Annotated in this window: 208 protein-coding genes and 2 tRNA genes (2 of these 210 only partly in view); 105 read left to right on the forward strand and 105 right to left on the reverse strand. The window is 61.1% G+C overall.

Annotation, left to right across the window (positions count from 1 at the left end; translation table 11 throughout):
* From chrA to G6K99_RS03240, 3 genes are all read left to right on the forward strand, one after another.
* On the forward strand, positions 1-88 hold the 3' portion of the coding sequence (gene chrA / locus G6K99_RS03230) for a chromate efflux transporter (RefSeq protein ID WP_174195695.1). It extends 1,262 nt beyond the left edge of the window; only the last 88 of its 1,350 coding nucleotides appear in the window; its start codon lies beyond the left edge, outside the window; it ends in the stop codon at positions 86-88.
* A 145-nt stretch (positions 89-233) separates the two neighbouring features.
* The gene (locus G6K99_RS03235) at positions 234-1,082 is read left to right on the forward strand and encodes a TIGR01459 family HAD-type hydrolase (protein ID WP_174195696.1); all 849 of its coding nucleotides are present in this window, start codon (positions 234-236) and stop codon (positions 1,080-1,082) included.
* A gap of 13 nt (positions 1,083-1,095) precedes the next feature.
* On the forward strand, positions 1,096-2,076 hold the full coding sequence (locus G6K99_RS03240) for a bifunctional riboflavin kinase/FAD synthetase (RefSeq protein WP_174195697.1): 981 nt from the start codon (positions 1,096-1,098) through the stop codon (positions 2,074-2,076).
* A 200-nt stretch (positions 2,077-2,276) separates the two neighbouring features.
* Here the strand turns inward: G6K99_RS03240 and G6K99_RS03245 are convergent, their stop codons facing one another.
* Positions 2,277-2,567 carry a DUF1902 domain-containing protein gene (locus tag G6K99_RS03245; protein WP_113109551.1) on the reverse strand — a complete coding sequence of 97 codons (291 nt, stop codon included), beginning with the start codon at positions 2,565-2,567 and terminating at the stop codon, positions 2,277-2,279.
* Positions 2,568-2,608: 41 nt separating this feature from the next.
* Between G6K99_RS03245 and G6K99_RS03250 the strand changes: the two genes are divergently transcribed.
* Positions 2,609-2,848: a BrnA antitoxin family protein gene (locus tag G6K99_RS03250; RefSeq protein ID WP_174195698.1), complete on the forward strand. Its 240-nt coding sequence runs from the start codon at positions 2,609-2,611 to the stop codon at positions 2,846-2,848.
* Here G6K99_RS03250 and G6K99_RS03255 read toward each other — a convergent pair.
* Both G6K99_RS03255 and G6K99_RS03260 read right to left on the reverse strand, forming a co-directional pair.
* Positions 2,845-3,303 (reverse strand): PIN domain-containing protein, encoded by a 459-nt coding sequence (locus G6K99_RS03255; protein WP_174195699.1) that lies wholly within the window; start codon positions 3,301-3,303, stop codon positions 2,845-2,847. The two genes, G6K99_RS03250 and G6K99_RS03255, sit on opposite strands and share 4 nt — an antisense overlap.
* Positions 3,300-3,566 (reverse strand): type II toxin-antitoxin system Phd/YefM family antitoxin, encoded by a 267-nt coding sequence (locus G6K99_RS03260; protein WP_174195700.1) that lies wholly within the window; start codon positions 3,564-3,566, stop codon positions 3,300-3,302. The genes G6K99_RS03255 and G6K99_RS03260 overlap by 4 nt, the downstream gene beginning before the upstream one ends.
* Before the next feature lie 296 nt (positions 3,567-3,862).
* Between G6K99_RS03260 and ileS the strand changes: the two genes are divergently transcribed.
* Together ileS and G6K99_RS03270 are read left to right on the forward strand one after the other, a co-directional pair.
* Complete coding sequence (gene ileS / locus G6K99_RS03265) at positions 3,863-6,772, forward strand: isoleucine--tRNA ligase (RefSeq protein WP_174195701.1); 2,910 nt, start codon at positions 3,863-3,865, stop codon at positions 6,770-6,772.
* A gap of 135 nt (positions 6,773-6,907) precedes the next feature.
* On the forward strand, positions 6,908-7,546 hold the full coding sequence (locus G6K99_RS03270; protein WP_092662408.1) for a hypothetical protein: 639 nt from the start codon (positions 6,908-6,910) through the stop codon (positions 7,544-7,546).
* A gap of 15 nt (positions 7,547-7,561) precedes the next feature.
* Here G6K99_RS03270 and G6K99_RS03275 read toward each other — a convergent pair whose 3' ends face one another.
* Positions 7,562-8,014 carry a nucleoside deaminase gene (locus tag G6K99_RS03275; protein WP_174195702.1) on the reverse strand — a complete coding sequence of 151 codons (453 nt, stop codon included), beginning with the start codon at positions 8,012-8,014 and terminating at the stop codon, positions 7,562-7,564.
* Between the two features lie 144 nt (positions 8,015-8,158).
* Here G6K99_RS03275 and G6K99_RS03280 point away from each other — a divergent pair, with 144 nt between their 5' ends.
* From G6K99_RS03280 to G6K99_RS03290, 3 genes are read left to right on the forward strand one after another with little or no spacing between them, the layout of a single operon-like run.
* The gene (locus G6K99_RS03280; protein WP_174195703.1) at positions 8,159-10,390 is read left to right on the forward strand and encodes a pseudouridine synthase; all 2,232 of its coding nucleotides are present in this window, start codon (positions 8,159-8,161) and stop codon (positions 10,388-10,390) included.
* Between the two features lie 3 nt (positions 10,391-10,393).
* Positions 10,394-10,954: a 16S rRNA (guanine(966)-N(2))-methyltransferase RsmD gene (rsmD, locus tag G6K99_RS03285; RefSeq protein WP_113109555.1), complete on the forward strand. Its 561-nt coding sequence runs from the start codon at positions 10,394-10,396 to the stop codon at positions 10,952-10,954.
* 20 nt (positions 10,955-10,974) lie between these two features.
* Entirely contained in the window at positions 10,975-11,859 is an 885-nt protein-coding gene (locus tag G6K99_RS03290) for a patatin-like phospholipase family protein (RefSeq protein ID WP_174195704.1), read from the forward strand.
* On the opposite strand, the gene G6K99_RS03295 is transcribed toward G6K99_RS03290, so the two are convergent.
* Positions 11,860-13,668 (reverse strand): monovalent cation:proton antiporter-2 (CPA2) family protein, encoded by a 1,809-nt coding sequence (locus G6K99_RS03295; protein WP_174195705.1) that lies wholly within the window; start codon positions 13,666-13,668, stop codon positions 11,860-11,862.
* 110 nt (positions 13,669-13,778) lie between these two features.
* Between G6K99_RS03295 and G6K99_RS03300 the strand changes: the two genes are divergently transcribed.
* The 6 genes from G6K99_RS03300 to lpxK all read left to right on the forward strand — a co-directional run bounded on the left by G6K99_RS03300 (position 13,779) and on the right by lpxK (position 19,529).
* Positions 13,779-15,125 (forward strand): TldD/PmbA family protein, encoded by a 1,347-nt coding sequence (locus G6K99_RS03300; RefSeq protein ID WP_174195706.1) that lies wholly within the window; start codon positions 13,779-13,781, stop codon positions 15,123-15,125.
* A gap of 3 nt (positions 15,126-15,128) precedes the next feature.
* Positions 15,129-15,932, forward strand: a complete 804-nt coding sequence (locus G6K99_RS03305; protein WP_174195707.1) for a 3'(2'),5'-bisphosphate nucleotidase CysQ — start codon at positions 15,129-15,131, stop codon at positions 15,930-15,932.
* Positions 15,933-15,994: 62 nt separating this feature from the next.
* Positions 15,995-16,231 (forward strand): DUF4170 domain-containing protein, encoded by a 237-nt coding sequence (locus G6K99_RS03310; protein WP_062454846.1) that lies wholly within the window; start codon positions 15,995-15,997, stop codon positions 16,229-16,231.
* Between the two features lie 167 nt (positions 16,232-16,398).
* Positions 16,399-17,727, forward strand: a complete 1,329-nt coding sequence (gene waaA / locus G6K99_RS03315; RefSeq protein WP_174195708.1) for a lipid IV(A) 3-deoxy-D-manno-octulosonic acid transferase — start codon at positions 16,399-16,401, stop codon at positions 17,725-17,727.
* On the forward strand, positions 17,727-18,485 hold the full coding sequence (locus G6K99_RS03320) for an HAD family hydrolase (RefSeq protein ID WP_244631348.1): 759 nt from the start codon (positions 17,727-17,729) through the stop codon (positions 18,483-18,485). The genes waaA and G6K99_RS03320 overlap by 1 nt, the downstream gene beginning before the upstream one ends.
* A 3-nt stretch (positions 18,486-18,488) precedes the next feature.
* A complete protein-coding gene (lpxK, locus tag G6K99_RS03325) occupies positions 18,489-19,529 on the forward strand; it encodes a tetraacyldisaccharide 4'-kinase (protein WP_174195709.1) in 1,041 nt (346 codons plus the stop codon).
* Between the two features lie 32 nt (positions 19,530-19,561).
* Here the strand turns inward: lpxK and G6K99_RS03330 are convergent, their stop codons facing one another.
* Both G6K99_RS03330 and mutL read right to left on the reverse strand, forming a co-directional pair.
* Positions 19,562-19,795 (reverse strand): DUF2093 domain-containing protein, encoded by a 234-nt coding sequence (locus G6K99_RS03330; protein WP_062579337.1) that lies wholly within the window; start codon positions 19,793-19,795, stop codon positions 19,562-19,564.
* Between the two features lie 79 nt (positions 19,796-19,874).
* Positions 19,875-21,686 carry a DNA mismatch repair endonuclease MutL gene (gene mutL / locus G6K99_RS03335; protein ID WP_174195710.1) on the reverse strand — a complete coding sequence of 604 codons (1,812 nt, stop codon included), beginning with the start codon at positions 21,684-21,686 and terminating at the stop codon, positions 19,875-19,877.
* Positions 21,687-22,012: 326 nt separating this feature from the next.
* On the opposite strand from mutL, the gene G6K99_RS03340 reads away from it, so the two are divergent.
* The 3 genes from G6K99_RS03340 to G6K99_RS03350 all read left to right on the forward strand — a co-directional run bounded on the left by G6K99_RS03340 (position 22,013) and on the right by G6K99_RS03350 (position 27,332).
* Positions 22,013-23,695 (forward strand): response regulator, encoded by a 1,683-nt coding sequence (locus G6K99_RS03340; RefSeq protein ID WP_174195711.1) that lies wholly within the window; start codon positions 22,013-22,015, stop codon positions 23,693-23,695.
* A gap of 111 nt (positions 23,696-23,806) precedes the next feature.
* Positions 23,807-25,162 carry a bifunctional diguanylate cyclase/phosphodiesterase gene (locus tag G6K99_RS03345; RefSeq protein ID WP_174195712.1) on the forward strand — a complete coding sequence of 452 codons (1,356 nt, stop codon included), beginning with the start codon at positions 23,807-23,809 and terminating at the stop codon, positions 25,160-25,162.
* Positions 25,163-25,286: 124 nt separating this feature from the next.
* Positions 25,287-27,332: an NADH:flavin oxidoreductase gene (locus G6K99_RS03350; RefSeq protein WP_174195713.1), complete on the forward strand. Its 2,046-nt coding sequence runs from the start codon at positions 25,287-25,289 to the stop codon at positions 27,330-27,332.
* A gap of 91 nt (positions 27,333-27,423) precedes the next feature.
* Here the strand turns inward: G6K99_RS03350 and G6K99_RS03355 are convergent, their stop codons facing one another.
* Entirely contained in the window at positions 27,424-28,032 is a 609-nt protein-coding gene (locus G6K99_RS03355; RefSeq protein WP_062453695.1) for a PRC-barrel domain-containing protein, read from the reverse strand.
* Between the two features lie 227 nt (positions 28,033-28,259).
* Complete coding sequence (locus G6K99_RS03360) at positions 28,260-29,153, reverse strand: SMP-30/gluconolactonase/LRE family protein (RefSeq protein WP_371816116.1); 894 nt, start codon at positions 29,151-29,153, stop codon at positions 28,260-28,262.
* Positions 29,154-29,342: 189 nt separating this feature from the next.
* Between G6K99_RS03360 and G6K99_RS03365 the strand changes: the two genes are divergently transcribed.
* The 9 genes from G6K99_RS03365 to G6K99_RS03405 all read left to right on the forward strand — a co-directional run bounded on the left by G6K99_RS03365 (position 29,343) and on the right by G6K99_RS03405 (position 38,147).
* Positions 29,343-30,077 (forward strand): LuxR family transcriptional regulator, encoded by a 735-nt coding sequence (locus tag G6K99_RS03365; protein WP_062453693.1) that lies wholly within the window; start codon positions 29,343-29,345, stop codon positions 30,075-30,077.
* 379 nt (positions 30,078-30,456) lie between these two features.
* Positions 30,457-31,623, forward strand: coding sequence for an Mrp/NBP35 family ATP-binding protein (locus G6K99_RS03370; protein WP_174195715.1), 1,167 nt, complete (start codon positions 30,457-30,459; stop codon positions 31,621-31,623).
* 272 nt (positions 31,624-31,895) lie between these two features.
* Complete coding sequence (locus G6K99_RS03375) at positions 31,896-33,797, forward strand: potassium transporter Kup (RefSeq protein ID WP_174195716.1); 1,902 nt, start codon at positions 31,896-31,898, stop codon at positions 33,795-33,797.
* Between the two features lie 251 nt (positions 33,798-34,048).
* Positions 34,049-35,224 carry a cell wall hydrolase gene (locus G6K99_RS03380; protein WP_062453690.1) on the forward strand — a complete coding sequence of 392 codons (1,176 nt, stop codon included), beginning with the start codon at positions 34,049-34,051 and terminating at the stop codon, positions 35,222-35,224.
* 243 nt (positions 35,225-35,467) lie between these two features.
* A complete protein-coding gene (locus G6K99_RS03385) occupies positions 35,468-35,821 on the forward strand; it encodes an AtpZ/AtpI family protein (RefSeq protein WP_062579350.1) in 354 nt (117 codons plus the stop codon).
* Between the two features lie 63 nt (positions 35,822-35,884).
* Positions 35,885-36,637: a F0F1 ATP synthase subunit A gene (locus G6K99_RS03390; RefSeq protein WP_062453688.1), complete on the forward strand. Its 753-nt coding sequence runs from the start codon at positions 35,885-35,887 to the stop codon at positions 36,635-36,637.
* 67 nt (positions 36,638-36,704) lie between these two features.
* Entirely contained in the window at positions 36,705-36,932 is a 228-nt protein-coding gene (locus tag G6K99_RS03395) for a F0F1 ATP synthase subunit C (protein WP_037087706.1), read from the forward strand.
* A gap of 80 nt (positions 36,933-37,012) precedes the next feature.
* On the forward strand, positions 37,013-37,657 hold the full coding sequence (locus G6K99_RS03400) for a F0F1 ATP synthase subunit B (RefSeq protein WP_371816117.1): 645 nt from the start codon (positions 37,013-37,015) through the stop codon (positions 37,655-37,657).
* A 4-nt stretch (positions 37,658-37,661) separates the two neighbouring features.
* A complete protein-coding gene (locus G6K99_RS03405; RefSeq protein ID WP_062453686.1) occupies positions 37,662-38,147 on the forward strand; it encodes a F0F1 ATP synthase subunit B in 486 nt (161 codons plus the stop codon).
* A gap of 52 nt (positions 38,148-38,199) precedes the next feature.
* On the opposite strand, the gene G6K99_RS03410 is transcribed toward G6K99_RS03405, so the two are convergent.
* Positions 38,200-38,901, reverse strand: a complete 702-nt coding sequence (locus tag G6K99_RS03410) for a ribonuclease HII (RefSeq protein ID WP_174195718.1) — start codon at positions 38,899-38,901, stop codon at positions 38,200-38,202.
* Between the two features lie 237 nt (positions 38,902-39,138).
* The gene (locus tag G6K99_RS03415) at positions 39,139-40,296 is read right to left on the reverse strand and encodes a PA0069 family radical SAM protein (RefSeq protein WP_174195719.1); all 1,158 of its coding nucleotides are present in this window, start codon (positions 40,294-40,296) and stop codon (positions 39,139-39,141) included.
* A 130-nt stretch (positions 40,297-40,426) separates the two neighbouring features.
* Between G6K99_RS03415 and G6K99_RS03420 the strand changes: the two genes are divergently transcribed.
* Positions 40,427-40,957 carry a hypothetical protein gene (locus tag G6K99_RS03420; protein ID WP_062579357.1) on the forward strand — a complete coding sequence of 177 codons (531 nt, stop codon included), beginning with the start codon at positions 40,427-40,429 and terminating at the stop codon, positions 40,955-40,957.
* A 9-nt stretch (positions 40,958-40,966) separates the two neighbouring features.
* Here the strand turns inward: G6K99_RS03420 and moaB are convergent, their stop codons facing one another.
* The 4 genes from moaB to G6K99_RS03440 all read right to left on the reverse strand — a co-directional run bounded on the left by moaB (position 40,967) and on the right by G6K99_RS03440 (position 45,495).
* Positions 40,967-41,518: a molybdenum cofactor biosynthesis protein B gene (gene moaB, locus G6K99_RS03425; RefSeq protein ID WP_174195720.1), complete on the reverse strand. Its 552-nt coding sequence runs from the start codon at positions 41,516-41,518 to the stop codon at positions 40,967-40,969.
* The gene (locus G6K99_RS03430) at positions 41,515-42,432 is read right to left on the reverse strand and encodes a 4-(cytidine 5'-diphospho)-2-C-methyl-D-erythritol kinase (protein ID WP_174195721.1); all 918 of its coding nucleotides are present in this window, start codon (positions 42,430-42,432) and stop codon (positions 41,515-41,517) included. The genes moaB and G6K99_RS03430 overlap by 4 nt, the downstream gene beginning before the upstream one ends.
* 18 nt (positions 42,433-42,450) lie before the next feature.
* Positions 42,451-44,286, reverse strand: a complete 1,836-nt coding sequence (locus G6K99_RS03435) for a tetratricopeptide repeat protein (protein WP_062453681.1) — start codon at positions 44,284-44,286, stop codon at positions 42,451-42,453.
* A 192-nt stretch (positions 44,287-44,478) separates the two neighbouring features.
* The gene (locus G6K99_RS03440; RefSeq protein ID WP_062453680.1) at positions 44,479-45,495 is read right to left on the reverse strand and encodes a polyprenyl synthetase family protein; all 1,017 of its coding nucleotides are present in this window, start codon (positions 45,493-45,495) and stop codon (positions 44,479-44,481) included.
* 106 nt (positions 45,496-45,601) lie between these two features.
* Here G6K99_RS03440 and G6K99_RS03445 point away from each other — a divergent pair, with 106 nt between their 5' ends.
* From G6K99_RS03445 to G6K99_RS03460, 4 genes are all read left to right on the forward strand, one after another.
* Positions 45,602-45,823, forward strand: a complete 222-nt coding sequence (locus G6K99_RS03445) for a DUF2007 domain-containing protein (protein ID WP_062453679.1) — start codon at positions 45,602-45,604, stop codon at positions 45,821-45,823.
* The gene (locus G6K99_RS03450) at positions 45,820-46,626 is read left to right on the forward strand and encodes a tRNA1(Val) (adenine(37)-N6)-methyltransferase (RefSeq protein WP_371816118.1); all 807 of its coding nucleotides are present in this window, start codon (positions 45,820-45,822) and stop codon (positions 46,624-46,626) included. Before G6K99_RS03445 ends, G6K99_RS03450 begins: the two co-directional genes overlap by 4 nt.
* Positions 46,627-46,709: 83 nt before the next feature.
* Positions 46,710-47,576, forward strand: a complete 867-nt coding sequence (locus G6K99_RS03455) for a S49 family peptidase (protein WP_348635206.1) — start codon at positions 46,710-46,712, stop codon at positions 47,574-47,576.
* 30 nt (positions 47,577-47,606) lie between these two features.
* Positions 47,607-47,801, forward strand: a complete 195-nt coding sequence (locus tag G6K99_RS03460; protein WP_062453677.1) for a hypothetical protein — start codon at positions 47,607-47,609, stop codon at positions 47,799-47,801.
* A 253-nt stretch (positions 47,802-48,054) separates the two neighbouring features.
* On the opposite strand, the gene G6K99_RS03465 is transcribed toward G6K99_RS03460, so the two are convergent.
* The gene (locus G6K99_RS03465; RefSeq protein ID WP_174195723.1) at positions 48,055-49,875 is read right to left on the reverse strand and encodes a methyl-accepting chemotaxis protein; all 1,821 of its coding nucleotides are present in this window, start codon (positions 49,873-49,875) and stop codon (positions 48,055-48,057) included.
* Between the two features lie 339 nt (positions 49,876-50,214).
* Between G6K99_RS03465 and G6K99_RS03470 the strand changes: the two genes are divergently transcribed.
* The 8 genes from G6K99_RS03470 (at position 50,215) to G6K99_RS03505 (ending at position 58,197) form a co-directional block, all read left to right on the forward strand.
* Entirely contained in the window at positions 50,215-51,150 is a 936-nt protein-coding gene (locus G6K99_RS03470; RefSeq protein ID WP_174196035.1) for a glycine--tRNA ligase subunit alpha, read from the forward strand.
* A 94-nt stretch (positions 51,151-51,244) separates the two neighbouring features.
* Positions 51,245-51,796 carry a LemA family protein gene (locus G6K99_RS03475; RefSeq protein WP_174195724.1) on the forward strand — a complete coding sequence of 184 codons (552 nt, stop codon included), beginning with the start codon at positions 51,245-51,247 and terminating at the stop codon, positions 51,794-51,796.
* 13 nt (positions 51,797-51,809) lie between these two features.
* The gene (locus G6K99_RS03480; RefSeq protein WP_174195725.1) at positions 51,810-53,723 is read left to right on the forward strand and encodes a DUF2207 domain-containing protein; all 1,914 of its coding nucleotides are present in this window, start codon (positions 51,810-51,812) and stop codon (positions 53,721-53,723) included.
* A gap of 239 nt (positions 53,724-53,962) precedes the next feature.
* Positions 53,963-54,421, forward strand: a complete 459-nt coding sequence (locus G6K99_RS03485; protein WP_174195726.1) for an endonuclease domain-containing protein — start codon at positions 53,963-53,965, stop codon at positions 54,419-54,421.
* A gap of 1 nt (position 54,422) precedes the next feature.
* On the forward strand, positions 54,423-56,579 hold the full coding sequence (gene glyS / locus G6K99_RS03490; RefSeq protein ID WP_174195727.1) for a glycine--tRNA ligase subunit beta: 2,157 nt from the start codon (positions 54,423-54,425) through the stop codon (positions 56,577-56,579).
* 60 nt (positions 56,580-56,639) lie between these two features.
* Positions 56,640-56,885 carry a type II toxin-antitoxin system ParD family antitoxin gene (locus G6K99_RS03495; protein ID WP_174195728.1) on the forward strand — a complete coding sequence of 82 codons (246 nt, stop codon included), beginning with the start codon at positions 56,640-56,642 and terminating at the stop codon, positions 56,883-56,885.
* 31 nt (positions 56,886-56,916) lie between these two features.
* The gene (locus G6K99_RS03500) at positions 56,917-57,402 is read left to right on the forward strand and encodes a DUF523 domain-containing protein (RefSeq protein WP_174195729.1); all 486 of its coding nucleotides are present in this window, start codon (positions 56,917-56,919) and stop codon (positions 57,400-57,402) included.
* A gap of 228 nt (positions 57,403-57,630) precedes the next feature.
* Positions 57,631-58,197, forward strand: coding sequence for a DUF6101 family protein (locus tag G6K99_RS03505; protein ID WP_174195730.1), 567 nt, complete (start codon positions 57,631-57,633; stop codon positions 58,195-58,197).
* 70 nt (positions 58,198-58,267) lie between these two features.
* Here G6K99_RS03505 and ubiA read toward each other — a convergent pair whose 3' ends face one another.
* The 3 genes from ubiA to G6K99_RS03520 all read right to left on the reverse strand — a co-directional run bounded on the left by ubiA (position 58,268) and on the right by G6K99_RS03520 (position 63,068).
* Positions 58,268-59,227, reverse strand: coding sequence for a 4-hydroxybenzoate octaprenyltransferase (gene ubiA / locus G6K99_RS03510; protein ID WP_174196036.1), 960 nt, complete (start codon positions 59,225-59,227; stop codon positions 58,268-58,270).
* Between the two features lie 129 nt (positions 59,228-59,356).
* Entirely contained in the window at positions 59,357-60,613 is a 1,257-nt protein-coding gene (locus G6K99_RS03515; protein WP_174195731.1) for a cyclopropane-fatty-acyl-phospholipid synthase family protein, read from the reverse strand.
* A 154-nt stretch (positions 60,614-60,767) separates the two neighbouring features.
* Entirely contained in the window at positions 60,768-63,068 is a 2,301-nt protein-coding gene (locus tag G6K99_RS03520; protein WP_174195732.1) for a Tex family protein, read from the reverse strand.
* Positions 63,069-63,291: 223 nt separating this feature from the next.
* Between G6K99_RS03520 and G6K99_RS03525 the strand changes: the two genes are divergently transcribed.
* The 4 genes from G6K99_RS03525 (at position 63,292) to G6K99_RS03540 (ending at position 67,540) form a co-directional block, all read left to right on the forward strand.
* Positions 63,292-63,507, forward strand: a complete 216-nt coding sequence (locus G6K99_RS03525; RefSeq protein ID WP_062453668.1) for a hypothetical protein — start codon at positions 63,292-63,294, stop codon at positions 63,505-63,507.
* Between the two features lie 81 nt (positions 63,508-63,588).
* A complete protein-coding gene (gene purD / locus G6K99_RS03530) occupies positions 63,589-64,860 on the forward strand; it encodes a phosphoribosylamine--glycine ligase (protein ID WP_174195733.1) in 1,272 nt (423 codons plus the stop codon).
* 105 nt (positions 64,861-64,965) lie between these two features.
* Positions 64,966-65,475, forward strand: a complete 510-nt coding sequence (locus G6K99_RS03535; protein WP_062579388.1) for a plant virulence effector HPE1-like domain-containing protein — start codon at positions 64,966-64,968, stop codon at positions 65,473-65,475.
* Positions 65,476-65,704: 229 nt separating this feature from the next.
* Entirely contained in the window at positions 65,705-67,540 is a 1,836-nt protein-coding gene (locus tag G6K99_RS03540) for a methyl-accepting chemotaxis protein (RefSeq protein ID WP_174195734.1), read from the forward strand.
* A gap of 4 nt (positions 67,541-67,544) precedes the next feature.
* Here G6K99_RS03540 and G6K99_RS03545 read toward each other — a convergent pair whose 3' ends face one another.
* The 4 genes from G6K99_RS03545 to G6K99_RS03560 are packed head-to-tail and all read right to left on the reverse strand — an operon-like array spanning position 67,545 to position 71,033.
* Positions 67,545-67,907 (reverse strand): winged helix-turn-helix domain-containing protein, encoded by a 363-nt coding sequence (locus G6K99_RS03545; RefSeq protein WP_174195735.1) that lies wholly within the window; start codon positions 67,905-67,907, stop codon positions 67,545-67,547.
* 26 nt (positions 67,908-67,933) lie between these two features.
* Entirely contained in the window at positions 67,934-69,379 is a 1,446-nt protein-coding gene (locus G6K99_RS03550) for an FAD-binding oxidoreductase (RefSeq protein WP_174195736.1), read from the reverse strand.
* 22 nt (positions 69,380-69,401) lie between these two features.
* On the reverse strand, positions 69,402-70,379 hold the full coding sequence (locus G6K99_RS03555) for an L-threonylcarbamoyladenylate synthase (RefSeq protein ID WP_062453663.1): 978 nt from the start codon (positions 70,377-70,379) through the stop codon (positions 69,402-69,404).
* 33 nt (positions 70,380-70,412) lie between these two features.
* Positions 70,413-71,033: a DUF6656 family protein gene (locus G6K99_RS03560; RefSeq protein ID WP_174195737.1), complete on the reverse strand. Its 621-nt coding sequence runs from the start codon at positions 71,031-71,033 to the stop codon at positions 70,413-70,415.
* A 405-nt stretch (positions 71,034-71,438) separates the two neighbouring features.
* Here G6K99_RS03560 and G6K99_RS03565 point away from each other — a divergent pair, with 405 nt between their 5' ends.
* Positions 71,439-72,683 carry an SRPBCC family protein gene (locus tag G6K99_RS03565; RefSeq protein WP_174195738.1) on the forward strand — a complete coding sequence of 415 codons (1,245 nt, stop codon included), beginning with the start codon at positions 71,439-71,441 and terminating at the stop codon, positions 72,681-72,683.
* A gap of 73 nt (positions 72,684-72,756) precedes the next feature.
* On the opposite strand, the gene G6K99_RS03570 is transcribed toward G6K99_RS03565, so the two are convergent.
* Positions 72,757-73,788 (reverse strand): transporter, encoded by a 1,032-nt coding sequence (locus tag G6K99_RS03570; RefSeq protein ID WP_244631349.1) that lies wholly within the window; start codon positions 73,786-73,788, stop codon positions 72,757-72,759.
* Between the two features lie 181 nt (positions 73,789-73,969).
* On the opposite strand from G6K99_RS03570, the gene G6K99_RS03575 reads away from it, so the two are divergent.
* The 3 genes from G6K99_RS03575 (at position 73,970) to G6K99_RS03585 (ending at position 76,948) form a co-directional block, all read left to right on the forward strand.
* Positions 73,970-75,751, forward strand: a complete 1,782-nt coding sequence (locus G6K99_RS03575) for an acyl-CoA dehydrogenase (protein WP_174195739.1) — start codon at positions 73,970-73,972, stop codon at positions 75,749-75,751.
* A 10-nt stretch (positions 75,752-75,761) separates the two neighbouring features.
* Entirely contained in the window at positions 75,762-76,538 is a 777-nt protein-coding gene (locus G6K99_RS03580) for a crotonase/enoyl-CoA hydratase family protein (protein WP_174195740.1), read from the forward strand.
* 92 nt (positions 76,539-76,630) lie between these two features.
* Positions 76,631-76,948 carry a hypothetical protein gene (locus G6K99_RS03585; protein WP_062453659.1) on the forward strand — a complete coding sequence of 106 codons (318 nt, stop codon included), beginning with the start codon at positions 76,631-76,633 and terminating at the stop codon, positions 76,946-76,948.
* A gap of 17 nt (positions 76,949-76,965) precedes the next feature.
* Here the strand turns inward: G6K99_RS03585 and G6K99_RS03590 are convergent, their stop codons facing one another.
* The 3 genes from G6K99_RS03590 to G6K99_RS03600 all read right to left on the reverse strand — a co-directional run bounded on the left by G6K99_RS03590 (position 76,966) and on the right by G6K99_RS03600 (position 80,697).
* Entirely contained in the window at positions 76,966-78,570 is a 1,605-nt protein-coding gene (locus tag G6K99_RS03590; RefSeq protein WP_174195741.1) for a heme peroxidase family protein, read from the reverse strand.
* 133 nt (positions 78,571-78,703) lie between these two features.
* A complete protein-coding gene (locus G6K99_RS03595; protein WP_092661441.1) occupies positions 78,704-79,951 on the reverse strand; it encodes a class I SAM-dependent RNA methyltransferase in 1,248 nt (415 codons plus the stop codon).
* Entirely contained in the window at positions 79,948-80,697 is a 750-nt protein-coding gene (locus G6K99_RS03600; RefSeq protein WP_174195742.1) for a TlyA family RNA methyltransferase, read from the reverse strand. The genes G6K99_RS03595 and G6K99_RS03600 overlap by 4 nt, the downstream gene beginning before the upstream one ends.
* 132 nt (positions 80,698-80,829) lie before the next feature.
* On the opposite strand from G6K99_RS03600, the gene G6K99_RS03605 reads away from it, so the two are divergent.
* Positions 80,830-81,840, forward strand: coding sequence for a DUF4424 domain-containing protein (locus tag G6K99_RS03605; protein ID WP_174195743.1), 1,011 nt, complete (start codon positions 80,830-80,832; stop codon positions 81,838-81,840).
* A gap of 103 nt (positions 81,841-81,943) precedes the next feature.
* Here the strand turns inward: G6K99_RS03605 and dxs are convergent, their stop codons facing one another.
* The 5 genes from dxs to G6K99_RS03630 form a co-directional block, all read right to left on the reverse strand.
* A complete protein-coding gene (gene dxs, locus G6K99_RS03610; RefSeq protein WP_174195744.1) occupies positions 81,944-83,863 on the reverse strand; it encodes a 1-deoxy-D-xylulose-5-phosphate synthase in 1,920 nt (639 codons plus the stop codon).
* Positions 83,864-84,157: 294 nt separating this feature from the next.
* A complete protein-coding gene (locus tag G6K99_RS03615) occupies positions 84,158-84,442 on the reverse strand; it encodes a DUF86 domain-containing protein (RefSeq protein WP_062453653.1) in 285 nt (94 codons plus the stop codon).
* Between the two features lie 67 nt (positions 84,443-84,509).
* Entirely contained in the window at positions 84,510-84,821 is a 312-nt protein-coding gene (locus tag G6K99_RS03620; RefSeq protein ID WP_062453652.1) for a nucleotidyltransferase family protein, read from the reverse strand.
* Between the two features lie 68 nt (positions 84,822-84,889).
* Positions 84,890-85,156 carry an exodeoxyribonuclease VII small subunit gene (locus tag G6K99_RS03625; RefSeq protein WP_062454826.1) on the reverse strand — a complete coding sequence of 89 codons (267 nt, stop codon included), beginning with the start codon at positions 85,154-85,156 and terminating at the stop codon, positions 84,890-84,892.
* Positions 85,157-85,161: 5 nt separating this feature from the next.
* Positions 85,162-86,094, reverse strand: a complete 933-nt coding sequence (locus tag G6K99_RS03630; RefSeq protein ID WP_062579411.1) for a histone deacetylase family protein — start codon at positions 86,092-86,094, stop codon at positions 85,162-85,164.
* A 133-nt stretch (positions 86,095-86,227) separates the two neighbouring features.
* Between G6K99_RS03630 and G6K99_RS03635 the strand changes: the two genes are divergently transcribed.
* A complete protein-coding gene (locus G6K99_RS03635) occupies positions 86,228-86,626 on the forward strand; it encodes a thioesterase family protein (protein WP_062453650.1) in 399 nt (132 codons plus the stop codon).
* Positions 86,627-86,630: 4 nt separating this feature from the next.
* Here G6K99_RS03635 and G6K99_RS03640 read toward each other — a convergent pair whose 3' ends face one another.
* The 3 genes from G6K99_RS03640 to G6K99_RS03650 are packed head-to-tail and all read right to left on the reverse strand — an operon-like array spanning position 86,631 to position 88,503.
* Positions 86,631-87,194 carry a biotin transporter BioY gene (locus G6K99_RS03640; protein WP_062453649.1) on the reverse strand — a complete coding sequence of 188 codons (564 nt, stop codon included), beginning with the start codon at positions 87,192-87,194 and terminating at the stop codon, positions 86,631-86,633.
* A 29-nt stretch (positions 87,195-87,223) separates the two neighbouring features.
* Positions 87,224-87,829, reverse strand: coding sequence for a CbiQ family ECF transporter T component (locus G6K99_RS03645; protein ID WP_174195745.1), 606 nt, complete (start codon positions 87,827-87,829; stop codon positions 87,224-87,226).
* Positions 87,826-88,503, reverse strand: coding sequence for an energy-coupling factor ABC transporter ATP-binding protein (locus G6K99_RS03650; protein WP_244631350.1), 678 nt, complete (start codon positions 88,501-88,503; stop codon positions 87,826-87,828). The genes G6K99_RS03645 and G6K99_RS03650 overlap by 4 nt, the downstream gene beginning before the upstream one ends.
* Before the next feature lie 109 nt (positions 88,504-88,612).
* Between G6K99_RS03650 and G6K99_RS03655 the strand changes: the two genes are divergently transcribed.
* Complete coding sequence (locus G6K99_RS03655; RefSeq protein ID WP_174195747.1) at positions 88,613-89,803, forward strand: winged helix-turn-helix domain-containing protein; 1,191 nt, start codon at positions 88,613-88,615, stop codon at positions 89,801-89,803.
* 55 nt (positions 89,804-89,858) lie between these two features.
* Here the strand turns inward: G6K99_RS03655 and glgB are convergent, their stop codons facing one another.
* The 7 genes from glgB to G6K99_RS03690 all read right to left on the reverse strand — a co-directional run bounded on the left by glgB (position 89,859) and on the right by G6K99_RS03690 (position 105,050).
* Positions 89,859-92,066, reverse strand: coding sequence for a 1,4-alpha-glucan branching protein GlgB (glgB, locus tag G6K99_RS03660; RefSeq protein ID WP_113109597.1), 2,208 nt, complete (start codon positions 92,064-92,066; stop codon positions 89,859-89,861).
* Positions 92,066-95,410, reverse strand: a complete 3,345-nt coding sequence (treS, locus tag G6K99_RS03665) for a maltose alpha-D-glucosyltransferase (protein ID WP_174195748.1) — start codon at positions 95,408-95,410, stop codon at positions 92,066-92,068. Before treS ends, glgB begins: the two co-directional genes overlap by 1 nt.
* A 23-nt stretch (positions 95,411-95,433) precedes the next feature.
* Complete coding sequence (locus tag G6K99_RS03670) at positions 95,434-98,688, reverse strand: maltotransferase domain-containing protein (protein ID WP_174195749.1); 3,255 nt, start codon at positions 98,686-98,688, stop codon at positions 95,434-95,436.
* 133 nt (positions 98,689-98,821) lie between these two features.
* Complete coding sequence (locus G6K99_RS03675) at positions 98,822-99,313, reverse strand: cupin (protein WP_174196038.1); 492 nt, start codon at positions 99,311-99,313, stop codon at positions 98,822-98,824.
* A 225-nt stretch (positions 99,314-99,538) separates the two neighbouring features.
* Positions 99,539-100,639, reverse strand: coding sequence for a 3,4-dihydroxy-2-butanone-4-phosphate synthase (gene ribB / locus G6K99_RS03680; RefSeq protein WP_062453643.1), 1,101 nt, complete (start codon positions 100,637-100,639; stop codon positions 99,539-99,541).
* A gap of 10 nt (positions 100,640-100,649) precedes the next feature.
* Positions 100,650-101,747, reverse strand: a complete 1,098-nt coding sequence (gene aroC, locus G6K99_RS03685; protein ID WP_062453642.1) for a chorismate synthase — start codon at positions 101,745-101,747, stop codon at positions 100,650-100,652.
* A gap of 159 nt (positions 101,748-101,906) precedes the next feature.
* Complete coding sequence (locus G6K99_RS03690) at positions 101,907-105,050, reverse strand: bifunctional diguanylate cyclase/phosphodiesterase (RefSeq protein ID WP_174195750.1); 3,144 nt, start codon at positions 105,048-105,050, stop codon at positions 101,907-101,909.
* 297 nt (positions 105,051-105,347) lie between these two features.
* Between G6K99_RS03690 and G6K99_RS03695 the strand changes: the two genes are divergently transcribed.
* The gene (locus G6K99_RS03695) at positions 105,348-105,608 is read left to right on the forward strand and encodes a DUF1344 domain-containing protein (protein WP_062453640.1); all 261 of its coding nucleotides are present in this window, start codon (positions 105,348-105,350) and stop codon (positions 105,606-105,608) included.
* Positions 105,609-105,631: 23 nt separating this feature from the next.
* On the opposite strand, the gene G6K99_RS03700 is transcribed toward G6K99_RS03695, so the two are convergent.
* The 4 genes from G6K99_RS03700 to G6K99_RS03715 all read right to left on the reverse strand — a co-directional run bounded on the left by G6K99_RS03700 (position 105,632) and on the right by G6K99_RS03715 (position 109,023).
* Positions 105,632-106,222, reverse strand: a complete 591-nt coding sequence (locus tag G6K99_RS03700; RefSeq protein ID WP_174195751.1) for a histidine phosphatase family protein — start codon at positions 106,220-106,222, stop codon at positions 105,632-105,634.
* A 7-nt stretch (positions 106,223-106,229) separates the two neighbouring features.
* On the reverse strand, positions 106,230-107,048 hold the full coding sequence (gene fabI, locus G6K99_RS03705) for an enoyl-ACP reductase FabI (RefSeq protein ID WP_062453638.1): 819 nt from the start codon (positions 107,046-107,048) through the stop codon (positions 106,230-106,232).
* Between the two features lie 150 nt (positions 107,049-107,198).
* A complete protein-coding gene (locus G6K99_RS03710; RefSeq protein WP_174195752.1) occupies positions 107,199-108,368 on the reverse strand; it encodes a DnaJ C-terminal domain-containing protein in 1,170 nt (389 codons plus the stop codon).
* A gap of 223 nt (positions 108,369-108,591) precedes the next feature.
* Positions 108,592-109,023: an RT0821/Lpp0805 family surface protein gene (locus tag G6K99_RS03715; RefSeq protein ID WP_174195753.1), complete on the reverse strand. Its 432-nt coding sequence runs from the start codon at positions 109,021-109,023 to the stop codon at positions 108,592-108,594.
* A gap of 84 nt (positions 109,024-109,107) precedes the next feature.
* Between G6K99_RS03715 and pdxH the strand changes: the two genes are divergently transcribed.
* Positions 109,108-109,728, forward strand: coding sequence for a pyridoxamine 5'-phosphate oxidase (gene pdxH, locus G6K99_RS03720; RefSeq protein ID WP_062579430.1), 621 nt, complete (start codon positions 109,108-109,110; stop codon positions 109,726-109,728).
* 21 nt (positions 109,729-109,749) lie between these two features.
* Here the strand turns inward: pdxH and G6K99_RS03725 are convergent, their stop codons facing one another.
* From G6K99_RS03725 to G6K99_RS23205, 5 genes are all read right to left on the reverse strand, one after another.
* Positions 109,750-110,790, reverse strand: a complete 1,041-nt coding sequence (locus tag G6K99_RS03725) for a polysaccharide deacetylase family protein (protein ID WP_371816135.1) — start codon at positions 110,788-110,790, stop codon at positions 109,750-109,752.
* Between the two features lie 92 nt (positions 110,791-110,882).
* Positions 110,883-111,674: a sulfite exporter TauE/SafE family protein gene (locus tag G6K99_RS03730; RefSeq protein WP_174195755.1), complete on the reverse strand. Its 792-nt coding sequence runs from the start codon at positions 111,672-111,674 to the stop codon at positions 110,883-110,885.
* A gap of 76 nt (positions 111,675-111,750) precedes the next feature.
* Positions 111,751-112,191 carry a VOC family protein gene (locus tag G6K99_RS03735; RefSeq protein WP_062453634.1) on the reverse strand — a complete coding sequence of 147 codons (441 nt, stop codon included), beginning with the start codon at positions 112,189-112,191 and terminating at the stop codon, positions 111,751-111,753.
* On the reverse strand, positions 112,188-113,603 hold the full coding sequence (tldD, locus tag G6K99_RS03740) for a metalloprotease TldD (RefSeq protein ID WP_062453633.1): 1,416 nt from the start codon (positions 113,601-113,603) through the stop codon (positions 112,188-112,190). The genes G6K99_RS03735 and tldD overlap by 4 nt, the downstream gene beginning before the upstream one ends.
* A 122-nt stretch (positions 113,604-113,725) precedes the next feature.
* Positions 113,726-114,397, reverse strand: coding sequence for an invasion associated locus B family protein (locus G6K99_RS23205; protein ID WP_180215419.1), 672 nt, complete (start codon positions 114,395-114,397; stop codon positions 113,726-113,728).
* A gap of 326 nt (positions 114,398-114,723) precedes the next feature.
* Here G6K99_RS23205 and coxB point away from each other — a divergent pair, with 326 nt between their 5' ends.
* From coxB to ispH, 10 genes are all read left to right on the forward strand, one after another.
* A complete protein-coding gene (coxB, locus tag G6K99_RS03750) occupies positions 114,724-115,608 on the forward strand; it encodes a cytochrome c oxidase subunit II (protein WP_062453631.1) in 885 nt (294 codons plus the stop codon).
* Positions 115,609-115,625: 17 nt separating this feature from the next.
* A complete protein-coding gene (ctaD, locus tag G6K99_RS03755) occupies positions 115,626-117,362 on the forward strand; it encodes a cytochrome c oxidase subunit I (protein WP_062579435.1) in 1,737 nt (578 codons plus the stop codon).
* A gap of 73 nt (positions 117,363-117,435) precedes the next feature.
* Complete coding sequence (cyoE, locus tag G6K99_RS03760; protein WP_174195756.1) at positions 117,436-118,392, forward strand: heme o synthase; 957 nt, start codon at positions 117,436-117,438, stop codon at positions 118,390-118,392.
* Positions 118,389-118,529 carry a hypothetical protein gene (locus tag G6K99_RS03765; protein WP_162734883.1) on the forward strand — a complete coding sequence of 47 codons (141 nt, stop codon included), beginning with the start codon at positions 118,389-118,391 and terminating at the stop codon, positions 118,527-118,529. Before cyoE ends, G6K99_RS03765 begins: the two co-directional genes overlap by 4 nt.
* A 25-nt stretch (positions 118,530-118,554) precedes the next feature.
* Entirely contained in the window at positions 118,555-119,199 is a 645-nt protein-coding gene (locus G6K99_RS03770; protein WP_174195757.1) for a cytochrome c oxidase assembly protein, read from the forward strand.
* 61 nt (positions 119,200-119,260) lie between these two features.
* Positions 119,261-120,136 carry a cytochrome c oxidase subunit 3 gene (locus G6K99_RS03775; RefSeq protein WP_092661475.1) on the forward strand — a complete coding sequence of 292 codons (876 nt, stop codon included), beginning with the start codon at positions 119,261-119,263 and terminating at the stop codon, positions 120,134-120,136.
* 81 nt (positions 120,137-120,217) lie between these two features.
* A complete protein-coding gene (locus G6K99_RS03780; protein ID WP_062453625.1) occupies positions 120,218-120,568 on the forward strand; it encodes a type II toxin-antitoxin system RelE/ParE family toxin in 351 nt (116 codons plus the stop codon).
* Positions 120,565-120,858: a helix-turn-helix domain-containing protein gene (locus tag G6K99_RS03785; protein ID WP_062453624.1), complete on the forward strand. Its 294-nt coding sequence runs from the start codon at positions 120,565-120,567 to the stop codon at positions 120,856-120,858. Before G6K99_RS03780 ends, G6K99_RS03785 begins: the two co-directional genes overlap by 4 nt.
* 1 nt (position 120,859) lies before the next feature.
* Positions 120,860-121,636, forward strand: coding sequence for an SURF1 family protein (locus G6K99_RS03790; RefSeq protein ID WP_174195758.1), 777 nt, complete (start codon positions 120,860-120,862; stop codon positions 121,634-121,636).
* Between the two features lie 71 nt (positions 121,637-121,707).
* Positions 121,708-122,733: a 4-hydroxy-3-methylbut-2-enyl diphosphate reductase gene (gene ispH, locus G6K99_RS03795; protein WP_062453623.1), complete on the forward strand. Its 1,026-nt coding sequence runs from the start codon at positions 121,708-121,710 to the stop codon at positions 122,731-122,733.
* A 45-nt stretch (positions 122,734-122,778) separates the two neighbouring features.
* Here ispH and G6K99_RS03800 read toward each other — a convergent pair whose 3' ends face one another.
* On the reverse strand, positions 122,779-123,159 hold the full coding sequence (locus G6K99_RS03800) for a hypothetical protein (protein WP_092661479.1): 381 nt from the start codon (positions 123,157-123,159) through the stop codon (positions 122,779-122,781).
* A gap of 332 nt (positions 123,160-123,491) precedes the next feature.
* Here G6K99_RS03800 and G6K99_RS03805 point away from each other — a divergent pair, with 332 nt between their 5' ends.
* The 3 genes from G6K99_RS03805 (at position 123,492) to G6K99_RS03815 (ending at position 125,324) form a co-directional block, all read left to right on the forward strand.
* Positions 123,492-124,457, forward strand: a complete 966-nt coding sequence (locus tag G6K99_RS03805; RefSeq protein ID WP_174195759.1) for a homoserine kinase — start codon at positions 123,492-123,494, stop codon at positions 124,455-124,457.
* Positions 124,451-124,894: a ribonuclease HI gene (rnhA, locus tag G6K99_RS03810; RefSeq protein ID WP_244474026.1), complete on the forward strand. Its 444-nt coding sequence runs from the start codon at positions 124,451-124,453 to the stop codon at positions 124,892-124,894. The genes G6K99_RS03805 and rnhA overlap by 7 nt, the downstream gene beginning before the upstream one ends.
* A gap of 121 nt (positions 124,895-125,015) precedes the next feature.
* Positions 125,016-125,324 (forward strand): Dabb family protein, encoded by a 309-nt coding sequence (locus G6K99_RS03815; RefSeq protein ID WP_062453619.1) that lies wholly within the window; start codon positions 125,016-125,018, stop codon positions 125,322-125,324.
* An 86-nt stretch (positions 125,325-125,410) separates the two neighbouring features.
* On the opposite strand, the gene G6K99_RS03820 is transcribed toward G6K99_RS03815, so the two are convergent.
* Positions 125,411-125,896, reverse strand: a complete 486-nt coding sequence (locus G6K99_RS03820) for a peroxiredoxin (protein ID WP_062453618.1) — start codon at positions 125,894-125,896, stop codon at positions 125,411-125,413.
* A gap of 84 nt (positions 125,897-125,980) precedes the next feature.
* Entirely contained in the window at positions 125,981-126,823 is an 843-nt protein-coding gene (locus tag G6K99_RS03825) for a protein-disulfide reductase DsbD domain-containing protein (RefSeq protein ID WP_244631351.1), read from the reverse strand.
* 280 nt (positions 126,824-127,103) lie between these two features.
* Here G6K99_RS03825 and G6K99_RS03830 point away from each other — a divergent pair, with 280 nt between their 5' ends.
* The 3 genes from G6K99_RS03830 (at position 127,104) to G6K99_RS03840 (ending at position 129,291) form a co-directional block, all read left to right on the forward strand.
* Positions 127,104-127,733 carry a YqgE/AlgH family protein gene (locus G6K99_RS03830; protein WP_062453616.1) on the forward strand — a complete coding sequence of 210 codons (630 nt, stop codon included), beginning with the start codon at positions 127,104-127,106 and terminating at the stop codon, positions 127,731-127,733.
* A 103-nt stretch (positions 127,734-127,836) separates the two neighbouring features.
* Positions 127,837-128,028 carry a CsbD family protein gene (locus tag G6K99_RS03835; RefSeq protein WP_062453615.1) on the forward strand — a complete coding sequence of 64 codons (192 nt, stop codon included), beginning with the start codon at positions 127,837-127,839 and terminating at the stop codon, positions 128,026-128,028.
* A gap of 111 nt (positions 128,029-128,139) precedes the next feature.
* Positions 128,140-129,291 (forward strand): putative zinc-binding metallopeptidase, encoded by a 1,152-nt coding sequence (locus G6K99_RS03840; protein WP_174195761.1) that lies wholly within the window; start codon positions 128,140-128,142, stop codon positions 129,289-129,291.
* A gap of 135 nt (positions 129,292-129,426) precedes the next feature.
* Here the strand turns inward: G6K99_RS03840 and G6K99_RS03845 are convergent, their stop codons facing one another.
* From G6K99_RS03845 to thrC, 4 genes are all read right to left on the reverse strand, one after another.
* On the reverse strand, positions 129,427-132,264 hold the full coding sequence (locus tag G6K99_RS03845) for an EAL domain-containing protein (RefSeq protein WP_371816136.1): 2,838 nt from the start codon (positions 132,262-132,264) through the stop codon (positions 129,427-129,429).
* Positions 132,265-132,335: 71 nt separating this feature from the next.
* Entirely contained in the window at positions 132,336-132,947 is a 612-nt protein-coding gene (locus G6K99_RS03850; protein WP_092661488.1) for a GNAT family N-acetyltransferase, read from the reverse strand.
* Between the two features lie 36 nt (positions 132,948-132,983).
* The gene (locus tag G6K99_RS03855; protein ID WP_062453613.1) at positions 132,984-134,282 is read right to left on the reverse strand and encodes a pitrilysin family protein; all 1,299 of its coding nucleotides are present in this window, start codon (positions 134,280-134,282) and stop codon (positions 132,984-132,986) included.
* A gap of 41 nt (positions 134,283-134,323) precedes the next feature.
* Positions 134,324-135,718, reverse strand: a complete 1,395-nt coding sequence (gene thrC, locus G6K99_RS03860; RefSeq protein ID WP_062453612.1) for a threonine synthase — start codon at positions 135,716-135,718, stop codon at positions 134,324-134,326.
* 149 nt (positions 135,719-135,867) lie between these two features.
* On the opposite strand from thrC, the gene G6K99_RS03865 reads away from it, so the two are divergent.
* Positions 135,868-136,425: a PilZ domain-containing protein gene (locus tag G6K99_RS03865; RefSeq protein WP_174196039.1), complete on the forward strand. Its 558-nt coding sequence runs from the start codon at positions 135,868-135,870 to the stop codon at positions 136,423-136,425.
* A gap of 126 nt (positions 136,426-136,551) precedes the next feature.
* Positions 136,552-139,344, forward strand: a complete 2,793-nt coding sequence (locus G6K99_RS03870) for an autotransporter domain-containing protein (RefSeq protein WP_174195762.1) — start codon at positions 136,552-136,554, stop codon at positions 139,342-139,344.
* 1 nt (position 139,345) lies between these two features.
* Here the strand turns inward: G6K99_RS03870 and G6K99_RS03875 are convergent, their stop codons facing one another.
* The 3 genes from G6K99_RS03875 to G6K99_RS03885 all read right to left on the reverse strand — a co-directional run bounded on the left by G6K99_RS03875 (position 139,346) and on the right by G6K99_RS03885 (position 142,255).
* Positions 139,346-140,032, reverse strand: a complete 687-nt coding sequence (locus G6K99_RS03875; RefSeq protein WP_113109610.1) for an HAD family hydrolase — start codon at positions 140,030-140,032, stop codon at positions 139,346-139,348.
* A gap of 112 nt (positions 140,033-140,144) precedes the next feature.
* Positions 140,145-141,782: a Na+/H+ antiporter gene (locus G6K99_RS03880; protein ID WP_174195763.1), complete on the reverse strand. Its 1,638-nt coding sequence runs from the start codon at positions 141,780-141,782 to the stop codon at positions 140,145-140,147.
* Positions 141,783-141,958: 176 nt separating this feature from the next.
* Positions 141,959-142,255: a nucleotidyltransferase family protein gene (locus G6K99_RS03885; protein WP_174195764.1), complete on the reverse strand. Its 297-nt coding sequence runs from the start codon at positions 142,253-142,255 to the stop codon at positions 141,959-141,961.
* A 165-nt stretch (positions 142,256-142,420) separates the two neighbouring features.
* Here G6K99_RS03885 and G6K99_RS03890 point away from each other — a divergent pair, with 165 nt between their 5' ends.
* Entirely contained in the window at positions 142,421-143,551 is a 1,131-nt protein-coding gene (locus G6K99_RS03890) for a site-specific DNA-methyltransferase (protein WP_113166743.1), read from the forward strand.
* A gap of 232 nt (positions 143,552-143,783) precedes the next feature.
* On the opposite strand, the gene G6K99_RS03895 is transcribed toward G6K99_RS03890, so the two are convergent.
* The 3 genes from G6K99_RS03895 to mutY all read right to left on the reverse strand — a co-directional run bounded on the left by G6K99_RS03895 (position 143,784) and on the right by mutY (position 146,057).
* A complete protein-coding gene (locus G6K99_RS03895; RefSeq protein ID WP_174195765.1) occupies positions 143,784-144,218 on the reverse strand; it encodes a VOC family protein in 435 nt (144 codons plus the stop codon).
* A gap of 93 nt (positions 144,219-144,311) precedes the next feature.
* A complete protein-coding gene (locus G6K99_RS03900) occupies positions 144,312-144,926 on the reverse strand; it encodes an HAD family phosphatase (RefSeq protein WP_062453604.1) in 615 nt (204 codons plus the stop codon).
* A gap of 18 nt (positions 144,927-144,944) precedes the next feature.
* Entirely contained in the window at positions 144,945-146,057 is a 1,113-nt protein-coding gene (mutY, locus tag G6K99_RS03905) for an A/G-specific adenine glycosylase (RefSeq protein WP_174195766.1), read from the reverse strand.
* A gap of 92 nt (positions 146,058-146,149) precedes the next feature.
* Here mutY and G6K99_RS03910 point away from each other — a divergent pair, with 92 nt between their 5' ends.
* From G6K99_RS03910 to G6K99_RS03920, 3 genes are all read left to right on the forward strand, one after another.
* Entirely contained in the window at positions 146,150-146,662 is a 513-nt protein-coding gene (locus G6K99_RS03910) for a DUF721 domain-containing protein (protein ID WP_174195767.1), read from the forward strand.
* A gap of 289 nt (positions 146,663-146,951) precedes the next feature.
* The gene (locus tag G6K99_RS03915; protein WP_062453601.1) at positions 146,952-147,656 is read left to right on the forward strand and encodes a DsbA family protein; all 705 of its coding nucleotides are present in this window, start codon (positions 146,952-146,954) and stop codon (positions 147,654-147,656) included.
* Between the two features lie 51 nt (positions 147,657-147,707).
* Entirely contained in the window at positions 147,708-151,169 is a 3,462-nt protein-coding gene (locus G6K99_RS03920; protein ID WP_174195768.1) for a chromosome segregation SMC family protein, read from the forward strand.
* Between the two features lie 274 nt (positions 151,170-151,443).
* Here G6K99_RS03920 and G6K99_RS03925 read toward each other — a convergent pair whose 3' ends face one another.
* On the reverse strand, positions 151,444-152,424 hold the full coding sequence (locus G6K99_RS03925) for a VOC family protein (protein WP_174195769.1): 981 nt from the start codon (positions 152,422-152,424) through the stop codon (positions 151,444-151,446).
* A 177-nt stretch (positions 152,425-152,601) separates the two neighbouring features.
* On the opposite strand from G6K99_RS03925, the gene ppdK reads away from it, so the two are divergent.
* On the forward strand, positions 152,602-155,274 hold the full coding sequence (gene ppdK, locus G6K99_RS03930; RefSeq protein ID WP_174195770.1) for a pyruvate, phosphate dikinase: 2,673 nt from the start codon (positions 152,602-152,604) through the stop codon (positions 155,272-155,274).
* A gap of 4 nt (positions 155,275-155,278) precedes the next feature.
* Here the strand turns inward: ppdK and G6K99_RS03935 are convergent, their stop codons facing one another.
* Positions 155,279-155,548 carry a hypothetical protein gene (locus tag G6K99_RS03935; RefSeq protein ID WP_113166749.1) on the reverse strand — a complete coding sequence of 90 codons (270 nt, stop codon included), beginning with the start codon at positions 155,546-155,548 and terminating at the stop codon, positions 155,279-155,281.
* Positions 155,549-155,694: 146 nt separating this feature from the next.
* Here G6K99_RS03935 and G6K99_RS03940 point away from each other — a divergent pair, with 146 nt between their 5' ends.
* Positions 155,695-156,063 (forward strand): hypothetical protein, encoded by a 369-nt coding sequence (locus G6K99_RS03940; RefSeq protein ID WP_174195771.1) that lies wholly within the window; start codon positions 155,695-155,697, stop codon positions 156,061-156,063.
* 77 nt (positions 156,064-156,140) lie between these two features.
* Positions 156,141-157,037 carry a DUF1499 domain-containing protein gene (locus G6K99_RS03945; RefSeq protein ID WP_174195772.1) on the forward strand — a complete coding sequence of 299 codons (897 nt, stop codon included), beginning with the start codon at positions 156,141-156,143 and terminating at the stop codon, positions 157,035-157,037.
* A 7-nt stretch (positions 157,038-157,044) separates the two neighbouring features.
* On the opposite strand, the gene G6K99_RS03950 is transcribed toward G6K99_RS03945, so the two are convergent.
* Positions 157,045-157,962 (reverse strand): MBL fold metallo-hydrolase, encoded by a 918-nt coding sequence (locus G6K99_RS03950; RefSeq protein ID WP_174195773.1) that lies wholly within the window; start codon positions 157,960-157,962, stop codon positions 157,045-157,047.
* Between the two features lie 194 nt (positions 157,963-158,156).
* On the opposite strand from G6K99_RS03950, the gene G6K99_RS03955 reads away from it, so the two are divergent.
* Positions 158,157-158,230, forward strand: a tRNA-Gln gene (locus G6K99_RS03955).
* 472 nt (positions 158,231-158,702) lie between these two features.
* Here G6K99_RS03955 and G6K99_RS03960 read toward each other — a convergent pair.
* From G6K99_RS03960 to G6K99_RS04015, 12 genes are all read right to left on the reverse strand, one after another.
* Positions 158,703-159,071 (reverse strand): DUF2293 domain-containing protein, encoded by a 369-nt coding sequence (locus tag G6K99_RS03960; RefSeq protein ID WP_174195774.1) that lies wholly within the window; start codon positions 159,069-159,071, stop codon positions 158,703-158,705.
* A 142-nt stretch (positions 159,072-159,213) separates the two neighbouring features.
* Complete coding sequence (gene virB11, locus G6K99_RS03965) at positions 159,214-160,251, reverse strand: P-type DNA transfer ATPase VirB11 (RefSeq protein WP_174195775.1); 1,038 nt, start codon at positions 160,249-160,251, stop codon at positions 159,214-159,216.
* Complete coding sequence (gene virB10 / locus G6K99_RS03970; RefSeq protein WP_174195776.1) at positions 160,248-161,645, reverse strand: type IV secretion system protein VirB10; 1,398 nt, start codon at positions 161,643-161,645, stop codon at positions 160,248-160,250. Before virB10 ends, virB11 begins: the two co-directional genes overlap by 4 nt.
* Entirely contained in the window at positions 161,645-162,421 is a 777-nt protein-coding gene (locus G6K99_RS03975; protein WP_174195777.1) for a TrbG/VirB9 family P-type conjugative transfer protein, read from the reverse strand. The genes virB10 and G6K99_RS03975 overlap by 1 nt, the downstream gene beginning before the upstream one ends.
* Positions 162,418-163,125, reverse strand: a complete 708-nt coding sequence (locus G6K99_RS03980) for a virB8 family protein (protein ID WP_174195778.1) — start codon at positions 163,123-163,125, stop codon at positions 162,418-162,420. The genes G6K99_RS03975 and G6K99_RS03980 overlap by 4 nt, the downstream gene beginning before the upstream one ends.
* Positions 163,125-164,120, reverse strand: a complete 996-nt coding sequence (locus tag G6K99_RS03985; protein WP_174195779.1) for a type IV secretion system protein — start codon at positions 164,118-164,120, stop codon at positions 163,125-163,127. Before G6K99_RS03985 ends, G6K99_RS03980 begins: the two co-directional genes overlap by 1 nt.
* Before the next feature lie 4 nt (positions 164,121-164,124).
* Positions 164,125-164,295, reverse strand: a complete 171-nt coding sequence (locus G6K99_RS03990; protein ID WP_156466393.1) for a hypothetical protein — start codon at positions 164,293-164,295, stop codon at positions 164,125-164,127.
* Positions 164,285-165,019 carry a hypothetical protein gene (locus G6K99_RS03995; protein WP_174195780.1) on the reverse strand — a complete coding sequence of 245 codons (735 nt, stop codon included), beginning with the start codon at positions 165,017-165,019 and terminating at the stop codon, positions 164,285-164,287. The genes G6K99_RS03990 and G6K99_RS03995 overlap by 11 nt, the downstream gene beginning before the upstream one ends.
* A gap of 127 nt (positions 165,020-165,146) precedes the next feature.
* Positions 165,147-167,537 carry a VirB4 family type IV secretion/conjugal transfer ATPase gene (locus G6K99_RS04000; RefSeq protein WP_174195781.1) on the reverse strand — a complete coding sequence of 797 codons (2,391 nt, stop codon included), beginning with the start codon at positions 167,535-167,537 and terminating at the stop codon, positions 165,147-165,149.
* Entirely contained in the window at positions 167,534-167,827 is a 294-nt protein-coding gene (locus G6K99_RS04005; RefSeq protein WP_062453585.1) for a type IV secretion system protein VirB3, read from the reverse strand. The genes G6K99_RS04000 and G6K99_RS04005 overlap by 4 nt, the downstream gene beginning before the upstream one ends.
* A 3-nt stretch (positions 167,828-167,830) precedes the next feature.
* Positions 167,831-168,073 carry a TrbC/VirB2 family protein gene (locus tag G6K99_RS04010; RefSeq protein ID WP_062453584.1) on the reverse strand — a complete coding sequence of 81 codons (243 nt, stop codon included), beginning with the start codon at positions 168,071-168,073 and terminating at the stop codon, positions 167,831-167,833.
* 40 nt (positions 168,074-168,113) lie between these two features.
* A complete protein-coding gene (locus G6K99_RS04015) occupies positions 168,114-168,836 on the reverse strand; it encodes a lytic transglycosylase domain-containing protein (protein ID WP_174195782.1) in 723 nt (240 codons plus the stop codon).
* A 179-nt stretch (positions 168,837-169,015) separates the two neighbouring features.
* On the opposite strand from G6K99_RS04015, the gene G6K99_RS04020 reads away from it, so the two are divergent.
* From G6K99_RS04020 to G6K99_RS23475, 3 genes are all read left to right on the forward strand, one after another.
* On the forward strand, positions 169,016-169,570 hold the full coding sequence (locus G6K99_RS04020; protein ID WP_174195783.1) for a hypothetical protein: 555 nt from the start codon (positions 169,016-169,018) through the stop codon (positions 169,568-169,570).
* Positions 169,554-171,149 (forward strand): FAD-dependent oxidoreductase, encoded by a 1,596-nt coding sequence (locus G6K99_RS04025; protein WP_174195784.1) that lies wholly within the window; start codon positions 169,554-169,556, stop codon positions 171,147-171,149. Before G6K99_RS04020 ends, G6K99_RS04025 begins: the two co-directional genes overlap by 17 nt.
* A gap of 482 nt (positions 171,150-171,631) precedes the next feature.
* Complete coding sequence (locus tag G6K99_RS23475; RefSeq protein WP_174195785.1) at positions 171,632-172,225, forward strand: helix-turn-helix transcriptional regulator; 594 nt, start codon at positions 171,632-171,634, stop codon at positions 172,223-172,225.
* Positions 172,226-172,489: 264 nt separating this feature from the next.
* On the opposite strand, the gene G6K99_RS04035 is transcribed toward G6K99_RS23475, so the two are convergent.
* The 3 genes from G6K99_RS04035 to G6K99_RS04045 all read right to left on the reverse strand — a co-directional run bounded on the left by G6K99_RS04035 (position 172,490) and on the right by G6K99_RS04045 (position 176,689).
* Positions 172,490-173,029, reverse strand: a complete 540-nt coding sequence (locus G6K99_RS04035; protein WP_062453579.1) for a DUF6656 family protein — start codon at positions 173,027-173,029, stop codon at positions 172,490-172,492.
* A gap of 481 nt (positions 173,030-173,510) precedes the next feature.
* Positions 173,511-176,246 (reverse strand): glycosyltransferase family 2 protein, encoded by a 2,736-nt coding sequence (locus G6K99_RS04040; protein WP_174195786.1) that lies wholly within the window; start codon positions 176,244-176,246, stop codon positions 173,511-173,513.
* Positions 176,247-176,392: 146 nt separating this feature from the next.
* Entirely contained in the window at positions 176,393-176,689 is a 297-nt protein-coding gene (locus G6K99_RS04045; protein ID WP_113109633.1) for a hypothetical protein, read from the reverse strand.
* A gap of 122 nt (positions 176,690-176,811) precedes the next feature.
* On the opposite strand from G6K99_RS04045, the gene G6K99_RS04050 reads away from it, so the two are divergent.
* Both G6K99_RS04050 and G6K99_RS04055 read left to right on the forward strand, forming a co-directional pair.
* Entirely contained in the window at positions 176,812-177,978 is a 1,167-nt protein-coding gene (locus tag G6K99_RS04050) for a hypothetical protein (protein ID WP_174195787.1), read from the forward strand.
* A 439-nt stretch (positions 177,979-178,417) separates the two neighbouring features.
* Positions 178,418-179,473, forward strand: coding sequence for a polysaccharide pyruvyl transferase family protein (locus G6K99_RS04055; RefSeq protein WP_244631352.1), 1,056 nt, complete (start codon positions 178,418-178,420; stop codon positions 179,471-179,473).
* Between the two features lie 49 nt (positions 179,474-179,522).
* On the opposite strand, the gene G6K99_RS04060 is transcribed toward G6K99_RS04055, so the two are convergent.
* From G6K99_RS04060 to G6K99_RS04075, 4 genes are all read right to left on the reverse strand, one after another.
* Positions 179,523-180,221: a hypothetical protein gene (locus tag G6K99_RS04060; RefSeq protein WP_156466389.1), complete on the reverse strand. Its 699-nt coding sequence runs from the start codon at positions 180,219-180,221 to the stop codon at positions 179,523-179,525.
* A 47-nt stretch (positions 180,222-180,268) separates the two neighbouring features.
* Positions 180,269-181,588 (reverse strand): glycosyltransferase family 1 protein, encoded by a 1,320-nt coding sequence (locus tag G6K99_RS04065; protein WP_244476065.1) that lies wholly within the window; start codon positions 181,586-181,588, stop codon positions 180,269-180,271.
* A gap of 138 nt (positions 181,589-181,726) precedes the next feature.
* The gene (locus G6K99_RS04070) at positions 181,727-182,446 is read right to left on the reverse strand and encodes a hypothetical protein (RefSeq protein ID WP_062453573.1); all 720 of its coding nucleotides are present in this window, start codon (positions 182,444-182,446) and stop codon (positions 181,727-181,729) included.
* On the reverse strand, positions 182,447-183,631 hold the full coding sequence (locus G6K99_RS04075) for a glycosyltransferase family 1 protein (RefSeq protein ID WP_062453572.1): 1,185 nt from the start codon (positions 183,629-183,631) through the stop codon (positions 182,447-182,449).
* A gap of 170 nt (positions 183,632-183,801) precedes the next feature.
* Here G6K99_RS04075 and G6K99_RS04080 point away from each other — a divergent pair, with 170 nt between their 5' ends.
* The 7 genes from G6K99_RS04080 (at position 183,802) to G6K99_RS04110 (ending at position 192,960) form a co-directional block, all read left to right on the forward strand.
* Complete coding sequence (locus tag G6K99_RS04080; protein ID WP_062453571.1) at positions 183,802-184,872, forward strand: polysaccharide pyruvyl transferase family protein; 1,071 nt, start codon at positions 183,802-183,804, stop codon at positions 184,870-184,872.
* Between the two features lie 11 nt (positions 184,873-184,883).
* Complete coding sequence (locus G6K99_RS04085) at positions 184,884-185,924, forward strand: polysaccharide pyruvyl transferase family protein (protein ID WP_062453570.1); 1,041 nt, start codon at positions 184,884-184,886, stop codon at positions 185,922-185,924.
* A gap of 171 nt (positions 185,925-186,095) precedes the next feature.
* Positions 186,096-187,232: a polysaccharide biosynthesis/export family protein gene (locus tag G6K99_RS04090; RefSeq protein ID WP_062453569.1), complete on the forward strand. Its 1,137-nt coding sequence runs from the start codon at positions 186,096-186,098 to the stop codon at positions 187,230-187,232.
* A gap of 156 nt (positions 187,233-187,388) precedes the next feature.
* Positions 187,389-188,669: a hypothetical protein gene (locus G6K99_RS04095; RefSeq protein ID WP_174195788.1), complete on the forward strand. Its 1,281-nt coding sequence runs from the start codon at positions 187,389-187,391 to the stop codon at positions 188,667-188,669.
* Between the two features lies 1 nt (position 188,670).
* Entirely contained in the window at positions 188,671-189,465 is a 795-nt protein-coding gene (locus G6K99_RS04100; RefSeq protein ID WP_180215421.1) for an ABC transporter permease, read from the forward strand.
* A gap of 145 nt (positions 189,466-189,610) precedes the next feature.
* Positions 189,611-191,344 (forward strand): tetratricopeptide repeat protein, encoded by a 1,734-nt coding sequence (locus G6K99_RS04105; protein ID WP_174195789.1) that lies wholly within the window; start codon positions 189,611-189,613, stop codon positions 191,342-191,344.
* Between the two features lie 287 nt (positions 191,345-191,631).
* Positions 191,632-192,960: a capsular polysaccharide biosynthesis protein gene (locus G6K99_RS04110; protein WP_174195790.1), complete on the forward strand. Its 1,329-nt coding sequence runs from the start codon at positions 191,632-191,634 to the stop codon at positions 192,958-192,960.
* Between the two features lie 36 nt (positions 192,961-192,996).
* Here the strand turns inward: G6K99_RS04110 and G6K99_RS04115 are convergent, their stop codons facing one another.
* Complete coding sequence (locus G6K99_RS04115; protein WP_174196041.1) at positions 192,997-193,356, reverse strand: hypothetical protein; 360 nt, start codon at positions 193,354-193,356, stop codon at positions 192,997-192,999.
* Between the two features lie 284 nt (positions 193,357-193,640).
* Between G6K99_RS04115 and G6K99_RS04120 the strand changes: the two genes are divergently transcribed.
* A tRNA-Pro gene (locus tag G6K99_RS04120) sits at positions 193,641-193,717 on the forward strand.
* Between the two features lie 59 nt (positions 193,718-193,776).
* Here the strand turns inward: G6K99_RS04120 and G6K99_RS04125 are convergent.
* The 7 genes from G6K99_RS04125 to G6K99_RS04155 all read right to left on the reverse strand — a co-directional run bounded on the left by G6K99_RS04125 (position 193,777) and on the right by G6K99_RS04155 (position 203,521).
* Positions 193,777-194,943, reverse strand: coding sequence for a glycosyltransferase family protein (locus G6K99_RS04125; RefSeq protein WP_174195791.1), 1,167 nt, complete (start codon positions 194,941-194,943; stop codon positions 193,777-193,779).
* Positions 194,940-196,190, reverse strand: coding sequence for a glycosyltransferase (locus G6K99_RS04130; protein WP_174195792.1), 1,251 nt, complete (start codon positions 196,188-196,190; stop codon positions 194,940-194,942). The genes G6K99_RS04125 and G6K99_RS04130 overlap by 4 nt, the downstream gene beginning before the upstream one ends.
* Before the next feature lie 86 nt (positions 196,191-196,276).
* Entirely contained in the window at positions 196,277-197,482 is a 1,206-nt protein-coding gene (locus G6K99_RS04135) for a glycosyltransferase family protein (RefSeq protein ID WP_174195793.1), read from the reverse strand.
* 57 nt (positions 197,483-197,539) lie between these two features.
* Entirely contained in the window at positions 197,540-198,718 is a 1,179-nt protein-coding gene (locus tag G6K99_RS04140; RefSeq protein ID WP_113109646.1) for an ABC transporter permease, read from the reverse strand.
* Positions 198,715-199,713 (reverse strand): ABC transporter permease, encoded by a 999-nt coding sequence (locus G6K99_RS04145; RefSeq protein ID WP_174195794.1) that lies wholly within the window; start codon positions 199,711-199,713, stop codon positions 198,715-198,717. The genes G6K99_RS04140 and G6K99_RS04145 overlap by 4 nt, the downstream gene beginning before the upstream one ends.
* Entirely contained in the window at positions 199,713-201,632 is a 1,920-nt protein-coding gene (locus G6K99_RS04150; protein ID WP_244631353.1) for an ABC transporter substrate-binding protein, read from the reverse strand. Before G6K99_RS04150 ends, G6K99_RS04145 begins: the two co-directional genes overlap by 1 nt.
* Entirely contained in the window at positions 201,629-203,521 is a 1,893-nt protein-coding gene (locus G6K99_RS04155; RefSeq protein ID WP_092661536.1) for an ABC transporter ATP-binding protein, read from the reverse strand. Before G6K99_RS04155 ends, G6K99_RS04150 begins: the two co-directional genes overlap by 4 nt.
* 247 nt (positions 203,522-203,768) lie before the next feature.
* On the opposite strand from G6K99_RS04155, the gene G6K99_RS04160 reads away from it, so the two are divergent.
* Positions 203,769-204,752: a glycosyltransferase gene (locus tag G6K99_RS04160; RefSeq protein ID WP_174195795.1), complete on the forward strand. Its 984-nt coding sequence runs from the start codon at positions 203,769-203,771 to the stop codon at positions 204,750-204,752.
* Between the two features lie 27 nt (positions 204,753-204,779).
* Here G6K99_RS04160 and G6K99_RS04165 read toward each other — a convergent pair whose 3' ends face one another.
* Positions 204,780-205,511 (reverse strand): polysaccharide deacetylase family protein, encoded by a 732-nt coding sequence (locus tag G6K99_RS04165; RefSeq protein WP_174195796.1) that lies wholly within the window; start codon positions 205,509-205,511, stop codon positions 204,780-204,782.
* Positions 205,508-206,620 carry a glycosyltransferase family 4 protein gene (locus G6K99_RS04170; RefSeq protein ID WP_174196043.1) on the reverse strand — a complete coding sequence of 371 codons (1,113 nt, stop codon included), beginning with the start codon at positions 206,618-206,620 and terminating at the stop codon, positions 205,508-205,510. Before G6K99_RS04170 ends, G6K99_RS04165 begins: the two co-directional genes overlap by 4 nt.
* 171 nt (positions 206,621-206,791) lie before the next feature.
* Between G6K99_RS04170 and G6K99_RS04175 the strand changes: the two genes are divergently transcribed.
* The gene (locus G6K99_RS04175) at positions 206,792-208,069 is read left to right on the forward strand and encodes a nucleotide sugar dehydrogenase (RefSeq protein ID WP_174196044.1); all 1,278 of its coding nucleotides are present in this window, start codon (positions 206,792-206,794) and stop codon (positions 208,067-208,069) included.
* A 43-nt stretch (positions 208,070-208,112) separates the two neighbouring features.
* A complete protein-coding gene (locus G6K99_RS04180) occupies positions 208,113-208,595 on the forward strand; it encodes a class I SAM-dependent methyltransferase (protein ID WP_174195797.1) in 483 nt (160 codons plus the stop codon).
* A 198-nt stretch (positions 208,596-208,793) separates the two neighbouring features.
* On the opposite strand, the gene G6K99_RS04185 is transcribed toward G6K99_RS04180, so the two are convergent.
* The 5 genes from G6K99_RS04185 to G6K99_RS04205 all read right to left on the reverse strand — a co-directional run bounded on the left by G6K99_RS04185 (position 208,794) and on the right by G6K99_RS04205 (position 215,578).
* Complete coding sequence (locus G6K99_RS04185; RefSeq protein ID WP_062454806.1) at positions 208,794-209,246, reverse strand: cyclic nucleotide-binding domain-containing protein; 453 nt, start codon at positions 209,244-209,246, stop codon at positions 208,794-208,796.
* Between the two features lie 39 nt (positions 209,247-209,285).
* Positions 209,286-212,015 carry an ABC transporter transmembrane domain-containing protein gene (locus G6K99_RS04190; protein ID WP_062453552.1) on the reverse strand — a complete coding sequence of 910 codons (2,730 nt, stop codon included), beginning with the start codon at positions 212,013-212,015 and terminating at the stop codon, positions 209,286-209,288.
* A 223-nt stretch (positions 212,016-212,238) separates the two neighbouring features.
* Positions 212,239-213,747 (reverse strand): sulfate adenylyltransferase subunit CysN, encoded by a 1,509-nt coding sequence (gene cysN, locus G6K99_RS04195; protein WP_174195798.1) that lies wholly within the window; start codon positions 213,745-213,747, stop codon positions 212,239-212,241.
* Position 213,748: 1 nt separating this feature from the next.
* Entirely contained in the window at positions 213,749-214,702 is a 954-nt protein-coding gene (gene cysD / locus G6K99_RS04200) for a sulfate adenylyltransferase subunit CysD (protein ID WP_174195799.1), read from the reverse strand.
* A gap of 69 nt (positions 214,703-214,771) precedes the next feature.
* The gene (locus G6K99_RS04205; protein WP_174195800.1) at positions 214,772-215,578 is read right to left on the reverse strand and encodes a phosphoadenylyl-sulfate reductase; all 807 of its coding nucleotides are present in this window, start codon (positions 215,576-215,578) and stop codon (positions 214,772-214,774) included.
* 359 nt (positions 215,579-215,937) lie between these two features.
* On the opposite strand from G6K99_RS04205, the gene G6K99_RS04210 reads away from it, so the two are divergent.
* Positions 215,938-216,423, forward strand: a complete 486-nt coding sequence (locus G6K99_RS04210) for an Rrf2 family transcriptional regulator (RefSeq protein WP_062579533.1) — start codon at positions 215,938-215,940, stop codon at positions 216,421-216,423.
* 17 nt (positions 216,424-216,440) lie between these two features.
* Here the strand turns inward: G6K99_RS04210 and G6K99_RS04215 are convergent, their stop codons facing one another.
* The gene (locus G6K99_RS04215) at positions 216,441-216,635 is read right to left on the reverse strand and encodes a hypothetical protein (protein WP_174195801.1); all 195 of its coding nucleotides are present in this window, start codon (positions 216,633-216,635) and stop codon (positions 216,441-216,443) included.
* 316 nt (positions 216,636-216,951) lie between these two features.
* Here G6K99_RS04215 and G6K99_RS04220 point away from each other — a divergent pair, with 316 nt between their 5' ends.
* The 8 genes from G6K99_RS04220 to G6K99_RS04255 all read left to right on the forward strand — a co-directional run bounded on the left by G6K99_RS04220 (position 216,952) and on the right by G6K99_RS04255 (position 224,477).
* On the forward strand, positions 216,952-217,986 hold the full coding sequence (locus G6K99_RS04220; protein WP_092661552.1) for a sulfate ABC transporter substrate-binding protein: 1,035 nt from the start codon (positions 216,952-216,954) through the stop codon (positions 217,984-217,986).
* A 12-nt stretch (positions 217,987-217,998) separates the two neighbouring features.
* Positions 217,999-218,856, forward strand: coding sequence for a sulfate ABC transporter permease subunit CysT (gene cysT / locus G6K99_RS04225; protein WP_062453545.1), 858 nt, complete (start codon positions 217,999-218,001; stop codon positions 218,854-218,856).
* A gap of 197 nt (positions 218,857-219,053) precedes the next feature.
* Entirely contained in the window at positions 219,054-219,917 is an 864-nt protein-coding gene (gene cysW / locus G6K99_RS04230; RefSeq protein WP_174195802.1) for a sulfate ABC transporter permease subunit CysW, read from the forward strand.
* Between the two features lie 13 nt (positions 219,918-219,930).
* A complete protein-coding gene (locus tag G6K99_RS04235) occupies positions 219,931-220,980 on the forward strand; it encodes a sulfate/molybdate ABC transporter ATP-binding protein (protein WP_174195803.1) in 1,050 nt (349 codons plus the stop codon).
* Between the two features lie 160 nt (positions 220,981-221,140).
* A complete protein-coding gene (locus G6K99_RS04240) occupies positions 221,141-222,460 on the forward strand; it encodes a phosphatidylglycerol lysyltransferase domain-containing protein (RefSeq protein ID WP_174195804.1) in 1,320 nt (439 codons plus the stop codon).
* A complete protein-coding gene (locus G6K99_RS04245; protein ID WP_174195805.1) occupies positions 222,457-223,827 on the forward strand; it encodes a virulence factor family protein in 1,371 nt (456 codons plus the stop codon). The genes G6K99_RS04240 and G6K99_RS04245 overlap by 4 nt, the downstream gene beginning before the upstream one ends.
* A 72-nt stretch (positions 223,828-223,899) precedes the next feature.
* Entirely contained in the window at positions 223,900-224,181 is a 282-nt protein-coding gene (locus G6K99_RS04250) for a YlcI/YnfO family protein (RefSeq protein WP_062453540.1), read from the forward strand.
* On the forward strand, positions 224,178-224,477 hold the full coding sequence (locus G6K99_RS04255) for a type II toxin-antitoxin system RelE/ParE family toxin (RefSeq protein ID WP_062453539.1): 300 nt from the start codon (positions 224,178-224,180) through the stop codon (positions 224,475-224,477). Before G6K99_RS04250 ends, G6K99_RS04255 begins: the two co-directional genes overlap by 4 nt.
* 12 nt (positions 224,478-224,489) lie before the next feature.
* Here the strand turns inward: G6K99_RS04255 and betA are convergent, their stop codons facing one another.
* From betA to betC, 3 genes are all read right to left on the reverse strand, one after another.
* The gene (gene betA / locus G6K99_RS04260) at positions 224,490-226,142 is read right to left on the reverse strand and encodes a choline dehydrogenase (RefSeq protein ID WP_174195806.1); all 1,653 of its coding nucleotides are present in this window, start codon (positions 226,140-226,142) and stop codon (positions 224,490-224,492) included.
* 145 nt (positions 226,143-226,287) lie between these two features.
* A complete protein-coding gene (gene betB / locus G6K99_RS04265; protein WP_062453537.1) occupies positions 226,288-227,751 on the reverse strand; it encodes a betaine-aldehyde dehydrogenase in 1,464 nt (487 codons plus the stop codon).
* 23 nt (positions 227,752-227,774) lie between these two features.
* Positions 227,775-229,292 carry a choline-sulfatase gene (betC, locus tag G6K99_RS04270; protein WP_174195807.1) on the reverse strand — a complete coding sequence of 506 codons (1,518 nt, stop codon included), beginning with the start codon at positions 229,290-229,292 and terminating at the stop codon, positions 227,775-227,777.
* A 359-nt stretch (positions 229,293-229,651) separates the two neighbouring features.
* On the opposite strand from betC, the gene G6K99_RS04275 reads away from it, so the two are divergent.
* Positions 229,652-230,686: the 5' portion of a GGDEF domain-containing protein gene (locus G6K99_RS04275; RefSeq protein WP_174195808.1), read on the forward strand. The gene runs 774 nt beyond the window's last position; only the first 1,035 of its 1,809 coding nucleotides appear in the window; its start codon is at positions 229,652-229,654; its stop codon lies beyond the right edge, outside the window.

Genomic DNA, 230,686 nt, shown 5'->3' on the forward strand with positions numbered 1-230,686 from the left:
GCTGTTCGTCCTGAAGCTCGGCATGGTGCCGGTGCTCGCCATCAGCGCGGCGGCCGGTTTTCTCGCCCAGATCGTTCTGATCCAGTGAGGATCGGACCATTGCAAAAATATGAAGTTTTGCCGGGTTCTGCCTCGCAGCGGCGCCTTTCACCGCCTTGTCCCTTGTAATCTCGCCGACGGTTTGCGATGTCAGCCTCCTAATCGAGCAGGCAAAACCGGCAGGAACTTTTGACATGGCAAAGCGCATCCAGAATTTGAACGACGTGATCGAGGGCTACGATGTCGTGCTTTCGGATGTCTGGGGCGTGGTCCATAACGGTGTCGAAGCCTTCCAGCATTCCTGCACGGCGCTCGCCGCCGCCAGAGAAGCCGGCGCCACTGTCGTGCTGATCACTAACTCGCCGCGCCCCGCACCTGGCGTTATCGAGCAGATGAAGCATCTCGGCGTGCCGGACGACAGCTACGACCGGATCGTCACCTCAGGCGATGTAACCCGCCATCTGGTCGCCGAAGGCCCGAAGAAGGTGTTTCTGCTGGGGCCTGAACGCGACCTCAACTTCTTCGATGGACTGGGTATCGAGATCGTTTCTGAAGCCGACGCCGATTGCGTCGTCTGCACCGGCTTCTTCGACGACGAGAAGGAAGTGCCCGAAGACTATACCCAGATGCTGACCACCTTCATCAACCGCGACGTGCCGATGATCTGCGCGAACCCGGATCTGGTGGTCGAACGCGGTCACCGGATCATTCCGTGCGCCGGTGCGGTCGCCGCCTATTACGAGCAGCTCGGTGGCCAGGTCCGCGTCGCCGGCAAGCCGCACAAGCCGATCTACGACGAGGCGCTCTCGATTGCCCGCCAGGAGCGCGGCGATGTCGACAAGGCGAGGGTTCTCGCGATCGGCGACGGCATGCCGACCGATGTTCGTGGCGCGCTTTCGCAAGGCCTCGACCTGCTTTATATCAGTGCCGGCATTCACATCGCGGAATATGCTGTCGATGGTGAAACCGACGAGGCAATCATGCAGGAATGGCTGAAAAGCGAGAACGCGGCGCCGAAATTCTGGATGCCGCGTCTCGCCTGATCCGGAACCTGACATGACCGTATTTCACCGCAACGAAATGAAGGAGCCGCTGCCCGAAAGCCTCAAGGGCGGCGTCGTCGCGATCGGCAATTTCGATGGCGTCCACCGAGGCCATCGCAGCGTGCTCGATCGGGCGCTGGAGCTTGCCGCCAGCCGCGGCGTGCCCGCGCTCGTGCTGACGTTCGAGCCGCATCCGCGCACCGTCTTCAAGCCCGACCAGCCCGTCTTCCGGCTGACGCCGGCGCCTCTCAAGGCACGGCTGCTGGAAGCGATGGGTTTTCGCTCGGTGATCGAATATCCGTTCGACCGCGACTTCGCGACCCGTTCGGCCGAAGATTTCGTGAAGACAATCCTGATCGACTGGCTGGGCGCAAGCGCCGTCGTTACCGGTTTCGACTTCCATTTCGGCAAGGGCCGTGAGGGCGGACCGGCTTTCCTGATGGGCTCCGGTGATCGTTACGGCTTTACGGTGTCGCTGGTGGATGCCTTTCGCGACGAAAACGCAGAGGTTGTCTCGTCGAGCCGCATCCGCGATCTGATCGCCGAAGGAGACGTTGTGGCTGCCGCAGGCCTGCTCGGCTATCGCTACACGGTCGAGGCGGAAGTGATCGGCGGCGAACAGCTTGGCCGACAGCTCGGCTATCCCACCGCGAACATGAAGCTTGCCCCTGAAACGGAACTCAAGCCCGGCATCTACGCCGTGCGCTTCAGACGAGCCGACGGCACGCTGAATGACGGCGTCGCAAGCTACGGCCGCCGCCCGACGGTGACGGACGACGGCGCACCGCTTCTCGAAACCTATCTGTTCGATTTCTCCGGAAACCTCTACGGCGAGATCAGCTCGGTCTCCTTCTTCGGCTACCTGCGCCCCGAACTCAAATTCGACGGCCTCGACCCCTTGGTCGCGCAGATGAAAAACGACGAGGAAGAGGCGAGGGCACTGCTTTCAGGCGTAAAGCCGCTCGGCGAACTGGACATGAAGATCGCGTTTTAGGCTTTAGAGGCGCCTGTCCGACCCGGCGTCTTTCAGAATGGCATTCGCTGTGTGGCGGCTGAGAAGAGTGCGGGGTACGAGAATTATCTTCCCCGTCGCCTTCGATTGCCACTTTTCGTGAGAGCCCTTGGCATTCGTCAGGTAAACATAGCCGAGTTCTGAAATGATCGAGCGGACGGTCTTGTAAAAACCGTCCACCATCAGGCGGCCGCCGTCATCTCGGCGGGCCGTTGCCAGAGAATTGCCGGGATGAGGTCCTTCACCGGCGTCTGTGCCAGATCCTCTGCGGATATATGATTGGCAACGATGAGATCGATGGCTGCATCGAAGATGACGTCTTCAAAAGAATCCACGTCGGGCGCCTCGATATGAAGGCCCTCGATGTCGCTCTCCGAATAGAAGACCCTGGCTTCTTCATCCCAGACAGCTTTGATAAAGAATGTTCTCTTCACGGTGTCTACTCTGAAGGTCTGCGGTTTCCCGAAAACCATATATCTGTCATCAGTAGTCCGCAACGCAGGAATGATATCCCATGGCAACCCCACCCCGCAGGCCCGTAAACCCGATGGAAGCGGCCGAAGCGCTGTTTAAGCAGGTCAAGAAACCCGCTGCTCCAGCAGTGGAACGACGCGCCGCTCCGCAGGCAAAGGAACTCGTGTCCCTGAAGCTCGACAGCGCCGTGATCGAATATTTCCAGGACGACGGCCCCGGCTGGCAGGACCGCATCAACGATGCGTTGGTGGCGGTGATGAAGGCGAACCCGAAGGATTAACGGTCGCTCAACGGAAACAGCGCGACATCGTCCTGCCAGGGATCGAAGATCGCTGCGCCCGACATGCGGAAGTCCTTCACGTTGCGGGTGACGAGATAGAGATCGTGCTCGATCGCGGTCGCCGCAAACAGCGTGTCGATGACAGGCGGCGCGTGACCGGTGGCTCGCTTCACGCGTCCCGAAATCTCGCCCCACCGGCGTACGATAGCATCGGTCACTGACAGGATACGGCCACTGAACCGCGCTTCCAGTGCGTCGGTGGCGGCTTTATAGCGGTAGCGATTGGCGTCGTCTTCGGGCAGGTTCGCAATTCCCTTGTCGTATTCGGCGAGCGTCAGAACGCTGATAAACAGCCGATCTTCATCCTGGTCTGCCGCCCAGCGTTTGACGGAAGGCGCACCGTTCTGGTTGATCAGGGCGGAAATGACGTTGGTGTCGAGAAGCCAGCCTATCACAGCTCCACGTCCCGTCCGCGGTCTGCATCCCGGTCGAGATTGAGATCCTCCAGCCCCAGCCCTTCCAAGAAATCGATCAGCGATGTCTTGGGCGCCGGCCTGCTCAACCGTTCCAGCTCTTCGCTGCTGATCACGACGACGCTGTCCTTGCCGCGCACCGTCACATGCTGCGGGCCTTCATTGCGGGCGCGCCGCACCACCTCGGAAAACCGTGCCTTGGCATCTTCGAGCTTCCAGATGTTTTCCTGACGTCTTTCCGGCATATCATCCTCCAACTGGTCAGATAGTCAGTTGTAATCCAAGGGCGGGCAGGGGTCCATCAACCATCTCGGTTTTGCCCCTTCCTTTCACCCGAAAAACACCGTAATAACCGCCCCCATGACAGATTTCCGGCGGGCCAGGATCATGGCCGCGATGTTCATACGAATTATCGGCCCGGCCTTCCGCGCGGCTTGAACAGTCGGCCGGAGGGTCCGGGTTTTCGGCGCTTACAAGGGCGCTTCTGCCACCGAATTCATCCGCATGCGCCCGTGTCCCGGCGCCAGAGACGATAGCCAATATGACCGATACAGTGACTGAAAAGCTCGATTACTCGAAGACCCTCTATCTGCCCGAGACCGAGTTTCCGATGCGCGCGGGCCTGCCGCAGAAAGAGCCGGAAACCGTTGCGCGCTGGCGCGAGATGGATCTCTACAAGAAGCTGCGCGCCTCTGCCGCCGGCCGCGAAAAGTTCGTGCTGCACGATGGCCCTCCCTATGCCAACGGCAACATCCATATCGGCCATGCGCTCAACAAGATCCTCAAGGACGTCATCACCCGCTCGTTCCAGATGCGCGGCTATGATGCGAACTACGTTCCCGGCTGGGATTGCCACGGTCTGCCGATCGAGTGGAAGATCGAGGAAGAGAATTACCGCGCCAAGGGCAAGGCCAAGCCCGACCTGAAACAGCCGGACGCGATGATCGAATTCCGCAAGGAATGCCGCGCCTATGCGCAGAAGTGGATCGCGATCCAGGCCGAAGAATTCAAGCGCCTCGGCATCGTCGGCGATTTCGACAAACCCTACCTGACCATGGATTTCCACTCGGAAAGCCGCATCGCCGGCGAGCTCCTGAAGATCGCCATGAGCGGCCAGCTCTATCGCGGCTCGAAGCCCATCATGTGGTCGGTTGTCGAGCGCACGGCGCTGGCGGAAGCCGAGGTCGAATACCACGACTACGAGAGCGACACGATCTGGGTGAAGTTCCCGGTGAACAGTGGCTCGGCAGAACTGGCTGACGCCCATGTGGTCATCTGGACGACGACGCCGTGGACCATCCCGGGCAACCGCGCCATCGCCTATTCGCCGAAGGTCTCCTATGGCCTCTACGAAGTCACCGAAGCTGCCAATGATTTTGGCCCGCAGCCGGGCGAGAAACTGATCTTTGCAGACAGCCTGGCGGACGAATCCGCAGCTAAGGCAAAGCTCGCCTTCAACCGTCTGCGGGGCGTCTCCGCCGACGAATTGGCTGGCATCACCTGCGCGCATCCCCTCAAGGATCTCGGCTACGACTTCACCGTCCCACTCCTCGCCGGCGACCATGTCACCGATGACGCCGGTACCGGTTTCGTCCACACCGCGCCGTCCCACGGCCGCGAGGATTTCGAGGCCTGGATGTCCAGCGTCAAGGAACTCGAAGCCCGCGGCATCGATCCGCGCATCCCGTTCCCGGTCGATGATAGCGGCACCTACACGACCGACGCCCCCGGTTTCGAGGGTGCTCGCGTCATGGATGACAACGGCAAGAAGGGCGATGCCAACGATCGCGTCATCAAGGCGCTGATCGAACGCAACGCGCTGTTTGCCCGTGGCCGCCTGAAGCACTCCTATCCGCATTCGTGGCGCTCCAAGAAGCCGATCATCTTCCGCAATACGCCGCAGTGGTTCGTCTATATGGACAAGGACCTCGCGGACGGAACGACGCTTCGCACCCGTGCGCTGACCGCCATCGACGATACCCGCTTCGTGCCCGCCGCCGGCCAGAACCGCCTGCGCGCCATGATCGAGCAGCGCCCGGATTGGGTCCTGTCGCGCCAGCGCGCCTGGGGCGTCCCGATCTGCGTGTTTGCCGATGAGGAAGGCAATGTCCTGCAGGATGAAGAGGTCAATGCCCGCATCCTGGAAGCCTTCGACGCCGAAGGGGCCGATGCCTGGTTTGCCGAAGGCGCCAAGGAACGCTTCCTCGGCAATGCCCATGACGGCGCCAAGTGGACGCAGGTCATGGATATCCTCGACGTCTGGTTCGATTCAGGCTCGACGCACACGTTTACCCTCGAAGACCGTCCGGACCTGAAATGGCCGGCCGACGTCTATCTCGAAGGCTCCGACCAGCATCGCGGCTGGTTCCATTCGTCGCTTCTGGAATCGGCCGCCACCCGCGGCCGCGCGCCCTATGACACGGTCGTCACCCATGGTTTCACCATGGATGAGAAGGGCCAGAAAATGTCGAAGTCGCTCGGCAATGTCGTGGCACCGCAGGATGTCATGAAGGATGCCGGCGCCGATATCCTGCGCCTGTGGGTCATGACCACCGACTACTGGGAAGACCAGCGCCTCGGCAAGACGATCATCCAGACCAATGTCGATGCCTATCGCAAGCTGCGCAACACCATCCGCTGGATGCTCGGCACGCTGGCCCACGACGATGGCGAAGAGATCGCTTATGCCGAGCTGCCGGAGCTCGAAAAGCTGATGCTGCACCGCCTGTCCGAGCTCGATGAAGTCGTGCGCACCGGTTACGATGCGTTCGAATTCAAGAAGATCGCCCGCGCACTGATCGATTTTAGCAATATCGAACTGTCGGCCTTCTACTTCGACATCCGCAAGGATGCGCTCTATTGCGACGCCCCGTCGGCGTTGCGCCGTCGCGCCTCGCTTGCGGTCATCCGCAAGATCTTCGAATGCACAGTCACATGGCTCGCACCCATGCTGCCTTTCACCACGGAAGAGGCATGGCTGTCCCTGAAGCCCGATGCCGTCTCCGTGCATCTGGAACAGTTCCCGGATGTGCCGGCCGAGTGGAAGAACGATGCGGTTGCCGAGAAATGGGCAAAGATCCGCAAGGTTCGCTCGGTCGTCACAGGCGCGCTCGAAATCGAGCGCAAGGACAAGCGCATCGGTTCGTCGCTTGAAGCCGCACCCGTCGTCCATGTCGCCGATGCCGAGCTTCTGAAGGCGCTGGACGGGCTGGATTTCGAAGAAACCTGCATCACATCCGCCATCACGATCGTGGCAGACGAAGGCCCGCAGACGGCGTTCCGTCTTGCGGAAGTCTCGGGCGTGTCGGTTGAGCCGAAGCCTGCTGACGGCGTCAAATGCGCCCGCTCGTGGCGGGTGACGACGGATGTCGGGTCCGATCCCGCCTGGCCGGATGTTTCGGCCCGCGATGCGGCTGCATTGACAGAACTGGCCAAGCTTGGCCGGCTCTGATGGCTTGCAGATTACCGGATGATTGCGCTTGGCCGCGTCATCCGGTATTCCTGCCTGAAATTGGCCGGAATGTTCCGGCACGAGATGACTTCCGGTTTTGAAGGCGTCAGGACGGGCGCCGATGGTAGGGGTTTGATGAAAACGACTTATGCGTTTCGTGCCGCGATCGGTGCGGTTGGCATGCTGGCTGCAACCGTGTCTCTTTCCGGCTGCATGGGCGGCCCGACCTATGGCACCGACAAGACGGCAATGGCCCAGCTCGGCGACGATCTTGGAGCAGCTGTCGCTCTCGGCAGCGCCCGCGATGAAGAAAAAGAAAAGCTGCGCTACAATCCCCGCCCGACGCTGGTCGTTGCCGGCAAGGGTCAGAGCAGTCTTCCTGCACCCCAGCAGTCGCTCGCCAACCGCGAAAGCAACCCGAACTGGGTTGAATCTCCGGAAGAGACCCGTGCGCGCCTGCGTCTGGAAGCCAAGGAAAACGAAGGCAACAACAATTACCGTTCGCCGCTGATGGCCGGTCGTGGCCAGGGTGGTCAGATGACCGAAACGGAAAAATGGGAAGCCTTCCGCAAGGCCAAGCAGGATGTCGAAACGGTCAACATGGGCTCGCGCCGCCGTTCGCTGTCCGAGCCGCCGGCTGAATTCCGTGCCGCCGATGCCGCAACGCTTCAGGATCTCGGAGAACCCGAGAACGAGAAGGAGCGCCGTCGCAAGAAGGAAGCGCAGAGCGCAACCCAGGCGTCGAACAGCAGCTGGTGGAAGCCCTTCCAGTAAGACCTTTTGTCTTGCTTAATCCCGGCGTGAGCGAAAGAAGCCTGTCAGAATGTCGGCGGCTTCCCGCTCTCCGAGCCCGGAATAGACATCCGGCGCATGATGGCAGCTCGGCTGCGAAAAGAAGCGCACGCCATTTTCGACAGCGCCACCCTTCGGATCTCCCGCGCCGTAATACAGCCGGCGAATTCGCGCGAACGAAATCGCCGCCGCACACATGGTGCATGGTTCCAGCGTCACGTAAAGATCGGCACCACTAAGCCGTTCCTGGCCGAGAACCCCGGCCGCAGCCCGCATAACCGCAATCTCGGCATGCGCCGTCACGTCGTTCTTGGTGCGGGTCAGGTTGCCGGATCTGGCGATAATCTCGCCGTCCATGACCAGCACGGCACCCACGGGAACTTCGCCCTGTGCCGCTGCAAGCCTGGCTTCTGTGAGTGCGGCATCCATGAAACCGTCGCTCTTGGGCATTTCCGCGATTTCCTCTTAACCCGGCTCGCATGAACTGGTAGGAAGCATTCAACACGAAGCGCGCTGTGCGCGTGTTTCATCACCATCCACGAACACGAATGTCCGGTTCGTTTCCGTAGACATCATGCTTCAGGCAAACAACAAATGACTTCAAAAGACAAGCCGAAGCGCGGCGAAGCCAAAACCTTCATCCGCGAGATCAAGCCGAAATCTGCAGATGCTGCAGCCGGCAAGACAAAGACGGGGACGGGCTTCAAGAAACGGGCGCCCGCAAAGCCCGGTTCCGACGCGCCCCGCTCAGAACGTCCGCGCTCCGTTGCGCCGCGCGCTGAAAAGCCCCGTGGCGAAAACGCTGCCGCCGACAAGCCGGCAAAGCCGATGCGCCGTCAGGCAGCCTCTGCCGAAACGGCAGCGTCGGATGGCAAGCCCGAGCGCATTTCCAAGATCCTTGCCCGCGTCGGCGTGGCGTCCCGCCGCGATATCGAGCGGATGATCATGGATGGCCGTGTGTCGCTCAACGGCAAGGTTCTCGATACGCCTGTCGTCAACGTCACCTTCGACGATGCGATCGAGGTGGATGGCGTGCCGATCCGCGGTGTCGAGCGCACGCGCCTGTGGCTCTACCACAAGCCCGGCGGCCTGGTGACGACGAATTCCGATCCGGAAGGACGTCCGACCGTGTTTGAAAACCTGCCCGGCGAACTGCCGCGGGTTCTCTCCATCGGCCGTCTCGACATCAATACCGAAGGCCTGCTGCTTCTGACCAACGACGGCGGTCTGTCGCGCGTGCTGGAACTTCCGACCACCGGCTGGCTGCGTCGCTACCGCGTCCGCGCCCATGGCGAGGTGGATCAGGAAGCGCTCGACAAGCTGAAGGACGGCATTGCCGTCGATGGCGTTCTCTACGGCTCGATCGAAGCCACGCTCGACCGTTCGCAGGGCCGCAACGTCTGGATCACCATGGGTCTTCGCGAAGGCAAGAACCGCGAGATCAAGAACGTCCTCGGCGCGCTCGGCCTTGAAGTTAACCGCCTGATCCGTATCTCCTACGGCCCGTTCCAGCTCGGTGACCTGCCGGAAGGCGAGGTCATGGAAGTGCGCGGCCGCACGCTGCGCGACCAGCTCGGTCCGCGCCTGATCGAAGAAGCGAAGGCGAATTTCGACGCGCCGATCTACAACGAAACGCCTGCTGCCTCTGAAGACGAGAAGCCGGCGCGCTCCTCCCGCTCCGAATGGTCGAGCCCGGCGGACCGCCCGGCACGTCCTCGCGACGAGGACAGACGCGAACGCTCGCTCGGCCGTCTCGATACCAAGGCGACCGAACGCAAATTCTCCGACAAGCCGGCCGGCAAATTCGGCGGCAAGCCCGAGGGCAAGTTCGGCGCAAAGCCGGGCTTCAAGTCCAACGACCGTGATCTCGGCGACGAAAAGCCGAAGAAGCGTCCGCCGATGGGCACCAGCCGCACCGCCAATGTCTGGATGGCGCCGGGTGCGCGTCCAAACGCCGACGGCAGCGTCCGGGCGGTTTCCGCTCGTGCCCAGGCAGAGCAGCTGTTCAGGAAACAGGTGCCGGAAAATGACCGCCGCGTGATCGTGAAGCGCGCCGATGACGACGCCGACTGGATCCGTGCGGATTCTCCGCCGGAGCCGGAAAAGGGCGAATTCGGCGCCAAGCGTTCCTTCGGTGACAAACCCCGCGGTGACAAACCCCGTGGCGACAAGCCGAGAAGCGACAGACCCCGCAGCGATAGCCCCCGCGGTGACAGCCCGAGAGGCGAGCGCTCCTTCGGCGACCGCAAGCCACGCGAAAGCGGCGATCGTCCCTATGGCGACAAGCCCCGTGGCGAGCGTTCGTTCGGTGATCGTCCCTCCCGTGGAGATCGTCCGACAGGTGACCGCCCAAGCGGCGACCGTCGCCCGCGTCAGGATGGTGACCGTCCCGCCCGTGCGTTCAACGCCGGAGAAGGCCGCTCCGATCGTCCGCGCTCGGATCGCCCTTATGGTGACAGGCCTGCGCGTGGTGACCGCCCGACGGGTGACCGCCCAACACGTGACCGGCCAACGGGCGACAGTCGCCCGCGCGAGGATGGTGATCGTCCCGCACGCTCGTTCAGTGCTGGAGAAGGTCGTCCCGATCGTCCGCGCTCGGATCGTCCGTTCGGTGACAAGCCCGCGTTCGGCGATAAGCCCAGAGGTGCACGGCCTGCCGGCAAATCCTTCGGTGGCAAGCCGAGCGGTGGTAAGCCAAGCTTTGGCGGTAAGCCGTCCGGTGGCAAGCCTTCGGGTGGCCGCCCCTCGGGTGGCAAGCCCGGCGGACGTCCGGCTGGCGCTCGATCAGGCGGCCCAGGTGGAAAACCGCGGACCCCGAGAGGCTGATCCGTGCGCATCGTAGGGGGTGAATTCCGCGGCCGCACGCTCGCCACGCCGAAAACCAGCGCGATCCGGCCGACCATCGACCGGACGCGCGAAAGCCTGTTCAACATCATCGGCCATGTCTATCCGCAGGCGCTGGATGGCACGCGGGTGATCGATCTTTTCGCCGGCACCGGTGCCGTCGGACTGGAAGCCGTCTCGCGCGGCTGTCGTCATGCGCTGTTCGTCGAAAACGGTGTCGAAGGTCGCGGTCTCCTGTGGGAGAACATCGACGCTTTCGGCCTGCATGGCCGCGCCCGCATCCTGCGCCGCGATGCCACCAAGCTCGGCCCGGTCGGTACGCTGGAACCCTACAACTTCCTCTTCGCCGATCCGCCTTATGGTCAGAAGCTGGGTGAGGGGGCTCTGTTTGCCGCCCATGTCGGCGGCTGGCTGGTGCCCGGCGCACTCGCGATTCTCGAAGAACGCGCCGATGTGACGGTTGAAGTCGATCCGGCCTACAAGCTGCTCGAAAGCCGAACATTCGGCGATACGCGGATGGATTTCTTCCGCTACGAGCCGGCCTGAGCAAAGGCGGGAGGCGATCCATGAACACGAGGCTGACCCTTGCTGATCATGAGACTGCGGATCGCCCTGGCGGCAAGAAGGGCGATCTGCGCTATGCGGTCGCCTTCGGCGGCGGCGGCGCCCGCGGCATTTCCCATATCCATGTCATTGAAGCGCTGGACGAACTCGGCATCCGGCCGGTAGCAATTTCCGGCTCTTCGATCGGCGCGATCATGGGTGCCGCCATGGCATCGGGCATGTCGGGCCGCGAGATCCGCGACTATACCGTCGAGACCGTCGGCAACCGCGGCTCGCTGGTGAACCGGCTCTGGGGTCTCGGCCCGTCGACGATGCGGGATGCACTCGGCGGATTTCGCTTCGGTCACTTCAATCTGGAGCCGATCCTCGAGGCCTTCCTGCCGAGCCAGATCCCCCAGGATTTCGCCGATCTCGTCATACCCTTGAAGATCTCCGCCACCGATTATTATGGCCAGGCGGAGGTGATCCTCGAGACGGGCAATCTGCGCAAGGCGATTGCCGCCTCTGCCGCCATTCCCGGCCTGTTCATGCCGGTCAGGGTCAACAACCGCATCATGATCGATGGCGGCGTCTTCAATCCCGTCCCTTACGAGCAGTTGATGGATCTCGCCGACGTTGTGATCGGCATCGACGTGGTCGGCGCGCCGGAAGGCGATGGCCTGCATCCACCCAACCGCTTCGACAGCCTGTTCGGGGCAAGCCAGCTCACCATGCAGGCCAGCATTGCCCTCAAGCTGAAACTCAATCCGCCGCACATCTTCCTGCGTCCCAGCGTCAATCGCTTCGGCGTGATGGATTTCTACAAGGCGCGCGACATCCTCGAAGCCTCAGAAGGCACAAGAGACGAGTTGAAGCGGGCGATCGAGGCTCTTGAAAGGCCTGCCTGATCACCACTTGCCGATCGAAACACCGGAAGCCTTTTCCTCCGGGCCTTTGCCGGTGCGTTTCGGCTTGATCAGCGGCTCGGGGCGAACGGGACTGTTGAACAGCATCTCGCGGCCGGCGCCCAAACCCTGCACGGCCTGAACCTGCAGCCGTTCCTCGTCGCGACGGCGGATGTCGTCGCCGATCTCGGAGGCGGCAGCCTCGCTCATGCCGAGCGCTTCCAGCGTCCGTCGCCCGAACAGCAGCCCGGACTCCAGCGTTTCGCGCAACTCGTATTCGACGTTCTTTTCGCGTAGCGCCAGCGAATGAACCCGGTCGTAGGACCGAACGAACAGGCGCACATCGGGAAATTCCGACGCAATCAGGTCGACGATCCGGTCCGTCGTTTCCCGTTTCTGCGTCGCGACCACAACGATCTTCGTCTTCTCGATACCGGACGCGATCAGAACGTCCTTGCGCGCACCATCGCCGAAATAGATCCGGAAGCCGAAATTCGCCGCCTGCCGGATACGCTCGGGACTGTCGTCAATGACAGTCACGGAACTGCCGCCGGCAAGCAGGATCTGCGCCGCGATCTGGCCGAAACGGGAAAAGCCGATCATCAGCACATCGGCTCCGGCGCCTTCGAAATCCTCCTCCAGATGTTCGCGCGTCTCGCTCTTCTGCAGGCGCCTAGCAAGCGCCGAGCCAAGCGGCGTCAGCGCCATCGACAGCGTCACGCCGGCAATCAGAAGCGAAGCGGTGGCGGAAGAGAGGAGGCCCGCCGCGGTCGCGGTGGTAAACAGCACGAAGCCGAATTCGCCACCCTGCGGCAACAGGAACGCGATCTTCAGGGCGTCATTGGGCGGCGAACCCCACAGGCGCGAGAGAGCGTAGACCACGGCCGCCTTCACACCCATGAACACGGCAACGGCCGGGATCAGGAAGGCAAGGTTTTCGAAGATCACCTGGACTTCGAGCGAAAGCCCGACAGCGACGAAGAACAGCGCCAGAAGCAGGCCGCGGAAGGGCTCGATATCCGCTTCCAGCTCGTGCCGATAGGAGGATTCCGCCAGCATGACGCCGGAGAGGAAAGCACCCATCGCCATCGACAGACCGACGGCCTGCATCGCAGCCGCCGAACCGAGCACGACGAGAAGGGCGGCGGCAATCATCACCTCGCGGGCACCGCTGCTGGCAATGATCTGGAACATCGGTGTCAGCAGGTACTTGCCGGCAATCACCATGGCGCCCACGGCAGCGACAGCGATTGCAAAGTCCAGCATCGGGGTGGCGGCAGCCTCGCTCGTGCCGGGTGCCAGGATTGTGATCAACGCCAGAAGCGGCACGATCGCGAGATCCTGGAACAAGAGAACGGAGAAGGAGCGCTGGCCGTAGCGGCTGTTCATCTCACCTGTGTCATTGAGGATCTGCAGCGCAAAGGCGGTGGACGACAGGGCAAGCCCGAAGCCGATCATCAGGCTGCCGCGCCAGTCCGCCATTTCCGACAGGTAGGCGAACCCGCTCAGGATGCCACCCGATATCACCACCTGCGCCGGCCCAAGCCCGAACACATCGGCCCGCATCTGCCACAGGCGCGAGGGTTTCAGCTCCAGCCCGATGACGAAGAGCAGGAACACGACGCCGAATTCGGCGACATGCAGCACTTCCTGCGTATCGGTCACCTGTTGCAGCACCGGACCGATCAGGATGCCGGCCGCGAGATATCCAAGCACGGTGCCAAGACCGAGCCTGCGAAACAGCGGGGCGGCGATCACCGCACCGGCAAGCAGCATCAACATTTCGGTAAAGTGGGAGCCGTTTGCAGTCATGGGGCACTTTCGGGTCGGGAATGCGGAAGGTCAACCGGGGAATCGGAGCGCTGCCCTTGATGCTTTGGTCGGTGCACAATAAATGGGGTGCAAACGAAAGGCTTGCAAACATGACCTCGCAAATCGATTCCGCCTCCCTTCTGGCGCGTGCCGGCGAACTGATCGATCTGGCCAAGGCGGCGGGCGCCGACAAGGCGGATGCGGTGGTCGTCCGCTCCCGCTCCAGTTCGGTCAGCGTCCGGCTCGGAAAGGTGGAAGGAACCGAATCCTCGGAAAGCGACGATTTCTCGCTGCGTGTCTTCGTCGGCAACAAGGTTGCAAGCGTTTCCGCCAATCCGGGTTTCGATCTGAAAGTGCTGGCCGAACGCGCAGTCGCCATGGCAAAGGTCTCGCCCGAGGATCCCTTCGCCTGCCTCGCGGATGAAAAGGACCTTGCGAGAGATTACCCCGATCTCGACCTGTTCGATCCGACCGAAGTCTCCGCCGATACGATGCGCGACGTGGCGCTCGAGATGGAACAGGCGGCCCTCGATGTCGCAGGCGTCACCAATTCGTCGGGATCCGGCGCCTCTGCCGGCATGGGCGGAATGGTTCTCGTTACTTCGCACGGATTTTCCGGCGCCTATATGGCCAGCCGCTTCGGCCGCTCCGTCAGCGTCATCGCCGGCGAGGGCACGAAGATGGAGCGCGACTACGATTTCGACAGCCGTCTGTTTGCAGCCGATCTCGACGATCCGAAGCTGATCGGCCGGCGTGCCGGCGAGCGGGTGGTCAAGCGCATCAATCCGCGCCAGGTCGATACCGGCAGCAATGTCACCGTCGTCTTCGATCCGCGCATCGCGCGCGGCTTTGTCAGCCATATCGCCGGCGCCATCAACGGCGGATCTGTTGCCCGCAAGACATCGTTCCTGCGCGACAAGATGGGCCAGCAGGTTCTGAAATCAGGCCTCAACATCACCGATGATCCGCTGATCGTGCGCGGGTCTTCCTCGCGCCCCTTCGATGGCGAGGGTGTGAAGGGCGAGCGTCTCGTGATGATCGAGGACGGCGTGCTGAACCATTGGTTCCTCTCTACCTCGACCGGCCGCGAGATCGGGTTCCCGACCAATGGCCGCGGCGTGCGCGGCGGCACGTCCGTCACCCCGGCCTCCACGAACCTTGCGCTGGAACCGGGCGATATTTCGCCCGAAGACCTGATCCGCCAGATCGGCACCGGTTTCTACATCACCGAACTGATCGGCCAGGGCGTCAACATGATCACCGGCGAGTATTCGCGCGGCGCGACCGGCTTCTGGATCGAGAATGGCGAGCTTGCCTATCCGGTCTCCGAAGTCACGATCGCCTCCAATCTGAAGGACATGTTCATGCGGATGACGCCGGCCAACGACATCGACCGCAAGTTCGGCACTGCCTCTCCGACGATCGCCATCGAAGGCATGACGCTGGCGGGACGCTGACCGATGGCTGGCGCGGAAGGGCAATGGCTTGAAGATCTGGACCTGATCCGCGATGCCGCCCGTCAGGCCGGCGAGATCGCGCATGGCTATTTCGGCCAGTCGCCGGAAGTCTGGTGGAAAAACGAGGGCTCGTCGCCCGTCAGTGCCGCAGACTTTGCGGCAAACGACATTCTCCAGAGCCTGCTTCTGACCGCCCGTTCCAATTACGGCTGGCTGTCCGAAGAAACGGATGACGACGACGCCAGGCTTTCACTCGACACGCTGTTCGTGGTGGATCCGATCGACGGCACCCGCGCCTTCATCAATGGCGAAAAGACCTGGTGCGTCTCGGTCGCCGTCGTCCATCACGGCCGACCCGTGGCGGGCGTTCTGGTAGCGCCGGCGCTCGGCGAGGAGTTCTTTGCCGTCAAGGGCGGTCAGGCGATCCGCAACGGTGCGCCGATCTCTGTTACCAAGGATGATCATGATAAGCTTGTGATCGCTGCCGATGAAAACCTTGTGAAGAAATTTGATCTGCCGTTCCGCAGCCATGTCGAACGCCATCGGCATATCCCGTCGCTCGCCTACCGGCTGGCGATGGTCGCGGACGGACGCCTCGATGGCACCGTCGTCAAGCGCAACTCGCATGACTGGGATCTCGCCGCCGCCGACCTTATCCTGGAATGCGCAGGCGGCCGGTTGACCGACCTTGCGGGAAGCCCGCTCACCTACAACCGGCGGCAGGTCCGCCACGAGATGCTGGTGGCTGGCGCAGAGCATGCACTGGAACGGCTATTGCCGCAGATCCAGCGATTTCCGGCCGCTTGACCTTTGTGGCGTAATGCCGCAGATGAGGATCGGGCGGAGAGGATAAACGGGACAGGATGGACATGACCGCGACGACTGACAAGAAACAGCTTCTGCATCTGGTTTTCGGTGGCGAACTTTCGAGCCTCGAAGAGGTTCAGTTCAAGGATCTTGCGGCGCTGGATATCGTCGGCATCTATCCCGATTATGCAACGGCCCTGACGGCCTGGCGCAGCAAGGCACAGCAGACGGTCGACAACGCCCAGATGCGCTATTTCATCGTTCACATGCATCGCCTGCTCGAGCCAGGCCCCAAGTAACGCTGAAGCAAGCCTGATCTGCCAGGTTTCGAAATGCCAAGGTCTGGAACATAGGGTCCGGGACCCCTTTTTGACGCATTTGTGCATGACAGAAATTCGGCGACTGATACGATATCAGAAGGACGACCGGGATTGATGACGGCCATCATGCAGTGGGGGCAAAAGCGATGAGCGGCAGTATGGCTCGCATGGCCCTGGCGGGATACCGTCTGGCCGGCATCGCGCTTTATCCCTTTGCCGGGCCGTACCTCACGTACAGGTCGATGAAGGGCAAGGAAGATTCCTCGCGCCGTCTCGAAAGGCTCGGCTATGCCAGCCTGCCGCGCCCGCGCGGACCGCTGGTCTGGGTTCATGCCGCAAGCGTCGGCGAAACCATGTCGATCATGCCGCTGATCCGCGAACTTCGCCGTCGCGAGATCCATGTCCTGCTGACGACAGGGACCGTTACATCCGCAGCACTGGTCGATGCCAGGCTCGGCGATGAAGTCATTCATCAATATGTGCCGTTCGATCTGAAATTCTCCATCAAGCGCTTTGTCTCCTACTGGAAGCCGGATGCGTGCATTACGGCCGAGTCCGAAATCTGGCCGACGACGGTGGCCGAGCTGGCGCGGCGTCGCATCCCGCAGATCCGCGTCAATGCACGCCTCTCCGATCGCTCGTTCACGCGCTGGCACAATCATAATACCATCGCCGAAGCGCTGTTCGAAAAGCTGGCGCTCGTGGTGGCCCAGTCCGATCTTGATGCCGAGCGTTTCCGTGATCTCGGCGCCTGGCCGGTCATCGTGTCGGGCAACCTCAAGACCGACACCGACCCGCCGCCATGCGACGAGGAGCTTCTGGCCCGCTACAAGGCCGAAATCGGCGAGCGCAAGACCTGGGCTGCGATCTCCACCTTCGATGGTGAGGAAAAGGCCGCTGCCACCGTGCATCGGGCGCTGAAGCCGAAAAGCAACCTGTTGACCATCCTCGTGCCCCGTCATCCGGATCGCGCAGATGCGATCGAGGACATGCTGAAGGCGGAAGGTCTCACCGTCGCGCGCCGCTCGCGCAACGACACGATCACGCCGGAAACCGATATCTTCCTCGGCGACTCCATCGGTGAAATGGGTCTTTATCTGCGGCTGACCGAAATCTCCTTCGTCGGCAAGTCGTTGACCAACGAGGGCGGCCAGAACCCGCTGGAGCCGGCCATGCTCGGATCTGCCGTTCTGTCCGGCCCGAACATCGACAATTTCCGCGATGCCTACCAGCATCTCGTCAAGAAGGGCGGTGCCCGGATGGTCCGCGATGTCGAAATGCTAGCAAAGGCCGTGCATTACCTGATGATCAACGACCTTGCCCGCCGCAAGATGGTCGAAGCCGGCCATGACGCGATGGACGAAATGCGCGGCGCGTTGGCCAAGACCGTCAAGGCGCTCGAACCTTACGTCAATCCGCTGACCGTCAGCGCCAGACTTCAGCCGAAGACAGCCGCCGCCGGTGCTGCACGCTGATGGCCGGGGCGACAAGCGACGTCGTGGATATGGACTTCTCGCATATCGCCGGCATCCTGTTCGACAAGGACGGCACGCTGTTGCACTATGATGCGAGCTGGGGCCCGGTGAACCGGGAAGCGGCGCGCATCGCGTCGGGCGGCGACGCCGATCTCGAAACGCGCCTCCTGCAAGCCGGCGGCATGGATCCCGTCTCCGGCCACACCCGTGCCGATAGCCTGCTTGCGGCCGGCAATGCCGCCGAGATCGCCGCAGGTTTCGTGTCCGCAGGCGCCCCCATGGATGTGGCAGATCTCACCCGTCAGCTCGATGCACTCTTTGTTCGCTCTGCCGAATATTCCGTTCCGGTCACCGATCTCGCCGCCTTCTTCGGCGCGCTGAAGGCACGCGGCCTGAAGCTCGGCATCGCCTCCAGCGACAATGAGGAAGCCATCCGCCAGACGGCGATCCGTTTCGGCTTTATCGATCATGTCGATTTCATCTGCGGCTATGACAGCGGTTTTGGTGTGAAGCCCAAACCCGGCATGTTCCTGAAATTCTGCGAGGTCGTCGGTCTCGAACCGGAACAGGTGGCGATGGTCGGCGACAACAATCACGACATGCATATGGGCGAGGCGGCCGGCGCCGGCATCAAGGTCGCGGTTTTGACCGGGACCGGTTCGCGCCAGACGCTGTCGACTGCCGCCGATCTCTGCCTCGACGATATCTCCGCCTTTGCCGCCCTCCTGCCGGTCTCGGCACCGGCTGCGGCGGGCTGAGCGGTGGTTTCCGAAGCGCCGCCCTTCTGGTGGACGAAGGCCGACTGGCGCGTCTGGGCGCTGTCGCCGGTTTCGTTCGTCTATGGTGCCGTCTCCGGCCGCCGCATGGCGAAGTCGAAGCGGGCGCACGCGCCGCTGCCGGTCATCTGCGTCGGAAACTTCACCGTCGGCGGCGCCGGCAAGACACCGACGGCGATCACGCTTGCCCGCGCCGCTAAGGCGAAGGGCCTCACGCCTGGTTTCCTCACCCGCGGCTATGGCGGATCGCTCGACGTCACGACAATGGTCGATCGTTCCAAGCACAAGGCCGAGGCCGTCGGCGACGAAGCGTTGCTTCTCGAGCGCGAAGCGATGACCGTCATTTCCCGCCGCCGCGTGGACGGTGCGAGAATGCTGGCGCAAAACGGCGCCGATCTCATCATCATGGATGACGGGTTCCAGAGCGCCCGTCTCTCGATCGATTTCGCGCTGGTTGTGATCGATTCCGTCCGCGGCATCGGCAACGGCCATCTCGTGCCGGGCGGTCCCGTGCGGGCACCGCTGGCCGAGCAGATGCGCCAGGCCTCCGCCATCCTCAAGGTCGGCACCGGCGACGCGGCCGACAGGATCGTGCGCCAGGCATCGCGCGCCGGCAAGCAGGTCCACGTCGCGACACTCGATCCAAGCCCCGGCCAGTCGCTGGCGGGCACAAATCTTCTCGCCTTTACCGGGATTGCCGATCCGGAAAAATTTTACCGCACGGTCAACAGCGTCGGCGGGTTGATTTCAGAGCGCCGGTCGTTCCCGGACCATCATTTCTTCACGGCGGATGAAATCGAAAGCCTGCTGGAGGATGCCGACAGGAACGGTCTCCATCTCGTGACGACGGCCAAGGACGCGGTGCGTCTCGTCGGTCATCACGGTCCGGCCGAAAAACTGCTCAACCGGGTACAGGTGGTGGACGTGGAGATGATCTTCGACAATCCGAAGGCGCCCGGCCAGATCATCGACGCAGCACTCGCCCGTTTTCGCGAACGTCGATTGAAGAACGGCGTTAAACCCTGATCAGGGCGCAAGCGCGCGTCGGTTGATTGTGCTTAAGCCCGGCTCTGGTTCGGCAGCAGGCCGGCACGCTTGTCGGCTTCCAGCGAGGACGCGCAATCGGCATAGGCTTCCTGCCGCGCTACGCTCCAGTATTTCAGCTCGTCGACGGGGATTTGAGCACCCGTCATCGCGCAGATCACGTATGAACCGCTGCTGACGATCTGGTAGTCGCCATCCAGGTACCGGATTTTCGCCTCGCGGAAGCTGCCGCCTTCGAACCGGTTCATCTGTCTGCGTCTCCTGCGAAAAAACATCGGATTGCTCGCGCGTTATGCCGTCATTCCCTACACCGCGTCTGGCGCGCCTTCAAGTCCGCCCGAACAGGCGTTCGATGTCGGAGAGCTTAAGTTCGATATAGGTCGGGCGGCCATGGTTGCAGGTGCCGGAACCGGGCGTCGCCTCCATCTGGCGCAAAAGCGCATTCATCTCGTCGGGCCGAAGCCGGCGCCCTGAGCGCACCGAGCCGTGGCAGGCCATGGTGGCCGCGACATATTCCAGCTTGCCGCGCAGGGCCCCAGCGGTTCCCCATTCAGCCACTTCGTCGGCGAGATCGCGGATCAGCGAGGATGCATCCACTTCGCCCAGCATGGCGGGCGTCTCGCGCACGGCAACCGCGCCGGGACCGAACCGCTCGACCGCCAGCCCCAGCCGGTCGAGTTCTTGCGCATGCGTCATCAGCCGGTCGCAATCTTCTTCCGGCAGATCGACGATCTCCGGAATGAGCAGAACCTGGGACGCCAGCCGCTTGTCGTTCAAAGCCTGGCGCAGTGCCTCGTAGACCAGCCTTTCATGGGCCGCATGCTGGTCGACGATGACAAGGCCGTTTTCCGTCTGGGCGACGATATAGTTCTCGTGCACCTGCGCGCGGGCCGCACCCAGCCGGTGGCGCTGCCTGTCTTCCGAGACGTGCACCGTTTCCGATATGGAATCGTCCGTGCGGGCCGCCGGCATGGTTAGACCGTCGAAATCCTGCTGCGCCCGTTCCCCGAACCCGAACGGTGCCTGCAGCGGCCGCGACGGCGATGCCGCAGGGCTCCAGGGCGCTGGCGTCGGGGGTCGATAGGCGTGGCCGGATGAAAACCCCGGCCTGAACGCCTGCATCATGCCGGATGCGCCGGTCGTGTTCGCCCGGTCGCCCTCGCGGTGCAACGCCTCGCGGATGGCGCCGACGATCAGCCCGCGTACCAGCCCCGGATCGCGAAACCGGACGTCTGCCTTGGCCGGGTGCACGTTGACATCCACCAGCGCCGGATCGAGCGTGATCGACAGCACCGCCACCGGATAGCGACCGGACGGCATCCGCTCCGCATAGGCGCCGCGGATGGCCGACAGGATGAGCTTGTCCTGCACCGGCCGTCCGTTGACGAAAGCGTATTGATGTCCGGAATTGCCCCGGTGGAATGTCGGCAGCCCGACAAAGCCTGTGAGGCCCACATCCTCGCGCATCGCGTCGATCTCGATCGCATTGTCGCGAAACTCGGCCCCGAGAACCTGCGCCATGCGCGCCAGATGGTCCTCGCCGGTCGCCGGCAGGTCCAGCGTCGTGCGGTCGGAGCCCGACAGCACGAAACGCACATGCGGAAAAGCGATCGCCATGCGCTTGACGATCTCGGTGATCGCGCCGGCTTCCGCCCGTTCGGTCTTGAGGAATTTCAGGCGTGCCGGCGTTGCAAAGAAGATGTCGCGAACTTCCACCACCGTGCCGGGATTGGCCGGTGCCGGCCGCGCCGCGGTCGTCTTGCCGCCGGTGACCGACACCTGCGAGCCGCTGTCGCTACCTTGGCGCCGGCTGGTGATCGTGAGTTTCGCGACCGACCCGATCGACGGCAATGCCTCGCCGCGAAAGCCGAGCGTTCTGATATCGTCGAGCGTCGTCGCGATCTTCGAGGTGCAGTGGCGGCGGATCGCGAGGTCGAGATCGGCGGGCTCCATGCCCGATCCATTGTCCGTGACGCGCAGAAGAGACTTGCCACCGCCCGCCGTGGCGATCTCGATGCGCGTCGCACCCGCATCGATGGCGTTTTCGACCAGTTCTTTGACAGCGCTTGCGGGTCGCTCGATGACCTCGCCGGCAGCGATCTGGTTGATGAGCGTTTCGGAAAGCTGCTTGATGAACATGGCGCTATTTTCAAGGATTTCCGGCGGGAAGGAAAGGCTGCCGGATGGTTTGTCCCCTGCAAGCCCTGCAGCAAGCCTATCTTAATTCGGCCTTAACCGAAAACCGATATTCAATCTGAGTTGAACAGGATGAACCCGGGAGAGCGCCAGCTCTCCGCAGAGGAACCGATGTATGGGCCGGCTGGGCACCCGTACACGAGGATCGGCCCTTTGTTCGAGGACTTGAAGCCAGCATGTGTCTTACCCGACTTGATTAATTGAGACGGATTGCACCGCATGGTGCCGGCGATTGGCCGAGTCTGTGAACACACAGGGGGTTTTGTCACATGAATGATTTGGCGTCGGCGGACGCGGACATTCAGACTGCGATGATGGAAGTGATTTCCGAGGCGATCTCGGGTGGGCACTCAGGCGGCCTTGTCGTCTACGACAAGAACGACCTGTTGATCTTTGCCGGTCAACAACTGACCATCCTTCTCGGCATTCCTGACAGCGTCCTTGCACCCGGTACACGGCTGCGCGATCTCCTTGGTGCCATCTATGACGGCGGCGGACGGTTCATGTCCGAGACCGGCGGCACAAAACGATTGCTCAGCCGCGACGACTGGATTTCCGACAATATTGCCACGCTCTGGAAGGAGCGGCACGAGGCGCTGATGCGCCGTGGTGCCGATCGCTGGATCAGTCTTGCCAAACGGCGCCTGCCGTCGGGCTACGGCGTCTGCATCCTCCGGGACGTGTCCGAACAGCGCAAGCGCGAAGAGCAGTGGCGCGCCGACATGGAGCGCGTGCAGTTGACCGAGGATATCCTCGACAACCTGCCGTTCCCGGTCATGGTCAAGGACACCAATCTCGCCTTCGTCGCCGTCAACAAGGCCGCCTGCCGCTTTCACGATCTCCCCGCCGAAGCGCTGCTCGGCTGCACGGGGACCGACATCCATGCTCCGGCCTTGGCCCAGCGGCTCGACGGTATCAATCGCCGGGTGGTGGAAGACGGCGAGGAGATCCAGCTGCCGGAGCGTCTGACGCGTCCGGATGGCTCGCAGATGGTGATCGTCGCCAACAAGTACCGGATCGGCAAACCAGGCCGGTACTATCTCGTCACCGCCATGCAGGACATTTCCCGAATGGTAGAAGTGGAAGAGGACGGGCGTGGCTTTATCCGCCTGTTCGACGACCCCAATCTGTTTTCCGCCAAGCTGCATCGCAAGAGCAAGATGCGGGACGCTTTGCAGGGCGCGGATCCCGATATCGCCGGCAGCCAGATCCTGATCGTCTCGAGCGACCCGCTTTTCACTGGAACCGCGAAGGCGATCCTTGCGGATTTTCAGGTCGAGGCATCCTCGGTCGTTGATGAACACGAACTGGCGCTTTGCCTCGAACTCGTGTCCAACGCCGCGGTCAGGGTCGATCTCATCGTCGCGGATCGCGATCTGGCGTCCGCCTGCCGCGCCATCGGCTCAAATTACGACAAACAGGTCGTGGCCTTCGATGCTGCGGCTCTCGAAGAGCATCTCGTTCCGACCCTCAGCCGCGAACTGACCAAGTTGCGTGGACCTGTCGAACAGGACGAAGAAGACAACTGGCAGATCCTGCCCGATGACCCTCAGCCCTGCGTCGATATCCTTGTTGCTGAAGATAACGAGGTGAACCAGATCGTGTTCTCGCAGATCCTCGAAAGCCTCGGGTACCGCTATGCGATTGCGGTCGATGGAGAAGAGGTGGTCAGGATGTGGCACGAGCTTCGTCCTTCGCTGGTGCTGATGGATGTCACTCTGCCGACCCTGAACGGCTTCGAGGCAGCGCGGGCGATCCGCACGCTCGAGGAAGAAGGGCAAGCGTCGACACCGATCGTGGGCGTCCTCGCCCAGGCATTCGACCGCGACCGCGAGGAATGCTTTGCATCGGGAATGGACGACGTGATCCTGAAGCCGATCAGTCCCGATGTGCTGGAAACCCTGTTCGCGAAGTTTCTCGTCGTTGCCGGTTCGCAGCAGATGCGGTCTTGAGCATGGATCGGAAGCGCGGGCGGCTTTCCCGAAACGCTACGGTTCCGCTATGAAATGTTAAGCTTTGTCCCGCATCGTCGCCTATCAAATGTGGTGCAAGCGGATAAACTTATGACGTTGGCGGAAAACCCGTTGCCGCAGCTCCGTCAGCATGAGCTGCAGGCCAAGGCTTATAGCGACCCGCTTACGGGTCTTGGAAACCGGTACCGTATGCGCGACAAGGTTCACCTTCTCGCCGCAGAGCGTGCAGCCGATCCCGCCCCGTTTACTGTTTGCATTGCCAATCTCGATGGTTTCAAGCCGATCAACGACCTGTTCGGCATGGAAGCAGGCGACGAGATCCTCTGCCAGGTCGCGCATCGCCTCAAGGCCTGCATTCCGGATGGCGCAACGGTCACCCGTCACGACGGCGACGAGTTTGCCTTCGTGCTGCCGCTCGTCTTCGAGCGCACCGGCGCCGAACGGATCGGCCAGATGATCCGGGATGTTCTTTCCGCACCCTATGATCTGGGGGATCGCAATGTGCGTCTCTCGGCGTCCTTCGGCTTTGCCATCTACCCCTTCGCCGGCGAGCATTTCGAGGAACTGCTGAAGAGCGCTGAAACCGCGCTTTACCGGTCCAAACGCCGCGGTCGCGGCCAGATCACGGTCTATTCCCAGGAAATCGCGCAGGAGATGATGCGCGCGACGCAGCTTGAACAGGCGCTGCGCCATGCGATCATCAGCGATGCCGTGGATGTCCATTTCCAGCCTATCGTGCGCCTGGACGATGGATCGGTCGTCGGGTTCGAGGCACTCGCGAGATGGAACGACAAGGATCTCGGTTTCGTATCGCCCGCCGTCTTCGTGCCGCTTGCCGAAGAGCGCGGTTTCATCGATGCGCTGTCGGAAACCCTGCTGCGCAAGGCGGCCGAGGCAGCACTGTCCTGGCCGCGGGATCTGTTCCTGTCCTTCAATCTCTCCTCCGCTCAGCTGATGGATCCGACCACCACGGAAAGCATCCTTTCGACGCTCGCCCGCGTCGGGCTCGATCCGCATCGGCTGGAATTCGAGATCACCGAGACTGCTGTGATGACCTCGGCCGATACGGCAGAGCGCATCATCACGGATCTTCGCAAGGCAGGCGCGCGCATCTCGCTCGATGATTTCGGCACCGGTCAGTCCAGTCTCGGACGTCTGCGCGACTTCACCTTCGACAAGGTCAAGATCGATCGCGCCTTCGTCTCCCGCATCACCTCGGACCGTGCCTCTGGACACATCGTCAGGGCGATCATCGCCATGTGCGACGGTCTGGAACTGGAAGTGGTCGCCGAGGGCATCGAGCAGCCGGAAGAAGCGGAAATGCTGCGATCGCTGGGCTGTGCCATGGGGCAGGGCTATTACCACGGCAGACCCGCCGATACGGCCTCGACGCTGCGCTATCTGAGCACCCATCACCGCGACTTCATGACCCCCGAACGGGACTGATCTTCCGCCTCCACCAACGTTGAGGAGAGGGCGCGGAGTGGACAGTCCGCGCCGCGTCTGATGCTCGCACGGGGCTGTCCGCTGCGCGATGATGTGGTTTTGCAAGCCGCATTGCGAGATCACCATGTCCGTTTCGAACGATCCCCTTCTGCAGCCGTTTCAGCTGAAGCATCTCACCCTCAAGAACCGCTTCATGTCGACGGCGCACGAACCGGCCTATTCCGAAGACGGCATGCCGAAGGATCGTTACAGGCTCTACCATCTCGAAAAGGCAAAGGGCGGCATCGCGCTCACCATGACCGCAGGTTCCGCGATCGTCTCGCAGGACAGTCCACCCGCATTCGGCAACCTGCACGCCTATCGCGACGACATCGTGCCGTGGCTGAAGAAGCTCACCGATGACTGTCATGAATACGGCACGGCGGTGATGATCCAGCTCACCCATCTCGGGCGCCGGACCGGATGGAACAAAGGCGCCTGGCTTCCTGTGCTGGCGCCATCTCCCATTCGCGAACCCGCCCACCGCGCCTTCCCGAAGGAGATCGAGGACTGGGATATCGAGCGCATCGTTGCAGACTATGCCGATGCCGCCAGCCGCATGCAGGCGGCGGGTCTCGATGGCATCGAGATCGAAGCCTACGGCCACCTGATCGACCAGTTCTGGTCGCCCGCCACCAACCACCGCGACGATGCGTTCGGCGGATCGCTCGAAAACCGCATGCGGTTTTCGACCATGGTGATCGATGCGGTGCGCAAATCCGTCGGTCCGGATTTCATCGTCGGCATCCGCCTGGTTGCCGACGAGAACTGGGACAAGGGCTTTTCCCGCGAAGAGGGGATCGAGATCTCCCGCCGGCTGGTGGCGTCGGGCAGCATCGACTTCCTGAACGTCATCCGCGGCCATATCGATCACGATGCGGATCTGAACGAGGTTATCCCGATCCAGGGCATGCGATCCTCGCCGCATCTCGACTTTGTCGGCGATGTCAGGAAGGCGATGAAATTCCCGGTCTTTCATGCGGCTCGGATCGCCGATGTTGCAACGGCCCGGCATGCGGTCGCCGAAGGTAAGCTCGACATGGTCGGCATGACCCGTGCCCACATTGCCGATCCGCATATCGCGAACAAGGTAGCAAGTGGCAAGGAGGCGACCATTCGCCCCTGCGTCGGTGCGACCTACTGTCTGGATCGCATCTACGAGGGAGGAGAGGCTCTCTGTATCCACAATGCGGCGACGGGGCGCGAAGCCTTGCTGCCGCATGTGGTCGAAAAGGCGGCAGCTGTCCGAAGGGCCGTCGTGATCGGTGCCGGTCCTGCCGGGCTCGAGGCGGCCCGCGTGCTGGCAGAGCGCGGCCATTCCGTCACCGTGCTTGAGGCAACGGGGGAGGCGGGTGGCCAGATCAATCTTCTGGTTCGCAATCCGCGCCGCCGCGAGATGATCGGCATCATCGACTGGCGGCTGGCGGAGCTTGAGCGGTTGGGTGTCGAGATTTGCTACGACGTGTTTGCCGGCGCCGACGATGTCCTCGAACTCGAGCCAGATCTCGTCGTCGTCGCGACCGGCGGCATACCGCAATCGCCGCAACTTGAGGCGGGCGAAGAGCTTCTGACCTCCAGCTGGGATATTCTCGCCGGATCTGCCAAACCCGCAGGCCCGGTTCTGCTGTTCGATGACAATGGCGGCCATCCGGGTATGAGTGCCGCCGAAGTCATCGCCACATCAGGCGCGGATTTCGAGCTTGTCTCCCCCGAACGCTTCTTCGCACCTGAGATGGGGGGCATGAACCATGTCCCCTACGCACGGATTTTTGCCGAGAAGGGTGTCCGCGTGACGATCAATACGCGGTTGAAGTCGGTGCGGCGTGACGGCAATGCATTGGTGGCAAGCCTCGGATCCGATTACGCAAAGGATGTGGTCGAGGAAAGGCGTGTCGCACAGGTCGTGGTCGAGCACGGCACGGCCGCGAACGCGGAGCTCTATTACGAGTTGAAGCCGCTCTCGCGCAATCTTGGCGCCGTGGACTACGCGATGCTGATTAACAGAAAAGCGCCGCTGCTGCCGAAGAACCCCGGCGCGGCTTTCGATCTCGTGAGGATCGGTGACGCTGTGGCAAGCCGCAATGTCCATGCAGCAATCTACGATGCGCTGCGATACTGCTCGCTTCTGTAAACCGCGCACGAAAAAGGCGGCATTATCAATGCCGCCTCTTCCATTCAATCGTCTGTCACGCGGCGTGTAGCCCGTTCCAGGTCCCTAAAAATTAGTTCTTAGGAGCCGTCGACGGCGTTGTGGCGCCATTTTCAGCCGGTGCTGCCGGGGTGCCCGGAGCCGGGTTCATCGTGGACGACGTGGTCGATGTGTCGGATGCTGCCTGCTTGTCGTCCAGTGTCTTGAACTCTGGAGCAGACTTCAGTGCTTCCGCCGTTTCAGTGGTCGACAGACGCACTTCGTTGTTGTTCTGTGCGTCGCGGGTGAGCGTCAGCTTGCTGATCGGAAGGGCTACATCCTTTTCGCCGATGCCGAGGAAGCCGCCGACGCCGACAACTGCTGCAACGAGTCCGCCGTTTTCTTCAAACAGGAGGTCGTTGACGTCACCAATGCTTTCGTTAGCCGAATTGTAGATCGACTTGCCGATATAATCGTTGGCGCTGACCTGGGTGGTCGCCTGTTCGGTCAGGTAATTGCCGTCTGCAGTGGTAGCCATGCCACCTGCTGGGGCAGCCGGGGTCGTTGTCGTGGTATCGGCCGGTGCCGAAGGTGCTGCCGGTGTCGCCGGAGCAGGCTGTGCCGTCTGGGCAAAAGCCGGTGCAAGTGTGGTGGACGCCATGAGAACGGCTGCTGCGGCGATCGTGCTGAGAGTCTTTTTCATCGTGTTCCTACCTTTTCCATCTAATTCGTCGTGAAGGACGGCTTCTCGGATTGAAGGGCCGTCTCGACCAAGAAGGACGCGTTCGTTCTGCTTGGCTTCGGTAGGGAAATGGCCGAAACGCCGGTTTGGTTCCGCATTTCCATGCCGTTTTATTAGGCAGAGACTGCGGAACGTTTCAGCACTTGGCGGGTTTGGGGCTTTATCAGCGAGAATATAGATCCTTAAAGTCAGGCCGAGTATCGGGGTTCCTGACCAAGCGTGACTGGAACGGCGAGTTCGAACAATGCTCCCGCCAGCGGATCGGAGGTTCGGGCGTCCTGGTCCATTCCCTCCCAGGCTGATGTGACAGCCAAGCGCCCATTTCCGATCACGACAGGGCAGGTCGTTCTCTTGGCGGGCACTTCGAAACGCGCGAGAAGGACGCCGTCCAGACCATAATGGTCGACCGCACCTTCACCCCAGCGGGCGTTCCAGATCGTGCCGTCCTGATCGCAGATCGCTCCATCCATTCCGCCGGGGCTGCCGCTGCCATCGATGAAGAGGGTGGGTTTTGACGTCGGGAGTCCGGTCAATGGATCAAGGTCGACACGCATGAGGTGGTTGATGCGCGTGTCGACATAATAGCCGATGCTTCCGTCCGGCGAAAAGCAGATCGCATTCGGAATGCTCATCTTGTCAAACAGCGTCGTGACCTTGCCGCCCACGACATGATAGATCGCACCCGCGCCTTCCGCAGCGGTGCGCCCCATCGTGCCGATCCACAGCGCACCGGAAGGGTGCAGCCGGCCGTCGTTGGAGCGGTTGTCCGGCTTGTCCTTCTCGAGGTCGCAGTGCAGGGTCAGTTCGCCGGTGGCGCGATCCCGTATGAAGAGCCCTTGATCGGAGGCGATCAGCTGCCGCTCGGCGTCGACCGGGACGAGAACGCTTCCCATTATGGGGAGGATCTGCACAGATTCTTTGCCGGTGTTGATGTCGAGCGAGCGAAGCTGCTTTTCGAGAATGCTGAACCACCAGATCGTCCCGGTATCCGCATCGAAGCTGGCTCCTTCGCCAAGTTCACAAGGCGTCGAGGACAATACGCTACCCTCGAACGGGTGAGAGACAAAATCGGCTGTGGTCACGGGCATCCTCCGCATAAGCTTCTGTTCGTTGCAGAATTAACGCGAACCGCCGCGATGGCTAGCCGCGTCATCAGATTTTCCCTGACAAATTCCTGAAACCATGCGACAAGATTCGCAAATGCGAGAACCTATCACCATCACGTGGTGACGTTTGCGTGCGTAAGGTCTGGTCGGAGCAAGAAGCAGTATATGTCTAAGACCGAAAAAGCCGAAGAGATGTCCTTTCTCGACGGCAGTGTCGCCGAAATCGCCACCCTGCAGACCCAGTTCGATGTCATCCGGTTCCTGAAGCGAGTGACGCAGTATTATAACTGTCGCACCTTCATGGTTCTCAACCTTCCGTCGATCACGTCTCGCGAACTGTCCGAAAATACCGTCGTTACCAATTGGCCGGCGGAGCTGATGTCGCAGTTCGACAAAAGCGGTCTGATGCAGACCAGCTCCGGCCTTGCACATCTGCGCAAGTTCACGACGCCCTTCGTCTTCGATCTCTCGAGCGATCGCGGCGTGATCAATTCGAGCGACGAGGTCACGCAGATCTTTTCCGGGTTCGGCATCCAGCGCGGCGCCTGTTTCCCCGTCCATGACCGGCTCGGCAATCGCGGCGCCGTTTGCTTCGGCGGTACGGGCAAGACATTTGACCAGCAGCAGATGATGGAACTGCATTATCTCTCGGTTCACGTCTATGAACAGCTGGCGCAGATCCGCAGCCTCGACGTCAAGACCAACGATGTCCTGACCGAACGCGAAGTCGATTGCCTGAACTGGACGGCTGCGGGTAAGACCAGCGCGGAAATTGCCGAAATCCTTGGACTCTCCGAGCACACCGTAAACCATTATCTCAACCGCACGGCCCGCAAGCTCGATACCGTCAACCGCACCCAGGCGGTTGCCAAGGCGTTGCGATCCGGCATCATCAAGTAACGATGCGGGCGATCATTATTTGATCAACGCCTCTGTTTTCTACGCGGTCAATTGATCGTTCACTGGGCAAATTCCCAACGCTCTCGAGTTGCCTGTCCCTAACACCCTGTTTCGACTACGTAAACATCCGCATTACGGTCTGGCATGGTTCGTGCTTGTTTACGGGCAGGTCCAGAGGGGGCTGAAAGCGTCCCAAGAGGCGCGATAAAAACAAGCCGCTATCCGGGGCGCCGTCTGGCTGCCATCCGGGTAGCGGCTTTCTTTTTTCTGACGTGGGGCGTTTCAACGAAGCGTCTTGCTCGAGACCGGTGACACTTCCTATATAAGCCTTGGATCCGGCGCGGGCAGTTTGTGTCGAGATCGCTATCAGGAGCAGGCAATGTCCGACGTCACCAAGGAACAGATTCTGGCGGTTCTCGCGAAGGTTCGCGGACCCGACCTCGAGGGTGATATCGTCTCTCGCGGAATGGTCTCCGACGTCTTTATCTCCGACAAGAAGGTCTATTTCTCGATTACGGTGCCAGCCGATCGCGCAACCGAACTCGAGCCGCTGCGCATGGCCGCCGAACGGACGGTCGCCGCGATGCAGGGCGTCAACGGCGCGCTGGTTACGCTGACGGCCGATCGCAGAGCTGGAACGGCACCTGCCAAGACGGCACCTCCGCCAAAGCCGCAAGCGCCTGCCGCCGGTCACGCGCATCCGCACCCCCCCGCCACACCCGGGCCGAGACAGCCCGCACCGAAAGCCGGCGTTCCGGGCGTGGGTGCCATTATCGCGGTGGCGTCCGGCAAGGGTGGCGTTGGCAAATCGACGACAGCAGTCAATCTGGCGCTGGGTTTCCAGGCCAACGGTCTCAAGGTCGGCATTCTCGATGCGGATATCTACGGCCCGTCCATCCCGCGTCTCCTCAACATCTCCGGCAAGCCGCAGCAGCTTGAAGACCGGAAGATCGCCCCGATGCAGAACTATGGTCTGAAGGCGATGTCGATCGGCTTCTTGGTCGAGGAGGGCACCGCGATGATCTGGCGCGGCCCGATGATCCAGTCGGCACTGCTGCAGATGCTGCGCGAAGTCGGCTGGGGCGAGCTCGATATTCTCGTGATCGACATGCCGCCTGGAACCGGCGACGTGCAACTCACGCTCGCCCAGCAGGTGCCGCTCGCCGGTGCCGTGATCGTCTCGACCCCGCAGGATCTCGCCCTGATCGACGCCCGCAAGGCCATCGCCATGTTCGGCAAGGTCGAGATACCCATCCTCGGCATCATCGAGAACATGAGCTACTTCCTCGCTCCCGATACGGGCACCCGCTACGACATCTTCGGCCATGGTGGCGCAAAGTCGGAAGCCGAGCGCATCGGCGTTCCCTTCCTCGGCGAAATCCCTTTGACGATGGACATCCGCGAACGCTCCGACGCGGGCACGCCGGTCGTCGTTTCCGACCCGGACAGTGCATCCGCCGCCGTTTATCGGGAGATTGCATCCAAGGCCTGGGCAGAGATTAAGGGCAAGCCGCTGCGCAAGGCGCCTGCCATCGTTTTCGAATAGAACCTATTCGAGTTTGGACGGTCTCCCGGGCAGGAATACACGGTCAGTGGCGGTCAATACTCTGAAATCGCCTCTCTTTTCGTTTCGAAATTGTTAAACATCGCCGCTAGACGTCTGCGGCGAGAGTGAAAGCATGCAGTTGCAGCCCTTGCCTTGTGCAATTGCTGTCTTTATAGGCGCCTCCCGCCGGAGGGCGCTTCCTTGCTCTTCGCGGGCGGAGCGAAGTATCCGCATTTTTCCGTTGAAAGGCTGGCTCGAACGCCAGATGCCGAATGGGCCACCCAGCAGAACATAGTGCCGCCGAGAAAACCAAAGGACATGGGCTGTTCGCGCTTGCGCTCGGCTCTGTCGGTGTCGTCTATGGCGATATCGGCACGAGCCCGCTCTATGCCTTTCGCGAGGCGTTGAAGCCCGTCGCCCATGACGGCGTCACGCAGATGGAGATCATCAGCCTCATCTCGCTGATGATCTGGACGCTGACCATCATCGTCACCTTCAAATACGTTCTGTTTCTGCTGCGTGCCGATAACGATGGCGAGGGTGGCACGCTGTCGCTTCTGGCGCTCATGACCAAAGGAGCGTGCGGCCATCGGGCTGTCCTGATGCTGCTCGGTCTGATCGGCGCCGCGCTGTTTCTGGGCGATGCGATGATCACGCCGGCGCTGTCGGTCCTGTCGGCGGTGGAAGGCCTGAAATACGTATCACCGCATTTCGAAAGCGCCGTTCTGCCGATTTCGATTGCCATCCTGGTTGCGCTGTTTGCCATCCAGTCGAAGGGCACCGGCATGGTGGCGAAGTTCTTCGGACCGATCACCGCCGTCTGGTTTCTCGTGATGGGCGGCATCGGCCTGGTGCATATTTTCGACGACCTCAGCATTCTGGCCGCTTTCAATCCATTGCATGCGTTCCAGTTCATGAGCGAAGAAGGCTTTGCCGGCGTCGTCGTTCTCGGCGCCGTCTTTCTGACGGTGACCGGCGCGGAAGCACTTTATGCTGATCTCGGCCATTTCGGTCGCCGTCCCATCCAGTGGGCTTGGTTCGTTTTGGTCTTTCCGGCACTGACGCTGAATTATCTCGGTCAGGGCGCCATGGTGCTGAGCCACCCCGAAGCGATGAGCGATCCGTTCTATCTGATGTTCCCGCAATGGGCGCTCGTTCCCGTGATCATTCTCGCCACCTGCGCCACGATCATCGCAAGCCAGGCCGTCATTACCGGCGCCTTCTCGCTGGTGCGCCAGGCGATCCATCTCGGATATCTGCCACGCATGCAGATCCTGTTCACCTCGGAAACCAACACCGGCCAGATCTTCCTGCCGGGCGTCAACACGCTGCTTCTGGTCGGCGTCATCGCGCTAGTTCTTGGTTTCGAGAGCTCCGATGCTCTGGCCACCGCCTACGGCATCTCGGTGACCGGCGCCATGGTGGTGACGACGCTGATGGCGTTCGAGTTCGTTCGGCTGAGATGGCGCTGGCCGCGTGTGCTGGCAACCCTTGTGCTCGCGCCGCTTCTGCTGCTCGAATTCGTTTTCCTGGGCGCCAATCTCTTGAAGATTCATGATGGCGGCTGGGTGCCGGTCATGATGGCGATCGGCTTTACCGTCGTCATGTGGACCTGGAAGCGGGGTGCTGCGATCCTGTTTGAAAAGACCCGCCGCATCGATGTGCCGCTGCAGACCTTTATTCCCATGGTGGAAAAGAAAAGCGATCATGCTCCGGTGTCCGTGCCAGGCGTCGCCATCTTCCTGACCGGCGATCCGCAGACGGCACCCGCGGCCTTGCTGCACAACATCAAGCACAATCACGTCCTGCATGCGAAGAACGTCATCCTGACCATCATCACGGTCAACAAGCCGCGCGTCTCGATCGAGGACCGCTACCGGGTCGAGAAGCTGTCGGATCGTTTTACGGTGATCGAGCTGCGATTCGGCTTCATGCAATCCCACAATGTCTCGCAGTCGCTTGCCTATTTGAGAAAGACCGGCTTCAAGTTCGATATCATGTCGACGTCGTTCTATCTCGGCCGACGCAAGCTGGTACCGGACGCAGCCTCCGGCATGCCCATGTGGCAGGACCGGCTGTTTATCGCGCTCGCCAATGCCGCAACCGATCCGTCCGACTATTTCCACCTGCCGGCCAACCGCGTCGTCGAACTGGGTTCGCACGTCATCATCTGACGGGAAGGGTGACGGAGAGGTCGCCCAAAACCCGCGTGGCATTTCGGACACGAGCCTCTGACGTTTAAGTGAAAATGCCCAAATCCCAGCGTTACAAGGGATTCTGTCTATAAGCGTTAACTGCTCATCAAGGTTAATGATTGATGTTTGACCCATCGATCAGTCATTGAGGTCCCTGGTTGACCTGCCTTGTGGAGTAGCCGGTTTTGCGTTCGAAGACCGTACAGCGTCGAAAGTCCTCTAAAGTGGCCATGCCGGCGGCTCGGACGAAGTCTCTTTTGCACCGCGCCCTGTCGCGCCGCGATATCTGGCTGGCGCCTGGCGTCCTTGGACTTGCTGCCTGGCTGGTGTTTCCAGCCGTTCCCGCACAAGGCGATCTCACCGATCTCCTCTCCGGCATCGATCGCGGCCGCGACCAGTGGCGCATGGTCATGACCAACTCGCCGGCCGGTTCTATTCATAACGCATCGCTTGCCTTTCCGGGTGGCGGTTCCGTGCTCGGCGGCGATGCCGGCATGACGCTGCCCGACGGTCGCCGCGTTGCATTCACCGGCAACGAGAAGTCAGGTGAGGACACGCCGGACGAAGACCGCGTCAACCGCGCGGAAAAGAAGAGCCGGATCGTAGCCGTCGAACAGATGCAGCCGCCGAAGGCCTTTTCGGCCGGGTCGATCCTCGAGCGTTCCAGCTCGCTGACCACGCCTGTGGATGCCAGCGATGAAATGACCGCCTTCGTCAAAGCCGAAGCCGACGACCAGCCGGTCGAGCTCGCCGAGTTCTATTTCCGCAAGGACGAGGTCAAGGAGCCCGGTCTTCCTTCGATGCTCGCCGACCTCATCACCAACGAAAAGGCCGATGTGCTGGCAACCGCCTATGCACCGGCCAAGCCCGACTTCTCGCGCAAGTCGCCCTTCGATGCGATCCTGGGCGCAAAGCCAGAAACCGGCCGCTTCATTCCGCCGATCGGCCCGGAAGACCACGCCTGGGCAGCAACAGCGCTGCCGGAAGAATCGTTTTCGCCCAAGCAGCAGCAATGCCTGGCCGCCGGCATCTATTTTGAAGCGCGCGGAGAAGAAGTGCGTGGCCAGGCAGCGGTCGCACAGGTTATTCTCAACCGCGTTCGCAATCCGCACTATCCGAAAAGCATCTGCGACGTCGTCTATCAGAACGAAGACTGGCGCAACCGCTGCCAGTTCTCCTTCGCCTGCGACAACATTCCAGACCGAATCCGCGCGCCGGATCATTTCGAAACAGCCCAGGAAGTTGCGATGGCGGTGACCGCCGGCAAGATCTGGCTGCCGGAAGTCGGCTCAGCCACTCACTACCACGCGGTCTATGTGCGTCCGAACTGGGCAAAGACCATGAAAAAGGTCGGACGCATCGGTCTGCACGTGTTTTACCGTACCTATGGTGGTGGTTGGAGCTGATAAACCCGGCCGATCTGTGAATATTCCCGCGAAGGTTTTGCCATGTTGCCGGGAATTCAGCGATAACCGATTGAAATCGAAGCGTTAATTTCCCCTGAATCAAGGCCCGGCACCGCCTTGACTATAAGTCCTCTCAAAACTATGTTGCGCGCGACTTAGAAGCGGGCCGGAAGGCGCGAAACCCCGCTGGCTGCTGTTGCGGTTGGTCCGCTCCGAACAAGGGCGGATGGGAGGACGTGAGGGATGGACAACCGCGAGGATGGTCTGGAAGAACGCCGAAAGCGTCTGTCCGCACAATTGGCGGATCGGAAGGCTGGTGACGCGGTAGAGGCGAAGCGGGAAGCGCAATCTGAAGAAAGTCGAAAGGGCATGGCCCTCGGCTTCAAGATTTCCTCCGAATTCATCTCGGCTGTCGCAGTTGGCGCCATTCTGGGCTATGGACTGGATTACTATGCCGGCACGTCGCCGTGGGGGATGATCATTCTTCTCCTTCTTGGTTTCTGCGCCGGTGTTCTGAACGTGCTTCGATCCGTGGGCAAGGTGGCCGAGCCGCCGCCCTTGCGGAAAAAAGGCAGCGGGGACGGGGCAGGGCACTAACAGGCTCGGTTTCGCAACACGAATTGAGCCGCCGGCATGGCGGCATATGAAAGAGGGTAAGCGGTGGCAAACGATCCGATCCATCAGTTCCAGATCAGCAAGATCGTCCCGATCGAGATCGGCGGTATCGACCTATCCTTTACCAATGCATCGCTGTTCATGACTGCTACGGTCGCCTGCGCAGCCGGCTTCCTGTATTTCGCATCGTCCGCCCGCAGCCTGATCCCGGGCCGCGCACAGTCGGTTGCGGAAATGTCCTACCAGTTCATTGCCAACATGCTGCGCGAAGGCGCCGGCAGCCATGGCATGAAGTTCTTCCCGCTGGTCTTCTCGCTGTTCATGTTCGTCTTGACCGCGAACCTGCTCGGGATGTTCCCGTACTTCTTTACCGTCACCAGCCAGATCATCGTCACTTTTGCGCTTGCGCTTCTGGTGGTTGGCACGGTCATCGTCTACGGCTTCTACAAGCACGGCCTCGGCTTCCTTCAGCTGTTCGTGCCAAGCGGCGTTCCCGGCGCGCTTCTGCCGCTGGTCGTTGTCATCGAAGTCATCTCCTTCCTGTCCCGGCCGATCTCGCTCTCCGTTCGTCTTTTCGCGAACATGCTGGCCGGCCACATCACGCTGAAAGTGTTCGCGGGCTTTGTCAGCTCGCTTGGAGCACTCGGCGCACTCGGCATCGGCGGCGCCATCCTGCCGCTCGCCATGACGGTCGCCCTGACCGGTCTCGAATTCCTCGTTGCCTTCCTCCAGGCCTATGTCTTCGCGGTACTCACATGCATGTACCTGAACGACGCGGTCCATCCCGGCGGGCACTAAGAATAACTACCAAATTGGCGTCCTGAGGCGTCAGTCATCAGCCGCAAACCCATTCAAGGAGTTCATCATGGAAGCGGAAGCAGCAAAGTTCATCGGCGCAGGTCTGGCTTGCTTTGGCATGGCCGGCACGGCCCTCGGCCTCGGCAACATCTTCGGCAGCTACCTGTCGGGCGCCCTGCGCAACCCGTCTGCCGCTGACAGCCAGTTCGGCCGTCTGGTATTCGGTTTCGCCGTTACGGAAGCTCTGGGCATCTTTTCGCTGCTCGTAGCTCTCCTTCTCTTGTTCGTGGTCTAATACCAGACCTGGACTTCGGATCACGGTCGTTTCAAAGCGCACCGTGATCCTTCGCATTTGGAATTCACCCGGAGGTGATGATGTTCGTGACTTCGGCATATGCGCAGACCGCGCCGGCCGCTCCTGAAACGCCTGCAGCACCGGGCGCCGCACCGGCGGCCGAACCGCATGCTGCTCCGGCTGGCGAAGTGCATACCGAAACCGGTGTCGCCCACGACACTGAGCACAGTGGCGCGTTTCCGCCGCTCGACTCATCCCATTTCGCGTCGCAGCTTCTCTGGCTCGTCATCACGTTCGGTCTCTTCTACCTTCTCATGAAGAAGGTGATCGTTCCGCGCGTTGGCGGAATCATCGAGGATCGTCACGATCGTATCGCCAAGGATCTCGAGGAAGCCGGCCGCGCCAAGGCGGAAGCCGATGCTGCCGTCGAAACCTATGAAAAGGAACTGGCCGCCGCCCGCGCCAAGTCGCACGGCATTGCCGAAGCGGCCCGCGAAGCCGCCAAGACCAAGGCCGCTGCCGACCGTAGCGCCATCGAAGCCGAACTGGCCGCAAAGCTCAGTGCAGCAGAAACCCGCATCGGCGAGATCAAGGACAAGGCTTTTGCTGAAGTCGGCCAGATCGCCGAAGAGACCGCATCCGCCATCGTCGATCTCATGATCGGCGGCAAGGCAAGCGGCGATGACATCAAGGCTGCCGTCGCGGCCGCCAAGACGGGGGCCTGATCGCATGGCATTCGACGCAACATTTTTCGCACTCGTTGGTCTCGTCATTTTCCTCGGCATCCTGATCTACATCAAGGTGCCGGGCATGATGGCAAAGTCGCTCGACGAACGCGCCGCCAACATCCGCAGCGAACTCGACGAAGCCAAGAAGCTTCGCGAAGAAGCCCAGGCGCTGCTGGCTGAATACCAGAAGAAGCGCAAGCAGGCCGAAGCCGACGCTGCCAGCATCGTGGCTTCCGCCGAACGCGAAGCCGCTGCCCTGACGGAAGAAGCCCGCCAGAAGACGGAAGAATTCGTCGCCCGCCGCAACGCGGTCTCCGAGCAGAAGATCAAGCAGGCGGAAGCAGATGCCGTGAGCGCCGTTCGCGCTGCCGCCGTCGACCTCGCCATCGCCGCCGCCGAAAGCGTCATCGCCCGCAAGGCCGATGCAGCAACGCAGGAAGCCCTGTTCAGGGACGCCGTCGGTACGGTTCAAACGCGCCTGAACTAAGCTTCAGATACATGAATTAAGAAAAGGCCGGGCGAAAGCTCGGCCTTTTGCGTTATGGGGTGAGGGTAATGTCCGAGGCCTGGAGATCGTCTTCCGGCAGCGGATCTTTCCGCATCGGACGAAAGCTCATCCGGTGGAGCGGGCAGGGGCCGTGGCTCGTAATGCCGTCGCGGTGCTGCTTGGTGGCGTATCCGACATGCTTGGCAAAGCCATAGGCCGGAAAAACGGTGCAGGCGCGACCCATCATCCGGTCGCGGGTGACTTTCGCCACGATCGAGGCCGCGGCGATGGAGACAGAGCGGCTATCGCCCTTGATCACGGCCTTGCCGGGGCAGGCGAGCCCAGGCGGCATGTCGCGGCCATCGGTGAGGAGATAGGCCGGCTTGATATTCAGTCCGATCACCGCACGCCGCATGGCGTCGAGACTGGCGCGCAGGATGTTGCGCTCGTCGATGAGGCGCGGACCAGACGATGCAATCGACACATGCGCCGTCGCCATGATCATCGCAAACAGCGCTTCCCGCTGCTTCAGGCTGAGCTTTTTGGAATCGTCGAGACCGGGTGGAATGTTGTCGGGATCGAGAATCACGGCGGCTGCCACAACCGGACCCGCCAAGGGACCGCGGCCTGCTTCGTCGGTGCCAGCCACCGGCCAATGTCCGGCATCCCGCGCCATCAGCTCCAGGCTGAAATCTGGAACAAATGGCGTCTCTTCAAACAATGTCGGAGAATCGGGCGGCGTGCGAAGCAACATGGCGGCAGTTTCGCACGCCCGCCCGACCTCCGGCAACCCCCGGACAACGAGTGCGGCGTCGTTGCCCACCATCGGGGGCGCCCTTTCGGGATGATGGTGGGAACCGGGGGTCTTTCGGCAGGTGATATGCGGGAACCGTGCCGAAATTCAAAATTAATCGACCTGAATGAAAGTCGCTGTAACTCTCGCGACGTCATCAGGCCGTTTCGCAGGGACGGGTGCCCCTGGAGGCCAAATTCAAAGCAGCGAAAGCTGAATGCCCGCGCCATTCGGACGAACAAACAGATCGTCCCTGAGCGGCATGCCCCGACGCGTCATGCCGAGCCGCTTCGTTGCCATCTCGAAGCGTCGCCCGATCTGCCAGGCGTAAGGACCGGTGCCCTTCATCCGCTTGCCGAACTCCGCGTCATAATCCTTTCCGTCCCGCATCGAGCGAACGAGCGACATCACATGCCGGTAGCGGTTCGGGTAATGCTGCAGCAGCCAGTCGCGGAACAGCGGCGCCACTTCCAGCGGCAGACGTAAGAGCACGTAACTCGCCTCCGTTGCGCCGGCAGCGTGCCCCGCTTCCAGGAGCCGCTCGATCTCGTGGTCGTTCAGCGCCGGAATGATCGGCGAGGTGAACACAGCTGTCGGTATGCCAGCGTCCGAGAGCGCTTTGATCGCCTCGAGCCGTTTGGCGGGCGTCGACGCGCGCGGCTCCATGCTGCGAGCAAGCTTGCGGTCGAGGGTGGTTAGCGATATCGCGACCTTGGCGAGGCCCTTCGACGCCATGTCGGAAAGAATGTCGATGTCGCGGGTGACCAGCGACGATTTTGTGACGATTGTTACGGGATGGTTGGCCTTCTGCAGTACCTCCAGGATCTGGCGCATGACGCGCCATTCCCGTTCGATCGGCTGGTAGGGATCGGTATTGGTGCCGATCGCAATCGCCCGGACCTTGTAATCGGCCCTGCTCAGTTCGCGCTCCAGAAGCTTCGGTACGTCAGGCTTGGCAAACAGTTTCGATTCGAAATCCAGCCCCGGCGAAAGCCCCATGAAACTGTGGCTCGGCCGCGCGAAGCAGTAGATGCAGCCATGCTCGCAGCCGCGGTACGGGTTGATTGAGCGGTCGAAGGGAATGTCGGGAGAATCGTTTCGGGTAATCGCGGTACGTGGCTTTTCCACCTGCACCTCGGTCCTGAACGGTTCCAGTTCCTCGATCGTCTGCCAGCCGTCGTCGAAAGCCTCGCGACGCTCCGTCTCGAAACGTCCTGAAGGGTTCAGTCCGGCGCCACGACCGCGCCGGCGATCCCCCTCGATCCGGAGGCCGGAGGTCTTCACCAATGCATCGGCAATATCAGCCGTATGAGCAGGCGCGAATGCGTCCTGCCGCAAATGGGACAGCTCGTTCATGGGGCACTCCTGACGGGAAAAATTCCCGTTCTCGAATGAACAGATTCCTATCGCGACATTGAGAACAATGCAAGAACAAACTCGCAAAGCATATGTGGTAATCCCTTGCGCAATGCGCTAGACGTTGAAAATGCTGACTGTTTTAATGGAATGCCGGGATCAGGAAGCCGAGCTCGCGCAGACGTTGTCCGTCCTTGTTTCCGCCGCGGTGGAGGGGTTGGTCAGCGATGTCGTGGTGCTCGATCACAACTCGCGCGACGGGTCCTCCCGTGTCGCGGATGCCGCCGGCTGCCGTTTCCACAGCGCTTGGGACATCGTCGATATCCTGCACAAGGCGCGCGCCGAATGGCTGCTTCTGCTGGAGCCCGGAGCGCGTCTCCAGGCCGGCTGGATCGACGAGGTGATGGAATATCTGGCGCTCAACCGTCAGCCCGTGCGGTTCTCGCCTTCGCGAACCTACCGCAAGCCGTTCCTTACAAGGATCGTCCGTTCAGTCCCGCCGCTCGAGCAGGGGCTGATCCTGCCGAAGCGCGAAGCCGTCGCGCTCGCAAAGTCCGGCATGGGTCTCGTGGATGTCGCCAAGGCCGTGACGTCAGCCGCAAAGCCGTCGAGACTAGTGAGCGAGATGATCCCAGCGTGGGTTGCCGCGTCCGCGCGATAAATCAGACCGTTACTTGCCCGATCCGCGCCGCAGATGCTCGTCCAGCCGCGGCATGATCTCGATGAAGTTGCAGGGCATGTGGCGGTAGTCCAGCTGCGCTTTCAGGATGCCGTCCCAGGCATCCTTGCAGGCACCGGGAGAGCCCGGCAGCACGAAGATGAAGGTTGCATTGGCAACGCCGCCGGTTGCCCGCGACTGGATCGTCGAGGTGCCGATCTTGTCGTAGGAAATCCGGTGAAACACCTCGGAAAACCCGTCCATCTTCTTGTCGAACAGCGGCTCCAGCGCTTCCGGCGTCACGTCGCGGCCGGTAAAGCCGGTTCCTCCGGTGGTGATGACCACGTCGATCTCAGGGTCGAGGGTCCATTCGCGCACCTGGCCGGCGATCCGCTCCTTGTCGTCGGGCACGATGGCGCGTGCCCCAAGCCTGTGACCGGCCTCCGCGATACGGGCAACCAGCGTATCGCCGGATTTGTCGTCCACCATAGTCCGGGTATCCGACACGGTCAGTACCGCGATCGAAATAGGAATGAACTGGCGCGTTTCGGCGATCTTGCTCATGGCTTTGCTCCGACGGTTTCGACCGCTTCGACATACCAGTCCGGCTTCAGGGCGGTAAGCGCCTGCGCGGCGGCTTCCGCGTCTGTCTTCGAAGGGAACACACCGAAACAGGTCGCTCCGGATCCGGACATGCGCACCAACTCGGCACCTTGCGCTGCGATCATCGCGGAGAGTTCCTCGATCTCGGGGATGAGCGCGCGAGCCGGCGGCTCCAGGTCGTTGCGAAGCGTTTTCAGGTAAGGCAGCCAGCCGCCTGCATCGGTCGGCGTCGGCGGCAAGGCCTCGTTTTCCTTGTCCACCAGTAGCTTGAAAATCTCAGGCGTCGAGACGCTGATCAGCGGGTTGGCGAGCACGAGGGAAAGGGACGGCATGGTCGGCAGCGGTTCAAGCCTTTCGCCGATCCCCTCGGCCAGAACGGCAGCCCCCGTCAGGCACATGGGCACGTCGGCACCCAGCGAAAGGCCAAGCGCCAGAAGGGCTGCTTCCGGTATTTCCGCATTCCACAGCCGGAACAGGCCACGAAGCGTGGCCGCCGCATCGGCCGACCCGCCTCCGATCCCGGCCGCGATCGGTAGTTTCTTCTCGAGGTGGATCGAAACGGGAGGCGCCGGAAAGCCGTTGGAAACCAGCTGCTGGCGAAAGAGATCGCGCGCCTTGATCACGAGATTGCCAGCCTGGCCCGCCTCGTCATTTGAAAGCTCGGACGCAAAGCGGCCGGAAACGGAAAACTCATCCGCTTCCGAGAGCGTGAAGGTCAGCTCGTCACCGAGATCGGCGAAGGTGACGACGCTTTCCAGCAGGTGGAACCCGTCATAGCGAAGCCCCACGACATGCAGGCCAAGATTGATCTTCGCAGGCGCAAGTTCCGTCAGGGCCACCTCTGTGGCGGCGTCTTGCGTATCGGATATGGTCATGCTGGAAAGCCCGCTTTATCAGGATTTCTTGTCGGGAGTGGCAGGTGCCGGCGGGGCAGGCGGCACTGGTGCTGCCTGGCCGCGATCGGCCGTCGTCGCGTTCGGATCGAGCGGCGGCAGGCCGTTGGCGATCTTTTCCTTGACCATTTCCTTGTTGACGTCCTCGCCTTCGGAGATCAGCGTCCGGTTCCACTGGTAGACCGCTTCCAGCTTGCGGCCGACACGCCAGTAGGCATCGCCCAGATGGTCGTTGATCGTCGCATCGCCGGCCCGCAATTGTACCGCGCGTTCCAGTTCGGTCACGGCTTCATCGAACTTGCCGAGGCGGAAATAGGCCCATCCCAGCGAATCGACGATATAGCCATCGTCCGGCCGCGCATCGACTGCCTTGCGGATCATGTCGAGGCCTTCGGCAAGGTTGAGGTTGAGGTCGACAAGCGAATAGCCGAGATAATTCAGAACCTGCGGCTGCTCGGGGTTGAGCTCCAGGGCCCGACGGAAATTCGGCTCGGCCTTGTCGAACTGCTTCAGGCGTTCATAGGAAATGCCGCGCTGGAAGAACACGGTCCAGTCGCCCGGCTTCGGCACGGAGCCGATCATTTCGACAGCCTTGTCGTAATTGGCGGCCATCGCCTTGTAGTCCTTGGCTTCGGAAAGTACGCTGCCATAGGCGATATAGCTGCGGATGTCGGCCGGATCCGAATCGATCAGCGCCTTCAGATGGCTCTTTGCCTCGTCGACCTTGCCGGTATCGGACAGGGTGATGCCCAGCTGCAGTTCGGAAATCCGGCGCATCGGGCTGTCGGCCGGCACCTTTGCATAAAGCTCGATGGCGCGTTGCGGCTGTTCCATCTTCTCGGCAATGCCGCCGAGCAGGATCAGCGTGTCGGCGCTCTTCGGGTCCATCGCATGGGAGATCTGCAGGTAGAGACCGACCATATCCTCGGCGCCCTGGCGGTTCAGCGCGCCGCCGATCGAAAACAGCACGCCGGCCGCGCCTTCGGCAGCGTTGGTGATCTGCTGCTCGGGCTTCTCGCCCTTTTCAATGCTCTGGCGAAGCGCCTTCAGTGGCGCATAGTTGCTGATCATCTGGTCGCCGACCGAAATCGCGTCGAGCGCCTTCTGCTTGTTGCCGGCAGCGGCTTCAAGACGGGCAAGCGCCATGATGGCGCGCATGAACGTATCGGGCGCTGTCGCAACCGCTTCCTGGTTGGTAATGGCGGTGGTCAGATATTTGCGTGCACTGGCCGTGTCGCCGGAAACCAGCGCCATGGCGCCAAGATGATAGTCCGTAAACACCTTGAACCAGTCAGGCCCCTTGAGGCCGGCAATAGTCGAGATCGCCTGACGGCCGCGGCCTGCGCCGACATCCGCCCACGCCATCATCATCTGGTGGGTCAGCCGGTCAAGATCGTTCGGGCCGGTATAGGCAAGCGTCTTCTTGGCGGCATCGAAGCGCTTGTCGCGGATCGCGTCCAGCCCCCGCACGATGCGGGTGATGCGCTCGACCCCGGCATCGTCCTTCAGCCTCTCCGCTTCGCTCAAGCCGCCTTCGAAATCGCCGCTCAGAAACAGCGAAATCATCAGCCGTTCGCGGATTTCAAGGTTGGCCGCATCAAAGGACAGCGCCTTGCGATAGAGCGCAATCGCGTTCGCGTAATCATGGTCGACATCGGCGGTGCGGGCAGCGAGGAACGCGCCCGAAAACGACTGCGCGTCGCTGGCATCAAATTTCACGCTCTCCGCGGCGGCCGGCTTCGCCTCTGGCGTCGCCGCTTGCGCTGCACCGGCGAGCATGAGAACGGCTGCGAGCGCTGCGCTGGAAAGCAGACGGAGGCTGTATTTCTGCCGCATAAAAAGAATGCCTTTCGTGGTGGGCCTTGAGCAGGCGACGCTTTGACGGTGGCAAATCGCCACCATCCCGCGCCAATTGAGTCATGACAGAATGGCTTTTTTGAAGCATGTCCGCAAGGAATTCTCCGGCATCGCAAAGAGCGGATGCCGGGCAGGAACGGTCACACCTTCGTCAACGCGACGGAGGGAGCGTCAGTTCACGCGCTGGATGGAGAAGTCGATCACCTCGAGCATCGCGGATTTGAGCGGCGATGCCGGCAGCGGCGCCAGCGCATCGCGGGCAATCGTGCCGTAATGCAGGGCCCGACCGATCGTGTCGTTCAGCGCGTCGTATTTCTTGATCAGGCCCAGCGCCTTTTCAAGATTTTCCTCGCTGCTTTCGCCCTGTTCGATCGCCGTCTTCCAGAATGCCCGCTCCGTTTCGGTGCCACGCCGGTAGGCAAGGATGACTGGAAGCGTGATCTTTCCCTCGCGGAAATCGTCGCCGACATTCTTGCCGAGATCGGCAGCGGTGCCGCCGTAATCGAGCGCGTCGTCGACCAGCTGGAAAGCGTAGCCGAGGTTCATACCGTAGGAGCGCATTGCGGAACGCCCGGCCTTGTCGGCATTGGCGATGATCGGCCCGACTTCCGCCGCCGCCGCAAACAACGCCGCCGTCTTGGCGCGAATGACGGAGAGATAGTCGTCCTCGGTGGTTTCCATGTTCTTGGCGACGGAAAGCTGAAGCACTTCGCCTTCCGCAATCACGGAAGCCGCGGTTGCCAGAACGTCCAGCGCTTCAAGCGAACCAACTTCGACCATCATCTTGAAGGACTGGCCGAGCAGAAAGTCGCCGACGAGAACACTGGCCTGGTTGCCCCAGATCATCCGTGCGGTGGATTTGCCGCGGCGCAGATCGCTTTCGTCCACCACATCGTCATGCAGCAGCGTTGCCGTGTGCATGAATTCGACGCTGGTCGCGAGCTTCACATGGCCTTCGCCCTTGTAGCCGAACAGCACCGCAGACGCGAGCGTCAGCATCGGCCGAAGCCGCTTGCCGCCCGACGAGATCAGGTGGTTGGCAACTTCCGGGATCATTTGCACGTCGGAGCCTGCCTTCGACAGGATCAGCTGGTTGACCCGCTCCATGTCTCCTCTCGTGAGGTCCACCAGGGGCTTCACGGAAGCAGATTTGTTTTTGCCTTCTTCAAGCGGTATTACGACGCCCAACGACCGGACTCCTAAATTAAGTTCCGGCTTGGACAATAGAAAGCGTGGCAGGATGCGGCAAGTGACAATTCGCTGACCTGCCGTTTTTGAGGGGGATTTTTGCCGCATGCGGGAACTCATTCGCGCCAACGACCCGGTGCTTCTCTCGGTTGCGAGCAGCCTGATGAAGGATGCCGGCATTCATTTTATGGTTGCGGACCAGTCCATGAGCGTGCTCGAAGGCTCGCTCGGCATGCTGTCGAAGCGCTTCCTTGTCGAGGAGGAGAGGGGAGATGAAGCCCGCCGCATCCTGATCGATGCCGGCCTGGAGGCGGAGCTTCGCCCGTGACCACGTCCGCCGGCATCCCGCAGGATCTTTCGTCGGACTTCACCATCGATGCGTTTCACCGCGGCCGCTTCCATCTGGTGCAGCCGAAGGGCGGCGGCCACCGGTCCGGCGTGGATGCGATGCTGCTCGCCTCGCTTGTGGCGGACGAACGGTCCGTTTCGGTTGCCGATCTCGGATCCGGCGCCGGTGCCGCAGGACTAGCGGTCGCGAGCCGGCTCGAAAACGCCCGCATCGTTCTGGTCGAGAAATTGCCGTTGATGGCGGAGTATGCGCGGCGAACGCTGGCTTTGCCGGAAAATGCTTTCCTGTCTGACCGTATCACGGTTCTCGGCGCCGATGTGACGCTCACGGGCAAGGCCCGGGTCGACGCGGGATTGCACGACGGCGTGCACGACCATGTGATCATGAACCCGCCCTTCAACCACGCCGACGACCGCATAACGCCGGATGCCTTGAAAGCCGAAGCGCATGCGATGACCGCTGGCCTGTTCGAAAACTGGCTGCGCACGGCCGCCGCCATCATGAAACCCGGCGGGCAATTGTCGCTGATCGCCCGTCCGGATTCCATCGTCGATATCATCGAGGCCTGCGGCAAGCGCTTCGGCGGGCTTGAAATAACCCCGGTCCACCCCCGCCCGGGCGAGGATGCGACCCGCATCCTGGTAACCGGCGTCAAGGGATCGAGAGCGCGGCTGGTGTTCCGCGCGCCGCTGATCGTGCATGGAGCGGATGGCAATTCCTTCATGTCGCAGGCGGATGATTTGAACAACGGTCGCACCGCCTATCACCGAAGACGGCGATAAACCCCGTTTTTAGAGGCTCAGCCATTGTGTTCGCCCTTCGAGAACATACATCCAGGCTTCCGATATATGCTTGAACAGGATGGATGATGAGCTTCTTGAATCGCCTGCTGCCAAAACGTTTCCGCAAGACCGGTTTGTCGATCCCGGTGGTCCGACTGCATGGCACGATCATGGCGGGCGGCAGCCAGTTCAAGCAGACGCTCAACATCGCAACCGTGGCGCCGATGCTGGAAAAGGCCTTCGCAAAGAAGGATGCGCCGGTCGTTGCCATCTCCATCAATTCGCCGGGCGGCTCGCCTGTCCAGTCGCGGTTGATCTACCAGCGCATCCGGGCTCTCGCCGAGGAAAAGGACAAGAAGGTTCTGATCTTCGTGGAAGATGTAGCAGCGTCCGGCGGCTACATGATTGCCCTTGCCGGCGACGAAATCTTTGCCGATCCGACATCGATCGTAGGCTCGATCGGCGTCGTGTCTGGTGGTTTCGGCTTCCCGGAAATGCTGAAGAAGATCGGCGTCGAACGCCGCGTCTATACGGCCGGCGAGAACAAGGTGATTCTCGATCCTTTCCAGCCGGAAAAGGAAGGCGACATCGAGTACCTGAAGACGCTGCAGCTCGAGATCCACCGGGTCTTCATCGACATGGTGAAATCGCGCCGCGGGTCACGGCTTGGCGAAGATAGCACGATTTTCTCCGGGCTCTTCTGGACTGGTACCCGTGGCCTCGAACTCGGCCTCATCGATGGGCTGGGCGAGATGCGCGATGTGATCAAGCGCCGTTTCGGCAAGGATGCCAAGCTGGAGCTGATCGGCGGCACGCGGACCCTGTTCGGTCGCCGGGTGCCGGGCGTTGCGCTAGGATCCGCCAATCTGGGGGAAATTGCCTCAGGCGCCACGGCAGGTCTTGCCGAAGGCCTGGAAGAACGGGCAATGTGGAGCCGCTTCGGGCTCTGATATGCCCGCCTTATAAGGTTTCGACGGGAAATGGCTCAGCTCATACTTCTGGCCCTGCTGATCGGCGGCGGATGGATGCTCTACAAGCGCTTCATCAAGGACGCGGAACGGCTCACGGCGCGCACGCGCCGCGAGGAAGAGCAGCAACGCACCGGTGCCATGGGAACGCTGGAAAAGGATCCGGTGACGGGCGAATACCGGGTCAAGCGCGACGACGACGTCTGATCAGGCTGTCGCCGGCGAGTAGTCGCCGTCGATACGGTTTAAAGACATACACTTTGATATTGCCCTCATGGCCGCGTCACCCGCTTGCCACGTTGCTCCATCCTCTACTCGCGCTCTCGTTCCTTCCTCCGCCCACCTCTCCGTCTCTTCCCTGACAAGCACAGGAATGAGGGAGGTTGGCGCTCCACATAGAAAAAAAGCAGCGTCCGTTCCCGGGCGCTGCTTTTGCGTTGGTAGTTCCTGGCTCCGATGATCAGGCAGCCCGGCGTGTCTTGTCATGCTTTGTGGCAGAGGGCCGGCCGAGTGTGAACTGTGAGATCAGCTCGTGCAGACGGTGGCTTTCGGTGGCCAATGAGGCGCTGGCGGCGCTGGTTTCCTCCACCATCGCTGCATTGCGCTGCGTCACCTGGTCCATCTGGTTGACGGCTGTATTGACCTCGGCAAGACCGACCGACTGCTCGCGCGACGACGTTGCGATCGCGTCCATATGCTGGTTTATGGTAATAATGTAGTCGCCGATCACCTTCAGGGAGCCGCCGGTTTCCCGCACCAGTTTCACACCGCTCTCGACCTCTGTCGTCGAATTCCGGATCAGTTCCTTGATCTCCTTGGCGGCCCGAGCAGAGCGCTGCGCCAGCTCACGGACTTCCTGTGCGACCACCGCAAAGCCCTTGCCGGCCTCACCGGCGCGTGCGGCCTCGACGCCCGCATTGAGCGCCAAAAGGTTGGTCTGAAAGGCGATCTCGTCGATGACGCCGATGATGCTGGAGATCTGTCCCGAGGACTCCTCAATCCGCTGCATCGCATCGACCGCACTGGCAACGACGATGCCGGACTGGGTGGCGCTGGCATTGGCCTGGATCGCGATCGCGCGGGCTTCGTCGGCGCGCTTGGAGGCGTTGGCGACATTGATGGTGATCTGGTCGAGCGCCGCAGCAGTTTCTTCCAGCGAGGCGGCCTGCTGTTCCGTGCGTTTCGACAGGTCGTCTGAACTGATGCTGATTTCGCGGGTGCCGGTGTCGATCGAGCCTGCCGCCTGTGCGACGGTGGTCAGCGTCTGGTCAAGTTGGTGTACGGCTGTGTTCAGGTCGTGCCGCAGCGCTTCAAAATCAGGTGCGAAAGCGTCCGAGAGATGAAAGCTGAGATCGCCTGCCGCGAGCTTTCGCAGCCCGCCCGCCAGGCTGGAGGTTGCCTCGTGCAGCATCACGCGGGCTGCCGCTTCTGCTTCCCTGGTCACCCGGATGCGATCGGCTTCGTTGCGCTCCCGCGCGGCAATCGCCTCCGCTTCCAGTCGCTTGTTGGTAATCGCTGCCTGCCGGAACACCTCGACAGCCGTCGCCATCTCGCCGATTTCGTCGGTGCGATTGATCCCCGTGATGGACAGCGCCGTGTTGCCTCCGACCAGCTTCTGCATGTCGCCTGCAAGAAAGCGGATCGGCTGAATGATGGTCTTTCGCGATACGAACAGCAGGACAAGCGCAGATACGGCCGTTGCGGCCAGCACAGTCTTGAGGATCGTGTCGATCAGAACCGCCAGCCGGTCGCTGTTGAGCTTGACGCCGTCGGACAGCGACGAGATGCTATCGCCTGCTTTTTCCATGGCGGTTTCGAGGATCGAGAATTGCTGCTGGAATGCAGGCAGCGACAACAGTGCTTGATCCGGGTGGCTCGCTGCCTGCGCGACAATGGCGCTGGCATTGTCGATGTAACCGCGCAGAGGCGTATCCAGGTTTTTAAGAACAGCCTGTATCTCGGGATCGGTCACCAGAGCCTTGTTGTCGTCGATTGCCTTGCGGAACGACTCGACATGCTCTTTCAGATCCGAGGTGACGTCAGCGGTGGAGATCTCGCCTTGTGCATTGCGCGCCATCAGTGCCGAAAGAACATCGGCGCGCAGGGCGTCGTGCATCATGTCGGCCTGCATGTGATTGCGCAAAATCTCGGCGGTGCGCGCGACGGTATCGACATTGTTCGTCAGCGTCGTCGAACCCCAAATCCCGGCTCCGGCAGCACCGCCCGCAAGCACGAACATCGCAAGGCTCGTAAAGATCATCTTGGTACGAATTGTTACCATTTCAATCGTCCTATTGTGCGGATTTGTTGAAATTTAGCATAGTTTACTTAAGAAAAATGAAACGTTCCGACGCCCGGTCCGGTCTGGCGGGTTCTATACTTGGCAACGAAATCAGAGATTTATCCGAACGGTGCTTTGAACCATAGGTGACCTGCCCCTGCGTGAATTGCGATTGATCAAGTGACGTTTGGCCCGGCGATGTCGCGGTTCGCAACTGCGGCCGCAGCCGGTCGAATGCCGCAAAACTCTTGACCCCCAGTCCCGCCCGTGGCACCTGACGCCACCGGAAATAAGCAAATAGCGACCAGTCCCATGACCGCCACGACCCTGCCAGATCACATGAACCCGAAGCGCTCGTTCCAGGCGCTGATCCTGACCTTGCATGCCTATTGGGCCGACAAGGGATGTGCGGTCCTGCAGCCCTACGACATGGAAGTCGGTGCCGGCACGTTCCATCCGGCCACCACGTTGCGCGCGCTCGGCCCGAAGCCGTGGAAGGCCGCCTATGTGCAGCCGTCGCGCCGCCCGTCCGATGGTCGCTACGGCGAAAATCCCAACCGGTTGCAGCACTATTACCAGTATCAGGTCATCCTGAAGCCGAACCCTTCCAACCTGCAGGAACTCTATCTGGGGTCGCTTGCCGCGATCGGTCTTGATCCGCTTCTGCACGATGTGCGCTTTGTCGAGGACGACTGGGAAAGCCCGACGCTCGGCGCCTGGGGTCTCGGCTGGGAATGCTGGTGCGACGGCATGGAAGTGTCGCAGTTCACATACTTCCAGCAGGTCTGCGGCATCGAATGCTCGCCGGTCGCCGGCGAACTGACCTATGGTCTCGAACGACTGGCCATGTATGTCCAGGGCGTCGACAACGTCTATGATCTGAACTTCAACGGCCGCGAAGGCGAAGAGAAGATCTCCTATGGGGATGTCTTCCTGCAGGCCGAGCAGGAATATTCCCGCCACAACTTCGAATTCGCCAACACCGAAATGCTGCACCGGCACTTCATCGATGCCGAAAAGGAATGCCAGGCGCTGCTCGCCTTCGGCGCGCCGGGCGATCAGTCCAACCAGATGCTGCACAAATGCGTTTTCCCGGCCTATGACCAGTGCATCAAGGCATCGCACGTGTTCAACCTGCTGGATGCCCGCGGCGTGATTTCGGTGACTGAGCGCCAGAGCTATATCCTGCGGGTGCGCACGCTGGCCAAGGCCTGCGGCGAAGCCTTCCTGCTGACGGATGCCGGTGGTGCCAAACTCGGCCGGGAAGCTGCCTAGAGCGTTTCCGGGCTAACCCACCGATTTCCAGTGACAATTCATTGAACCCGACTTAGTCTCCGCCCGGCTATTATTATCCGGGGGAGTTCTCGTCATGTATATCGCGCTCGGCATTCTTGCCCTCGTGGCTGTCTATCTCGTCATAATCTATAACGGCCTCGTCAAGGCGCGACAGATGGCGGAGGAAGCCTGGTCCGGCATCGACGTGCAGCTGAAGCGCCGCGCCGACCTGATCCCCAACCTGATCGAGACCGTCAAGGGCTACGCCGCCCATGAAAAGGGCACGTTCGAAGAGGTCGTGCGGCTGCGCAACCAGGCACAGGCGGTGCCGGCCGGCGACGTCGCGGGCCGTGCCCAGGCCGAAGGCATGCTTTCCCAGGCGCTCGGAAAACTGTTTGCGCTGGCCGAAGCCTATCCGGATCTCAAGGCCAACCAGAATTTCTCCGAACTGCAGGCATCGCTCGAAACCATCGAAAGCGAGATCCAGATGTCGCGCCGCTATTACAACGGTGCTGCGCGCGAACTGAACGTCAAGGTGGAAACCTTTCCTAACAACCTTGTTGCCGGCCAGTTCGGCTTCTCCAAACGCGAATACTTCGAGATCACCAACGAAGCCGATCGCGCCGTTCCCACCGTGAAATTCTGATCGGAGCCGGCTGATGGTTCGGCGCCTTGTTCTCGCTGTTGTGCTTTTCTGCGCGGCATGGCTTCCGGCCGCTGCCGAAGAGTATATCCGCAGCTACCATTCCGAAATCGCAGTCGCGCCGGATGGCGAGCTCACGGTGACCGAGACGATCGTCGCCAGGTCGGAAGGCAACCGCATCCGCCGCGGCATCTTCCGCGACTTTCCGCTGACCATGATCGATGCCGAGGGCCGCACGGTTCGGGTCGGCTTCGATATCGTCTCCGTCACCCGCGATGGCCGCGATGAGCCCTACCGGACCGAGACGATCGCCGGCGGCATCCGCATCTATTCCGGAGACCAGAACGTTTTCCTGCGTGATGGCGAGCATACATTCGTGCTCACCTACAGGACCGACCGGCAGATCCGCTACTTTGCCGATCACGACGAACTGTACTGGAACGTCACCGGCAACGGCTGGGATTTCCGCATCACCCAGGCCTCGGCGCGGGTGACGCTGCCGGATGGCGGGCAGGTGCAGCAGACGGCTGCCTTTACCGGCCCGCTCGGCTCGACCGCCCGCAATGCCCGCATGCAGGCAAACGGTGACTATGCTGTCTTTGCAACAACCCGACCGCTCGGCCCCCAGGAAGGGCTGACGATTGTTGCCGGTTTTCCGAAAGGCGTCGTCGCCGTACCCTCCAAGGATCAGGAACGCAGCTGGTGGCTGCGCGATCATATGGGCACGCTGATTGCCGGCGCCGGTCTCGTCATCGTGCTGGCCTATTACTTTGCCGTCTGGAAACGCGTCGGCCGCGATCCGGCCCGCGGCATCGTCGTTCCGCGCTGGGATGCGCCCGATGGCCTGTCTCCGGCGCTGGTCAACTATATCGACAACAAGGGCTTTTCCGGTGGCGGCTGGACCGCCTTTGCGGCGAGCGCCATCGATCTTGCCGTCAAGGGCTATGTCGTGCTCGATGATCTCTCAAAGCAGATCGTCATCAGGCGCACCGACAAGGGGAGCGGTCGCGATCTGCCCGCCGGTCAGTCCGTCATTCTCGCAGCCGTCGGCGGCAAGGGTGAAAGCTTCGTCATCGACAAGGACAACGGCACCACCGTCCAGACCGTCGGCAAGAATTTCCGGCAGGCGATCGAACGCGAGCATCGCGGCAAATATTACAACGCCAACTGGGGCTATGTTCTCGGTGGCATCGGCCTCAGCGTCATCTTTCTCATAGCCTTGCTCGTGTTCGGCAATCTGGAACCGGATATGGTCGCCGTGCTGATTGTGCCGGTCTTCGTCGCTGTCTTCTTCGGCTTCATCGCGGTCGGCTTCGGCAAGAAGCTGCGGCGCGGCTCGTCGCTGTTTGGCCGCATCATGACCGTAGTCGTGCTCGGCTTTATCGGCCTCGTCGCGCTCTCCATCGTCTCCTCGGTTCTGGTGGCGCTCGTCTCCGAACTCACCGGCACCGATCACTGGCCGCTGCTCGTATCGGTCGGCGGCATCGTGCTCGCCAACGTCATGTTCTTCTTCCTGATGGGCGCGCCGACACCGATCGGCGCCAAGCTGATGGACGGGATCGAAGGCCTGCGCCTCTATCTGACCGTCGCCGAGAAGGACCGCATGAACATGGCCGGCGCACCGGAAATGTCGCCGCAGCATTTCGAAAAGCTTCTGCCCTATGCGGTAGCGCTCGGCGTCGAAAAGCCGTGGAGCCAGGCATTCGACACTTGGCTTGCGGCAGCCGGTCTCGGCGCCGCCTACACCGCCGCCTGGTATCACGGCGGCGGCTTCAACAGTTTCGGAGACCGCATCGGCGGCTTCTCCTCCTCCATGGCCTCGACCATATCCTCGACCCTGCCACAACCCACATCCTCCTCATCATCAGGCTTCTCCGGCGGCGGCTTCTCGGGTGGTGGCGGCGGTGGAGGCGGTGGAGGCGGCTGGTAGTGTCCTTCACCTCCCCCTTGAGGGGGGAGGTCGCCGCAAAGCGGCGGGTGGGGGTGACGCCTGCCTCGAGCACTCTCGTGGGGTGACGCATGGCAGAAACCTCGACCCTGCCACAACCACATCCCCCTCAAGGGGGACGCGGCTCATGACTTTCTTCACCTCCCCCTTGAGGGGGAAGGTCGCCGCGAAGCGGCGGGTGGGGGTAATTGCATGCTTCGAACACTCTCGTGAGGTGGCGCATGGCAGAGGAAAAACCGGCAAAACTTCAACGCTTCAAAGTCGCCAACGCGCGTCGTTTGCGAAACAACGCGACGGATGCCGAAGCCAGGCTTTGGCGCCATCTCTGGAAGATCCCGATTGAAGGCACGCATTTTCGCAGGCAAGTCCCGATCGGCCGGTACTTCGCCGATTTCGCCTGCCACCAGATCGGCCTGATCATCGAACTGGATGGTAGCCAGCATGCGCAGGAGACTGCGCGCCGATATGACGCCGAACGGACCGCTTACCTTAAGGCGTCGGGTTACCACGTCGTCCGATTCTGGAATGCAGAAGTCCTTGACGAACTCGAAGCCGTTCTCGACACAATATTTGCCATTGTGCAGCAGCGCTTAACTTTGCTAGCAGAAGCACACGATTGTCACCCCACCCCGGACCTGCGGTCCGACCCTCCTCCTCAAGGGGAGGGTGAGGAAGAATGATATGCCCGATCTGCTCCTAGAACTCCGCTCCGAGGAAATTCCGGCCCGCATGCAGCGCAAGGCTGCCGGCGATCTGAGGAAACTCGTTACCGATGCGCTGGTGGATGCGGGCTTGACCTATGAGGGCGTTCGCGAATACTGGACGCCGCGGCGCCTCACCCTGGATATCCGCGGTCTCAACGCGCGCTCGGCCGATCAGCGCGAGGAGATCAAGGGCCCATCCACCAAGGCGCCGGAACAGGCGATCGCCGGCTTCCTGCGCAAGGCAGGCCTTGCCGATATCTCGCAAGCCCAGGTCGCCAGCGACCCGAAAAAGGGCGATTTCTACGTGGCCGTCGTCTCCAAGCCCGGCCGTGCGGCGGAAGAGATCATCGAAGCTGTTATGCCCGGCATCATCCGCTCCTTCCCCTGGCCGAAATCCATGCGCTGGGGTGCCGCCTCCATGCCGAAGGGCGTGAGCTTTGACGGCATCGAGGGCAAGGGGTCTGAAAGCCTGCGCTGGGTTCGCCCGCTGCAGTCGATCGTCTGCATGTTCGGCACCGAGCATGAAGAAACCAAGGTCATCCCGTTCCAGATCGACGGCATCACCGCCGGCAACGTCACCTATGGCCACCGCTTCCATGCGCCTGATGCCATCACCGTGCGCCGCTTCGACGATTATGTGTCGAACCTCGAAAAGGCGAAGGTCATGCTCGATGCGGACCGCCGCAAGGACATGATCCTGCACGATGCGCGTGACATCGCGTTTGCCAACGGTCTCGACCTGGTCGAGGACGAAGGCTTGCTGGAGGAAGTCTCCGGCCTCGTCGAATGGCCGCATGTGCTGCTCGGCACGTTCGAGGAGGACTATCTGGAAATCCCGGCCGAGATCATCCGTCTCACCATCAAGACCAACCAGAAATGCTTCGTCACCCGTCGTCAGGGTGTGGATGATGGCAGCCTTTCCAACCATTTCGTCCTGATCTCGAATATCGAGGCGAAGGATGGCGGCAAGGAAATCGTCCACGGCAACGGCAAGGTCGTGCGCGCGCGCCTTTCCGACGCTCGCCATTTCTGGACCCGCGACCAGGGCGACCTGCCTGATCTCGCGACGCTCGAAGCCTCGGCTGAGAAATTCGGCCTCGATCTCAAGAAGCCGCTCGACCAGCGCATGGCCAAGCTCGATGCGCTTAACGTTACCTTCCACGCCAAGCTCGGCAGCCAGGGCGAACGCGTCACCCGCATCCGCGCACTGGCAAAGGAACTGGCGCCGATCACCGGTGCCGATCCGGTTCTGGTCGATCGTGCCGCCGTGCTCGCCAAGGCGGACCTGCGCACCGAAGCCGTCGGCGAGTTCCCGGAATTGCAGGGCCTGATGGGCCGCCGCTACGCCGTGCTGCAGGGCGAGGATGCATCGGTTGCCGCCGCCATCGAGGACCACTGGAAGCCGAACGGCCCCTCCGACCGCCTGCCGGAAGACAAGGTCGGCCTGACGCTGGCGCTCGCCGACAAGCTGGACACACTCGTCGGCTTCTGGGCCATCGACGAAAAGCCGACCGGCTCCAAGGACCCCTATGCGCTGCGCCGTGCAGCGCTGGGTGTCGTGCGGATTTTGCTGGAGCGGAAGGTGCGGTTGGGGCTTCTTGCGGTCACCAAGGATTCAGATCTCCTCTCCTTCTTCCACGACCGCCTCAAAGTCTATCTGCGCGACCTCGGCGCCCGTCATGACATCATCGATGCGGTACTGACGCCGGATGCTGACGATCTGCTGCTGGTCGCCCGTCGTGCCGAAGCGCTGACGGCCTTCATCACCTCCGAGGACGGAAAGAACCTGCTCGCCGGCACCAAGCGCGCCACCCAGCTGTTGGCCGCCGAGGAGAAGAAGGGCACCGTCGTTGCCGATGGCGTTTCGGAAGCTCTCCTGACGCTCGATGCCGAAAAGGCGCTCTGGGCGGCGATTTCGCAAGCCTCGAAGGAAGCCTCCGACGCGGTTGCCAAGGAAGATTTCCGCTCGGCCATGGAAGCCCTGTCGAAGCTCCGCGCTCCGGTCGATACGTTCTTCGGGGACGTGCTCGTCAATGACGAGGATGCCGCAATCCGCGCCAACCGCCTCGCTCTCCTGAAGGCAATCCGGGAGGCGACAGCCACCGTGGCGGACTTCTCCCGCATCGTGTCCTAACCTTTGTTCTCCATCGGCTCCGTGCTATCTTCATAGCGTGGAGCCGATAGGACAACGCCCATGAATAAGCCCGTGCAGATCACCCTCGGCGAACCCTTCGCAGACTTCGTCGAAAGCGAAGTGGAAAGCGGCCGTTTCGCCTCAGCCCAGGCCGTCATCGAAGCCGGCTTGCGCCTTCTCGAGGAAGACCACGCCAAGTATGGAAAGCTGCGCGCGCTTCTGATCGAGGGCGAAAACAGCGGTCCGGCTGAGGTTTTCGATCGCGACGAATTCGTGGCACGCATGCGCGAAAACCACGGTCAATGACCGACGCCCTCCGGCATCTCGATCCATCCGCATGACACGACAAAAGATCCTCATCAGCGCCTGCCTTCTCGGCCATGCCGTGCGTTACGATGGCACGGGCAAGCCGCTCGTCCATCCCGCGATCGAGCGGTGGCGGGAGGAGGGGCGTCTGGTGACGATTTGTCCCGAGCTTGCCGGCGGCATGAGCGTGCCGCGTCCGCCAGCGGAAATCGAGAATGGAATGACGGGCGAGGACGTGCTTGCCGGCCGTGCCCGCGTGCTGGAAATCACCGGCGGCGACGTGACGGCGGAGTTTGTGGCCGGTGCCCGCCGGGCGCTGGATTTTGCCAGGCAAAACGGTTGCACCCATGCGCTGCTGATCGACGGCAGCCCGTCCTGCGGCTCGGGCTTAATCTATGACGGGTCGTTTTCCGGGAGAAAGCACGCCGGCAGCGGCGTCACCGCGGCGCTGCTTATCTCCGCGGGGATCGGGGTGTTTTCCCATATCGAGATCGACCGTCTCGCGGCACGGGTCTGATCCGTCCCGATCGGGGATCGCAACGGATCCCGTTCATCCTTCGGAAACTTAAAGCATATGCGGTTTCGCTAACCATTCAAAACGGCAGGTTTTCCTTAACCGCGATTTTTAAGCAGTCTCGAACAGCGCCCGCTTATTGTGAGCCTATCAGAGGACATAAGTCCCGCAGAGAAACGCAGCCGGAAACACCGGAAACGGCTCTCAGGTAAAACAAGGGTAGCAAAACCGATGACGAATACCGTTCTGAAGCCCGTCTGGGCAGGGTCGACATTGAGGATCGATCCGTCACGTTTTCCGCAGCAGGTCACCTATGCGATGAACGAGACGTCAGGAGATGTAACAATCACCATCGACGAGCGCGGAGCTGTTCTGCGCAAGATCCTGCCGGAAAGCGGTCTGCCGCTTTCCTTCGCTCTTCCGGCCCGCGCCTTCAAGGGTGTGGCCGCCCGCGCCATCGACCACGGTGATGGCGACGTCACTGTCACGCTTGAACTGCATCACGATGATCCGGATCTCTGCATCCCGCTTCTCGTTGCCCACGATCTCTGCGATATCGCCGCAGACTGGCGCACATGGTCGGATGCATTCCGCATCCCGATGCTGATGGTCGAAGCCGATGGCATTGCCCGCCCGCTGGAAAACCACCTCGGCGACATTCGCACCGCCGCCACCAAGCCGCGCCGCCGCCATTCCTATTTCGCAGAGCGCCGCCCGCGCTTCCTGGTCCGCCGCGCAACCGGCAGCCTCGGCGTGGTGATGAAGATCGAAGGCAAGGAAATCATCGCGCGGCGTTAAGAGACGTACTCTTAAGAACCACCGCCCGCGAAAATGCGAAGCCCGGCCGAACAGCCGGGCTTTTCCTTAGTTACAATATGAGGCCCAAAATCAGTCCGCCGAACAGAACGGCGCCGACTTTTGTATTGAACTTGAACAGTTTGAGGCACTGGTCGGGATTGTCGATATCGATGATCAGGATCTGCCAGGCGAGCATGACGGTCGCGGCGATCAATCCGACATAGGCGAAGAAACCCGCATCGCCGGCAATGTAGGAAAACAGCAGAAATACCAGCGTCAGCCCGTAAAGCCCGATCAGCCAGGCCTTGGTGTTGTCCCCGAACAGTCTTGCCGTGGAGCGCACGCCGACCAGAGCGTCGTCCTCCTTGTCCTGATGGGCATAGATTGTGTCGTAACCGATCGTCCAGGCAACGGCTGCCGCATAAAGCCATATCGGCGCCCAGGAAAGGCTGCCGAACACGCCGGCCCAGCCCATCAGCGCACCCCAGGAAAACGCCAGTCCCAGAAAGAACTGCGGCCAGTCGGTGAACCGCTTGGCAAACGGATAGATCGCGACAACCAGAAGCGACGCAATGCCGAGCAGGATGGAAAACGTATTGAACTGCAACAGCACGATCAGGCCGACCAGCGCCTGAACCGCCAGAAACACCTTCGCCTCGAAACGGGACACCCGGCCAGAGGGGAGCGGCCGCGAGCGGGTGCGCGCCACCTCATTGTCAATTTCGTGGTCGATCAGGTCGTTATAGGTGCAGCCGGCGCCGCGCATCGCCACGGCACCGATGAAGAACAGCACCAGATGCGAGATCAGCTGCCAGGGCTGGAACATGCCCTCGTCCATCGCCGCATTGGCGGCAAGGGCGGCCGACCAGAAACACGGCCACATCAGCAACTGCCAGCCGATCGGCCGGTCCCAGCGCGCCAGCTGCGCGTAGGGCCAAGCGGCGCGCGGCAGCACCTGATAGACGAAATTGTCGGATGGAGCGTCTGAGACGCGGCCGCCGAAAGCATCGGAATTTGGTTTGTCGGTCATGCTCGAAGTCATGCCCGCAGCGGTGGAAATCGTCAAGCGGGAGGATCCGGACAGGGTGGTGCGGCCCGCCGCGAGCCGTCGCCGCCAGCCGATGATCTTTCGCATCGACCCCGCTCAGCACGTCCTGCCTTACCCTGCAATCTGCTCGAGCGGCATGCGGCCCTGTTCGAATGCGTAGAGCTCGGCCTCCCGCTCATAGATATAGTCGCGATTGTCCGGTACGGCCGTCCGCTTCTTGACGATCTGGATCTGGAAAATGTGAAAGGCCTCATGGGTGAAGGCCATTTCCGACGCGGCCAGATAGAACTCCCACATTCTCGCGAAGCGTTCGTCATAGAGCGCGATTGCCTTGTCCCGGTTCGCCATGAAGCGCTCGCGCCAGTGCCGCAGCGTATGCGCGTAGTGCATCGGCAGGATCTCGATGTCGGAAACCAGTAGTCCCGCTTTCTCGATCGCCGGCAGAACTTCCGAAAGTGAGGGAATGTAGCCACCCGGAAAGATGTATTTGTCCATCCAGGGATTGTTATAGACCGCCGGGTAGGGCTGGCCGATCGAGTGCAGCACCATTACGCCGTCGTCGGACAGCACGTCGGTGACCTTGTTGAAGAACTTCCGGTAGTTCAGCCGTCCCACATGCTCGAACATGCCCACCGAGACGATCCGGTCGTAGCGCTGGTCGGCGGGAAGGTGATAATAGTCCTGCAGCTCGAAGCGTACACTGCCCGCAAGCCCGCGTCGTGCCGCACGCTCTTTGGAAATCTTCAGCTGTTCGGTGGAAAGCGTGATGCCGGTTACGTCGACGCCGGACGATTCCGCCAGATACATCGCCATGCCGCCCCATCCGGAGCCGATCTCCAGGGCTTTGTGCCCGGGTTCTGCCAGAAGCTTTGCCACGATATGACGCTTCTTGGCGATCTGGGCCTCATCCAGCGAAATACCGGGCGGGTTGAAATAGGCGCAGGAATATTGCCAGTCCTCGTCCAGAAACAGCGCGAACAACCGTTCGTCGAGATCATAATGGTGGGCGACGTTGCGGCGGTTGTGGTTGATCGGCACACGATTGCGAAACTGCGATGCGATTATTCTGCCAAGGCTGCGCATGAGGATCTGGAAGGTCAGTCCTTCCTTCAGCGTGTTGTCCTTGATGAGCGCCAGGAACTCGTAAATGTCGCCCTGTTCGACGATGATCCGGCCGTCCATATAGAGTTCGCCGAGCTGCAGTTGCGGATCGGAAACCAGCGCCTTTTCGGCCGCTTCATCGGTAAAGCGGATTGCAACGGTCCGTCCGCCGCCGCTGCCGTAATAGGTTTCCCCGCCAGATCCGCGGACGATGAGAGTGCCATTTCTGATGATCTTGGAAAGCAGTCTGTGAAGGGACAAGGTCATGGACCCACTTCCTGAACACGATGGATGCCTTGCTGATCATCAAAATCTACCGTCTTTCAAGTCAACTGCAAGCGCAAAAAAACGCAACTGGAAGTAGCTCCGTCGAGCCAGTGGTCAACGGAGTGCTTTCGAGGTTATCCAGGGCGTCGCAGGCTCAGCGGCGCTTCATAGCTTCGGCAAGCGCTGCACCGAACGCGCCCTGAGATGGCTTGCTGTCGGTCTTTGCAAACTTCGGATTGACGGGCTTGTCGCGATCACCGCCGCGGGGGCCCGGAGGCGGGGCTTCGCCGCCGTCCTTGCGCATGCTGAGCGCGATGCGTTTGCGCTTCACATCTACCTCGACGACGCGTACCTTCACCACGTCGCCGGCCTTCACCACCTCATGCGGGTCTTTCACGAACTTGTCCGCCAGCTGCGAGACATGAACCAGCCCGTCCTGATGCACGCCGATATCGACGAAGGCGCCGAACGCCGCCACGTTGGTGACGGTGCCTTCCAGCTGCATGCCGGGCTTGAGGTCGGTGATCTCGTCGATCCCGTCCGCAAAGGTCGCGGTCTTGAAGCTCGGACGCGGATCGCGACCGGGCTTTTCCAGTTCCGCGATAATGTCTTTGATCGTCGGCAGACCGAACGTGTCGTCGATGAACTGGCGCGGATCGACAGATTTGAGTGCTGCGCTGTCACCCATCAGGGAACGCAGGTCGCGGCCGCAGGCGGCAACGATCTTCTTCGCGACACCATAGGCTTCCGGATGCACGGAAGACGCATCGAGCGGTTCCTTGCCGTTGACAATGCGAAGGAACCCGGCCGCCTGTTCGAACGTGCGGTTGCCGAGCCTTGCGACCTTCAGGAGCTCCCGGCGCGTGGTAAAGGCACCGTTCTGGTCGCGATGGGCGACGATCGCCTCGGCAATCGATTTGCTGAGGCCCGACACGCGCGACAGAAGCGGTGCCGATGCCATGTTGAGATCGACGCCGACGGCATTCACCGCGTCTTCGACCACGGCTTCGAGCGAACGCGACAGCTTGTTCTGATCGACATCGTGCTGGTACTGGCCAACGCCGATCGATTTCGGCTCGATCTTGACGAGTTCGGCCAGCGGATCCTGCAGCCTTCGGGCAATCGACACGGCACCGCGCAGCGACACGTCGAGGCCGGGGAACTCGTCTGCTGCCGCCTGGGATGCCGAATAGATCGAAGCGCCGGCCTCCGACACGATCACCTTGGTCGGTTTGGCTCCCGGCAGGTTGGCCAGCATGTCGGCCACCAGCTTTTCCGTCTCGCGGCTGCCGGTGCCGTTGCCGATCGAGATGAGCTCTATCTTGTGTTTGGCGATCAGGCTTGCGAGTTCCGCCTGGGTGCCGCGCACATCGTTGCGGGGCGGGAAGGGGTAGACGGTGGTGGTTTCGAGAAGCTTGCCGGTGGCATCGACGATCGCCACCTTGACGCCGGTGCGGATGCCCGGATCGAGGCCCATCGTCGCGCGCGAACCGGCGGGAGCGGCCAGCAGCAGATCCTTCAGATTGCGGGCAAACACATGGATCGCCTCTTGCTCGGCGCGTTCACGCATCTCCCGCATCAGGTCGAGCGAGAGGGAGACAGAGAGCTTCACTCGCCAGGTCCAGCCGGCGACCTCCATCAGCCAGCGGTCGGCGGCACCCTTGTCGCTGATATGGAAAGCAAGCGCGATGATCCGCTGCGCCGGCTTGATCGGCGAGGTGTCGTCTGCATCCACCTCGATCGTCAGCGTCAGGAATTCCTCGTTCCAGCCGCGCAGCATGGCAAGCGCACGGTGTCCCGGCGTGGTGGCCCAGCGCTCCGTATGCTCGAAATAGTCGGAGAACTTGGCGCCGGCTTCCTGCTTGCCGGCGACAACGCGGGCTTTCAGCACCGCACCGTCGCGCATGTGCTGGCGCAGCCGCTTCAGCAGGTCGGCATTTTCCGAGAATGCTTCGGCGACGATATCGCGCGCGCCGTCCAGCGCAACCTTCACGTCGGTCACTTCACCTTGCACGAATGTCTCGGCCAGCTTGGCCGGATCGAGCGTGCGGTCGGCCCAGATCGCATCGGCCAGCGGACCAAGACCGCGTTCGCGGGCGATTTCGGCACGGGTGCGGCGCTTGGGCTTAAAAGGGAGATAGAGGTCTTCGAGTTCGGCCTTGGTCACCGCCTTGCCGATCTTCGCCGCAAGCTCGTCGGTGAGCTTGTCCTGGCCTTTGATCGAATCGACGATCGATGCGCGGCGTGCTTCCAGTTCGCGAAGATAGATCAGCCGTTCGGCAAGGTTGCGCAACTGGGTGTCATCCAGTCCGCCGGTCACTTCCTTTCGGTAGCGCGCGATGAAGGGCACGGTCGCGCCCTCGTCCAGAAGCCCGATTGCGGCAATGGCCTGGTCCGGGCGGGCGTTGATTTCCGCAGCGATCACGGCGGCGAGAAGGCGGTTTTCGACGGCCATGCAAGTCCTCGTTGGATAGGAGGCGAGACCATAGTCAAACTTTGCGGCAAGACAACCGACCATCGGAACGGTTCACAGCTTACCCAGGCAGTCGTCTCGGAATGGGGCGTTATTTACCGGTCGGTAACCGCGAACCGGTGGAAAAAGAGATGACACCTTCTCGCATTGTGCCAGAATCCTATAGTTGCTCCTGCCACATGATTTGGCGTGTAAGGAGGTATGAATGCCTAGCAAAATAGCCCATATACTGGCGTCCGACGATGCCGTTGGCTCCGAAGAACTGGAGGCGGCGATCATCTATCTCGACGAAAAACTGCAGGACGCGGCGCGGCGCAACGAGCCTGTCCCATTTCTGGCCTTTCGTAACAAAGTGATATTCAAAGCAACGTTGAGATTGCGCAGCGACAGTTTTCGTCAGCAACCGGACCGGCCGTCTTGAATGCCGCTTTTGCCGGCGAGACTTGACCTTTTCCGTCCCTCGCCTTAACCGCCAGCACAGATGATAAATCGAGGGCGGCAGATGAAGGTTCTTCTTATCGGCACGGGCGGTCGCGAACATGCGCTGGCATGGAAGCTTGCCCAATCACCGAAACTGACGAAACTCTTTGCCGCTCCCGGCAATCCCGGCATGGCCGAAAATGCCGAACTGGTCGCGCTCGATGTCGACGACCATGAGGCGGTCCTTGCATTTTGCCGCAGCGAGGCCATCGATTTCGTGGTCGTCGGCCCGGAAGCGCCGCTGGTCGCCGGCATTGCCGATCGCATCCGGCAGGCGGGCATCGCCGTCTTCGGCCCGTCCGCCGCCGCCGCCCAGCTCGAAGGGTCCAAGGGCTTCACCAAGGATATCTGCGCCCGCTACAATATCCCGACCGGCGCCTACCAGCGCTTTACGGACGGCACTGCTGCCAAAGCCTATGTCGAGGCGCAGGGCGCTCCGATCGTCGTCAAGGCCGATGGTCTGGCGGCCGGCAAGGGCGTCACCGTCGCCATGACCGTGGAAGAAGCGCTGGCGGCGATCGACGACTGTTTCGATGGCGCCTTCGGGGCCGCCGGTGCCGAGGTCGTGGTCGAAGCCTATCTCGATGGGGAGGAAGCAAGCTTCTTCTGCCTCTCCGACGGCAAGACGGCGCTGGCATTGGCAACCGCGCAGGATCACAAGCGCGTCGGCGATGGCGATACCGGCCCCAACACCGGCGGCATGGGCGCCTACTCGCCGGCCCCGGTGATGACGCAAGAGATGGTCGAGCGCACCATGAAGGAAATCATTGAGCCGACCATTCGCGGCATGGCGGAAAGCGGCTATCCGTTCACCGGCGTGTTCTTCGCAGGCCTGATGATCACGGCCAAGGGGCCGGAACTGATCGAATACAATGTCCGCTTTGGCGATCCGGAAACCCAGGTTCTGATGATGCGGCTGAAGAGCGATCTGCTGGAGATCCTTTACGCCGCCGCCACCGGCACGCTCGACGAGGTAAAGGCGGAATGGAGCGACGATGTGGCGCTCACCGTCGTCATGGCCTCGAAAGGTTATCCGGCCGCCTATGACAAGGGAACGCCGATCGCCTCGCTGCCATCAGCAGGCGAGGGCGAGAAGATCTTCCATGCCGGCACGGCGATGAAGGATGGCGCGCTGGTCGCAACCGGCGGCCGCGTACTCAACGTCACCGCGACAGGCAGAACGGTTGCGGAAGCCCAGGCAAACGCCTACCTGCTGGTCGACGCGGTGGACTGGGAAAATGGCTTCTGCCGTCGCGACATCGGCTGGCGCGCCATCGAGCGCGAAACCCGTTAGAGACGGTTCAGCAGCCGCGGTTTCGTTCAAAATTTACCAATTCTCCTGACGGGTTGGAAACGAAGCATTGCTATAACTTGCCGGACCAAACTCGGGAGTCCGGCGATGCATCGCGTTCTGATCACGGCAGCAACGGTAGCCGCAGCACTGCTGGCCGGCGGCGCCCAGGCGTCGTCCGTCACCGCAACCAATGGCAGTCAGAAATCCTCGAGCATCGTATCGTGGCATTGCAGCGACTGCGAGCCTCCGGCCGCAAAGCCCGATCTGTCCAACTACAAGGTTCCGGTCCTCGAGCCCGGCACACAGAAGACCGAGATCATCGAAATCAACGGCGAAAAGCGTCTTGTCCGCACCGAAGCATGGTTCGGCGGATCGCCTGTCGTCTTCGTCGGAAAAGTCCCGGCCTGGATGGATGCCGGAAAAACCATTGCGAACGTGCCGGCGCCGACCTCCACCTCGTTCGAAGAGATGATCGAGAATGCGCCACCGCCGCGCGATGGCATCGATCTGGAGGCCACCACGAGCGCTGTTGCGCCAGCCCCTCAAGTTGCGGAAGCCTCGGCGAAACCGATCACTTTCGAAGACTTCAGCCTCAGGCTGAAACGGGCTGAATAAACAGTCAGCAAGTCGTTGCAGGCAGTCAAGAAAAGGCCGCACAGTTACTGTGCGGCCATACGTTTTTCTGCGTTATTGTGTGATTAAATAATTATTTATGCATCGCTCATATGGTCGTTGCACTGCAATCATTGCAGACGACATGGTGCAGAATGTGCCGCCTCCCACAAACATCATTTTTCCCAAGGTGCGGCCTACGCGGTCGCTGCCGGTCACACGTGAGCGGACCATGAAGAACCTCAAAATCTCCCACCAGCTGCTGCTGCTCGTGCTTTTGCTGATCGCCGGCTTTGCCGCTGCCACATACATGCAGCTGCGCACGTCCACCCAGGCGATCTACGCCGAACGTTACGGCATGCTGCGCACGCAGGTGGAATCCGGCATCGGTATCTTCAAGCGTTTCCAGGCTCTCGAGGCCTCCGGTGCGATGGGTCGCGAAGAGGCGCAGAAGCGGGCGTTCGAAGCCGTGTCGGCCATGACCTTCACCCCGGACGGCTACCTCTTTGCCTATGACTACGATGTGAACATGCGTGTCCATCCGGATCCCAAGCGGCTCGGCCAGAGTTTCAAGGGCAAGCCGGACAGCCAGGGCTTCATGTACCGTGACGAACTGGTCAAGATCGGCCGCGCGGGTGGCGGCACCGTCGATTTTCTCGGTCCCAAGCCTGGTCAGGAAGGCGATAGCTTCCTGAAGAGCTCCTACGCGCTCGCCTTCGAGCCCTGGCAGCTGGTTCTCGTCACCGGCGTCTACGTCGACGATCTCCAGGCGCAGATCCGCAGCGAAGTCTTCAAGGCGCTGTCCTTCGGCTTCGTCATCCTGCTCCTCGGCTCGCTGCTGGCCTTCGTCGTAATCCGCAACATCTCCGGTCCGCTCGGTGCGATCCGTCAGGCGCTGAACGCCGTGGCCGACGAAGACGTGACGATGCAGATCCCGCACACGGACATGAAAAACGAAGTCGGCCTGATGGCCCGTGCAACGCAGGCGCTGCAGCAAAAGGTGCGCGAGCGCCATGCCATGCAGGAAAGCCAGCAGCGCCAGCAGGAGGAGCTCGACGGCGAACGCCAGCACAATCTCGACATGCAGCGCGACGAAGCAGCGCTTCAGGCCCGCGTCGTCTCGACGATCGGCTCGGCGCTCGAACAGCTCGCCAAGGGAGATCTGACGGTTCGCTGCGGCGATCTCGGCACCCGCTACGCCGGTCTGCGCGACAACTTCGACGAAGCGCTCGGCCATCTCGAAGCGGCGATGTCCAAGGTTAACGACAAGGGCATCGACATCGGCGGCTCGAAAGAAGAAATCCGCCGCGCTTCCAACGAACTGTCTCAGCGGACCGAACGCCAGGCGGCCAACCTCGAGGAAACATCCGCCGCACTTGACGAACTGACCGTCGCTGTTCGCCAGACCGCCGACGGTGCACGCGACGCCGCCCAGCGCGTCACGGCTGTCAGCACCGAAGCCAATCGCAGCGACGCCGTCGTCGAGGAAGCAATCGGCGCCATGAGCGGCATCGAACAGTCCTCGGCGGAAATCACCAAGATCATCGGCGTCATCGACGAGATCGCCTTCCAGACCAACCTTCTGGCCCTCAATGCCGGTGTCGAAGCGGCCCGCGCCGGCGAAAGCGGCAAGGGTTTTGCCGTCGTCGCCCAGGAAGTGCGCGAACTGGCCCAGCGTTCGGCCGCCGCCGCCAAGGAGATCAAGGAACAGATCTCCCGCTCGTCCGGCCAGGTCGCAAACGGCGTCCGCCTCGTCGGCGAGGCCGGCCAGGCCCTGAAGCGGATTTCCGATCAGGTGAAGTCGGCAAGCGACATCGTCGGCCGCATCGCCCATTCGGCAGCCGAACAGGATACGACGCTGCGCTCGATCTCCTCGTCGCTTAACATGCTCGACCAGGCCACCCAGCACAATGCCGCGATGGCCGAAGAGACGACTGCCTCCGCCGAGGCTTTGTCTGCCGATACGGAAGAACTGCTCAACCTCATCCGCAGCTTCCGCGTCAGCGGCACCGGGCGTCAGCCGGGCGCTCTGCAGGGCATGGGTGAACGGATGCGCCGGGCGGGCTGATCGCTCAGTCGGCCTTGTCGCTACCGGCGGCCCGGAATTGCGGGTCCGTCACACTATCAAGCCAATCGAGGTCGGGTTGCACTGCAGCCCGACTTTTTGCTTCCATATCCCTGTAGCGGCCAAGAAGCTGCTGGCCGAATTCGGTCAGCCCCGAACCGCCGCCAGACTTGCCGCCATGCCGGGTCGAGATCGAAGGCTCCAGAAACATCCGGTTGATCTCGTCTGCCAGCAGCCAGGCGCGCCGGTAGGACATGCCGATCGCCGCTCCGCCGGCACGGATCGAGCCGTGCTCTGCAATCAGTTCCAGAAGCTGCGCCTTGCCGGGCCCAAGCCGCACGCCGTTTTCCAGATCGACGCGTATCGTCATGTTTGGCAGGTCCGGAGACGGATCGCTCATGGCAATGCCACGACCTTGCCGGGGTTCATGATGCCTGCCGGATCGAAGGCGTGCTTGATGCGGCGCATCAGGTCCATTTCGATCGGCGAGCGGATCTGCGCAAGCTCGTCGCGCTTCAGCTGGCCGATCCCGTGTTCAGCGGAAATCGAGCCGCCCGCGGCAAGCACGATCCCGTGGACGATGGCATTCACCTCCCGCCAGCGGTCGATGAAGGCTGCCTTGTTGCCTCCCATGTCGTTGCTGAGCGGCTGGGAGATGTTGTAGTGGATATTGCCGTCGCCGAGATGGCCGAAGGCGCAGATGCGGGCTCCGGGAACGGCGGCGAGAACCGCCTGCTCGGCTTCCTCCATGAAATGCGGGATCTTCGAGATCGGCACCGAAACATCGTGCTTGATCGATCCGCCTTCAGGCTTCTGCGCATCCGACATGCTTTCGCGCATGTGCCAGAGCGCCTTTTGCTGCGCGACCGACGAGGCGATCACCGCGTCGATGACCAGTCCGGCCTCGAACCCCTGTTCCAGCAGCGCCTGCACCATCGTGTCGGCGGTTTCGGCGGCGTCGGAAGTCGAGATGTCGATCAGCGCATACCATGGGTAGGGCTCAGACAGCGGGTCGCGCACGCCCTCGATATGCCGCGTCGTGAACTCGATGCCGATCCGTGGCATCAACTCGAACCCGGTCAGCGCCGTGCCGCAGAGGTTCGATGCCTTTTGAAACAGCAAGAGCGCATCGGCCGGCGAGGCAAGCCCGGCAAGCGCCACCTGGTGTCCGACCGGCCGCGGATAAAGTTTCAAGACCGCGCCGGTGATGATCCCGAGCGTGCCTTCGGCGCCGATGAACAGGTCGCGCAGGTCGTAGCCGGTATTGTCTTTTTTCAGCTTGCGCAGCCCGTCCCAGATCTCGCCGGTCGGAAGCACCACTTCCAGGCCTAGGCAGAGCTGGCGCATGTTGCCATAGGCAAGCACGGCCGTGCCGCCGGCATTGGTGGAAAGGTTGCCGCCGATCCGGCATGAGCCTTCCGACCCGAGCGACAGCGGAAACAGCCGGTTGACCTCCTCCGCCGCCTTCTGCACCTCGGCAAGGATGACGCCGCCATCGACAACGATCACGTTTGCCATCTGGTCGATCTCGCGGATGCGGTTCATCCTTTCCAGCGAGATGATGATGTCGGATCCGCCGCTGCGTGGCGTCTGGCCACCGACAAGACCCGTATTGCCAGTCTGCGGCACGACGGCCGTCCCGGTCTCGCTGGCAAGCTTCAGGATCGCCGAAACTTCCTGCGTCGTGCCTGGCTTGAGAAGGAGAGGGGACGCGCCCTTATAGAGCCCGCGGTTTTCGACGAGATGCGGCGCAAGCTCCACCGGATCGCTGACCGCATGCGCAGCGCCGACGATCGCCGTAAACCGGGCAAGTAGATCCGGGGAAGGGAGAGGCATGTCCATGGCGTTTTCTCCTGGGCTTGTTTTATTCCCGCGGCGCGGCCGCTCGGACCAGCCGGTCGTTGATGGCTTCTCCAAGCCCGGTATCGGGAATGGCTGTGACTGCAATGCGCGTCGCCCCCACCGCATCGGCTTTCTTCAGATAATCGAACAGATTGGCGGCTGCCTCGGCAAGATCGCCGGAGGGGCTGAGGTCGAACACTGCCTTCGCCTGCTCGATGCCCTCGATCGGATCCGATCCCAGCCGGATCAACGCCTCGCCCGGCGCCACATGGGTCGCATTCAACCGCACGGCTGCCGATGGCGCATAATGCGAGGCGAGCATGCCAGGCGCTTCGATGATCGCCGCCGGTCCTTCCGGACGAATGACCGCACGACCAATCAGCGCCTCGATCTCTTCAGCGGCAACGCCACCGGGACGCAGCAGCCGGACTGTTTCGCCCTCGACGCGGATGATGGTCGATTCGACGCCGACCGACGACGCGCCGCCATCGAGGATCAGTTTCAGCTTGCTCCCGAGATCACCAGCGACATGGCCGGCACTGGTCGGGCTGACCTTGCCGGACGTGTTGGCGCTCGGTGCTGCCAGCGGCTTGCCGAAGGAGCGGATGAGATCGGCGGCAAAGCCGAATGGCAGGCGGATGCCGACCGTATCGAGCCCTGCAGTTGCGAGCGGATGGATACCGCTTTTTGGAATGAGCGGCAGGATCAGCGTCAGCGGCCCCGGCCAGAAGGCTTCCGCCAGCCGACGCGAGATCGGATCGAACGATGCATACCGCTCCGCCATCGCGACATCGGCCATATGGCAGATCAGCGGGTTGAAGCGCGGCCGCCCCTTGGTTTCATAGATGCGGGTGATCGCCGAAGGGTTCGTGGCGTCGGCGGCAAGCCCGTACACGGTCTCCGTCGGAATGGCGACCGGAAAGCCTTGCGACAGCACGGCGCACGCTTGGTCAAGCGCGCCGTTCCTGTCCGTCCTGATGTCGATGATCTCTGCCGTCATGTCCCGCTGTGCATAGCGCGGACTGAGACCGCGTTAAAGCGATTTGATGATCGCTCGCACGGCCTGGTCGGGCGCACCCAGCATCAGCACGTTCTTCAGCGCTTCCTTCGGGTCGGTGGTCCGAAACAGAAGACCGTTCTTGCGGATGCTGCGGTCGATCTTCATCGACTGATCCGGGTCGCTTTCGGTCGCCACCGCGAAATACATGTGGGAATACTGGGTGTTGACCCGCTTGAAGAACTCGTCCTCATCGCCGATCTCGGCCAGGAAATTGGCGATGTAGAAAGACCATTTCACCTTCGCCTTCGGCGAAAACAGGGTGCTTGCGGCGGTGACATGGCAATAGCCGAGATGCGGGGTTTGCTCCAGCGTGCGGTGGAACACCATTTTCGGGAACTGGATCGAGTGATGGAAGCCGTTGATCCGCTGATGCGTGCGCTCGCCGGCGGACTCCAGCTTGAACCCGGTCCGCTCCGCCACTTCGTCATAGGTGAGATAACGGCGCTCCTTGGGCAGCCACAGCGGTTGTGTCCTGGAGATACGGCCTGTGCGCAGGAACTCGGAATGCCCGATCGCGCTCGTCGGCGCCTGCGCCGACACCGGCGGTGGCGGCCGGTTCGCGTCGTAATAGCGTAGCTTTCCGGTCGTCTGCATGCGGCTGGCCCCTTCGCGCAAGAAGAAGTCTAGCCGGAGCGGTTTAACAGCCGGTTTACGTCTCAACGCACCGCGAGAAGCACCCTGTCCGCCACTTGCCAGCGGAAAACCCGAGCCGTCATGTGAGCCATCGTCGTCAATGCGTTTTCCGATGTCGCAATGTCGCCTGTGCGACAGGCAGCGCGAGTGCTTAAATCGGCAAAACTCATGGAGTCGCCTCGGCTAGGGACGGCGTTAAATTGGGAAGCCGGCAGGCGTGACGAGAACCCTCGGCCGATCCGGTGCCAGTCTGGGTACGTGATTGACGACCGATCGCGGTGGGCGTTCGGGGTAGGATTGGGGGCAGGAGGTCTGTCCGCATGAACCCCCAAGTCTTTCGCTAGTGGAATTGACGAGGAAGACACGATGGACATTCACAGCCAGGTTCTGCGGCAGCTCAACAATCGCCGCGAAGGCTTCAGCCTCGAACAGCCCTTTTACATCGATCCGGACTATTACAAGCTCGATCTGGAAATGATCTGGTATCGCGACTGGCTTTTCGTCGGCCATGATTGCGAAATCCCGAAGGCCGGCAATTACGTGACGCTGCAGATCGGCGATTATCCGGTCCTCGTGTTGCGCACCCGCGAAGGCGAAATCCGCGCCTTCCACAACACCTGCCGTCACCGCGGTCACCGCGTCTGCACCAAGGATAGCGGTTCTGCGACCCGTCTTGTCTGTCCCTATCACCAGTGGACCTACCAGCACGACGGCACGCTGATGTCGGCGCGCCATATGGGCGATGATTTCGACAAGAAGCAGTTCGGCCTGAAGCCTGTTCACTGCGAATCCGTCGCTGGCTATATCTTCGTCTGCCTTGCCAACGAGGCGCCCGATTTCGCGCCCGTCCGCGCGACGATCCAGCCCTATATGGCGCCGCATCGGCTGGCCGAAACGAAGGTCGCAGCCAAGAACACGATCATCGAAAAGGGCAACTGGAAGCTCGTCTGGGAAAACAATCGCGAGTGCTACCACTGCGCCGCCAATCATCCGGAACTCTGCCGCACCTATCCCGAAGCGCCGACGGCGACTGGTGTGCAGGGCGCCGGCGACGATCCGTTCATTTCCGAGCACTGGCAGCGTTGCGAGGCGGCAAACCTGCCGAGCACGTTCAACATGTCGACGGATGGCCAGTACCGCGTGGCCCGCATGCCGCTCATCGAGGACGCCGAAAGCTACACGATGAACGGCCGGCCAGCGGTCGCCAAGGCGCTGTCGGAAGACGTGACGATCTCCCATATCGGCACCATGCTGATGTTCCACTATCCCACCACCTGGAACCACATGCTGGTCGACCACGCGATCTCCTTCCGCGTCATTCCGATCGGGCCGGAAGAAACGGCCGTCACCACCACATGGCTCGTCAACAAGGATGCGGTTGAAGGCGTCGACTATACGGTCGAGGAACTGACCCACGTCTGGAACATGACCAACGACCAGGACCGCCAGATCGTCGAGGAAAATGCCTTCGGCATCCGGTCGCCGGCCTATGAGCCGGGTCCCTATTCGCAAGCGCATGAAGGCGGCGTCATGCAGTTCGTGGAATGGTACGCGAACTTCATGACCAATCGCCTCCAGGGCGATCAGGCGAAGCTCCACGCCGTCGCCTGATCCGGCGAAACCGTGCACGACAAGACAGCCCGTCCGGCATGCCCGGGCGGGCTGATTTCGTTTTGCCATTCTTTCAGAAAATTCCCGTCCGCTTCAGAAGCCACCAGGCAATTGCCGCCGAAAGCACCATGAAACCCAGCGCGAAGGCCGTGCCGTGCAGTCCCTCGGCAAACGGCAGCGACGACGTGTTCATGCCGAAGAAGCCGGTGACCAGTGATGGCGGCAGCAGGAAGGCGGTCATGATCGAGAGGATGTAGAGGTGCCGGTTGGTCTCCGATGCCTGTTTGGAATCGATTTCCTCGTGCAGCAGCCGGGCCCGCTCCTGCAGCGCATAGACGTCGTGGTCGACGGCTTCGAGCCGGCCGATCAGCCGTGAGGCGATATCGTCGAACCCGGGCGGCATATCCTCATCGTCGGCTGCCGCCGCACGCCGCATCAGCGAAAGGGTCGTGCGCAGGTGCCGGTGGAGACGCACCACCATACGTCGCACGGGAGCAAGCCGCCGGCGTTCGTCGCGCGGCACGTTGTCATAGACGAAATCCTCGATCAGGTTCAGCTCTTCGGTAAATTCCATCACCATCGCGATCATCGTGCGCTGGAATTCGGCCACCAGCGTCTCGAACAGGTCGAGCGGCCTTTTGTAGCGACCGGCATTCTTCTCGATCGCGGCCCGCACCCGGTCGACCGAACGCAGCGGCTGCAGCCGGGTCGTGATGATCACCTTGTCGGAGGCGAAGAAATGCAGCCAGCCGATATCGCGCGTGTCGCTGTCGAACTCCCGCTGGAAATCGATCAGCGTGCCATAGACGGACTGCTCGTCCAGCGTGATCGACGCATGGGTGTCATGGGTGGTCAGCGCGACCGCTGCGGCCGCCGGAAGGCCTGGAAAATTCTCCAGAAAGGCGCCGACCCGCAGATCTGCAAGGTTGAGATGCAGCCACAGGAAACCGGTGTCGATCGCCAGCTCCGAAGGCGTCGCCTCCAGCGAAAGCCTTGAGCATGTGCCAGCCTCGCCGGGACGGAAATGATAGGCCCAGACAAGCCCTGGCGTGGCGGGAATAATCGGAGAGTTTATCGGAGGCATGGACTGAAGACCTGCAAGCATGACGCCCCTCATTAGGCGCTATGTGTGACACCTGTTGCAACGGGGATTTTCTCGTATCCTGCCGCGGAACCGCGATGGATCGATTGACAACCTCGTTTACGCTTACGTAAAAAGCCAGAGGGAGTTCGGTGGCCGCACCTGCGGCAGCGCCCGGAAGAATTGTCAATTTGGGAGAAGCGACATGTACAAGGCACCCGTGGAGGAGATTGCCTTCACCTTGAACCATGTAGCGGGGCTTGCCGACGCGTTGGAAATCGGCCGCTTCGGCGACCTCTCCCCCGATCTGGTCGATGCCATCCTGGCAGAAGCCGGTCGCTTTGCCAGCGACGAAATGGCACCGCTGGGCGATATCGGTGATCGCCAGGGCGCGCGGCTTGAGAACGGCGTGGTGAAGACGCCGGATGGCTGGCCGCAGCTTTATCGTCACTGGCGCGAAGGCGGCTGGAACGGCCTGACGGCACCGGAAGCATTCGGCGGTCAGGCACTGCCGCATATGCTCAACGTCGCGACGCTGGAAATGTGGAATTCCGCCTCGATGGCCTTCGCGCTCGCGCCGACGCTCACGATGGGTGCGATCGAGGCGCTCGTTGCCCATGGCAGCGACACGTTGAAAGCCACCTATCTCGAAAAGATGGTCTCGGGCGAATGGACCGGCACGATGAACCTGACGGAGCCGCACGCGGGCTCCGATGTCGGCGCGCTGAAGAGCCGCGCCGAACGCCACGCCGATGGCAGCTACCGCGTGTTCGGGCAGAAGATCTATATCACCTGGGGCGAACACGACGCCGCCGACAATATCATCCACCTGGTCCTCGCCCGTCTCCCCGATGCGCCGGCTGGCACCCGCGGTATTTCGCTGTTTCTGGTGCCGAAATTCCTGGTTGCTGAGGATGGCTCGCTCGGTGAGCGCAACGACGTGTTCTGTCATTCGATCGAGCACAAGCTCGGTATCCACGGTTCGCCCACCTGCACGATGATCTATGGCGACGGCAAGTTCGGCGATGGCACCGGCGCGATCGGCTATCTCATCGGCAAGGAAAATGAGGGCCTCGCCTGCATGTTCACGATGATGAACAACGCCCGTCTCGCCGTCGGCATGCAGGGCGTCGCAATCGCGGAAGCCGCGACCCAGAAGGCAATCGCCTATGCGTCTGACCGAACCCAGGGCAGGGCGCCCGGGTCAACCGGTCCGCAGATGAGCCCGATCATTCAGCACCCGGATATCATCCGCACCCTTTTGACCATGAAGGCTTTGACGCAAGGGTCGCGCGCCATCTGCTTTGCCTGCGCCCACGCGATCGACATGTCGCATCACCTCGAAGGCGATCAGGCCACCCATTGGGTCGAGCGTGCCGCACTCCTGACGCCGATCGCCAAATCCTTCGCCACCGATTGCGGCGTCGACGTAGCCTCGCTCGGCATCCAGGTGCATGGCGGCATGGGTTATATCGAGGAAACCGGTGCCGCACGCTATCTCCGCGATGCCCGCATCGCCCCGATCTACGAGGGCACCAACGGCATCCAGGCGATCGATCTCGTGCTGCGCAAACTCCCGCTCTCCAAGGGCGCGCAGGTGCGAACCTTCATCGGTGAACTGCGTGAGATTGCAGCGCGGGTCGAAAGCCTCAACGCACCCGGCTTCGGCAGCACAGCGGAACGGCTGACCGCATCGATCGACGACCTCCAGGCGTCGACCGACTGGCTGCTGGAGGCGCAGGCCTCGGGCCGCGTTGCGGAAGCCCTTGCCGGCGCGACACCCTACCAGCGCCTGTTCGGCCTCGTTCTGACCGGTGCCTATCTCGCCAAGGGCGCGCTTGTCGCATCGGAAGACGGATCGGGTGAGAAGCGCGTGTCGCTCTGCAGGTTTGCGGCCGAAAACATGCTGTCGGAGACCGCAGCCTTGAAGGACCGCGTCATCGCCGGTGCCGAGAGCCTGGAAGCTGCACGCATCGTGCTTGCCTGAGGAGAATGCCGTGAGCGACGCCACCCCAACAGCAGACAGCCACGTCCTGATCGAACGCCCTGCGGATTTCGAGGGCGTGCTCACGATCCGATTCAACCGGCCGGAAAAGAAGAACGCGATCACCTCGTCCATGTATCACCGCATGACGGCGGCGCTTGAAAATGCCAATAGCGACGACACGATCCGCGCGGTCGCCTTTCTCGGCACCGAAGGCTGCTTTTCCGCCGGCAACGACATGGCGGATTTTCTGGCGCATGCGGTCTCGGGCTCGGATGAACCGCCGGCCGCAGCCCTCTTTATCCGCGCGCTGGCGCTTGCCGAAAAGCCGATGGTATCAGGCGTCGATGGTCTGGCGATCGGTATCGGCACCACGCTCAACCTGCATTGCGACCTGACCATCGCCTCGTCCCGCAGTCTGTTCAAAACACCCTTCGTCGATCTGGCCCTTGTGCCCGAAGCAGCCTCCAGCCTTCTTGCGCCAAGGGTTATGGGCCACCAGCGCGCCTTTGCAATGCTGGTTGCCGGCGAGGGGTTCTCTGCCGATGCCGCCCACGAGGCCGGCCTTGTGTGGAAGGTGGTCGAGCCGCAGGCCGTCGAGGCGGAAACACTGGCGCTCGCCGCTAAACTTTCGGCAAAACCACCGCAGGCCTTAAAAATCGCCCGCGATCTGGTGCGAGGCCCCCGCGACGACGTGCTCGCCCGGATGGACGAGGAACTGACGCATTTCTCTGCCCGGTTGAAAAGCGCCGAAGCTCGCGCCGCTTTCGAGGCCTTCATGCGGCGTTAACGCTGAGTTGCATCAAAGTTCCATCCACGCCGCGCTGCGCCTTCATTCGCAAGGCAAGCGTGGCTAGATACTCCTCAAACGAGGAGGACATCATGCGTACAGCCCTGACCGGCCTGCTTTCTCTTGCAACTCTTGGCCTCTCCTGCCTGCCCGCCGCTGCTGGGCCGGCATTTGCCGCGTCCGCCAATGCAGCGAACGCGCCGATCACCCTGATACAGAGCCAGCAAAGTCTTTCCGAGCAGACGGACCGGCGCGACCGACGCCGGCAGCGCTATGTCTGCGTGGTGCAGCCGCGCCAGAGCGACGACCGCGACCGTCCCTATGTCTGCCGGGCCGATGAAGGTCGGGTCGGCGGTACCTGCCGCTGCTCCGGCGTCACAGGCACCGGCAGGCTCGACCTCGACGACTAGAGCATGTCCTCCACCCGTCAGCCGTCGACCTTCTCTTCTGCGGGTTGCGGCACAGCCGCACCGAGAGGATTGACGTCACCGACGAACTTGACGAGATCGGCCATGGTAAAGTGGCCGGGCGTGTCGCTCGGCAGTTCCGGCTTCCAGTCGGAGCGCAGCCACAGGAACGACTCGTGGTCGCCATGCACCATGCCGAGGAATGTCTCGGCGATGATGGTGGATGCCATCGGCCCGAGCCGTCTTCCCTTGTTGAAGACCTCCGCTTCCTTGAGAACGTAATACCACAGAGGTGTTTCCTCGAGCATCTTGTGCTGCTTGGCCGCCTTGCCGTCCGGACCCGTGGCAATCTGCTCGGGCGTCAGTGGCTGAAGACCCATGGCGCGACAGATTGCTTGCCCGGAGGGAAGTCCGATCTGTACGCCGCGACGCAGGTTGCGGAAGGCAAGGTCAAATTCCCGCGATGCAACCGAGCCATCACCAGGTCCGCCGGGCAGGGTGTGCAGGGCGGGTGTGATGAACGGGTCCAATCGCCGGCTGTGGTTGATGGCGAAATTGGTCTCCTTCTCGCCTTCGGGCGTATCCAGATCGTAGAACCGCCGCCAGTCGACGACCCAGTTCGACGGGAGCGCGGCAAACCCGACGCCCGGGTCGTTGGCGAGCTCGCCGGTAATGTTCCCGGACTTTCCGGTGAACAGGAACAGGAGGTCGAGCGTCGCGTTCGCAAGACTATCGGCTGTAGGGTTGAACACCCGGTTGTGGCTATAGCTTTCCCGCACCATCGAATGGCCGAGCCGGTAGCACGCGGCGCCGAATTCGGCGGGCATATAGGGCCGCTGCTTGAACCGGTAGAACCGCCGGCCCTCCTTCTTGATCTTCTGGATCAAGCCGGGCTCGGTCAGACGTTCGACGAAATCGAACAGCACAATCCACTGGTAGTGCCAGGTGACGATCCGCCGAGCCTCTTTGAAGAGCGCGGTGCCCTTGAGGTCAGGCCTTTCCGATGCGACCTTGTCGAACACCTTGTTGTGAAACTTCAGCATCAGCAGATGCGTCTGTGCCACCAGCAGGTTCTCATCGTTGCGTTCGTCGAAGATGAGCGCGTGGCCCTCCTGGTTGCGCGGAAGGTCGTTGGGAAGATCGGGGATCGCAGCGCCTTGCTGATCCGATGACGCCGCTGCCCGTCCGATCAACAGTTTGCCGGAAGTTTGCAGCGTTTCGACGTCGCGTTGGTAAAGATAGGGATGGATACCCGGCCCATCGCCGTAGAGAGAATCGAGATCGAGCGCCGGTGTCCGGAAGTTGGTGGTCGCCTTCGGGTCGGCATGCTGCTGGTCGAGAGGCGTCGTGTCGAGCGTGATATCATGGTCGATGAACTGGCCAAGATAGGTGTAGCCGGCCGGAATGTTCGGGTTGTCCTTGCCCGGTTCCGGATTGCCGTCGTCGAGCAGTTTATCCGCCATAGACTTGGCCAGGGCGGCAAGCGCATCGTCGCTTGCCGAAAACGGTAAGAGATTGGGAAACATGATCCCGAATTTCCCGGGATCACCGATGCCGTCGAAAGAATGCAGCGTTTCCGGCTTCATGCCGCGCACGCCATGCCCATGCATTGCGATCTGTGCCATGCTTTCCCCCCTTGGAGATCGCACTGGCGGCAAGTCATTTGCCGCCTTGGATGCGACACGGGAAAGCTACGCCTCTATGGCTAGGTTGTAAACCAAGGTTGCACAACCGAATTGCGTTCTGTCAAGACTAGCGTCAAACTTTGCTGAGCAGCGCGACGGCCTCGACATGCGGCGACCAGAGAAACTGGTCAACCGGGGTCACGGAGACGATCCGGTACCCGGCATCGACAAGGATCCTCAGATCCCGTGCCAGTGTCAGCGGATTGCAGCTGACCGCAGCAATCGTCTTGATGTTCGACCGCGCCAGTTCCTTGACCTGCACTTCGGCACCCGCCCGCGGCGGGTCAAAGACGACGGCATCGAAGTGCTTCAGGTCCATCGGGATCAGCGGCCGGCGGAAGAGATCGCGCTTCTCGATGCTGACGGGCTTCAGCCCCTGGCTGTTGCGGGCCGCATGGTCCAGCGCCTTCAGTGCCTTGTCGTCGCTTTCCACCGCGTGCACGCGTGCCGTTCTCGCCAGTCGCAGCGCAAATGTGCCCGAGCCGGCAAACAGGTCCAGCACCCGCTTGGCCTTGCCCATATGGCCATGCACCAGCGTCGCCATGGCTTCCTCTGCCTCTTTCGTCGCCTGCGTGAAGCTACCGGGCGGAGGAGAAACTTTGACGCCACCGAAATCGATCACCGGCTTTTGCGGCTCCAGCACGATTTCGCCATTGGCCGAAACACGGGCGATGCCCTTCAGCGCCAGAACCGTCTCGGTCACCTTGCGGCGCTGCTTGTCCGAGAGCGGCTTCAATCCTTCGGCGGCGATATCGAGACCGGAGAGGCTTTCCAGCACCGAGATGCGGAACGTCTCCGAGCCGGTTGCGAGCGCCATGCCGATCGCGCGGATCGCATCAAGCCGCGCCACGATGCCGGGCGCGGCGATCGGACATTCGACGATGGAGATGATATGGTTCGTTTCTGCCCGGTTGTAGCCCAGCAGAAGCTCCTTCTCCGTCTTGCGCGCGGAAAACACCGTGCGCCGCCGCTCGCCCGGATGACACTCGACCGTCTCCTTGACGTCGGGCGTCAGGCCCTTGGATTTCAGCGCGTCGATGACGAGCTGGCGCTTGAAGTCATTATACGGCGCCTTGGCGAGATGCTGCAGCGAACAGCCGCCACAGGCATCGCCATCGGGTCCGAAGTGGCGACAGACCGGTTCGATCCGGTCCGGCGAAAGGTTGCCCGTTGACATGACCGTGCCGTGGTCGCCATTGCGGGCGATCGCCAGCGTTTCGCCCGGAAGAGCATAGGGAACATAGACCGGCCCGTCCTCGCCATTGGCGACACCGTCGCCCTGTGCGCCGAGACGGTTGATGGTGACGTGAACCGTGCTCATTCCGGCTTCCGTCCTGCCAGAAGAAACTCTTCGTTGCCATCACCGCCGGCAATCGGCGAGGGGATCAGGCCAAGGCTTTCCCAGCCCATGTCTTCCACCAGCCAGCGTTCCAGTTCTGCTGCCACCGCCGGCGCCGTGTCCGGTTCCTTCAAAAGGCCCCGCTTGCCGATCGCGTCGCGGCCGGCCTCGAACTGCGGCTTGACCAGCAGCGCGCAATAGCTGCCCGGCAGCGCCAGTTCCAGCGCCGGCGGCAGGGCCAGCTTGATTGAGATGAAGGACACGTCCGAAACGACGAAATCGATCGGCCGGTCGTCGATATCGTCAGCCTCGAGATAGCGGGCGTTGACCCCCTCGATATTGCTGACGCGTGGATCATCGGCAATCCGCGGATGCATCTGCGCATGGCCGACATCGAGTGCCGTCACATGTGCTGCGCCGCGGGCGAGCAGGATTTCGGTAAAGCCGCCTGTCGAGGCGCCCACATCGAGACATTCGCAACCGGTCGGATCGAGCTTGAAGTGATCGAGTGCGGCAACCAGCTTCAGCGCCGCGCGCGACACATAGGCGCTCGCGGGATCGTCCATCTCGATCTGCGCTGTCGAGGACACGATCTGTCCGGACTTGGTAATGATGCGACCGTCGACCTTGACGGTGCCGCGGGCAATCGCGTCGCGCGCGCGTGAGCGGCTGTCGACGAGGTTGAGGGTGACCAGAAGCTGGTCAAGTCTTTGTTGAATGTCTGACATGCCTTCCCATGACGCGGGCGAGCCCCGCACGCAAGACAAAATCGCGTTTCGACCTGCCGGACAAGCCTCAGCCGGTCTTTTATAGTTCGCGTCTTCTGCCTATTGTTGGCGCGCCAACCGGGAGGGGAATGAATGAGACGCTGGACAATCGCTTTCGGGGCCACGCTGACGGCCGGCCTGCTTTTGGCTGCACCGCCGCTTTTCGCCAATGATACGACGGTGGAACTGACGACCGGCGGCCTCGTCTATGTCCAGACCGCCGATATCACGATGGCCGAAGAGCATCTTCACCTCTCACGAGAGGAAGTCCGGGTCGACTACATCTTCAGGAACGACACCGACAAGGATGTCGAAAGCGTCATCGCCTTCCCGATGCCGGACATAACTGGCGGCGCCCAGAGCGACATAGCCTATGGCGACCCGGAAGCCGACAACTTCCTCGGCTTCACGGTCCTGCAGGACGGCCGCGAGATCAAGCCGCAGCTCCAGCAACGCATCATTGCCACCGGCATTGACCGCACCGAAGACCTCGTCGCCCACAAGGTACCGCTTCTCCCCTATAGCGACAGAACCACCGAGGCCCTCAAGACCCTGCCCGTTGACGTGAAGGCCGACTTTCTTGCCAAGGGCCTGATCCGGATCGATCGCTACGATGCCGGAAAAGGCTGGCAGGAGGACATCACGCCGGCATGGACGCTCCGCTCCGCCTATTGGTGGAAGACGACGTTCCCCGCGCAAAAGCCGGTCAAGGTCAGCCACCGCTACAAGCCCAGCGTCGGCGGCACGGTGGCCATGACCTTCATCGAAAACGGCAAGCCGGCCTATGAGTACGCCCGCTACGTCGAACGCTACTGCATCGACGACAGCGTCATGAAGACAGCCGCAAAGCTTCAAATCGCAGCCACCAAGGGCGGCCCGCATTATGCCGAGCAATGGCTATCTTACGTGCTCACCACCGGCGCCAACTGGTCCGGCCCCATCGGCAAATTCCGCCTGACAATCGACAAGGGCAACCCCAAGGATTACGTCAGCCTCTGCGCCGACAACATCAAGAAAACCGGCCCAACAACCTTCGAGATGACCGCCGAGGATTTCACCCCGGAGAAGGACCTCCACGTGCTGTTTCTGACGGCGGGGGAGTAGCGAACAAACTCGCCCGGACGAACATCTTCATCTCGCCGTGCCGAGTGCTAGCACGACATCTGAGTCACGAGACGGACGAGCAAGGAGAGCGAGGCTGAGGCCTTTACCCCGCAGCGCCAACACCAACCTGGGTCTTGCCCAGCGCATTGAACACCGTCTTGACGATGCCGGCGCGGTCGAGGCCGGCTTTGGCGTACATCACGTCGGGGCTTGCCTGTTCCATCCAGACATCGGGCAGCACCAGCGAGCGAACTTTCACACCGTGGTCGAGCAAACCTTCCGTGCTGAGGAATTGCAGCACATGGCTGCCGAAGCCGCCGACGGCGCCTTCCTCGATGGTGACAAGCACTTCGTGATGGCGGGCAAGCTGGCGGATGAGGTCGTGGTCCAGCGGCTTGGCGAAGCGAGCGTCTGCAACCGTCGTCGAAAGACCGGCGGCATCGAGATCTTCGGACGCCAGCAGACAGTCCTTGAGGCGCGTGCCGAACGACAGAAGCGCCACTTTCGCGCCCTGCTTGACGACGCGGCCCTTGCCGATTTCCAGGATCTGGCCGCGTTCCGGCAGCTCGATGCCGACGCCTTCGCCGCGCGGATAGCGGAACGAGATCGGGCCTTCGTCATAGGCTGCGGCAGTGCGCACCATATGCTTCAGTTCAGCCTCGTCGCTGGCGGCCATGACCACCATACCGGGGAGCGTGGCAAGAAAGGTCGTGTCGAACGAACCGGCATGGGTCGGCCCGTCAGCGCCGACGAAACCGGCGCGGTCGATCGGGAAGCGCACCGGCAGACCCTGGATCGCCACGTCGTGGACAACCTGGTCGTAACCGCGCTGCAGGAAGGTGGAATAGAGCGCGCAGAACGGCTTGAAGCCTTCCGTCGCAAGGCCTGCCGCAAAGGTAACGGCATGCTGTTCGGCAATGCCCACATCGAATGTGCGGTTGGGGAAGGCAAGCTGCAGCTTGTCCAGCCCCGTGCCGTTCGGCATCGCGGCAGTCACGCCGACAATCTTGTCGTCAAAACCGGCTTCCTGAACGAGGGCGTCGCCGAACACGCTGGTATAGGACGGCGCATTTGGCTTGGCCTTGGCCTGCGCGCCGGTGATGACGTCGAACTTGTTGACGCCGTGATACTTGTCGGCCGCAGCTTCGGCGGGCGGATAACCCTTGCCCTTTTGCGTGACGACATGGATCAGAACCGGGCCCTTGGCATTGTCGCGCACATTGCGCAGCACCGGCAGAAGATGCTCGAACGAATGACCGTCGATCGGGCCGATGTGATAGAAACCCATCTCCTCGAACATCGTGCCGCCGGTCACATAACCGCGGGCGTGTTCGACGGCACGGGTAATCGCCCGGTCGATATTCTTGCCGAGATAGCCGGTCAGCTTCTTGCCCACTTCGCGCATGCCCATATAGGTGCGGCCGGAAGCAAGGCGGGCGAGATAGGCGCTCATGGCGCCGGTCGGCGGCGCGATCGACATGTCGTTGTCGTTGAGGATGACGATCAGCCGCGCGTCGAGCGCACCCGCATTGTTCATCGCTTCATAGGCCATGCCGGCCGACATCGCGCCGTCACCGATCACGGCAATCACGTTGCGCTTCGAACCGGCGAGATCCGAACCCACTGCCATGCCGAGGCCGGCTGAAATCGAGGTCGAGGAATGCGCTGCCCCGAAGGGATCGTATTCGCTTTCCGCGCGGCGGGTGAAGCCCGAGAGACCGTCTTCCTGGCGCAGGGTGCGGATGCGGTCGCGGCGACCGGTGAGGATCTTGTGCGGGTAGCACTGGTGGCCCACATCGAAGATCAGCCGATCGTCCGGCGTGTTGAACACCTTGTGGATGGCGATCGTCAGTTCCGTGACGCCGAGGCCGGCACCCAGATGTCCGCCGGTCCTGGAGACGGCGTCGATCATCTCGTCACGCAATTCGCGGGCAAGCTTCGGCAGGTCGCGGTCATCGATCTTGCGAAGGTCGGCGGGAAGCTTGACGGTGTCGAGCAGCGGCGTCTCGGGCAGGGGTGTCACGGAGGCTGGCTTTCTCTTCTTTTGTTCTCAAAAGCAACTATCACCCCAACATGAGGATGAAACCGGCTTTTTCAAGTTGTCCACGGAGACAACCTTGCCGCGGTTTTAATCGATTTCAGCTGACGGGCAAGGGGAGGGACTCGGGGAAGGGAGGTTGTCGCCAACGGCACGAACTCCTGGTCGTCATCAGGTACGATGTCGGAGGACCAAGGCATGATCAGCGTTTCAACCGCATCGCAGGCAGATGCATCATCCGGATGGGATCGATGCCCGGGAAGAATGATGTCGGCCTTCCTACAGCGTTTCCTGATCTTCAGGGTAGCGCGCGAGGAAGGTTTCGAGTTCGAAAAGGAGGGGCGGGAGGTGCCGTGTGACAATTGCCCAAGTGGTTTCATCAAGAATATCATCGTATTCATGCCGGAGCATGTTTCCAAAACCCCTGATGGCGCCCCAGTTGTGGCTTGGAAAGATTTCTTCTGCCGTCGAGCCAAGCTTGAAAGAGGCTTCGGAAATTCGTGCTAGACATCGCTCAGACGCATCCCGTGTAATCTTGCTGACAGAGTACGCGTCGAAATCCATACCGTGTGTATATTCGAGAATGGATTGACCGTTCTCGACAATGTCTCGGAAACGGATCAGAGGACGCTTAGTAGGCAATCGCCCTATCCCTCTCCACGCTCCGGCTGAAACGTTTCCGGCGCAACGGTTCGGGAACTATGTCAACGCTCCTTACACCAGTAATGCCAACGATCAGGGCACGTAGCTCTTCGACGGCCGTAAAATACCCCCAGCCAGACTGTATGACCGGCTCTGAAAACGTCACCAGAACATCAAGATCTGACTCGTCCGTCGCCTCGCCACGCGCTACCGAGCCAAATATCGACATCTGCTCCGCGCCTGCGGCGCGCAGTTCGGCCTCGTGCTCCCGAAGCTTGGCGATGACCTGGTCCTTGTCCATGGGGAGACTATAGCGCAGGTCGGAATTTCAGTCGAGATGCAACTCAGGGCTTCATGCGAGTGAAGGCCTCACTCGCCGTCGAGCGGCTCCACGCCCTGCGGCTTGCCGCTGCGGTCGAGGCGGATCTTTTCGATCCGGCTTTCGGCAGCGTTGAGCAGCTTTTCGCAATGCTTCTTCAGCGCTTCGCCGCGCTCGTAGATGGCGATGGATTCGTCAAGCGCCACGTCGCCGCGTTCCAACCGCGCTACGATGCTTTCCAGCTCGGCAACGGCCTTTTCGAAGGAATAACCAGTGACGTCGATCGGAGCGTTCGGCTCGCCTGGGGCTTCGGTCATGTCCTTCATCCTCTCATCAGTCTGCAGATATGCAGGCCGGCCGATTCCGCCAGCCCTTCCAGATCATAGCCACCCTCGAGCAGGCTGACGACCCGGTTGCCGGCGTATTTCCCCGCAATTTCCATCAACCGGCCGGTCGCCCAGTCGAAATCGTCGCCGACCAGATTGATCTGCGCCAGCGGATCGCGGTGATGCGCATCGAAGCCTGCCGAGATCAGCACAAGATCCGGGCGGAAGTTTTCGAGCGCCGGCAGGACGCGGCTCTTGAAGGCATCGCGAAAATGGTCGCTGCCGTCATTGGCCGAAAGCGGCGCGTTGACGATCGTGTTCTTCGTGCCCGTCTCGTCTCTGGCGCCTGTGCCGGGATAAAGCGGCATCTGGTGCGTCGAGCAAAACAAAACGGACGGATCGTCCCAGAAGATGTCCTGCGTGCCGTTGCCGTGATGCACGTCCCAGTCGACGATCGCGACACGTTCGACGCCATAGGTCTGCTGCGCATGGCGGGCGGCGATGGCGATGTTGTTGAACAGGCAAAAGCCCATCGCCTTGGTCTTTTCCGCGTGATGTCCCGGCGGACGCGAGGCAACGAATGCGTTGTCCACCTTGCCGGTCATCACGTCGTCGACGGCCGCGATCGCGCCGCCGATGCCGGTCAGCGCCGCCTGCAGGCTCTTCGGCCCCACATGCGTATCGGCCTCGATCTGCAGGATCGTGTCTTCCTCGGGGATCTTGCGCATCACCCAACGCAGGTGTTCTTCCGGATGCGCCAGAAGCACCGTGTCTTCGTTGGCCTGTGGTGCCTGTTTGCGGTCGAGCTTGTCGAAATTGGGGTGTTCGAGCGCGATGTTGAGCGAACGCAGCCGGTCTGCCCGTTCAGGATGGCCTTCCGGCGTCGCATGCTCGAGAAATATGGAGTTTTCGTAAAGGCGCGTGGTCATTGGGCGGCCTCGTGAGGTATGTTGAGCTCGGACATGGCGCAGAACGGCGATGTTTTCAAGCGCATACCCCTTGCTCTTCACCGGATTTGCCGTGAAGTAGGCGCATTAGGCGTTTTTTGGAGTGCGGGCAGGAATGGCGAAGGATATCGGCAAGACCCATGATTTTCGCGTTGCCTATCGCGATGTGGATCTTAACGGCGAAATGTTTCGCGCTGCCTATATCGGCCTTGCGGAACAGGCGGTCACGGAATTCTGGCACCGCCGCAAGCCGGCAACGGATGACCCGTTCTTTGCGGTCGGCAAGATCTCCTGCACCTATCACATGCCGCTGAAGCTCGGCGATCTCGTCCATACCCATGTCGGAGTGAGCAAGATCGGCGGCAAGTCCGCAGGCTTTATCGTCCGCTTCACGCGCGGCAGCGATGAGGTGGCCGAAGCCGAAATCGTCTGGTCCGCATGCGATCCGGAAACCCGGACGCCGGCCGCGCTGCCCGAAGACCTGCGCGACTGGCTGTATCAGTTCCTCGACTGACTGCTCACGCTCGCTGCGGCAGCAACGGATAGCCTGCCATCACGGCCCGACCGGCGAGCGCCGCAATCACAGCCTTCAGGACGTCGCCCGGAATGAAAGCGAGCGAGCCGAGAAACGCTTTGACGAAGCCCATGCCGGTGATCAGCGCCAGATAGGTGATGCCGATCCCGTAAAGCACGATCACGCCGCCCATCAGGGCTGCGATAAAGAAGTTCACGCCCTGCACCAGCCCCGCCTGGTCGCGACCCACCATGATCTGCGACAGATATCCGGTTACCATGGCTGCAAACACCCAGCCGATCAGATAACCGGTCGTCGGCGCCATGAAGACGGCAAGGCCGCCGCGGCCGCCTGACAGAACCGGCAGACCGATCGCTGCAAGCACCAGGACCAGGAGGACCGCGATCGTGCCGCGCTTGGCGCCGAGCACGACGCCGGCCAGCATCACGCCGAGCGATTGCGCCGTGATGGGGACGGGAATGAAACCGAGCATGACCGGCGGCACCAGTCCCAGCACGATGATAATAGCGGCAAACAGGGCGGCCAGAACGAGATCACGAGTAGGCAAATAGCTATTCCTTGACGACTGAATCTGTATCACTTCTGCGCACGGATTGCCCGGGCGTCAATTGCGCTGGCAATCTCGTCGGCATTCTTCAATGTGAGGATGATCAGCGGGACGATGATGGAGAGGGTTCGAGGGCGCAACCCTCGCGCGATATGGGCATCGCGGATGGCCTGATGGCGCAGCAGGATTTCTGGAATGAAGCGAAGGACAAGGCCGATCGACAGGCCGATATCCGCAGCTTTTACAAGCCCGAGCTTTTCCAGCGGCAAAGCCGCAAATGTCACTTCCGTAATAAAATCGCCGGTAGTAGTCGTGGCCGTCACCGCGGACGCAAGAAGCGCCAGCGCCGAGAGCCGGAAAAACACGCTGACGGCCTCGACAGGGCTGTTGAAAACCAGCGTGAACAGCGCAACGGCTGCGATGGTGAGGAAAAGAACCCGCAGCCGCAGCCATGTTTGCCGCCATCCGATTCGCAGCGAAGCGAAAAGCAGGCAGCTGGCGACCGCACCGACGCCAAGCACTAGCGGCGACTGGATGAGGAACAGAGCAAGGCTTGCGGCAGCCAGCAGCACAAGCTTCGCCCGGGCCGAAAGCCGGTGCAGAAAGCCACTGCCGACCACGTAAAGCGTCTTCATGCGGCAAGCTCGCGGTAACGGGCGATGATCTCGGCAGCGTTTCCGTCGCCGGCAAGCCGGCCGTTGTCAAACAACAGAACCCGCTCGAAACCCGCGATGAGATCGAGATCGTGGGTGAGCACGATGACGTTTTCGGTGAGCTCGTTGATCGTTCGAGCCACCAGGTTGCGGTTCTTCAGGTCCAGCTGGTTGGTCGGCTCGTCCATGATCAAAATGTCCGGTTCCGTCACCAGAACCGAGGCAAAGGCCGCAAGCTGCAATTCGCCGCCGGAAAGCTCGTGCGAGCGACGGTCGGCAAGATGTCCGATGCCGAAGCGCGAAAGGATCGCCGTCGTTCGGGCCTCGATTTCGGCTTTCGAAAGCTTGCGCGACATCAGGCCGAGCGCGATGTCTTCCTTCAGGATCGGCAGGATGATCTGGTTCTGCGGGTTCTGGAAGATGAAACCCACTTGTCTGCGGGCGCGGTCGGTGTCGGCCTTGGTATCGAAGCCGTTGACCACAACATTGCCGCTCGCGGGAGAAACCAGCCCATTGATCATCCGCGCAAACGTCGTCTTGCCGGAGCCGTTGAGGCCGATCACGCCGATGCGGCGCTCGGTCAGCCGCACCGTCAGCGGATGCAGCGTGACACGCCCGTCGAAGCGGGCTTCGGCCTTGTCGAAATGGATGTCCAATGCCGGTCCTCGGTTGCTGAACGGTCTATATCGCGGCGGGAGCAGAGCGGGAAGGCGGAATGAAAAGTGAACATTGCATCCGGTCCACTGTCGCCCTAGTCTCGTTGCCATGGCGATTCTGATCGACAATGCCCGGGCAAGACGGATTTTCATCGAACGGCAGCAGCTTTCCGCACCGCCGACCCGTGCGCTCAACAAGGCCGGTCTTCTGCAACTGATCGACGATCTGGGCTTCGTGCAGGTGGATAGTATCGCCACCGTCGAGCGCGCCCATCACATGATCCTGTTTTCGCGCAACCAGACCTATCGGCGCGAACATCTGACGTCGCTCTTGGAAAAAGACGGCGAGCTGTTCGAGCACTGGACACACGACGCCTCGATCATTCCGGCGCGTCTGTTCCGCTACTGGAAGCATCGCTTCCGCCGCCGCGAACCGATCCTGGCCGACCGCTGGCGCAAATGGCATGGCGAAAGTTTCGATTCCGCCTTCGAGGAGACGTTCCGGCACATCTCGGAAAACGGCGCGATCATGTCACGCGACATGAAGATGGAGGATCACAAGTCCGGCGGCTGGTGGAACTGGCACCCGAACAAGACGGCGCTCGAATATTACTGGCACACCGGCAAGCTTTCGATTGCAGGCCGGGTGAATTTCCAGAAGATCTACGATCTGACCGAGCGCGTCATTGCCGTCCACCATCACGAACCGGATGTCAGCCACGAGGACTTCATCGATTGGGCCTGCCGCAGCGCGATGGAAAAGCTTGGCTTTGCCACATCGGGCGAACTCGCCGCCTTCTGGGATATCGTCACGCCGGAAGAGGCGCGGGACTGGGTGAAAGCCCATCGCGACGAACTCGTCGAAGTCCTGATCGAAACCGCCGACGGAAGCCGGCCGCGCGCTTCCTTTGCCTTTGCAGGCTTTCCCGAAAACCTCGGCGATATTCCCGAACCGCCGGCACGGGTGAGGGTGCTCAGCCCCTTCGATCCACTCCTGCGCAACCGTGACCGGGCGGTTCGGCTGTTCGATTTCTTCTACCGCATCGAGGTCTTTGTGCCCGAGCCGAAGCGGCAATACGGCTATTACGTCTTTCCGCTTCTGGAAGGCGACCGCATGATCGGTCGCATCGACATGAAGGCGGAGCGCAAAACGGGTGTGCTTGATGTCAAGCGGCTGTGGCTGGAAAAGGGCGTCCGGGCATCCGCGGGCAGGCTGGACAAGCTCGACGCCGAGCTGCAGCGGGTGGGGCGGTTTGCCGGCGTGGACAAGGTCGTCTATCGAGACGGCTGGCGGGACTAGGTCCCGTCAGCCGTTTCATCTCTCGGAAGCGCTCAATCCGGGCGATGCCGGGGACTTAACCCCGCCACCGCAAATACACCGTCGCAAGTGGCGGAATGTCGAGAGCGATGGATGCCGTCTTGCCATGCGCCGACTGGTTTTCCGTCCAGGCTTCGGTCTGGCCAAAATTGGTGCCGCCGTAGATCGCGGCATCGGTATTCAGCACCACTTCCCAGCGTCCCTCGAACGGCACGCCGATCCGGTAGCCATGCCGCGGCACAGGCGTCATGTTGGAAGCGACGATGATTGCCGACTGCCGATCCTGCGACAGGCGCAGCATCGCGGTAACGGAGTTTTCCGCATCGTCGGACACGGCCCATTCGAAGCCTTCAGGATGGAGATCGCCATACTGAAGCGCCGGCTCGGCCGAATAGAGCGCATTGAGATCGGCGATCAAGCGCTGCATGCCCGCATGATCGGGGCTGTCCAGCAGATCCCAGACAACGGACGCGTCGTGGTTCCACTCGGTCACCTGAGCGACTTCGCCACCCATGAACATCAGCTTCTTGCCGGGATGGCCCCACATGAAACCGTAATAGGCGCGGAGATTGGCCATCTTCTGCCAGTGGTCGCCCGGCATCTTGCCAAACAGCGAACCCTTGCCGTGCACCACTTCGTCATGGGACAGCGGCAGCATGAAGCGTTCGGAATAGGCATAGACCATGCCGAAGGTCAGGCTTCCATGCTGGTATTTTCGATAGACCGGATCTTCCTCCATGTAGTGGAGCGTGTCGTGCATCCAGCCCATGTTCCACTTGAAGTCGAAGCCCAGTCCACCCTGCTCGACGCTTTCGGTCACACCCGGCCAGGCGGTCGATTCCTCGGCCACCGTGAAGGCATGCGGGCAGCGCTCATGGATGATGCTGTTCAGGTGCTTGAAGAACTCGACGGACTCGAGATTTTCCCGGCCACCGAACTTGTTGGGGATCCACTCGCCCTGGTCGCGGCTGTAGTCGCGGTAGAGCATGGAGGCGACGGCATCGACACGCAGCGCATCGATATGGAAATGGTCAAGCCACTCCAGCGCAGACGCGATAAGAAAACCCTTCACCTCGTTGCGGCCGAGATTGTAGATCAGCGTGTTCCAGTCCTTGTGGAACCCTTCGCGCGGATCGGCATGCTCGTAGAGCGCCGTTCCGTCGAACTGCGCCAGACCCCAGACGTCGGTCGGGAAGTGCGCCGGCACCCAGTCGAGGATGACGCCAATCCCGGCGGCGTGGCAGCGATCGATGAAATAGGCGAAGTCTTCGGGCGTGCCGTAACGGCCGGTCGGCGCAAACAGACCGAGCGGCTGGTAGCCCCATGATCCGCCGAACGGATGCTCCATGATCGGCAGCATTTCGATATGGGTAAAGCCGAGCTTCTTGACGTAGGGCACGAGGCGCTGGCTGAGTTCCACCCAGTCGAGCGTGCGGTTGCCCTCTTCGGCAATCCGAACCCAGGAACCGAGATGCACCTCATAGACCGACATCGCGCCTTCGCGGGCACGGTCCTTGGCCTGTGCCGCCATCCAGTCGCCATCGGTCCAGCGGAACGGCTTGGACGAGGCGATGACGGAGGCGGTCGACGGTGCTGCTTCCGAGGCCCGTGCGATCGGGTCGGCCTTCTGCGCCAGCATATTGCCGTGAGCGTCGAGAATTTCGAACTTGTAGCGCTCGCCATGGGTCAGCCGAGGAACAAACAGTTCCCAGACGCCGGCCTGTGGCCGAAGCCGCATCGGATGCCGGCGACCGTCCCAGGCGTTGAAGTCGCCCACGACCGAGAGACGGGTGGCGTTCGGTGCCCAGACGGCAAAACGCACGCCGGAAACCCCATCCACTTCCATCGGGATTGCGCCGAGCGTACGGCCGAGATCGTAATGGGTGCCCTGGCCGATCAGGTGCAGATCGAGATCGCCGAGCAGTGGCGGAAAGGAATAGGAATCCTCGGTTTCCTGGATCGCTTCCGGCCATTCGATGCGCAGGAAATAGGGCGCAGTCGAATTGGTCACGCCGGCAAACAGACCGCCGGGGTGGATGCTGTCCAGCTCCGCGACGACCTTGGCCGTATCGCGCTCGACGACCTCAACCGAAAGCGCCCCGGGAAGCAGCACCCGCACCACGGTGAGGTCGCCGTACTGATGGCGGCCGAGAATGGAAAAGGGATCGCCATGACGGCCGTCGACGAGGGCCTGGAGGCCCTCCTCAACGGTTCCGATGATGAGGTCTGTGCGCTCGTATCGCATCACTCTGTCTCTCCCTTGGGTGCATCAGGGGTGGAATTGCTGTCGGTGTCGAGAAGTCGCGCAGCAATGGTCGCAAAACCTGCCAGCGGCAGTGGCAGCCACTGTGGCCGGCTGCGAACTTCGTAGGCGATTTCGTAAGCGGCCTTTTCCAGCAGGAAGAGGTCAAGTATTTTCGACCGCTTCTCGTGCGGGATGTTGAGCGAGTCGGACTTTTCCACAGCATCGAAATAGGCCTGCAGGAATGCCGGTTCCGCCTTGTCGATGAAGCGGCTGACGAGCTCCGGATGACGGGCGTCGTCCACTTCGCTGACGACCTCCCGATCGAGATCGGCCGAGGCTGCGAGATAGCTCAGCGACCGCAAGAGGCCGGCCACATCGCGCAGCGGGTTGGACTTTGCACGACGTTCCTCGAGATCGCGGGCTGGTTCGCCCTCGAAGTCGATGATATAGGCGTCGCCTTCTGCCACCAGGATCTGGCCGAGGTGGAAGTCGCCGTGGGTACGGGTCATCAGCGTCGAAATGGCAAAGCCGGACAGCGTCTCGACAAGGCCGAACAGGTCTTCGCGACGGCTGAGGATCATGCGTGCGTCTTCTGCGGCGCGACCTTCCAGTCCCTCGCTGTTCAGTTCGAGCATGGTCAGGCTCTGGTCGATCTGAGCCGTTACGCCCGCGCGCCATCTCGAGATATCGGCATCGCCAGCCCAGATCGGGCTGAATGCCTCGTCATCGGTCGGCTGGGCCAGTGCGACATGCAGCTCACCAAGCCGTGTTCCGATGGTGGCCGAAAGATTGACGAGCGGCTTGAAGTGCTCGTCGATACCTTCGCCCTCGAGCCCGGTCACCACGATCTCGTCGATTGCGCGGCGCAGGTTGCCGAGCATCCAGTTCCAGGCATCACCCTGATTGCGGATCGCGCGCTGCACGATGATCATCGTGTAGCGGTTGCCCTCCGGCGAGGTGCGGGCGACTTCGCCGAGCAACTGTCCCGTATTCTGGTAGCCGACATTGGTGAGATATCGCGTCATCTCCACCTCCGGGTGGATACCCGGGAAGATGTGACGGATCAGCTTTACCATGGCGAGATCACCGATGATCAGCGAGCTGTTCGACTGTTCGGCCGAAAGCCAGGTCACAGGCATGTCGTCGTTGAAGTTGAGCTGGTCGAGAGTGTCGGTGCCGACGAATTCAAGGGCGCCTGAAACGCCCGAGATCACGGCCCGTTCGGACAGTCCGCGGATCACGCCGCGCGCCAGCCCTTCCATCGCAAAGCCGTCGGTCAGGAAGCCGACACGGCGACCCTGACGGATGCGCGCAAGCGCCAGCTGCTGGGCAAGCGCCGAAGGCTGGGCTTCATCCCAGGCGATGGCGAGCGGCAGGAGATAGGTATCCAACTTGCCGGCAACATCGACCTCTAGCTCGCCAAGCAGGATGTTGTTGGCAAATGCGATCGGCGTCACGTTGGCAAGCCGCGCCGAATTGAGGATCGAGCCCTTGGAGCCGAACCAGCGGCGTTTCGAGAGGTATGGCGGCAGGATATCCTTGGCAAACAACTTCGACAGCGGCGAGTCTTCGCCGAGCTCCTGCAGGTCACGGCGAACGACCATGGTCACCATGTCCTGCATCTGCTCCGGTGGCTCCTTGCGCCAGACGGGGCCGTCGGAAGTTTCCACCAGCTGGAACCAGAAGAAGCCGTAGGGCGGCAGCGTCAGCAGATAGGTCAGCTGACCGATCGGCGGGAACGGCGACATGCCGGACATCTCGATCGGCACCCAGCCGGCAAACTGCGACAAATCCAGTTCCACCGCCTGCGGCAGGCGTGAAAGGTTGGCGACGCACAGGATCGTCTCACCCTCGTATTCGCGAAGATAGGCAAGGATCTTGCGGTTTCCGGGCGTCAGGAAACGCTGCGTGCCGCGGCCGAATGCGGCATGCTTGTTGCGCAGCGCAAGCATCCGGCGCATCCAGTTCAGCAGCGAATGTGCGTCGGCGCCCTGCGCTTCGACATTCACCGCCTCATAGCCGTACTGAGGATCCATGACCGGCGGCAGCACGAGGCGCGCCGGATCGGCCTTGGAGAAACCGCCATTGCGGTCCGGAGACCACTGCATCGGCGTGCGAACGCCGTCGCGGTCGCCCAAATAGATGTTGTCGCCCATGCCGATTTCGTCACCGTAGTAGATGACGGGCGTTCCGGGCATGGACAGCAGCAGGCCGTTCATCAGCTCGATCCTGCGGCGGTCGCGCTCCATCAGCGGCGCAAGACGGCGACGAATGCCGAGATTGATGCGGGCGCGCCGGTCGGCGGCATAGATGTTCCAGAGGTAATCGCGCTCTTCGTCGGTCACCATCTCAAGCGTCAGCTCGTCGTGGTTGCGCAGGAAGATCGCCCACTGGCAATTGTCCGGGATTTCAGGCGTCTGGCGCATGATATCGGTGATCGGGAAGCGGTCTTCCTTGGCGATCGCCATATACATGCGCGGCATCAGCGGAAAGTGGAACGCCATGTTGCACTCGTCGCCATCGCCGAAATATTCGCGCGTATCTTCCGGCCACTGGTTGGCTTCCGCCAGCAGCATCTTGCCGGGATGGGTGCTGTCGAGCGCCGCGCGGATCTTCTTCAGGATATCGTGGGTTTCCGGCAGGTTCTCGTTGATCGTGCCTTCGCGCTCGATCAGATACGGGATGGCGTCGAGGCGGAAACCGTCGATGCCCGTATCGGCCCAGAAACGCATGACTTCGAACAGCTCTTCCAGAACGGCTGGGTTGTCGAAGTTAAGGTCGGGCTGGTGCGAATAGAAGCGGTGCCAGTAATAGGCGCCGGCAACCGGATCCCATGTCCAGTTGGACTTTTCCGTATCGAGAAAGATGATCCGCGTTTCCGGGAATTTCTGGTCCGTATCCGACCACACGTAGAAATCGCGCTCCGGCGAACCGGGAGGCGCATGACGTGCCCGCTGGAACCACGGATGCTGGTCGGACGTGTGGTTGATGACGAGCTCGATCAGCACACGCAGATTGCGCGCATGGGCGGCAGCCACGAACGCCTTGAATTCTTCCACCGTGCCATAGTCCGGGCTGACGCTGGTATAGTCGGCAATATCATATCCATCGTCACGACGCGGCGACGGAAAGAACGGCAGCAGCCAGATCGTGTTGGCGCCGAGCGAAGCGACGTGATCCAGCTTCTCATGCAGCCCCTTAAAGTCGCCGATACCGTCGCCATTGGCGTCGTAGAACGACTTGATATGCAGCTGATAGATAACTGCATCCTTGTACCATAGCGGATCGTCGTTCATCGCTTGATTCTGGTCCTGGCCCTGGTTTCGGCCGCTCGTGATGTCCATGATGTCTCCTCCCATTCTTGTCTTTAACGGACGCGCCAGATGGAGAATGGCAGGCCGGAGTGAGGGTCGAGGCGGATGCGCTGCACCTTGCCGGTCAATGGAAAGCGATCGCCGCCGATGACATCCTCAAGATCGAGGGTTCCGTGATCCGGAAGGCCGAACGACCACAGCGGCAGTTCGATATCCGCTTCCTGCGCATTGTGCGGATCGAGGTTGACGGCGATCAGCAGCACGTTCTCGCGGCCGGCACTGGCCTTTTCGAAGAACATGATGTTGTCGTTCCAGGCGGGCAGGAGCTGCAGACCGAGATGCGAATGCAGCGCCGGGTTCTCGCGGCGGATGCGGTTGAGAAGCGCGATCTCGCCCTTGATGTGACCCGGACGGTCGTAATCCCAGGCACGGATCTCGTATTTCTCGGAGTCCGCGTATTCCTTGCGCTTGGCGTCCGGGCGTCCCTCGCAAAGCTCGAACCCGTTATAGACGCCCCAGAGGCCCGACAGCGTTGCAGCCAGCGCTGCACGGATCAGATAGGCCGGACGCGGTGCGTTCTGCAGGAAATCCGGGTTGATATCGTGCGTGTTGACGAAGAAGTGCGGACGGAAGAATTCCTTCGGCTCCTCAGTCGTGATCTCGCGCATATACTGCTCGAGCTCCCACTTGGCATTGCGCCAGGTGAAGTACGTATAGGACTGCGAGAAGCCGACCTTGGCGAGACGGTACATCACCTTCGGCTTGGTAAAGGCTTCCGACAGGAAGGCGACGTCCGGATGGCGCGAGCGGATGTCGGCGATCATCCATTCCCAGAATGGAAACGGCTTCGTATGCGGATTGTCGACGCGGAACAGCTTGACGCCGTTATCGACCCACTTCTGGACGACGTCGCGCAGCTCGATCCAAAGCGAAGGCACCGCGTCCTTGGCGTAGAAATCGACGTTGACGATGTCTTCGTATTTCTTCGGTGGGTTTTCGGCGTAGCGGATCGTGCCGTCAGGCCGCCAGTCGAACCAGCCGGGATTGGACTTGAGCCACGGATGGTCGGGCGATGCCTGGATCGCGAGATCGAGGGCAATCTCCAGCCCGTGGTCCTTGGCAGCATCCACCAGCCTGCGGAAATCCTCGAACGTGCCGAGCTCCGGATGGATCGCGTCATGGCCGCCATCTTCCGAGCCGATCGCGTATGGGCTGCCTGGATCTTCAGGGGCCGGCGTCAGCGTGTTGTTCTTTCCCTTGCGGTTGGTCGAACCGATCGGATGCACCGGCGGGAAGTAGAGGACATCAAAGCCCATCTCCCGTATGGCCGGCAAACGTGCGATCACGTCGTCGAACGTGCCGTGACGGTTCGCATCGCCGCTCTGGGAGCGCGGGAACACTTGGAACCAGCTCGCAAACGCTGCGGCCGTCCGCTCGGCATCGACCGGGATCATGGTCGAGCGAACCCGGTGCGGGCGGCGGTCGGCTTCCACCATCAGCTCGGCCGTGTCGGCCAGCAGTAGCGTTTCGATCCGCTTCGGATCGTCCTGCGCCGTCAGCTTGTCGAACAGCACCTTCAATTCGGTCTTGAGGTCACCCGTGGCGTGATCCAGCGCATCAAGCACCAGATTGATGCCTTCCTGGATCTCCAGCCGCAGATCGAGCCGCGCCTCGTGCTTCTTGGTGAATTCGTAGCGGAAGATCTGAAAGGGGTTCTTCCAGGCCTCGATCGCAAACTCGTGGCGACCCATCCGCTTTAGCGGAAACTCCGCCGCCCAGCGGTCGTTGACGACGAGCGTCATCGGCACTTCGGTCCACTGGTCCTCGTCGGCCGCACGCCACATCACCGATGCCGACAGCGGATCGTGCCCGTCGCCGAACACGTCGGCTTCGACCTTGACCGTCTCGCCGACAACCCGCTTCACCACAAAGCGACCGTCATCGACCGACGGAGTGATTTTCTCGATCGCCAGCCGCGGTGTTGCAGCGGCTTCGGCTGCGGTGGAAACCGGAACAGCTTCGATGATCGGCTGCGAGGCATGGCCTTCGAAAACGCGCAGTTCGCCCGGCTTCAGCATGAGATCGGGCGCAAAAATGTCGGCGTCATTCCCCGGCGCCGTCAGCGGCAGGAAAGGGGATGCTGCTTCACGTAGCACGTTGAACGGAGCCTTGGTGACCCTGCGCAAATCGCGGTTCAGCATGACGACGCGGATCTTCGAAGATGCACGGATATCCTCATGGTCGGTCTGCAAGAGCGCCACAGCCTGGGTCTGGCTGGTGGAAATCAGCCTCAGCGGCTGGCGGCCAAACCCGGCCGATGTCTTGTTCGGCGCGGCATTGATGGCACGGATGTCGCTCGACAGGTCGAACACGCCCTGGTCCTTGAGTCCACGCAGACCCATTCCGTCACCGGTCAGCGGGTCGAGTGGGATGGATGAGCCGTATTCGAAGCCCATCGGCACCATGAGGCCGCTGGCGAAGGTCGACGCAAGCTTCAGGGCCCGGACCGCTCTGCGCTCCGACACTTCGGTTCCGTCAATACCATGCGCCATTCGCTTGCCGAACGGGGCTTCCGGAAAGGTGATCTGGTAGCCGAGTTCGCGCTGCACCTCGTATTCGTCGAGGATCCAGCGTTCCTCCATGTTCCACCAGGCAAAGGACGAAAAGCTGCCGTCGAAGCCGACGCCCTTGAGCGCCCCGCGATCTTCAAAACTGGTGCCCGGCGTCCAGGCAAGGAAGATGGTGTCGGAGACGGCACTGCGGGCCGCAGCGATCAGGTCCTTCCAGACGTCGGGCGCGACCTTGCCAATGCCGATGCAGCGGAAGCCGGCGATGCCAAGCCCGGCCAGCCGCGCCAGTCGGCGGCGCCAGTCATCGAGCAGCTGCGTTTCATGAGTGATATCGATCGTGCGGCTGCCGCTTTCCTGCGGCGAACGACGCGGGTCGAATACGACGGCGCTGCCTTGGTTCGAGGCATCGGCGATACGATCGACGGCAATGTCGAGCATCAGCTTGATGCCATGCTCTTTAGCGGCATCTGCCAGTGCCTTCACGCCCTCGTCAACGCTTTCCCCGAGTGCGAGCGCCGGATCAAGCCTGTCCAGGTCTCCGCTGACGAAGATGCTCGTGTCCGCACCGCGTGCAAACAGCGGCGCGCTGAGGACCGTATCGAAGCCGAGATCCTTCGCATGGGCAAAAACCTGGCGCCAATCCTGCAAGCCTTTGAGCATGAGAGGATGCACGTAGTAGATTTGCGGCGGGAGCTTTGACAGCGGGGTGGACGAGGCGAATTGAGGACGCGTGTTCATCTTTATAGCCTTGGGTTGCCGGGCCGTAGAGCGGGTGGCGATCAGCGGGGTAACTGCAAGGCTGCTGTGCTTGTTCCGATAAAATTGTGCCTATCGGATTTTTGCGCACGCATTAGATGTACATGAATGAACCCTAACGGACCCAGTGCCGAAGGAGGGGGCCGTCGCGGCCACGGAGCGGATCGGTCTGCGGCACGGGAAGGCTCGAAATTCGGCTGAGACCCTCAGAATCCGCGGGTCCGGTCTGGAGATCCGCACGCTGTCCTGGCGGATAGGCGCCGACAACCACGAAGTCGCGGCTGGCCTCCAGCCGCATGTGCCCGGTGCCGGCCGGCAACACGATGCAATCGCCGCCATGGACTGAGATTTCGGTGCCATCCGGACCGCCGATCAGCAGCAGGCCGCGACCATTTGCGATGCCGAGGACCTCGTGGGCGCCCGTGTGGTAGTGCTGGTAATCGAATACGCCATCGCGCCAGATGCCCTGCCAGCCGTTTTTCGCAAAAAGGTCTTCGAACAGGCTGGCCGAGTCGCCGACCAGAGGGTCGATGGCAAGGGCGTTGCGGTAGATCAGAGCCGGAAGGTGAGGGTGGTTGGGCACGAAGCCGCTCGGCGGAAACGTCATGCTCTCGACGGTCGTCCTTCCAGCGGAGCCGGCGGGGTCGAGGGCTGGTGGAACGATGTTCAGGCTTCGGGTCACGGACTTGATCCTTGCACGGTTGCGTCTGTCGGACGTCGCCGGCATTTTCCAGCAACGTCCTGAGACTGAACCCGTGCGCAAATGCGATGTTCCCGCGACAACCTCTATTTCAAAAGGTCAGCACGGAAACACGCTCCGCTCAGTGGCCGTTTAGCAGATCACGGTCTCGGCGATCTGGATGCCGAACCCTTCGAGGCCGACGTAATGACGTTCGCTTCTGGTCAGAAGCTTGATCGAAGACACGCCGAGATCGCGCAGGATCTGGGCGCCGAGGCCGATTTCCAGCCACTCGCTGTCGCGGACCTTGGCCTCCGCGTGCGATTCCTCGCCGAATCGGACCTTGCGCGACGTCGTGCTGGCACCGACGCCAACCGAACCCTCGCGCAGATAGATGATGACGCCGCGACCCTCGTCGGCGATCTTTGCCATGTAACGGTCCACGGAGCGCGCCGCGCCGAACACATCGCGCGCTACGTCTTCCAGATGAAGGCGGACCGGAATGTCGACGCCGTCCCTGATATCTCCAAACACGATGGCGACGTGCTGCATCGTCTCCCAGGGCAGGGAGTAGGCGTGTGCCTTGGCCTTGCCCTTCGGGGTCTCGATGTCGAACGTGCCGTGCAGCTCGATCAACGTTTCCTTGCGCTGGCGATAGGCGATGAGATCGGCAACGGACACCTGCTTCAGGCCATGGGTGATCGCAAACTCCGTCACCTGAGGACCGCGCGTCACCGTGCCGTCGTCGTTGACGAGTTCGCAGATCACGCCGATCGGCGGCAGGTTGGCGAGCTTGCACAGGTCGACGGCCGCTTCCGTATGGCCGGAGCGCATCAGAACGCCTCCTTCGCGGGCAATCAGCGGGAAGATGTGGCCGGGACGCACGAAGTCGGCCGGGCCGACATTCGGGTTGGCGAGGTTGCGCACCGTCAGCGTCCGGTCGTCGGCCGAGATCCCGGTCGTCGTGCCGTGCTTGAAATCGACCGTCACCGTGAAGGCCGTCGTATGCGCGCTGTCGTTTTCCGCCACCATGGCGTTGAGGTTCAGGCGCTTGGCTTCGCTGCGCGGCATCGGCGTGCAGACGATACCGGATGTGTGGCGCACGATGAAGGCCATCTTTTCCGGCGTGCAATGGACCGCAGCGACGATCAGATCGCCTTCGTTTTCGCGTCCGTCGTCATCGGTAACAACGACGATTTCGCCGGCTTCGAAGGCGCGGATGGCGTCGACGACGCGCTTCTGATCGTAGGGCATGTGATGATTCCTAGCGGGTTTTACCGGTCTGACCCCGGTCACGGAGAAAATGGTCGGCGATCGTGCAGGCCATCATCGCCTCCCCGATCGGCACGGCGCGGATGCCGACGCAAGGATCGTGGCGACCCTTGGTGCGTACATCCACATTGTTGCCATCAGCGTCGATCGACTGGCGCTCGCTCAGGATCGACGAGGTCGGCTTGATGGCGAAGCGGGCAACGATCGGCTGGCCGGTCGAAATGCCCCCGAGGATGCCGCCGGCATGATTGGAGAGGAAGATAGGCTGGCCATCGTTGCCCATCCGCATCTGGTCGGCATTGTCCTCGCCGGAAAGCTCGGCGGCGGCAAAACCATCGCCGATCTCGACGGCCTTCACGGCATTGATCGACATCAGGCCGGAAGCAATCTCCTGGTCGAGCTTGGCATAGATCGGTGCGCCAAGCCCCGCGGGAACGCCCTCCGCCACCACCTCGACGATCGCGCCGATCGACGATCCGGCCTTGCGGATGCCGTCGAGATAGGTTTCCCAGACAGGCACCATCTCAGGGTCGGGGCAGAAGAACGGGTTCTCGTTGACCTGGCCCCAGTCCCAGTTGTCACGGTTGATCTTGTGCTTGCCGATCTGCACCAGGGCTGCGCGCACGGTCATTCCCGGCACGACCTTGCGGGCAATCGCGCCGGCAGCGACACGCGCTGCCGTCTCGCGGGCCGATGAGCGGCCGCCACCGCGGTAATCTCGAATTCCGTATTTGAGATCGTAGGCAAAATCCGCATGGCCGGGGCGATAGCTGCGGGCGATCTCGCCGTAGTCCTTGGAGCGCTGGTCGGTATTCTCGATCAGCATGGAGATCGGGGTGCCGGTCGAGATCATCGTCTCGCCGTCGGCATCCATCATCACGCCGGAGAGGATCTTGACGATATCGTCCTCGCGCCTCTGGGTCACGAAACGCGACTGTCCGGGCTTGCGCTTGTCCATCCAGGCCTGGATTTCGGCAAGCGTGAAGCGCAGGCCGGGAGGGCATCCGTCCACGACACAGCCGAGCGCCGGCCCGTGGCTTTCGCCCCAGGTCGTGACACGGAAAAGATGACCGAAAGTATTGTGCGACATTTCACTAACCGGCTTCGGAGGGGCCGCCTCCGTCAATCTTGGACGTCAAACTTTGACGCGGATGTCTTATGGAAAAGGTCGGCGGGCGACAAGCCCTTCTTGCCCCATATCGGGCTGTCGATGCCGGACATGGATGCACGGCCGGCCATTCGGTGCCATTCATGCCGCCTGTTTGAGCCAGTCGGCTCTGGCCGCCTCAACGAATTCGTCAAAGGGCAGGGCCTTGGCAAAGGCATAGCCCTGCAGAAGGTCGCAGCCGAGTTCGCGCAGCAATTCCGCATGCTGCATCGTCTCCACACCTTCCGCCACTGTGTCGATGCCGAGCGAGCGGGCAATGTCGACGATCGAGCGGACCATGGTCCGTTCCTGCGGCGCTTCGAGGATCGGCATCACCAGCTGCCGGTCGATCTTCAGCCGCTTCGGTTTCAGCTTCAGCAGCGAGACGATCGAGGTATGACCGGTCCCGAAATCGTCGATCTCGATGTCGATGCCCATTCCCTTGATGCGTTCGATATTGCCCGATACCGACACGTCGCCGTCGTCGAGGAAAATCGACTCCACCAGCTCGAAACAGATCTCGCCGGGTGTGATGGACAGCGACTCGAGGTTCGCGATCAGGTTTTCGTCATGCAGCCGCTTTGACGAGACGTTGACGGAGACCTTCGGCACCTTGAGGCCGAGCGCGGTCCAGCGCATCTTGTCCTTCAGCACCGTCTCAAGCACGATCTGGTCGAGCACCGCCGACACGTTGAGGTCTTCGGCGATCCTCAGGAACCGCGCCGGCGCCAGGATGCCGTGATGCGGATGGTTCCAGCGCAGCAGCGCCTCGGCCCCGGTCAGTTCACCGGTTCTGGCGCAAAACTGCGGCTGGTACCAGGTCACGAACTCGCCGTTGTCGATCGCCGAGAGCACTTCGTCGGCGGTCCGTTTGTGGCTGACGATCTCTTCCTGCAGGTCGAGCGTGAAGAATTCGAAACGGTTGCGGCCGAGGCCCTTGGCCCGGTAGAGCGCGATGTCGGCGTTGACCAGCGTGCGTCGTGCATCGACATTGAGACCGGTTGCCTGCGCAATGCCGATCGAAACGCCGCACCGGCAGGAAAAGCCGTCAAAGTCGAAGGGCTGACGAAACTCGGCGATGATCCGCTGCGAAAGCTCGGCCACGTCCTCGATGGATGCGGAATTGTTCATCAGGATGACGAACTCGTCGCCGCCGATCCGCGCAACGATATCCTCGTCACGCACGTTGCGCGACAGGATCCGGGATGAATGCACCAGCATCGCGTCACCGGCGGCATGGCCCATCGTGTCGTTGATCTGCTTGAACCGGTCGAGGTCGAGATGGAGGATGAAGAACTTCTGCCGCTCCACCTGGCTTGCACGCGAGAGGTGGTCGAGTTCCATGTCCAGTTTGCGGCGGTTCCCAAGCATCGTCAGCGGGTCGTGCAGCGCATTGTGCTCGATGCGGGTCTTGGCCATCTGAAGCTCGACATTGCGAGCATCCGATTCCGCTTTTGCAGACTTGAGCTCGGTCGTCATCACCGCGTCCTTGGTCACGTCGAAGGCGAGGCCGATAAGCTTGCGGGAACCGTCGCGACCGATCACCAGCTGACCGACGGACCGGATATAGCGGAGGCTGCCGTCAGATTGCGGCACGCGAACGATCAGAGCCTCCTCGACGTCGCCGGAAAGGTAACGCATTGCCGCGTCAAGAGCACTCTGGCGATCCTCCGGAACCAGCAGAGACAGCCAGAAGTCGTGGGGAAGGGGGCCGGCAATCGGGGCAACGCCATAAAGCTGGCACATGCGAGCGTCCCATATCTCGCTGCCGGTTGCCGGATCATATTCCCAGACGCCGCATCCGTAGGAACCGAGTGCGAGGTCGAGCTTGCGCGACAGACCTTCCAGTTCCTGCTCCCGGTCCGACAATTCGTCGAGCGCCAGTTCGAGCTCGGCATTCTTGACCTCGCTATTGTCTTTCGCGTCGCGCAGGGTCTGTGCCATCGTCACGTCGGCGGTGACGTCCCAGACGATGCCGGTCGCCTGGATGCCGCGCTCGTTCTGAACCCTCGCACCGGCGGAGCGAAGATGCCGGATGTCGCCGCCGGGCAGGATCAGGCGATAGGTCTCGGTCGATGGGCTGTCGGTGCAGAGAACTGTAAAGAGATGCGCTTCCGCGACAGCCCTGTCCTCAGGCGCGATCGATGCCATCCAGTCATCGAACCTGTTGCCGGTGGTGGCTGACGGATTGGCGTGGAGAGCGGCGGAGCGATCGTCCCAGGAGAGCTGCACACCCTCATCAGTCACTTCCCAGATGCCCATCATCGACGCTTCCATGGCAAGCCCGAACCGTCGCGACAGTGCAAACAGCTTGTTTTCGCGCAGCCGCAGCGTCTCGATATGCCGGTTGCGTTCCGAAATCAGCGAGGTCGCAATGAGCACCGGCAAGACGATCGCAAGCGATGCCAGCGCCAGGATCAACCGGAACCGCATCTGACCGGCGGGCGAAGCGTTCCAGCCGACGCGCGGCGCCGCAAGGATCTGCCAGTCCGTACCCTTGACGGTGATCGACCACCGGACCGGATCGCCGCCCTTTACCGCTTCATTGCCGTAAAACACGGCCTGGTCGGCTCGACTGTTGTCGACGAGCGCGAGATCGAGCCAGTCGAAGACCGTCTCGGACGTTTGTGCCGCGTCGCCAACCTGAGGGCGTGTCGCGGGATCAAGCAGATCGGCGACATCGAGGACGAGAACCAGAGCGCCCCAGAGCCCGGCTTCCTGTCCGCTGGCGGAAGGCACCGGCATGATGAGGGTAAGCCTGCCCGTCTGCGATCCGGTCAGCACGCTTGGGCGCGCCTTGTTGCCGGCCCGGTCGAGATCCGCCTTAAGACCAGCAAGATCGATACCGGTCTCACCGGCCAAGCCGTCGCGGCGGAAGAAGGTCGTTGGTGTGAATCCCGGTGCCGCGATCATTGCGGAAAGGTGCGGCAGGTCGGCGAGTGCCTGACGAGCGGAGGTCTGCATATCGTTGGGCTTGTATCCTGCCTGACCGATCAACGCATTGCGCAGGCTATCGGCGACCGCGAAATCAAGCTCCAGCCGCGAAGCGATCTGACGGGCCGCCGTGCCGGCCGCGCGTGTCGTGGCGGCGTGAATATCGTCGCGATGTTTCTGCACGAATCGGTGATCGAGGACCACCGCGGTGACGATAACTGTCAGCGAAACGAGGAAGGCTGCGACGGCAGGCGCGCATGCACTGCTGAAAGGGCGAAACCTTTCGGTAATGGAGGAACGCCAGAGCGCCAAAACTGAACACCTTCTCGTTAACTCTTGTGACCGGGTATAACTGTATTGTGGCGCAGTTAATTTCCCATTCCACATCCGCCTTAGAGCTGTGAAGCCGCGTTTTATTGGAAATAGTTGGTAAACGCGGTCACTAAACGTTCGATTTGGTCTTAAGGCGTCTTGAATTCGGAAGAATATGGTTAATAATCAAACTGTTGTTTGTAGCGAAAATGTCATGCTGGCGAGCAATTTTCGCCACAATCGGCAGGCTATCTTGCACCGAATTAGTACAGACCGTTTGTTCCAGGGATCTTCATCATGCGTATCCTCATTGCTGCCTTGCTTGCGACCGCCGGTGTTTTCTCGCCGCTGAGCACTTGGGCGCAGAGCGTGGACGTCGAGGCGACGATCAAGACGATCGACGCCAAGTCGCTCAGCCTGACGCTGGACGACGGCAAGACCTACAAGGTGCCGGAAGAGTTCAACTTCGAGGGCCTGAAGGCGGGCGTCAAGGTTCTGGTGTTCTACACGGTCGTCGATGGCAACCGCGTCGTGGACGATCTCGAAATCGTACAGTAAGGGCCGGAACCGGCCTCAGCGGCTCAGAGCCATTCCATCCGGCCGGCGAGCGGCTCCACTTTCAGGATACGGTCCTGATGGATGGCGATGGACGATGCTTCTTCTTCTCCAACGCCGCCGATCAGGCGAAAGATCGACCTGATGACGCCGCCATGGGCAACCGCCACGGTCGGACCGGTCAGAGACTGCATCCAGGCGCCGATGCGCCATGACAGGATTTCGTAGCTCTCGGCAGTTTGGCCCGGCGGAATGAAACTCCATTTCTGGCGCTTTCTTTCCTTCAGCAGCTCGGGCTCGAGTTTTTTGACTTCGGCCAGCGTCTGGCCTTCCCAGTCGCCGAACGAAACTTCCACCAGCCGGTCGTCGGTCCGGTAGGCGAGGGGATCGAGCCCCATCGCTGTGCGCAGCCGCTCCATCGTCTCGCGGGTGCGCGAGAGCGGGCTTGCCACGAAGTCGAAACCGGCGACATCGTCGCCGAGCAGATCTCTCAACGCTTCACCATTGCCGGTAGCCTGAAGACGGCCCGTATCGTTCAGAGGAATATCCTTCTGACCCTGAAGCCGGCCTTCAGCGTTCCAGTCCGTCTGGCCGTGACGGATGACGTAGAGAAGCACGGGGCGCTCAGTCCTTCACGACGGAAATGTCAGGCGCGTCGACGGCCTTCATTCCGATGGCGTGATAGCCGCTATCCGCATGGTGGATTTCACCGGTGACGGAGCGCGACAGGTTCGACAGAAGATAAAGGCCGACATCGCCCACTTCCTCGATCGTGACCGTGCGGCGAAGCGGCGCGTTATACTCGTTCCATTTGAGGATATAGCGGAAGTCGCCGATACCGGACGCGGCAAGCGTCTTGATCGGGCCGGCCGAGATCGCGTTGACGCGGATATTCTTCGGTCCGAGGTCGACCGCCAGGTATTTGACGCTGGCTTCAAGTGCAGCCTTGGCAACGCCCATGACGTTATAGTTCGGCATCACCTTCTCGGCACCGTAATAGGTCAGCGTCAGCATGGCGCCGCCGTCCGTCATCAGCTTTTCGGCGCGGCGTGCGGCCGACGTAAAGGAGTAGACCGAGATCTGCATCGTCTTGGCGAAGTTGTCAGGCGTCGTATCGACATAACGGCCGGTCAGCTCATCCTTGTCGGAGAAGCCGATCGCATGCACGAAGAAGTCGATCTTGCCCCACTTCTTCTCGATATTGGCGAACACCTCATCGATGGTCGACTCGTCGCTCACATCGCAGTGGCCGGCCATGAAAGCGTTGATTTCGGCAGCGAGCGGTTCGACCCGCTTCTTCAGGGCGTCGCCCTGATAGGTCAGAGCAACTTCGCCACCCTGATCGTGAATCGCCTTGGCAATGCCCCATGCAATGGAGCGATTGTTGGCGACACCCATGACGACGCCGCGTTTGCCTGACATGAGGCCGGAAGCCTGAACCATGAATATCCCCTGGAAACTCGATTTGGCCTTGCCTATGACATAGGCAGGGCAAGGGTTCAAGCTTGCGGATACCAACTCATACGCCCACTCTTAGGCGAACGGGGAGGCCAACGTTTCAGCTGTCGCCGGAGCCGGTTGGGGATCGATGTCTTACAGATACAGCCCGTGGCGCATGTGGCGCATCAGATCGGTCACCTTCGGGTCGGGCTTTTCGAGAAGCACAATGCGCAGTTCCGCCACCAGATCGCCGCGGCCGCCTGCATCGTTGTAGAGCCCCATGCCTTCCAGCCGGATCGCCTGATCGGACCCCGACCATGCGGGAACCGCGATCGTCTGCTCGCCTTCAGGCGTCTTCAGCATCGGCTCGGCGCCGAGAACGGCGTCTTCGAGGGAGATCGGCAAAATGGTGTGGATATCGAAACCGCTCACCCGGAAATCCGCATGCTTGGCCACTTTCAGGGTCACCACGAGATCGCCCTGCTTCATCCCGGGAAGCTTCAGCCCCTGGCCCTTCAGCCGCACAACATGACCCTCGGTCATGCCCGCGGAAAGCGAAACGCGCACGTCACGATCGTCGCTGGAATGCACGATGACCGAACCCCTGTTGAGAAGGTCTTCGATCGTCACGACGGCTTCGGCCAGAAGATCCGGCGCCGTTTCGAGAACGGTCACGGTTTCGCCGCGGATGCGCCGCAGCAGCGTGTTGAGAATACCGGAACCCATTCCGGTGGTCTGCGGGGCCGGGCGGCTACCGGGACCCTCATCCGTTGCATCGGCTCCTGTCGCGTCGCTTTTCGACGATGGACGAGCGGCCTGCGCGGTCGACGCCTCGTCTGCGGTTTTCTTCTGTCCGGAGTCGGCGGTCTGGCCGTCTGGCGAGACGCCGAAGATACGCTCGACCATGTCTTCGGCCGGTTCCGGCGGAGCATCGCCGCGGGCCTTGCCGTTCTGCTGTTGCTGCTGCGCTTGGGATTGAAGCACTTCGGCCTGCGCCCGCTTGGCGCTGGCACGGGCAAGCTCTTCCATCACTTTTGCCGCGCGCTCGCGGGAAGCCTTGGCACGCATTTCCGCTTCGCGGGCTGCCTGGCGCTGCTGCATGAATGTCTGTTGAAGAGCGGATGCGCGGTCGTAGCGCTTGCGCCGCTCGGGATCCTTCAGCACCTCATAGGCCTGGCCCATTTCGGCGAAGCGCTCGCCGGCATCGGGGTCGTCCTGGTTCTGATCGGGATGTATGGTCTTTGCCTTCGAACGCCACGCCGATTTTATCTCGTCAGCGTTGGCGCTCCGATTGACGCCGAGAATAGAGTAGGGATCGCGCATTTTGAAACCACCCGTAAAGCTTGGGGCGGTGGGTCGCGTATCCAATTCCGGACCCCCCGTAACTCAACAACTCTCGCGGCAGCCTTCGGTTCCTCATGCCCCGAGGCTGGCCGGATCACAGGCAGTAACCGTATGGAGGAATTGCTGAATCAGAGGTTACGGAGAGAAGGTCGATGCATGTTACGGTAAACAAAACGTTTACCGTACAGTGCTGGCCTTAACACTACTGGCGGTCAAATGCCGTGAGCGACCAGTCGCCCGTTTCGGTCCGGCATGCCTGACCGGAAAACAGCGATATTCCTTCATAGGAATGGCGGCTGGTGGTGAAGGCGCGGCAGAGTAGGCCGGCGCTCCGGTCCTCGTGGATCGAGGAGACGACACCGGCACTGCCGGTCGCCGAATTTGCCCAGGGAAGGGGGTTCGCACCCACCTTGGCGAGATCGGCCGAGGTCACGGCATTGCGCACGGTGGCTTCGTCCGATTGCGGATCACCCGCTTTTGGCTTGCTGGGAATGCTGCTCGTCGAGATACTACGATCGACCTTGTCCGATCCGCCGAACACATCCATGCTGGTGCAGCTGCCAAGCGAACCGCACAGTGCGACGATCGCGATGATTCGCAGGCTGGCGCCATTCAGGCTCTTTGTACGGCACATCGAATTTGCTATCACAATCACCTTGCATCCTGTCCGGCCAAGTGTCTCGGGCATGTTCATCAGATCGGGAGCACTTTAGTCAATATGTCGGAAAACGGGTTAACAAGCGGTGACTTCACGCAGGAAAGTGAACCCTTCACCTTATTTGGGTCGTGGTTGAAGGATGCCGAATCCAGCGAGATCAACGATCCGAACGCCGTCGCGCTTGCGACCGTCGATGAACATGGGCTTCCCAATGTGCGAATGGTCCTGCTGAAGGGCTACGACGAGGACGGGTTTGTATTCTATACGAATTTCGAAAGCCAGAAGGGCGAGGAAATTCTCGGCCAGAAAAAGGCTGCGATGGTCTTTCACTGGAAGTCACAGAGACGTCAGGTGCGTCTGCGCGGCCCCGTCGAGATCGTCAGCGATGCCGAAGCGGATGCCTATTATGCAACGCGGCCACGCGGAAGCCGAATCGGCGCCTGGGCCTCGAAACAGTCACGGCCGCTCGAAGGCCGTTTCGCGCTGGAAAAATCCGTGGCCGAATACACCGCGAAATTTGCGATCGGCGAGATACCGCGGCCACCGCACTGGTCCGGTTTCCGCATCCGTCCCGTGTCGATCGAGTTCTGGCACGATCGACCGTTCCGCCTGCATGACCGGATCGAATTCCGCCGCGATACGCCAGACGGTGCCTGGGAAAAGGTGCGGATGTATCCGTGAGCGACCGATGAGAGCTTGCGCCTAGCGCGCAAGCTTGAAGGGAATGCCCGAGGCGAGCGCCGACACATAGCGCGCCCGCTGGTAATGGCCGTTCAGCGAAATCCGCGGCAGACCCGTCAGCCGGGTCAGCCATTTCTCGCAGATCGTGCCCGGCTGGGTCGTGACGGCGACCGAAAAGCCGAGGTCGCGGGCGATGCGGTAGTCGCGCTCGCCCACCGCCTTCCGCGTGCCGTAGGGATAGGCGATCGTGGTCGGCCGTATCCCGGTCAGTTCTTGAACATAGTCGGCAGAACTCGACATCTCGGCCCGCGCCTGCGCTTCCGATAGCCGCCCGACGGCGCGATGACTGATTGTGTGGGCGCCAAGTGTTGCGAGCTTGTGCCGCGAAAGTTCGCGCAGCTCGGCCGGATCCATCGTCAGGTCGGCGGTCATCTGCAACGGGTCGATACCGTGGCACCGCACAAGCGCATCCATCCTGGAAACGGCACTTGCTTCGTCATCGCGAAACACGAGATCGGCAAACCGGTCGAAGGCGTCGAACTTCTGCTCTTCACAGCCGAGCTCGATCCGCTCGGGTCCATTGCCGAAATCGAAACTCAGCTCCCGCTCGCGACCGATCAGGTCCGCCATTGTCTCCCACCACATCGAATGGGTCCGCTCCGCAAAGCCGCGGGCGACGAAAACGGTGAATGGCACGCCGTATTTCTCGAATACCGGCAGCGCATGTTCGGCGTTGTTGCGATAGCCATCGTCAAGCGTGAAGGCTGCAAACGGCTGGCCAGCCGGATTGGCAAGCCGCTCCGGCACGTCGTCCAGCGGCACGAACGCGTATCCATCCGCCGAGAGCCGTTCGATCGCATCGGCCAGGAATTCCGGGGTAACCTCCAGATGACCGCTCGGCTGGAACGCGAGCGATTGTTTGGGGCGCACGTGATGAAGCGTGAAGATAGAACCACGACCGCGCGCACCTGCCAGCATGCCGGCCCGCGCGAGTGCTGCCGACGCCTCGAGACCCGTCGTCGTGACCTGACGTTTCAGGCCACGGATCCATGCCGCCGGCAACTTTGCTTTCAAATTCACCATCGTCGCCACGCCCGTTCAACCCCGAGATGCAACCTACCGTGTCAGCCGTTAAGCGTTGCTGAAGACCTGTTTTAGCGAATCATGCCGTCAAACAGCGGCAGGCCGATCAGGGCGGCGGATGCGATCAGGCAAAAGCAGATATGCCGGAACGTCGCCTCGCTCGCACGCCCGAACAGCCGTGAACCCGCGTAAAGCCCGATCCCGTAGCCCGGTCCTGCGATCAGCGCGATCAACAGCACCTCGAACGTCAGGATGCCGCCGATCAGATAGGACACTGACGAGATGACGCTGGCGAGCGCAAAATAGAGGACAAGGTTTGCCCTGACGACATCAGGTGCCGTCGCGCCGCCAAGCCAGTAGGCAACGATCGGCGGTCCCGACATCTGCGCCGCACCGCCGAACAGGCCGGCAAGCGCCCCGACGCCGATGGTCAGCGGCGCCTTAGGCCGTCCGTGGTAGCGCCAGCCCGAGATCAGGAACACGAGAAGGCACAACACGACGACCGAGATGATCCAGCGCAGGGTGACGGAGGGAAGCAGCGCCAGCGCCGCCGCACCGACGGGCACGCCGACGACGGCACCCATCATCATCGTGAACACCTCGCGCCGGTTTGCCCTTCGCCAGCCGTCCGGCACCATCCCGAGCGTCATCACGCCATCGATGACCAGCAGCAGCGCCGCCGCGAGTTTCGGACCGATCGCCGTGCCTGCCAGCGGGACGAAGATCAGGGCGCCACCAAATCCCGAGAACCCGCGGGCAAGGCCGGCGATCATGGCGGCTGAGAACACGAAGGCGAGTTCACCCGGCGAATGGCCGGGAAGCCAGAGGCTGAACATGTCGGCAATGGGGGTGGAGGAGGGCATGGATCGGCTTGCACTGTTACAAAGCCGGCAACTGCAGGGATTTGGCCGAAAGTGTCAAGCCGTCACGCCGACGGGTTCAGAGCGGCAGGGGCCGCTCTCCCAGATGTTCGAACAGCCGCAGCAGATAGCCATCCGGGTCGGCAACAATGAACTGCCGATTGCCCACCTCATGATCGCCGCGGCGATACCACTTGTCTTCCGGTTCGAGCTGAAGGGGCACGCCCGCTGCCTGCAGCCGCGTCAGGATCGCTCCCGACGACGGAACCTCGATCTGCAGGTTCAAGCCGCGACCGAACGGATAGGCGGGGGACGCCCCGTCGGGCAGAGCAAAATCTCGGCCGATACCGATCTGGTCGATCATCAGTTGCGCCTGGCCAAGCGCCAGGAATGCAAACCCTTCGTCCGGACGGTCATAGACGATATCGAAACCGATCAGCTCGCAGTAGAAATCGCAGCTTTTGCGCCAATCGCTGACGGAGAGCTCGGGAACCAGCGCGTTGGATCGGTGCCGCGTCACGCCTTGGTGCCGCCCACCGTGACCTGATCCATCCGCAGATGCGGCTGGCCGACGCCAACTGGCACCCACTGGCCGCCCTTGCCGCAATTGCCGATGCCGGTGTCAAGCTTCAGGTCGTTGCCGACCATCGAGATGCGCTTCATCGCGTCCGGTCCGTTTCCGATCAGCATCGCACCCTTGACCGGCGCGCCGATCTTGCCGTTCTCGATCATGTAGGCCTCGGTGCAGCCGAACACGAACTTGCCGGAGGTGATGTCCACCTGTCCGCCGCCGAAGGACACGGCATAGATGCCCTTCTTGACCGATGCGATGATCTCTTGCGGGGACTTGTCGCCGCCCAGCATGAATGTGTTGGTCATGCGCGGCATAGGGATGTGCGCATAGCCCTGGCGGCGGCCGTTGCCGGTGGGTGCCACACCCATCAACCGCGCATTCTGGCGGTCCTGCATGTAGCCGACCAGCTTTCCGTCCTCGATCAGGACGTTATAGGCCGAAGGCGTGCCTTCGTCATCGACGGTGAGCGACCCGCGGCGGTTGTCGATCGTGCCGTCGTCGACGACGGTGACGCCGGGGGCTGCCACCATCTCGCCCATCAGACCGGCAAAGGCCGACGTCTTCTTGCGGTTGAAATCGCCTTCCAGCCCGTGGCCGACAGCCTCGTGCAGCATCACGCCCGGCCAGCCATTGCCAAGCACCACATCCATCGTACCGGCCGGTGCGTCGATCGCCTCGAGATTGACCAGTGCCTGGCGAAGCGCCTCGTCGGCGCCTGCCTGCCAGTTGCCGGTCGCGACGAAATCGCCGAACCCGATCCGGCCGCCGGTGCCGAACGAACCCGATTCCTGGCGGTCGCCGTCACCCACGACGACCGAAATGTTGATGCGCGTCATCGGCCGGATGTCCTGCACCCGGTGCCCATCGGCTCGCAGGATGTCGACCACCTGCCAGCTGGCGGCAAGGCTTGCCGAAACCTGCCGTACCTTAGGATCCTTGGCGCGCAGATAGGCGTCGATCTCGGTCAGAAGCTTCGCCTTGGCCTCGAAGCTCGGAGAGCCGATCGGGTTCTCGTCGCCATAGTACTTCTTGTTGGTGCGCTGGGGTGCGGCGGCATAGGAGCCGGAATGGTTGGCGGTGACGGCGCGCACGGCATCGGAAGCGCGCGATAGCGCGGACGCCGAAAGCTCGCCCGCATGCGCATACCCGACAGCCTCGCCGGCGACGGCGCGCAGGCCAAAACCCTGGTCGGTGTTGAACGAACCACCCTTCAGGCGGCCATTGTCGAACGAAAGCGATTCCGCCTGGGCATGCTCGAGATAGAGCTCGCCATCGTCAGCGCCTGACAGCGCCTGGCTCAGGATCGAACGCAGCTTCGTCTCGTCGCAATCGAAGAGGGAGATCAGGTCGGTGTTCATTGTTCTATGCTCCGCTTGCGCACGTCAGTGCATTCGGGACCGAGGGGCGCGAATGCATACGCGCCCAAGTCGAGATATCTGGAGCCCGATGTAGTTCCGGCAATCCGCCGAAACAAGCGTCTTTACGGAAGCGCGTCGTAGCCGGGGCCAAAACCGTTGAGCTCGATCGGGATGCCGACGCGGTCCTGATCAGCGGACTCGCGCAGCGCGAACACGGCGTTCTTGCCGGCGCGAAGGATGCGCATCAGCTCGTCGTCGATTTCCACTTCCACATAGCAGCCTTCCGAGAAGCAGCGGGTGAAATAGGCGCGGCCGATATTGTTGCTGTCGACATAGAGCTCCATGCCGTCCTTCAGGAGAACGCCGAGCGGGGCAAGGATGCGCAGGATGCGCGCCTTGCGGTCGGCGGTCTTGAGGACGACGACGGACAGGCCGACTTCCGGGCGATCTTCGGCGATCACGTTCTGCATCATCGCGCACTGCTCGACGGAGGCACCGGCCGGCTTGTCGCAGATGATCGACCAGGCGCCGTGGTTTTCCTTCACGTTGCCGGGCTGTGCCGGAGAACCGGGGGCAGGGCTCTGTGGCGCCTGCTGTGCATTCTGCCCGGTCTTCGGTGCGGCACCAGTCGATGGGGCAGGGGCCGATGGGGCAGGAGCCGGCGCGGAAGGAGCCGGTGCCGATGGGGTATTGGGAGTCGGCCGAGGTCCCGGCTGCTGCGCGAGTGCGGGTAATGCGACGGCCCCCGCAAGCATCAAGGCAAGGCAGGCGCGAAGGCGGTAGGGACGACCCATGTAGACCTCTAAACGGACGAATCAGTGTGACTATTCTTGGCGGTCCTACGCCGAAATGAAAGGCCTCGCTCTCTTTTCAGCCGAGTACGGCGAAAATGGGACTTGAGAGGTTTGCGACCGTGCGGCGCCATCTCGTCAAGCAATGCCGCATGTTCCTGACGGCGCAGGCACTCGGCCGCATGCCGATAGGTTCAAAATGCCGCATGAGCAATGCCGCGCAGATATTGCGACGACCCGCAAACTGTGATTGAACCAAACGAGGCGCTTGAATTCCGCATGCCGTTCGATCGCGGGACTCGGGCGCATGGGAGAGAGGGTTTATCGTTATGTTGAGAGCTTACGCCGCAATGGCGTCGCTTATCTGTCTTTTCACGGCTTCGCTGGCCCATGCGGACCAGCCGAGGCCATGGCAGATGGATTTGCAGGCGCCCGCGTCACCGATCATGCACCAAATTCGCTGGTTCGAGCACTATACGCTCTGGTTCATCGTGCCGGTGACATTGCTCGTTCTGGTGCTGCTGATCATGGTTGCGGTCAAGTTCCGCGCCAGCCGCAATCCGGTTGCCTCGCGCACCAGCCACAACACGGTCATCGAGATCGTCTGGACCGTGGCGCCGGTGCTGATCCTGTTCTTCCTCGCCATCCCGTCCTTCAACCTTCTGAACGCACAGCTGGAAATTCCGGATGCGGACATGACGGTCAAGGCCACCGCCACCCAGTGGCAGTGGAACTACGAATATGAGGGTTCCGGCGAAACGCCCGTCGCCTTCGACAGCTACATGCTGAAGGATCCGGATCGCGCTGCCGCCGGCAAGACCGATATCGATCGCTATCCGCGGCTTCTTGCCGTCGACAACGAAATGATCATTCCGGTCGGCAAGACGGTACGCATGCTGGTGACGGCAGCGCCGTCCGACGTGATCCACGCCTTCGCCATGCCGGCCTTCGGCGTCAAGATCGATGCCGTTCCCGGCCGTCTCAACGAGACCTGGTTCAAGGCCGATCGCGAGGGGATGTATTACGGCCAGTGTTCCGAGCTTTGCGGCAAGGATCACGCCTATATGCCGATCGCCATCCACGTCGTCTCCGAGGAAAAGTACAACACCTGGCTTGCCCAGGCCGCCAGCGACCTTCCCGGTGCTTATAAAGCACTGGTCGCCGATGCCGGCACGGCCAAGCCCGCCGACGGCCTTGCCGTCGCTGCGAAGTAATCAGGAGGCTGACGATAATGGCCGGACATACCACTCACACGGATCCCCATGGCGCTCACGCCCATGACGACCATGCTCATGATGCCCATGCCCGCGCGTCTCACGACGATGCGCATGCGCATGGCGATCATCATTCCCACACACCGGGCTTTGCCGCCCGCTGGCTGTTTTCGACCAACCACAAGGATATCGGTACGCTCTATCTGATCTTCGCGATCATGGCGGGCGTCCTCGGCGGCCTTCTGTCGGTTGCGATGCGCATGGAGCTGCAGGAACCTGGCATCCAGATCTTCCACGGTCTGGCGGCCATGGTCTACGGTTTCGAGGGCGATGCCGCGATCGATGGCGGCAAGCACATGTACAACGTGTTCACCACCGCGCACGCCCTGATCATGATCTTCTTCATGGTCATGCCGGCGATGATCGGCGGTTTTGCCAACTGGATGGTGCCGATCATGATCGGCGCGCCTGACATGGCCTTCCCGCGTCTGAACAACATTTCCTTCTGGCTGATCATCCCGGCATTCCTGCTTCTGATGCTGTCGATGTTCGTCGAGGGACCATCCGGTGCCTATGGCGCGGGCGGCGGCTGGACCATGTATCCGCCGCTGTCGACCTCGGGTCATCCGGGTCCGGCCGTCGATCTGGCAATCCTTGCGCTCCACGTCGCAGGCGCCTCGTCGATCCTCGGCGCGATCAACTTCATCACGACGATTCTCAACATGCGCGCTCCGGGCATGACGCTGCACAAGATGCCGCTGTTTGCCTGGGCCGTTCTCGTCACCGCCTTCCTGCTGCTTCTGTCTCTGCCGGTTCTCGCCGGTGCCATCACCATGGCGCTGACCGACCGCAATTTCGGAACCACGTTCTTCTCGCCTGAAGGCGGCGGCGATCCGATCCTTTACCAGCACCTGTTCTGGTTCTTCGGTCATCCGGAAGTCTACATCCTGATCCTGCCCGGCTTCGGCATCGTCAGCCACATCATCTCGACCTTCTCGAAAAAGCCGGTCTTCGGCTATCTCGGCATGGCCTATGCGATGGTGGCAATCGGCGCGGTCGGCTTCATCGTCTGGGCCCACCACATGTACACGGTCGGCCTGTCGCTTGATGCGCAGCGCTACTTCGTGTTCGCAACCATGGTGATCGCGGTGCCGACCGGCATCAAGATCTTCTCCTGGATCGCGACGATGTGGGGTGGCTCGATCACCTTCAAGGCGCCGATGGTCTGGGCAATCGGCTTCATCTTCCTGTTTACCGTGGGCGGCGTCACCGGCGTCCAGCTCGCCAATGCCGGCCTCGACCGGTCGCTGCACGACACCTATTACGTGGTGGCTCACTTCCACTACGTCCTGTCGCTCGGCGCCGTATTTGCAATCTTTGCCGGCTGGTATTACTGGTTCCCGAAAATGTTCGGCTACATGTATAGCGAGAAGGTGGCGCACCTGCATTTCTGGGTGATGTTCGTGGGCGTGAACCTGGTGTTCTTCCCGCAGCATTTCTTAGGCCTCGCCGGCATGCCACGCCGCTATATCGATTATCCGGATGCCTTCGTGGGCTGGAACTACATCTCCTCGATCGGTTCCTACATCTCCTTCGCCGGTGTTCTGGTCTTCCTCTTCGGCGTCTGGGAAGCCTTCGCCAAGAAGCGTGTCGCCGGCGACAATCCATGGGGTGAAGGCGCAACGACGCTCGAGTGGCAGCTGTCTTCGCCGCCGCCTTACCACCAGTGGGAACAGCTGCCGCGCATCCGCTAAAGGCAGCGTCCCAAACAAGGGACATCGCGTGTGACACGCGCTGTCCCCTGAAATTGCAAGGTTTTTAGGTCTCATGACAGTTATCGATGATCGCGACGCTCTCGGCAATGACGCAGGCCTGTTCCTGTCAGAAGCGGGCGCACGCGATTTCTTCGAACTTCTGAAGCCGCGGGTCATGTCGCTCGTCGTCTTCACGGCGTTCGCGGGTCTCGTTCTGGCGCCCGGCACGCTCAATCCGGTTCTCGCTGTAATTTCGGTCCTCTGCATCGCGGTGGGCGCCGGCGCGTCCGGCGCTCTCAACATGTGGTACGACGCCGATATCGACGCGGTCATGACCCGCACCGCCAAGCGCCCAATTCCTGATGGTCGCGTGCGGCCGAGCGAGGCGCTTGCCTTCGGCCTGACGCTTTCGGTGTTTTCGGTGGCGATCCTCGGCCTTGCCGTCAACTGGCTGGCCGCCGGTCTGCTCGCCTTCACCATTTTCTTCTACGCCGTCGTCTATACGATGTGGCTGAAGCGCTCGACGCCCCAGAACATCGTTATCGGCGGTGCCTCCGGTGCATTCCCGCCCATGATCGGCTGGGCCTGCGTCACCGGCGGCATCTCGCTCGATAGCGTGATCCTTTTCCTCATCATCTTCCTCTGGACGCCTGCCCACTTCTGGGCGCTGGCGCTCTACAAGATGCGCGATTACGGCTCGGTCGGCGTGCCGATGATGCCGAACGTCGCCGGCGAGCGTTCCACCAAGATCCAGATGTTCGCCTATGCGGTTCTGACGGCTGTTCTCGGCGTCGCACCCAGCTTCACCGGCCTTGCCAGCATCGGCTACGGCATTTTTGCCGGCGTGCTGGGGCTCATCTTCATTGCCTGTTCCATCTCAGTCCTGCGCATGCCTGAAGGCGATGAGCGGATGGTGCCGGCCCGCAAGATGTTCGGTTACTCGATCTTTTATCTCTTCATCATCTTCTCCGCGCTGCTTGCCGACCACGCGGCAGCCGGTGTGGCGACCCTGATCGGAAACCTTCTATGATTGACACCGTCAAGCTCAACGACGCCCAGAGAAAGTCCCGCCGCAACAGAAATGTGGCGCTGGGACTGGTCCTCGCCGGGCTGGTCGTCCTTTTCTACGTGATGACGCTGGTCAAAGTCGGCGGCGTCGGCAACTGACCCAGAAAGCTTGAGGAGGAGGCAAATGGGAGGAGAGGTTCACGGGAATGGTCAGGGCAACGCCCAACGGCCGGGCCATGGTCAGGCAAAGCGGGTCAGCAATGCCGCGATCTTTGCCGGCTGCGCTGTGTTCGTCACCTGCATGGTGGGCGCAGCCTATGCGTCCGTACCGCTCTACCGCCTCTTCTGTCAGGTAACCGGCTATAACGGCACCACCCAGCGCAGCGAGCAATATTCCGATACGATCCTCGACAAGACCATCAAGGTCACGTTCGATGCCAACGTGTCGCCCGGCCTGAACTGGGATTTCAAACCGTCGAAACCGGTGGAACTGAAGATCGGCGAGACCGGGCAGGTGTCGTTTACCGCGAAGAACCGTTCGCCGGTGGCGACGACTGGAACCGCGGTCTTCAACGTCACCCCCATGGAGGCGGCGGTCTATTTCAACAAGGTCCAGTGCTTCTGCTTCACCGAGCAGACGCTGCAGCCGGGCCAGACGATCGATATGCCGGTCGTCTTCTTCGTCGATCCGGAGATCGTCAAGGCGAACGAGACGAAGAACATCAAGACCATTACCCTGTCCTACACCTTCTATCCGGGCAAGGAGCCGCCGCCGAAGCCGGTTGCGGCCTTGCGGAATGAAGTGCAGGATAAGGGCAGTAAGCTTTAAAATGGCCCGCCGGTTTTGGCGGGTGGAACACTTGCGGTAAGCACCCTTGGGAGGGGCAGGCATGGCAGAAGCGCACCAGAAGAACCACGATTATCACATTATCGACCCCAGCCCATGGCCGCTTCTCGCCTCGATCGGCGCCTTCGTCATGGCGTTCGGTGGCGTCGGATACATGCGCTACCTGAAGGGTTCGGAATTCCACATTTTCGGCATGAACCTGGCAACGCCATGGGTCTTCTATATCGGCCTCGCGATCGTCATCTATGTGATGATCGGTTGGTGGTCGGATACGATCAAGGAAGGCAATGCGGGCGCCCATACCCGCGTCGTGTCGCTGCATCTGCGCTATGGCATGATCATGTTCATCGCGTCGGAAGTGATGTTCTTCGTCGCCTGGTTCTGGGCCTTTTTCGATGCAAGCCTTTATGCCAACGAGGCAATCCAGGCGTCCAGAACACAGGTTCTCGGGGGACAATGGCCGCCAAAGGGTATCGAGGTTCTCGATCCATGGCATCTGCCGCTCTATAACACGATCATCCTGCTGCTGTCGGGCACCTGCGTCACCTGGGCTCACCACGCGCTGTTGCACAACGATCGGAAGGGCCTCGTCACCGGCCTGTCGCTGACAGTCGCACTCGGCGTGCTGTTCTCGTTCGTGCAGGCCTACGAATATGCCCACGCCCCGTTCGAATTCGCCAATTCGATCTATGGCGCCACGTTCTTCATGGCCACCGGCTTCCACGGTTTCCACGTTCTGGTCGGCACCATCTTCCTGCTGGTCTGCCTCATCAGAGCCATGAACGGCGGCTTCACCTCGGAAAAACACTTCGGCTTCGAAGCAGCCGCCTGGTACTGGCACTTCGTCGACGTCGTCTGGCTCTTCCTGTTCTTCTCCATCTACATCTGGGGCGGCTGGGGCGCACCGCTGGCGCATTGAGAACAAACGACACTTCGAAGGGCGGCCGATGCCGCCCTTTTTTGTTGCGAAAGTGTACCAAAATTGGTACAATGCGCCGTGATGACGGATTTGCCGAAAAAGATCGTCGGAAGGTTCTACGCGACCGCACACGGGCGCAGGCCGGTGCGCGATTGGCTGATGGATCTCACGAGAGAAGACAGGCGGCAGATCGGTATCGATATCCAAAGGGTCGAGTTTGGCTGGCCGTTGGGCATGCCCTATTGCCGCTCTCTCGGAAATGGACTGTGGGAAGTTCGGACCAACCTCTCCGGCGGGCGCATCGCACGGGTGATCTTTTTCATTCACGAGGGTGAGATGATCCTTCTCCACGGCTTTGAAAAGAAGACCCAGAAGACACCGGCTCAGGATCTTGACCTCGCGCTGGCACGAAAACGGGATGTGGAACTATGACGGAGCAAAAGGGCTATATCGACAGGACAGAGACTTTCGACGATTTCCTTGAAGCCGATGGCCTGCTGGAGGAAACCGAGACGATTGCCCTGAAACAGGTGATTGCCGACCAGTTACGGGCGGCCATGCAACAGGAAGGCCTCACGAAGACTGCTATGGCCGAGCGGATGAATTCCAGCCGTCAGCAGCTTGATCGATTGCTCGACCCCAACAATCCCTCGGTTACCCTTCTGACGTTGCGCCGTGCTGCGACAGCTGTCGGCCGCAATCTCCGTATCGAGCTGGTCTAGCATGCATCAGTTAACCGAGCGACAACCGGCCTCTTCAAGGCGCTCCCGCAGTCTTGTGCGCTCCATCGCCACGATCACCCTCATCATGGCCTCGCTTGCCATCCTCCTTGCTCTCGGCACCTGGCAGATGGAACGCCTGCACTGGAAGGAAGGCCTGCTCGCCGATATCGCCGAGCGACGCAGCGCGGATCCTGTGCCGCTTGCAGACATCGAACGGCTCGCCGCAAGTGGCGGCGATATGGAATACCGCCGCGTCGCGCTGTCTGGCACATTCGACCACACGAAAGAGCGGCATTTCTTCGCCACGTTCCAGGGCCAGACTGGTTTCTACGTCTACACGCCGCTGATCCTTTCCGATGGCCGCGCAATCCTCGTCAATCGCGGTTTCATTCCCTACGAGATGAAGGAGGTTTCGACGCGCACCGCCGGCGAAGTTGCTGGCGAGCAGCGGCTGAGCGGCTATGCCCGAAGCCGTCTGGCGCAAAAGCCATCCTCCATCGTGCCCGACAACGATATCGCCAAGAACATCTTCTTCTGGAAGGATCTCGACGTCATGGCGTCGTCATCAGGTCTCGATCCGGCCAAAACCCTGCCGTTCTTTGTCGATGTGGATGCTCAGGTTCAAAATCCCGGCGGCTGGCCGAAGGGCGGCGTCACCCAGTTCGATCTCCCCAACAGCCATCTCCAATACGCCTTCACCTGGTATGGGCTGGCCGCAGCTCTGGTGGCGGTCGTCATCGGTGCCTGGTGGCGCAGCCGCAGACCTGCGACGTCATAGCCGTCACTTTTTTCTTGGCGTGGCGGAGCCGGCTCGCCTATATGGGGGCTGCAACGGCTTACGGAAGCGACATGAACATCCAGGTCACAAAACCGGCTCTCACGATCCGCCTCTGCGGTCCGCGCGGCTTTTGCGCCGGCGTCGATCGGGCAATCCAGATCGTCGTGCTGGCGCTGAAGGCCTATGGCGCGCCGGTCTATGTCCGCCACGAGATCGTCCACAACCGCTATGTCGTCGAGGGACTGGAAGCCAAGGGCGCCGTCTTCGTCGAGGAGCTGGACGAGATCCCAGCCGAGCATCGCCAGCAGCCGGTCGTGTTTTCCGCCCATGGCGTGCCGAAATCGGTGCCCGAGGATGCGCAGGCCCGCAACCTGTTCTATCTCGATGCCACATGCCCGCTCGTCTCAAAAGTCCACAAGCAGGCGATGCGCCACCAGCGGCTGGGCCGCCATGTGGTGCTGATCGGCCATGCTGGACATCCGGAAGTGATCGGCACAATGGGCCAGTTGCCGGAAGGCACAGTCTCGCTCGTCGACACGATCGCCGATGCCGAAGCCTATATCCCCGCCGATCCTGACAATCTCGGTTACGTCACCCAGACGACGCTGTCGGTGGACGATACCGCGGGCGTCATCGCCAAGCTGCAGGAACGTTTTCCGAACCTGACGGCACCGGCCGCCGACAGTATCTGCTACGCCACCACCAACCGCCAGGAAGCGGTGAAAGAGGCAGCACCCGGCTGCGATCTCTTCATCGTCGTCGGTGCACCGAACTCGTCCAACTCCAAGCGTCTCGTCGAAGTCGCGCTCCGGGCCGGCGCCCGGCGCTCGATCCTGGTTCAGCGCGCCTCCGAGCTGAACTGGGATGAGATCGGCCAGATCCAGACGCTCGGCCTATCCGCCGGCGCCTCTGCCCCGGAAGTCATCGTCGACGAAATCATCGAAGCCTTCAAGCAGAGGTTTTCGGCCGAAATCGAGCTTGCGATCACCGCCGAGGAAACCGAAAACTTCCTCGTCAACCGCGAACTCCGCTCCGTCCCCCTCACCATCGAAGACATGGCCTGGGTCAACGGCGAGCGCCCTCTCTCCGCTGGATGAACCGCTTCCGGCTCTAGCGAAGCACCGGCCAAGTCGGCGTGGACACTAGAAGCGGATCCTGATTGCGCCCTCAACAAGACACCAGACCATTACCGCTATAAAGAATACCGATTTCCAGATATCGACCGCGTAATCTATCGGGAATTTTCCGGAGATAGGAACCGAGTTGATCCACATGATGAAAATCGGAGCGATGACGACCAGCCATCTCATCTCCGCGCGACGATCCTCATCACGCAAGCTTCCGACAAGAGGGCGGACTTTGGTCTTTACCAGCGTCAGATGAAAGTATGCGACGGCAGCAACAGCCATGCTGCCAAAGGCAGCAAATGCGGGGCCATAGCCAAGCACTCGAGCGCATATCGTTAGAAATTCTAGTCCGACTATTCCGATAAGATAGACGTTAGTCAGACCCGGGATCAACATCGAATCACTCGCCAATTTTTCCGATTTTAAGCAGTACCGGTCGATGGTTCGCTATATTGTTTGTCTACGCCAGCATTGTCGGCGTAAATTTTTCCCGACCTGAATTTGGGGATATGTCTGCAAAATGTCTGACACCGCATCTATCGATGGGTTCATCGGTACCGATAGCCGTTTTTGAGTTCACGGCCCGGATTGAAGCGATCTGCCGGGGCAGATTTTCATCAGGGCAAAGGCGACCATTCGACCCCTTTTGAGCCAACAGCAGGCTTCAATCTGGCCAGGAAACGCTCTAGGAAGAGATCCAGCGCAACGATCATCAGCGGGACGAAATCTTGGCCGTCTATACCGATATCACCGAAATCGACCTGAACCGGTTCCTGGCCGAATATGATGTCGGGGAGCTCACGTCCTACAAGGGCATTGCCGAGGGCGTCGAGAACTCGAATTTCCTGCTGCACACAACCCGCGAGCCGCTGATCCTGACGCTGTATGAAAAGCGCGTCGAGAAATCCGACCTGCCGTTCTTTCTGGGCCTGATGCAGCACCTGGCCGATCGGGGTCTGTCCTGCCCGCTGCCTTTGCCACGCCGCGACGGGCAGTTGCTAGGCGAACTCTCGACCCGGCCGGCGGCCCTCATCTCGTTTCTCGAGGGCATGTGGCTGAGACGGCCGGAGGCGAGGCACTGCCGCGAGGTCGGCAAGGCGCTGGCGCAGATGCATCTCGCCGGCGAAGGGTTTAAGATCAAGCGCCCCAATGCGCTGTCGCTCGATGGCTGGAAGGTCCTGTGGGAGAAATCCGCGGACCGCGCCGACGAGGTCGAAACGGGGCTGCAGGACGAGATCACCTCGGAACTGGAATTTCTCGCCGCCCATTGGCCGAAGGATTTGCCCGCGGGCGTCATCCATGCGGATCTGTTTCAGGACAACGTGTTCTTCCTGGGCGACGAACTGTCGGGCCTGATCGACTTCTATTTCGCCTGCAACGACCTGCTCGCCTACGACGTATCCATCTGCCTCAATGCCTGGTGCTTCGAAGCGGACGGCAGCTACAACGTCGAAAAGGGCATGGCGATGCTGGAAGGATACCGCAGCGTCCGGCCGCTGTCTTCCGAGGAGATCGCCGCATTGCCGGTGCTTGCCCGCGGCTCGGCCCTGCGCTTCTTCCTCACCCGGCTCTATGACTGGCTGACGACGCCCGAGGGCGCGCTGGTGGTCAAGAAGGATCCGCTCGAATACCTCCGCAAGCTGCGATTCCACCGCGGCATTTCCTCTGCTGCAGATTATGGACTGACATCATGAAACAGGTCGACATTTTCACCGACGGCGCCTGTTCCGGCAATCCCGGCCCGGGCGGCTGGGGCGCTATCCTGCGTTACGGCGAAACCACCAAGGAACTGTCCGGCGGCGAGGCCGAAACGACCAACAACCGCATGGAACTCATGGCCGCCATCAGCGCCCTCAATGCGCTCAAGGACACCTGCGAGGTCGATCTTCACACCGACAGCAAATACGTGATGGACGGCATTTCCAAGTGGATCTTCGGCTGGAAGAAAAACGGCTGGAAGACGGCCGACAAGAAGCCGGTGAAGAACGGTGAACTGTGGCAGCAGCTCGATGTCGCCAACCAGCGCCACAAGGTCAAGTGGCACTGGGTCAAGGGCCATGCAGGCCATCCGGAAAACGAACGCGCCGACGAACTGGCCCGCACCGGCATGGCGCCGTTCAAGAGAAAGTAGCGGTTGCTCTTGAGGGTGGTTTGCAGCAAAGGTGCGAAGCGGTTTCCCGTCGGGCATAGCGTTGAAGCAGGCTCCACGACGATTTCGCGCCATACAGAACAGCCATAGGGTGGACCCACCGATGATCCTTCATTGCGTCTTCATGCGCTTCAAGACTGCATTGCAGCCGGCAGAGAAGCAGGAAATCTACGACGCCGTTCACGGCCTCAAAACGCTCATTCCCGGCATTGTCGATGTGAAGTCCGGCCCGAACGCCTCATCGGAAGGGCTAAACGGCGGCTTCCTCGACGGCTTCATCGTCACCTTCGACACGCTGGAAAGCCGTGACGCCTATCTCGTCCATCCCGACCATATTACCGTCGCCGAACGAATTGTCGCCGCATCCGATGGCGGCGTGTCGGGCCTGATGGTTTTCGATATGGCAGTGTAATGGTTCGAGGCGGGCTCTAGCGTCTCATGCGCAATGGGAATGAGGGGCATGAGCCCCTCAAACGATCTCATGGAATACTAATTGACTTAGAGGCGTTCCAGCATCGCGTCGGCACCCGAGACGGTGGCCTGGCCAGGGCTTTCCTCGATGTCGAGTGACTTCACCACACCGTCCTCGACCAGCATCGCGTAGCGCTTGGAGCGCACGCCAAGCCCGCCGGCGGAAAGATCGGCATCAAGGCCCATCGCCTTGGTAAAGGCACCGTCCCAGTCGGCCAGAAAATGGATCTTGTCCATGCCGCCGGTCTGCTGTGCCCAGGCGCCCATTACATGCCAGTCGTTGACGGCAACGACGGCGATGTCGTCGACACCCTTGGCAAGCAGCGCGTCGCGATTGTCGAGATAGCCGGGCAGGTGGTTCAGTGTGCAGGTGGGCGTGAAGGCGCCGGGTACCGCAAACAGCACGACTTTCTTGCCGGCAAACAGCGCGTCCGTCGAGATCTCGACCGGGCCGTCAGCAGTCTTTTCCTTGAAGGTGGCGCTGGGTAGTTTTTCACCGATGGCGATGGTCATGGGATCTCCTGTTTGCTTGAAGTTTGCCGTTCGGCGGAACTATAGGTCGCGGTCGGCAAGAGGCAAGCGAAGACAGGAGGGGTCTCAGTCGAAAACGATGGACGTCTCCATGGACCGACTGCCGCTGGTCGCCAGAATGCCCCACCGTTTGCCGCTGATGTCGTAATTGTCAGGCAATTTGCCCACCGGCATATCCAGCGTATAGGCATGACCCTGCCGCTTCGCATCGACGCTTTCAAATAGCACATGCCCCTCGGGACCGGTCACCACCACCTGCGGCGGCGCGGTCGCACTGTCCGGCAGCCGCAGCGTCAGCCGTAGAACCTTCCCGCCCTTCACCATCGCATAATCAGTCACGGCAAAATCGTTGGCCGGAGGCGAGGGGAGTGCGGCGCTGGCGGCGTTGAGGATCATTGCCTCTTCCACCGGCGTGCCCCGGACCGCTTTCATCGGCAGAGAGAATTCGGCCTGGAAGGGTATGCAGATATTGCGGCAAATGCCGATAAACGCGGAAACGTCGATGCTTGCCCTCCCCAACGGCAAGACCTGTGAGGCTTGCCCCGCCTTGGTCGGCTTGTCGAGCTTCAGCGCAAACGGAAATGCCACGGCGCGATCATAGCCGATGTCGGTCACGTCACCGTTGGTGATTAGCTTTGGAACCGGATAGGACATCGTTTGGGAGGTGATCCCGCTTTCGCGCGAAAATGTCAGTTGCGGCGGAATGCCCGCTTCACCCGGCTCTTTCCAATAGGTGATCCAGCCATCCTTCGGCTCGATCTGCAGCGCCCCGCGCACCGTCCCATCGGGCTCTGGAGGCATGGTGACGATCCGCATGCGGCCGCCCTCGTTGGTGGCCCAGGGCGTCATTTCCGCCAGAGCATTGGCCGCCGCCGTCTGCAATCCAAGGCAGATGGCAGCGCCAAGCAACAGGTTTGCGGTTGTGGTTCGAATTGGGGTCAGGCTCCTCATCGCTCAGGGATTAGCCGTTAAATGTTGAACGAACCAGCAGCGCTTTCGAAAAACAGGATCATTTTCCGTTGATCGCCGCGGTTCGTGCCCCATGTTTCAGGAACGCTGCTGTGAAGCAGCAGCCACGGCACGCTCTCACAACCAGGCGGGCCCGGCCTTCAAAGACAGTCAGTACAGACATTTCAAACGGCCGCAGTTTTGCTAGAATAGGTTTCAAAGCGCTGCAGGTGGAGGCATGATGGCTTTTTCGCTTCTCTCGGGTGCTCAGGACGACGGCGGCAAGGGCGGTCGCGAACGCGGCTTTCTTGACGGACAGTTCCTGATTGCGATGCCGAGTATGCAGGATACCAATTTTTCCCGCACGGTCATCTATGTCTGCGCCCATTCTCCGGCCGGCGCCATGGGGTTTATCATCAACCGCTCCCAGGAAATTTCCTTCACGGAAGTGTTGCGGCACCTCAAGCTCTTGGACGAGCACGAGATCATTGCCCTCCCGCACGAATGCCGTGAGTTCCCGATCCTGTCTGGAGGTCCGGTGGAAACCGGTCGCGGCTTCGTGCTGCATTCCGACGACTTCTCGAGCGAGTCCTCCATTCCCGTCAGCGACGATATCTCGCTCACCGCCACGCTCGATATCATCCGCGCCATCTGTGACGGCAGGGGGCCATCACGCGCCACCATGCTGCTCGGTTACGCAGGCTGGGGTGCAGGACAGCTGGAGCGGGAGATTTCCAGCAACGGCTGGCTGAACTGCCCGGCCAGCGAAGATCTGATCTTCGGTACGACGCTGGAAGACAAGTACGAGCGCGCGCTCGCCTCGATGGGCGTGACGCCCGCAATGCTGTCCTCCGACGCCGGCCACGCCTGAATTTCTGAAATTCTTGAGCTATGCCGGAACGAACTGCCAAGGCTCGGAGTTCTCCTAGTGCAAGACATCGAAAACGATGCCGCTAAGCTCAAGGAGAAACACTATGGGTAGCACCAGCGATAAAATTTCCGGAATGGGCAATGAAGTCTCCGGTAAGGTCAAGCAGGCTGTCGGCGACATGACCGACAACCACGAGCTGGAAGCCAAGGGCGCTGCCCAGGAAGCCAAGGGCGAAGCCCAGCAGGCCAAGGGCAAGATCAAGGAAGCCGGCAAGGACATCGTTGATCGCGCCTAAGCGATCCGAATCCGCCAAATCCAGAAACCTGTTCCGGTCCTACCGGGGCAGGTTTTTTATCATCCAGAATTCAGTTCACCCCAACTTCCACTTCGTCTAGCGGATCTGTCCATGCGCCTCTTCGACTGCGATCACTGCGGCCAACCGGTTTATTTCGACAATCGCAACTGCGTCCACTGCGGTTACAAACTGGCTTTCGTTCCGGAAAAGCTTGCCATCATGGCTCTGGAGCAGGACGAGATGGTTTCGGGTCCCGACGCCCCCGTGGCGGACCCGACCTGGCACCTGTTCGGTGACCTTGACAGCAAGGTGAGGCTCTGTGCCAACAGCAGCCTGGATATCTGCAACTGGACGGTCGTTGCCGAGGACCCGAACCCGTTTTGCCCGGCTTGCCGGCACAACCGCCTGGTGCCTGACGCCTCGACCGAGGAGGGGCTGGACCAGTGGCGTCGCATCAGCCAGGCGCAGCGCCATCTGTTCTACTCGCTGATGAAATGGAACCTGCCGCGCACCAACCGCGACGAAGATCCGCAGGGCGGCCTCGTCTTCGATTTCCTGATCGACGAAATTCAGCCGGATGGAACGGTGAAGCCCGCCATGACCGGCCACGAAGACGGCCTGATCGCCATCCGCGCTGCCGAAGCCGACGACGCGACGCGCGAGCAGATCCGCATATCCATGAACGAGCCCTATCGCACGATGCTCGGCCACTTCCGCCACGAGACCGGCCACTACATCTGGGACAAGCTCATCCGCGACGGCGGCAGGACCGATGCATTCCGTGCCGTGTTCGGCGACGAGACGATGGATTATGCAGACGCGTTGCGCCGCAACTACGAAGAAGGCCCGCCCGTTGGCTGGCAGCAGTCCTATATCAGCACCTATGCGAGCTCGCATCCGTGGGAGGATTTTGCCGAGACCTTCGCCCACTACATCCATATCGTCGATACGCTCGAAATGGCGCGCGCCTACGGCCTGTCGATCGACCCGCGACGTCACGGTGAACTTGCAGCGGAAGTTGCGTTCCAGCCCTACGAGGCAGCGAGCGCCGAGCAGCTCGTTCGGGCGTGGATTCCGTTCAGCATGGCATTGAACAGCATCCATAGGGCCATGGGTGTGCCGGATCTCTATCCGTTCATCCTCGCCCCGGCGGTCACCACCAAGCTGCAGTTCATCCACGACATGATCCAGGAAAACCGCCGTCAGCATCCGGGCGCGACTTGGGAAGCCATGAGCGGCGCTGCGATGGCAACGGCTGTGTGATCAGGCTCTATGCACGCGGACGGGCCTGACATCAGGCCTGTCAGGCTGCTCGAAACACAGGTGAGGCTTGGTTGACGAGAGCGATAGCCGGTCTCCCTCATCCCCGCCACAAGGGCAGGATGAGAAAGTCGGAACTCAAGCCCGTTTCGTCAGCGGAAACCGTTCTTTCAGGAGTCGGCCAATCGCATCCGTCGTCGCCGGCGGGCCGAACAGGTAGCTCTGTCCGAAATGGCAGCCCATCTTGGCAAGCTCTGCCGCGTCTTCGTCGGTCTGGATGCCCTCAGCCACCACGTCCATCTCGAGCGCCCGCGCCATGGCGATGACCGAGCGCAGAAGCACAGCACGCTTGTCGGTGGCATCGCGCACCAACGACTGGTCGAGCTTGATAGTGTCGAACGGGAACTGCGTGAGATAGCCGAGCGAAGAGTAGCCGGTACCGAAGTCGTCGAGCGCGAGGCTGAGGCCGGTCTCTTTGAGCTTGGCCAGAACAAGACGCGCCTGTTCCGGGTTCTCCATCATCAGCGACTCCGTCAGCTCCAGCTTGAGCTGGCCCGGCGCCACCTGCGTCCGCTGCAACAGCGCCCGGACGTCATTGTAGAGATCGGCGTTCAGGAGCTGCGCACTCGAGACGTTGACGGATACGAAGATCGGCAGCGAACCGGTTTGTGCCTGCCAGGACGTGAGGTCTGAGGCCGCCCGTTCCATCGCAAAGAGGCCGAGAGGGCCGATCAGGTCCGACATTTCGGCGATCGGAATGAATTCGGAGGGCGGAATGCTGCCGCGTTTTGGATGTTCCCAACGCATCAGCGCTTCGAAGCCGGCGATCTCGCCATCCACAAGCCTGATGATCGGCTGATAGGCGAGTGTCAGTTCGCGTCGCTCGATGGCGCGGCGAAGGTCAGTTTCGATCTGCAGACGATCTGTACCGGTCGAGCGGAATGCCGGACGGAACGGTTCGACGCGATTGCCGCCGGCGCGCTTGGCCCGGTACATCGCCAGTTCCGCATCGGCGAGAAGTCCCGGGGCGCTTTCCTGCTGATCTACCCAGGAGGCTAGGCCGATCGAGGCGGTGAGCACGATCTCGCGGTTGGCAAAGTTGATCGGCACCATGATTGCCTTGGACACCGCATCGGCGAAATCCGCGACCTTGCCCGGGTCCCGCTCGGACACAAGGATGAGGCCGAACTGGTCGCCGGCAAGCCGTGCCAGCGTATCCTGTGGCTTCAAGAGACGACGCAGGCGCCGCGTCAGCGCGATCAGAATGTTGTCGCCTGCGGCAATTCCAAGCGAGTCGTTGACCTGCTTGTAGCGGTCGATATCGATCGCCATGACGGTTGGGCGCAGATGCCCGTCGCCGGGTGCCAGCGTCAGTACCGATTGCAGACGGTCGAGGAATACCTGGCGGTTCGGCAACCCGGTCAGGTTGTCATGCATCGCGTCCTGCAGCAGACGCTCGATCGAGTTCTTCTGCTCGGTCACGTCGATGACGGTGCCGACGCAGCGGATGATTTCGCCGTTTGAGCCGAGCACCGGCCGTGCGCGGATCTGCAGCCAGTGGAAATGCCCGTCTTCCGCGCGAATCCGGAATTCGTGGTTCAACCGGCCGCGGCGATGTTCCAGCAGCACGTCCAGCGTGGCGCGGAACCGGTCGCGGTCATCGGGATGAAGCCGCGGCAGCCAGTTGCGCACCGGCCCGTGCATGGAGCCTTGCTCGAGGCCAAGCCGCGTCGAGATGTCGGGCGTAGTCACCACGCGGTCGCGCGCCACATCCCAGTCCCACACGGTGTCGCCCGAACCGGTCAGCGCCAGCGACTGCCGCTCCAGATCGGAAAACAGACCCTGCTGGTAGGCGCCGCCGGCAAAGGCGTGCTGCATCACGGTAAAGCCGATCAGAAGCACGATCAGAACCAGTCCGCCGCCAAGCGCCGGCTGCACGATGTCGTTGTCGAGCTGGCCGGTCACCGTCAGCCATCCCCCGAACAGCCAGACCAGCAGCAGCGCCCAGGTCGGCACCAGAAGGATGGCGCGGTCATAGCGGTTGAAGCCGAGATAGACGATCAGGAGGATGCCGACAGTACCCGTCAACGCAAACGAAAGCCGCGCGATACCGGATGCGACAGACGGATCGTAGATCGCCACACCGCCGAGGAGCACGAGGCCGGCCACCCAGGCAAGCGTCGCATAGCCCAGATGCACGTGCCAGCGGTTGAGGTTGAGATAGGTAAACAAAAAGATGACGAGCGACGAGGCAAGCGCCACTTCGGCTGCGGCACGCCATATTCGCTCGTCGGACGATGTCACGCTAATGAGCTTGTCGAGAAACCCGAAGTCGACGCAGATATAGGCAAGCACCGCCCAGGCAAGGGCTGCCGCCGCCGGCAGCATGGATGTTCCCTTGACCACGAACAGGATGGTCAGGAACACCGCAAGCAGACCGGCAATGCCGAGCACGATGCCCTTGTAGAGCGTGAACGAGTTGACCGAATCCTTGTAGGCATCCGGTTGCCAGAGATAGATCTGCGGCAGCGCCGGCGTCGAAAGCTCGGCGACGAAGGTGATCGTGGCGCCCGGATTGAGCGTGATGCGGAACACGTCGGCATCGGGGCTGGCGATACGGTCGAGCGCAAACCCTTCCGATGGCGTGATCGAGATGATGCGCTGCGAGCCGAGATCCGGCCAGAAAACCTTGGAATTCACCAGCCGGAAATGCGGCGCGACGATTACCCGCTCCAGCTGCTCCTCGGAAACGTTGGAAAGCGCAAACACCGCCCAGTCGCCCTGGTGCGACGGCGAAGATGCGCGCACCTCGATGCGGCGGCGGATACCGTCGGCAGCAGCGGCCGTGGACACCTGAAAGGCCTCGCCCTGGTTGGCGTAGATGTCGGTGGTGCGGGTGAGATCGAGCGCGGTGTCGTCGCGCGAGATTTTCACCGGCTCGGCCGCCTGTGCAAACGTCGCCGCCGCAAGAAACATCAAGACAGCGGAAACAATTCCAAGAACCGACGGCAGGCGCGGCATGGCCGAGAAACTCATGTGACGCAGCATCATGTGTTCAGCATTTTCGCAAATTCACCATCTTCTGGCAGTCGGGAGAAAATCACGTGGTCGCGCCACTCGCCATTGATCTTGAGATATTTCCGCAAAAGACCTTCCCGCTCGAATCCGGCCTTTTCGAGAAGCCGGATGCTTTTCCAATTGTCCGGAATACAGGCTGCCTCGATCCGGTGCAACTGAAGTCCGTCGTAGATGTAGGGGATAGCCATCTCCAATGCGGCCAACATATGGCCTTGGCCCGAATGTTTCTCGCCCATCCAGTAGCCGACCATGCAGCTCTGCGACGCGCCGCGGCGGATATGGCCGATCGTCAGGCCCCCCAAAAGCTCCATCGTGTCGCGGCGGAAAAGCAGCATCGGCATGGCGACGCCTGACGCATGTTCCTGGGTGGCGCGCACCACGCGAGCGCGAAACGCCGATTCCGTCAGCTCGTCAGGGCGCCAGGTCGGCTCCCACGGCTGCAGGAACGCCCGGCTTTGCGACCGCAGCGTCATCCAGGCCTTGTAGTCGGCATAAAGCGGCAGGCGCATGATGTGGCGCTCGCCTGAGATCTCCGGTGTGTCCGGATGTCGCGATAGGAACCGAAACACGGACTTGGCCATGGTGCTCGTGTGCTCCGGGCAGGGCAGGCGGCTTGATCAGCCGGCCGCCTTTTTGGTTGTCACGCCTGGTGAGGAAAGCGACGCCGCGATCTCTTCCATCGACGGCAGTTGTGCGATCGGCCCAACCGCCGAAAGCGTAGGCACCGTGTCGAAGAACAGACGTCCGGCAAGATCGGTCAGCCGCTGGGTGGTGATCCCCTCCAGCCGTTCCATCATCTCGTCATTGGGGATCGGCTTGCCGTAGAGCATCATCTGGCGGGCGATCTGGCCGGCGCGGGCGGCAGGGCTTTCCTGTCCCATCAGAAGCTGGGCGCGGATCTGCGCACGTGCCCGGTCGATTTCCGCCTGATGGATCGTCTCGGACGCCTTGCGCAGCTCTTCGACGACGACAGGCACGAGGTTCGGCAACTCGTCGCCGTTGGTCGCCGCATGGACGCCGAAAATGCCCGTATCGGAAAAGCCCCAATGGAATGCATAAACCGAATAGCAAAGGCCCCGACGCTCGCGCACTTCCTGGAACAGCCGCGAGGACATGCCGCCGCCGAGGATGTTGGCGAGAATCTGCGAGCAGTAGAAGTCCCGCTGGTGATAGGCCTTGCCCTCGAAGCCGATCAGCAGCTGGGCATCCATCAGGTCGCGGTCTTCGCGGGTGTCGCCGCCGATATAATGGGCGGGCTCGAGAACGGGCGTCGCACTCGGCATGGTCGGCAGGCTGGCGAACCGCTCCTCGACCTGCTTGCAGAACACCTGGTGGTCGACAGCGCCGGCCGCGACGATGAACATCCGGTCGGTCGTATAATTGCGCGAGAGATAGCCGCGGATCTGCGGCGGCGTGAACCCTTTTACCGTCTCCGGCGTGCCGAGAATGGCGCGGCCGATCGTCTGGCCGCGATAGGCGACTTCGGAGAAGCGGTCGAACACCACGTCGTCGGGCGTGTCGTTGGCCGCGCCGATTTCCTGCAGGATGACGTGCTTTTCGCGGCGCAGCTCTTCCTCGTCGAATTCCGATTCCGTCAGGATATCGGCAAGGATATCGACCGCGAGCGGCACGTGGTCCTTGAGCACCCTTGCGTAATAGGATGTGGTTTCGGTCGAGGTCGCGGCATTGAGCTCGCCGCCGACATCCTCGATCTGCTCGGCGATATCGCGGGCACTGCGCCTCGCTGTGCCCTTGAACGCCATGTGCTCGAGAAGATGCGCGATGCCGTGCTCGTTCTCGGTCTCGTTGCGGGCTCCGGACTTGATCCACACACCGAGCGCGACGCTCTCCAGGTGTGGCATGGTCTCGGTCACGACTGTGAGCCCGGAGGGGAGCCGGGTGATTTCAACATTCATATTCACGTCTTCGCGTCTTTCCGGCACTGCCGATAACTGGCTCAGTTTGCCCGTGCGTGGTCGCCGATGAATGTTTCAACGGCCTTCAGCTCGGCGTCCAGCGTATCGAAGCGCTCCTCCCTGTGCATCAGATCAGCGAGCCATGATGGAAGTGCCGGATCAATTCCGCAAGCGGATTTTACCGCCGCCGGGAATTTGGCGGGGTGCGCCGTGGCCAATGTCACCATCGGGCTGCCGGGTCGCGCGTTCTTCTGAGCCACGAAAACACCGGTCGCCGTATGCGGGTCGAGCAGGTATCCGGTGGCTTCCAGCGTCTCACGGATTGTCTCGGCAACCTGCTCCTGCGTGGCGCGGCCGGCGCGGAATTCGCGCTTGATCGCCTTCAGCGCTTCCGGCTTGATTTCGAACGCACCCGATTGCTTCAGGCTCGCCATGGATGAGCGCACGGCGCTCGGATCGCGGCCATAGGCTTCAAACAGAAGCCGCTCGAAATTCGACGAGATCTGGATATCCATCGACGGCGACGTGGTCGCCATCACCCCCTGCATCTCGTAGCGCCCGGTCTTCAGCGTGCGGGCAAGAATGTCGTTGTCATTGGTGGCGATCACCAGCCGGTCGATCGGCAGGCCCATTTTCTTGGCCACGTAGCCTGCAAAAATATCGCCGAAATTGCCTGTCGGCACCGTGAACGATACCTTGCGATCCGGTCCGCCGAGCGAAACAGCAGCTGTAAAGTAATAGACCACCTGCGCCATGATGCGGGCCCAGTTGATCGAGTTGACGCCCGAAAGCTTCACCCGGTCGCGGAAGGCGACATCGTTGAACATCTCTTTCACGATGTTCTGGCAGTCGTCGAAATTGCCCTTGAGCGCCACCGCATGCACGTTGGATGCGGTCGACGAGGTCATCTGGCGCTGCTGCACCGGCGACACCTTGCCTTCGGGAAAGAGGATGAAGATATCGGTCCGATCGCGCCCGGCAAAGGCATCGATCGCCGCACCGCCCGTATCGCCCGATGTGGCGCCGACGATCGTCGCGCGCTCGCCGCGCTCGGCCAGGACATGATCCATAAGCCGCGCCAGCAGCTGCATCGCCACATCCTTGAAGGCAAGCGTCGTGCCATGGAAAAGCTCGAGCACGAAATCGTTCGGGCCGGTCTGCACGAGCGGCACCACCGCCGGATGACGGAAGGTCGCATAGGCCTCGTTGATCATGGTCTTCAGCTTGTCGTCCGGAATTTCCCCGTCGACGAAGTGCTTGAGGATCTCGAAAGCCACTTCCGCATAGGACTTTCCGCGCAGATTGCGGATGTCCCGCTTGGACAGCTGCGGCCAGTGGCGCGGCAGGTAAAGACCGCCATCGCGGGCAAGGCCGGCCAGCAGTGCATCACGAAAGCCGAGAGCGGGCGCTTCGCCCCGGGTAGAAATGTAGTCCACGACCGATAATCCCCAATCGATTTTTATTCGCGCCGCTGGTATAGACGATTGAAATCTGCGGTGAAAGACTGGAAAACGGCGCTGCGTTACGCCATGAGCATGTTTGGCGCGGCAAGCCGGTCAAAAGGGATGGAACAAGGTTGAGTATTGTGTTTGGCAAGATTTCCCATGGTCTCGTAACGGTATCCCTCCTGACGGCGCTCGCCGGCTGCAACTCGTCCTCTACGGCGGGTGGCCTTGCGCCGACGGCACAGGCTGAAACCCCGGCGGTGGTGCAGGCCTATTGCCCGCAGGTCGTTCTGCGCGAACAGACGGCGATACGCCAGGAATACGCACGCGGCGGTCAGGATGATCCGCAGAAGCTCGTCTACCAGGCATCGCTGGCCGACGCGACGCGTCAGTGCACGGCAAACGAAACGACGATGACCATCAATGTCGTCGTCCAGGGCCGCCTCGTCGACGGACCTGTCGGTGCGCCGGGCCGCGTGACCCTGCCAATCCTGGTCGAGGTCGTCGATGGCGACAACACGATCTACTCGCAAAAGGTCGCCTATCCGGTCGATCTTCCGGCCGGCGGCACGCAGTTCATCTTCCAGAAGGCGGATGTGCAGATCCCGAACGCGCAGGGCGGCGCATCGCGCTTCACCCGCGTCCGCGTCGGTTTCGACAATGGCGCACCCGGCAAGAAGCCCGCACGCCGCAGCTAAGCCTGCGGCCACTCCGGTCGGGCGCTGACGGCGCCCGTTTAATCTTCGGTTAACCATAAATCCGTACCCAGTATGTGAAGATCGTCAAGGGCGCGTCGCCCGCGACCATTCGAGACAGGGTTTGGGATGATTGCTCCAGCTATCGTGGCGGACGCGAAGCGGCGTCTGCGGCTTTGCACCGCTATCGTCACGCTGGCAGCGCTTGCGCCCGGTGGCGCATCGGCGCAATCGGTCTGGATCGGAGCCTCCGACAACGATTTCGCAAACGGCGCAAACTGGACAACGGCCCCGGATGCCCCAGGCCCATCGGACGCAGCCTCGATCGGCTCCGGCGCCCCGACGGTGTCAACCGGCACGGCCGTCGATACGCTCGCGGTGTCCGGCGGCACGCTTCATGTCGAAGCAGACCTGACAGCGACGAGCGGCACGACCCTGTTCGACATGGGCCGCATGGAGATCTCGGAAAGCGGCACGCTGTCATCAGACGTCACGATGTCCGGCGGCTCCATCAGTAACTCGGGAACGCTCTCCGGTGACCTTGCATCTTCGGGTGGCGAAGTCGTCAACGACGGCACGATAGACGGCAGCACGACGCTGTCCGGCGATGCGCAGATGACCAACAATTTCGTCGTTACCGATGTCGATGTCGAAGCGACGGCCCGGTTCGTCAACAATTCCGGCGCTACTGCCGGCGCCGTCACCAATGCGGGCACGACCTCCAACGCCGGCACGATCGCTTCGCTCACCAATACCGGCGGATCCTTCACCAACAACGATGGCGGCACGGTCACCGGCGATACGGTGGTCTCGGGCGGCACCGTCACCAACAACTTCGTCGTCACCGACGTCGATGTTGCTGAGACCGCCAGTTTCGTCAACAATACAGGCGCTTCGGCGCAAGCCGTCACCAACGCCGGCACGGCGTCCAATGCCGGCACTGTCGCATCGCTTGCCAACACCGGCGGCAGCTTTACCAACAACGGCACCATTTCAGGCGCAACGTCACTCGAGGGCGGCACGCTCACCAACAATTTCGTGGTGACGACGGTCGATGTCGCGGCGGCCGCGATCTTCGTCAACAACTCAGGTGCCACGGCCGGCGACGTCTCCAACTCGGGCAATGCCTCGAACGCCGGCGCGATCGCCTCGCTCACCAATACCGGCGGCACCTTCACCAATAACGACGGCGGCGAAATCACCGGAAGCACCACCGTGACAGGCGGCACGGTCACCAACAATTTCGTCGTCACCGACGTGGATGTCGCGGCTTCCGGCAGCTTCGTCAACAATTCCGGCGCGGTCGCCGGCGATGTCACAAACGCCGGAACCTCATCCAACGACGGCACCATCGCCTCGCTGACCAACACCGGTGGCCGCTTTTCCAACACGGGCGAGATCAGCGGCGATGCGACGGTGACAGGAGGAGTGCTCGTCAACGACGGCACGATCGGCGGCGCGATCGATATCGGCACGGATGGCATGCTGTCAGGCACAGGCGAGATAGGTGGCCTCACCGTCGGGTCAGGCGGCACGCTGTCGCCCGGCCCGGGTATCGCAACGCTTGCCGTCAACGGCGACGTCACCTTCGAGACCGGCTCGACCTATCAGGTGGAAACGCAAGCGGACGGCACGTCCGACAGCCTAGCCGCCACCGGGTCCGTCACGATCGAAGGCGGCACGGTCCAGGTTCTCGCAGGCAGCGGCACCTATTCACCTGCTACGGCCTACACGATCATCACAGGCGAAAGCGTCGCAGGTGAATTCGACGACGTCACCACCGATCTCGCCTTCCTGTCGCCCATCCTTGCCTATGGCGCCGACGATGTGACGCTGAGCCTCTACCGCAACGATGTCGATTTCGCCGACGTCGCGAACACCGCCAATACGCGCGCAACAGCTACAGCGGTCCAGTCGCTCGGAACTGAAAACGACGTTTTCCTCGGCGTTCTCCAGCAAAACGCCGATGGCGCTCGCGATGCCTTCTCGCAGCTTGGCGGCGAGATCCACGCCTCGTTGAAAACCCAGCTTTTGAGCGACAGCCGGCTCGTCCGGGACGCAATCGTCGACCGGGTGAACGGTGCCGTCCCGATCCGCTCATCGGCCGATGGTGCGACGAGCTTCTGGGCGACGGGCATCGCAGCAACTGGGCAATTGCGCAGCGACGGCAACGCGGCCGGCATCGACAGCCACGCGGCGGGATTGATCGCAGGCTTCGACGGGCAGGCCTCCGATCACTGGCGGCTTGGCGGATTGTTCGGCTACAGCAATGCTTCCGCTGGCAGCGAGGCGGACTGGGAAAGCTATCATGCCGGGCTGTACGCCGCCGCAGAATGGGGTGACGTTGCCCTCACATCCGGCGCGGTCTATTCGGAAAACCGGATCTCCACGTCGCGCAGCGTCGACTTCGGCACGTTCACGGATGATCTTCAAGCCGATTACAGAGGCGCCACCCGCCAGCTGTTCACAGACCTGTCCTGGAAGACAACGTCCGGTCCCGTGACGCTGCAGCCCTTCGCTAGCCTCGCCTATATCAATCTCGACACCGATGGTTTTCGCGAAAAGGGCGGGGCGGCCGCTCTGACCGGCAATGGCGAAACCGACAATATCGCCCTTTCCACATTCGGCCTTCGCTGGTCGGCGCAAATGCCGGTCGAGGACCTGCCGCTCACCGTCTCCGGCATGCTCGGCTGGCGTCATGCAATGGGCGACCTGACGCCCGCATCCCGGCTCGCCTTTGCCAGCGGCGGCAGTCCGTTCATGCTGGAAGGCGTGGCTTTGCCGCGTGACACGGCCGTCGTCGAAGCCTCCGTCACGGCGCAGGTCTCAAAATCCGCGCGGCTGAAGCTCAGCTATTCCGGCGAATTTGCCCATTCGCTGACGAGCCATACCGCCAGCGCCAGCCTCGCAGTGCAGTTCTAGATTAGATCCCGCCCCATTCACCGAGTGCGGCAATCACCGCCGGCAGGTCGCTCATGCGCGAAATCACCGTTTCGGCGCCGGCATCCGTCAGCCGGTCGGCATGGCTCGGATAGGTATGCGATGCACCGGTAAAGCCCACCACCCGCATGCCGGCCGTGCGTGCGCCGTGGATGCCATGGGTGGAATCCTCGATCACCAGGCACCTGTCAGGCTCGACGCCGAACTGCTTTGCCCCGTGCAGAAAAATATCCGGCTTCGGCTTCACCCGGTCGGGACCGAGGTCCTTGGCGGAATAGATATGATTTTCGAAATAGGGCTTCAGCCCCACCTTGGTCAGCATCATGTCCAGCCGCTGGCTCGAGGAATTCGAGCAGATGCAGCGCTGCGTGGTCAGCCGCGACAGTGCGAACTTGACGCCCTCGATGATCTTGACGCTGCGTTCCAGCCGCTGGTCGAGCAGCTTTTCCGATTTGTCGAGCAGCGAAGCCGACAGCGGAATATCCGCTTCCTGTTCCACCTGCAAAAGAATGTTCTTCCAGGTCATGCCGGCAAAGCGCTCGCCCATTTCCTCGACGCTGATCGGATAGCCCGCTTCCGTCAGCAGCCGGGATTCGACCTGCGCCGCGATGATTTCGGAATCGACGAGCACGCCGTCGCAATCGAAGATGATGAGGTCGAAGCCGCTCATGATGGATACTCTTTGATGAAAGAAGGTGAGGGCGATCTACACGAGGGAAGCGCCGGAAACAATGCGGAGGGCGATTTCCTCTACCGGCAAAGCGGCAAGAAAACGGCGCGCCTCAGAAACCGTAGCGCGCCTCGGCAAGATCGATCTCGCGAACGAGCTTGCGCGCAATCTCCTCGGAGATCTTGCGCCGGCGGCCGAGCCTGAACAATTCGTCGCGTTCGGCGCGAAGGGCGGCTAGCCTGAACCGCTTGTCGACCTCCTCCATCTTGCGCAACAGCTCTGCCTCGTCCCCGAGCTTGGAACGGCCCTCGATCCGCTGCCGGTAGAGTTCCATCAGCCGCGTTCCGACCTCGCCGTAAAGATCGGCGTCGGTGCGGCCTTCGCTCATCGCATGCTGCAACTTCTCGATCATCCGGATCGCAGCTTCGGCTGCAGCAATCCGGGCAATATCCTCTTCCTGGAGGTGGTCAGGTTCCGGCGGCAGTTCGAGGTTCTGGAGAAGATAGGGAAGGCCGATGCTGGCCGCCGTCAGCGACAGGATGATCACGCCGGCTGCCAGGAATATCACCAGATCGCGCGCCGGAAACGATGTGCCGTCGTTCATGGCAAGCGGCAGGGTAAGGATACCCGCAAGCGTGATTGCACCGCGCACGCCGGCAAGCGACATCGCAGCCAGAAGCCGCCAGTGCGGCTTGCGGATCGCCTCTCCGCGACGCGCGGCGCGATACAGGGTAAAGCGCAAGGATACCCACACCCAGGCGAACCGCAGGGCCGCGAGTGCGGTGGTAATCACCGCCACATAGGCGATCAGCCAGATCGGGTGGAGGTGACCCGTCTCGGTGACGATCCGGGCGGCGCCCGAGACGATGCCCGGCATCTGTTCGCCCAGCAGCACGAAGATGATGCCGTTCAGCGCAAACTGCACCGTATCCCACACCGCGTAGCGCCGCATGCGTGTGGCAGCCATCGTCTGGCCGCGCAATTCGGCAAAGCTCATGGTGATGCCGGCCGCAACCGCTGCCAGAATGCCGGAGCAATGCAGGTGCTCGGCCAGAAGATAGGCGCCGAACGGAATGAGCAGGCTGATCAGGATCTGCGCGCCGGGCTCTTCGCCCAGCTTGCGCGACACGTAATACTTCGCCTTCATGACCACGAATGTGGTGCCAAAGCCGATCAGGATGCCGCCGATCGCCACCCAGAGGAATGTGCCCACCGCATCTGCCAGCGAGAACACACCGGTCAGCACGGCGGCCACCGCAAACTGCATGCACACAAGGCCGGACGCATCGTTAAGCAGCGATTCGCCTTCCAGAATATGCATCAGCCGGCCAGGTATCGGCACCCGCGCGGCAATCGCCGAGACGGCGATCGGATCGGTTGGCGACAGGATGGCGGCAAGCGCGAATGCGACCGCAAGCGGTATCGCCGGGATCATCCAGTGGACCAGAAAGCCGATCAGGATCACCGTGAACACGACAAGCCCGAGCGCCAGTTCCAGGATCACCGCCTTGTCGCGGAACAGCCCTTCCTTGGGAATGCGCCACCCATCGAGAAACAGCAGCGGCGGCAGAAACAGCAGAAAGAAGAAATCCGGATCGAGCTGCACCGCAGACCCCGTCACGCCGGCGATTGCGGCACCAAGCGCGATCTGCACCAGCGGCAGCGGAATGCCGACCGGCGAAAGCCTCGCAAGCGTACCGCTCAGAACCACGGCGAGAAGCAGGACCAGGGCAATGGTGATGCTTTCCATGGTGGCACTCCTATCCGTTCCGGTTCGGGCCTGAATAGGAAATGGGAATGGATGAGGCAAGAGCCGGGAAGGGCGGTGCGACCTTTACGCCCGGCTCAGTCGTTCCTGCAGACCCAGCATCGCGGATTTGAGCGGCGGTAGGTCATGCGCGATGACGTCCCAGATAAATTGGTCCATCAGAACACCTGCACCGAAGCGGCTTCGATCCGGTCCTTCAGCCTTGGATGCAGACTGTTGCGGGTGGTAACATCGATGTCGGCCGCGAGTTCATCCTCGAGAAACAGCTTGATCCCGACAAGATCGACAAGAGAGAACTTCTTGCTCTCATCGTAATCGATAAACAGATCGAGATCGCTGTCGGGTCCGGCTTCGTCGCGGGCAACCGAGCCGAACAGATAAAGCGAGGTCGCGCCGAGCGCCCTGATCGCGTCGGCCTGCCGTCTCAGCTTCTCGATCGCCTCAGCTTTTCTCATGCCCCTCGGCTTTTCTCATGAGTTGTATCCTAGCGCATCTTCGCGCCGCTTTCCATCATTTTGCTTTTTTCCCGAAACCGGCCACCGGCTTCAGTCTTTGGTAACCAAAATGAGTAACCATAACAGTCAGTAAATTCGTATCCAGTACAGCGTAGCGAGTGTCTCATGGCCGCAGTCCTTCCTTTGATCGACCTCCAGAAACAGGCCCGTCCTCACGCCTGGATGAACTCCATCATCAAGGGCGATTGCGTGGCAGCCCTCGAGGCGCTGCCGGATAAATCGGTGGATGCGATCTTTGCCGATCCGCCATACAACCTGCAGCTCGGCGGCGCCCTGCATCGCCCCGACCAGAGCCTGGTCGATGCCGTCGATGACGACTGGGACCAGTTTGCATCCTTCCAGGTCTATGATGCCTTCACCCGCGCCTGGCTGCTTGCCTGCCGCCGCGTGCTGAAGCCGAACGGCACGATCTGGGTGATCGGTTCCTACCACAACATCTTCCGCGTCGGCGCGATCATGCAGGACCTGAATTTCTGGCTCCTCAACGATATCGTCTGGCGCAAGACCAACCCGATGCCGAACTTCAAAGGCCGCCGGTTCCAGAACGCCCACGAGACCATGATCTGGGCCAGCCGCGATGCCAAGGCCAAGGGCTACACGTTCAATTACGAAGCCTTGAAGGCCTCCAACGACGACGTGCAGATGCGCTCCGACTGGCTGTTTCCGATCTGCTCTGGCGGCGAACGCCTGAAGGGTGACGACGGCAAGAAGGTTCATCCGACCCAGAAGCCGGAAGCGCTGCTCGCCCGCATCATCATGTCCTGCACCAAGCCCGGCGATGTCGTGCTCGACCCGTTCTTCGGTTCCGGCACCACGGGTGCTGTCGCCAAGCGTCTCGGCCGCAATTTCGTCGGCATCGAACGCGAGCAGGATTACATCGACGCCGCATCCGCCCGCATCGCGTCGGTCGAACCGCTCGGCAAGACGGAACTGACGGTCATGACCGGCAAGCGCGCCGAACCGCGTGTCGCCTTCAATGCGCTCGTCGAAAGCGGTCTCGTCAAGCCCGGCCAGATCCTCACCGACGCCCGCCGCCGCCACAGCGCCATCATCCGCGCCGACGGCACGCTGACCTCGAACGGCGACGCCGGATCGATCCATCGCCTCGGCGCCAAGGTTCAGGGCTTTGATGCCTGCAACGGCTGGACATTCTGGCACTACGAGGAGGCCGGCGTCTTGAAACCGATCGACGACCTTCGCACCATCATTCGCAACGGCCTGCCAAAAGCGGACTGAGCCACCAGTCCCGGGACCAGATCCCATGTCAGCTCGCGAGCTTCCTCTTCCGGTTTTGTACCTCTAGTCCCGGAAGAGGATCATGTGACGCCCGGAGTTTGAAGGCTCCGGGCGTCATCTTTTTTATGGGGCAAATGCACTGATTTCGGGGCCGCAACGACGCAGGCTCTGACCAGAGTAACCCTGAACACCTCCGAATTCGAATGTTTCGGCCCGTCCGCCGATCACCCGGCTAGGTTGCCTGCCGTCCATCCGGGTATTCTGCAGGCCCCTTGATCTCGATCTTATTGCCAAACGGGTCATGGATGTAGAACGAGTGCCCCATGCCCCGGGCACCCCCATGAAACGCTTCCTGGACGATCTCGACCCCGTGCTTATCGAGATGCGTACGCAGTTCGTCATGGTCGAAAGGGCTGGTCGCAAGACAGACATGATCGACATTGCGCCCACCGGTCACCGGAGGCGCTGCTTTCGTTCCGCCCGGGTGAGTTACATCCCACAAGACGATCAACGACGACCCGAACCACACCTGCTCCATCCCCAGTCCCGGATAGGAATAGCCAGGACGGCACCCTAGGACGTCAGTGTAGAAGGCGAGGGCGCGTTTCATGTCGTCGATCAGAAACACGATGTGATCAATGCCGACGGGAGCGAATGGTATTGCCATGAGGGGTGCCGTCTTAACGTGAGGTCGATTGCAAAACGAGGCGGGTGGGCCGGGAACTTATATTGTCAGCATACCGGCAACCACCCCCAAACCTTACACCTCGATACCGTGATCCCTCAAATCCTTGCGCAGCGTTTCCGGATCCGTGAAATGCACAGCGTGCCAGCCCGCTGCCCGCGCGCCTTCGACGTTGGGATAGCTGTCGTCGATGAAGATCGAGGCTTCGGGGGTGAGGCCGAAATCACGGGCGTGCTTTTCGTAAATGGCCACATCCGGCTTGATCAGGCCGATCTCGCCCGACACTGTAACGCCGCGTGGCTTGTCGAGAAACGGGAATTTCCGGCGGGCTTCAACGAACGTGTCGGCGGCGAAGTTGGTGAGCATGGTTACGTCGCGACCGCTCTCGATCAGGCTTTCAAAGATGGCGACGGAGCCGTCATAGGCATGCGGCACCATTTCGTGCCAGTGCTGGCGGAAGGCCCGGATATTGGCTTCCTGTTCCGGATGCTGTTCGAGCAGCAGCGCTTCGGCCTCATGCCAGTTGCGGCCGCGGTCCTGTTCCAGGTTCCATTCGTGGGTGCAGACGTTGTCGAAGAACCACTTGCGTTCGGTCTCGTCGGGAATGATCCGGCTAAAGGGAAGGTTGGGATCGTAGTGGATCAGAACCTTGCCGATGTCGAAAACGATGTGATCAATCTTGGCCGCCATAGAGGATGTTTCCTGCTGTCAGTTTGGAGCTTTTGCGAAGGCGAGTGGTATAGCCTGGACGATTGCTTTTTTCATGACGGTCGGCAAGGCCTGGTTCTCCAGGCTCTCCACCGGTTCCCACCAGCCATTGTCCACAGCCACCCTGGTTACCCTCGCGCGAAAAATCGAAAGCCGCAGCTCGAAATGGGTGAAGACGTGAATGACCGTACCACAGGCCTGCCAGTCGGCAGACGGGATCGGCGCGTGATCGATCGTCGTGCCGCCATCGAGCCGCGCGGTCCAGGCCGTCGTCGGCACTTCCGTCATGCCGCCGAGAAGACCGGTCTCGATGCGCTTTCGAAGCAGCACCTCGCCATCAGGCGTCACCGCCACGAAGGCAGCGCCTTGCCGCACCGGCTTTTCCTTCTTCGCGGCCTTCACCGGAAACCGCTCAGGGTCGTCGCCGGCCAAGGCCAGACAGTCGTCCCGGAACGGACAGAGCGCGCAGGCGGGACGTTTCGGCGTGCAGATCGTCGCGCCGAGATCCATCATCGCCTGGGCAAAATCGCCCGGCCGGTCTGATGGCGTCAGCTCCACGACCTTCGCCTTCATGGCGGGCTTGGACCCCGGCAGCGGCGCATCGATCGCATAGAGACGCGAGATCACTCGCTCGACATTGCCGTCCATCACAGCCGATTGCCGGTTGAACGCGATCGCGGCAACGGCGGCCGACGTATAGTCGCCGATGCCGGGCAGGGCGCGCAGGTCGTCTTCCGTATCGGGAAACACGCCGCCATGATCGGCTGCGACCGCTTCGGCGCATTTCTTCAGGTTGCGGGCGCGGGCATAGTAGCCAAGCCCCGCCCAGGCCGCCATCACGTCGTCGGAAGGTGCCGCGGCAAGATCGGTCACCTTCGGCCAGCGTTCGAGAAATTTCGCGAAATACGGTTTGACCGCCTGCACCGTCGTCTGCTGCAACATCACTTCCGACAGCCATATGCGATAGGGGTCGGGCCGGATCCCGGCTTTGGCAGCCGTCGGGCTGATGCGCCAGGGCAGCTCGCGGTGGTGCCGGTCGTACCAGGCCAGAAGCCGTTCCGCATGGGTCGGCGCAGGGATCGCATTCGTCGTCTTGGGAAGCGTCTGGAGCATCGTTTGCCGTTTGCCGCTGGAATGGCCTATAGGTATGCGTCAATGCGCCGGCATCAAGGACGGCACAACCTCAGGCGGCCAGTTATCCAGCGATGAATGCTCCGAAACCTCCGTTCCGCCGCAAAGGCGCGCTGCAGATCTCCGAAGTGGCGAACGGCATCATCGATCCGGTGCTGGCCCGCCGCGCCGGCATATCCACCGCGCTGCTCGGCTCCTGGGATGAGATCGCCGGCGAGGATTTCGCCGACTGTACCCGCCCCGAAAAAATCGCCTGGTCGCGCTATAACGACGGCTATAGCGAGGGCGGCCACCAGCCGGGTGTCCTCACCATCGCCTGCGAAGGGTCCCGCGCGCTGTTCCTCGGTCATGCCCAGGGCGAACTGATCGCCCGCATCAACGGCTTCTTCGGCTTTCCCGCTGTGCGCCAGATCCGCATCGTGCAGAAACCGGTTTCGCAGACCTTCAAGCATCCGCGCAAGCTGCAGCCGCTCAAAGGCGAAGCGGCGAAACGGCTGGAGGGCATGATGGAAGGGATCGAAAGCGAAGCGCTCAAGAAAGCCGTCGCCAGGCTCGGCACCGCCGTTCTCCAGCAGAAGCGCAAATGAGAGTTCCAGGGCCCCCGCCACTCTCATTCCTGTGCTCGTCACAGGAATCCAGCCAGCCCAAGTCCTTGGGCTGAAATAACTCTTTTCATCGCAGGGCCAGGTTCCCTCCGACTAGCATACGCATCGTGACGCAACAGAGCGGAAAAGGCCGAGGAATACACCGAACTATCCCTCGCACCGCCATTTCGTCACAATTCTTTGAAGGGATTTAACACTCCACCGCTTGTCGGGGCCAGGACGCCACGATACGGAATATCAAACTTTTTCAAATCTCGAACACGGGTGTTCCATGCAGTTGAACGATAAGACCATCACCAGACGCGCGCTTCTCGGCGGAGTGGCGGTCACGGCGCTTTGCCTGTCGCTGCCGCTCGGCATGTCCGACGCCTTTGCCCAGGCACTTCCGGAATCGCAGGGCGATGTGGATATGGCGGCGGCGCTGAAGCCTGGCACCCTGCCGGAAATGGCGCTCGGCGAAGAAAACGCCAAGGTCACCGTCATCGAATACATGTCGATGACCTGCCCGCATTGCGCACACTTCCACAACACCACGTTCGAGACGATCAAGAAGAACTATATCGATACCGGCAAGGTTCGCTTCATCATCCGCGAATTCCCGTTCGATCCGGTCGCGACCGCTGCCTTCATGCTGGCCCGCTGCAACCCGCAGAACCCGGCCGAACTTGCAACCTCGGCGCAGTATTACCCGATGGTCTCGATGCTGTTCAAGCAGCAGCGCGCCTGGGCAGCCCCTGCCGACAAGGATGTGCGCGGCGCTCTCCTGCAGTCGGTCAAGCTTGCAGGTTACTCACAGCAGAGTTTCGAAGCCTGCTTGACGAACCAGAAGCTTCTCGACGACATTAATACGGTCGTTAAGCGGGGCAACGAGGAATTCGGCGTCAATTCCACACCGACCTTCCTGATCAACGGCAAGAAATACTCCGGAGATATGACGGTTGACTCCATGTCGAAGCTTTTCGACAGCCTTCTGTAAGATCGCCACCCCGGCGGGTAGGGGACCCGTCGGCGGGAGAAAGGGCGCAGCATGAAATTCAACAAGCTGCGCGTCGTTGGCTTCAAGTCCTTCGTCGAGCCGACGGAATTCATCATCGAGCGAGGGCTGACCGGCGTGGTCGGCCCCAATGGCTGCGGCAAGTCCAACCTTGTCGAAGCGCTGCGCTGGGTGATGGGCGAAAACTCCTACAAGAACATGCGCGCGTCCGGCATGGACGACGTGATCTTTTCGGGATCGGGCAACCGTCCGGCCCGAAACAGCGCCGAAGTCGGCCTCTATCTCGACAATTCCGATCATACGGCGCCGGCTGCCTTCAACGATGCCGACGAGATCCAGGTGTCGCGCCGCATCGAGCGCGAGAACGGCTCGCTCTACCGCATCAACGGCAAGGAAGCCCGCGCCAAGGATGTGCAGCTCCTGTTCGCGGATGCATCGACCGGCGCACGCTCGCCCTCCATGGTCGGACAGGGCCGGATCGGCGAGCTGATCAATGCCAAGCCCCAGGCCCGTCGCCAGCTTCTGGAAGAAGCCGCCGGCATTTCCGGCCTTCATTCGCGACGCCATGAAGCCGAGCTTCGCCTGCGCGCCGCCGAAACCAATCTGGAGCGGTTGGAAGATGTCGTCGCCCAGCTGGAAAGCCAGATCGAAAGCCTGAAGCGCCAGGCCCGCCAGGCCAACCGTTTCCGCATGCTGTCGGCCGATATCCGCGCCCGCGAGGCGATGCTTCTGCATATCCGCTTCGTCCAGGCCCGCGAGGCGGAGGCGGAGGCCGAAACCGCGCTCAACCAGGCCACCAATATCGTCGCCGAAAAGGCGCAAGGGCAGATGGAAGCGGCAAAGGCACAAGCCATTGCCAGCCTCAGATTGCCGGAACTGCGCGAGGACGAGGCGAAGGCCGGTGCCGCCCTGCAGCGCCTGCAGATCGCCCGCGGCCAGCTCGAGGAAGAAGCCGGCCGCCTGCTGCGCCGTCGCGACGAACTGACGCGAAGGCTCTCCCAGCTTGCCGAAGACATAAGCCGCGAGGAACAGCTTGCCGCCGACAACACCGCTTTCCTCGACAAGCTGGATGGCGAAGAAGCCGAGCTGACTGAGACGCTGGCGGAGTCTGGTGCGGAAGCCGAAGACCTGCGTGAGGACTTCGAGTCAGCTGCCGCAACGCTTGCCGACAGCGAAAAGCTGTTTGCCGCGGTGACCGCCGAACGTGCCGAAGCTTCCGCCGGACGCAACGCGCTCGACCGGCTGATCCGCGATCTCGCCGAACGACGCCAGCGCCTCGACCGGCAGATGGCCGATGCGACGGGCGAACTCGACGCGATCGGACAAAAGCTTGATGGCCTTGACGATCCGGCCGAGCGGCAGGACGCGGTGGAAGCCGCCGAAATCGCCGTCGAAGATGCGACGATCGCGGCCGAAGAAGTCGAGTCGGCGCTCGCCCATGCGCGCTCGAACGAACTGATGGCCCGCGGCCCGGTGGAATCTGCCCGATCGGCGCTGAACGCGCTCGAAACCGAAAAGCGCACGATTTCGCGCATGCTGGCGGCCGGCGCCCTGTCCGGTGGCTTCGTTCCCGTTGCCGAAATGATCCGCGTCGATCGTGGCTATGAGGCAGCGCTTGGTGCAGCCCTCGGCGATGATCTCGAAACACCTGTCGATGCCTCTGCCTCCGCCCACTGGTCGATCAATGGAGATGGCGCCGCTGATCCCGGCCTGCCCGAGGGTGCGCTGCCCTTGTCGTCCTATGTCACGGCGCCGCCGGAACTGGCGCGCCGGCTCGGGCAGATCGGCGTGATCTCGCAAGACGACGCCGAGAGGCTGATGCCGCTGCTGTGTCCCGGCCAGCGCCTCGTCACCCGAGAGGGCGCCGTCTATCGTTGGGATGGCCATGTCTCCGGCTCCGAAGCGCCGGGTGCCGCCGCCCTTCGCCTGTCCCAGAAAAACCGTCTGTCGGAGCTGGAAGGTGAGATCGACGAGGCCCGCGATATCCTGTCGGAAACCGAGGATGCGCTGGCGCAAGCCGGCTCCGCCATCTCGATTGAGGAAAAACGGCTCGCCGAAGCGCGCGACCGCAGCCGCTTTGCCGCCCGCCAGTTGAGCGATGCCCGCGATGCGCTTGCGGCCGCCGAACGGGCTGCCGGCGATCTTACCCGTCGCCGCGATGTGGTGGCGGAGGCTGTGAGCCAGCTGACCGGCCAGATCGAGGATCTCGGTGTCCAGGAAGAAGACGCCCGCATCGAGCTCGAGGACGCACCGGATCTCTCCGCCATCGATGCCAAGCTGTTGAACCAGCAGAGCGTCGTCGCCACCGATCGGGGCCGTCTCGCCGAAGCGCGCGCCGCCTTTGAGGGCCAGAGCCGCGAGATCGAGGCGCGCAAGCGCCGCATCGCCGCCATCGCCCAGGAACGCGCCACCTGGGTCTCCCGGATGACCAGCGCCGCCGATCATATCGGCAGCCTGCGCCAGCGCGAGGAAGAGGCGCGCGACGAGATCGTCGATCTCGAAGCAGCACCTGAAGAATTCGACGAGCGCCGCCGGGCACTGATCAACGAATTGCAAAAGGCGGAAGCTGCCCGCAAGGCCGCCTCCGATCGGCTGGTCGAGGCGGAAACCCGCCAGCGCGAGACCGACCGGATCGCCGCCACGGCCTTGTCCGAACTCGCCGAAGCCCGCGAGAAACGCGGCCGTGCCGAAGAGCGTCTGGTCTCCGCCGCCGAAAAGCGCCACGAGGGCGAGCTGCGCATCCGCGAGGCGCTCAATGTGGAGCCGCATGACGTGATGCGCATCGCCGGCATCGCGCCCGGCGCCACGCTTCCCGACATCCGCGAGATCGAACGGGAAGTCGACCGGCTCAAGATGGAGCGCGAGCGGCTCGGTGCCGTCAACCTGCGCGCCGAGGAAGAGCAGAAGGAGCTTTCCGACAAGCTCAGCGCTCTGATCCACGAGCGCGACGACATCATCGACGCCATCCGCAAACTGCGTGGCGCGATCCAGAGCCTCAATCGCGAAGGACGCGAGCGCATGCTGGCCGCCTTCGATGTGGTCAACAAGCAGTTCCAGCGGCTGTTCACGCATCTCTTCAATGGCGGCACGGCAGAGCTGCAGCTGATCGAGAGCGACGATCCGCTCGAAGCCGGCCTCGAAATCCTCGCCCGCCCGCCGGGCAAGAAGCCGCAGACCATGACGCTTCTCTCCGGTGGCGAGCAGGCGCTGACGGCGATGGCGCTGATCTTTGCCGTCTTCCTCACCAACCCGGCGCCGATCTGCGTGCTGGACGAAGTGGATGCGCCGCTCGACGACCACAATGTCGAGCGTTACTGCAACCTGATGGACGAGATGGCCGCGTCGACCGAGACGCGCTTTATCATCATCACCCACAACCCCATCACCATGGCCCGCATGAACCGTCTGTTCGGTGTGACCATGGCGGAGCAGGGTGTATCGCAGCTGGTCTCGGTCGATCTGCAGACGGCGGAACTGCTGCGCGAAGCCAGCTAAGCCAGCGCTTTCCCGGTCAACCGGTCGCGGCCTCCGTATTTCTACCTACGTCAATTTACTCATATGGGACATCATCGTCTCGGCGTAGTGTAATTTAACTAAAATCATATTGACGTGTGGTGCCTCGATGCCGCAAGTTCAGCATCGAAGTACCGCCGATATAGAGACCCCCCGCACGGGTTTTCCTGTCCTGTGCGGAAGGCTTTGCGGGGCCGATGTGATCCGGCCCCGCAAAGCGTTTTCATCTCTTTCCGACATCCGCGCGCAGGCGTCCTTACAGCCCCGTCAGCCGCACATTCGTCCCCCAGGGGTCGAGAATGTCGATATGATCGACAGCCCTCGTGAAGCTGACCGACGCCTGTTTCAGCTTGTCCTTCAGCGCCAGCAGGTCGCTCTTTTCCGCAAATTCCAGCGAGAACCAGTCGAGCCCGGTTTGCGTCTCTTCCCGCATTCCCGCACCGGCGCTCTGCCAGGTGTTGAAGGCGAGGTGGTGATGGTAATGGCCGGACGAGAAGAAGCCCGAGTCGTCTCTGGTGCCGCGTGTCGATGACAGGCCGATCAGATCGCCATAGAAGGCCCGCGCTTTGTCGATCTCGCCGACCCGCAGATGGATATGACCGATCCTGAGGTTGGCGGGCGCTTTTGTGTAGGTGTCGCGGTTGATGTCGGTATTGGCGACGATATCGTCCACGTCGAGCGCCTCGGTGCCCATCGTCACCACCTCGCCCTCCCATGTCCACATTTCGTGCGGCCGATCCCAATAGACCTCGACGCCGTTTCCTTCGGGATCGGTCAGATACACCGCCTCGCTGACGCTGTGATCAGCAAATCCTGTGATCGGAAATTGCCGCTGCGCCACATGCACCAGCCAGCGGGCGAGATCGCCGCGGTCCGGCATCAGGTAGGCGATGTGAAACAGACCGGCAGACCCCGGCGTCTCGAAGGCGGCCTCTGCCGAACGGACGAGATGCAGAAGCGGCGATCCCCCCGCACCCAGCACGACGCGATCGCCGGAAACATCATCCTGCTCGATGATCTCGAGCCCGAGCATGCCCTGGTAGTAGGCGGTCATGGATTTGAGGTCCCGCACCCGAAGCGCCGCCTGATCCACATGGACAGGCGTCGTCACGGCAAAGGGCAGGGCAGGTGCAGCCATCGCCGCGCTCGTTCCTTCCGCCAGCAGCGCGCCGTTAAGGGCGGCCGTCGCAGACACGACACCCGTCAGTTTCAAAGCATTCCGTCTCGTGATGGTCATCGAAGGCCCTGCAGGTTCCGGCGGCGTTATAGAGACGCGCTAGAACATGCGCACGTCACTTTCCTGTCAGGCATGACAACTCACCGATTTTGCTGCGCTGCAACATAATCCTGACGCATAATTCCCAAACGATCATAAACGCTGTAAATGCTTGAGAAGACTGGGTGGAGATGCGAAATGGCGAAATGGGTCTATCGCTTCGGCGATGGCAAGGCGGAAGGAGGCGCTGGTGACAGCGTCCGTCTTGGAGGCAAGGGCGCAAACCTCGCGGAAATGGCGAGCCTCGGCCTGCCGGTGCCGCCGGGACTGACGATCGTCTGCGATGCCTGTACCCATTATTTCGAAAACGCGCGAATGCTGCCCGACGTCCTGAAGGCCGAAGTGCTCGATGGCATTGCCGCCATGGAAGCTATCACCGGCCGCCGGTTTGGTGCCGTCGTTCAGCCGCTGCTTCTGTCCGTCCGCTCCGGCGCGCGGGCCTCCATGCCCGGCATGATGGACACGGTCCTCAATCTCGGCCTCAACGACCAGACGGTGCAGGCGCTGGCTGAAGATTCCGGCGATCCCCGCTTCGCCTGGGATAGTTACCGCCGCTTCATCCAGATGTATGCCGATGTGGTGATGGGCCTCGACCACGAAATCTTCGAGGAGATCCTGGAAGACGAGAAGGCGCGGCTCGGCCACGAATACGATACCGAACTTTGCGCCGCCGACTGGCAGCACATCGTCTCCCTCTACAAGCAGCTGATCGGAGAGGAACTGGAGACCGGTTTCCCGCAGGATCCGCATGAGCAACTCTGGAAGGCGATCGCTGCCGTATTCGCCAGCTGGATGAACCCGCGCGCACAAACCTTTCGCATGCTGCACCGGATCCCCGAGGAATGGGGAACCGCGGTCAATGTCCAGGCCATGGTGTTCGGCAACCTCGGCTCGACATCGGCCACAGGCGTTGCCTTCACCCGCAATCCGTCGACCGGCGAGAAAGCCTTGTACGGCGAGTTCCTCGTCAATGCGCAGGGCGAGGACGTCGTCGCCGGCATCCGCACGCCGCAATCGATCACCGAGGAGGGCAGGCTTGCCTCCGGTTCCGACAAGCCGTCGATGGAAAAGCTGATGCCGCAGGCATTCGCCGAGTTCCGCACGATCTGCGACCGGCTGGAAGCCCATTACTGCGACATGCAGGATGTGGAATTCACCATCGAACGCGGCAAATTATGGATGCTGCAGACACGCAACGCCAAACGCACCACCCGTGCTGCCATGAAGGTCGCCGTCGACATGGTCGAGGAAGGCGTCATTACCGAGAGTCAGGCCGTCTGCCGCATCGATCCGCCCTCGCTCGACCAGCTGCTGCACCCGACCATTGATCCGCGCGTCGAGCGCCATGTCATCGGCTCCGGCCTGCCTGCATCGCCGGGCGCTGCGACCGGCGAGATCGTGTTTACCGCCGAGGAGGCGGTCGAAGCCGACAAGGAAGGCCGCAAGGTCATCCTCGTGCGCATCGAGACCAGCCCGGAAGACATCCACGGCATGAATGCCGCCGAAGCGATCCTCACCACCCGCGGCGGCATGACCAGCCATGCGGCCGTCGTTGCCCGCGGCATGGGCATTCCATGCGTCGTCGGTGCCGGCTCCATGCGCGTCGATCTGCGCAACGAGGTGCTTCTTGCCGCAAACGGCGTCAGCCTTCGGCGCGGCGAAGTCATCACCATCGACGGATCCTCCGGCCAGGTGCTGAAGGGCTCCGTGCCGATGACCCAGCCCGCGCTGTCTGGCGATTTCGGCAAGCTGATGGCCTGGGCCGACAAGACCCGCCGCATGACCGTGCGCACCAATGCCGATACGCCGCAGGATGCCCGCGCCGCCCGCTCGTTCGGCGCTGAGGGCATCGGTCTCTGCCGCACCGAGCACATGTTCTTCGAAGGCGACCGCATCCACATCATGCGCGAGATGATTCTGGCGGAAACCGAGAAGGCCCGTCGCGCAGCGCTTAACAAACTTCTGCCGATGCAGCGGTCGGATTTCACCGAACTGTTCGAAATCATGCACGGCCTGCCGGTCACGATCCGCCTGCTCGATCCGCCGCTGCATGAATTCCTGCCCAAGACCGAGGCCGAGATCGACGACGTCGCCCGCGCCATGGGCATGCCGCCCGCTTTCCTCGCCAGACGCATCGATGCGCTGCACGAGTTCAACCCGATGCTCGGCCACCGCGGCTGCCGGCTTGCCATCTCCTACCCGGAAATCGCCGAAATGCAGGCACGCGCTATCTTCGAAGCGGCTGTCGAAGCCGGAAAGACCACCGGAGAACCGGTCGAACTCGAAATCCTCGTGCCGCTGGTCAGCCTGCGCAAGGAGCTGGATTACGTGAAGGGCGTCATCGATGCGGTGGCGAAAGATGTCGCCCGCGAAACCGGCGTGCCGATCGCCTATCTGGCGGGCACGATGATCGAATTGCCGCGTGCGGCCCTCCGCGCCCATGTGATCGCGGAAACCGCCGAGTTCTTCTCCTTCGGCACCAACGACCTCACCCAGACCACCTTCGGCATGTCCCGCGACGATGCCGCGGCCTTCATTCCCACCTATCAGCGCAAGGGCATTATCGAGCACGACCCCTTCATCTCGCTCGATTTCGACGGCGTCGGCGAACTGATCCAGCTTGCAGCAGAGCGCGGCCGCAAGACGAGGGCAGACCTGAAACTCGGCATTTGCGGGGAACACGGCGGCGACCCGGCCTCGATCCGCTTCTGCGAAAACGCCGATCTCGACTACGTCTCCTGCTCGCCGTTTCGCGTCCCCATCGCAAGGCTCGCCGCCGCCCAGGCAGCGATCGAGCGGACGAAGAGCTGACCGGTCAGTGGCGGTGAATATAAACCGGCCGCGTCACCACGATCGGCTGGCGCCACATCATCGCATCGCTTTCCGCCCGCCATGCGCGTCGCTCCGCGCGCCGGTCGAGTTCGATATCGAGCAGGCACCGCGCCATGGAATCGGTCCCGGGACGGAACCCAAAGCGCGCGCAGGACTGCTGATCCGCCGCCCGCCGCTCCTCCGGTGTGATTGTCTGGCAGGAAGTGAGTGCCGTTCCGATGACGGCCAGTGTAGCGAGAAGGGCAAGACGCATGATAGGCTCCAGATCTTGGCTGCGGCATCCGGAGGTCGCTTTCGCGGATCCCAACTCGGTACCAAACCTATAACGACGCAATGCTCCAGACATGTCAAAGCCTGTCACCAGTGGAGGTTGGATTGGCCCGGCACTCGTGTGACCGAATGAAGAAGGTAGGCATTGTTGCATGGGCGATCATCGCCGCCCTATTCGCGGTCTACATGATAACCAGCGTTCCATTTCCTTTTGTGCAGGCTTGGTGGCACGCTGCAGATGACGATCCGCACGACCGCTTTTCCAAACGCCACCGCATGGCTGACTGGCTCGCGATGACAGGCGCATTGGAAGGCTTGAGCCGTGGCGAGGTCCTGGCGAAACTCGGACCGCCACCACCCACAGCCAAGTTCACGGACTATGATCTCGTCTATCACCTCGGCGATGAACGCGGCTTCTTGTCCATAGACTCCGAATGGTTCGTGATGCGCCTGTCTCAATCTGGGAACGTGACGGAAAGCCAGGTGATCCGCGACTAATAATCTGCAAGGATTCCATTCCCCGCCGCGCTGTTCTACAGAAGGAACGAGACTTTGCATGGAGCCGCTTTCACACAATGACCGTCCGCTTTGTCCGGCCCGTTTCCCGCGCCGCCTATTTCGGGCGCAGGCTCGGCTTCTGCGCTTTTCTTCTATTCGTGGTTTCAGCCGTCGCGCATCGGTTCGGGCCGCTGAACGAGCCGGATTTCGTGGCACTTGTTCTGTGTTCCGCAACCATTGCGGCTGCCTCGGTACCGCTGTCGCTGCTGGGTCTCGCGCGGCTGTGGAGTGTCGGTGCAAGAGGAGGCGTTGCTGCTGCACACGGGCTGGTGTTTGCAGCCGTCCCGCTTGCCGTCGTGGTGATGGGAACCGTGTCCTATCTCACGCTGCCGCCGCTTTACGACATCTCCACCGATATCGCCGATCCGCCTGCCTTCGTCTTCGAACCGACAGCCGACCAGCGCTTCCTGCCGCAGCGCCCGCCGATGGTCACGCCCACTGAGCGCCGCGCGCAGTTTGCCGCTTATCCGCGCCTCACCGGACGACGTTACGAAGGTGCCGTCGATCGGGTCTACGAAGGCGTCCAGAAGGCGCTGCGGTCCGCCCGGATCGGCATCGTCAAGACAGAGGGGCTGGAACTGGTGGAGCCCGACATCCTCACCCGTGCAGCCCCCCGCGACGAGCAGGCGCCGGTGCCGGATGTGGCGCCGGTGCCGTTGCGCCGGCCTGAACTCACGCTCGAGCCGACGATCGGCACCGCCGGCGATGTGCTGCTTCAGGGCGAGACCCGCACGCTGGTGCTCGGCCTGCGCTTCGATATCGTGATCCGGTTGCGTGAAGATGCCGAGACGACATCCGTGGATCTGCGCGTCGTCTCGCGCTTCGGCCCGCATGATCTCGGCCTCGGGGCTGAAATCGCCCAGGATTTCCTCGATCGTCTCGATACCGAACTGCTCGGCATCACCGGCGGCTAAGCGCCCATCAAGCCAGCGTATAGATGCCTGAAAGCGATGGCGGTCCGTCCGTCGCAACCTGTCCCTTGCCGATCAGGTCTTCCAGGTGCGCCAGCACCGAAAGGGCGGCCGCACCATGCAGACGCGGATCCGTGCGCGCATAGATCGCCGTCACCATATCCGGGATCAAACGGTCGCCGGCGCGGATGCGCTCCAGCACCGCACGCTCGCGCATCCGCCGGTGCGTCCGCAGGCCGCGCAGAAAAGAGGCGGGCTCGGTCACCGGTCCGCCGTGCCCGGGAAAGAAGATCCGGTCTTCGTCCCCGCGCGCCAGAAGCTTTTCGACCGACGCCATGAAGTCCGCCATGGACCCATCCGGCGGAGCAACGATCGTCGTCGCCCAGGCCATCACGTGGTCGGCAGAAAACAGGATGCCGGAATTTTCCAGCGCGAAGGCGCAGTGGTTGGCGGTATGGCCGGGTGTATGGAGGACGGTCAGCGCCCACCCGTCACCCTCGATCCTCTCACCATCACCGGCCGCGATATCGGGCACGAAATCGGTATCAGCGCTTTCAGCGAGCGGATTGATCTCGCCCGCGTGCAGGGAACGGGACGCCCGGTGCGGCCCCTGCGCCACCGTCAACGCCCCGGTCGCTTGGCTCAGCCGCCGTGCCAGCGGCGAGTGGTCGCGATGCGTGTGACTGACAAAGATATGGCTGACACGCCGCCCCTCAAGCGCCGCCATCAAGGCTTCAAAATGCGCCTCGTCCTCCGGCCCCGGATCAATCACGGCCACCGACGATGTCCCGACGATATAGCTGTTGGTGCCATGAAAGGTAAACGGCGAGGGATTGTTCACCGTCAACCGCTGCACCCCTGCCGCGATCGTCACGGGCACGCCGTAGGACGGCGAAAAGGTCAGATCGAAATCAAGGTCTTCCGGCATGCTCAAAAACTGTCCTGCCGCCAAGGGCGCTTGTTGTCATCTCCCCGAGGTTTAACACCCGATCAACGCGCGTAAACCCGAAACCCCGCGTTAATTCGTGACAATCCCGAAATTTGCCGTTGAGAGGGCGGCAAAGCTTTGCTAGAGCAAGGCCACTTCCGGTCCGGGCCAGCAATGATTTGCCCCCGACCTGTTGGGGCGTCGCCAAGCGGTAAGGCTCCGGTTTTTGGTACCGGCATCCCAGGTTCGAATCCTGGCGCCCCAGCCATGCAGTATTTTACGGCCGAGACTCGCAATCCAACCGCTGCACCTCGGAATTCATGCCGCAACTTCTGTTTCCAGTCCGCGCGACGCCAGAACTTAGCTGCAAGGACGCCGTCTCAAGTCTGTCGCATAGGACGTCCACGTCTGCGATGATGCTGAGGAGCGCGGAAAGCGCGTTACCGGCATACACGTCGAGGATGACTTCTGCGCTGTCGTCCGGCTGGTCATGGTCGATTTGACGGGCTGGTGCGGGCATGGTCGCCTCTCCTTATGACTGGTATAAGTTCCTATTTTGTTCTCATTTACGAATGGAGTCAATGCGCTGCAAATTCTGCGATGAGGATAAGCCGCTCATCAGAGCCCACATCATCCCCGCAGCTTTCTTCGTGAAAAATGGAGCGCGCATTCTGTCGTCGTTGCCAGAGGTCTTCCCAAAGAGATCACTCATCGCCGTCTATGATGATCGGTGGGCATCATCATTGGGAGTGTTGGCTCTTCCAACTCGCAATCATCGCATTAATCTTGGGCTGCACCCGTCGCCGGGCTTCCCCTCGACGAACGCCGACAAGCAATAGCTGGTCATACTCAGTCAACTCATGCCGAAGTGTGTTCTGGATGGTGTGATCGACGGCGTCGGCTATCGTGGCATTCCGCCAGTTCTTCGGCTCGGTGCACATCTGGCTCGCGAAGCGGACAACCGCAAACTCGGGACATCCTGGGTATTCCTGCCGGATGAAGTATTCGACTTCATAGCGGTGGAACTGCTGCCTGTGGCGCCTTTGCTGCCGTTCCCGCCGCCGCTGTCGTTTTGATCCTATGGTCGGTTTGCCGGTCTGCAACTGCATGAGGGGCTCCCTGACGAGAAGGCGAGTGGCATGGTATAACTATGGTGCTCAAATCCACCAGCCTCCCGTGTCCGCTATAACGACGCAAGACAACTCAATTTTGTCGCATCATCCCGGTGTGACGATCACAACAACCGTTGCGTCAGGCGCGGGCAGCCTTTGCGAAAAGCACCTCGTCGACAGCAAAGCCGCCATTTTGGCGGTCGCGGGCGACGTGGACGACGACCGGGATCGCCTCCTCGAGATATTTGAGGATCGCGTCATGCGACAGGCCCGGATGGGACTGGTGCACCATGAAGACCAGCCGTTCATAGGCCGAGGCTGCCGAATTCGCATGGATCGTTGCCATAGAGCCCGGATGGCCGGTGTTGACGGCCTGAATGAAGGTGTAGGCCTCGCTGCCGCGCAACTCGCCCAGCATGATCCTGTCGGGCCGCATGCGCAGCGAGGCTTCCAGCAGGTCTTGCGGTGTAATTAGCGAGGCGCTCTGGCCGCCCTTGGAGGTCATGAGCGAAAGAGTGTTCGGTGCATGTGTGACGAGTTCGCGCACGTCCTCGATCGTCACGATCCGCTCGTCGTCTATCAGCTTCATCAGAGTGTTGAGCAGACTGGTCTTGCCCGATGCGGTGCCGCCGGAGATGAGCATCGACAGTCGGCCACGGACCGCCTGCGACAGAAAGCCCATTGCATCGTTACGCTCGATTGCGTCGACGAGTCGCAATTCTGGCGCTGAAAGTTCAAGCCGTGCACTCATGCGCGTGTTCCGCAGGGCGCCAGCGTTGGCGTAGTCTTCGAGCGTCAGGTCGCGCACGACATGCTTGCGGATCGACAGTGCGCCGCCATCGGGGGCTGCAGGCGGCAGAACGCATTGCACGCGCTCGCCGCTTGGCAGCGACGCGCTGAGAAGGGGCCGCTCCTCATTGACGACCTGCCGCGTGGCGCTGGCAACAAGCGTCGCGACCGTGATCAACCACCGCTGCGTCAGGCGCGGGTCGTCGATCCGCTCCATTGCGCCAGTCTTCAACCGTTCGACGAAGGCTTCGCCCGGTCGGTTGACGGCGATCTCGCCGACTTCAGGGTCTTCGAGATAGCGGAGCACAGGGGAAAGCGCCCGATGAAGGACCGGAAAATCCTGCCACAGCGAATGATGCGCGTCGTGCCTGCTTGCGGGGATCGTCATTTGTATACTGGGGGCGGCGGATACCATCCTGTTGAGGACGAAGCAGAACCCCGCGGTACGGCGATCCCCTTGCGTATCCTGCGAAGCTCTTCCTGCAGCGGATCGCCATAAAGCTTCGAGAAATCGAGGTCGCGGCGAACGAAGATGGTGACATCAGCGCCTTGATCGACATGGATGGTGGGCGGAATGTTTTCCGAGTTCTGCGCCGATTCGGTCGCAAGCTGTGTGAAGCCGCTGGTCCCTTGGGTAACCGCCGACATCACGCCGTCACGCCCATTGCCGGACGAATCGAGCGTGGTGGTGGTGGTGATGCCGGTCGCCGGGTCCGTGGAGGTGATGGTGCGTGGAGTTTCGTTGCCGTTGTCGAGCGCTAGGGCGGTGCCAATCTGCGCACCGCTGCCGAGGATGGAGAAGAACATTGCGGAACCGACGCGCTCGGCCCAATGCGTATCGACTTTGCCGGTAAGACCAGCCTGACCGATATTGTCTGCGCCGGGCGAGGCGATGTCGACTTGCGTGCCGTCGCTCACCACGATGCGGTTCCAGACCACGAAGACGCGCTTCTGACCCCGAGATAGGCCAGACTTATATTCGCCGACGAGCCGCGAGCCTTTTGGGACGAGAATGCGACGGCCATCCAGCGAATAGACGTTTTCGCGCACGACGGCGCGGACCATGCCTGGCAGATCGCTGTTGATGGCGGTTTCCAGAAAACCGCGGATCAGGGTTCCCTGCGCGATCAGCGCGTCCGGCCGCGCGTTTCTTGAGGCGATGGCCGGCGTAATCCGGTTCTGCTCTGACTGCGCGAGAAAGGCCTTGTTCGGATCGCTGTCGGAGCCGGGCACCTGCACGACTTGGTTGTCGGCATCGGTTGCCACGGTATCGCCGTCCTGACCGCCGCCGTCGGCCTCAATGGTGATCATTTGGTCGGACTGTAAACGTTCCTGCATGGCATCGCGCGCAGCCTGCCGGGCAGTTTCCTCTTCCTGCGCCTGTCTTGCGGCTTCTTCCTCGCGCATCTGCCGTTCCATTTCCTCGCGGTCACGGATTGCATCGGCCTGATCGGAGCCATCGCTCGGGGGCGCTTCTTCGACAATCGTCTCCGGCGCGGGTTCCTCGGGTACAGTCACGGTCGCAGGGGGTAAAGGTTGGTCGGCGGGCGGAAGCGATTGCTGCTGCAAAGGGAAGGCCGGCGGGTCGAAGCGTTCGTCGCCGGCAGTCTCGCCCGGAACCATGCTGATCCCGCCGAGCCGCTGGCTGGGCCAGTTGACCAGCACCAGCCCGCCAACCATCAAAAGCCCGAGTGCGACAAAGCCGGCATTGCGGGCGAAATTCGAGCGCTTTGCCGCAACCAGGCTAACGCCGTCAAGATGGTCATAGTCGAAGCGGCTCATCAGTGATCGCTCCCGCGTGGCTGGCTTGCCGTTCTCGGCGCTGCGGCTGACAGCCCGGCCGACGGCGATGCCCTGCGATTGTAGAGGCACAGCGTGCGCTGTCCGGCCCTGAGAGTAAACTGCGCGGCAACCTTGTCGACAACAATGTAATTGCCCTCGGTGCGCGTGTTGACAAAGGATTCGCGGCCGTCGCTCTCGACGACGAACACCGCCGGGATATCGCCGTCGAACTGCAGGAACATTTTGGTGCCGTCGTCAAACACCGTGCGTGGCTTCATCGCGGCATCTCCGCGGAACACGTAGTCGTAGTTCAGGCCATAGGGATTGAGGACCTTGAGCGAGGGAGAGGAGATGTTTTCCTTCGCCTGCGCCAGCATGTGCGCGCCGATTTCCTCATCCGGATAGCGAAACCGCACCTGGAACGCGGTCATCACCTTGGGATTGTCGGATACAGCCAGAAGCAGCGAATAGGTACGCTTGCTCGTCACGACATTGACGTTCGTTTGCGCCCGCTCCAGCAGCGGCTTGATGAACATGATGGCCGAATCCTTTTTCGGCACGATCGACCATGCCTTGGTGTCCCCCGCCGACACCGTCTGTATGATCTCGTCGCTGCCGAACTGGATCATTGTGGAAACGCCGAGACCCGCCTGAACGGTGGTCACGTTGTCGTCGTCGAAGGTCACGTAGCGGATGCGCGGATCCTTTGCCTCTACCGCGTAAGCAGCGAGCAGCGACCAGACGCAGCACAGGAAGATCGCAGCGGCCGGCCTCACGGGTTCGCCTCACTTGCCGGGGGCGTCGTCGACACGCTTTCCTGATCGCGCCTATAGGTGACGACCTCAAAACCAAGCGGATTGTCGAACCGGTATTCGTTGCGCATCGGCTTGGTGGTGTAGCGGAACCTCAAGACCGAGACCCAGTGGTTCTGCCGGGTCTGGCCGTTGCGGCTGCTTTCCGTCGAGAATCGCACGCTGGCGGTCTGGTTGTTGAGGAAGGAGACGGACTTAACCGTGACCGAAATTGTGGTGTCAGCGCCATTCACCTTGTCGAGCGAACGAGGGTTGGAAGGCGAGAAGTCATGCACCAGATCCTGCACGGCCGCATCCGCCGATAACAGGCTCGCGAGATCGAAGTTTACCTTCAGGAGATGCGGATCGTAGGTCTCGCGGGCGCGGATGTAGCGGACGATATTGGCCGTCGTCACTGCCTCGTCTGAGGCTAACCCGCCGGGCGTCAGGGCGCGCGCGATTTCGAGGTATCCGGTCGTCTTGTCGACCTCGACCACATAGGGTTCGTACTGCCTGAGCGGCAGGATCAGGACGAGTGTGGAAACCGACAGGAGCGCGATCGCCAGCGAGACGAACGCAACGATCCAGGCGAGCGTGCGCGATCGGCGCAGGTTGCGGTGGATCTCGTCTTCCCATGTTGCGCCCTGCTGGTAGTAACGCTTGTCGACCATCTCCTTCTGCTTTTCCATCAGAGCCGAACGGTCGCGTTGCGCGCCGTTTCCCTCTGGATGTTTCGCATGGCATCGTCGGTCTGGCCGGCCAGCATGGTCACGCGCTGGGTGCCGGTGCGAAAGAGCGAGTTGATCGGGTTGACCGTGCCGACCGCATAGCGGCTCGCTACCATCACCGTTCCGCTGGCGACAGTACGCGCGATACCGGGAACCTGTAACAGCAGATAGCATCCGACCGCCTCGGCCAGAAGCAACGGCATGATGTGCGATATGCCGAGTGTGACGTCTGCGGAGGCCGGAATTTCCATGGCGCCGATCGAGAGCGCGATGATGCTGCTATAGAACCCGAGAAAGGCGAAGATCAGAACCTGTTGGATCAGAAGCCGGACGACGATCGTCCTGAATCCGTCCGTATAACGCGACGAGTATTTGAAAAGGGCGAGCACGATCCACAGCGGCCCCATCGCAACGATAATCTGCAAAAAGAACTTAGCGGCGAAGACGGAGGCGATCGCGATACCGAGAAAGGCGACGGAGAACACAATCACCAGCGCCGAAAGCAGGCCGGCAAGACCGTCCATGACGCTGCCAATATAGATCTGGCCGGCGATCCGGATCGAGGCCGCATAGACCATGTCGAGTGCATGCAACACGTCGGTGTAGGCCGGCCGGCCGGTGGCGAGCGCAATACCCGCCATAATGCGCGAGCCCACGACATCGGGAATCGATTGGATCGCCACATAGATGGTGCCGGAGAAGGCGCCCCAGCTTGTCGCCAGCCAGTAGATGACGACGGCGCGCAGCAGTCGCTCCATCGCCTCGATCGGCGACAGCGAGGAGCGCCCGGTCATTAACGAGAAGCCCCACCAGATCACGTAAAGGATCAGCATCGTGAAGAAGATCGGCTGCAGCACGCGGCCAAGCGACTGGTAGACCTCACGGATGAAGGTCGTTCCCAGAACATCGACGCTGAGAAGCAGGTCGGAGGCGGCAGACGACACGGCCTGTTCCATGCGGCTACTCTACCATGATCTGGGTAAACGGGTTGACAGGCTGCGGCTCGCCGCAATGCGATGCCTCGACGAAACTGGTGAGCGGCCCGCAGGGAGCCTTGATCTGCCGGTCAGTGCTGCTGCAGGCCGATGATAGAATGGCCAAGGCAAAAAGGGCGCCTAATCTAGTTGCCATTGCTGCTGCCCCTGCCGATTGTGCGGAACGGATTGACGTCCCGGTATTGGAGGAGCTTTTTGACCTCTGTCGAGCGGCTTGCCTCCGAGGCAAGCTCGTTGCTTGTCGTGGAAAGAACCACAGCCTGCATGGCGATCAGTTCGTTGACCGCACGCGTCGTTTCCAGTCCCACGCGGGTGTTCTCGTCCACCGCGCCCTTGATGTCCTCGGAGCGACCGACGGCGATGGCGGCGCCCGATATCCGTTGCTCGCGAACCGCGGCATTGCGCGAGGCCTGCTCGCCAAGGGCTGCCAGTAGAACGCTTCCTCTAACCCTGGTTCTGTGAACTTGGTTGACGGCGTCAGTGCGGCCATCGATGCGCGCCTGCTGCTGAAGCGTCACAGCCAGCATCAGGCCGTTGATCATGAAGGCCGCAGCGCGGCGTGCTTCTGGGCTGATGCGACCGAGGTTCATCCGGTCTTCCTGAACAAACTGCCCCAAGGAGGGCGCGCCAGCGATCGCGACCCCACGGCCGAGCCCATCGGGCGGCAGCGAGAGCGAGCCGTCGCGCGATCCCGTCAGCGCTTTTGCGATCTGGTCAGTCTTGGCGTTCAGTTCCTTGTCGTTTTCAAGGATTTCGCGAGTCTGCCGCGCGTTCTGCTGGGCGACTGCCAAGTTCTCGATATCCAGTACAGCCATCCCCGCGGCATTGGCAGCGGATGCCGACAGCAGAAAAGATAACACGCACGCTCTCATGACGACCTGGCGGATTTCTCGAGGAGATACTCGCCGACCATAGCCTATGTCGGCATGCCGCCCGTCATTAAATCTCTGATTGCCTTCGCAGTTATCCACATTTGTTTGACCATATCTACACATCGTATTCAGTGAAGCGCGAAAGCCACTGGGCGGGATCGTCGCCGTAGCGGGCTCGCAGTTCTTCGCATTCGCGCACGGTCTCGATGCGGCCGGACAGGACTTTCATCAGGTCTGGCATCGAGGAAAGGTCGAGCTTGACGACGACGGAATCGTTGGCGCGCTTCACCAGCATCGCCCGGCTTTCCGGCGGTGCCGTCTTGATGAAATCGAACTCCTTCGCCGACAGCAGGAAGTGATCGCGATAGACGGCCGCACTCGCCTTGGCGTTCGGCAGGAAGATGTTGGATGTGGTCTGCTCGATGATCGCCGACGAAATGCTCGATTCGACAATATCGGCCGCAGACTGGGTGCCGAAACCGACAATACCGTTCTTCTTGCGGATCGTCTTCAGGAGATCGCGCAGGAAGGCCGGGAACACGGCGTCGTCGAGAAGCTTCCAGCCTTCGTCGAGGAAGATCATCGTCGGCGTGCCGTCCAGCACTCCCTCGATGCGGTGGAAGAGATACATCAGCGCTGCGGTGCGCGTCTCCGGGTCATCCAGCACGCTGGTCATGTCGAAGCCGATGACCTGGGAAGAAAAATCCAGGCGATCGACGGGATTGTTGAACAGCCATCCCTTGTTTGCCGGGTCGAGCCAGGGTTCGAGACGTCGCGCCAGATCGTTTTCACCCGGCTGCAATCTACCACGCAGCACTTCCGTCAGCATCTTCAGGCTGCGGCGCTCGCGAGGAAACTCAAAGAGCAGTCCCACGGCATCGGCGATCACGATCTTTTCCGAGGCCGACAGCGCGCCTTCAGTTGGATTCAAAAGATAGGATAGAAGCGTGTTCGCAAACGCCCGGTTGGCGGGCGTGTCGTCGATCTGCAGCGGCGCAAAGCCCGTGGGCGTGCCGGGCTCCAGCACCTCGTAGTGGCCGCCGAGCGCACGGATAAAGATATCAGCGCCGCGGTCCTTGTCGAAATAGATGCAACGCGGCCGCGGGCGGATGCGCATCGACTGCGCCATCAGGAAGGCCATCGCCGCCGTCTTGCCCGAGCCGGTCGGCCCGACAATGGTGAAGTTGCCGCTATCGTTGACGTGGAAGCTGAAATTATATGCAGTTTGGTTGGCGGTTTCGACGATCGCGATCGGCTTTTTCCAGTGCAGGCCTTGCGTCTCGCCGCTTGGAAAGTTGTGGCCGGAGAAAAGCCCTGCGAAATTCGCCGACGAGATCAACCCTCGGCGGGCAATATAGCTAAAGTTGCCTGGAAGCTGCGCCCAGAATGCCGGCTCCATGTTGAGGCTTTCGCGCACCGGCACGACGCTCATCCGCGACAGTTCGGACTGCACGTCGGAGACGGCGCGGTTCAGTCGCGACACCGAGCTTTCGAAGACGCAAATTGACATGTGGTGATAGCCGAACACGACCTCGCCCTGTGCCAGCTTGTCCAGTCCCTGATGCACGGAGGCTTCCATCTGCGTGCCGCCGACGTCGGAGGTGGCAACCTGATTCCCGACGCGGCGCATGATCTGCATGGCGGCAGCCCGGTCTTCGACGGCAAACGACTGTGTCAGGATGAATTCGTAGGGCAGGCGCAGCAGCCCGTCCGTCCCGCCCGGCGCCGTGAAGGGTGGGTATTCCTTCATCGACACCATGGCGCCCACCTTCGACTGCATCTCCCCGCTGCCGCGGATTTCGAGCGCATTGCGCCCGAACAGGAGCTGGGCGGTCGGGATTGCCTCGGCTAGGCTCATGCGGGGAAGGGGCATTTCCACCGGATCGCCGCCGGAGACGATCTTGGCGAAAAATTCCGCCGGCTCCGAAAACACCGAGCCCCGCCGTTCGGCGACCCCGAGCCGCCTTGCGCCATAGGGGGCGAAGTCCTGCACCATGGCGAGCGTTGCTTCTTCCAGCTCGCGCAGCGCCTCAGTGCGGCTTTCGCTCTCGCCTGCGCCATGGCTGAAGGCGGACAAAGCACGGTCAACCCAGCCGATCTTGCCCAGCATATGGCGGCGCACGATCGTCAGGTAGATATCGTTGACGAAAAGGTTTTTCTGGCTGAGATGCTCCCGATAGCGACGATTGAGCTCGGCCGCGAAAGGCATGTCGAAATCATCGTCGATTGCAACCGCACTCTTGCGACGAATAACGGTGGTGTAGAGTGAGAAGCGCGACGACCCGAGAAGCCGGAAGCTGTTATTGCGGTTGCGCATCCGGGCATTGAGCTCGGCCTGATCCATGGTCTGGAACGGCAGTCCTTCCAGCTTTATGACAGAGACCAGAAATCCCAGTTTTGTCGAGACGACATGGTCATTGACATGCCTGAGATAGGGAATGTGCTCCCTCACTCCCATCTCATAGCGGCGCTGCCGCCCGAACTTCAGACTGTCGTTGAGGCTCACGGCGAATAGCTCCGCCCGCCCCAAAACGATGCGTTCCGGATGGCGCGCCGCATGCCGAGCAGGCGTTCGAGGATGTGGAAGATGAATGGGTCGCGCTGACAGAGATACATCGCCATCAGATGGATGACGAAGGCAAGCACGATGGGCAGGAGAAAGCTGCTGGTGGCGATGAAAATCACAACCGCGATCATGCCGTTCAGCGCGAAGATTTCATAGCGGACGCCCCATTTCGTCGGCGGCCTCGTGAAGGCAAGGCTCACCGGCTCGACGGCTGGGAGATCGTCCTCCATGGGCTAGCGAACCGCGTAGCGCAGCGAATCGACCAACGTCGTCGCGCCGAAGACGAGCGCGATGCCGATGATGATCGATCCGGCCAAGCCCCAGACCAGACGACCAGTCATGGCGAGGAAGCCCAGAAAGCAGACGGCGATGATGGCGACGGAACGGGCGATCGCGCCCTGCAGGAGAGACACCAGCCAATCCAGCGCTCCCTGGATCGGGGCGGCGTCCTGCGCGTAGGCAAGGGTTGGAAGCATCGCGGCTACCAGACCAATCACGACGGCGGATCTGAGCGCCTTACTGCAATTCAATGACATGCCCGTCCTTCCAGCCCACCTCGGCTTTATTGCTGTCACCCTCGTCCTTAGCGGGCTCCTGAACCTGCTTGACCTGGGCTATAGACTGGTCGTGCTGCCCGACCATGGTCGAATATTTCCAGCGGTTGAGCACGCGAACAATATAGTCGCTTGTCTCCCGGTAGAGGGGGATACCCTTCTTTTCATGAACCTTCGCCGGCCCGGCATTATAAGCCGCCAGCATCAGCAGCGGATCTTTGAATTCGGTATAGAGCTGCTTCATGTACCGGACGCCGGCGCGCACATTTTGCTCGACATTGCAGCGATCCACAAGGCCAAGGTCCTTTGCGGTCGCCGGCATCAACTGCATGATACCGAGAGCGCCGCTGGAGGAGGGGCCGGAATTGGCACCGTAGCCGCTTTCCACCCATGCAACGGCATCGACGAGATCTGGATCAAGGCCCTCGGCGGCAGCAAGGCTGCGAACGATCAGGCTGACTTGCTGTGGATCCACAGCAGCACAGCGCTCAGCGACAGTTGCCGGCAACTCGATGGTCGAGTTGATAACATGCGCTTGCGTGCCGGCATTTGCCTCCGGCAGGAAGGCAAGACGAATTCGGTCTTCAATCTTGCCGGAAGTCTGAGGCGAAGCATAAGCCAAACGCGCATCGCGGGCGCTGCTTTCTAGAGGCCAGAAGCTCAAGGCGGCGACAACCGCTACCATGCTTGATTTCACCGCAACTCACCCGCCCTGAATATCGCTTCCTAATTATTGAGCGAGCGCGACCACCGTCAACAGAAGTCTTGTACTATCAACAGTTGAATTTTGCTCGACTATTCCTGTATAGACTGGGTGTAGAATCAAGCCGATTATTCCCGGCAAAACACGATGCAGGCAGGGGTATGCGATCTGGATTGCCGTTCGTCGTGACGCTGGTCAGTCTTTTTCCCGCCACCCTTGCCGCGGCGAACGAAGCCGCATCCCCCAGCGCTATCTTGACAATGCGCCCTTCGCACATTCTTGACGGCCACCGTTGGGTCGAAGGCGGCAGAACATTCGAGCTTTACGGCGTCGGCCCCTGCGAGCAGGGCAGGGCATTGACCGGTGACGTCGGGCGGACGGCAGAGTGCCGCGTGCTTGCCACCGCGCGGCTTGCCGCATTGTTTTCGACTGCCGGCGTCACATGCCGGGCAGTCGATAAGGCTATCGATGTCGGTGTCGTGCCAGTCGTTTGCGTCGTTGAGTTGGGCGACGATAAATTCGATCTGGGCATGGCGCTGATTGCCGGCGGCTACGGCTTTGCTGCACTCGGAGACGACGGGCGGCCGGTGGTGAAGAATTATCTGGTGGCCGAGTTGAGCGCAAAGGTCGATCGCCAGGGTATATGGGCAAGGCACGGGCTGGAGGAAGGCCGAGTGCGACATGGGGACGGGAACAGGCATGAAAGCGGAAACTAAGCTCACCTTATCGATACTCGTACTCCTCGGCAGCTTGATGCCGCGGGAGACACTCGCGGTGGAATGCGCGACCGCCGATATCGTCGTCTATGGTGGTACGCCAGCCGGCATAGCGGCAGCGATCCAGGCGGGGCGAATGAAGAAATCCGTCATCCTGCTGGAGCCGACGCAGCATGTTGGCGGCATGATGTCGAGCGGCCTGAATAAGACGGATGCCTCGCCGCGGCAGGGCGCGAGGATTGTCTATGGCGGCATCGCTCAAGAGTTTTTTGCCCGATCTGCTAAACACTACAATCAGACAGGGCCGGAAGGCACATACTTCGAATCAAAATGGGCTGAAGCGACGTTCAAGGCGCTTCTGGCAAGTGCCAAGGTCAACGTCGTTTATGGCCAGCGCATCCTCAGCACTGTAAAGACGACCTTTATCAAGCGAATTACCATGACGTCCGGCCGCAATTTCTGCGGAAGCGTGTTTATCGACGCCAGTTATGAAGGCGACTTGATGTTTAAGGCGCGCGTCAGCACAGTGCTCGGGCGCGAAAGTCGCACGCAATATGCGGAGAAGGATGCCGGCGCCCAATTGCTTGCAAAACCGGAACTCGACGACGGCACCCCGATCACGATCGATCCCTACGTCGTTCCCGGCAATCCCTCCAGCGGCCTGGTCCCGGGTGTGATCAACGAAAAGCAAAAACCGGTTGGATCGGCCGATACCAATCTGATGGCCTACAACTATCGCATCTGCATAACAGACAATAGCTCCAAGCAGGTGCCGTTCTCGCGCCCTGCGGATTACGATCCCACGCAGTACGAGGGGCTTTCCCGTTTTATCAACGAGCTGGTGAAGTCGGGACAAGGACCCTCTAGTCGCTACTTCATCGGTAACGGCAAGACGGTGTTGGACAAATACGACGTCAACTCGAACCGCTGGTTCTCGACAAACGTCTTCCACCTCGGTGCCGCTTACGCCAATGGGACGGAAGCCCAGCGCGACCAAATCAGGAAGAAGATACGTTCCTATATCCAGGGCTATTTCTATTTCGGCCGGACTGATCCGCGCGTGCCGCAGCATGTTCGTGACGAAACCGCAAAGTACGGATACTGCGCCGACGAGTTCGTCGATAACGGCAACTTTCCCTATCAGGTTTACGTCCGTCAGACCCGTCGGCTCGTGGGTCAGTTCGTGCTGACGGAGAACAACATCCTCAACAAGACGAAATTCACGGATTCGATCGGGTTGGGATACTATTCCATGGACCAGCACGGCATGCTGCGCACCGTGCTCAATGGGGTTGTAGTCGACGACACGCGCAAGAGCGTTTCATCTGGCGGCCCCTATGAAATCCCTTACCGCGCCATGTTGCCGAAGGCGACCCAGGTAAAGAACCTGCTCGTTCCAGTCGCATTGTCGACTAGCCACGTTGCCTACACCTCCGTGCGCGTCGAGCCGACCTACATGGTGCTCGGGCAGGCTGCGGGCGCGGCAGCAGCGCTTGCAGTCAAGGGCGATGTCGGCAAAGTCGATACCAAGATACTGCGAAGCAAGCTCACGGCCGCCAATGCGGTGGTAAGCTGGTAGAACTGAAAATTACTCGGCGCGCCGCGGCAACTGGGGCGCGCCGGAGACTAGCGAGGCGACACACACGGCGCTTGTCAGTGAACTGCTTTACAGAAGATCTTTCAACGTTCGTTCTTCGGACGAAAGATGCATCGGTTCGGAGAGGCCCTGCGGCCTCCCGACCCGAGAGCTCAAGGTTGAGCGAAAGGCGTGCCCGGAATCCGGGCTCCCGTGCTACGCACGTTTCGTGCAAACCCTCCAACAAGTGACCGAGAAGCGCCTGGCCGCATATGGTCCTCAGATCCTGTGGTCTCCCGTGTTTTCCATAACTGACGACGTAGTTTATTTTAGACGAATGTAATTCTTTTGAAACCCTTGAGAGTTGCATATGCGAACAGGAAGAAATTGGTTCTTGTGTCGCATTAATGAGTTCATTCAATACAATCTCTCAAAGCCTTATCGATGTTTGGCTGCGGTCGGGCGAGATGGCAGACCCGGAAAGCGTGTATTCTAGCTTCGTCTCCAGCCTCTCCATCAAGATGGCGCTGTCCGTTGTCGCAACGGGAGACGAAGACCCGTATGACTGGCGGTTTCGGCGGGTGAGGGACTTTGGGTTCAAGAGCCATTTGCTTGGTCAATTGAGGCTGCAATTTCCCGATGCCAACCTTCGAGATCTCGATCGAGGCTTCGTCGATGAGGCCATCATCCCAACCTATTCCCGCTGTCTGCAGGTCGGGCGCCCGACGCTTGAGCTTGTCAGAACGAAGGTTCTCGGGGTCAGGATCGGCTACGAGCGACTGCTGCTTCCTCAAAAGTGCGAGGGAAGGCCGAACTGGTGTATCAGTCTGGTCGAAGGGCGGTTCTTTATTCCGCCGTCGAAAGAAGCAAAGACCGACATGACGGATGACAACATCATCCAGCTGCTGATCGAGGGGCAGACGACCAAGGAAATCGCCGAAGACCTTCACCTCTCGCCAAGGACGATCGAGCATCGCATCGACAAGCTGAAGGGTCGGTTCGAAGCCAAGAACCTCGTGCACTTGGTGGCAAAGCTCGTCGCCACGCAGATTGGTCATAGGGAAAGAGAGAACCCCTAGAGCGTTTCCTGGCAAGATTGAAGCATTCTGCTGCCTCGAACGATTGCAGATGGTTGCCCGGTCGGCGCCCGTCGTAGCCACATTCGACGGTCAAGTCGGCCGGGCGCTCAGGCCTCCCGATCCAGCCAACCCGATGGGCCGGGCAGCCTTTCGCCAGGATCAAAGTCGATCGGCTTTGACGTACCCACAGATATGCCCTTCGCCTTGCCTGTCCGAAATCCTGCGCCGGCAGGATGATTTACTCTCGCTGGGAAACGCTCTCGGTTACCGGTTTACAACCCGATTGATGGCAGCTCTTTCCCGGAGAGCCTCAAGCGACAATCCGGTACTTGTCGATGCGACATTGTAGAGGGCAGTGGAGATATTCTTGGTCTGGAAGGCAAGACCATTTTCGCCGAGCCGGTGATTGAAGCCTAGAAAATTGCCATTGCGGTCGAGGAGTACGTGGAGGCCGAAGAACATCTGGTCGAAGTCCTGGCTTCGCGGCTTGTAAAGATCTGTGCCGCCTGCGGACGTGTTGATCTCGCCGTCGAAATTCGCGATGAACATCTGCGTGACGGCGATGGCGTTGGGGCCGTGCTCGGTTACGACTTCCCCGAACTTGCAGGCTCCAAGATGCGGGACAGACTGCAGAATCGACGCACGAATTGCCTTGCGCATCCGGTGCCCTGTCGGAAGCGAAGAGGCGAAGAGGTGATTGGCATCGTCGCCGAGGATCGACAGGTTCTCCTTCGTGACAGCGATGACTTCTGAAAGAACCATGTCTGCGGCGAGCCGTCGAAACTTTTTGGCTGAGGTTGCCATCGGTTCCGGCTCGCCCGCTTCGCCATGAAACCAGCGTGTGTATTTCGCTGATGGGAGCGCAGCATCGCTAGAACTTGAGGCGGACAACGCCGTGCGCGAGATTTTCTTTACGTCGTCACCGAAACGGTCCCCGTACTGGAGCTTGGCTACACTCATGATGCCCTCTCTTCTTGCGTTGATGAAGAAGATATGAGTGCAGCCTTAAGAGGTTGCTCCCAGACGCTCCGTAGTTTCCCCCTCAATTGACGCAGGTCAACTTTCGCTAGGGCGCGCTTGCAGCATTTTGGAAAGGCGGTTCTTCGCAGCAATGGCATTCGGTATGCGGATGAGCATGGGTGCAGACTTCGAGCCTCCTCCTGCGCACTACATTCACAGCCCGAGGATGATGCTCAGCAGTTGACGAGCGAAGTTCCGGAGATCGGGAGATACAAGCAACCGTACTTCCTCTGCAGCAGTAGCAGGCTCGACTTCTCTCCGCTTATCAGTCTCTATATGAAAAATCCTCTCGTTCCGCAGTGAGGTTCACGTTGTAGAACCGATCGCGTCTGACCTTGTCGCCCCACTTTGCCAGCATGAAAGCCGCTTCGGCGCGATAGCGCTCTGCCTTTTCTGACGATGTATCGAGGCCACGGCTGATGCTTTCAAGATGAATGAGCGTAGCGTGAGGAGTGTAGAGATTGCGGTAGCCAGCCGCGTCGAGCTTAAGGCACAGATCGACGTCGTTGAAAGCCACTTTCAAGTTGTCCTCATCCATGCCGCCTACCTGGCAATACTTCGCTTTTTCGACCATCAAGCAGGCCGCGGTGACAGCGGACAGCGATTGGGTCGCCGCAATCCGTCCCATGTAGCCTGGATCATCGCCACCGCGAAACTTGTGGGGATGCGCGGCCACCAGACCGATACCACAGATGATGCCCGCATGCTGGATGTGTCCAGTGTCGTAGAGAAGCTTGGCTCCGACAGCGCCGATTTCAGGACGGCTGGCTTGAGAAACCATTTCTCGAAGCCAGCCGCCATCAGTCACAATGATATCGTTATTGATCAGGGCGAGCATGCTGCCCTGTGCGTTTTCGACGGCGCGGTTGTTGAGTCTGGAGAAATTGAATGGCCCCGGCGCCGCTAGGATGCGAATGTTGTGTCTGCTGCGCAGAGTATCGAAGTAAGCAAGGGTCTCTTGTTCCACACTACCATTGTCCACGATGACGATCTCGAAAGCGGGATAGTCGGTGTGGTCCAAAATGGAGTCGATGCAGGCTCGCAGCAAACCGGCGTAGTCGCGCGTGGGAATAATCAACGTCACCATCGGCGCAGGATCGGGAACTGGCCAGATGACCCGGCAAAGATTTCCAGGCAGGGTTGAAGTGTTTGCTCGTCGGCCATGCCTACGGAGACTGTCCTCAACCGCCTGACGCCGGGCCTCCGTCATTGGATAGGGCAGCAAGGGACTGCCACTCGTCTTTGCTGGACTTCCTCGGTGGTAGAGCACACGCGGAATATGCGTGATCTCGTCCGGGGACAGCACTTCGGCCGCTCGCAGCACGAGCTCTTGCGTATCGAGGTTCGCGAGGTTGCCGAAAGAAGGGCAGCAACTTTGTGCAAGACCGGTCTCGAACGCAACCGATCGTCCCACATAGTTCGTTGCATAGAAATAATCCGGATCCCAGTCCGGCTTGAAAAGCGGAGAATGCCGACGCTGGTTCTCGATTGCGTCTTCATCGCTGTAGATTAGCTTCGACATGGGCTTGGCGATATGGTGCTCGACAAGCTTATAGAGCGCGATTGGGGCCAGTATGTCTCCTGCCGACAGGAAAATTACAAAGCGCCCGTCGCAAGCATTGAGTAGGGACTGCGCGGTCTTATCCTCTTCGGCAAAGGTAGTGATAAACCTTGTGTCGTTCTCTTGAAGGCTCGTGATCGCATCTTGGCTAACTTGCGGAACATCTCGAGCCAAAACGACATGCAGTTGCCAGTTCTCGTAGATCTGGCGCTTCAGCGATCTGAGTGTCTCTTCTCCGCGCTCGGCCGTCTCTGAACTGATTGAAACGACGGCCGAGATCATCGGGCGTGTTCGCCAGCGATCGACCGCCCGCCTGAACCGCGCGAGGTCCTCATCGCTTACGGTATCGTGCTTGGCGATCCAGGTTTCGTAGGCGTCGCGTCCGGGATAAGACAGTATTTTTGCCAGATCGTGGGCGAACCGGTTTGAGGAGCGGTGTGTCCTGAGGTCCGTCAAAGCAGCGCGCGCCGCATCACGGTCTATCCTGCGAGCATGCCTAAAGCTGCTTGCCATACCAATCTGTCGAAGCGAGAATGCGTTGACAACAAAGCTTCCTTCGGTGCTCGCTGGATCGAGACGAAGGCGTAACACCGCGTCTTCAAGCAAGCCGACTGCACGAAACTTTCCATTGCCCTGGGGTCGCAGGTTGAATGTAGAAAATCTCGACCATTCCGCACGATGTTCGACGTACAGAACCGGGGTAAAAACCATCGCCGTTCCCGACACCTCAAGCTCGATCGAAAACCAGCCGGGACGAAGTTGCTCACCTTCCACGACGACCGAAAACTGCGGTTCTTTCGTTGTCGCGACGAACTTGTTGTCGCGGATGACGAGGTGAGCCTTCGGATTGAGGCGAGCCTGCAAGGACCGTTCCTTCGCGAGCCTCAGTATCTCAACCATGGACAAACCGAACGGCGTGGCTTCCCCATCCCGTTGGCCGTTGAGCTCATTGATCTCCGCAATCCGGATCTCCTCACGGCCTTGCAGCCTGGAAAAACCAGCAAGGCACGTAGCGGTCTCCATGCCCTCATTCCGTGTACCGAGGTCAGTCGGCGCATTCGGTCCTGCCTGCATTAGAGAAACGCGCAGGCCAGCGATCTCCTGCTCGACAGGTGGTGACAGCGGCAGGGCGCTTAGGGCTTCAAAGGTAGCAAGTGCGTTGGCCAACTGACCTAGGCGCTTGAAAAGATGAGCAAGGTGGAGGCGGGCATCGGGGTAAGTTCCGTCGCAGTGGATGGCGAACTCGTAGGCTCGGATCGCCGCCTCGAACAGCTCTGCCTCCTTTAGCATGTGCGCGTACTGGACCCAGCCTTCCGCCGATGGTGTGCCGTGTTCGAGCGCTTCGCCATAGAGCGTGGCCGCAGCCAGCCATTGTCTATTGTCACGCAAACGATCGGCACGAGCAGTCATTTCCGTGAGTGCAGCCTGGTGCAAACTCATTAACGTCATCCATCCCAGAACATTGCATGCCAATCGGAGGTCGACACAACATCGCAATTTGGTTGAGTCAATTCAACAGTTTCGGTTATCACCCTCTTGTAGACTGCCGGGTTTTCTTGAAGTGAAACCGTGCTTGCAAATCAATCCTACTGCCTTGGGCCACTATCCAGATCGGCGTGCAGATTGATCCGGCGCCGGTGGTCAACCGACTTCATGGTCCGATAAGGTTCGAGTGCAATACCCTTCATCCCCAAGGGTCTGAGTATTGACCGCCATTTCAACTTTAGGGCGTTAGCACGCAGTTTAACCTCGGCGCGCCTACGATACTCGGCACGCTGACGTTCCTGTTCCTGCACCTTCCGATGAAAGCCGATCCCGGCAACCGTAAACAGGACGACTGCACCGATGACAACCAGAACGGAAAGTGTGGAGAGGGAAACCATCCAAAACTCGTGGAACGAGACTGCTTTTCTTTCGGAAGAATAGCAGACGCGTTACCGCATTGTCGCCTTAGTTATTGAGAATGCTGACAGTGCCGCAATCGCGCCGGAGCTCAGAAAGATTGATGATGTATACTCGCTCGCATGGCGCCTTGCGTCGGTCCTGCTTTTCCCGTTCGAACGTTTTGGGTGGAGTTGCCGCAGCACTCGTCTCATTGTCGCCACAGGCGCTTCAGGCGGCCGAAGGCTCAGGGCCCATCTCGGACTTCATGACAATGGACGTGTGCACGCAGTCGGATGGCTCCGTTGCGATGGGTAAGATCCCTGGCTCGCCGGACTGCAGCAGTCGGCGCAACATCAAGCCTGGTGAACAGCCTACCTATATCCTGCAGAACTTCTCTGGACCAAGATCCAAGTGCGCCGGCGGCGCCGTCACCAAGGTAAACATACCCGTCACCATCGGGGCAAATACGCGCATCACGAGCTCTACTTTCAAGGCGGGGTGCGCGGGCCCACAATCGGTTGACGACGTCGAAGGTGCCGAAGACAATGGACTTTCCATCCAGTGGTACGACAAAGGGTATGGTTTCCTGATGGGAAGCTATAGCCCCGTTGCCTTGTCGACATTTGAATCGGACCAGTGCGCCGATAGCGGCGGTACGTCGCGCCGCTTTTTCCGAGGATGGGTGATCGCACCGGCAACTGTTCCGGCGAGAGGCGAAAGCGGATATGGCGTGTTTCCAAGCAAGCTTCACAACGGTCAGCCTTCCGAACTGCCGGTAGCCTGCGCAACGCGCTACAATCGCGGCCTCACCACCTGGGCTGTTGATGATTTCACCTACAAGTCAGACCGTCGTCTGTTGTCAATTGTCTCAAGCCACTATTCGCGTAGCGGCGAGGATGGCAAGGGACCCGGGAAGGCAATGCAAGTCGAGCAGACTTACTGGACGAGGGAATTTGGTCTCTCTCGCTGGGAAAAGTGGGCTCGTGAGGACTGGGTTCATCCGCGGTCTCAGAAGTCCGCTGCGGACCTGGCACAAAGGCTTGTCTCGGCGGGTCGATGCAGCAGGCCAGAATTGGCGGCTGTTAGATATAACGCCAACTTACAGGTGTCGGGTGTTTCTTCTGAACCGAACGTCTACAGCCGTCTAGTAACCGACCCGAGCTCTGGCGAAAGCCACATGTGGTACATGACGCTATGCGAGGACTACACCAATGCATCGCCGGCTGCCCCAAAGATGGACTATATCAAATCGATCAACGGACTTGCCAATGACATCTACTGGCGTTGAGCAGCGTGGCGTGCCGGCCTGATCACGGAGTCGATACCGGCCGCTATGTTGCATAGCCGACTGCGGCAACACATATGCTCGACATGAGTATCGCGATGATCTTTATATCTACAATCGGCGCAGTCGTTCTTTTGACGATCGCAGGTATCTTGCTCGCCATCAGGACGCTTGCGGTCGCGCATCGGCAGCAGGCAAAAGAGGACGCCGCTCTTGCAAGGTCAATGGACAAATGGATAACAACGATCGGGGAGCGCGAAGAGCGACGGCGGCTGAGGCAGACGGAGCGCCGCGCTGCTAGGCTTTCCAAGCCACGTCACAGTAATGTAAGGGCAACGCCTGTCCAGGCTGACCGGCAAAGAGCATAGGCCGTTGGCGATGGTTCGGGCTGGTAACAACGATTGCACCCAAGGGCATGCAATCTCCTAATTAGTAGGTATCTATGAAGACAAATGCGCTTGCCCAGTTCGCCCGTACGAGCGGCTATGTGCCGCTCGCGTGGGCTGGTTCCACAATGGCAATGGACTACCTCAACATCGGTGACGCGCTGAGTCCCGTCATGGTCGCTCTCATGTCCGGTCAAGATGTACAGCGCCTTCCAACGAAAACCCAAGCGCTTCGGATGGGTTGCGTCGGGACCATCGGCCACGGCTTTTCCGGGGGTGAGGTGTTTTTCTGGGGCACCGGATCTTCGAGATGGACAAATCCTTCTGCGCCCGCGGCGGAGCGCCGCGAGTTTGAGATCACGCCCGATTCCAGCTTTACGGTGACTGCCACGCGCGGCCCCGTGTCCGAAAGCATTTTGACCGGCCGCGGAGAGGGAACTGTCGGGGTCTACGGCGATCCTGTATGGTTGCTACCACGTTTCTACAATCCGACAGTCGAGAAGAAGTGGAAGCTTGGGGTGATCGTTCACCTTTCGGAGCTCTCCGATCGCGATCCGGAGGCGCATTTGCGGGCCGAGCTTCTCCGTTATCAGATCCCCCTAGAAATGCGGGACGACATCCGCATCATCAATACCGTGAGTGCGATCGACATCCAGGGCATACGCGGCAAGATCGACGAGATCCTAGCATGTGAGCGCATCGTCTCCACAAGCCTTCATGGAATGGTGTTTGCGGAAAGCTACGGCATACCCTGCCTCCATTTTCCGTCGACCGGCGCAGAGAGCGGCCTGGGTGTGCGAGATCTGCACTCGGACGAGGTCCTCGACCTTCGCATTGTCGATCTTTACCGCGGTCTGGGTCTTTCCAGTCTGCCGGTTTATACGCAGCCGCATGGCGAGCAGACAGACTGGCATGACTTGACGAAGTCCATTGACGAGGCATGGCAACTGAGGCGCCTCGATGAACAGGCGCTCATCGACGCCTTCCCGGTTGACTATGACCCGATCATACCCGCGGCCGGAACGACCATTTGGGAACATCCGGTCTTAAACAACCTGATTTTCCAGCATGACGTCAAGGAGATCAACCGCGTTGCGAAAAAACGTGCGTGATCGCACGGCGTAACGCACCCACTGCTACGGCGGCGGGTGCGTTGAAACATCAGGCGTCTTTCTTTGCCGTCTCGATGAGGGTGAGGATAAACGCACTCAGCAAAGCCAGGGCAGGGGTAGGAGCCGACTCAGGCTTCGGTTCGTCACCAGCCCAAGTGCCAACCTTCGCGACCGAAGGGTCACTGAGGTTTTCGCCGTTGCTACCCAATGTCCACCAGCCATTCGGGAGCACTCTCTGAATGATCATGGACATCAGGTCTAGCGACCGAGACGGCGAGCCCGGCGGCAGGATATCTTCGGTCGAGGGGTTCGTGTCGAAGATCTTGGCATAGTAGATGCGCTTGGCAAGATCGTCGATGGCCTCGCTTGCTTCCTCAGCCGCCTTCACCTTTCCGCGAATGCTTCGTAATTCGCCAATAGTGATCGGCTTGGTCGCGTTCGCTTTTTCGATCTCCTGAGCCAGCAATTCGGGTGAACCGTATCCGCCGGGTACCATTTTAGCTAAAGGTAGTTCCGCGGGCAGCTGTCCGTTACGAATGACGTTGGCGATGCCCTTCACGGCATCTCGAAAAATCTCTCGTCTAATCTCCGCAATGTCGCGCGGACCTGCTTCAATAGCCGCGCAAAGTTCCAGCAGAAGTGCAGAGGACGGCGCATCGGGAGCCTGCGCTGCGAGATCGCGAGCCTGTCCGAGCAGGTCGTCGTTGCGGGGCGGCTCAGCATTTGAGGCAATTTCGCTGATGTCCAATCCCCTTTTCCTTAGGCCTATAGCCTCGGTTATTTTGAATATGCGGCTCATTTTAGCTTCTTGTAAAGCTCAGTTAGTCGTTCTGAGTAGCGCTCTGGCGAAAACAGCTTGGCGCGTTCTCGCCCCGCTGCCTCGTAATGCGCAACCATGTCGTCATCGTTCTGCATGTCACGGATCGCCCGTGCGATCGCCCCGACGTCATATGGGTCGACGAGATAGGCGCTGTCGCCCGATACTTCCGGGTTCGATCCTTCCGTCCCTGTAATCACGCCTGTGCCAAGCTGCATCGCCTCGAGGATAGGCAGGCCGAAACCCTCGTAAAGCGAAGGAAACACGACGGTGCGCGCGCACCTTATGATCGAGGCGAGCATGTTGAGCGGCAGATATTCTAGACGGATAATCTGCTGGGCTCGTGAAACAGCGCTGATCGACGGATCGACGGTCTTTTTACCGCCGCTTTGTCCGGAGACGCCGAGGAGACGCAGATCGTTGGCATCCTTCCACGTCAACTGCCCTACCACGACCAGCGGATATCTTGACTGACTCGCGAGATAGGCTTCGATAATCCTGCCAACATTCTTCTTCGGTTCAATCGCACCAAAGAACAGGAAATATTTCTTGGGTTCGAGACCAAAGATCGCTTCGACTTCTGTCGCCACTTCGTCGAATGGCCGCTCCAGAATTGCACTCGGCAAGCTGACCGATTGATAGGTGTTCGTAACCTTCTCCTCGGGTACGCCAAGAAGATCGACAATATCGCGCTTGGACGCTTCGGATACCGTCACGATATGATCGGCGTCACGGGCGATATCGCGCGCAACGCGGAAATATTCCTTCTTGTTGTCGAGTGTTGTGTAGGGAAGGCGCAGCGGGACCAGATCGTGGATAGTGTAGATGTTCTGGGCGTGCTTCAGGCGGATGGGAAGCGGGTAAGTCCAGTGGGCAATTTCAGCGGGGCGCTCATACGAGGTCTCCATGAACTTGCCGTAGACCTTGAAATGCCAACGAGCGACGGTGAAGAGGTGCTGGTAGTTGAAGATGCGGTCGTACGGGGGCAATATCCTCGTCGGGTGCCTCGCAATGACCTTGCCGGTGATGGGTACTTCGCGAGCCTTCAATCCCATCGGTGATCGAAGGAGCGTTTTTGCCACGTCCATGGTCTTCGGCGATTTCGTCACCGGATCGAAGAAGTTTACTTCGTTAAGCAGAGGGTTCGTACCGGTTGACGTCCGCAGGCCGTAGAGCAGATCAATCTTGTGTCCGAGCTTCGACAGTTCCAGGCTAAGATTGCGCGAATACGTGGCAACTCCCGTGCCTCTTTCCAGAGCAAGGTTGTAGCCGTCAATCATAATGCGTCTGTTGGTCATGATGTCTCTTGCTGGACTTTCGCTGTTTTGCACGTATCGGAGACGTTTGTAGCCCGAGTTGTTGTCGTCGACCCTAATTGCGGGATCGAGCCAAAATTTGCAACCGCTGAGCCCGGCGCATCACTGATCTCCTCAAGGCTATCCTGGATTGACCAACTGGATTTCACCTCCAGTGGCGTCTTCGCTAGTCCCGTCTCCATCGCGCAACGTCGCTTCACCGAGTAGAGCGATCGCTTCATCGGCAGTATCTGTCTGCTGGATACTCATTCTGTCTATGACGTAAAACTCGTTGCAATATTTGCGAATGACCGTCGGAGAGGAGGTGTAGATGATGAAGCCGGACGTCTCCATTCTTTCTCTGACAAGGCTCGTGCACTGATCGCGAAACGGTCCGCGCCCACCAATCAGCGAGTCGTCCACCACATAGGTGTCGAAGGGGATGGCGTAACTGGAGGCAAAGATGAACTTGGTACGCTCGTCCCTGCTGTAGAGCTTGAACGACTTGTCAATCGTCTTACCAAGATCGGCGAAATCGACAACGAACTGGATGATCGGGCGCGGGTCGAACCCGAAGACCCGGCAGAGGAACGCAAGGTTTTCGCGGCCCGTGAGAAGATTGTTGAACACACCGCCACCACCGACGGGAAAGGAAACCAACGAACTGCGTTTGACGCGCCCGAAATCTGGCCGCAGTTTACCGGTGGTGAGATCGGTCGCCGTGGTTTTGCCGGCGCCGCTGGGCGACAGGATGCCGGTGATCCTGTCGGGGCTGAACGTCACATCGGCAGCTTCGAAAACTTTCGTTTTCTTGTTTTTCTGCTTCAATGTTTTGTAGACGTTTTCAAAAACGACTGACATCTATCCGACCTGTCTCGTTATGTCGTGGGCAGGAGGGAGCGACCGCGAAATGATTTCGCGCTTCCAACCTGGACCATCGAGCGGATCAAGAAACACCGTACCTGTCGGAGCGATCTCGCGGAAAACGGGAATATCGGAAACGATGCAGGGCAGATCAAGGGCTGCAGCTTCCAGAAGTGGGATGCCAAGACCTTCGACAAAGGACGGAAACAGCAGCGCAGTCGATGCTTTCATCACGGCTTGCACTTCTCCATCCGAAAGGTCGCCGAATTCGGTGACGCTACCTTTGATCGCCACGCACCTGTCCAGCATATCCAAGACGTTCTCGTTCTCCCAGCCTCTTTTACCGATGATGCAGAGATGCGGCGCGTCTTCTTGCTGCTCCAGCATCTGCCGCCATAGGTTCAGAAGCAAAAGATGGTTTTTTCGCGGTTCAATCGTACCGATGACGGTAAAAAATGAACGTTGGCGAGAGATAAAGGTCTCGATTTCGGTGCGGATCGGAAGCCGCGCAGCGGTGGTTGGGACCAGCGCCGGTTTAAGGACGATAAACCTCTCGACCGTCCACCCCTTTGTCCCGGCCAGTTGGCGAAAGCGCGTATCGGTGTCGTGCGAGTTCGATGCTATGGTCACCGGCGCATCCATTAACTCGCCCAGATAATTTTCGAAAGCCGGGCGAGTTTCCGGACGCTGATACTCCGGCATCTCCAAAGGGATGATGTCATGAATGTAGATGACCCTCTTCATCGCCTTCAGGGGATCGAGTCGACCGATCCCCCCCTTAATTTTTCCAAGTCCCGAATGCGATGCAACGACATAGGTCGTGTCGGAGGTGACAACCGTTCTCCGGTCACGTCTCGTGACCGACCCATATGCAATCTCGGCTGTGTACGACTGGGTACTTCGAGCGCGTTCGTTAGGGCTTTGCTTACCGTTCCACCGCGCGTCGAGGGCGCGAAGCAAGGACATTCCAGTCTCGTGGCGCAAGATAGTTACGCCAGCTGCTCCGGCATAGAGAAAATAACATGACGTTTTAAACCGAGCCGCAAGATCGAGCGCGATCTCCAGATCGATGCGATCGACACCGGTTGCAAACGCCCTGTTACGGCTGCGCAACAACCGTGAGAGATCGAACAGTACCTGGCTGGTTTCGATCGGAACTGGTGGCATCTGCAGCTTGAACATCTGGCTCTTCTGATACTCTTGTCAGATTGGTGCCGCAATGTTTATGCACGTGACGGCAGCGGGGCGATTGAAAAACGGTGGCGTTTTGCTTTAAGGCCTAGTGATAAGACCGATTGCGCCACTCTGGCGCAAGACCTAGACGTATATTTCCAACACGAGAATGGGACGAGATGTCAAACAGTTTGAAGGAGGTTGTGGCCTCGACCGGCACCATTCCTCTGTCTTGGGTGGGGCAATCGGCCAAACAGTCTTATTTCAATCTCGGTGACGCCCTGTCGCCGGTCATCGTATCGTTTCTATCGGGGCTGCCTGTAAAACACGTCGCTGCGAAATCCCGTGAGACGCGCCTGGCAGCCGTCGGAACGATAGGTCACATGTTCAGGGGAGGCGATGTCTCCTTCTGGGGTACTGGTACGTCTCCCCATCTCAACCCACACGACGCACCGAAGGAAAAGGTTCCTTATTCTCGCCCGCAGGATACGACCATAACGACCTATGCGACGCGGGGCCCCTTCACGCGCGAGGTCTTCGGACTCGATCAGGCCGGCCCGGCTATCTACGGAGATCCGCTGTGGCTGCTGCCGCGCTTTCACGAGGCGCCGAAGGAAAAGCGCTTTGAACTGGGTGTCATCCTGCACCTTTCAGAACTCGCTGACCGCAACTACGTCGCTACGCCGAAGAGCGAGTATCTTCGCTATCGGTTGTCCGGGGCGGACGAGACATCCGTCAAGCTGATCAATACCGTAACCGCTCCCACCACAGCCGCGCTTCGCGAGCGCCTCGACGATATTCTGTCCTGCAAGCGTATCGTGTCGACCAGCTTGCACGGCATGGTTTTCGCCGAATCTTACGGTATTCCCTGTCTGTATTTCTCCCCGCGGGCGTCCCGTGCTGGGCTTGGAAAAATCGATTTTTCTGAGCCGGATGTGATCGATCTGCGTTTCAACGATCTCTACAGGGGGCTCGGTCAAACGGCTTTGGATGTCTGGTATCAGCCCCGTTCCAAGCCTACGGACTGGGGTGAGTTGATCCGCGCGATCGACAGCGTCTGGTTCCCGAAGACGCTTGATGAAGATGCACTCATTGAAGCGTTTCCGCTTCAGGTCGCGCCTATGAGTAAGGGGCCGACAGGAAGTGCGTTCGATCATCCCTCATTGAGCCGGATGATCCCGCCAAAGCCGGAGCCATCGACGAACGTCGGTTCCTCGCTTTTTAAACGCGTCATTTCCCACTTTCGGTAAGCGAGAGCTCCATGCCACTCAGTGCCGCAAAGCGGTTTCTCAGCCGTGAAAAAAATCCCGCCAGCGGAGCTGTGACACGGCCAAGGCTCGGCCGTCCGCGCTCGCTCAGGTTCACCTGGGTCTGGACAACGGACACGCATTACGACGCAAACCTCGGCGATGCCTTGAGTGCAGTCGTCGTTGCAGCCATGTCTCGGCTGCCAATTCTCAGAGCACCTTTCAGTGCCAAGAAGGAGCGCCTGGCTGCTGTCGGTACGATCGGACATGCCCTGCATTTCGGCAAGGTGCATCTCTGGGGTACCGGATTTGACATGCAGCGCGATCGCACGGGCGGCCTTGTCGGTTACCAGATTCCAGATGACACCGAACTTGTCGTCCACGCGGTGCGCGGCCGCAGAACCGCCGCAGCGCTCCGCGCAAAGGGTATTGTCGTACCAGAAGCCTACGGTGATCCCGTCTGGTTCCTACCCAAAATCTTTCCGGATCCAAACGTGAAGAAATGGGATCTCGGCGTAATCGTCCACATATCCGAACTCGAAGCACCAAATGCCAACGCGCTGGTAAAAGCGGCGATTGCGCGGTACCAAATTCCGCCGCACCTGGCGGAGCGCGTGCATATCATCAACACGTACACACCAGCGACTATTGACGGGCTCCGATCGAAAACGGAGGAAATTCTTGCCTGTCGGCGGATCCTGTCCACAAGTTTGCATGGTCTCGTGATTGCCGAGACCTACGGTATACCATGTGCTTGGTTTGCGACCTATGGCGGCGAGTCCGGATCGCTCGCGATCGATGGCAGCCAGCCGATCGATCACCGGATGAAGGACTTTTACAGCGGCGCCGACCGCGACACCGTTTTAAGCTATCTTCAGCCGCTCGATCACCACACGGATTGGGAGAATGTGATTCGCTTTCTTGACGAAAACTGGGAACCTCTCAGCTATGATTCCACTGGTCTTTTTGACGCTTTTCCGTTGAGGAAGCACGTGGATCTCAGTGAAGCAGAGTGGGAGATACCCCCTGCGATTCTGTCCCAGATTCCACTTTAGAAGAAATTGTTAAGCCAATCCTTTTACAAGGAAATACCTCTGCAAATCTGTTTCATATCCGGATTCGCAGTTGAACAAGATTGCTCGGTAGTTTACTGATGCTGGCGCTCCTCAGGGGAGTGTTGCAGCCATTGCGAAGAGTAAAAGTGAATGCAGTCCCATAGACGACTTTTGGCCGCATCGGCGGTAGCCCTTTGCTCATTTGCAACGTCATGTTCCGTTATTCCGAGCTCCGGCCCGAGTGCTGGTCAGATCGAATCGGGTTCAAGTTCTGTCGAAGCGCCCTACGTTCTGATCAATGTCACGCAGCGAGTTGCCGATCTTCTTTCCGTTTCTGATGAGAAGCCGTTGTCAGTTGCCTTTGGTAACTCCGGCCGCGCGAGTACATCCCTTATCGGCGTCGGCGACGTCGTCACCGTCGCGATTTGGGAAGCGTCTGAGAACGGCCTGTTCTCCGCAGGCGCAGGACGGCAGGGTGGTGCACAGATTCCTGAGCAGCCTGTTTCTGAAAGCGGTATGATTGTCGTTCCCTATGCCGGTACGATCCGCGCCGCTGGACGCAGCCCTCAGCAAGTCAAGGCCGATATCGAGAAGGCTCTTTCCGGCATGGCAGTCGAGCCACAAGTGCTCGTCAACGTCGCAAAGAACAATGCGAACGCTGTGACTGTGACAGGCGAAGTTGCCTCCAGCGGGCGAATTCCGTTGACCGCGGGCGGCGGACGTCTTCTGGACGTCATCGCCGCTGCCGGCGGACCTCGCATGGAATCGCATCAGCTGGCTGTCCAGATCTCGCGCGGTATGCGGACAGAGACGATGCCGATGGAGAAATTGATCTCCAGCCCGCGCGAGAACATCTATGTGCAGGCTAACGACGTAATCGCTTTGATCCGTCAGCCGCGCAGTTTCACGGTGTTCGGCGCCGCGACAGCCAACGCATCCGTGCCGTTCGACCAGTCGCAGCTCTTCCTCAATCAGGCTCTCGCGAAGGTAGGTGGTCTCAACGATGAACGCGCCAACGCAAAGGGCATCTTCATCTATCGTCGAGAACCTCTCGCGGAGGTTCGTCGCTTCAATCCGTCGGCGCGCGCCATGCATTCGGATGGAACAGTCAACGTCATCTACCAGATCGATCTGAAGGACCCGAGCGGCTTCTTCGTCCTCAAGAGCTTCAAGGTCAATAACGGCGATCTGGTTTATATTGCCAACTCATCGCTTGCGGAGCTTCGTAAGTTCTCTACCCTAGTCAGCACGACTGTTTCCCCTGTCACGCAGGGCGCGGGTGTAGCCTCGACTGTGAACGGATTGTAAGCCGAGCGCTCTTGAGCCTTCGAAAAGCCGATATCGCTGTTTAACACGCGCTCACGATCCCGTTTCTGGTCGAGACGTGGAGCGCCGGGTTGTTTGGTGACTGACATTTCGTTATGTTACTTTTCATAGCAAACATATTTGACAAAGGGCGATCGGATGAAGTCAGACGGCTCACTGCTCAGGCGGCTGGATGAGGTGCGTCCTGGAGGGACAGGCCTTGCCCGCCGGCAGCCGTCTTCAGCCAACCTTCCGGCAAGAACCCCCGATCTGAAGCCCACTTTAGTTCCGCCCAGCCAGAAGAGCGTAGTTACCTACAAGGTTCGCGGAGCGCCCTCCGAGGGCGGACTCAAGACTTGGGGTAAATGGATTTTCTTCCTGATCGCCGTGATTATCCCAACGATCATCGCCGGTGTCTATTACGCGTTCTTTGCGGCGCCCCAGTATGTTTCGGAATTTCGCTTTTCCGTGCGGCCAAACCTCGGCGCGGGGGCGGGCTCGTCGTCGGCGGACTCTTTGCTAATAATGTCGAACAGCTATATCGTATCTGACTACGTGGGCAGCCGCGATGCAGTCGTAGCGCTCGAGGAAGCTGTCGGACTTCGACAGATATATTCCAGCGGTGCCGTTGATTACATGAGCCGACTCGATCCTTCGGCTTCGCTGGAAACGCTCGTCAAATATTGGAACTCGTCGATCCATACGAATTACGATATCACGACGGGTATCAACGTCGTGGAAGTCGCGGCGTTCACGCCAGCCGACGCCCAGAAGATCGCCAACGCGCTTAAGGTCCTTTGCGAGAGCCTGGTCAATCAGATTTCTGACGAAGCCCGCAAGAGCCAGATGGACTTTGCGCATACGGAAATGGCCCGTGCCGAGTCGCGCCTGAAGGATGTTCGTCGCGAAGAGACAGAGTTGCGCACGACCCAAAAGTCGATCGATGCGCGCAAGGAGGCCGACGGTCGGCTTCAGTTGAACTTGAAGCTGCGCAGCGAACTCGCCGGCCTGCAGGCGCAGTATGACAGTTTGACGCAATATATGGACCCGAAGTCGCCACGTCTGTCTGTGATGAGGAACCAGATCAACGCGACCAAGGAGCAGGTCGCACAGCTTCAGGACCAGGTTGGCAGCAACATGCAGGGTGGAAGTGCCGGCAGCGAAATGATCAACGCACAGGTGCTGACACGCTACGACCAAATCCAAACGGATGTCGAGATCGCAACAAAACTCTATCAGTCGGCTCTTACGAACTACGAGTCAGCTAGGGCACAAGCGAGCCACAACCAGATTTATCTTGCGACCTACGTGCAGCCGGGGTTGCCTGAGGTTGCGTCCTATCCCAAGGTATTCTTCGATACCTTTCTGGTCTTCCTTTCCGCCTGTGGTATCTGGGTCGTGTTGACGCTGGTCTACTACAGTATCAGGGATCACGTCTGATATGCTGCTTAACACGGTTGCGCTGGGCCTGCAGCGTCAGGTGCGGGTCGTCACGGCCCTCACCATCCGCGAAGTGCGGCTGCGCAACAGCAAGCACGCATTCTCGCAGCTATTTGATCTTTTGGAAGCGCTCTTCTTTATCCTCGCTCACTGGGTGATCTTCACCTTCTTGCATCGAGGTCTGTTGATCGGCGACAGTCTGCTCCTGTTCATCACGACGGGTATCTTCCCGGTCCTGTTTTTCAGAACCATGAGCATTCGTGCGGCATCGGCTATTGCTGCGGCGAAATCCGTCACAACGATTCCGTATGTTGAGGCAATCGACTATGCGATCGCGAGAACGTTCGTTGAGTTCCTTTCGTTCTCGATCATGTTCATACTCTTCTTCGCGATGATCTCAGCATTTGGGCTGTCGAAGTTCGCCATTCCGTATAATCCTCGTGCGATCATAGAATTCGGCATCATAATCGCGCTCTTTTCGTTCGGTATTGGTCTCATCAACTCTTTCTTGATCGCTCTATTCCCGCTTTGGAAATTTGCCTGGGGCATGATCTCGCGCGTCCAGATCTTCTTCAGCGCGGTATTCTTCATTCCGGAATACATGGTCCCGCAGGTGAAGGAGATCCTCGCCTACAACCCGATCATGCATTTTGTGGCTTTGTTTAGGTTGGGCTTTTACCCCACGTATCCGACCCACCTGCTGTCGGTCCCCTACATCATCGGTTGGACCTGCGCGGTTCTGCTCTTGGGGCTGGCTCTCGAGCGTGCGCTTCGGGATATGCGTATCCATCATTAAGGCGTACGGTTTTTCCGGAACCGCTTGACTAGCGATGCAAGAATACCACGGCAGGCTTGGTTGTATTCCGTTACCGAGCAATCCGAGATTGCCTGCGCTTGCACTATGGACTATGTATTCATAGTTGCATTGGGGAGCATGGGACGTGGGGATCGTCTTATTTGACAACGGCCACACCGTTATCGAAGCTGGACAGTATCAAGCTCCACGCTTGGGCGTTGTCGTCACCTTTTCGTCTTTCGGCGAAAACGATCCCAGCCGCGATGGGTTCGGACAAAAGTTTCTCGAAAAGCAAGGCTATGCCGTCGTCTCTGTGAAGAAGCGGCATGACAACTGGTATCGAGACCTCTCTTTTGCAGATTTTACCGAAGCCCTAGAATCGGTTCTAGGGGGCTTTAATCGGCGGTTCACGTATGGCACCAGCATGGGTGGGTATGCGGCTCTCTATTATGCCAGCTGCATCGGCGCGACGGCCATTGCGATCTCGCCGCGCAACTCGATCGACCCGAGATTTCTTATCACCAGCTATTCCCACTTTGTCACCAGTTGGCCAACACAGCACAGGCCACTAAAGGATATTTCCGACCCGATACTCAGGCCATATGTTGTCTACGACCCTCTCGTCGCAGCGGACAAAGCCTATATCGAACGAGAGGTTCGTCCGGCGTTCCCCGTTGCGCATTTTGTTGAGTTCCCCTTTTCCGGCCATCCTTCAGCTCAGGCGATGCTCGAGATCGGCAAACTGAAGCCGTTTGCCCAGGCTGCGCTAGCGGGGGATTGTCCCGGCCCGCGTATCGTTTCTGCCGGTTCCAAGCGGCGCTCCGCCGTCATAGTCAACGAGATGTCCAAGTGGGCGGTTGATCGCAACCGATTTGCGCAGGCTGCGCGTCTGTCGCAAGTAGCCGTCGGAATTGGCGGTAGCCGCCCAGACTTTCTGTACCAGCAGGTTGCTGTCATGATTGCGAGCGGGGCTCTTAGCGAGGCTAAAAAGGCAACCAAGGATGCAATTGTCGCTGGAGGCGGAACGGTATCGCTCTACCATCGGCTAGCTTCCCTTTGCAGCAGACTAGATGAACAGGACGCAGGTCTGGACGCCATCAATGCAGGCCTCGAACTGTCACCCCGCAATGTTGGTCTGCTCCGTACCCGGAGGAACCTCCTGGAGAAACGTGGCAGTCTGGATGCGGCATTCGTCGACGCGTTGACGGTGTTGGAAATTTTGCCCGCAAGCGTGTCCGACCGAATGCAATTGGCCGGAATGCTGATCGCAAAGGGAGCCCACGCCGAGGCACTGCAGCATCTGGATGCCAATCCTGAGGCGTCTCTCGACCTTTCCACCGTTCGCCGCCGACGCGTTTGCCTTGAAGCTGTGGGCCGAATGCTGGATGCGGAGAACGCCGCCCTTGTCGCCATATCGCTGGCACCGAACAGTGTCTCAGACATGGTTCAGCTGGCGAACATCTATTTTAAGACGGCAGAGACTGACAAGGCCTTGCTTTGGCTCGACCAAGCGATCGCGATATCGCCGGATAATGTCTCTCTATTTCGTCGCAAGCGCAATTATCTCGAAGCGGCAGGACGAATCTCCGAGGCTATCGATGCGGGTGTCCGCGTCCAGAAACTGCTGCCCGCAAGTACGACAGACCAGCTGCGTTTGAGGAGACTGCAGCTTCGCCGCTACCAAGAGCAAGGCAAGCAGGGCCGGGATGCAGTCATTGCCCGTATGCGGGCGCAGTCGGCCATTGTCAGCAGGGCGCTTGTCGATACCGAACAGTTTGCTCTGTTTCCGACGTTGTTAAGTTCGGCGATGAACGTTCTCGCCGGAGAAGAAGTCGGTGCCTGGACCGCTACAGGGGTCTTGCTCGGCTTCGGTTCATGAAGCGAGGGGAACCGATCATCCTCCAAACTGCCGTCGCGCGCTCCCACGCAGATAAGCGGGATGTTGGGATTGATTGCTCGTGCCACAGCCGCTGCGTCCATGTGGTCAGCGCTGTCGCTTGACACTCCAGTCGCCAGCGCTTTTATCACAAAACCTGCCCCGTTTTTGACCCCGCTGCGGAAGCGGTCTCAGGTCTCCCTAGCAATCACGTGACGGACGCCCGCCATTGCCGTAAAACCTCCGATGTCGCCGATACAAACAGGCTTGAACAAGGAAGACAGTCGAGGATGATTGCCGCTGGAGTGCCGGGTCTTGACGGACGACACGTGTTTGCGGTGCATATCCGCCGCTGGAAGCGGGGGATGCTGGAGGCCTATTTTCCGCATTCGAGCTTTCAGTATCTGCCGCTTTACCTGAGCGATCTCACGTTTGTTCGAGACTGGCAGGACTTAATCCTCGCAACACCCGGCGCGACCCTGCTGGTCTGGAGCCGGAATGTCTCGGATGCCATCCTGGAATTCGCGCATTCCAACCATATCCAGGTCGTGTTTCTGGAAGACGGGTTCATCCGCTCGCTGGTCGGCAATGCCAGCAAGAGCCTGCCGTTCTCGCTCACACTCGATAGCCGCACGCCCTATTTCGATAGCCGCCAGCCCTCCGATCTCGAAGATATCCTGAACAGCTATGATTTCGATGCCGACCCTGATCTGATGGAGCGGGCAAGGGCCGGCATCGATCTTCTGCTCCGGTCCGGCCTCAGCAAATACAATGCCGCTGCCCGACAAGGCGCAGGAGCAGATCTCCTGGCGGCAAGGGCTGTACCGGCCGATGCTGTGGTGCAGGCGCAACGTCGCATCCTTGTTATCGGCCAGGTGGAGGACGACGCGTCGATCCGCTTCGGTTGCGATCGTCCGTTTACCAACAACGACCTCGTGCGGTTGGCAGCCAAGGAAAACCCGGATGCCGAAATCCTTTACAAGCCGCATCCCGATGTTCTGAACGGTGTCCGGGCGCAGCGGTCCGATCCGTCCGACGTCACCGATCTCGCAACAATTGTCTCCGCGCCGGTGTCGCTCCCGGATCTTCTCGCGCGCGCCGATCATGTCTACGCCATCACGTCGCTCGCAGGCTTCGAAGCGCTGCTGCGGGGCCTTCCCGTGACGCTGGCCGGATGTCCGTTCTATGCCGGGTGGGGCCTGACCGACGATCGGCAGCCGAACCCGCGGCGGGGCCGCAGGCTTACTATCGAACAGCTGTTCGCCGCGGCCTATCTTTTCTATCCGCGCTATTTCAATCCGGTCGATGGGACCCAGATCGATTTCGAAACCTGTCTGGCGCTGGCGCTCCAGTGGCGCGAAAAGGGCATGCCGGAAACTCAAATCAGGGAAGTACCGATGCCGGCGCGGCCGGGCTTCGAGATGCGGGGCGCCTATGGCCTGTTCGGCTGGCGGCATCTGCTGACCGTGCCGATTGCTTGGCTGATCAAACTGGCGGGGTCAGAGCAGGATGCGCGCGATTTCCGCCGGAACCCGATCCTGTTCTTCCGCGAGCTATCCAAACCGTGGCTGAGACGCCTCGGACGGATCCTTTATCCCCTCGACGGGGAGAGCCATTGAGCGGGCATCGCCGAGTGACGGCGATGCCCGTTCCATTTACTTCTTCGGCAGCAGCAACTCTTCGCAATAGCTGGAGCCAGTGGAGCCGGGACGATCTGCGGTGATGGTGATGTCACGGATCGTGTAGCTTTCGGAAACGGTGACCTTGGCCGAGCAGCTGACGCTCACCGATTTGCCGTTTGCAAGCTTGATGCGGGTATAGCCGCCGCGCCAGTTGTAGATTGTCGAGCTGCCGCTATCGACATCGCTCAAGGGCGGGCTGAACTTGGCGAAGAACTCGCCAGCCGAACGGCCGGTCCAGTAGGTGTTGATCGGGCTGCTGGCAACGCTGACAGTGGTGCATGCAGAAAGCGCTACCGCGAGAACGGCGGTCAAGGGGAACAGGCGGCGGCTCATAATCTTCAACAAATCCTCTTGCATGTGGTGATCGCCCCAGACAATGCCTGCCAGGCAGGGCTTTTGAGATGGGCAAAGCTTTGATCTCGCACTAACAGATTTCCGCTGCCTGTCGCGACATCATCTTTCCAAACAGCTCTCAATTTTCATCCGAGCCGCTTTTTTGCAACGCCTGTTACACAGGGTGTTGCAAGCGATGATCAGGCCTGCACGAGACCTCATATTTTTTCAAAGCACACGCTTGTGCAACGGAAAATGCCGGTTTATAGAGGCGCCACTGGTCACGGAGTGTAGCGCAGCCTGGTAGCGCACGTCGTTCGGGACGACGGGGTCGGAGGTTCAAATCCTCTCACTCCGACCAGTTTGACCCTTCTCCCGCGAGGCTCCTTCCCGAAAAATCTCACTTCACAAGAGCGCGTTTCATCCACGCCCATCCAGCATCCCCGCCACAATCTCCGCCGACCTCTCCGCACCATCCAGAGAAAACGGCAGCTCCCGAAAGCCCGTGACCTCGCTCGCCTTCTGGATGGCCTCTGCCAGCGCTTCACCGGTCAGCGAAGCCTCATCCACCACTTGCGCAAGTCCAAGCGCTTTGAGCTTTTCGGCGCGCACAGTCTGCTCAGTCTCGCCGCCGGCCGCGAACGGGATGAGGACTGGCCGGCAGGTGGTTCGGAAGAGGTCGCAGACGGTGTTGTAGCCGGCCTGCGAGACAGAGATTTGGGCATTTGCCAGAAGCGACGGGAAGTCGGGGCGGAAACGGATGACCGTCACGCGGGAGCCGGCCTCTGCCGAAATACGGTCGAAATCCTCCGCGGGAAGATTGGGCCCGGTGATGACGCACCAGCTGCGGCCGTCGTTGAGAATGCGCTCGGCTTCTAGGGCCGCGCCGATCAGCCCCGCACCGACGGCGCCGCCGCCGGCGGATACCAGCACGTCGAACCGGTCGGGCGAGGGGGTGGGCGTGTTGGGTGCGACGAGGCCGGTATAATGGATCTTGCCCGCAAATTCCGACGCCCTGCGAAACGTCTCCTCAAGCTTCACGAAGCCCGTATCGCCATGCACCAGCACGCCGTCGAAATGGTCGCGCATCAGGGCAATCGTCTCGTCGTCGCGGCCGGACTTGCGGTTTTCCTGCAGAATGTCGCGCACGGAGGCGAGAAGCAGCGGCTTTGTTTCAGCAGACCTGATCGCGTCCAGCAGCGGCAGCAGTTCGAACCGCATCTGCCGGCGACCGAAGGGAAACGCTTCGGTGATAACCACGTCAGGCTTCAGGTCGTGAAAAAGATCGAGCAGCAGGCCGGTGCGGCGGGCTTGGAAAGCCTCGTCGACAGGCTCGCCGGTCACCGCATCCGCAAGTGCCGAAAATCCACTGTTGGAGGCGACCACGGGCGGCAGTTGCACATGCGCCATGCCTTCAGGCGGAAAGCCCTTCACCGGCGTGCCGCCCGTCACCAGCGTCACATCGAACCCGGCGCTCTGCAGGGCCGATGCCACGCGGCTGGCCCGAACGATGTGACCGATGCCCAGTAGATGCTGCACGTAGAAGAGGACGCGCCTACCTTTGCCGATTGAGGGATCGTTGTTCATCGATGGGCCTCCCGGCTCGCAAAACTTTGCGTGAATAGCCGCTTGAGGTCGGCAATGCTGGCATGGTGGTCGAAGTCGTGGCGCACCTTTGCCTCGGCAGCCTGACCCAGGCGTTGGCGAAGTGCAGGCTCGCGGATCGCTTTTTCAAGCGCTGCCGCCAGTGCCACGGGATCTTCCGGCGCAACCAGCAGTCCGTTTTCGCCATCGACGAAAAGTTCGGTAATGCCTGAAATATTGGTCGCCACCACGGCAAGGTTCTGGCTTGCGGCCTCCACCATCACGTTGGGCAGGCCGTCGCGATCGCCGTCGGCGGTGATCCGGCAGGCGAGCGAGAAAAGGTCGCTGTCGCGGTAATGGTCGAGCACCTCGCGCTGGTCCAGCGCACCCTTCCAGGTGATGCGGGATGCGATCGAAAGGTCTTCGGCAAGTGCCTTCAGGGGAGAAAGCTCATCGCCGCCGCCGATATGGGTAAAGCGCCAGGCAAGCTCTTTGGGAAGCAGCGCCAGTGCCCTCAGAAGCGTATCATAGCCCTTCTTCTTCACCGCCCGGCCGACGCTGACGATCCGGACGGGATCATCCGGATCGCGCCCGTCGCGGGCAGGGCGGGTACCTGCAAAATGCGGGAACCGTTCGAGATCCAGCCCATGATAGCTCAGATGCACGTTGTCGCGGGCCGAAAGGCTCTGCAGCCGCTCATGGCCGGCCTTGGTGCAGGTGACCGTCCAGTCGGCCTCATCGAGCTTGTCGGAGAGATCCCACGCCTCGGAGGTCCAGATATCTTTGGCATGCGCCGAAACGGTAAAGGGAATGCCGCTCATGCGGCTTGCATAGCGGGCAACGGCTGCCGGCGTGTGGATGAAATGCACATGCAGCCAACCGGCATCGTTTGGCCATTCGGCCACCAGAACCGCAGCCTGCCCGAACCGCCGGAAACGGTTACGGGAGATATCGCGCGGCAGGTCGCGGAAAAACGCCTTGAGCGCCGAGCCGAAACCCGGCAGCGTCACGACCTTCATGAGCGCTCTTGCCACCCGCACCGGTTCCTCATGCAGGTATTCCGGCAGGTAGCTGACCGGCGCCTTGATCTCGTCATGCACGGGATGCCGCTTCTTGTCGGTCGGGCGGCGCATGGCCACCAGCTTCAGGGTAAAGCCTGCCCGTTCCAGCCCCAGCAGCTCCTGGGCGATAAACGTTTCCGAGAGCCGCGGATAACCTTTCAGCAGCACGACGATGGTCTTGTTGGTCATGTCAAAGCAGTTCCAGCAGAAATGCGCAGCGGGTTTCCACTTGGGCCGTTTGGCGGCGGCACTGCGTCCGGTCAGGAGAGGGCGTGTTAGCCTTGCGCAATCGCAAGGTGGCGTCCCTTGTTCTTCATCCAGCCTTCGACGATCTCGCCGATATGCGGCAGGCCTTCCATCTGCAAGCCGGGTGCCGTCACCGAGGGCGGGTCGCGCTTCCACAGCGCCTTGATCGCGGCTGCAAATTTCGTGGCATCGGCACTGTCGTCGGCAGACAGCATGTCGACGAGACCGAGTTCCGCGCCGCGTGTTGCACGGATCAGCTGTTCCTCGCGCGGTTGAGTGCGCGGCACGATCAGCGCCGGCTTGTCGAATGACAGGATCTCGCAATAGGTGTTGTAGCCGCCCATGGCGATCACCGCCTTGGCGCCGGCGATCCGGTCTTCCATGCGGTTGTCGAACTCGATCACCTCAAGGCGCGGATCGTCCTTGCAGGCCTCGGTAAACACGGCGCGCTGCTCGGCCGGCATGTAGGGCCCAAGCACGATCACCGTCTTGTAGGTCAGCGCCGGATCGGCCTGATAGGCTGCAATCACGTCGCGCACCAGGTCTGCGCCATCGCCGCCGCCACCGGTCGTCACCAGCAGGTAATCCTCGTCCGCATCGGTTTCCGGCACGGCACCGGAGGTCACCTTGCGCTGTAGGAAGCCGACGAAATGCATCTTCTTGCGCACGGATGCCGGCGCATCCAGCCCTTCGAGCGGATCATGAAACTCCGGCGGGCCGTAAACCCACACGTCGTCATAGAGCTGGCCGATCTTGCGCAGCGTATCGTGCCGCTCCCATTCGGCCTTGAGCAGATGCGGCGCGTCCATCACGTCGCGAAGGCCGAGCACCAGACGTGTGCCCTTGGTCTTCAGATAGACCAGCGTGTCCTCCACTTCGCCGCGAAGGCCAAGCGGCTCCTTGTCGACGATAAAAATATCGGGCTCGAAGCTTTCGGCGGTATGGCGAATGCTGGAATGGCGCATCTTCAGCGTCTCGGCCAGATCGATATGCTGGTCCATCGACGTGTAATCGCCGTTGTGCAGCTTGATCACGCTGGGGATCTTCACGAAATCCACGCGGGCGCGATAATCGAAGGCACCGGCAATCGTCGCGCCGGAAATGATCAGCACCTGCACGCCGCGGTAATTCTCCACCAGCGAATGAGCGATGGTGCGGCAACGGCGCAGGTGGCCAAGCCCGAACGTGTCATGGCTGTACATGAGAATGCGGGCATTATTCAGATGTCGCGGCATGCCCGAAACTCCTACCGGCAACGATGTGTCTGACAACGCGGCGTGCCGCAGCAGTCACTATTTATATGGATCTGCCGCATCTCTAAGACCATCACCGAGGAAATTGAAGGCAAGTATGACGAATATCACTGGCACGACCGGCAGCAGCAGCCAAGGATAAAGTGCGATGGCGCTGACGCTTCGCGCTTCTGTGAGAAGAACGCCCCAGCTTGTGATCGGCGGGCGAAGACCGAGGCCGAGGAAGCTGAGCGTCGTCTCGCCAAGGATCATGCCCGGAATTGTAAGCGTCGCGCTGGCGATCAGATGCGACATGAAACCGGGGATCAGGTGGCGACCGATGATGCGCGTGCTTCCGGCACCCATCAACTGTGCGGCAAGCACGTAATCCTCTTCGCGCAGCGACAGCAGTTTGGAGCGCACCGCGCGCGCAAGCCCTGTCCAGTCGAGCAGACCAAGGATGAAGGTGATCCCGAGATAGATGACGAGCGGGCTCCAGTCGGCCGGCATCACGGCCGCCAGCGCCAGCCACAGCGGAATGCTGGGGATCGACTGCAGCACCTCGATGATGCGCTGGGTGACCGTATCAAACCAGCCGCCCCAATAGCCGGCAATGCCGCCGATGACGATGCCGAGGATGAAGCTTGTGGCAACACCAAGAAGGCCGATCGTCAGCGAGATCCTTGCGCCGTAGAGAATGCGCGACAGCATGTCGCGGCCGAGCCGGTCGGTGCCGAGCAGATGGAACTGGCCGCCTTCCGCCGGGCAGACCAGATGCGTGCTCATCTCGACGACGCCCCAGAACCGGTAGGGATCGCCCTGGCAGAGAAAGCGCAGCTTTTGCACATCGGCCGTGTCGTCGGAATAGTTCCGCCGCAGTGTCGTCATGTCCAGGTCCATCTTCTGGCCATAGACGAACGGACCGACGAAGTTACCCTCGTGGAACAGATGCACCGATTGCGGCGGCGCGTAGATGAAATCGATATTGCGGGTATGCACCTTGTAGGGCGCCAGGAACTCGACGACCACGATCATCAGATAGGCGATGAGGAGAAGGATGCCGGAGATCAGCGCCAGCCGATGCCGCTTGAAGCGCCACCACATCAGCTGCAGCTGCGATGCCTCGTGAACCTTCAGCGCGCCGCCATCGGCATCGCGCTCGATCTCGTAAGGGTCGAACGCCCCCTCGCGGACGTAATGCGGCAGCTTGCCCGCGTCGCTGCTGTCGATCACCGTCATTTGGTTCTCCCGCCGCGAAGCCTGATGCGCGGGTCGAACATCGCAAGCGCAATGTCTGAAATCAGCACGCCGATAACAGTAAGGAAGCTGAGGAACATCAGGAACGAGCCGGCAAGATACATGTCCTGGCTCTGAAGGGCGCGGATCAGCATCGGGCCGGTGGTCTCGAGCGAAAGCACCACCGCGGTGATTTCAGCCCCTGAAATGATCGAGGGGAGAATCGAGCCGATATCGGAGATGAAGAAGTTGAGCGACATCCGCAGCGGATACTTGGTCAGAACCTTGAACGGATGCAGGCCCTTGGCACGCGCCGTCATCACATACTGCTTGTGCAGTTCATCCAGAAGATTGGCCCGCAGCCGCCGCACCATGCCGGCCGTCCCGGCAGTGCCGATGATCAGCACCGGGATCCAGATATGCTCGAGGATCGACTTGAACTTCGCCCAGCTCATCGATTCCGACATGTACTGCGCGTCCATCAGATGGCCGATCGACGTGCCGAAATAGATGTTGGCGAGATACATGAGAACCAGCGCCAGCACGAAATTTGGAACCGCAAGACCGATCAGGCCGAGAAGCGTCAGCCCGTAATCGCCCCAGCTATACTGGTGGGTGGCCGAGTACACGCCGATCGGGAAGGCGAGAACCCAGGTGATGATAATGGTCAGGGTGGAAACGAGGATCGTCAGCCATACCCGGTCGCCCACCACCTCCGTCACGGGCATGCGATATTCGAACGAGTAACCAAAATCGCCGGTCATCATCCCGGCCACCCAGTTGAGGTAGCGGATCGGCTCCGGCTGGTCGAAACCGTAACGGGCGCGCAGGTCTTCGATTTCCTGCAGATCGGCCTTTTCGCCCATCGCCTTCAGCTGTTCGACATAGCTTTCGAAATAGTCGCCCGGCGGCAGCTCGATGATCGTGAAGATCAGCATCGAGATCAGGACCAGCGTCGGGATCATCACGAGGATGCGCCAGATAATGTAGCGGAACATCAGGCAGTTTCCTCGTCATACCAGAATGCATCCGGCAGATAGACGCCGAGATAGGATGTGGGGTCGAAACCGTAGAGCGCCTTCGACGGCACGTTTTGCAGCTTGGACGATTGCACGACGGGCTGCAGCGTGGCGTTGACGATGCCGATCGTAAAGACCTGGTCGGTAAACAGCGCCAGCATCTTGTGCCAGACATCCGTTCGCTGATCGAAGCCCTCTGCCTTACGCCATTCACTGTAAAGGTCCAGCAGCGCCTTTGCCTCGGGAAGATCAGGCGCCCTGCCATCGCTGCCGCCGGAAAGCGCATGCAGTCCCCAGATCGACCATTGCAGCTGGTCGTCGCTGGTCGGTGCCAGTTCCTTCGGCGCCATGTCGGCAGTTGGTACGCCATTGTCGAGGCCGCCGCCGACCGACATAATCGCATCGCCGCCCTTCACCCGCCGGCGCAGAAGCTCACGCTGGGCGACATGCGGGTAGATCTTGATGCCGACCTGCAGCAACTGGTCGCCGATCAGTTCCAAGGCATCGGTCTCGAACGTGCTCTCGCCGGTAATCTCGATGATGATCTTTGCCAGCCTGCCATCGGGCAGGCGGCGCATGCCCTCACTATCATCCATGGCAAGACCGATCTCGTCGAGCAGCCGGTTCGCCTGATCAGGATCGAACGCCGCCCAAGCCTTCTGGTATTCCGGCTTGAACAGCGGGCTGTCGGGTAGGATCGAATTGGAGCTCTCGGTCGCAAGACCATAGAACACCGCCTTGTTGATTTCGCCGCGATTGATCGCAAGAGACATCGCACGCCGGAAGCGCACGTCGCGGAAGAGGTTGCGCCAGCCTTCATCCTTGCAGTTGAGGTTGGGAAACAGCGCCATGCGCGATCCTTGCGTCCGCTTCCACAGATCCACCTTCAACGGGTAGCGCTGCTCGGCATTCTTCAGGAACGTGTAATCGGCAAAATCGAGGTTGGTCACCTGCAGGTCGCTCTCGCCGGTGCCGGTCTTGGCAGCGATCAGGTCCGCGGAGGACACGTCCAGCATCACCTTGTCGATATAGGGAAGCTGCAGGCCGTTTTCGTCGACGCGGTAGTAATAGGGGTTGCGCTCGAACACGAAGCGCTCGGCCGGCGGCGCGGTGCGGTTGCGCCAGGCATCCAGCGTCGGCAGGTTCGGGTTTTCCGGCCGCACCACGCGCGACATCTTCTGGTGCAGCGCCGCCCAGTCGTCGACCCTTTCCTTGGCGATATGCTGAGCCAGCAGTTCCTTCGTCTGGTAGCGCATATGGAACTGCTTCATGTAGGCAGCGGGGAACATCAGCCGGATCGGCGAGGGCGAGGCCTGGTCGGCGAGGAAATCCGGATTGGGATCGTCCCAGCTGTAGCGCACGGTGCGCGCATCGATCACCTCGAACCGGGGCGGCTTGCCGTTGATCATCAACCCAGCCGGCGGTCCGCCTTTGGCGAGCTTCTTTTCGTGAAAAACGTCATCCCAGGCATAGCGGAAATCATCCGCCGTGAACGGGCTTCCGTCCGACCATTTATGGCCTTCACGCAGATGGAAGGTGAAGACGCGGTCGTTCTCGACCTCGTAGGCTTCCAGAATATCGGCTTCCAGCTTCAGGTCGGAATTGTATCCGACAAGCCGGCTGTAGCAGTTGATCGGCATGAAGCGGATGTCGCGCTGACCGCCGATCAGCATCCGCATCGAACCGCCGTAACGTCCGGGTTTGAGCCCGCGCTCTGCAAGGTTGAGGACGCGCGGCGTCTTCGGCAGACGCTCCTCTATGGGCGGCAGCGGCGTCTCGGTCGGGATCTGCGCCAGATAGTCGGACTGGCTAAAGGCCGCAAACACCCGCGCCGGGATTGCGGTTGCACCCGCGACCGAGCCCAACAGGGCCAGCATATGCCGTCTGGAAATCGTCATCCTGCCACAAGCTCCCGCGCATCGACATTGGTGCGGGCAAGAACCAGATGCCCGCCGCCGAGATCCACATGGGTCAGCTGGTCGCTATCCTTCTCGTCGAGGAACTGCTTGCCCCAGATCTTCATGGCCGATGCCGTCGGCGTGCCGATCGTCTCGAAATCCAGCTTGTGGTCTAGGCTCGGCAGAGGCACGGCGGCCAGCAGTTTCTTCGTATAGGGATGAACAGGTGCCCGCATGATCGTTTCGCAGGGGCCGATTTCCACGATCCGCCCCGCATACATCACCGCCACCCGGTCGGCCATGTAGTTCACGACCGCCAGATTGTGCGAGATGAACAGATAGGTCAGCCCGAGTTCGGACTTCAGGTCCTTCATCAGGTTCAGCACCTGCGCCTGGATCGACACGTCGAGCGCCGAAACCGGTTCGTCGCAGATCACCAGATCCGGCCCGAGAGCCAGTGCCCGCGCGATCCCGATGCGCTGGCGCTGGCCACCGGAAAACGAATGCGGATAGCGCATCAGCGCGCTTTCGGGCATGCCCACCGCATGGATCAGCCGGCGCACCGCTTCCTGCCGCTTGGCCAGCGGGCCGCGGTCATGGATGTCGAGCGGTTCGCGAATGATGCTGCGAACCGGCATGCGCGGCGAAAGTGATGAGACCGGATCCTGGAACACCATCTGCAGACGGGTGCGCAGATCGTCCAGCACTTCGCCTTCGCAGTTGAGCACGTCGACCGGACCGTTTTCGCCGTTATAGACGACACTGCCATGATCGACCGACAGTCCGCGCATCAGGATTTTGCTGAGCGTGGTCTTGCCGCAGCCGCTTTCGCCCACGAGCCCGAGCGTCTCGCCGCGGCGGATCTCGAAGCTCACATCATTGACTGCCACCGTCCGCTCGGGCTTTGCCCCGAAACCAAAGCCTGCACCCTTCTTGGTGACGAAGCTCTTGGTGACGTGGTTGACCGACAGCAGTATCTCGGGGAGGACCTTCTCGCTCTTGCGCCGTCCCATCAGGCCAACCGTATCCACCTTGATTTCGCGCAGCGGCTTCAGGCGCTCCTCGCGTGGCCTGTCGAAATCCGGCACCGCTGCCATCAGCCCCTTCGTATAGGGATGCTGCGGATTGCGGAAAATGTCCGAGGCCGAGCCAGCCTCCATGACCTCGCCGCGATAGACCACCACCACTTCATCGGCCATCGAGGCGACGACACCGAGATCGTGGGTGATCAGAAGCATTGCCATGCCGAGTTTGGCCTGCAGCTCCTGCAGCAGCTTGAGGATCTGCGCCTGGATCGTCACGTCGAGCGCCGTCGTCGGCTCGTCGGCGATCAGAAGCGCCGGGCGACAGACCAGAGCCATCGCGATCATCGCACGCTGGCGCATGCCGCCGGAAAGCTCGAACGGATACATGTCGAACACGCGGGCAGGATTGTCGAAACCGACGAGAGACAACGTCTCCTCACTCGCCTCGCGCCGCTCCGCAGGCGACATCGCCGTATGGATTTTCAGGCTTTCCTCGATCTGGTTGCCGACCGTGTGGATCGGCGAGAACGAGGTCATCGGTTCCTGAAAGATCATGCCGATGCGGCTGCCGCGGATCGCGCGGATCTGCCGCCCGTCGCGGGGCAGCGCAATCAAATCGACGGACTGGCCGGTCGCTGGATCGTCGAACACCGCGCGCCCGGAAATCTTGGCGACGTCGGTCTCGATCCCCATGATCGCGCGGCCGAGAGCCGACTTGCCGGAACCGCTTTCGCCCACCAGTGCCGTGACCTGGCCCGGGCGTATCCGCATGCTGAGATTCCGGACCGCCTGGATCGCGCCGCCCCAGACCGGGAACGACACGTTCAATCCTTCGATGCGGAGAACTTCCTTCGGTGGGTTCATCAATGAAGTCCGGCTCCCGGAGAATGGAGCAGAGAGGTAAGATTGATCGATTGCAAAACACGGTAGCGCACGCTCGTGCACCTGTCCATTGCAGCAACCCCGCTGCCGATCGTCCCTATCATGCGCCCCCCTGCATGTCGGTTGACATCTGCGCCAATAAGCCTGACCTCTTGGCGGAGATCGAGAAATTCGAGTGTTAAACGCATATCCCCTAGGAGCGTTGCGTGACAGCGAGGTGAAATTACACGTGCCAGCCGAAAAGTCTGACCAGAAAACCTATAAGCGCAAAATCACCGATGCCCGCGCCCTGATCGAGGCCGGAAAACTGGAGGAGGCGCAGGCCGCTCTAACAGCACTTTCCGCCGACAAAACGGTGATGACGACGGATGTTCTGGGCGAGCGCACGGCTCTCGGAATGCCGCGCAAGCTTCACTCCGCATGGCTGAAGCTTGCCAAGGCAGAGGGCGACGCGATCGGCCGCGTCGGTCTGCAGCACGGCCTCGTCCCCGATCCCGCCGTGATGGCGCCGTTCATCACCTTCGATGCAGATGAGAAACGGCTGATGGCAGAGCTTGGGCGAGAGCCGGTGCCGCGCATCATTCACCAGATCTGGATCGGCTCGCTGCCGCTGCCACCAGCCGTCGCGCGCTGGGAAAGTCATGCGAAGGCGACCGGCTTCGAATATCGGCTGTGGCGCGAGGCGGATCTCGAACAGCTCGGCATTGCAAGCCATCCGGCCTATCTCGCGATGCTCAAAGACGGCGATTATCCCGGCGCCGTCGATGTCGCCCGCTATGCCATTCTGCTGGAGCATGGCGGCATCTATCTCGACTGCGACTGGTATCCGACCCGCGAGGATATCGGTTTCGGCGATCTTCTGCCGCTGATCGGTCTCGGTGCGATCGCCGAGGACGTGGCGCGCGATGTCGGGGCGGGAAGTCTTCTCCTCGCCAACTCCTTCATCGCCACACCGCCCGGCCATCCCGCCTTTGCAAAGATGCTCGAGGTGTTTCCCGACGTGATGGCGGCGCTGCCGCAGGCGCCCGCCTGGTGGTCCACAGGTCCGCTGATCATGACCATGTTGTTTCGGCAGACCAATGTGTTTCTCGCCCCCTTCGGCCTCGTCGCCGCGTCGTTGAAGCGCGGCGCACCGATCGAAGATGTCGAGAAAGCCTGCGCGGATGCGGTTGCTTCCGGAGAAGGCCTGCTGGTCGCCTGGAAGAGCTGGTAGGCTCGAAGCGCTAGGTGAGGCGTAGGATCAAAGCCCCAGCAAGTCCCGCGCCGAGCGCCAGCGGCAGGCGGGGTGATCCGCCGTCACGCCGAACAACAGGTCGAGGAAGTGCCAGGCAGTGTCGTCATGCACGAGATGATGGCCGAGCACGCCGATCACAGGTGCCCGTTCCGGCGTCTCGATCAGCGCGATCGTCTCCGTGATGAGATCGGAAGCCGGTCGTCCGCCGCGCGTGCCGTGCCAGTCCATGATGTCGACATGGCTGTTCAGCATCGCAACCGACGCCGTCTTTTCCGGCCCGAAGGTGGAAAGCGCCTTGAAACCAAGCGCCGGCAGCGCCTCGACCAGTTCGGGCGCAATCCGGTTCCACGGCGGCACCAGCATCGGCAGGAAGCGGGGCGCATGCAGCTCTGCCAGCTTGTCGAACCCGGCCTTCAGCTCGGACACGATATCGGGCAGGGGGCGATGGCTCCCGAGTTCCTGCTTCTTTTCTCCCGCACCCGCATAGTTCCGATGCGACCAGCCATGCACCGCGACATCGAGATGCGGCTGGGTGTCGAGATAGGATGCGAGATCGGCACCCGTCATCTCGGGGATGACAGCAAGCGTTGCCGGTACGGAAAACGCATCGGCCATGGTCGCAAGCTTTGCCAGCTGTTCCGTCGGCTCGACAGCGTCATCGTCGCGCAGCCAGAAATCGATCTGCCTTCCGTTGTCGGCAAGCCGGTCGAGCGCCAGCCTCAGGTCGTTTTCGATCATGCTTTTTCCTTTGCGCCTATGGCGGTGATGATCTCGTCAAGCCTGTCGGCCGCAGCCGTGATCGATCGTTGCGACACGACGAAATCCCGCGCCCCTTGGCCAAGCCGCAGCCGCTCCGTCTCGTCATCCAGCAGCCGTTCGATGGCCGCCGCAAAGGCAACCGCATCCCCCGGTGGCGTCAGGATGCCGCCGATCCCGTCGGTCACCACCTCGGGCACACCGGCGCCGTTTTCCGCCACGACAGGCACGCCGGATGCCTGCGCCTCCAGATAGGAAAGCCCATAGGCTTCCGAAACCCCCGGCCATGTCAGGATCGCTGCGGTCGACAGCAGCGCTGCAACCTCCTCGGCGCTCTGCAAGCCCATCCACTCCACACGCCCGGCAAGCGCCCCCTCAAAGAGCGCCTCCACCTCCTCCCGCATCGGCCCGTCGCCGATCGCCATGAGGTGCCAGTCGTTACGATGGGCAATCTGCTTCAACGCCTCGGCAAGCGCCACATAACAGGCAAACTTGTTGCCCGGCCGCATCATCCCGACAGCCACCAGCCGCCCCGGTTCAGGCGATGGCGCGCGGGCCAGATAGGGCGTGGGATCGATAAACGGAAACAGCCGCGAAAGCCTCACATCCGGCACCACCTCCGCAAGCCCGCGTCCGTCGCGTTCAGTGAAACAGATATTGGTCGCCGCCAGTGCGACCGCATCCACTACAATTTCCTGCGCTTCCACCCACTGCCCCAAATTGCGCCGATGCGAATAGGAGGCTTCCGCCGTCACATAGGGAATGTCGAAACGACGGCAGAGGGTAGGGCCGATCAGGTCCGGCGCCTTGTAATAAAGGTGGTAGGTAAACCACAGGTCCGGCAGTCTCTCGCCGAGTGCCAGTCGTCTTTCCCACTCAGTCGAAATCCGCTCGACCTCGCGCGCCGCCTGCGCATCGCGTTCCCCAGTCGACGAGGTCTGCTCGGGCAGAAACGCGCGGAACTCCGAAACCAGATCGACCTTGTGTCCTTTGACCCCAAGGATCTCGATCAATTGCCGTGCCATCAGCCGGTCGCCTGAGGGGACGGTATGGTTCGGCGATTTCAGTGGCGCGTAGAAGGCGATGTCCATGCTGTGGGATAGCATCCGTCACGCCAGCGTGAAAAGCCCGATCTCTTGACAGAGCCAGTCGTTGGGCTCACCTGATGGCTTCCCAGTTCGAATGCCTCCGGAGTGCCATCCTTGAACCAGCAATCGCCACAGGCGACGGATCTTTTGTCCGCCATCGAAGACAAGCGCGCAATGATCGGCGTCATCGGCCTCGGCTATGTCGGCCTGCCGCTCGCCATGACGGTCGCCCGCGCCGGCTTCAAGGTCACCGGTTTCGACATCGATCCCGCCAAGATGACCGCGATCGAGGCGGGAAAAAGCTATATCGAGGCCGTGCCCGACGACGTACTTTCCGCCGAGCGCGATGCCGGCCGGTTTGCAGCGACGACCGATTTCGCACGCCTTGCCGAATGCGACGTGATCGCCATCTGCGTGCCGACGCCGCTCACCCGTCACCGCGAACCTGACCTGTCCTATGTCGCAAAAACCTGCGAGCAGATCGCCGGCACCCTGCGCAAGGGCCAGCTCGTCGTTCTCGAATCCACCACCTATCCCGGCACGACCGAAGAGGTGATGAAGCCGATCCTCGAAAAGACCGGGCTGGTTGCGGGCGAGGATTTCTTCCTCGGCTATTCGCCGGAACGCGAAGACCCCGGCAACCGCGATTTCCAGACCTCGACCATCCCTAAGGTCGTTGCCGGCGATGGCGAGGCGGCGTCTGCCATGGTCTCTGCCTTTTACGGCGCCGTCGTCGAAACCATCGTTCCGGTCTCCGGCACCCGCACGGCTGAAGCGGTCAAGCTCACGGAAAACGTCTTCCGCGCCGTCAACATCGCGCTCGTGAACGAGTTGAAGATCGTCTACGAGCGAATGGGCATCGACGTCTGGGAAGTCATCGCCGCCGCCAAGACCAAGCCGTTCGGCTACATGCCCTTCTATCCGGGCCCGGGCCTCGGCGGTCACTGCATCCCGATCGATCCGTTCTACCTCACCTGGAAATCGCGCGAATACGACCAGCCGACGCGCTTCATCGAACTTGCCGGCGAGATCAACACGGCAATGCCGCGCTATGTCGTCGACCGGCTGGCCGAAGCACTCGACCGCATGCTTGGCAAGGCGCTCAGCCGTTCGCGGGTTCTCATCCTCGGTCTCGCCTACAAGAAGAACGTGCCGGATATCCGCGAAAGCCCGTCGCTACGGTTGATGGAACTGCTTCTGGAACGCGGTGCCGACGTGGCCTATCACGACCCTTACGTCTCCGAAGTGCCGCGCACCCGCGAATACGGTCACCTGATGGGCCGCAAGTCAGTCGCGCTCGATCAACTCGGCGATTTCGATGCCGTCGTCATCGCCACGGACCACGACAGTTTCGATTACCAGGCGATTGCCGATGGTGCGCCGCTGGTCGTTGATACCCGCAATGCGATGGCCAATCGCGGCATCACGTCGCAAACCATCGTCAAGGCGTAACCGTGCCCTATCTCAACGCTTGATCGCCGGAAAAGGGAAAGCAATGAGCAGACTGGACAGCTTCATCAACCGGATGACCGCGCAGCGCGACATCCTCAATCACATCAAGAACGATCTCGGCCTGCCGGCTTCGGGTGATGTCTACGAGGTCGGCATCGGCAACGGCCGCACCTATAGCCATCTGCGCGAGCTGTTCGCCGACCGCCGCATCCTCGCCTTCGACCGCTCCAACGGCGCCCACCGTACCGAAGCACCGTCCGAAAACGACGTCGTGCTGGGAGAGATCAAGGATACCGGCCAGGAATATGTCGGCAAGAACGCTGCCCTCGTGCATGCGGACATCGGCACCGGCTATCCGGATGCGGATGCGAGAACCTTGGAGTGGTTGCCGCAAATGGCGGCCGGCATGCTCGCGTCGGGCGCCTATGCCGTCAGCGGCCTGCCGCTCGACCACCCCGATCTTGAAGAACTGCCGCGCCTGCCCAGTGTGGAGGAGGGCCGCTACTTCTATTATCGCAAGCGATAAACAGGCCGTGAAACGGGCGTGAGGACCAGCGCCACGCCCGTGTTCCGCCACAAATGCAGGTCAGAAAAAACCTGTCTTCAGCATCGCTGACCGAGTGTCCAACGCGCGCAAATGGCATCGTTTGCGCGCTCAAAGACCCGCGGATGAGCCGAGGGAAAGGCTGTGGATAACCTGTGGATAACGGCCGATGACGGGCAATCAGGCGTGCTGACGGTCCCGGCGCATGTCGTCCATGCGGGCACCACGGATCGTTTCGGCCAGCGTCCGGCTGATTTCCATGCTCATGCGCGGATTGTCGGAGATCACCTTGAAGAAGGCATCCTTGGTAATTCGCAGAACATCGACCTCAGTCACGGCACGTGCTGTCACGGCCTGCGAGCAATTGGAGAGAAGGCACATCTCGCCGATAATGGAATTGCACCCGGCCTCGCCGATCTTGGTCTCGGAATTCGCCGAACCGCTGATCATGTCGACCTTTCCGCACAGGATCACGTAGGCAGCATCGCTGCTGTCGCCCTGTGAGAAAATATCCTGCCCCGGTTCGTAGAGAACGCGGTCGGAGGTAAAGGCAAGCAGCTTAAGTTTGCACGGATCGACCCGGCAAAAATAAGGAACTTTCTTCAGCAACTGCACTTCATCGTTGAGCAACATGGTTTCCACCATTTGGTCATCTTGTTGGCGGCTGCGATATTATGCCACCAACGATTTAAAAATACCACTCTTTGTATCCAGAGCCTCAAAAGAGTCGTCTTCGGCCACGGATCCCTTGTCGAATACGATAACACGATGAAACAATCGTGACAGGGCAGTATTCGACAAAACCCACGCCACAGAAGGATTATTGTCCTGCTGAGCGAGGAAGTGAAGCACATTCTTAACAATTTCTTCCTGAGCCCTCCGATCGAGGCCCGGAAGGGGCTTGTTGAAGATGTAATAATTGGAGCGCCGCACCAGCGCTCGGGCCAGGCTCAGCTTGTGGCGCTGGACCAGTGTCAGCCGCCGGCCGCTGGCGCCCATGTCGTAGTCCAGCCCGATGCCGATAAAGCTCTCATAGAGACCCATTTCGCGCAGCAACTTGCCCGCCACGTTGCGGATCTTGGTCGGCGCGTCGGCGTTGCGTTGCGACAGCTTGCCGAACAGGATGTTTTCGCGAAGCGTCGCCGAGCCCATGTATTTGTGCGGATCGTAGCGCTCGATGCGGCTGCGCAGCGATGCCGGCAGGTTGGCATAGAAGATGTCGCGCGTGGCAACGATCTGGTTCATGATCTCGGCGGTCAGGACGCCGAAGCGGTAGCGTGGCTCGATATAGTACAGGCTGAGCTTGACCACCGCGCGCCGGTCGTCCTCGCTGGGCTTGAAGTCCCGGCGGCTGCGCTTGCGCTTCAAAAGCTGCTCGTAGAACGCGATATCGTCGGTGGTGATATGCTCGAGCTGCTGGAACAGCGGATGTTCCGGCGGCAGGCCCTGGAAGATTTCCGACAGGTTTTCTGCGATCGAAAGTCCCATGTCGTAGAACAGGTCGAACAGATTGGCCGTCTTCAACACTTCGAAGACATACTCTCCCTCGGCCAGTTCCATATCCAGTTCCGCCGACTGGCGCGTCGCCGCAAACAGCAGGTTTTCCCGCACCGTCGCTTCGGTGTTGTAGGCGCTGAAATCGAAATAGGAGACGAGATTGCCAAGCCCCTGACTGGCGAGTTCCTCGCGCAGGGCAAACCGCATCTCGACGACACGACCGGTCAGTTCCTCGTGTTCGGCCGGGTCGAGATAGGAATGCAAGGCCAGTTCCATCACGTCGGCTGTCAGCTGCACCGCATCGAGGGCCCTCAAGACCGACTGCTTGACATCGTCTTCGCCGCCTTCCGATACGGAGGTGGATCGACGGTCGATCCAGTCGACGGACGGATCGTGCGTCGTGTTTCCGGCGCGTTCGGCTTCGCTCATTTTCCAGCGCCGCCGCAGCTTCTTGTGTTTGGGCTCGTCTGCGGACTTCTCCTGCACGGCCGGCGCGTGCTTGAGCCCGTAGAGAAGATTGTCCTTGAGCGTCCCGTGGAAAAAGTAGCTGTCGGCCGACGCGTAGGAGACCTGACGCCCGGTCACCGCTTCCGGCAGTTCCAGAAGGTCGACCTCGCCCAGCATCACGCGGCCCGAGGCCGGCCAGGTGATGCGGCCGAAAGCTTCCGCCGTCGCTTCGGCGCCGATGCCGGCATTGTCGATCATCGCCACCAGCTCGCCGGGCTCGATCTTGAGCGTCACGTTTTCGGCGATATGAGCGCCGCTGCCATCGACGATGGTGAGGTTCAGAGCGGCAAGCGGAGACGGCGTATGGTCCGGCACATCGTGGGCGAGCGCATGCAGCGTCGGCGCGATCAGCACGCCCGGCTCGAACTGTTCGCGCACCTGTTCGTATTTTACCTGCACGTCCTGGCGCGCCTGGTCCCAGTCGATCAGTTCCTTGAGCGGGCCCGGCAGGTCCTTGTAGGCGTTGATGACGGCCACCAGCTGGCCGACGTCGAGCGTGCCGCGCAAGGCAAAATAACCGCCGATCGAATAGAAGAGAAACGGCGTCAGCTGCGACAGGAAATTGTTGACGAACTTGACGATGAATTTCCACCGATAGAGGTCGTAGCGGATCTGGAAGATCTGCCCCAGCCGGTCGGAAATATCGGCACGCTCGTAATTGCTGGTGTCGTAGCTGTGGATCGTGTCCATGCCCTCGACGATCTCGCCCACCTTGCCCGCCAGATGCCGGGCGGTGATCTGCCGCTGACGGCCGAGATCGATCAGACGGCGGCGCATCTTCGGAATGATGCCGACCTGGATCGCCACCATGAAGGCTGCGATCAGCCCCAGCCACAGGTTCTGCAACAAAATGAAGGTGAGGGCAGCGATCGCCTGTCCACCCAGCATGGCCGGCTGCACGAAAGCGTCACCGGTAAAGCCGCCGAAAGGCTCCACCTCGTCCTTGACCATGCTGGAGACTTCCGCACCGCGGATCTGCCGCATCGTGCTTGGCGGAAATCGCAGAAGACGGTCCACCAGCTCGTAGCGGATACGGCGCAGCAGCCGTTCGCCCAGCCGTCCCTTGTAGGTGTTGATGTAGAACTTGAACAACCCGTTGACGATGACGAGCAGCAGGAACACGCCCGAAAGCGCCATCAGCGTCGCCAGCCGGTTGAGCTCGAAGCCTTCGAAACCGAAGGACCACTGCGTCAAAGGAATGGTGAACTGGAACGCGAGAAAGGGCCGGGTTGCGGCCGCCATTTCGAACCCTTCGCCCTGGATCGGCCCGTTGATGATCTGCTTGGGAAGGTCGAACGCAAGGAAGTACGGAATCATCGAAATCAGAACGATCGCGAGAACCCATAACTGCTGCGGTCGCGTATGATTCCAGATATAACGAAGTAGATGTTTTTCCATCGGCAACGGATCTCAGTTCCCGAGGCTGGATTGCACAGCGCGCCTCCCGGAAGGGTGAAGGGAGGCATGATATAGGTGGATCCGCCGCTTGTGCAAACGTCTCGTGCACGATGCTGCTTGATTAGGCGATTGGTTCGCCGCCAAGTGTGGCAAACCTGCCGGGATAGCGATGGGCCGGGTTCTGCACCCCGGCCCATCGGTGTTTGAAAATTCCTGTTTTAAATCAACGGTCTTTGTCGCCCGATGTCAGGATTTCGGCAGCTTCCGCGCCGCTCACCCTGCGGATCTCCACGTCGTCGCGGCGGGCGGCAAACGCGTCGGTTGCCATCAGCAGTTCGGCAAGATCGGCAGGCAGGGAGAGAATCACGCGGTCGCCCTGGCTTGGCTCGCCACGGCGAATGCCGCCGAGTTCGCCGCGCTTGGCCGTGATCATGCCGCCGGCGACCGTATTCAGCGTATCCGGGTCGATCAGGATGAAGGCACCGGTCGAGCGGTTCTGCTCATAGGTGTCGAACACCGCCTGCTCTTCGAAAGACAGGCGCACCTTGCCGATCGCGTTCATGTCGAGGCCGGACGCATGCGGAGCCCAGCTGCCCGACTGCAGGTCGAGCTGCGAGATCGGCTCCACCGCCACGCGCTGGCGGCGCGAACCGCTTTTCAGCCAGTAGCGCTTGCCGGGTTCAATGCCACCAGGCTGCAACGCCACCATCTGCGCCTCGAAGCTGACGCCGGTCATCGGCTGGCCGTCGAGCGAAGCGATCACGTCGCCGCGCGCGACATCCACCTGTCGGTCGAGCACCAGCGTGATCGCGTCGCCGGCGACAGCTGCGTTGCGCACGAGGTCGAAGGTGACGATCTGCTTGACGTTGGCGATCGTGCCAGACGGCAGGATGACGACGCTGTCGCCCGGCTTGATCGAGCCGCCCGCAACCGTGCCCTGATAGCCGCGAAAGCTTTCGCCGGGACGCGAGACGCGCTGGACGGGCAGACGGAAGCCACCGGTCTGCGTGGAGCGGGTCGTCGCCAGTTCCAGCGCCTCGACCAGCGTCGGGCCTTCATACCACGGCATCGTGGACGTTGCGGGATAGACGACGTTTTCGCCCTTCAGCGCCGACATCGGGATCGCGGTGATCTGGCGAACGCCGAGCGACAGCGCGAATTCGCGGAATTCATGGCTGATACGGTCGAAGATCTCGCGGTCGTAGTTCACGAGGTCGAACTTGTTGACCGCGAGAACGAACTGCCGGATGCCCATCAAGGATGCGATCGTCGCATGCCGGCGGGTCTGTTCCAGAAGCCCGACGCGGGCGTCCGCGAGCAGAATGGCGAGATCGGCCGTCGAGGCGCCGGTCGCCATGTTGCGGGTATACTGCTCGTGGCCGGGCGTGTCGGCCACGATGAACGAACGCTTCTCGGTCGAGAAATAGCGATAGGCGACGTCGATCGTGATGCCTTGTTCGCGCTCGGCCTGGAGACCATCGAGAAGCAGCGCGAAATCCGGCAGGCCGAGATCGTTCTGGCCGCCGCTATCGCGGGCAAGCGTCACCGCCTGGTCTTCCTTGACGGCCTTGGTATCCCAGAGAAGCCGGCCGATCAGGGTCGACTTGCCGTCATCGACGGAACCGCAGGTGATCAGCCGCAGCGGCCGCACGTCACGGGTGATCTTGGCAGCGGATTCCGCAAAGGGCAGAATGGTGGCCGAAGCGGCGGTGGATGTTGCTGTCACGCTCATCTCAGAAATATCCTTCACGCTTCTTCTTTTCCATCGAACCCGACTGATCGCGGTCGATGGCGCGGCCCTGGCGTTCGGAAACGGTGGCAATTTCCAGTTCGGCGATGACCTCTTCGAGGTTCGACGCCGTCGAGCGGATCGCGCCTGTCAGCGGGAAGCAGCCGAGCGTGCGAAACCGGATCGAGCCATGCTTGATCTCTTCGCCGGGAAGCAGTTCCAGCCGCTCGTCTTCGGCAAGGATCATCATTCCGTCGCGCTCCACGTAAGGGCGCTCGGCAGCGTAGTAGAGCGGCACCAGCGGAATGTTTTCCGCCTGGATGTAGCGCCAGATATCCACTTCGGTCCAGTTCGACAGCGGGAAGGCGCGCACGCTTTCACCCTTGCGGATCATGCCGTTATAGACGTTCCACAGTTCCGGCCGCTGGTTGCGCGGATCCCATTTGTGGTCAGGCGTGCGGAACGAATAGATCCGTTCCTTGGCGCGGCTTGCTTCCTCGTCGCGTCGCGCGCCGCCGAAGGCTGCGTCGTAACCGCCGGCATCCAGCGCCTGCCTCAGCGCCTCGGTCTTCATCACGTCGGTATAGAAGGACGAACCATGGGTGAACGGCGTGATGTTTTCTTGCCTGCCGCGGACATTGCTGTGGACCACGAGGTCGAGATCGTACTCCTCTGCGATCTTGTCGCGGAACGCGATCATTTCCTTGAACTTCCACGTCGTATCCACATGCAGAAGCGGGAAGGGCACGCGACCCGGGAAGAAGGCCTTTCGGGCGAGATGCAGCAGGACGGAGGAATCCTTGCCGATCGAATAGAGCATGACCGGGTTTTCGAATTCGGCCGCCACCTCTCGGAAGATGTGGATCGCTTCGTTTTCCAGGGCCTTGAGATGAGGATCGAGCGGCGGGCGGGAAACGGGCGGGTTCTTGATTTCCGTTTCCTGTACTGACAGGGGCATTTCAGTCTCCGGTATTCTTAAAGACACAACATAGATGGCAAGGGCGGCAGGCGCTGCGATCCGGACGGATCATCGGATGGCGCTTGCCCTTTGGATGACCGAGGAGCGGGCCGCGGGGTCTTCGGAGGCCTGCGCGTCAGACGCGTGACTTTCCGAAACATGCAGGCCGCATTCGCGCTTTTCGTCGTTTTCCCACCACCAGCGGCCGGCCCGTTCGGGCTCGCCCGGCTTGATGGCGCGGGTACAGGGCTCGCAGCCGATCGACGGATAGCCGCGGGCGTGCAGCGGATTGATCGGGATATGTTCGGCCGCGACATGCGCGTTGATGCGGTCGATGTCCCAGTCCGCCAGCGGATTGATCTTGATCAGATTGCGCTCGGCGTCGAATTCGGCAAACGGCGTTGTCGCCCTGTTGCCGGACTGTCCGCGGCGAAGCCCGGTGATCCAGATCTCGGCGCCGGACAGCGCTTGCGCGAGCGGCACCAGCTTCCTCACACGACAGCAGGCGTGGCGGGCTTCGACGCTGTCATAGAAACCATTGATGCCGTAGGTCTCGACAAACGCATCGACATCGTCCTTGGTCGGGTAGAACCTGATGATCTCGAGGTCGTAGCGCGCTTCGGTCTCGGCGATCAGGTCAACGGTTTCGCGAAACAGCCGGCCAGTCTCCAGCGTCGATACCTCGATCGGCAGACGATGCGTGCCGATCGCAGCTGTTATCACCTGATCCTCGATCCCGAGCGACGTGGTGAACACGGCGCGGCCGAGCCCTGCCACAAGCGACAGACGGCCGGCAAGGTCGAGGCCTGCAAGGCGAGTATCGAGATTTGCTGCAAGTGCCTGATGGTCAAGCCTTGCCACGTCCTGAAAGGTCATCGGTCATCTTCCGTAAGCAATGGCAAGATTATTGTGGGACAGGGCGGGGAAAGACAGGAAAAGCCGTTTCAACCTTTGGATCTCGTGAGCAAATATCTCTCCAAAGCTCCGCCTACACAGAAAACCCGACGCCTTAACCAAATGTGAGCCTTTTTTGCCCGCCAATGCGGCCATTGGTTTGTAATTTCTTGCCATTTGCGCTATCCCAGGACCAGGTTTTGCATTGCGGCATCGCCGCGTGCCGGCCTGCTCCTCGCGAATGCCGGTTGCGGCTTCATCGTGGATGCCCAGAGGAAAAATAAGCGGCGACGTGAGACCGATTTCGGCCTTGCGGCGGCGCTGCTGTTAGTGGTCGCGGTATGATATCCCAGAAGGCGAAATATGCGTTGAGAGCCCTGACGGCCTTGGCGCAGGCGGATCCTGAAGAACCGATGCTGATCTCCGAGATCGCGGTTCAGCAGAGCATTCCGAAGAAGTTTCTGGAGCAGATCCTGCTCGACCTCAAACGTTCGGGGATCGTCGTGTCGCGGCGCGGCAAGCAGGGCGGCTATCTTCTCCTGCGGCCCGCCGACGCCATCACCTTCGGCGAAGTGCTGCGTCTGGTTGACGGACCGATCGCGCCTCTGCCGTGCCTGTCCCAGACCGCCTACCGCAAATGCGATGATTGCGATGGCGAACACCTCTGCGAAATCCGCCACGTCTTCGCCCGCGTTGCTGACGCCACCCGCGACGTGCTGTTCAGCACTACCATCGCCGATGCGGTGGAAGGGGCAGGGGTCGAAGTGGCCGCAGCGGACACTGACGCTGCCGACGCCGGACAGGTACGCGAACTGCTGTCGGCCTGAGCCTAGTTTTCGCCCTGCTAATCGCCTGGGGTCTTCACGTCGACAAGGGGATCGAAATGCACGCCTTGCGTCTTTCCGTCCGGCGATTTGAGAACCAGTTCCCCATCGCCGCCAGAGGCCCGACCCAACCGGCGTTCCACCCGTTTGTCATCGAGCCTTGCGCGGACGTCATCCGGAAGTTCGCCGCGCAGCTCTTGCCAGTCAACGCTCATCGCATTCCTCCCTTCAGCCACGCGTCAAACCGGGCATCGGCCTTAGCGAACATCTGACACACCGTCATCTCAGGCTCTCAGGTCCCAATCAAACGAATATTGTTTCACGTCTCCCGCCCAAACCCGACCAACGTCCCGGATTGCCTTACCCCTTCCTCCGCTTTTCCCAGCATTGCCGTTTCGCCTCTTGGCCTCGCGGGAACGCGCCCTTGTCGCCACAGCCCGTCAAAGGGAAACAGTTTTGCCTTGGTTTCGCCGTCGATTGACTAAGACGACCGGCTCGGTAGAGTTTGGGCAGATCACAGGGGAGGCATTCATGCTGAATTTTACCGATGGGATATCGAAGCGGCTTCTGGCACTGGCGCTCGGCGTAACGCTTGCCGCCGGCAGCGTGGCGCCGGCTTTTTCAGCCACCCAGCTCCTCAACGTGTCCTATGACCCGACGCGCGAGCTCTACAAGGATTTCAACGCCGCCTTTGCCAAGCACTGGAAGGCAGAAGGTGGCGATGATGTCGCCATTCGCCAGTCGCATGGCGGTTCCGGCGCGCAGGCCCGCTCCGTCATCGATGGTCTCGGGGCCGATGTCGTGACGCTGGCGCTGGAAAGCGATATCAACGCCATCCAGAAGGCCGGCAAGATCAAGGAAAACTGGCGTTCCCGCCTGCCGAACAATTCCTCGCCCTACACGTCGACGATCGTCTTCCTGGTGCGCAAGGGCAATCCCAAGGGCATCAAGAACTGGGGCGATCTGGTCAAGGGCGACGTTTCGATCGTCACCCCGAACCCGAAGACCTCGGGCGGCGCCCGCTGGAACTATCTGGCGGCCTGGGCCTGGGCTAACGAAGAATTCAAGGGCGACCAGGACAAGATCAAGGCCTATATCGCCGATCTCTACAAGCGCGCTCCCGTCCTCGATACCGGCGCCCGCGGCTCCACGGTGACGTTTGCACAGCGCCAGATCGGCGACGTGCTGCTTGCCTGGGAAAACGAGGCCTATCTCGCCGGCGAGGAATTCGGCAAGGACGCATTCGACATCGTCGTGCCGCCCATCTCGATCCTCGCAGAACCGCCGGTCGCCGTCGTCGACGCGACGGTCGATGAGAAGGGCACCCGCAAGGTCGCCGAAGCCTATCTTCAGTATCTCTATTCCGACGAAGGCCAGAACATTGCGGCCAAGCACTTCTATCGCCCGTCGAGGCGCGATGTGGTAAAGCCTGAATTGCTGAAACAGTTGCCGGATATCAAGCTGGTCACCATCGACGACCCGATCTTCGGCGGTTGGAAAAAGGCGCAGCCGGAGCATTTCGGCGATGGCGGCATCTTCGACCAGATCTACAAGCCGGGCAAATAAGTCGGAACCGACATGACCTCATCCACCGCTGCCACGTCGGCACGGTGGCGGGTAAAACAGCCGAGCATCATCCCGGGTTTCGGGTTGACGCTCGGCTTTTCGCTCGCCTACCTGTCGCTTATCATCCTCATTCCGATCGCAGGCCTGCTCTGGCGCACGGCCGAGCTCGGCTGGTCCGGCTTCTTCGCCATCCTCTCGGATCAAAGAACGATCCGGGCTCTCACCGTTTCCTTCGGAACGGCCTTTGCGGCAGCACTCATCAACGTCGTATTCGGCACGCTGCTCGCCTGGGTGCTGACCCGCTACCGGTTTCCCGGTCGCCGGCTGATCGATGCCATGGTGGACCTGCCGTTTGCGCTTCCGACGGCGGTCGCCGGCATCGCATTCGCCTCGCTCTATGCGCCGAATGGCTGGATCGGTTCGCTGTTCATGCCGTTCCGCATCGCCTTCACGCCCTACGGCATCGTCATCGCGCTGATCTTCATCGGTCTTCCCTTCGTCGTGCGCACCGTGCAGCCGATCATGGAAGAGATCGACCGCGAAGTCGAGGAGGCGGCAGCAACGCTCGGCGCCAACCGGTTCCAGACCATATTCCAGGTCCTGCTGCCCGGCTTGGCACCCGCCATCCTCACCGGCTTTGCACTCGCCTTTGCCCGCGGCGTCGGCGAATACGGCTCGGTCATCTTCATCGCCGGCAACATCCCCTATGTGTCCGAAATCGCACCGCTCCTGATCGTCATCCGGCTGGAAGAGTTCAACTATGCCGGCGCCACAGCGATCGCCACGATCATGCTGCTGATCTCGTTTGCCATGCTGCTGGTGATCAACCTCATCCAGGCCTGGAGCCGCAGGAGGTATGGTTATGTTTGATGGTTTCAGAAGTGCCTTGAAGAAGAACCCCTCCCAACCCTCCCCACAAGGGGGAGGGCTTAACCCAGCCTCACCCTCTGATGCAGGAACGCAGCGCTTGCCACGTCGGTTCTCCCTCCCCGTGGGCGGTCCGAAGGACGGGGCGAGACCCGTGGCTCGATCCCGGTCGCCCGGCAGGGCAGAGAGGGTCTTGTCTCATGTCTAAGTCCGCCCGCATCACACGTTTCCGCAGCCCCGCCGATGAAAGCCTCACCACCAAGCTCGTCCTGGTTGGCGTATCCCTCATCTTCCTCGGCTTCTTCCTGTTCCTGCCGCTCGTCTCGGTCTTCGTCGAGGCGTTTCGCGATGGCTGGGGTGCTTACGAGGAAGCGCTGGTCGAACCCGACGCCTGGGCCGCGATCGGGTTGACGCTCACGGTCGCCGCCATCGCCGTGCCGCTCAACCTCGTCTTCGGGCTTGCGGCAGCATGGGCCATCGCCAAGTTCGAATTCAAGGGCAAGGCCTTTCTGATCACCCTGATCGACCTGCCGTTCTCGATCTCGCCGGTCATCTCGGGTCTCGTCTATGTGCTGCTGTTCGGCAGTGCCAGCGTGCTTGGACCCTGGCTGAAGAGCTATGGCATCGAGATCCTCTTTGCCGTGCCAGGCATCGTGCTGGCCACCGTGTTCGTCACCTTCCCCTTCATCGCCCGCGAACTGATCCCGCTGATGCAGGACCAGGGTACCGGCGACGAGGAGGCGGCCCTGTCACTCGGCGCAACCGGCTGGCAGACATTCTGGTATGTGACGCTGCCCAATATCAAGTGGGGCCTGCTTTACGGCGTGCTTCTCTGCAATGCTCGCGCCATGGGCGAATTCGGCGCTGTCTCGGTCGTATCCGGCCGCATTCGGGGGCTCACCAACACGATGCCGCTGCATGTTGAGATACTCTACAATGAGTACAACATGGTTGCAGCCTTCGCGGTGGCCTCGCTGCTCGCACTTCTAGCGCTCGTCACGCTCGCTCTCAAAACCCTTCTCGAACTTCGGTTCGGTGCCGGCTCAGCCGGCGGCAGACATTAAAGGCTCCCGCTCTATGGAAGTTAGCATCAACAATATCCGCAAGGAATTCGACCGCTTCGCCGCGCTGAACGACGTGTCGCTGAAAATCGCGTCCGGCGAACTGATCGCGCTGCTTGGTCCGTCCGGTTCCGGCAAGACGACGCTGCTGCGGCTGATCGCCGGGCTGGATTTTCCAACCGACGGCCAGATCTTCTTCGGTGCCGAAGATGCCTCGCATCATTCCGTGCAGGATCGCAATGTCGGCTTCGTATTCCAGCATTACGCGCTGTTCCGGCATATGACGGTGGCGGAAAACATCGGATTCGGCCTGAAGGTTCGCCCCTCCGCCAGCCGCCCGTCCAAGACCGAAATCAGAAAGCGCGTCTCCGACCTGCTCGATATGGTCCAGCTGTCGGGGCTTGAGAGCCGCTATCCGAACCAGCTTTCTGGCGGCCAGCGCCAGCGTGTGGCGCTCGCCCGCGCCATGGCGATCGAGCCGCGCATCCTGCTGCTCGACGAACCCTTCGGCGCGCTCGATGCCAAGGTCCGCAAGGAACTGCGCCGCTGGCTGCGCGAGTTTCACGATCGCACCGGCCACACCACCGTCTTCGTCACCCACGACCAGGAAGAAGCGCTGGAGCTCGCCGACCGCGTCGTCGTCATGAGCCAGGGCAAGATCGAACAGGTCGGCTCGGCAGACGACGTCTATGACCGGCCGGGGTCGCCCTTCGTGTTCTCCTTCATCGGCGAATCCTCGCATCTTCCGGTCGAGGTAAAGGACGGCACCGTGCTGTTCCAGGGCGAGCCGATCGGTGTGTCCGGAGAGGCGAACAGTTCCGGCGACCTATACTTCCGTCCCGAAGATGTGGAGCTGACGCAGGAACGCGACGCGCTGTTCGGCAAGGTCACGGCCTCGCGGCGTCTGGCCGGCACCCGTATCGCCGAGATCGATATCTCCAACCCCGGCGGAAGCAACGGCCATGAGCCCTTCCATGTGGAGATCGAGGTGCCTTTGCACGCCCCGATCGAACTCGGCTCCGAAGCACGGTTTCGTCCGACCCGCTGGAAGATATTCGGTCGATGACACAGCTGCTGGTATGGGCCGGGTACCAGCTTTTCACATTCTAAATTGATCCCTATCAATTCCGGGCGCATCGGAAGCTGATATGCAGCCTGCGCGCGTAAGCTTCGGTAAATCAAAGTGCTCTATGAAGCTCGCAGTTCGTTAGTCCGACAGGTCCCCTATGGCAGATATTGCGCATGAAACGATGGCCCCCGCCGTTGCGGAGGGTGGAGCGGTCTCCGCTGCGGGTCAGATCGGCAGGTTTCTTGCCGAGCGCTTGGCGGACATTCTCGGCAATCGCGGCCTTGCCTTCTATTTCGCGCTGATCGCCTTCACCGTGGCGCTGTCGCTCTACGTATTTCTGGAGGAGAACCTGCTCGCAGTCGCCTGGCATCTCATCATCGGCGATGTCACGACCCGCGTCTCGGCCGGCTTCGTTACTGTCGCTTTCGTCGGCACGCTTGCCGCCAGCCGTCACCTGCGCATTCCGCGGCCCGTCTCCCGTGTTCCATCCGGCGAAGACCTGCAGAGAGCGCTCGATCTCCTGGCGCTCCAGCCCAATGCCAGCGCCGGCCTCGTGCGCCTGGGCGATAAGAAGCTGTTGTTTTCCGATTGCGGCACTGCGTTCATCATGTATGCGCGCTCCGGCCGGACCTGGGCGGCGCTGTTTGATCCGGTCGGCTGCCGCAAGGCGTGGCCGGGACTGATCGTCAAGTTCATGAACGCCGCGCGCCGCGATGGCTGCCGCGCCGTGTTCTACCAGGTCTCGCCCGAGTTTCTGCCCTGCGCAGTCGAGGCGGGTCTGAAACCCTACAAGCTCGGCGAACAGGCGGTGGTTCATCTCATCGATTTCGATCTGAAGGGCGGCGCCTGGCTGAAACTGCGCCGCTCGATCAACCGTGCCGAACGCGACGGGCTGGAATTCTCGTTGCTGCCGGCCGAAGCGGTGCCCGGCGTGATGGACGAGCTTATTGCCGTCTCCCGCGCCTGGCTTGCCGCCCATAACGCCGCCGAAAAGGGCTTTTCGCTCGGCACTTTCCAGCCGGCCTACGTGGCAGCCGGACCTGTCGCCGTCATCCGTCTCGAAGGCCGCATCGTCGCCTTCGCCAATATCCATGCGACGAGCTCGAACGGCGATGCCTTTATCGACCTGATGCGGCATGTGCCGAACACCCATCGCGGCATGATGGATCTGCTCTTCGTGCGCATCATGGAGCACTTCAAGGCAGAAGGGTATCGCACGCTCAATCTCGGCATGGCGCCGCTTTCAGGCCTTGCCACCCACCGCCGCGCGCCGCTCTGGAACCATATCGGCAACCGTATTTTCGAAAACGGCGAACGCTTTTACAATTTCCGTGGCGTTCATGCGTTCAAGTCGAAATTCGATCCGGAATGGCAGCCTCGCTATCTCGCCGTTTCGGGACGCGGCATGCCGCTCGTTGCCCTGTTCGACGTGACCAAGCTGATTGCCGGCGGCCTGAGAGGCATTCTTCGCCGATGAAGCTTCTGCCAGCAATCGTTGCCGGCATCACCGTGGTCGCCGCCGCGGTGAATGCGTTTGAGTGGTGGGCCGGCCCCGGCATTCGAAGCCTGCCGACCGACCGCATCGCCTATCCCGACGCAAAGGCATCCGGCATCGTTCTCCTCCTGTCCGGCACCGAAGGCTGGTCGGACCGCGAACAGACGGTCTCCGACGCACTGGTTGCCGGCGGCGCCGTGGTCGTCGGCGTTGATCTTCCCGACTACTACGAGGCGCTCGCGCGCGAAGAGGACCGGACCTGCCTCTATCTCGTCTCCGATATCGAGGAACTGAGCCGCCAGATCCACCGCGACCAGGAGATCGCCGCCTACCTGCCGCCGGTCATCGCCGGCATCGGCGGTGGTGGCGCCCTGGCGCTCGCGATTGCCGCCCAGACGCCGGCCTCGACCATCGCGGAAACGATCGCCATCGATCCTCAGGCCTTCATTCCCGTCGAAAAGATCCTCTGCACGCCGGCCCCCAAGACGGTGGTCGACGGCGGCGTTGCATACGGCCTCACGCCGGGCCCGCTGCCGGAACCTGTGCGCATCCTGCTGACGCCGCAGGCAGATCCGGCAGGGGAAGCCCATGCGGACGCTCTGAAGCAGAGCCATCCGGCAATCGAGATCACCGCCTGGGACGAAACCCCGGAAACCCTGCTGCTGCAAACCGTTTCCACCACGCTCACCCGCCTTCGCCAGACATCCTCGCCGCTCGGCCTGCCGATCGTGCCGACCTCGGCCGTGCCGCTGCATGATACGCTGGCGGTCATCTATTCCGGCGATGGCGGCTGGCGCGATATCGACCAGAAGCTCGCCGCCTATCTCGTGGAAGACGGCATCCCGGTCGTCGGCGTCGATGCGCTGCGCTATTTCTGGACCGAGAAATCACCCCAGGAGACGGCCACCGCTCTCTCCCGCATCATCACCACCTACCGCCAGCGCTGGAACGTCAAAAACGTCGTCCTGATTGGCTATTCCTTCGGCGCCAACATCCTGCCGGCCACCTATCGACTGCTGCCCGAAGCAGACAGACAGGTCGTATCGTTGCTCTCGCTTCTGGCCCTCTCGCATCAGGCGGATTTCGAGATCGCCGTCACCGGCTGGCTCGGCTGGGCAGGGGCCGCCAAGCAGGGCGATCCGGTCGACGACATCGCCGAGATCGAGCCGCACAAGATCCAGTGCATCTACGGCACGGAGGAGGAAGACACGGCCTGTCCTGCTGTCGAGGACATCCCCGGCACACTCATCCATTCACGCCCCGGCGGCCACCATTTCGATGGCGACTACCGCGCCCTCAACCGGCTGATCGTGGACCGCATCAAGGCTTTGTCCTCCCCCGCGATGTGATCCGGATCCACTTGCCAGAATAAGCTTCCAGGCGCATCATGCATCGCACTTGCAACGCATGAGGTGATGCTAATGAAAACCGCAACCATCCCGTCGCTGCGCGTCGACCCGGAACTCCGCGCGGCTGCCGAAAGCGTGCTGAAGGAAGGCGAAACGCTATCCGCCTTCGTCGAGGACTCGCTGAAGAGACAGATCGACTACCGAAAGACCCAGGCGGAGTTCATCGCCAGGGGGCTGGCAGGTCTGGCCGAAGCTGAGCGCACCGGTGTTTACTACAGCCATCAAGACGTACTCGACATGTTGGAAAGCAAGCTGGAAAAAGCGAGGGCGAGGAAAGCCGTTGAAACTCGATGACCGTCAGGCTGGTATACACCGCAGCATTCTTTGAGGATATGGACAGGCTGGCGGATTTCCTCATTGAGCGAGATCCTGATCAAGCGATCCGGGCGATTACGGCTATAAAGAAAGCACTTGCTATCCTGATTGACTTTCCACTGATGGCGAGGCGTGCTTCCAGGGAAGATCCCCTCGTCCGGGAGTTGGTCGTGCCATTTGGTTCTTCCGGCTACCTCATTCTCTTCAAGCTCATTGACGATCAAACCGTCACCGTTCTCGCCATCCGCCACCAGCGCGAAGACGACTACCACTGACACCGCACGACCTTAGCGGTCGCTCATCGCCGCTCTCGGATTGACCCAGGGCTCCTGATTCCTGCGGGGCAGGGGCTGCTTGCCCAGAATATGATCCGCCGCCTTCTCGCCGGTCATGATAGACGGGCCGTTGAGATTGCCATAGGTCACATGCGGGAAGATCGAACTGTCGGCCACCCGCAACCCCTCGACGCCGATCACCCGGCATTCCGGATCGACCACCGCCATCAGATCGTCGGCCCGGCCCATCCGGCAGGTGCCGCAGGGGTGATAGGCGCTTTCCAGATGCTCGCGCAGGAAGGCATCGATCTCCTCGTCGCTCTCAACCTGTTCGCCCGGCTGGATCTCCGGCCCGCGATAATCGTCGAACGCCTTTTGGCTGAAGATCTCGCGCGTCAACCGCACGCAGTGGCGGAACTTGATCCAGTCTTCCTCGTGGCTCATGTAGTTGAAGCGGATGACAGGATCGTCCTTCGGATCGGACGAGCGCAGCGTCACCGCGCCGCGCGATTTCGACAGGTTGTAGCCCACATGCACCTGGAACCCGTGGCTCTTCGCCGCCGCCTTGCCGTCGTATGAAATCGCAACAGGCAGAAAATGATACTGGATATCCGGCTGCTTCAGTCCCGGTTCCGAGCGGAGGAACGCGCAGGCCTCGAACTGGTTGGAGGCGCCCAGGCCACCCTTGGTCATCAGCCACTGGGCACCCGCCACGCCCTGCCAGAACCAGGGCAGCCAGGAATAGAGCGAGACAGGCTTGGTGGAGATCTGCTGGAAGTAGAACTCCATGTGATCCTGCAGGTTGGCACCGACGCCCGGCCGGTCGGCCACGACCTCGATCCCCATGTCTTTCAGATGCGCCGCCGGCCCGATCCCCGACAGCATCAAGAGTTTCGGCGAGTTGAACGACGAGGCGGCAATGATCACCTCGCGGTTCGCCTTCACCACTTCCGGCACGCCCCTCCGCAGAACTTCGACGCCAATCGCACGACCGTTCTCGATCACGACCTTCTGCGCGAGGCCATAGACGACTTCGACATTCTTCCGCTTCATCGCCGGCCGCAGATAGGCGTTGGCAGCAGACCAGCGGCGACCGTCATGGATCGTCTGCTCCATCAGCCCGAAGCCTTCCTGCTTCGATCCGTTATAATCGTCGGTGGTCTCGAAACCGGCCTCTGCGCCCGCCCGGATAAAGGCGTGGAACAGCGGATTGGTCATCGGCCCGCGCTGAACATGCATCGGCCCATCCGTGCCGCGCCATCCCGCTTCGCCGCCGTGGGCCGTTTCCATCCGCTTGAAATAGGGCAGCACATCCGCATAAGACCAGCCGGTCGCGCCGAGATCCTCCCAGCGGTTGTAGTCTTCCGCATGGCCGCGCACATAGACGAGACCATTGATCGACGAAGACCCACCCAGCACCTTGCCCCGCGGCGCGGTAATCCGCCGGTTGCCGAGGTTCAGTTCCGGCTCCGAATAATATCCCCAGTTGTAGCGCTTCATGCTCATCGGCCAGGCAAGTGCCGCCGGCATCTGGATAAACGGACCATAATCGGTACCGCCCGCCTCGATCACGATGACCGAATGCTTCCCGTCCTCGGACAGCCGATAGGCCATGGCCGAACCCGCCGAACCCGAGCCGATGATGACGAAATCTGCACTTTTCATATCCGAGCTTTCATGTTGAGCAGAAGCCAATGGCAACCTTACCCTCCCCTTGAGGGGGGGGTGGGGTGAATTGGGTGGGGTAGAAAAAAGGTCACCCCCACCCGCAGCTTTGCTGCGACCTCCCCCCTCAAGGGGGAGATGAAGTTCAATACGGCGCCTCGACCTTGCCCATTCCCACATAGACCGTCTTCAGCTCCGAATAATGCTCCAGCGCCGCAAGCGAGTTTTCGCGGCCGAAGCCCGATTGTTTTGATCCGCCGAAGGGGATTTCTACCGGGCAGAGATTGTAGGTGTTGATCCAAAGCGTGCCCGCTTCGAGAAGATCGGCGACGCGATGGCCGCGTGTCAGATCGGCGGTAAAGACCCCGGCGGAGAGGCCGAATTCGGTCGCGTTGGCGCGCGCGATCACCTCTTCCTCGTTATCGAAGTCGAGCACGCACATGACGGGTCCGAAGATCTCTTCACGGGCGATGGTCATGTCGTCGGTGACGTCGGCAAACACCGTCGGCTGGATGTAATAGCCTTCGCCCGAGACATTGTTGGGAATGCCGCCGCCGGTGACGACCGTCGCGCCTTCCGAGATGCCTTTTTCGATATAGGACATCACCTTCTGGCGTTGATCGAAGGAGACCATCGGCCCCACCTGGGTTGCCTCGTCCATCGGGTCGCCGATCACCATCTTTTCGGTGCGGGCCTTCAGCCGCGACAGGAATTCGTCCCGGATCGCCTTCTGCACGAACACGCGGGTGCCGTTGGAGCAGACCTGTCCGGTCGAATAGAAATTGCCGAGCATCGCCCCACCGATGGCGGAATCGATATCGGCATCCTCGAACACGATCAGCGGCGACTTGCCGCCCAGTTCCATCGTCACATGCTTGAGGTTGCCGGCAGCGCTCGCCGCCACCTTGCGGCCAGTCGGCACCGAGCCGGTCAGCGACACCTTGGCCACATCAGGGTGTTCGACCAGAAGCGGTCCGGTCGTCCGGTCGCCCTGGATAACGTTGAAGAGGCCCTTCGGCAGGCCGGCCTCGATCAGGATCTCGGCGATCTTGAGCGCGCCGAGCGGCGTGTTTTCGGACGGCTTGAACACCATCGCATTGCCGGCGGCGAGCGCCGGTGCGCCCTTCCAGCAGGCGATCTGCTGCGGATAGTTCCAGGCGCCGATGCCGACGCAGACGCCGAGCGGCACTCGCTTCGTATAGGCAAAATCGCCGCCGAGCGGAATATACTGGCCGTTCATGCCGGCAGCGATCACGCCGCCGAAGAATTCGAAACTGTCGGCGCCCGATGTCGGGTCGGCGACGATCGTCTCCTGGATCGGCTTGCCGGTATCGAGCGTCTCCAGCTCGGAAAGCTCTCGGTTGCGGGTCCGCATGATCTCGGCTGCCCGCTTCAGGATCCGGCCGCGAGCAGTCGGGCTCATTGCCGCCCATTCCGGCTGGGCGCGCTTGGCCGCCGCAATCGCCTTTTCAACGATCGCGGGCGTTGCCGCATGCAGCCTTGCGATCACTTCGCCCGTCGCCGGGTAAAGGCTTTCGATGACGCTGCCGTCGGTATCCTCGACATATTCGCCGTCGATGAAATGGCTGGCGACTGGTTGTGCTTTCATGGGTCTTCTCCGTTCCTTGGCGCCTATTCCCCGCGAGGATAGCGCTTGGACTCTTCCAGATTGTCGAGGTTCATATGGTTGCGCATGTAGCGCTCCGAGGCTTTCTGCAAGGGTTGGTGGTCCCAGGGGTAATAGGCACCGTTGCGCAGCGCTTCATAGACCACCCAGCGCCGCGCCTGGCTTTCGCGCACGGCCGCGTCGAATTTCGCCATGTCCCATTTGGCTGCCCGCTTGGCGCGAAACCCGTCCATCACAGTAACATGGGTCGGGTCCTGCGCCAGGTTGGTCAACTCGTGGGGGTCAGCGTCGAGATCGTAGAGCTGTTCGGGATCAAGCTCGCAATGCACGTATTTCCACTTGCCCTCGCGAATGCCCACCAGCGGCGCATGCGAGGCTTCTGCGGCATATTCCATCAGTACCGGCGCGGTGCGCGTGCCGCCGTCGATAACAGGCTTCAGGCTTTCGCCGTCGGTCCAGGGCATGATCTCGTCCATCGAAATACCGGCAAGATCGCAAAGCGTCGGCGTGATGTCGAGATTGGAAACCGGCGCGGCATGCAGCGACGGCGTGATCTGAGGACCGGCGATCATCAGCGGAACCCTGGATGACCCCTCGAAGAAGTTCATCTTGAACCACAATCCGCGCTCGCCCAGCATGTCGCCATGGTCGGAGCAGAACAGGATGAATGTGTTATCCAGCATCCGTGTCCGCGTCAGCGTGTCGACCAGCTCGCCGACTTTCTCGTCGATATAGGAAATGTTGGCAAAATAGCCCTGACGCGCCCGCCGCACATGCTCGTCGGTGATCTCGAAAGCCGGATAGTCGCAGGACTTCAGAATGCGGGCCGAATGCGGATCCTGCTCGGAGAGCATGCCGATCTCGGGCATCAGGTGCTCGCAGTCGTTACACAGATCCCAGAACTTCCGGCGTGCCACATAAGGGTCGTGCGGATGCGTGAACGATACCGTCAAAGCCCAGGGCCGGCGGTCCGCATCGTCGTTGTCGCGGCTGAGATGGTAGAGCTTCTGGTTGGCGAGGAAGGCCACCTCGTCGTCATATTCCATCTGGTTGGAAATCTCGGCAACGCCGGCGCCGGTGACGGAACCCATGTTGTGATACCACCAGTCGATCCGCTCACCCGGTTTGCGGTAATCCGGCGTCCAGCCGAAATCGGCCGGGTAGATGTCGGTGGTCAGCCGTTCCTCGAACCCGTGCATCTGGTCCGGCCCGACGAAATGCATCTTTCCAGAAAGCGCTGTGTAATAGCCAGCGCGGCGCAGGTGATGCGCATAGGTCGGGATAGACGAAACGTATTCGGCGGCATTGTCATAAACCCCGGTTCTGCTCGGCAGCTGCCCCGCCATGAACGAGGCGCGGGCCGGCGCGCAAAGCGGCGACGAGGTGTAGTTGTTCTGGAAGCGGGCAGAGCGTGCAGCCAGCGCCTTCAGATGCGGCACATGCAGCCAGTCCGCCGGCCCATCCGGAAACAGCGTGCCATTCATCTGGTCGACCATGATGATGAGAATGTTCGGACGGGACATGACCGGGCTGCTTTTCTTGAAGATGAGGAAGACCGCCAGAATGAGTTATTTTCGATTGGCCGCGCAATCAAGCAGGGATTGCGAACAGCGCTGTCTCAAAAGCGCACGGCCGGGGACTGTGGGGGAAATCCCTGTGGAAGCTTAAGCTTGGCTCGTGGCGTTGACGCGGGACCGCACCTGCCCAAGCCAGACGATGTAATATTTACAACTCATTGTATTAGAAACATAAATTAATGTCATGGAAGTTTCATCGAACTGTCATTTGCGGGAAAGGTATTTTTGACCAATGGAGGCAAAGGTGGCGCCCGTGAATAAGGCGCCGGGCGGATCTCGCCCACGCAGTAAATGGGGTGAATTGCATGTCGTCTGCGGCCGTTCTGGAACCGGGCGTTTTCCGTCGCTATGCCAGCGATCAGCTTTTGCCGCTGGCAAAGCTTGTCATTGAGAACGCCTTCCAGCCGATCGTGGAGGTCGCCACCGGGTCCGTGTTCGGCTATGAATCGCTGCTGCGCGGCCATGACCGTCTTGGCTTTGCCTCGCCGCTCGAACTGATCGACCAGGCCCATGACGGCGGCCAGCTTCTGGCGCTCGAACAGATGGTCGCCCACCGGGCACTTGCCAAATTCGCCGGCCTTCCGGATTTCTCCAGCCAGACGCTGTTTCTCAATCTCGATGTCCGGATGATCCGCGACGGCCAGCTTTTCCTTGAAAAGATCGTCCAGCACCTGCGCCAGGCAGGCGTCGCACCGTCCTCGGTCTGCTTCGAGCTGTCCGAGCGGTTCGACAACACCTCGGTGCCGGAATTTGCCGAGTTGATGAGCGAGATGCGCAAGGCAGGCTTCAAGCTGGCGATTGACGATTTCGGCGTCGGCCATGGCGAGATGAAGCTGCTCTGCGACTACCCGGTCGACTACCTGAAGATCGACCGGCACTTCATTTCGGATATCGATGTCAATCCGCGCAAACGGCATCTCGTCAAGAACATCGTCAACATTGCCCATGTGCTCGGCATCCGCGTGATTGCCGAAGGCATCGAGACCGAGGCCGAATTTCTGGCCTGCCGTGAATACGGCGTCGATCTGGTACAGGGCTATTTCATCGCAAGACCCACCAGCTTCGTCACGGAGTTGCAGCCGGCCTATCCGCATCTGGCCGCAATCGGTCTGTCGCGCCGATCCAGCCAGTCGCTCGACGAAATCCTCATCCGCAAGCAGATCGAAAAGCTGCCGACGGTGTTCGAGAACGAGAGCATCGACAGTGTCTTTGAACTGTTTCGCCGCAATCCGCGCCAGGCATTCTTTCCGGTGCTGAACGCCAATGGCGAACCGCGCGGCGTCATCAACGAATATCACCTCAAGGAATTCATCTATCAGCCCTTCGGCCGCGATCTCCTA

The sequence above is a fragment of the Neorhizobium sp. AL 9.2.2 genome (assembly GCF_013317225.1).
Classification (GTDB): Bacteria; Pseudomonadota; Alphaproteobacteria; order Rhizobiales; family Rhizobiaceae; genus Neorhizobium; species Neorhizobium soli.

Coding starts and splice junctions, on each gene's coding strand:
- G6K99_RS03235 (WP_174195696.1), top strand. CDS start 234: ATGGCAAAGCGCATCCAGAATTTGAACGACGTGATCGAGGGCTACGAT.
- G6K99_RS03240 (WP_174195697.1), top strand. CDS start 1,096: ATGACCGTATTTCACCGCAACGAAATGAAGGAGCCGCTGCCCGAAAGC.
- G6K99_RS03245 (WP_113109551.1), bottom strand. CDS start 2,567: ATGGTTTTCGGGAAACCGCAGACCTTCAGAGTAGACACCGTGAAGAGA.
- G6K99_RS03250 (WP_174195698.1), top strand. CDS start 2,609: ATGGCAACCCCACCCCGCAGGCCCGTAAACCCGATGGAAGCGGCCGAA.
- G6K99_RS03260 (WP_174195700.1), bottom strand. CDS start 3,566: ATGCCGGAAAGACGTCAGGAAAACATCTGGAAGCTCGAAGATGCCAAG.
- ileS (WP_174195701.1), top strand. CDS start 3,863: ATGACCGATACAGTGACTGAAAAGCTCGATTACTCGAAGACCCTCTAT.
- G6K99_RS03270 (WP_092662408.1), top strand. CDS start 6,908: ATGAAAACGACTTATGCGTTTCGTGCCGCGATCGGTGCGGTTGGCATG.
- G6K99_RS03275 (WP_174195702.1), bottom strand. CDS start 8,014: ATGCCCAAGAGCGACGGTTTCATGGATGCCGCACTCACAGAAGCCAGG.
- G6K99_RS03280 (WP_174195703.1), top strand. CDS start 8,159: ATGACTTCAAAAGACAAGCCGAAGCGCGGCGAAGCCAAAACCTTCATC.
- G6K99_RS03290 (WP_174195704.1), top strand. CDS start 10,975: ATGAACACGAGGCTGACCCTTGCTGATCATGAGACTGCGGATCGCCCT.
- G6K99_RS03295 (WP_174195705.1), bottom strand. CDS start 13,668: ATGACTGCAAACGGCTCCCACTTTACCGAAATGTTGATGCTGCTTGCC.
- G6K99_RS03300 (WP_174195706.1), top strand. CDS start 13,779: ATGACCTCGCAAATCGATTCCGCCTCCCTTCTGGCGCGTGCCGGCGAA.
- G6K99_RS03305 (WP_174195707.1), top strand. CDS start 15,129: ATGGCTGGCGCGGAAGGGCAATGGCTTGAAGATCTGGACCTGATCCGC.
- G6K99_RS03310 (WP_062454846.1), top strand. CDS start 15,995: ATGACCGCGACGACTGACAAGAAACAGCTTCTGCATCTGGTTTTCGGT.
- waaA (WP_174195708.1), top strand. CDS start 16,399: ATGAGCGGCAGTATGGCTCGCATGGCCCTGGCGGGATACCGTCTGGCC.
- G6K99_RS03320 (WP_244631348.1), top strand. CDS start 17,727: ATGGCCGGGGCGACAAGCGACGTCGTGGATATGGACTTCTCGCATATC.
- G6K99_RS03330 (WP_062579337.1), bottom strand. CDS start 19,795: ATGAACCGGTTCGAAGGCGGCAGCTTCCGCGAGGCGAAAATCCGGTAC.
- mutL (WP_174195710.1), bottom strand. CDS start 21,686: ATGTTCATCAAGCAGCTTTCCGAAACGCTCATCAACCAGATCGCTGCC.
- G6K99_RS03340 (WP_174195711.1), top strand. CDS start 22,013: ATGAATGATTTGGCGTCGGCGGACGCGGACATTCAGACTGCGATGATG.
- G6K99_RS03345 (WP_174195712.1), top strand. CDS start 23,807: ATGACGTTGGCGGAAAACCCGTTGCCGCAGCTCCGTCAGCATGAGCTG.
- G6K99_RS03350 (WP_174195713.1), top strand. CDS start 25,287: ATGTCCGTTTCGAACGATCCCCTTCTGCAGCCGTTTCAGCTGAAGCAT.
- G6K99_RS03355 (WP_062453695.1), bottom strand. CDS start 28,032: ATGAAAAAGACTCTCAGCACGATCGCCGCAGCAGCCGTTCTCATGGCG.
- G6K99_RS03365 (WP_062453693.1), top strand. CDS start 29,343: ATGTCTAAGACCGAAAAAGCCGAAGAGATGTCCTTTCTCGACGGCAGT.
- G6K99_RS03370 (WP_174195715.1), top strand. CDS start 30,457: ATGTCCGACGTCACCAAGGAACAGATTCTGGCGGTTCTCGCGAAGGTT.
- G6K99_RS03375 (WP_174195716.1), top strand. CDS start 31,896: ATGGGCCACCCAGCAGAACATAGTGCCGCCGAGAAAACCAAAGGACAT.
- G6K99_RS03380 (WP_062453690.1), top strand. CDS start 34,049: ATGCCGGCGGCTCGGACGAAGTCTCTTTTGCACCGCGCCCTGTCGCGC.
- G6K99_RS03385 (WP_062579350.1), top strand. CDS start 35,468: ATGGACAACCGCGAGGATGGTCTGGAAGAACGCCGAAAGCGTCTGTCC.
- G6K99_RS03395 (WP_037087706.1), top strand. CDS start 36,705: ATGGAAGCGGAAGCAGCAAAGTTCATCGGCGCAGGTCTGGCTTGCTTT.
- G6K99_RS03400 (WP_371816117.1), top strand. CDS start 37,013: ATGTTCGTGACTTCGGCATATGCGCAGACCGCGCCGGCCGCTCCTGAA.
- G6K99_RS03405 (WP_062453686.1), top strand. CDS start 37,662: ATGGCATTCGACGCAACATTTTTCGCACTCGTTGGTCTCGTCATTTTC.
- G6K99_RS03410 (WP_174195718.1), bottom strand. CDS start 38,901: ATGTTGCTTCGCACGCCGCCCGATTCTCCGACATTGTTTGAAGAGACG.
- G6K99_RS03415 (WP_174195719.1), bottom strand. CDS start 40,296: ATGAACGAGCTGTCCCATTTGCGGCAGGACGCATTCGCGCCTGCTCAT.
- G6K99_RS03420 (WP_062579357.1), top strand. CDS start 40,427: ATGCTGACTGTTTTAATGGAATGCCGGGATCAGGAAGCCGAGCTCGCG.
- moaB (WP_174195720.1), bottom strand. CDS start 41,518: ATGAGCAAGATCGCCGAAACGCGCCAGTTCATTCCTATTTCGATCGCG.
- G6K99_RS03430 (WP_174195721.1), bottom strand. CDS start 42,432: ATGACCATATCCGATACGCAAGACGCCGCCACAGAGGTGGCCCTGACG.
- G6K99_RS03435 (WP_062453681.1), bottom strand. CDS start 44,286: ATGCGGCAGAAATACAGCCTCCGTCTGCTTTCCAGCGCAGCGCTCGCA.
- G6K99_RS03445 (WP_062453679.1), top strand. CDS start 45,602: ATGCGGGAACTCATTCGCGCCAACGACCCGGTGCTTCTCTCGGTTGCG.
- G6K99_RS03455 (WP_348635206.1), top strand. CDS start 46,710: ATGATGAGCTTCTTGAATCGCCTGCTGCCAAAACGTTTCCGCAAGACC.
- G6K99_RS03460 (WP_062453677.1), top strand. CDS start 47,607: ATGGCTCAGCTCATACTTCTGGCCCTGCTGATCGGCGGCGGATGGATG.
- G6K99_RS03465 (WP_174195723.1), bottom strand. CDS start 49,875: ATGGTAACAATTCGTACCAAGATGATCTTTACGAGCCTTGCGATGTTC.
- G6K99_RS03470 (WP_174196035.1), top strand. CDS start 50,215: ATGAACCCGAAGCGCTCGTTCCAGGCGCTGATCCTGACCTTGCATGCC.
- G6K99_RS03475 (WP_174195724.1), top strand. CDS start 51,245: ATGTATATCGCGCTCGGCATTCTTGCCCTCGTGGCTGTCTATCTCGTC.
- G6K99_RS03480 (WP_174195725.1), top strand. CDS start 51,810: ATGGTTCGGCGCCTTGTTCTCGCTGTTGTGCTTTTCTGCGCGGCATGG.
- G6K99_RS03485 (WP_174195726.1), top strand. CDS start 53,963: ATGGCAGAGGAAAAACCGGCAAAACTTCAACGCTTCAAAGTCGCCAAC.
- glyS (WP_174195727.1), top strand. CDS start 54,423: ATGCCCGATCTGCTCCTAGAACTCCGCTCCGAGGAAATTCCGGCCCGC.
- G6K99_RS03495 (WP_174195728.1), top strand. CDS start 56,640: ATGAATAAGCCCGTGCAGATCACCCTCGGCGAACCCTTCGCAGACTTC.
- G6K99_RS03500 (WP_174195729.1), top strand. CDS start 56,917: ATGACACGACAAAAGATCCTCATCAGCGCCTGCCTTCTCGGCCATGCC.
- G6K99_RS03505 (WP_174195730.1), top strand. CDS start 57,631: ATGACGAATACCGTTCTGAAGCCCGTCTGGGCAGGGTCGACATTGAGG.
- ubiA (WP_174196036.1), bottom strand. CDS start 59,227: ATGACCGACAAACCAAATTCCGATGCTTTCGGCGGCCGCGTCTCAGAC.
- G6K99_RS03515 (WP_174195731.1), bottom strand. CDS start 60,613: ATGACCTTGTCCCTTCACAGACTGCTTTCCAAGATCATCAGAAATGGC.
- G6K99_RS03520 (WP_174195732.1), bottom strand. CDS start 63,068: ATGGCCGTCGAAAACCGCCTTCTCGCCGCCGTGATCGCTGCGGAAATC.
- G6K99_RS03525 (WP_062453668.1), top strand. CDS start 63,292: ATGCCTAGCAAAATAGCCCATATACTGGCGTCCGACGATGCCGTTGGC.
- purD (WP_174195733.1), top strand. CDS start 63,589: ATGAAGGTTCTTCTTATCGGCACGGGCGGTCGCGAACATGCGCTGGCA.
- G6K99_RS03535 (WP_062579388.1), top strand. CDS start 64,966: ATGCATCGCGTTCTGATCACGGCAGCAACGGTAGCCGCAGCACTGCTG.
- G6K99_RS03540 (WP_174195734.1), top strand. CDS start 65,705: ATGAAGAACCTCAAAATCTCCCACCAGCTGCTGCTGCTCGTGCTTTTG.
- G6K99_RS03545 (WP_174195735.1), bottom strand. CDS start 67,907: ATGACGATACGCGTCGATCTGGAAAACGGCGTGCGGCTTGGGCCCGGC.
- G6K99_RS03550 (WP_174195736.1), bottom strand. CDS start 69,379: ATGGACATGCCTCTCCCTTCCCCGGATCTACTTGCCCGGTTTACGGCG.
- G6K99_RS03555 (WP_062453663.1), bottom strand. CDS start 70,379: ATGACGGCAGAGATCATCGACATCAGGACGGACAGGAACGGCGCGCTT.
- G6K99_RS03560 (WP_174195737.1), bottom strand. CDS start 71,033: ATGCAGACGACCGGAAAGCTACGCTATTACGACGCGAACCGGCCGCCA.
- G6K99_RS03565 (WP_174195738.1), top strand. CDS start 71,439: ATGGACATTCACAGCCAGGTTCTGCGGCAGCTCAACAATCGCCGCGAA.
- G6K99_RS03570 (WP_244631349.1), bottom strand. CDS start 73,788: ATGCTTGCAGGTCTTCAGTCCATGCCTCCGATAAACTCTCCGATTATT.
- G6K99_RS03575 (WP_174195739.1), top strand. CDS start 73,970: ATGTACAAGGCACCCGTGGAGGAGATTGCCTTCACCTTGAACCATGTA.
- G6K99_RS03585 (WP_062453659.1), top strand. CDS start 76,631: ATGCGTACAGCCCTGACCGGCCTGCTTTCTCTTGCAACTCTTGGCCTC.
- G6K99_RS03590 (WP_174195741.1), bottom strand. CDS start 78,570: ATGGCACAGATCGCAATGCATGGGCATGGCGTGCGCGGCATGAAGCCG.
- G6K99_RS03595 (WP_092661441.1), bottom strand. CDS start 79,951: ATGAGCACGGTTCACGTCACCATCAACCGTCTCGGCGCACAGGGCGAC.
- G6K99_RS03600 (WP_174195742.1), bottom strand. CDS start 80,697: ATGTCAGACATTCAACAAAGACTTGACCAGCTTCTGGTCACCCTCAAC.
- G6K99_RS03605 (WP_174195743.1), top strand. CDS start 80,830: ATGAGACGCTGGACAATCGCTTTCGGGGCCACGCTGACGGCCGGCCTG.
- G6K99_RS03615 (WP_062453653.1), bottom strand. CDS start 84,442: ATGGATTTCGACGCGTACTCTGTCAGCAAGATTACACGGGATGCGTCT.
- G6K99_RS03620 (WP_062453652.1), bottom strand. CDS start 84,821: ATGGACAAGGACCAGGTCATCGCCAAGCTTCGGGAGCACGAGGCCGAA.
- G6K99_RS03625 (WP_062454826.1), bottom strand. CDS start 85,156: ATGACCGAAGCCCCAGGCGAGCCGAACGCTCCGATCGACGTCACTGGT.
- G6K99_RS03630 (WP_062579411.1), bottom strand. CDS start 86,094: ATGACCACGCGCCTTTACGAAAACTCCATATTTCTCGAGCATGCGACG.
- G6K99_RS03635 (WP_062453650.1), top strand. CDS start 86,228: ATGGCGAAGGATATCGGCAAGACCCATGATTTTCGCGTTGCCTATCGC.
- G6K99_RS03645 (WP_174195745.1), bottom strand. CDS start 87,829: ATGAAGACGCTTTACGTGGTCGGCAGTGGCTTTCTGCACCGGCTTTCG.
- G6K99_RS03655 (WP_174195747.1), top strand. CDS start 88,613: ATGGCGATTCTGATCGACAATGCCCGGGCAAGACGGATTTTCATCGAA.
- glgB (WP_113109597.1), bottom strand. CDS start 92,066: ATGCGATACGAGCGCACAGACCTCATCATCGGAACCGTTGAGGAGGGC.
- treS (WP_174195748.1), bottom strand. CDS start 95,410: ATGGACATCACGAGCGGCCGAAACCAGGGCCAGGACCAGAATCAAGCG.
- G6K99_RS03670 (WP_174195749.1), bottom strand. CDS start 98,688: ATGAACACGCGTCCTCAATTCGCCTCGTCCACCCCGCTGTCAAAGCTC.
- G6K99_RS03675 (WP_174196038.1), bottom strand. CDS start 99,313: ATGACGTTTCCGCCGAGCGGCTTCGTGCCCAACCACCCTCACCTTCCG.
- ribB (WP_062453643.1), bottom strand. CDS start 100,639: ATGCCCTACGATCAGAAGCGCGTCGTCGACGCCATCCGCGCCTTCGAA.
- aroC (WP_062453642.1), bottom strand. CDS start 101,747: ATGTCGCACAATACTTTCGGTCATCTTTTCCGTGTCACGACCTGGGGC.
- G6K99_RS03695 (WP_062453640.1), top strand. CDS start 105,348: ATGCGTATCCTCATTGCTGCCTTGCTTGCGACCGCCGGTGTTTTCTCG.
- fabI (WP_062453638.1), bottom strand. CDS start 107,048: ATGGTTCAGGCTTCCGGCCTCATGTCAGGCAAACGCGGCGTCGTCATG.
- G6K99_RS03710 (WP_174195752.1), bottom strand. CDS start 108,368: ATGCGCGATCCCTACTCTATTCTCGGCGTCAATCGGAGCGCCAACGCT.
- G6K99_RS03715 (WP_174195753.1), bottom strand. CDS start 109,023: ATGTGCCGTACAAAGAGCCTGAATGGCGCCAGCCTGCGAATCATCGCG.
- pdxH (WP_062579430.1), top strand. CDS start 109,108: ATGTCGGAAAACGGGTTAACAAGCGGTGACTTCACGCAGGAAAGTGAA.
- G6K99_RS03730 (WP_174195755.1), bottom strand. CDS start 111,674: ATGCCCTCCTCCACCCCCATTGCCGACATGTTCAGCCTCTGGCTTCCC.
- tldD (WP_062453633.1), bottom strand. CDS start 113,603: ATGAACACCGACCTGATCTCCCTCTTCGATTGCGACGAGACGAAGCTG.
- G6K99_RS23205 (WP_180215419.1), bottom strand. CDS start 114,397: ATGGGTCGTCCCTACCGCCTTCGCGCCTGCCTTGCCTTGATGCTTGCG.
- coxB (WP_062453631.1), top strand. CDS start 114,724: ATGTTGAGAGCTTACGCCGCAATGGCGTCGCTTATCTGTCTTTTCACG.
- ctaD (WP_062579435.1), top strand. CDS start 115,626: ATGGCCGGACATACCACTCACACGGATCCCCATGGCGCTCACGCCCAT.
- cyoE (WP_174195756.1), top strand. CDS start 117,436: ATGACAGTTATCGATGATCGCGACGCTCTCGGCAATGACGCAGGCCTG.
- G6K99_RS03765 (WP_162734883.1), top strand. CDS start 118,389: ATGATTGACACCGTCAAGCTCAACGACGCCCAGAGAAAGTCCCGCCGC.
- G6K99_RS03770 (WP_174195757.1), top strand. CDS start 118,555: ATGGGAGGAGAGGTTCACGGGAATGGTCAGGGCAACGCCCAACGGCCG.
- G6K99_RS03775 (WP_092661475.1), top strand. CDS start 119,261: ATGGCAGAAGCGCACCAGAAGAACCACGATTATCACATTATCGACCCC.
- G6K99_RS03780 (WP_062453625.1), top strand. CDS start 120,218: ATGACGGATTTGCCGAAAAAGATCGTCGGAAGGTTCTACGCGACCGCA.
- G6K99_RS03785 (WP_062453624.1), top strand. CDS start 120,565: ATGACGGAGCAAAAGGGCTATATCGACAGGACAGAGACTTTCGACGAT.
- G6K99_RS03790 (WP_174195758.1), top strand. CDS start 120,860: ATGCATCAGTTAACCGAGCGACAACCGGCCTCTTCAAGGCGCTCCCGC.
- ispH (WP_062453623.1), top strand. CDS start 121,708: ATGAACATCCAGGTCACAAAACCGGCTCTCACGATCCGCCTCTGCGGT.
- G6K99_RS03800 (WP_092661479.1), bottom strand. CDS start 123,159: ATGTTGATCCCGGGTCTGACTAACGTCTATCTTATCGGAATAGTCGGA.
- G6K99_RS03815 (WP_062453619.1), top strand. CDS start 125,016: ATGATCCTTCATTGCGTCTTCATGCGCTTCAAGACTGCATTGCAGCCG.
- G6K99_RS03820 (WP_062453618.1), bottom strand. CDS start 125,896: ATGACCATCGCCATCGGTGAAAAACTACCCAGCGCCACCTTCAAGGAA.
- G6K99_RS03830 (WP_062453616.1), top strand. CDS start 127,104: ATGGCTTTTTCGCTTCTCTCGGGTGCTCAGGACGACGGCGGCAAGGGC.
- G6K99_RS03835 (WP_062453615.1), top strand. CDS start 127,837: ATGGGTAGCACCAGCGATAAAATTTCCGGAATGGGCAATGAAGTCTCC.
- G6K99_RS03840 (WP_174195761.1), top strand. CDS start 128,140: ATGCGCCTCTTCGACTGCGATCACTGCGGCCAACCGGTTTATTTCGAC.
- G6K99_RS03845 (WP_371816136.1), bottom strand. CDS start 132,264: ATGTTTCTTGCGGCGGCGACGTTTGCACAGGCGGCCGAGCCGGTGAAA.
- G6K99_RS03850 (WP_092661488.1), bottom strand. CDS start 132,947: ATGGCCAAGTCCGTGTTTCGGTTCCTATCGCGACATCCGGACACACCG.
- G6K99_RS03855 (WP_062453613.1), bottom strand. CDS start 134,282: ATGAATGTTGAAATCACCCGGCTCCCCTCCGGGCTCACAGTCGTGACC.
- G6K99_RS03870 (WP_174195762.1), top strand. CDS start 136,552: ATGATTGCTCCAGCTATCGTGGCGGACGCGAAGCGGCGTCTGCGGCTT.
- G6K99_RS03875 (WP_113109610.1), bottom strand. CDS start 140,032: ATGAGCGGCTTCGACCTCATCATCTTCGATTGCGACGGCGTGCTCGTC.
- G6K99_RS03880 (WP_174195763.1), bottom strand. CDS start 141,782: ATGGAAAGCATCACCATTGCCCTGGTCCTGCTTCTCGCCGTGGTTCTG.
- G6K99_RS03885 (WP_174195764.1), bottom strand. CDS start 142,255: ATGAGAAAAGCTGAGGCGATCGAGAAGCTGAGACGGCAGGCCGACGCG.
- G6K99_RS03890 (WP_113166743.1), top strand. CDS start 142,421: ATGGCCGCAGTCCTTCCTTTGATCGACCTCCAGAAACAGGCCCGTCCT.
- G6K99_RS03895 (WP_174195765.1), bottom strand. CDS start 144,218: ATGGCAATACCATTCGCTCCCGTCGGCATTGATCACATCGTGTTTCTG.
- G6K99_RS03900 (WP_062453604.1), bottom strand. CDS start 144,926: ATGGCGGCCAAGATTGATCACATCGTTTTCGACATCGGCAAGGTTCTG.
- mutY (WP_174195766.1), bottom strand. CDS start 146,057: ATGCTCCAGACGCTTCCCAAGACGACGAATGCGATCCCTGCGCCGACC.
- G6K99_RS03910 (WP_174195767.1), top strand. CDS start 146,150: ATGAATGCTCCGAAACCTCCGTTCCGCCGCAAAGGCGCGCTGCAGATC.
- G6K99_RS03915 (WP_062453601.1), top strand. CDS start 146,952: ATGCAGTTGAACGATAAGACCATCACCAGACGCGCGCTTCTCGGCGGA.
- G6K99_RS03920 (WP_174195768.1), top strand. CDS start 147,708: ATGAAATTCAACAAGCTGCGCGTCGTTGGCTTCAAGTCCTTCGTCGAG.
- G6K99_RS03925 (WP_174195769.1), bottom strand. CDS start 152,424: ATGACCATCACGAGACGGAATGCTTTGAAACTGACGGGTGTCGTGTCT.
- ppdK (WP_174195770.1), top strand. CDS start 152,602: ATGGCGAAATGGGTCTATCGCTTCGGCGATGGCAAGGCGGAAGGAGGC.
- G6K99_RS03935 (WP_113166749.1), bottom strand. CDS start 155,548: ATGCGTCTTGCCCTTCTCGCTACACTGGCCGTCATCGGAACGGCACTC.
- G6K99_RS03940 (WP_174195771.1), top strand. CDS start 155,695: ATGAAGAAGGTAGGCATTGTTGCATGGGCGATCATCGCCGCCCTATTC.
- G6K99_RS03945 (WP_174195772.1), top strand. CDS start 156,141: ATGACCGTCCGCTTTGTCCGGCCCGTTTCCCGCGCCGCCTATTTCGGG.
- G6K99_RS03950 (WP_174195773.1), bottom strand. CDS start 157,962: ATGCCGGAAGACCTTGATTTCGATCTGACCTTTTCGCCGTCCTACGGC.
- G6K99_RS03960 (WP_174195774.1), bottom strand. CDS start 159,071: ATGCAGTTGCAGACCGGCAAACCGACCATAGGATCAAAACGACAGCGG.
- virB11 (WP_174195775.1), bottom strand. CDS start 160,251: ATGACGATCCCCGCAAGCAGGCACGACGCGCATCATTCGCTGTGGCAG.
- virB10 (WP_174195776.1), bottom strand. CDS start 161,645: ATGAGCCGCTTCGACTATGACCATCTTGACGGCGTTAGCCTGGTTGCG.
- G6K99_RS03980 (WP_174195778.1), bottom strand. CDS start 163,125: ATGGAAAAGCAGAAGGAGATGGTCGACAAGCGTTACTACCAGCAGGGC.
- G6K99_RS03985 (WP_174195779.1), bottom strand. CDS start 164,120: ATGGAACAGGCCGTGTCGTCTGCCGCCTCCGACCTGCTTCTCAGCGTC.
- G6K99_RS03990 (WP_156466393.1), bottom strand. CDS start 164,295: ATGGCAACTAGATTAGGCGCCCTTTTTGCCTTGGCCATTCTATCATCG.
- G6K99_RS04005 (WP_062453585.1), bottom strand. CDS start 167,827: ATGGAGGACGATCTCCCAGCCGTCGAGCCGGTGAGCCTTGCCTTCACG.
- G6K99_RS04010 (WP_062453584.1), bottom strand. CDS start 168,073: ATGCTTCCAACCCTTGCCTACGCGCAGGACGCCGCCCCGATCCAGGGA.
- G6K99_RS04015 (WP_174195782.1), bottom strand. CDS start 168,836: ATGGTAGCGGTTGTCGCCGCCTTGAGCTTCTGGCCTCTAGAAAGCAGC.
- G6K99_RS04020 (WP_174195783.1), top strand. CDS start 169,016: ATGCGATCTGGATTGCCGTTCGTCGTGACGCTGGTCAGTCTTTTTCCC.
- G6K99_RS04025 (WP_174195784.1), top strand. CDS start 169,554: ATGAAAGCGGAAACTAAGCTCACCTTATCGATACTCGTACTCCTCGGC.
- G6K99_RS04035 (WP_062453579.1), bottom strand. CDS start 173,029: ATGGCAACCTCAGCCAAAAAGTTTCGACGGCTCGCCGCAGACATGGTT.
- G6K99_RS04040 (WP_174195786.1), bottom strand. CDS start 176,246: ATGAGTTTGCACCAGGCTGCACTCACGGAAATGACTGCTCGTGCCGAT.
- G6K99_RS04045 (WP_113109633.1), bottom strand. CDS start 176,689: ATGGTTTCCCTCTCCACACTTTCCGTTCTGGTTGTCATCGGTGCAGTC.
- G6K99_RS04050 (WP_174195787.1), top strand. CDS start 176,812: ATGATGTATACTCGCTCGCATGGCGCCTTGCGTCGGTCCTGCTTTTCC.
- G6K99_RS04055 (WP_244631352.1), top strand. CDS start 178,418: ATGAAGACAAATGCGCTTGCCCAGTTCGCCCGTACGAGCGGCTATGTG.
- G6K99_RS04065 (WP_244476065.1), bottom strand. CDS start 181,588: ATGACCAACAGACGCATTATGATTGACGGCTACAACCTTGCTCTGGAA.
- G6K99_RS04070 (WP_062453573.1), bottom strand. CDS start 182,446: ATGTCAGTCGTTTTTGAAAACGTCTACAAAACATTGAAGCAGAAAAAC.
- G6K99_RS04075 (WP_062453572.1), bottom strand. CDS start 183,631: ATGTTCAAGCTGCAGATGCCACCAGTTCCGATCGAAACCAGCCAGGTA.
- G6K99_RS04080 (WP_062453571.1), top strand. CDS start 183,802: ATGTCAAACAGTTTGAAGGAGGTTGTGGCCTCGACCGGCACCATTCCT.
- G6K99_RS04085 (WP_062453570.1), top strand. CDS start 184,884: ATGCCACTCAGTGCCGCAAAGCGGTTTCTCAGCCGTGAAAAAAATCCC.
- G6K99_RS04095 (WP_174195788.1), top strand. CDS start 187,389: ATGAAGTCAGACGGCTCACTGCTCAGGCGGCTGGATGAGGTGCGTCCT.
- G6K99_RS04100 (WP_180215421.1), top strand. CDS start 188,671: ATGCTGCTTAACACGGTTGCGCTGGGCCTGCAGCGTCAGGTGCGGGTC.
- G6K99_RS04110 (WP_174195790.1), top strand. CDS start 191,632: ATGATTGCCGCTGGAGTGCCGGGTCTTGACGGACGACACGTGTTTGCG.
- G6K99_RS04115 (WP_174196041.1), bottom strand. CDS start 193,356: ATGAGCCGCCGCCTGTTCCCCTTGACCGCCGTTCTCGCGGTAGCGCTT.
- G6K99_RS04125 (WP_174195791.1), bottom strand. CDS start 194,943: ATGAACAACGATCCCTCAATCGGCAAAGGTAGGCGCGTCCTCTTCTAC.
- G6K99_RS04130 (WP_174195792.1), bottom strand. CDS start 196,190: ATGACCAACAAGACCATCGTCGTGCTGCTGAAAGGTTATCCGCGGCTC.
- G6K99_RS04135 (WP_174195793.1), bottom strand. CDS start 197,482: ATGCCGCGACATCTGAATAATGCCCGCATTCTCATGTACAGCCATGAC.
- G6K99_RS04140 (WP_113109646.1), bottom strand. CDS start 198,718: ATGACGGTGATCGACAGCAGCGACGCGGGCAAGCTGCCGCATTACGTC.
- G6K99_RS04145 (WP_174195794.1), bottom strand. CDS start 199,713: ATGTTCCGCTACATTATCTGGCGCATCCTCGTGATGATCCCGACGCTG.
- G6K99_RS04150 (WP_244631353.1), bottom strand. CDS start 201,632: ATGACGATTTCCAGACGGCATATGCTGGCCCTGTTGGGCTCGGTCGCG.
- G6K99_RS04155 (WP_092661536.1), bottom strand. CDS start 203,521: ATGAACCCACCGAAGGAAGTTCTCCGCATCGAAGGATTGAACGTGTCG.
- G6K99_RS04165 (WP_174195796.1), bottom strand. CDS start 205,511: ATGATCGAAAACGACCTGAGGCTGGCGCTCGACCGGCTTGCCGACAAC.
- G6K99_RS04170 (WP_174196043.1), bottom strand. CDS start 206,620: ATGGACATCGCCTTCTACGCGCCACTGAAATCGCCGAACCATACCGTC.
- G6K99_RS04175 (WP_174196044.1), top strand. CDS start 206,792: ATGATCGGCGTCATCGGCCTCGGCTATGTCGGCCTGCCGCTCGCCATG.
- G6K99_RS04180 (WP_174195797.1), top strand. CDS start 208,113: ATGAGCAGACTGGACAGCTTCATCAACCGGATGACCGCGCAGCGCGAC.
- G6K99_RS04185 (WP_062454806.1), bottom strand. CDS start 209,246: ATGTTGCTCAACGATGAAGTGCAGTTGCTGAAGAAAGTTCCTTATTTT.
- G6K99_RS04190 (WP_062453552.1), bottom strand. CDS start 212,015: ATGGAAAAACATCTACTTCGTTATATCTGGAATCATACGCGACCGCAG.
- cysN (WP_174195798.1), bottom strand. CDS start 213,747: ATGAGCGTGACAGCAACATCCACCGCCGCTTCGGCCACCATTCTGCCC.
- cysD (WP_174195799.1), bottom strand. CDS start 214,702: ATGCCCCTGTCAGTACAGGAAACGGAAATCAAGAACCCGCCCGTTTCC.
- G6K99_RS04205 (WP_174195800.1), bottom strand. CDS start 215,578: ATGACCTTTCAGGACGTGGCAAGGCTTGACCATCAGGCACTTGCAGCA.
- G6K99_RS04210 (WP_062579533.1), top strand. CDS start 215,938: ATGATATCCCAGAAGGCGAAATATGCGTTGAGAGCCCTGACGGCCTTG.
- G6K99_RS04215 (WP_174195801.1), bottom strand. CDS start 216,635: ATGAGCGTTGACTGGCAAGAGCTGCGCGGCGAACTTCCGGATGACGTC.
- G6K99_RS04220 (WP_092661552.1), top strand. CDS start 216,952: ATGCTGAATTTTACCGATGGGATATCGAAGCGGCTTCTGGCACTGGCG.
- cysT (WP_062453545.1), top strand. CDS start 217,999: ATGACCTCATCCACCGCTGCCACGTCGGCACGGTGGCGGGTAAAACAG.
- cysW (WP_174195802.1), top strand. CDS start 219,054: ATGTCTAAGTCCGCCCGCATCACACGTTTCCGCAGCCCCGCCGATGAA.
- G6K99_RS04235 (WP_174195803.1), top strand. CDS start 219,931: ATGGAAGTTAGCATCAACAATATCCGCAAGGAATTCGACCGCTTCGCC.
- G6K99_RS04240 (WP_174195804.1), top strand. CDS start 221,141: ATGGCAGATATTGCGCATGAAACGATGGCCCCCGCCGTTGCGGAGGGT.
- G6K99_RS04245 (WP_174195805.1), top strand. CDS start 222,457: ATGAAGCTTCTGCCAGCAATCGTTGCCGGCATCACCGTGGTCGCCGCC.
- G6K99_RS04250 (WP_062453540.1), top strand. CDS start 223,900: ATGAAAACCGCAACCATCCCGTCGCTGCGCGTCGACCCGGAACTCCGC.
- G6K99_RS04255 (WP_062453539.1), top strand. CDS start 224,178: ATGACCGTCAGGCTGGTATACACCGCAGCATTCTTTGAGGATATGGAC.
- betA (WP_174195806.1), bottom strand. CDS start 226,142: ATGAAAAGTGCAGATTTCGTCATCATCGGCTCGGGTTCGGCGGGTTCG.
- betB (WP_062453537.1), bottom strand. CDS start 227,751: ATGAAAGCACAACCAGTCGCCAGCCATTTCATCGACGGCGAATATGTC.
- betC (WP_174195807.1), bottom strand. CDS start 229,292: ATGTCCCGTCCGAACATTCTCATCATCATGGTCGACCAGATGAATGGC.